This is a genomic window from Fervidicoccus sp. SLHALR4 (genome assembly GCF_058692745.1).
This window is the reverse complement of record NZ_CP182483.1, coordinates 857,509-1,083,296: the sequence shown is the minus strand read 5'-3', so window position 1 is coordinate 1,083,296 and position 225,788 is coordinate 857,509. Positions and strand designations below refer to the sequence as shown.

The following is a 225,788-nucleotide window of genomic DNA, read 5'->3' as shown; positions in this document are numbered from 1 at the left end:
TATTTCGAAATGCTTTCCCTTCGAATCGTACTTAGCGATAATATAATCTTTCGATGACATTCTCCGATCACTTCTGTACCGAATCCTTTTAATCGTATCGTAACCTATTATCTTTGCTTGTGGTTCCGGGGTAGTATTTTTTTCTGTTCCCCTTCTTGCACTTTACTGAGATAAAAATTCTGCTCGAAGGAAATATTATAAACTGTTGAGATTGTAGATTATGCAGGCATCTGAAGAGGATGATTAAGCGATGTCTGCTGCGAAACAAGCTGGGAAACTGATAGATTTGGGAGATGGATTTACTTTCGAAATCACTGAAGAGAGGGACAACTTCCTCTTAGGTAGAAGCGAGATTCAAGGATATGTGCACCACGTAGGTAAAGGAACTCCCCCGATCCCATCGTTGAGGGAAAAAATCTCGAAGAAATTTGGAGTCGACATTAGGCAAGTATATGTGAGATCCCTGAAAACTGAGTACGGCTTGTCCAGGAGCAGAGCGCTGATCCACATTTACAAAAGTTCAAAAGCTGCTGAAGAGTACGAGCCGAAATACATCATTGAAAGGAACAAAACTCTTCAAGAAGAAATAGAAGAGGCTGAAAAGAAAGAAAAAGAGAAGAAGGGATGAAGCATGGCCGAGATTCACAAGCTCTACGAGTTCGATTATAAGACCGGGAAGATAAAGCTGAAGAACAAAAAGTGCCCCCGATGTGGAAGCATTATGGCTTTTCATAAGGAACCTGTATCCCGGTGGTACTGCGGAGCATGTGGCTACACAGAATTCTTGACGGCAGAAAAGTGAGAGTACTGGGAATAGAATCAACCGCTCATACTCTCGGCGTTGGGATAGCTCAAAGCTTCCCTCCTTATATACTGGCAAACGAGAGGAGCAAGTATGAGCCCGTAACAGGGGGGATCCACCCGAGAGAAGCATCGAGAAACCATGCTGAAACCATAGGCGAGGTCTTGGCTAGAGCTCTCAATAAAGCGAATTTAACAATAAATGACATCGATGCAATAGCTGTAGCTCTCGGCCCAGGAATGGGCCCCTGCCTGAGAGTTGGGGCAACAGCAGCAAGGGCTCTCGCTTCTTACTACGGGAAGAAACTGGTTCCTGTGAACCACGGAATAGCTCACATAGAGATTGGGAACCTGTTGTCCGGGTTCGAAGATCCTCTGGTAATTTATGTTTCTGGGGGAAATACGGGGATCATAGCTTTCAAACATGGAAGGTACAGGGTCTTCGGGGAGACGCAGGACATAGCTTTGGGAAACCTGAGGGATGTCTTTTCAAGGGAGGCCGGCCTTGCTCCTCCCTACATAGTCAACGGGTGGCACGTAATAGACATATGCGCTCAGAAATCCGAAAGAAAAGAAGTAATTGACCTCCCCTACATAGTTAAAGGTCAGGATGTTTCTTATGCAGGCCTCCTGACTTCGGCTCTGAAAAAGCTGAAGGAAGGATATAAAGTGGAAGACGTTTGCTATTCCGTCGTTGAAATCAGCTTTTCCATGATCACTGAGGTAGCTGAGAGAGGCCTTGCGCATACCAGAAAGAGGGAGGTGCTCCTCACAGGAGGGGTTTCAGCCAGCCAGATCCTAGATGAAAAAGCGAAGAAGATGGCTGAAAGCCACGGTGCTAAGTACTTCAACGTCCCCCCTTCATATGCTGGGGATAATGGGGCAATGATCGCATGGACAGGTGTTTTAGCATATCTTAGCGGTGTCACGATCGAGCCGAAGGAAGCCCATATAGATCAGAGATGGAGAATAGAGGAGGTTGAAATTCCGTGGAGGAGCTGAGGAGATCGCTGATTCCGCTTTCCTGGGGAGCGGAGTCAAACTTGTACATCGGAAGCTATCTCGGAATAAAAGCTGTGGTAAAGGAGAGGATAAAGAAACCATACATGAACCCCAGGCTCGCTGAGAAGCTGATCAGGAGCAGGACGATCACTGAGGCTAGAATTCTGTGGGAAGCAAACGCGGTTGGTGTGAGGGCTCCGATGCCTCTCAAAATAGATCCGGATAACGGCATCATAATCATGAGCTTCGTTGAGGGGGATCTCCTCAGGGACCTGATATATGAAAGAGGGTTCGACTCCACGATTGAGAGGATCGTCGAAGAGCTGGGAGGCATGGTGGCAAAGCTCCACAACGCACACATAGTTCACGGAGACCTCACCACTTCCAATGTCATTTTTCAAAGAGAGAGCGGAAATGTAGTTCTGATCGATTTTGGATTGAGCTTTCATTCTAAGCGCTCGGAAGATAAAGCCATGGATCTGAGAGTCTTCGAGAGGGCTGTCGAGAGCACGCATCCTGAGCATAAGGAAAACGTTCTGCTCTCGTTCTTCAATGCTTATTTCCGTGAAGTGAGGGAAACCGAGCTCATCAGATCTAGCCTGGAAGAAATAAGGCTGCGAGGAAGGTACATAAAGGAGAGGCAGGGCGGATAATGAGGCTTTTTGTTCTGACGCATAACAGATCTAAGCTTCAGGAGATAAGGGAGATTTTGCATGAGTATGGCGTGGAGGTGCAGCGGCTCGAGGGAGAAAAGGAAGAGATCCAGTCAGATGATGTGGTCGAGATAGCGCTGCACGCAGCTAGGAAGGCATGCGCGCAGGCAAACATTCCTGTAGCGGTGGATGATACAGCTCTTTACATTGAAGCTCTTAATGGATTCCCCGGGACATATGCGGAATACGTTTACAGGACTATAGGATTGAAGGGTATATTGAAGCTTCTGGAGGGAGAGAAAAGCAGGAGAGCTTTGTTCATCACGGCAGTAGCTTACTGCGACGGGATAAGAGAAAAAGTCTTCACGGGGATCCTTGAAGGGAAGATATCTGAATCGCCGAGAGGAGAGCAGGGATTCGGGTTCGATCCGATCTTCATACCGGAGGGGGATAGCAGAACACTTGCTGAGATGGGACCAAAAGAAAAGAACAGGATCAGCCACAGAGCCAAGGCCTTCAGAGAGCTCGCCGAGTGGATTGCAAAAGCTAATTTTTGAAAAGTTTGCAATGAATTATAGAGATGATGAGGGAAACCTCAAGTACTGACCAGAAGGAATGATGTGGGTCTTGAGTGCTGATGTACCCTTGATGAGAAGGGTACTCCATGAGAATCGTTATCTGCTTAAATACTCTTACGGATACGTTATAGAAAGGGGCGCGATGCAGGCTAGTGCTACCGCAGACTACAATGTTGATGCTAGAAAGTATGGAGAGGCTTTGAGGAGGCTTGAGAAGGCCAAGGGGGGAACTGAGCAATCCCGTGCATAGAGAGCTTCTAGAGCTATTCATATACAACGTGATAGCTGAGAATCACTCCCCATACGATGTATACACGAAGATCAGTAGGATCACCAAGTTCCTTAAGTGGCTAGAAATCAGGGGAAGGATATCAGGAGCTCCACAGGCTTCGACATAACCAAGTTCCTAGTAGCCGAGGTCAACCCGAGTAACAGGCATAGGATAGCAGCAGATCTCAAGGGGTTCGTCAGGCTCCTGAAGGAGAATATCGATGAAAAATCTGAAGAGTAATACAAGAGCTTCAAGGTTAAGAAGCCCAAAGAATATCCCTTATCACCTCTGATCCTCCTATACCAGTAGTTAACAGCCTTGAAGACGCTTTGTGGAGTTATATCTTTATCGTCTTGGATCCCGACAAGGTCGAAGTTTCCCCGCCTCACCCTCTCATATATGTTGTTCAGGTTCTGGGCCTTCGTAGTAGGGCCCGTTTGGGGTTGAACACTTCTTCAACTAGACCCGGATACTAGGCTTCAAAACTCCCAGCAATTCTCCATGTACCCGGGTAGTTCGGGTAAGTCCAAACAAAGATTTTCACGAGCCTCAGATTATACTTATCAGTGGCCTCAACAAGGAGCCTTAGGGTCCTTCTTCTATGTTCGTATGTAGAAGTCTATTTTATGTCCCATATCCATACAAGGAGGATCACTTTCCATCCTCATTTAGAAGGGCTATTAGACAGCTAAGGGATGGAGCTATGGAACACTACGATCTTTGGAAAAATACTATGGAAATACTATGAAACTTATAATTGGAGGCTCTAAAATTTATAACGATCTACTTTATGTTCACGGATTTAGTCTAGGTGCCTTATCTTCTATTTAGTGGATCGCGATCTACCTATATCCATCATTCTATTATCTTAAGCGTGCTTTCTGATATAGAAAGGTAATCTATCTTATTAATTCTATTAATTAATGAATTAATGGAATAAGATATGTGATCGAAGCACCAATACTATATGAAAAAAGAATTATCGAACAAAAGTATTTCTTTTTAAAGAGAATGCTAAAAGAATTTGCTATGTCAATATATACTCCAATTCTAGGAGGTACTACTTCTAGTAGCTATATGATTCACAGGTTTTTAATAAGAAGAAACCTGCAATGGATAAAAACGAAACATAAACAGTCATAGATAAATTCCATATAAAGTATATAGTACTGCTAGCATCCCCGCATCTTCTTGTTAGTATTTTCGCCGATGCAGGAAGACTACTACCATTATAAACCTGTAAGATTAAGCACGAAATAACTGGATTCGCCTCAGGTTGCAGAACCGTATGATATATCATTTTAGGATTTACTTATTAGTCAAATTATGCACTAAAAGCTGAGCGAATATTAATACTATGCGAAGGACCAAAAGTCTTGATTAATATTCTCCTTGCTTTTAGTGCTGTTAAATATGTTGATGGAGTGTATCCGTCAACCTATAGGCTTCGAGGCGTTGCAAGTATATTGGTGACCCTTGGCTCCTGAGGCCTATGGTTGCCTGTGGGGAGGGGCTGGGAAACCGTTGTAAACCGCCTACGAGAAGACTGTAGATAGGGAGCCCTTTCAGCCGCTAAGAGTACTTTAAGCACCCTGTTCTCAGATTATGTTTGCAGTTCTCTATGCATAGTTACACAATCTTTATCTTCATAGAATATCCTAGCATTTTTGCAGCATCACTTATGTACTTAAAGTCTTGATCTCTTGTAATCAGTTCTTCATCTCTATTTATGAGTATTGCGGCTATCAGTAGATCTGAGAAAGCCTGTGGTTTACCTATTTTGAGGAGCTCTAATTGAAGCCTGTGTGCTAGGATGAAGTCTTGTCTTATGGGGAATATTGTTCCTCCATAGAAGTGTTTGTAATAGATGATCCCAGGATATTCAACCAATGTAACGACTGTTATATCTTCCTTAATGGGTTCTCTTGATTTGACTTTATCGATGGTTACGCTCGTATCGAGTATTGTCATCTCAGTGGTTGCCCATGCCCGTTAGCTTGGTTATTTCAGCTACTTTAGTTCTATCGGCTTTTCTGGACACGGGCTTCTCCCTTAACCACCTCATCTTTGTCGGTGGTTCATCGGGAGCTACATCGACGGACACCACAGAGTCCGCCTTACGGGGGATTAGGTGTAGCCTTCCGCCCCTGATGGCTACTCCGCCGTCATTGGAGCGAAGAAAGAGGTTAAGACAGGCAACATACTGAGCATTAAAAGTAAAACCACATCTTCTACATTTAAATGTTTCTTTGCTAACTCGGTTCCGCTTACTTGTGTAACCACATACTGGGCAAGTGATAGATGTTTTCTTAGCATCTACTTCAACTGCATTTAATCCTCGCTTATAGAACTTATAGTCGATGTACGATATGAACTTACGATACGGGAATGAGGATAATCTATAGTTTAACTGTTTATTCTTTTTCTTACCGTTTTGTCTTAAGTCTTTGAGATTCTCTCTTACCAAGTCAGCGTTATACTCTTTGGCGATTTCTGCTATTAGCGCAGTCATCTTTTTCAACCTATCTTCAATGCGTTTCCTCTCACGATAGCCATATTTGGCTAGGAGTTTCCTCTGCAGATACGGATTTTCGACTTTATCCTGTATACTCTTCCTTATCCTCCTATAGTTTGTGCGTATCTTTCTACTATCGTGTTTTATAGAGAATAATACGGCTCTATTCCTGTCATAATCCACTAGTAAGCAGTCAACACTATCCTCATTAATATCCATGAATAGTTTATTCTTATGCTCCTCTACCTCAACATTTCTATGTAGTACTAATAGCAAATAGATGCTACTTCCATCAATAAGTAGTTTAGAGTTACCTAGTTTAGCACCATCAAATTCTCTCTTAGCGTATTCATACTCCATAATTAAGAATTCCATGTAGATATTGTTGCCTTTAGATATCTTCAACACTAATAATCCTTGTTTCTTCTCTAGCTTGTAGATATCTACATGAAGTTCAACAATTCTATTCTTCTCTATCTTTGGCAGTGTTGGTGGCAGGATATCTTTTCTCTTTTTAGAAATCTTTTTCCATTTATTCAAAAGCTTTCTATAGCTACGATACATCGCTAAAGCTCTCTTATATGCTTCCTCAACGAACTTGTTGTGTAGATAAGGGTACTTCTCCCTAAGCATTCTATAGCATACTTCATGAGCGTTCTTCTTGCTACGCACATCATTCCTAATTATTATGTCTAGTGCCTCCCTTGTCATATTTGTATAATCGTCTAGGAGCGAGAATAGCTGGTTTCTATCGTTCTTAGTTAGCGGTATGAGTTTAAGCTTAATTGTTTTCTTGATTGTTTTATTCGTCTCTTATCACCTCTCCTACGACCTTTTTTATCTTCTTGAACTTCTGTGAGCGTTTACCGTAGATTCTACCAGCAAAGCTAATCACTATGGCAACGAAGTCCTCGATGAGTTCGTCCATATATCCTTTCTCTGTTTCTTCCACTATCTCTACTTTAACGCCATGTGATTCGAAGTATCTCTCGAGATAGTCGAAACCGAACCTTGTAAGCCTATCCCTAAACTCAACAACTACCACATCGATTTGATGCTTCTCAGCAATGCTAAAGAGCTTCTGTAAGCCACTTCTATCCTCCTTCAACCCACTAGCGACATCCGTTATTATATCAATAACCTTATACCCCTTAGCAGAGCAATAGTTCCTCAATCTCTCTACTTGTCGATCAAGGTTTCCGTCTTGCTTTTGTTTATAAGAGCTTACACGGGCATAGATAGCAGCTCTCGTTTCACTTGGTTTTACGCCTGATAGTATTCTTCTTACTTCGCTCTCCGGTATCATCCAGAACTTACCGATACGAATAGCATGTATCTTACCCTCATTAATCCACTTCTTAATACCGCTAACGCTAAGATTGAGAAGCTCGGCGACCTCTCTAGTACGATAAAGCTTTTCAGGCATTAATAGTGCCCCTAGTAATTATAGTAGCTGAACTAGCTTAAAAATTTTTACTTACGAAACAGTCTCTCCTTTTCCTTGAGCTCCAGCTGTTCCGCATCGTATGTTTCAATATCCTCTGCGAGATCTTCAGGTTTAACACCGAGTTCCCTTCTAAGCTCATCAATGCTAACTCTACCTTCTAGCCTAGCGACAAGCTCTTCAACTATCCTACTGAACTCTTCTTCGGAAAGCCATGGAGGTAGTTTCACAGTAATAACCCTGGACACTGTTCAACCCCTACTATAGAATAATGTTCTTACCAAGCTTAAAGTTTTTCGGGCTTTGTTGCTTTTTACGAAGAGTATTAGGCTTACAAGATGTGGTAGTGTTGGTTTTATTAATGCTGGGAATCCGACAACTGCTGGTGAAAGTAATGCTATTAGTTTTCTACAGCTTGATAGCTCGGCAATATACTGCCAGTTTCTTCTATAGGTATTTTACTGGAGATCCATAATCCGAAGAAGGAGAATGCTAATACCTTGCTGAATCCAGCTGTGGCTCTTCTCAGATCATAATCATCGGCCTTTTCTCGTCCTAAAGGGCGAGGGTTCCCCTTTAGAGGGTCATCGGCTTGGAGGTAAGGATCTATTGAAGGACTCAGTATAGTCATGGACGACCAGCTCTGGGAAACATTTTTATCCCCACCGGGATATAACTACTACTAGGTTGACAGGGTTGTTTCATAGGTATCACGGCATGACGGATTCTTCTCATAACAGAATCCCACAGGTCTTGATTGCTGAGCTGTTATATTGGGGGCATGAGGCCGATCTGTATATAGAGGAGGAAGAAAGCTACCGCGAATGTGAGAGCTGAAATCGGTACCCCTATCTTTATCCACTTCAACATCCTTATCTCTCCGACTTTTTCTCCCCTCTTCCTGGCTTTTTCCATGTAGCCTGCCATAACTATATTTGCTGTTGACCCTATGACTGTCGCGTTGCCCCAGTATGTTCCCGATATCAGCGATATCCACCAGATTGGAAAGGTCTGGATGGCTCCAGCGAGGGAGTTGACTATTGGGATGGCGATGGAAACTGCCAGTACATTGTCCATAACCGAAGTAATTCCTCCAACCACTGCGCTTATCAGAAGCATTACATAGACGAGATTGCCCCTCGTTAGCGCCTCAATCTTCTCAGCTATTAAGCTTGAGATCCCTGTATACTGAAGGGTTCCTACACTGGCAAAGAGTAGCAGGAAATAGACGAGCGTCCACCAGTCAACTCTCCTCTCGACTATATCCACAGCCTTTTCATGTTCAATGAATAGAGCTATGCCTGCTCCAAGCAAAGCAACTCCAAGGAGGAGAGAGTTCGTCGGCAGGTTGAATGCGCTCTCGATGTGGTGGTGGAGGACTAGCCCGATTATTACTCCCAAGAAAAGAGCGAGAGGGGTATTCAGCTCTTTGCTGTACTTCGCGGCCTTCTCTATTTCTCTCAATTCTTTCTCTTCGTGCTTCTTTGAAAAAGCTTTCTCCTTTTCTCTTCTCAAGTAAATTTCACCGATAATTACGATGAGCATCACGCTGACCAGAGCTATCGGGAAAGACCATCTTATGAAATCGAAGAATGTGAAGCCCGCCCTGAATGCTACCAGGACACCAATGGGATTGCCTACCACAGTGGCGCTGCTTCCTATATTGGTTGCGAATACTTCGAAGATGGCGACCGGAAGGGGATCTATGTCATAATAGCGGCAGATCCTCATCGTCAAGGCTAAGGTTATCAGGATGCTCGTCACCTCGTCGACCAAAGCAGCTAAAATGAATGAAGACAGTATTATCGAAGCCATTACGAGCGAAGGCCTGTCTATGAAGATGTATATTAATCTTGCAGTCATCCAGTCGAAGAATTTCCTCTCCTCCAAGAAGCCAATAACGATCATCATTGATATCAGGAAAATTATCACGTCAATGTTCGAGTATAATATGATGTGCTGAATGTCTATTACATCTGTAAACAGCAAGAGGGATACTCCCGCAAAGGCGAAGGCTACTCGGAACTCCCAGAAAGCGAAAGACCCTCCGATGAATATCGAGAGGGCTGTAAGGCTGATGACTTGCTTGGTGTTGAGCCCAGACAATGCGGAAAGCAACGATACCATAACAACGGAAGCAATCAGCCCAGCCGCCCTCGCCCTAGCTGAAAGCATTGAGCTCCTCTCTCGGTTTCTCTCCAATGATTTTTTTAAAGCTATAAAGATCATATAAAAAGTTTTTTGATTTAAAAAAATGAGTGGGCCCGCGGGGATTCGAACCCCGGACCTCCCGGTTATCAGCCGGGCGCTCCAACCAGGCTGAGCTACGGGCCCGACACTGTCCTGATATTGATTGAATTTAAAGTTTTAAAGTTTTTTGAATGTTTGGAAGCATGGCTTGCTGCTGAAAGTCCAGCTAATGACTCAAAATTTCATGAATTTTTTGGTACCGAATTATCTGATTTATCATCTAAGCACTGATGAGAAATGACGGTTGGTTCTGAGCGAAGACGGGAGATTTCTGAATGTTGCAGTTTCTGCGTCAATAAAGAAAGATGAGTCTTCAAGCAGAACTTATTAAATTGAGAAAGAAATTCGTTATTCAGAGCAGCAGGTGAAAACATCCATGATTGCGCTAATCTTTTTTAGTTTCTTTTTGTCTTCATGCAGATGAGGTGAGTTTAAAATGAGCGCGCAAGAAAACGAAGAGAAGATAAAGACAGCAATAATGATGCTGACCAGAATAGTGAACGATGCAAGTGTGCCGAGGAATATCAGGAGGGTTGCTACGGAAGCGATCAATCAGCTGAATGTGAAAAATCTCAGCGCTGGAGTGAGAGCTGCTAATGCCATTCATGTTTTAGATGAAATAAGCCAAGATCCCAACATGCCTGTCCACACGAGGATCGCTATTTGGAACATAGTCAGCTTACTTGAAAATGTGAGAGATTAAAAATGATCCAACCATAGAATTTTAGCTTTTCTGAGACTTCAGCTTCTTGATTTCCTCGATGAGCTTTGGTACTACTTCGTATAGATCTCCAACTATCATGTAGTCGCTGTATTCCCCTATAGGGGCCGAGGGGTCGATGTTTATCGATACAACAATGCCGCTGTCCTTCATTCCCACAACGTGCTGCGGACTGCCAGAAATTCCGATAGCTATGTAGAGCTTTGGCTTCACAATGTTTCCGCTGAATCCAACTTGATGATCTCTGGAGATCCAGTCATCATCCACTAGAGGCCTTGAAGCTCCAACTGTAGCTCCGATCAGAGATGCTAGCTCCTTTATCATTTCCAGGTCTTCCTTTTTCTTTAATCCCCTTCCAGCTGCCACAATTATCTCCGATTCAGAGATGTTCACCTTCTCTCTCTCGAGCTTCCTGAGCACTCTGTAGCCTCCGCTTCCGAAGTCCTCTACATCTACATCTATGATCTCTCCTCTTCTTGTGGGATCTCTCTCCGAGGGTTTGAAAGTCCTGTACCTCACTGTGCTCATGACTGGCCTCGTCTTAGTCAGTATATGAGCGAAGATGTTCCCCGAGAATGCTGGTCTCACCTGAACCAAGTTACCCTTCTCATCGATGAACAGATCGGTGCAATCTGCCGTGAGTCCTGTTCTAAAATAAGCGGATACTCTTGGAGCAATCGTTCTCCCCGTATTAGTTGCTCCGAAAATCACAGCCTCAGGCTTTGCTCTCTGTACTATCTTGATGAGGGCATTCCTATGGGCTATCACATCGAAGTCCTTCAATCTCTCGTGGTCGGCGACATAAACTTCGTCTGATCCCCTGTAGATTAACTCTTCTGCCAATCCCCTGACCCCATGGCCCAACAGAGCAGAAGCTACCTTCGTTCCCTTCTTCTCTGCCAGCTCTCTCGCTTTTCCCAGAAGCTCGAAGGTTACGGGGTGGATGACGCTGTCATGTACCTCGGCGTACACCATTATACCGTTCTTATATTCATCGCTCATTGTCAATCACCTAGATTGCCCCCTCCTTTTTAAGGAGCTCTATTATCTTTTGGATCCCTTCCTCTGGCTTGAGAACCTGCTTGTTCCTAGTTTTTGGCTTAGGAACGATTATCTTCCCAACCCATGTAGGTGAGCCGCTGAAGCCGAATTGCTTCACATCAGCTACATCGGAAAGAAGATCAGCGCTCCAAACTTCTATGTTTGCTTTTCGCGCTCTGAGCTTATCTTTGAGCAGAGGAACTCTGGGCTTTGCCACTTCCTTTGTAACCTGTATTAGAGCTGGAGTGGAAAGCTCAACCTCGTAAGGAGATTCTTGCTCGGTAACAACCCTTATGAAGCCGTCTCCTATTTCCGTTACTTTGCTCACATAGCTTGCATGGGGAATACCGAGAAATTCTGCTACCTCCGGTGGAACCTGCGCCGTGTCGCCATCAACGCTCTTCTCTCCCGCAACTATAAGATCATACTCGCCCAGCTTCTTGATCCCGCTGGCAAGGGCATATGCTGTAGCAAGAGTATCTGCACCGGCGAACTTTCTGTCAGAAAGGAGAATAGCTCTATCGCATCCTCTGGCCAGGGCATCCCTGAGGGCTTCCTGTGCATGAAGGGGGGCCATGCTCATCACAGTTACGTGACCACCCGTCTTCTCTTTTATCTGGACTGCCACTTCAATTGCATGGAGATCGAATGGGTTGATCGTGAGCTCAGATGACTCCCTCACTATTGTTCCTTTTTCTGTATCGAACTTTACCTTCTCCATATCTGGTACCGGCTTCATCAGCACAACTATCTTTAAGGGACGCAAAGCACCCTACCTCATACAGCTTTACTGATGATAAAGATAAATATAGCAACTTAAAAAAACTTTTTGATTTTTCTATTTACTGCTTGATATTATATTTCTAGCTATAACGAGCCTCTGAATTTCAGAGGTTCCTTCTCCAATCGTCATTATCTTCGCGTCTCTGTGAAGCCTTTCAACGGGAAAGTCTCTAGTATAGCCCGCACCACCGAGTATCTGTATAGCTTTGTCAGTTATGTCAAGGGCCGCTTCGCTGGCATATAGCTTAGCTACTGATGCGTGAAGGGTTATTTTTTGGCCTCTGTCGGCAAGCCAAGCAACAAAATATGTCAGTCCCTCTGAAGCTCTTATTTTCACGTACATGTCTGCCAGCATGAACTGAATTGCTTGAAAGTTCGCTATTGGCTGTCCGAACTGATTTCTCTCTTTCGCATACCTCAAAGCTACCTCATAAGCTGCTTTCGAAATTCCTAGGGATTGAGCTGCGACTGCCACCCTTCCTATATCCAAGGCCTCCATAGCTATTTTGAAGCCTTCATTTTCCCTGCCGAGCAGGTTCTCCTTGGGCACTTCTACTCCATCAAGGAACATCTGAGTGGTGGGAGATCCTCTCACCCCCATCTTTGACTCCAGCTTTCCTATCTTCAAACCAGGAGCATCCTTCTCAATTACGAATGCGCTGATCCCCTTTGCTCCTTTGGAAGGGTCTGTCTTTGCGAAGACTATTATCACGTCTGCTATTTTTCCGTTTGTTATGAAGTGCTTTTCTCCTCTCAAAATGTATCTTCCATTCCTGAGCTCTGCTGAAGTTCTCAGCGCTGCTGCGTCTGAGCCGGCATATGGTTCCGAAAGGGCAAAAGCTCCAATGTGTGTCTTAGCTAACTTTGGAAGGTATTTCCCTTTCTGTTCCTCGCTCCCTGCCAGCAATATACTGTCTGCTGCGAGGACATGCGCATCAAATGAAAGTGCTGTAGACGGACATGCCCTTGCGATTTCCTCCAATGCGAGGACGTAGCTTCTCATATCTAATCCTTGTCCTTCGTATTGCGAGGGGATTCTTATCCCCAGAATACCGAGCTCTCCCAGCCTCTTCAGGTTTCTTTCGATGATAGTGTAGTCCTCTTTTTCGTCTGCCTCAGCGGCAGTCTGCGCAAATTCTTCAGAAACCTTTCTAGCAACATCAACAACGTCTCTGTGATATTCTTCAAAGTATGGATAATTCTCCAAAGTACTTCGCCTCAAATGATTTTCTTTTCTCTGAATCTCGCAATTTCTTCATCGCTGTAATCCAGCAACTTCCTGAGTATCGCCTCAGTGTCCTGACCAAGCGCAGGAGACCCCCTCCACACCTTCCCTGGGGTCCTGCTAAATTTAGGGACGACATTTGTGTATTTCAATATTTGATTCGCGTTGAAATCGAATGCATCAACGAAGACCTCTCTCGATTTCCAATGTGGGTCACTCGCAGCATCCTTTGGAGTCATAACCCTTGAGCATGGAACTGAATATTTGTTGAAAAGCTCTTCAAGCTCTTCAACCGTGCGCGTTTCTACATATTTCGTCAGCAATTCATCTAGCTTTCTTCCCTTCGGAGAATTTACAGCTTGAGATGTGGAAGCGCATTCTTCCCATGGGAAGTCAGAAGGATTCAATCCAACAGCCTCGTGCATCGCTTGGAGGAATCTATTGTATACTGCTGGGCCGAAGGCACCTATTGCAATCCATCCGTTCTTGGCTTTGAATATACCGTATGGTTGAAATCCTTGAGCTTTATTGCCTTCTCTCTCCCTCTCTATTCCAGCATTTAAATAAGCTGTGAAGTACGACTCCAATATTCTCGCAACAGCTTCGTATTGAGCCACATCGACTATTTGTCCCTCTCCAGTTTTCATTGCATGAGCGTATGCTGCCAAGGCCCCTATAGTGCCTACAAGCGCCGTAACGTAATCACACGCCCACAGAGAGAGTCTAGTAGGAGGACCCTCTCTGAATCCTATCACGTTCGGCCACCCGCTGTAAGCTTGCCCGATCAGGTCGTACGATGCCCTCTTGCAGATTTTCGGGTCACCGCCTAATTCTGGGTGTCCATAGCCACTAACATGGACTATTACGATTTTTGGGTTAACCTTCATTACTAATTCGTCTGTGATTCCGTACCTTTCTTCGAGCCAGACTAGATTTTCTATCCAGATGTCAGACTGCTTTATGAGGCCGAGAAAAATTTCTCTTGATTCGGGGTTCTTGTTTATCCGGAGGTCCATCGTCATGCTCAATCTATTCCTAGCATCATTCGAAAAAGGAAGGCTTATCCTCTTTCCATCTTTAATTAAAAATGGGCCCAGAGTCCTATAGGTGTCCCCGGATCCAGGGGGTTCTATGTGGATAACCTCAGCACCAAGATCTCCTAACATTGTAGCAATAAAGGGGCCTGCTACTATGCTACCTGTTAGAAGGACTCTAGTTCCCTTCAGTGGACCGAACTCTGGAGCAAGAAGAGGCGCTTTCTTTTTCTCCATTTTGATTACTTTAGAAGGAATTTCTTCGGAACACATTATTATTACCTTTGTTATATTTTTTTCCAAAAATAAATTTATACGCTTTTCTCTATAATTTCTTAAGAAATATTTCTAAAGAAAATATCGTGGGAAAATTAAGTTATCAGTAGAATTAAGTTTTGAGTAAATATTTTTTTATAAATATGCTATAGAAATCTTAATGTAACTGTATGCCTGCAGTGTGCAAAAGATGATATTTAAAATTCTAGTTGATTGAAAAAGCATAATTTTTAATTCTTCAAAATCAAAGCAGATTGTGAGGAGGGATTACTTTGAGCGTTGGGAAGTTCGATGTTGCAATCGTCGGAGGGGGCCCTGCCGGTCTTTCAGCAGCTTATTTCCTCGCAAAGAAGGGATTTTCTGTTATTTTGTTAGAAAAGGGAAAAACTCTCGGAAGCAAAAACGTCTATGGGGGGAAGGTCTACTCAAAAATTTTCCGAGATCTTTTTCCCGGATTTGAAAAGGAAGCTCCAGTTCATAGGTGGGTTAAGAAAGAGATGTTCTCGTTTCTCGCAGGAGAGAATTCACTAACGCTTTCCTATCAGTCACGAGATTCTCCAGCCTTCACCGCCAATTTGACGGAGCTGTGCGGCTGGCTGGGGAAGAAGGCGGAAGAAGCTGGAGCGAACGTCTTCACGGAGACGAAGGTTTCTTCACTGCATGCAGAGGGAGATAAGATAAGCGGTGTATATGTGGGGGAGGAGAGAGTGGACGCGGATGCTGTTGTCATTGCAGAAGGAGCAAACAGGCTTCTGTCCGAGAAAAGCGGGCTAGCTCCAGAACCTCCCCTGTCTTCGGTCGCCTTGGGGTATAAAGAAACCATCAAGATTGGAGAGAAGGAGATCCAAGAGAGATTTGGCTTAGAAGAGAAGGAAGGAGCTTCATGGATGTTTCTCGGTGACTTCACGGGAGGAATTCCAGATGGTGGATTCCTTTACACATTCAAGGACTATGTGAGCTTAGGAGTTGTGATCAGCTTGGAAGAAGCCGTGGGCAATGTCAATGAGCATATAGTGAACTTCCTGGAAAATCTGAGGAATCACCCAATCCTGAGAAGCATCTTGAAGGGAGGGGAAACTATAGAGTATTCAGCCCATCTGACAATAGTAGAGCCGAGTTCATACATGCCAGGAAAATTCTCTGGCAAGGGATACGCTATAATAGGAGATGCCGCTGGCCTGCTCGGCAACATGGGATACACGTTTAGAGGCGTCGACTTCGCAGCATATTCAGGATACCTGTTCGCTGAATCTTTCGAGAAAATGAGAAATGGCGAATGGGAGAGCTATGAGGAGGCACTTAAGGCCTCTTGGGTTTTCAATGAAGTTAAAAGATTCTCCAGGGTTCATGAAATAATGAAGCAGAAGAGGGTTCTAACCGTTTACCCACCTCTTCTGAACGAACTAATGAGGAGCATTTTCCACATTGAAGAGAGAACCCCCAAGATAGGTGATGCGGCTTTGGATGCCATCAAAAAGCAGAAGGTCAGCCCCATAGCGCTTCTAAGCGATCTTATCAAGGTATCGAGGGAGATGTGATATGGCATTGGAAACCAGGAAAGTTAGGACAATTGATGAAATAATGAAAAACAATAAATGGATTGTAGATGAAAAGCCGCATATAGTAGTGGACTACGAAAAGTGCTCCAACTGCGACAAGAAGGTCTGCGTATACTTGTGCCCTGCTGGATGCTATACGTTGTCCAGTGATGGAAAATTCAGCTTCAATTATGAGGGGTGCCTCGAATGCGGGACGTGCCGCCTTGTCTGCCCCCACGATGCGGTCAGCTGGAGCTACCCTGAAGGGGGGAAGGGAATAGAGTACAGATACGGTTAATGGGGAACTTTTTTGGCAAGCTACGCAAAAAAACGCTTCAGGGTTCTGAGGTACCCCTTCCTTATAGATGATGTCCTGGGATACCTAGGAGAAAGGGGATATCTGCCTGCCTCAATTGATCTGGCAGAAGCTGTCTCAATGGTAGGAGCAGGGAGGAGGACAAAAGAGATCGTCGAAGATTCAGTTAAATACGGACACTACAGGCTGGAGGATGATGAAAGTCGGTTGCCAATGGAGGCTGTAGCATTTCACGTTGCCCTCATCATAGCGGGCAGGATAGGCGGAAAATGGCTCGTAAACAGGCTATCTGTTTCTGTCGCCAAATCCGTCAGCAATGAGCTCCCCTCGTTTGACGATGAAGATTTACTGTCTTTTTCTAGGCTCCTTGGAATAAAGGATTCAATGCACCACGGCAACAGCTTTGTTTCTCTTAAGGTCCGGAAAAAAGATAGCACCTTAATTGAGCAGAGATACTCATATTCGATAAGCATGTATGAATATCTTGAGGCAACCAATAGGCTGTCTGGAGACCCTTCTTGGAAGCTCACAAATCAGCTTCTTCTCAATGGAAGGGTTTTCATGGAGAGAAAGCGCTTCGAGAGAATCATTGAAGAAATCGTGGCGAAGAAGGTTTCCTCTCTCTACGAGAATTATTCGGAACTTATGAAAGTTACTTCTCTGCCAAGCCCTCTCAATGAAATTGAAATGAGCTTAAAAGAAACACTGAAAGGCGTTCTGGCCAGAAAGGAAGCCAGCTCCTCTTACGAATACGGCGGCAAGGGTCCGATTTCAGTGGAAGCTTTCCCTCCATGCATCAAGAGAATTTACGAGAGGGCGATGAGTGGAGAAAACCTGAGCCATGCAGAAAGGTTTGCCCTTGCCACCTTTCTTATAGCTATAGGAGCAGAAGAGGAGTATCTGCTGGAAATCTTCAAACGATCACCAGATTACAACGAGAGAATAGCCAAGTACCAAATAGAGCATCTCATGGGAAAGAAGGGCAGCGGTACAAAATACAAAACGTACAGCTGCTCCAAAATGAAATCTTTTTCTCTGTGCATAGCAGATTGCGGAACCAAGACCCCAGTCCAAAAGTACTATTTGGATTTAAAAAGGCAGAGGAGTGAAAAATGAAGATAAAGGCTGTTTTGTTCGATTTCGATGGAACTGTGATTGACACCATGGAAAAATACGCCAATGCAGCAGCCTCTATTTTGAGCAAAGAGGCAAAGATCGATGCTGAGATGGTTAAAAAGCTCTATTTGAGCACCGCAGGAATGGATTTTCCATCACAGCTCCTCAGAATGAACATAGATAGCAACCTTATTGAGAAAATTTATCATAAGTTCATCGAAGAAAAGAAGAAAATATTAGAAGGAGAAAAGATATCACCGTATGCACTCAAGCTCGTGAGAGAGCTCAAAAAGAAAGGAAAAATCGTTGCCGTTTCTACAAACAATGAATGCAGTCTGGTAGAAAAAATTGCTGGAATAGAAGAGTTCGACCAAGTCCTATGTTTCGATGGAAGGGATTTCAGAAAAGGCGAAAAGCATCTCAATGCTCTGCTCAGCAAGTATGGATTGAAAAAAGATGAAGTCATCTTCGTTGGAGACAGCGATTACGACATAATCACATACGGAAAACTTGGAATTAGGTGCTTGAAAACGAAGGGGATTTTCGACGAGGAGGAGGAAGAAAAAATTTTGGAGGAATTGAGCGGTGAAGACTGCTGATGGATGCAGGCTGCAAAGAGCTGTCTCCGAGATTGTAGCGATACTTTTAGTCAGCTTGATCGTTATATCCGTTGGAGGGGTTCTCCTTTTAAAGCTAAGGGATTTCCAAGCAATTTGGAGCGAAGCTATCAGTGGACTCCAGAACAGGGCAAGCCAGTTATCCAGTGAGCCGGCTTTCTCAATTGTTTATTCATATATTGATATCTCGAAGGGATATGTAAACGTGATGATCTTCATAAACATTGCCCCAGGCTCTTTGATTATTTCTTCCATTTACTTGAATTCGGTTAGAATAAACGAGAACTTTGCCAACATCACCGTGGATGGTAAAAATGCGACCCTATCCAGTAATGGAGAGCTCATCCTGAACGGTGGAGACGCCCATGTCGTGGAAGTCATAGTACCCGCCTCCGTCCTACAAGGGCTCTCATCTTCCAATTCCACATATGCAATTGTGAAGATTGTGAGCAAAAGCGGAATCAGCGAAACCGCATCTGCTACAGTATTAACCAAAAATCAACCTTGAAGAGAGAAAGCGTTTGAATTCTAACACGGAAAGAAGCTCCTGCGTACCAAACGAATGACTTAGATCTCATGGTTTTTCCAATTATCCTTTTTTGAAAATCCGAAAGTAGTTTAAGCATGTTTAGATTGAATGATGGGGCCATTTCATGGGATGAGCTCCCTCTTCACTTCAATTCGAGACAGCACTTTTTTAGAGATGCATTAAGTTCTTTCATCAATTCTTCATCCACTCTTCTGAGTAGACTCCTCGTAATCTTAGCGTTCACTTTCTTTCCATGCGGCCTTAGACCTCCTTTTTGGCCCTCCGGTATATGCATTAGCTCATGAATTGCTACCTCAGTGAGATCAGCTTCGCTCAACTTCAAAGATTTCTCGCAAATAAATTCGACCGTGTACAAAGGTGGAATGGCATGACCAACCTGTATCGCTGAGGGAAGGCCGTAGATCCTCGCATAAGCTCTAGCTTTTGCTCCCTTGCTCACTATCACTGCAATTTTAGCTTTCATTTCTATACCAATAGCTTCAGATAATCTGTACATTAAGGGTTCTGCTCCATTGCACTTCAAATAAGCGATCTTCCCCACTCGCCCCTCCCCGATTTTCATAGTCAACATATTCTAATTTCTATGTTTTGCATTTGAAAGTTTCCCATCGGATAAGCAAAAATTATACTAGCAAACCAGTTTCCATAAAATGCAGAGGGCTTTCATAGATGGGGGCTGATTAGATCTATGAACAGCCCTCCCACTTTGATAAGCCCTTTTATTTCTTCCTTCTTGAAGTCTCCCAAGCCAAACTTAACAAGCCAATCTTTGGGGACGCTACGCATAATCATCTCCCGCATCTTCGATGGGACCGCTTTCATTATCTTGAACACCTTCGCTTGGAGTCTGTTGGCATAGTAAAGCTCAGAGGAAATCAGATTTTCCTTGTAACTTTCGTTAGCCTGCAGAGAATCAAAGAGTATTTTTGAGGTGAGCATTGATGGTCTTATTCCCTCTCCAGTTAGAGGGAAAACTGCTCCCAAGGCTTCTCCAGCTATGTAAATGCTGTCAAAGAACTGCGCCTTTTCAGCTTCGAGGCCAGATGCTATTATCTGGGCTCCCCTTATTCTCTTCTCAAAATCCTGGAAGAAAATCTTATCCAAAAGTTTCCTCTCTTTGATGAAGGTAGCGAGCTTTCTTTTGAGTACCGGAAATGATTCCAAACCACCTAATCCAACGTTCGCCACGCCATCCCCCCACGGGAATATCCAATAGTAACCAAGCATATCTGTATCAAAGTGTATTTCAATTATATCATCTTGAACGACACCCTCATCTACCTTCAAGAGGGTTTCTACGGCATTTATACGCTCATTGCTTGAATTGCTCCAATAAACTCCACTGGATATAACAACATTTTCTCCTGGAAGCTTCTGCTTCAGGATTTCCGGCCTGTCCTCTAACCTTTTTCTCACGATTTCAGCTCCTTCCAAAAAATAGGAAATCAATCTTTCTTTATCGATAATCCATCCCCACACGCCCTCACCCCCTTCAAGAAGGATCCTCCCGTTCAGATATGCCCTGTACTTCCTTATGACATTCACCTTGTAGTCTTCTGGGATCTTGACGAATTTTTCAATTTGCTTCGGAACGCCCATCGCACAGGGCTTCATTGCGAATCTTGGAAGGGATTCATAGACGGTCACATTATATCCAGAATCTGTGAGGAGAAAGGCCAGAAAAGAACCTGCAGCGCCCCCACCTACTATCGTGAAGCGATCCCCGTCCAACTCATTCCCCCCTCCTCCAGTATTTTGTTGGCAATGAATATGGGGAGCTTCTCCATTACCTCTGACAGCTTTTTATCGGGAATTGAGAACGCCATTTCTCTCGCTTTATTGTAGAAATGAATGAGCCTTTCCCCGACTTTTTCAGCAACAGTGCTCCAATCAACATCTATTTGGGGAATATCCAACCAGGCGAGCAACTGCCTCCCAAATAGTGGGAGCTCGCTTTTGTTCGCCAGATAGGATTTTACGTCCACGACATCATCGCTCAACTGATAAATGTATCCTAGATACAGACCGTATTCCTCGAAAGTATTCATGAGTTCTCTCCTTCCTGAGGCTAGTGCCGAAAGTTGAAGGGTCAGCTGGAACAGGCTTGAAGTTTTTAGGGAAACGACTTCGAGGTATCCTCTCCTCGATGGAAAGACATCGGAAATTTCCCCTCTCGTGACTTTGAGCCAGGCATTGACAACGAGCTTGACGGCATCGTATCCTAGGTACTCCACGGTCTTTATGGCAATGGGGATAAGAAGATTGCTCACGAGGACTGTTTTGGAAAGTCCTTTTGCAATCCAAGCTGAAGGCCTGCCTCTCCTGTACAGATCACCATCGATAATGTCATCTATCGCTAAACTGCAAGAATGCACCAGCTCCAGGGATGCTGCTGCAGGCAGTCCGAACTCGAAGTCTCCTTTCAAAAGCTTCAAGAAATAGAGCATTAGAAGGCCTCTCAGCCTCTTCCCACCTTCTGAAATGTACTTGGAAACCTCAATTGCTTCAGCATCTACATCCCTTTCCAGCAGATGCGTCAAATAACTGTCGATGACTTTCTTCTCATTAGCAAAGAAATCCTCGATTTCTCTGAAAATATCTTCTTCCATCTTTCTCACTCGTTCATCTCTCAATCAAGGGAAGTCTGCAGCTTCTATTATAAAGGTTTTTAAAGGTCTTGTAGTATTCTTAATGCTCTTCTTGCTTTTAGTTCTATTAAATATGCTGATGGAGTATACCTAATAAACTTATAACTTATAAGCTCTGAAGCATTATAGATATTGTGATGACCCCTGGTTTCCGAGACCCACGGCTGTCCGTGGGGAGGGGGCTAGGGGAAACCGTGATGAACCGCCTACGGAGACCTAAAAGGCCGTAGACGGGAAACGGTTAAGGATAACAAGCTTTTTTATGTTTCCTTCTTATATTGATAATCACGCAACCCAATTCTTCTCTGTGCCGCACTTTTGAGGAAAATTTCAATTACACTCAGTGAGAGAGCTCGCAATCACAGGCATAAGAGCACATGCCTCATACGGTTTGCTTATCATCATCGACCTCCTTATTTCATTTTTAAATTTAAACTAAAAAACATTCAGCCGTTCTGGCTTATATTGGTGTTTCTTGAGGCTTCCTTGTATTGCCTTGCCCCTTGTATCGATGCTCAGAATTCAGTTAGATTCAGAAAATCACAGCCAAAAGCCTCGCCTATTTAGGATAGGGATGAAAAGCTTCTGCAGTTTTTAGCTTTGAACATATTCTCAGTGATGATGATAGAAGCGTGCGGGAGGAAAGCCTCAAGCATTCGAGCATGAGGAGTAACATTGGTTATTATGTGTTGCTTTAGGCCTCCGGAGGCCAATGATTAAGATATAGCCCCAAGACCCTGAAAGGAGATAGGGGTAATGAGCTAATGACCCGGAGATAGGGGAAAGAGACGAGCATCCAAACCATTGTATCATTTTGAAGGAAAGCCTTTACTCTTCAGGGCAGAGAGAAGGTCAGCAATAATCAAATCACAACATTTCAAATAGGTGAAAGGGTAATTGATGATAGAATCAGTAGCAGAGAAAAGATCTGAATGAAAAAGTTAATGGTCTTGCCCAGATTGCCTTTGAACTTCCATGTTACAACTTCATTGATAATTTTTCCCCCATCTGTTATGAAAATTGGCGCAGCATTTATTATCGCTAAGCTGAAATTTATCATATACATGTAGAAGAGAATATTGACCAAAGGATAATATAGAGCATCAGGCAACGGAGATGCCTTCCTTGCCTGCTCCAGAGTGACCCCTATTCGAGAATAGTTTTCTGGCTTGTACACGATCTTCCAGTAGGTAGTATTGGTCTTCGGATCGTAGAGAGTTATATTGAAAGATACAGATGTGTTTGAATACTTTGTGATAATTGGTGAAAGATCGCTTGGAGTAACTATTGGGGTTCCATTCACGCTTACTATAACAGCTCCTGGGGTCAGTCCAGCCTGCTGAGCTGGATATCCCGCATCTACTGAAGCAATCATGGCTCCAGGAATAGCGGCTGAAACATAGCTCAAAATAATGAGAAAAACGAATGCTGCTACGAAATTGGAAGCAGGGCCTGCTGATAATACTTGAATCTTCTTCAATCTGTTGGAAGCATTGAACTTCTCTTCATCGGGCTCTACAAATGCTGCCGGTATGAATAATGAGAGTATGAACCCAACGGATTTTACAGGAATGCCTAGGGCTTTCGAAGCGACGGCGTGAGATAACTCGTGAATTGCTGCCGAAACTCCGAGAGAAAATAATACGTAGATAATCGTTACACCAGTTATCGTGATGCCGGGAATTATTGGGACAAGCCCCTCGCTCGTCTGTCCAGTCACGAACCTGCTTTCCACAACTCCTATTATTGTGTAGTAGAAAAGGAATAGAGATGCAAAAGTTAAAGCGACTCCGGAAAAGAGAAGAGCTTTGACCCACCTTCTTTCATACAGCGAATCCAATCTCTGAAAAGCGGCCTCTCTCCTGTAAATTATCATTAGGGGATTTACCTGGAGCCCCTTAACTCTCTTCTTCAACATATAGGAAAGAAAAAGTACAACTACCCAGTAGACTGCCAATGCAACAGCGGTTTGAAAAGCATCGGCCATAGGGTACCAGCAATAATTATTTTTGCCTAACCGTTTATAACTTCAATTATCTTCCTCAGGAAATCTTCCTCGTATGGAAGCCCTACGAAAGTCATTTCTCCATTGATAGCGATCGCTGGAACACTCATCACATTGTACTTATCCGCTATATCAGGATTTTCGTATGCTTCTACAGTATCCGCTAAGATGCTCTTTGAACCCTGCTTAAACGATTCAAATGCGAACATGTTCGCGAGAAGAGCAGCATAGGGGCAGTACGGGCAGCTTGGAGTTATGATAACCTCGATGTAAACGGGTTTGTTTATCCTGCTGATTTCCTTCTTGGTTTTCTCTTCTAAGCCTGATTCTCCTTCGCTCAGCCGAATTATGGTCTCAACCAAGCTCCTTATCTCCTCGCCGGAGGGGATGCCTGTGTACCTTATCTTTCCCTCAATAAATGCAACCGTTGGAACTCTTTCGATGCCATATTTCTTGAACGCGTCGAGGTCTTTATCCTTATCGAAAACTTCATAGCTGAAGAGCTTTCTCCCATTAGATGAAGGCGATGCTTTGACGAAGTTGTCCATCAGCTTCAGTGTTTCCCTGCAGTAGTAGCAGTTGCCCTTTATGAATACCAAGGCTTTGACTTCTGACTTCATGTCATTTAGCGCTTCCTTCAGAGCCTCCATAGTCTCTTCATCGAGATCTCCCCCAGGTACCATTGGATTCTCAATATCGAGTTCAGTAGTCTCGTTTGAAGCCATTCTGGCAACACCTTTTTTTGCCCTTTCAGAATGTCCTTTGAAGGATTTTAAGCTTTAAGTATATTCACAAACAAGCCTCCAAGTCATCCCTTTTCCATGAAAGCCCAGCTTACATGAGAAAACTACTGAACATATATACAAAAGAAGTTTAATGCAAATTCTAAAATTTTCAGATGAGGCTAGAACTTATGTATACCTGCGATAACAAGAAAATTTCGTTGATACATGCTTCGATCAGGTCGTGTCTTACAGAAATATTGATGGAAAGAGGTTTATCGGCGAAGAAAACAGGCAGGCTACTCGGAATATCCCCTGCCGCTGTAAGTTATTACAGAAAGGGAGAAAGAGGCAATTACCTGAGGAAATACTTGATGGAAAATTCGAGATACAGATCTATGTTGAATGAGATAGCAGACTTGATTATCGATGATGACGGGAGCGGGGCTCTCGCTCCAGTTATAGAGGAGAAAATATGCAGGCTCTGCAGAGAGCTGAGGTCTAACCCAGAGCTGGCCCTTCCTTCTTCGTGAGCAAAAGATAAACAACTGTAGGCAATGAGGATTTTTCTCACCTGAACTGTTCTATATTCGGCTCTGGCGAAAGCGCCTGAGAATATTTCTTCTCAGTAGTAAATGAGAGGGTATAAGCACCAACCTATCCTTTCTGAAGAGCTACTAAAAACCTATCCTTTGGGAGCTCATAGGTTTGGATGCGCATCATTTTCTGCCCAATTCACTGGCCTAGAATCGGCTCATCGTCCTTTTGTTAAGAGAATCTTCGAATGAAAAAATTAGATATTTGTTTCTATTTCGTCGAACTCTGACATAACCTGTTGAATGCTTCCAAAGAGTTCCTCCAATCCGAGCTCATTCAGGCTGGATACAAGAATGAAGCTTATGCCAATATCTGCTAAGAAGTTGGCAAAGCTTTCAACCATTTCCCTCACTGATGCCTTTCTTATTTCCGCCACTCTCTCCACTATTATACTGGGATCTTCCTGAATTGCGTAGAGCTCATCTAGCTGCTCCTTGTCTAGCAGATCGGCCTTCGTTATTATGTTAATTTGCGGAAATCTGTGCCTGATGCTCACACTGTGGGAAAGGAGGAGCATAGATATTAAACTGTCAATTCTTGTAGCAAAAACTGCATCTATTAGAAAAAGTACTGCTGTCCTGTTCTTTGGAGATATTCTCTCTATCAAGAGGTTTCCAGTTGGTCTGTAGGCGAACAGTTCCATCTGGCCTGGGGTGTCAACTATGTTGTATTCGCTCTCTACCTTCTCAATTTCCCCGGCGACCTCGTTGATCTTCGAGAAGAGGAGATCCATGCTTGCAAGGAGGGCACCGTTTGGGCCGAGGCCCCTGCTCAGCGCTATCTCGCGGGCATTGACATAGTCCCTCACATCGAAATCTGGAGTATATGGTAGGCTTTCCACAGCTGGATCTAAATTGATCCTTGTGACTCCTATATTGTTGTATTCCAGCCAATCAGCCAGAGTTTGAGTCAGCGTCGTTTTTCCTGAACCAGCTGGCCCAACAACGATAATATACTTGCTCTTTCCAGACGTCTCACATCACCACATTCAACTTGTATCCACAATATGGACATCTTCCCTCTTTATCCAGCAGATTTCTAACAACAAAGAAGCCTTCCCTTTCAATGACCAATCTCCCGCAGTTTGGACAGTACGTATTCTCCAGCGGATGCCCGGGGACGTTTCCAATGTATACGTGCCTCAGCCCTTCACTTTTTGCGAGCTGAGCAAGCTCCTCGAGAGAGGATACGTTTGTAGGAGGCAGATAGTTCAACTTGTAATGCGGGTAGAACCTCAAGAGATGGAATGGGGTTTCCTCTCCCAAGTTATCGGCTATCCACCGGGACAGCTGCCTGAGATCTTCTGAACTGTCTCCGATTCGAGGAACAATAAGGTTTGTAACTTCCACGAATATCTTCTTCTCCTTTAATATCGAGAGAAATGAATAAATGGGGCTGGGATCGGGGACGCTCATATATTTTTTGTAAAAATTGGGATTTCCGCTTGCTTTGAAGTCTACAGTAGCAGCATCGAGATAGGGGTGAAATTCTCTTATGGCCTCCTCGCTCATGTAGCCATTGGTAACCATTGTCGTGAAAAGCCCCTCCTTCTTAGCAAGCTTAGCAACGTCATACATATACTCATAGAAGATAGTGGGCTCATTATATGTGAAGGAGATGCCGTCAGCTCCGTAAGCTTTCGCAATACTGATTATCTCCTCAGGTTCCTTGTATTCTCCATATAGCCCCTTCTCCAATCTAGACTGACTTATTTCCCAGTTCTGACAGAAAGAGCAGAAAAAGTTGCACCCGACCGTGGAAATTGAAAGAACGCTCGATCCAGGCTTGTAATGCATGAGGGGTTTCTTCTCGATTGGATCTAGAGCAATGGCTGAGAGCAGCCCGTACACGTATGTATAGAGCACCCCGTTGATGTTTTTCCTAACTCCGCAGACCCCGAACTTGCCAGGCGCTATTACGCAGTACCTACTGCATAGAGTGCACTTCACGTATCCATCCTTATCATGAGGTCTCCAGTGGAGGGCTATTCTCACGTTATTTCTATTCATAGTTTATTTGAACCCCTGGAGGAATTATATCAACTCCTTTCAATAGGAGATTGGCATTTATCCATTTATTTGTGGGCTCTCTGTAGAGCACCCTTATACCGCACTTAGGGCATCGAGAAAAAATATGGGCCATGCCCTTCAGAGGAAGCATCCCGTTCCTTATGATTACCAAAGAACTGCAGTTCGGGCATCTCGTTTCACTTATCTCAGCAGACCCGGTTGAGAGATCGTGAACGTAAAGGTTTACTCTGGGCTCTTGACTGAAAGCCCTGCCAGATGATATGGGCTTCTGTATGAATATATGAACTGGGATCCTTGCATCAATCGCTTCGCTGAGCTGTAACGCTTCCACATATTCTGAACTACTGCCTACTCCAATTTGAAGCTCAACGTTGTCCAGCGCTGAAATGACTCTGAAGAGCTCGTCCTTTGAAAGCTCTCCACTGATTATTTGACTCATGTTCATATATGCAGACATATAGTTCACCTTAGGGATGAGATCTGAGGCCTTCATGAGAAGAGAGGCTGGAAGAGATGCTCCAGAGTCTACCTCGATTCCTTTCAGCATCCCAATGAATTCTCTTATCTCCTCAACGCTTCCTCCACATTCTACGAGAATGACCAGAGATGGCCTATATATTTCAATTAATTTTTCCAATTGCTGCCGGGTCAGCTCTGTCTCTCTCCCCTTCCAAAATGAAAGCCATGGAGAGCACTCAGACCTGAGGTACCCCCTTGAGTAGATCGCGAGAACCTTTCGAAGAACCGAATAGTGATATAGGTATATTCTTTCGTTCAGAGTGAGATAGATCCCTCCCGCTATCGTTGCTTCCTCCCTCCTCTGTCCTGTTTTCTCTCAATTAGCACTTTTTCCCCCTTCACTATTCTAACAATTCTGTGGATGGGGATCACCGTCTCATTTCTCAGAATTATCTGATCAAAGCCTGTAATTCCGATTATGTCGCTCCCTTTTATCGCTCTAAACCCTTTTTCATTTATCCTATCGATTATATGCAACTCATATTGATCTTTATCGCTTGATGAGCGTATTTCCTTCACAACATCCAGCAGAGTTCTTTTCTTGGTCATGGAACAACTGCTTCCTGCTCATTTAAAGGAAAATGTTGCCATCTGCCCCCCGTCTCTTGGAGAGCAGGTTCTTCGTGTAGAGGAGGTTGAGCAGGGATTCCGCAAGCTCTGGAGAGAGAATGTTTGATAGATCCTCCGCCTCCACACAACCCTTCAGTTCCAGTAAAGCGCTTACTTTTTCGGAGATTATCTTCGATATGCTCCCTCTGAGCAACGGGAAGAATGTATTCACATATCCCTCTACAACTGATGCGTTGAGATGCCTTGGGCGGCATGTAGAATAAATTCTGTCGTTCTTTATAATGCGAGAAAAATAGCGGATCCTCTGAGGGAGAGAGTCCAGCCTGATAATTACCGCTGTCTTTTTCTGAGGAGAAGGGAGAGAAGCTGTTGCCTCTATTTCTTCTGCAGTTGTCGCGAACAGATCCCTCAACCTGTAGTTCTGGGATGTCTTTGCGAGGCTCCTCAGCTCTTCAGCTTCTCCAATCGCCTTCTGCTCATCTTCTTTCCAATTTCTGAAACCTGCGTATTCCTTCAGTGACGCTGAAAGGATGTAGGCCAGTGACTTCAAGTACTTCAGCATGTAGGCCGAAGACAAGTAATCTATGTTATAAGCTATTGCCTCTTTGTTTCTCTCAAGCTCACCTTCTGCAAATTTAATCCACTCGAAAGCCCCACCAAGATTGTCGCGTTGCGATCTTCTGTGAAGCGTTCTCAATGGGCATATTTTGTTCCTCGAAAATGGACACCTTGAACTGCCTCTGTAGGCGTAGCACTCTACCTTTTCGCCCTTAGTGCGACAGAGGGGGTCAAACTTCGGAACTGCATCAACTGCGTACAGCATCTTCTTATAAGCTTTTATGATGCTGTAAGCGTAAGCAGCTCCAAATGGGACAAATTGAGCGACCGATTTATATGGTATAAAAAGGCCTTTTTGCCCTGCAGATAGCGAGTCCTCTGTATTTGGTATTACAACTACGTCATCCTTTATCTTTATTCCGAGATATGCCCCGGCTCTCCACGATATTAAGTCTATCTGCTTCCCAAGCATTTTCAGGTTGTTACTAAGCAGTTCTCCAAAATCTATCTTTTCTTCGGACAGCAGATAGGTTTTTGATGAAGAAGAAACTCTACCGACAGCTGAACCTCTCAAGCTCGAGGTAAGAAGGAGAAACTTCTCCGGACTGGTCCTCACAATTTTCTCATTTGGATTCCTTGACAGAGGAAAGCCTTTCGAGCACTTTCCAAGCTCTAAGCATTCGGATATTTCACTCAGATACGCTGAAATAGATGTCTCTGGAAAAAGGTGCTCTATGATGTCATCACATATCCTCAAATAGCCGATTTCGAAGCACTTACCGTCCCTTATGCCTTCTGTCAAAACTCTCAGTCCTGCTCTCTCTCAACCCAGTTATTCGAGAGTATTATCATCCCCTGGGATCTTAAAATTTTTCTAACACTTTTTCGACATAACTGTAAGGTGCTCTCCTTGAAACAATTGCTTTCGGAAAAGAAGCTCAGAAAAGGGCTGATGAGGGTGAAAATAGAGCTGGATGAGGAAAACAGAATAAGCAGTATTACCATAACCGGGGACTTCTTCCTTTTGCCAGAAGAAGCCTTGTGGTCCATCGAAGAGGGATTGAAGGGGGCAGAATTCGCTCCACATGAGATCAGGAGGAGAATCAGGGAGCTTTTTGAGAAGTCGGGTGCCATGATAATAGGTTCAAACCCTGATGAGGTAGCGGAAGTGATACTGGAGGCTAGAGAACCGTGAAGCGAGAGCTGAGAGTTGTATTTACTGAGACACCGGAGAATCCACGCTTGAACCTATCCTATGAAGAGGCCTTTTACATAAGCAGGTGCAACGGAGAAAGTGACGATGTTCTTCGAATATGGAGGAATGAAAAAGCTGTCGTGATTGGAGTCTTTCAGAGAGCTGATGAAGAGGTGGATCTGGAATATGCAAAAGAGAATGGGATACATATCGTCAGGAGGTTCACGGGAGGAGGGGCTGTCTATCACGATCTGGGTAACATTAACTTCGCCATTTCGACCAGAATTGAAGACCATGCAATAAGGGGAATCGACTACTTATATGAGCACCTCATAAATGGAGCAATCATTGTTTTGAAGAAGTTAGGCTTTTCTCCAGTAAAGGAAAATGTAAACGACATAATTGTGGACGGAAGAAAGGTGATTGGGGTTGCAGGCAGCCTAAAAAAGGATTGTGCTTTCTTGCATGGCGCCATGCTCTTTTCAACGGATTTGAGCGTTCTCTCGAGAGTTCTGAAAGTTCCACTCAAAAAACTGCAGGACAAAAAGATAGAGTCTGTGAAATACAGAGTGTCAACCCTCTCCCTTCTGAAGCCTGGGATCAGAGTGAGGGATGTGGTATCATCTCTAATAGAGGGATTTTCCGAAGTAATTGATGCGAAGAGCTACTATTTTGATTTCGCAAATGAGAAGGAGATAGAGCTGGCGAGGAAGCTATATGCAGAGAAGTACTCCTCAGACGCTTGGAACATGGAAAGAAGAAGACCTTAATATCCTGGTTTCTAAGAAAATGGATGCGGCGCTGAAAGGTGTTCGAAAATGGCCCACTGGATTTTCGATATCGCTGATATGATCGAGGAGAAGGCCAAAGCAGAGGGAAAAAGCGAGGTTGTTCTCAACGGAGGACTCTCGGTCTCCGGGCTGCAGCATATAGGCAGGCTCCGTGGAGAAGTGCTGATAGGAGAGGCTGTCAGAAAAATCCTCGAAAAGAGAGGCTTCAGAGTGAGGCAGCTCATTGTTCTCTACACTCAGGATGCCTGGAAAGGAAAGGAGAAGCAACTGGAGCAGTTCAAGAACGGCGAAGGCAAAAAATACATAGGCCATCCCCTCATTAAGGTGCCAGACCCATTTGGCTGTCATGCGAACTGGGTAGAGCACTACTGGGAAGATTTTGGTGGGGTCCTCGACAAGTTCACGGATAGTAAGATCGAAGTAGTCACAACTACAGAGCTTTATAGAAAAGAGCTGAAGGAGGTTATGAAGGAATTCATTGGGAAGAAAGAAGAAACGAGGAGAGTAGTGAACAAATACAGGGGAAGAAATCCATACCCAGAGGACTGGATCCCTGTTGAACCAATTTGCGGGAATTGCGGAAGGATAGATACGACGAAAACCTTGAGGGTTGATGGCGAGAATGTTGAGTACTCGTGCAAGCATTGTGGCTATCACGGAACGACCGAACTTGATAATGGGAAGCTTAACTGGAGGCTGGAATGGGCCGGTGTTTGGAAGGCTCTGAAGATCGATTTTGAGCCATTCGGTAAGGATCACGCGACTCCTGGGGGAAGCAGAGACAGCTGCGTCGAGCTCGCAAAGACTATTCTCGAGATACAGCCGCCGATTGGCCTCCCCTACGAGTGGGTTGCTATAAGAATTGGCGGGAAAGAGATGGACATGGGGTCGAGCGACTTTATTGGGATCACTCCAAGGGAATGGCTTGAAATTGCCCACGCTGAAGTGCTGAGGTACATTTACTACTCTGTTCATCCAAAGAAAAGGGTGGTGATAGATCTTGCAGAGATTCCCCAGTACTATGAGCAATTCTTCCGCGGAGAGAGGGCATACTATTCAAAAGTGGAGGGGAAGACCCTCAGCGCTGAAGAGGAGGATGCTGCAACGGTGTATGAGCTTTCTCTCCTGAAGGAGCCGGAGCAGAAGCTACCCTTCCAGCTCCCATACTACACTGCTGCTCTTCTCGTTCAAACACTTCCAGAGGATGATGTCCTCAACGCAGCCCTGAGAAGGCTGAGAGCTTCCAAAATAATTGGAGAGGAGCTCACAGACTTCGAGAAGAAGAGAATAGAAGAGATGCTAGTAAAATCAAGAGCCTGGGTCCGGAAGTATGCTCCAGAGCAGGTTAAGTTCAACCTGGAAAGCAGGCTGAAGGCAGAGGACATAGCGGGCTTGAAGTTCAGGGATAAGCTCATTGAGCTGGGGAATCGCTTGAGCGCTCTTGACGTGTGGTCTGAGGAAGAAATAAAGAGGCTAATGATAGAGCATACGGCGGAGATGACTCCAGAAGAAAGGAAAGAATTTTATAGAGAATTCTACTTAGCGGTTGTAGGGAAAGAAAGCGGCCCGAGAGCTGCTCCTCTCTTAGCCGCTCTGGGAAGAGAGATTGCCATGGCGAAGCTCGTGAAAGCACTCGAGGCGGGAAGAAGCTGAATCCAGATAATGCGGCACCTTTAGCTCAGCAAATAAAGGAAGCTTCCATTTTTAAATTTGGTTTCTGAAGATCATAGGGCGGAGTTTTGCTGTGCTTCGCCGCAGCTCAATCCAGTGCTCATTTCGAGCAGAAGCTTCATTATCTCGGCCTTCTCGACCTTTATCGCAAGAGCAGCTGCCAGGGGAAGCGCTGGAGTGAAAGGATAAGAAGCATACCTGTGCTCGGCTGCTCTTCTGAGCTTCTTTCTCAGCGCTCTAATCATTTGAATCTCAGCGCTTTCGCCCTTTCCAGGAGATCCTCCATAAGCCGATATGATATTAGTATAGAGCGTCTGCACGTTGCCGCTCTGGAGAGCTTCCAATATTTCCCTGCCGCTGAGCCTGCATCCCCTCATCCTTGAAATGAGGGATGATGTGTTCTTGCTCCCCTCAATCCTGTAAGCATTTACGGAGGTTATTAAGAACAGGTAGTCCAAATAGCCGCAGACAACATCTAGTACTTCTCTTTTTCTGCTCTGACTCAGCTCGGATGCTTTTGAGCTTAAAAGCTCTTTCAAGTTCGATAGAAAGCTGAGCTGAAGGACTGCTACTCCGCCCCCCTCTTCCATGGATTTTACGGACTTTTCTGCTATCTCTCTAACTTCACCATCGAAGACCTTAGAGAGGATCGCTTTCAACTGTGGAGGGGAGCTGCCGAGAACGAGCGTTCCCTGAGCAATAGAGCTCTTAAATGATTCGTCCTTCAGCCATGATATGGCTGAGAGAGCTCTGTTTACATCTCCCGTCGACTCGAAAATTTTCACTGCAATAATGATTGAGGACAATTTGTCCCAGGAGTCCAAGATCTCTATGAAAGAACCAGCTTCTTCTGGAGAGAGAGAAGCTATTTTATCTATCCTTTCCTGGGCTGCCCTCTCGACTTGATATGCTAGTTCGATTAAGTCTCTGGGAGCGCCTTCGATTTCGTAGCCATGTTCTTTCAGAATTTGCGCCACCTTTGCAGGAGAACCTGCTTCACACATCTCTCTGAGAACCTGCTGATTGAGGAACTTCGGCCTCTGAGAGTACAGCTTGGGGAGAAGATAGGAATATGTTTTCAAGTGTAGCCACCCATGAAGGCTTCCAGAACCTTTTCAACAGCCTTTTCCATGTTGGCCCTTCCCCTTTCTTCAACTTCTTTCAGCCTGGTTCTCTCTCTTTCTTCATATTCATTTCTCAAGCTTTCCTCAGCTTTCGCCTTCTCGCTTTCCAGCTCAGATCTGGCCTTTTCTATGATGCTCTTTGAAATGCTTTCCAGCTCACTCAGCGCTTCTTCAGAAATGGCTATGAGCTCTTCGCCCTTTTTCTTATATTCTGTCAGAAGCAACTCAACCTTTTCTTCGAACTCCACAAAGGCCTTCACGGTGCCCGATGCCCTCTTCATCTTTGAAACAACCACCACTGTTTATTGAAGAGCTGAATGGATTATTGGCCTCACATATCTATAAAAGTTTCTTCGGAAAGAAACTTCAACGGATCTCAGATTTCTTCAGAAAAACCATTATGTATCCGCTGAATGACTTCTGATAGAACTTCGGCCTCAGGGCCTCTCCCTCCCTCTCATAATCTCTCTCAAGCAATTCATATACCTTGTGAGGATGGTATCTTCTCTTCACTTCCTGATCGCTCAAAGTCTTTATCACCTGGTTAGCGCTTGGAACAAAGGCTACTACCCTGGCAGAAGGTGCGAGGGAGCTGTGAATGGCCTTCATTGCTTCCCACGGTTCGGGAAGATCCAGGAAAAAAGCGTGAAAGCCTTTCTGCTCGATTCCCTCTTTCACATCTTTTATTATTATTCTGTCCCGCACATTGAATCCCAAGAGACTCAAGTTTTTCACAGCGATCTCTGCCATGTCCTCCCTCATTTCATAACCCCAGTAGTTCTTCTCGCTTCCTATTGCGCGCAGAATGTGAGCTGTCAGAAACCCTGATCCAACCCCCGATTCGCCAACAGCTGAGCCGAATCCTATCCCTGACTCCATTATCATCATGGATGCTTCCTTCTCGTAGATGACCTGGCTTTTTCTTGAGAATATAGCATAAACAACTTCCGTGAAAGTGGGTTTCTGAACGAAAATTCTGAAACCTGTGGATGTTTCTACTTCGGAGCCCCAGGCTTTTTTCAAGATGTCCTCATGCTTGACTATACCGTATTTTGTGTGAATAGCTCCTCCTCGCTTCAGTGTAACTACCCTCTCTTCACCGCTGGGAAATATCAACAGCGCTCTATCTCCTTCTTCTGGGAATTCCGTACCCACAGACATCCACCCATTTGCAGGGCAATAGATCAAAGTTTTCTCAGGTGATGTGCACTCCAACAGGAGATGATGAATCCCTCCCAAAATATGCCTTTAGAAGCTCTCTGCTGGCATCTTTCAAATGCATCATGGCGTCGATCTCTCTCTCAGACAGCTGCTTGGAAATCTCCTCCCACTCCCTCCCCTGCAGTGCCTTCAATAGCAGGATCGTTTCTTCTTTCTCTTTCAGCTTGATCAATCTCCCCATATCGCTTTCAAAATAGAAAACCGCTATGTCCCACATAATGTCGCTCACAGCCTCATATGTCATCGGCCCGTATACGTATATCCAGAACCTGTCTATGTCTACTGGACTCAGCCTAGGGATCTCTGCCTCTAAACGCTTTATGCTGCGGAGAATCTCTAGGGAAACATCTGCCTCAAGATCCCTGTAGACGTCTCTCAGCCCTTTGACCAGTTTTCTTCTGAGATATTCTTCCCCTTCGCTCACAATTCTCTTCGCTATCTCAGTGAGACCTTTCATAACGATAATTGTGTATTCTCCGCTGACCGGATTCCTATCGGGGCTCATGTGGATTGGCTTGAAGCCGTTCTTGAGCCAGAATGCTAAGAGCTTGCTGTTAACTCCGAATCCGCTGCCGATCCAGTCGACTTTCGATTTCATCTCTTCCTCCAGCTTCTCGAGGGCAAACGAGCCGATCCCCCTTCCTTGGACCTCAGGATGAGTTGCGATTCTGACTATCCTCACTCCTCTCAATTTTCCCATTTCCCAGACTCTTATGTGCTTCAAAACCCTGTCAGGAATTATGTTCCCGGGTATCTTGTTCCCCCGGAGCAGCGTTTCCGTCAGGCCTTCTTCGAGCCCCCCCTCAACAGCTATCTGGAGCGAGCACACAATTTTCTTATTTGTTTTTGTTCTCACCGCTCTTATCATGTGGTGAGGCGCATCGGCAAGCATGGCCAAGTCGTCTGGCTGGTTCCTGTAGTGAGCCAAAACATAGATTCCAAACAGGCTCCTGAGCACCGGCTCCATCTCTTCAGTGAAGAGCTCTTCTGGTTTTAGCTCTATGTACTCGAGCTCCCCCTTTTCTATATCTTCCAAGTCTCTTTCACTGAGCTCTTCCGGCTCGGCATCGAGCAATAGAGCTCTGTAAAGCCACTTTTCTATTGGGTCGTCCTCCCCATATCTTATAGGGGTCTTCATTTCTTGCGAAATGAGCTCTATGTTTTTGGAGCTCTTTATTTCTCCAAGAAATCTGACCGAGAAGCCTCTTCCACCGCCCTCATATCCGTGGAGCGTTGCAGAGAATGCGATTCTATCGTGGGACCTGAGGATTTTCATGAGCAGGGGAACGTGGATGCCTGAAGCTTCGTCTACCGCTACAATGTCGCCTTTCACTTTTGGGACGGCTGCCGGCGGCCAGTATTCTATAGAGAAAAATGGGCCCTGAAGCTCGATGACGTTTCCTCCCTTGATAACGGCATTCACCTTGTATTCGAGAACTTCGGCAGCCTTTTTGGCTAGAGCGAACAGAGACTGAACATTCTGCGGTTCTGGAGAGGTAACGATTATCCTCACTTTATGTTTGACTGATTTGAGAGATTCCGCAATCCCAACCAATCCAATGCCAAGAGCGCATGACTTTCCCCTTCCTCTGTCCGCGGTTATCAGAACAACCTTCTTCCACCCTTTTTTGGGCCTATCGATCAGGGACTCAAGAGCCTGAGCGGCCTTCACCTGGTCTTCAGTTAAAGCTAAACTATACAGCTTTCTGGGGAACCGCATGCTATCGGGGAGAAGCTTTTCAATTTCCTCCTTTCTGCTTGGCTTCTCGATTTTAACGTTCGCAACTTTGATTAGTTTGTCCTCCTGAACATTGTAGATATATGATCCTTCTGCTTTCATGAGTGTATTCATGAACCACCTTATGAAAACATGCCTCGGTTCAGAGTAGCCGGGAACAAGGAGCCTCTGCTTAAATATCGTCAGCTTGTTAGGCCAGTCCTGGAAATCAGGAGTTATGAGAATGACGAGCCCTCCTCCCCTGACAGTTTCTACAAGTCTGCCAACATCGTTTGGCCGAAGGTCATCGGAAAGATCGAGCACCAGCACATCGTAGGTGGTTCCAAGATACTTCTCGCTCTTCTCAAATACGTCGATCTCCCTCTCTTCGCCCGCCTTACGCATCTTGAGGAACAGCCTGAAAACTTCCTTCCTGATCCTCGAATCGTCTGCTTCATCGTGGTATATGTACAGAACTTTGGGTCTTTTTTCGGTTATTTTTTTGTACTCCAGAGAATATTGATGAGCGATGTACCCAGCATAGAAGCCCTGCTTTCCTGGGTCCCCGCCTGAAAGCACTATCAGTCTCCTGTGCCTGCTCTCTATGTACTTCTTGGTGTTCCTTCTTATCCTTCTGGCAAACTTCTTGAGCACTGGAGAAAGCTTCTCGAGCTCTTCAGAAATCCTCTTCTTTGAAAAAAGCTCTATTTCCTTCCTTCCAAGCAAACTGAGTGAGCCCCCGAGTCACATTGCCAGCCTTTTCAGCTGTTTAGCCAGCCTGGAGTACTTCTCAATATCCTCTTTTGAAAGAGAGGGCTGCACCTGCTCCATAGCTTTCAGGAAGTGCCTCATCTCGACAGGGCGCGCCTCAAGCTTCTCCCTGAGGGCAACCATCACAGCTTCCCTGACCAGTGCTTCAAGGTCAGCTCCAGTATATCCCTCAGTCATCTCAGCCAGCTTGGCAAGATCAACGTCCTGAGCAAGGGGGACCTTCCTTGTATGTATCTTCAATATGCTCAATCTGGACTCCTTGTCCGGTGGAGGAATGTAAATCAGCCTATCGAACCTTCCCGGCCTCAGCAGAGCTGGATCGAGTATGTCCGGCCTGTTGGTGGCAGCGATCACTACTACGTTCGACAGAGGCTCTATTCCATCCATTTCTGTGAGCAGTTGGTTGACTATTCTGTCTGTTACACCGCTTGAATCATATCTGAAGCCCCTTGCTGAAGCGATCGAATCTATCTCATCGAAGAACACTATTGTTGGGGCGACCTGCCTTGCCCTCCTGAATATCTCCCTTATAGCCTTCTCGCTCTCCCCGACCCACTTGCTCAGTATTTCCGGACCCCTCACAGCTATGAAGTTGGCCTCGCTCTCTGTAGCAGCAGCCTTAGCCAGCAGCGTCTTCCCAGTACCCGGAGGACCGAAGAGTAATATACCCCTCGGGGGCCTAACTCCCATCTTCTCATATATATCTGGGTACTTCAGAGGCCACTCCACAGCCTCCCTGAGCTGCTGCTTCGCCTCCTCAAGCCCTCCAATATCGCTCCACCTGACGTTAGGGACCTCTACATAGATCTCCCTTATAAGAGAGGGCGGCACATCCTTCATTGCGTTCATGAAGTCGTTCCAGGTCACTTTGAGCTCTTTCAGCACCTCGGGCTTTATCGGCTTGTCTATATCGATCTTCTTCTCTTCGATGAATCTCCTCACAGCGTTCATAGCTGCTTCCTTCACGAGAGCAGCAATATCCGCACCTGTGAAGCCGTGGGTCATTGCTGCAATTTTATCCAGATCCACATCCTCCGCGAGGGGAACGTTTCTGGTGTGGACCAATAGGATTTCCTTTCTCGCCTTAACATCCGGAGGGGCTATTTCGATCTCTCTGTCGAACCTTCCAGGCCTCCTCAGAGCAGGATCTACAGCATTGGGCCTGTTTGTGGCACCGATGACCACAACCTTTCCTCTCTCCTTCAAGCCGTCCATCAGAGTCAGAAGCTGGGCCACTACTCTTCTCTCGACCTCACCTGTGACTTCCTCCCTCTTCGGAGCAATGCTGTCAATTTCATCGATGAAAATGATGGAGGGCGCATTTTCCTGAGCTTGCTGGAATATCTCCCTCAGCCTCTGCTCGCTCTCCCCGTAGAACTTGCTCATTATCTCGGGGCCATTGATAGAAATGAAGTATGCCCCGATTTCGTTTGCGAGGGCCTTCGCGAGCAGAGTTTTTCCTGTACCAGGGGGCCCGTAGAGCAAAACGCCCTTTGGAGGCTCTATTCCAAGATGTTTGAACAGCTCTGGCTGCCTCATTGGAAGCTCCACGATCTCTCTCAGCTTTCTCTTGGCTTCCTCAAGGTCCCCAATGTCTTCCCAGGTCACCTTCGGAACTTCTCCGGCCTCTATAGCTCCCTTTTCCGGCTCCTCTTTCACCACAATCTGAGTTGATGGAGTTACATAGACATTCGCTGTTGGCTGCGTCGATACCACAACCATCGTTATCTCTTCACCAAGCGGATAAAGAGCAATTTGAAGCTTTTCCCCTCTTCTAAGAGGCTTCCCTTCTAGCTTTTCCTTCAATTGCGAAGCTATGCTTTCTTCTAACTCTTCTTTCAGATGTGGGGCAATACTTTCATATATTTCGGGAATCAGCCTCACGTTTTCGGCTGGAGCGAGAACTATCTTGGTTGCTGGGGAAGCTTCGGCTTTCCTTACCACTACAGATTCCCCAACGCTGACTCCAATTGACTTCCTCATGATTCCGTCTATTCTTATTATGTCCGTATCCTCATCCTCTGGATAAGCTGGCCAGACCTGCGCGAGAACGCTGCCCTTCCTCCCTTCGATCTCTATGAAGTCCCCGGTCTCGAGGCCGAGCTTCTTCATCACATTCGTGCTTATTCTTGCTCTCTTCCTCCCAACATCTCTGGACCTCGCCTCAGCAACTACCAACTTGATCTCTTTCTCCATAACCATCTCCTCTAGTAAGATGAAAAACTGTTTTCAGCTTTTCTCATAACAAAATACATCATAAGCATATAATTAGTTACCTCCATCTCTTTATTTATTTTCTCCTTTTCCGCTCTCCTCTTCCAGAGGTTCCACTATCAGAACGGGGCCTTCCTTTGCAATAACAACAACGCCATCTCCAGGCTTTATTTCTCCTCTCCTGCTCCTCGCTCTCCAATATTCTCCCTGCAGCTTTATGTAACCCTCTTTCTCAGGGGAAATAGGATCTATAGCTGTGCCTCTCAATCCTTCCAGCCTCCACTCGAAGGGCTTCTTGCGCCTCACCTTCAGTATTTTGTAGACAATGAAAGCTGTGAAAGCTCCGAAAGCTACTCCTATTCCGTAGGCTGCATAGAGAAAGCTTGTAGCGTACTCTTGACTGAAGGAATAGCCCGCTCCTGTAGGCATCAGAGCTATCCCGAGGACCAGCATTATTATTCCAGTGGCTCCAACTACGCCGAAGCCGGGCAAAACGGCGTGCTCAACGAACAGGAGTATGACACCGAGCAGTATCAAAAGAACAGAGGTGGCGCTTATGCTGTACCCGCTACCTAAAAATCCCAGGAGCATCATCAGCATGCCTATGGGAGTAACGGCGAGGTGGCCTGATATTATGCTGAAGAGGAGAATCATTATTCCCAGAGACAGGAGGAGGGTTGATATCGTTGGATCCGAAAGGGCGTGCACAATGTAGTGCCTGAGCGACATGCTGAAGTACTCGATGCTGGCCCCATATGTATTGAGAGTATAGTTGATTCCAGCGGAAGGTATGTAGACTGCGGTTCCGTTCATCTGTTGCAGTAGAGAATCGAGAGAGGATGCTACGTAATCTATGACGTGGTTTTCAAGCGCAGCATTAGCACCCAAATTCAGGTTTTCGGTGACGAAGAGGTGGATCGCTGTCATGTTTCTCCCCTTATTTCCAGCATGCTCATCCAGAAAAGTCAATATCGGGTTGATTATTTTGGATTCGTTTGTTGGAGTATACTCTCCCGTTGTTGGATTGTACTCTATAGGCTGCATTGATCCTATAATCGTTCCCGGCTGCATTGCTGCTATGTGACAGGAAACAAGTATCATGGTCCCAGCGCTTTCAGCCCATCGGTTTACTACGTAGCCAACAACAGGGACAGTAGAAGAATCTATCATAGTGACTATATTCATTGCAGAATCCAGGAGCCCTCCAGGAGTGTTCAGCTCAATGACGAGAACAGCATTCTGGGATTCGGAGTAAGATATAGCGCTCGAAACGTAGTCTTCCATAGCAGTATCTATTACCCCGGTTATTTGGATGACTACCACCTTCTGCCCTATTGAATGAGTGCTAAGGGGCTGCGCAACTGCTGGAATGCTGAAAAGCTGGAGAGAGAACGAAAGAAGGGTTGCTGCAAAAAATGCTAAAATCGCGAACCTTTTCACTGCTCTTGGGGAACTGGGCATGAGCTCGTGACCTTCACTCTTCCTTCTTCACTTGAAGGCTTTTAGAGAGACCCACAACTGTCCCCAAGCTTTCCGTCCTCGATTCTGGAGTCACAATGATGAGGTTCTTCTCTCTCGCAATCTCTATGAGAGTCTGTAGCTCCCTCAGTCTTATAGCCATGGGATGGCTCTCATAGAATGTAGCCGCTTCTGACATGATGCTTGCGCTCTGCCTCTCTCCTTCCGCCTCAATTATCCTCGCTCTTCTGAACCTTTCAGCCTCTGCCTGCTTGGCCAGGGCTCTAAGCATGGTTTCTGGAAGCTTTACCTCCTTCAGGGTGACTGCTGTGACCTTTATTCCCCATGGGTCGGTGAGCTCGTCCAGAATTGTCTGTATCCTCTTGTTGAGCTCGTCCCTCTTCGATAGGAGATCGTCCAGCTCTACCTGTCCGATGATGTCTCTGAGGGTGGTCTGCGCCAGCATAAGCACAGCATAGGAATAATTCTCCACGGTTACTATGGCCTTGACCGGATCGATGACTTTATAGTAAACAACGGCATCAACTCCAACTGTGACATTATCCCTCGTCACACTCTTCTGCTCCGGTACATCTACGGCAACTATTCTAAGATCAACCTTCAGCAGTCTGTCTACAAACGGGATTATTAGAAACAGCCCGGGTCCCTTTGCTCCCATCAGCCTTCCCAGCCTGAATATCACCGCCCTCTCATATTCTCTGACAACTTTAACTGACATGGAAAGGAGTATGAGAACGAATATGAGAACTAGCACAATGGCGGAAAGGTTGGAAATGAGAGTGCTATACGCATCCATATGCTTCTACCATTATTGTATATGATTTCTCTCATATATAATGGTTCACCATCTTCTATCCATCGCTTTATAGCTTAGATCCTGTTAAAGAGAGAGGCATGAAAAGATAAATGCCGCAAATGATTATATGAAAATGGAGGTTCTGATTTTGGAAGGAAACGAGAGCGAAAGAATGAAGAACGAAATAATAAACCTGATAGATGAGAACAGCAGCAACTGGATAAAGGCTGCATTTTTCTCCGATGAGATGATAGAAGTTATTATGGAGGCTCTCTACTCCAAATGGGAGCAGAGTGGCGAGGCCGGCAGGCCCATCGATTATGCAACTGCGGACCAGCTGAAAATTATGCTTAAAAAAGCCAGGCAGTATGCTTCGATGAAACCTGAAGAAGCGATGAGATTAGTGCTAAAAAGAATGGAAGAGTAGTTGTTTTAAGGTTGGAAAATGCTTCTTATTTTTTCAGCCACCTTTTCTGGAGATATCACATAGACGAACTTTATGTCGTCGACCAGCTTCTTGGGAATGGACTTCTCCAGATCTGCGTTGTCGGTTATCAGTACTCCCTTCTTTTCACTATCCACAAGCATCAACGCGAAGTTGAGGAATTCTATATTGCTCTCGAACCCCTTCTTTCCAACAATGATCTTCACCAGATAGCTTTCGCCTTTAACCTCCATTATAGCATCAGGCTGGTACTGCATGCCGCTTCTTCCCAAGACTGCTTTGCCAAAAGAAACGAGGAATCCTGCTTTGTTCAGCTCTTCAAGGTACCTGCTCTTCTGCTGCTCTCCCAGTCCTCCAATTGCTACAGAAAAGTTCAAGAGATTGTTCAACGTTTGGAGCGCTGAATATGCCATCATACCTGCTGAAGTTAGTTTGACGAGCTTCTGCTTTCCAATCGTAACTTCCGTTATCAGCCCTCCCCTTTCGAGAATGTTCAAATATTTCTGGAGCATTTTTGAATTCAAGTTTGTTCTATACATGAGGTGCGTTTTCTTTATTCCCTGCTCTCCTCCGGAAACAATTACGCTCATCATTTCATATATGATCTCGGTATCTGTTCTGTACTTCCTTTCATCTTTTGCTATATCTGAAATAGCGCATCAACCCCCTTTTTCCTTATTTTCTTTTTCATATATATCATTAGGTCATTATATATGTTTCTTTTTGCTGAATGTTCTTTGACCATTCCGAGGAAATACCCGTAAAAAGCAGAAGAAAAAGCAATGGGAATTTTCACAGCTCTAAAAATTTGAGCTGTTTCAGAACGTAGCTCCTTATATCTTCAAGGCTTTTCTGCTGAGCGATGATCCTCCCTCCTTCCATCTGCTTCACCAGCATAGGAGAGGGAGAGCTGCCATCTTTGCATGAAGGTGGAGGAGAATTCCAGGGGACCATGTAGCGTTCCACTGGTGAGCAGACATAGAGTTGCTTAGCACCCGGAAGCTTTCCTCTCTTGCTCCTCGGAACCCAGGAGCCGTTCTCCTCAACCTCAACTATATCCATGCTTATATCAATGCTCGGAGGGAAAGCTATAGAGGTTCCAACACCGAATCCGTCGGCCACATCTCTCAGCTTCAAAATATCCTCTTCATCGAGACCTCCGCTGATGATTATCTTCACATGTTTGAATCCCTCCAGGTCGAGGGCCCACCTGACTTCTTCTGCTATTTTTTTCATGTCTCCCCTTCTTGATCCAGGAGTATCTAGCCTCACTCCCTGCAGTTTTTTGCCCAGCGTCCTTGCCGCCAGAACTGCTTCAGCTCTCTCATCCCAAAAAGTATCCACGAGCATTATTCGAGGGACAGAGGGATCCATGTGCTTGTCGAAGCTTATCCACGCCTTCGATTGATCGTTGAAAACTATTATCAGGCTGTGAGGCATTGTTCCAGTTGGCTCCAGATTGTTGTACTTTCGGGACAGAACTCCGCTCACGGCATCGACGCCGCCCATGTAGGCTGCCCTATCTGCCATCGGCGCAAGGGCCGGATGAATGCTCCTCAAGCCGAAGAAGAGCAGGGTTTTATCCCCAGCTGCAACCCTCATCCTAGCTGCCCTCGATGTTATGGAAGAGTAGTGTCTGAGGATTCCCAAAACAATGGATTCCATTTCGGCAAAATTATAGTACCTCCCTTCTATCATCATGAGGGGTTCTCGCTCGAAGAAGACTGTTCCCTCCGGCAACGAGTAGATATCTACATTCCTGCCTTCCATTACGTAGAGGGCTTCCTCCAGGCCGCTGAAAACCGCCCACTTATAGCCGGGAGGAAGGCCGTAAACGTGAAACTCTGCTCTCACTCTCAGATCTTTCATGTTCTCTTTCTCGAGGATGGTTTTAACTCTTGTAAAGTAAACGTCGGTTGCTTCCCCGCTTTTGATTTCGCTTTCCTTTGCAATATAAAGTGGCAAGTTGAACACCTTTTGCTTATCTTGAACAGAGAATTAGCCTCACCAAAATAAAAAACATTCCTTTATACAATTATTTTTGAGAGAACGCAAAAATCAAAGCTTAATGAAAACTGCTAGATTCTTTTTCTTTCAATGCTATTCGTTCATTGCTTCAGTACTTTTTCTTGAGAAAGAACCACGGCCCATGAATTCTCTCAGACTTGCATCTGGGGCATCTGGAAGGCCTCTTTACCTTATCCCTCTCCCGAAATTCATAGCCGCAAGATGAGCACCTTGCAGGGATCATCTCTATGATTTCGGAGCCTCCGCTCCTTCTTTTAACGCTCTTCATCAAAAACTCGAGGTCTATCTCAATTGATTTTACTTCATCTCTTCTCAGTCCCAGCATCGATGCAATATCCTCAGCTGTGACAGGCTCTCTCAGCTGGCTGAGAAGGTCGTATATTTTTTCTCTCCTGGTCATGAAGTCTTTGCTCAAGGATCACAGCTCTTCTGGAGCTATGAATAATATCTTATCGAGCGAGTCTCTCGGTCCGTGAATTCTTCATCCCGCTTTGGGGTCAGCTCGCTGATTTCCGATCATCCTCGCTTTGACCCGTTCTGAAGTTATACCTCCTCACGGGGAGGTTGAGGAAGCTCGCAGCTTTCTTCACAGCCCAAGCATAGTTGCTGTCTCCTTCGCATCTCCTAATTTTCAGTTTATTATACTTTGTTCGGAGGAGGATCCTTCCGCTGCCGTCGAGAACTTCCAGATATCCTTTAACTCTCCCTCTCAGGTTTCTCACCAGGCTCACTTTCACTATCACTTCATCTTCTTTGTTTTTTTTCGGCACTACAACATAAGCTTCACCGCTTCTGTAGAGCGTTTCTGCTCTTCTCTTTTCTTCCCCTTCGATTTCCCTGACTTCGCTCCTGCTGATGTAAAATGCGTTTTCGTAGTAGGCATGCTTTCCGCTTTTGCTTCTTGACCTCTCCTTTCTGAGCATCAGCTCCATGCGGCTCCCCTAACTGATTACCAAAACTCCATCCTTCAGCTTCGCTTCACTAAATTTTTCTACTACAATGGAAACTCTGTAGGAATAAATCGATGTGGTGATGCTGATCTCTCCCTTAATCTTCAGCTGCCTGACTTCCTCTTCCTTGCTTCCGAAGACTTTTCTATTTATCAGCTTCCCTCCGTCCTCTGAATACTCTGAAACTTCCACAGTCAATGAATTTCCGTCACATGAAATATCGAGAATTGCTGTGGACATAGCCGCATATCCCCTTCATATGAGCTTTATCTCTTTTAATACCATCGGCAACAAGTAATAACCCTTTTCGATTATCCCGTAGCTACCTCTCCTGCACTCGATCTCATTGAAAGAACTTATCCTATCGCTGATGACATTGGGATAGTAAACAAGAAACGGGACAGGAGCGTCACTGTGGGCCTTGAGCTGGCAGGGAGTAGCGTGATCCGATGTTATTAACATTGCGATATCATCTGATTCGACTCTTTCCAAAACTCTTCCCAAATAGTATTCGTCAATGTCTTCTATTATGCTCGCTTTGAGCTCCAAGTTTCCATCGTGGCCCGGCTCATCGGGTCCTTTGAGGTGGACATATACTACATCGGAGCGTTCCAGCGCTTCAAGAGTTTTCTCTGCCCTGAACTCATATTCCCTCTTTCTGTCCTTTCCTTCGGGAGGGGGAAGCTCCACTACATCCATGCCGCTGGCCCTGGAGATCCCTATTTCAACAGGCATTTCTACCAAAGATGTAAATCTCAGGTTTCCGAAACGCGAAGAAATCTTCGGCAGATCAGGCCTCTTTCCTCCAGCATCTCTCAGCAGAACCGCATTAGCTGGTGGGAGTCCGCGCTCCTTCCTCTTCAAATTGACCGGATGAGGGTCGAGGATTTCAACTGCTCTCCTCGTGAATTCATTAACTAGCTCACATGTCCTCCTGTCTTCCTCTCTATCTGTCAGGGGGGTGCAGGGAGCAATCTTGCTTTCAAAGCTCTTGAGGGATATGGAGATTTTCCCTTTCCTCAAATATCCTGGATCTGTATTCCCCACTTCGTCTCCTAGCATTTGAGCATCGCTTCCAATGACTACCACGACTCTGTGCCCGACAGTGTGCTTTACCCTGACATAGCCGTTTTTCAGTCTCATACCATCGAGTGTAGCAGCGAGCTCCTTCCCTTCTTCAGCGCTGAGTATTCTTCCAGCCCTCCTGTCTATTATGGCATAGCTGTTTGGATCGACTGTAGCAAAGTTCCCTCTGAACGCGACTTCCTTTCCCTCTGTTATCGACAAACCTACTCCCAAAGCCTCTATGGGTCCTCTTCCCGGATAGTATTTTTCCGGGTCATACCCGAGAAGGGACAAAACTGCGGCATCGCTCTCAGGAGGTATACCTTTCCCAATCGTGTACATCAACCCGCACTTGCTCTTTTTTGCAATCCTGTCTAAATTTGGCTTCTCGGCCACCATGTAAGCTGTTTTCCCGAGAGAGGGATCCCCCGCTGCCCCATCGAGAACCAGGTAGATCAATTTCATCGTTCATTACCTTTGCTTTCAATTGCCAGTATGCTTTGTTATTACCTTTCATCGAAATATAAATATTCGATTTGTTTGCGCAAAATCTTTAGTCGTCATAATTGTGCTAGATAATTTTTGGAAAATATTTTTCATAGACATATTGAGGATTATCTCTCAGAATCTTCACAGCATCGGGAAGATGAGACATCAACTCTTCTGGAGTTATGCCGTCTTCTCCCATTTCACTAGCTGCAATATCTCCAGCCAATCCGTGGACAAGGACACCCATTCTGGTTGAGCTCCCGAGATCTCTGAGACCTATCCCGTACATGGCTGCAATTGTTCCAGTCAGGACATCCCCCATTCCCGCTTTTGCCATTCCCGGATTTCCAGTCAAATTTACGAAGATCTGCCCGTCGGGATAGCATATCAGAGAGTGGGCCCCTTTCAGAACTACATAGCTGTTCAGTTCAGCGCAGGTCTTCCTCAGGATTTCCACCGGATCCTCGGCGATCTCATTGATGCTCTTCTTCACGAGCCTTGAGAACTCTCCCATGTGGGGTGTGAGAACTGTAGCTGCTTTCCTCCTCTTCAATATCTCGAGATCCTGCGAGACCGCGGTTATCCCGTCTCCATCTACTATGACTGGTTTTTTGAGTTCCTCAATTAGTCTTCTGATGAGCTCCTGCGTCTCGCTGTTCAATGACATCCCAGGCCCCACAGCGACGATGTCTATATCCTGCTCTTCCACAAGAGAAAGAATTTTGTCTAAATTCGAGAGCGAAATCGTCCCCTCATCGGTTTCCTCGAGAGGAATGTAGACTATCTCTCTTCCGATGGAAGCTGTTGAGGGGATAATTGACTTTGGGGCCGCTAATCTTGAATATCCTCCTCCCGACTTCAAAAAGGAGAAGGCAGTATAGAAGGGAGCGCCGAAGTAGAATCTGGCTCCGGAAACGGCAAGAAACTTACCGAAATTGCCCTTGTGCCCCCATTTTATTCTCTCTGGCAACGGGAGCGGATAGTTGAGCTCGGTTTTTATCTCATCGGAGGTGAGAAGTGAGGGAGGATATGAAAGCTTGGAAACGAACAGCTTTCCTCCGTAGTAATAGCCTGGGTAAAGGATGTTGCCGTATTTTGGCAGACCGAACGTCACCGTGTAGTCCGATCTCACAGCAACTCCTCTGACCTTTCCATTTTTCCCGCTTACGCCAGAAGGTATGTCAACGCTCACCGTCAGTTTTCCCATCTCATTCACAATCTCGATCGCCCTTCTCCTTATTCCAGTAACTTCTCCGGTGAGACCTGTACCTATCAGTCCAACTATGAAAACGTCGCAGTCAGAGGCTTCTCTCTTCAGCGATTCGATTCTGTCCTCATCATCATACACTTCTACGTGAGCGTCCATCCTTCTCAATAGCTCATAGTTCCGGGAAGCTGGCTCAGAGAATTTGCTGGGTTCACCAACTACATAGATCTTTGTCTCTGCCCCCGCAGCAATCAGCCTCCTGGCGGCAACAAGAGCATCCCCTCCGTTGTTTCCGGTTCCTGCAAAAACGCAGAATTTCTTGCTGTTCAAGCCTATTTCGCTAACGATTAAATGGAAAATGGCTGCACCGGCATTTTCCATCAGTATCTCGGGAGGTATCCCGAAAGACCTCGATGCTCGCTCATCTATTCTTCTCATCTCCTCTGGGCTGCAAACCTTCAATGAAAACGTCTTTTCATTGATCATTTTGTTTCAATCCTCAGATCGAGGCCCATCTTCTGAACAGCCCTCTTTATTCTCTTGAGCCTCTTGGTAAGCAGCCTCGCCTCTTCAGGGGGGATCCTCAGAACAACGACCCCATTGTTTATCTCAACTTCGGCATTGGGGGCAAGCGTTTCAAGCTGCCTGAGAAGTCTTTGATTTTCGGTTTTCTTTCCTCTCTTTATCGGGACAACGACCGTCTGCTCTCCAAATGTGTATATCTCATACTCGAGGTCCCCGGTCAAGAAGTCCCTGACCTCAACGACAGGCCTCGAGAGATCAGCCTCTTTAAGTCCGGTGGGGAGCTTCACCGTGATCGCTACTTCGTAGACCTTCGATATTTCTCCCTTATCAATGAAAATGACTGTGTCAATTATGCTTGGGATGACACCGAGCTCTACCCTGCCAATGAATCTCTGTATCGCGTCGATTGGAGATGTAGCATGCATGACTCCTACCATCCCAATCCCAGCCAGCCTGAGATCCACGTAGAGCTTGAAGTCATCATCTCCCCTCAACTCATCGAAGAATGTGTAGTCCGGCCTGCTGAGGAGCATTATATCGTGGAGCTCGTCCTTTTCGGCGAAGTTCTTGCTGTACTGGACAATTTGGGGAGACAGCCTCATATCGCGGGGGGATTCTATTGTGTTGACTACCTTTCCTTCGGCCAAATAGAATTCTGCCAAAGCCTGCGCAAACGTTGTTTTTCCCATTCCAGGGGCTCCCGCTATGAGGATCCCTTCTGCCTTCTTCCTGAATCTCTCCAGTAGCTTCTCTGGAAGCTTGTAATCTTCCAGCTTGAGCTTAATAATCGGCCTGACGGCAGTTATCATCCACTTGCTGCTGAAAGGAGGCCTCGCTATGACAATCCTGTACGAACCCAGCTGAACGATCGTGCTTCCTTTTCTGTCTATTTCGACGAAGCTGTCCTCTCTCAATTTTGCCGCTTCAATTATTTCGTCAAATATGCTCTGCATCTCGTTTCTTGTCAAGATTTTATTGCCGATCTTTTCATATGTCCAGCTCCCAGGCTTTCCTTTCTTGGCCATTGGATAGTTGTCCTCAATGAGATGGACGCTCATTGTGCTCTCATCGAAAAAGCCTTCAATCTTGAGAGGGGCCGCCCCCTTTTCAGTATAAAACAGCACCTTGATTCCCACGGATTCAGCTAGGTCTGCCGATATTCTATCGCCCGTTACGAGAATCCCTTCTCTCTGAAGGGCTAATTCCCTAGCTAAGCTCGACAGAAGAGATGGGTCGTCTAAGGGGAAAAGTCTTTGTGGCTGGGCGACCTCTATGCTGATCGTCCTCTTCTCAGCAAAATCCTTCAGCTTCTTCAGCTCCACCAGTCCAGCAATCCCGACAGCTTTTCCTTCGTTGGCCTCCTTTTCTATCACCGTCAAGATAGGGGAGGGTATGAGTATAACTGACTCTTTCTCAACATAGCCCATTTGAATCATCTTGCTAACTATACCTTGTACCAGAGCTGGGTAGTCAGCTATGTAATATCGCATTGGAGCTCCTTGAGGAGTGAAAAGATTGAATGACATTTCTTCTCATGCACCTTTCAAAATCAATGGGCGAGATTCTTTCCCTGTTTGACTGTCATTTAAAAATTTTTACATAGAAGCCTTAATAATTTTCTTGCTCCAATGAGCTGTTTCCCCCGAGGCGCTGATCCTAATCATTTCACACGTATTCATGACAGCGTCTATAGAGTCCCGCCTCACCCAGAGGCTCGCCTAGCTCATCCCATAGGTTCATGGGTGTCTGTCGAACACAACAGAAAAGGACTCCCCTCTGGGATACCCTCAGCGGACACTTGAGCAAATACTGCGCATCGGTGCTACATACTGCTAGACTCATCAGAACATCGACACATACAATCTTCACTGCAAACAAAAAACATGCCATGTCCCATTAACGGCAACAAAAATATAACCTAAACTGAAAAGAAAATCTAGCGCAAGAATATCGAGTTTTGAGGTCCTCGGGCTTGAATTGGGAGACCAGTGGGGGCGAAAGTTTCACTTACCTCAGGATCACCCTGGACCCTGGAGACGAGGTCGCAGTGGAGCCTGGAAGCTTTCTCCTTGGAAGGGGAAACTATGAGATTGAGACGAAGAGCGGGGGCATCATCAAGGGGATCTCGAGAGCGATCTTTGGTGGTGAATCCTTCTTCCTTAACCATTTAAGAGCTATAGGGAGAAGCGAGATCTTCATAGCTCCATCGTTGCCAGGAGATATCAGGTACTTACCATTACAAGGCAACGGCAACATCGTCATAAAGGATTCTTCATTCTTAGCTTACCATGGAAACGTGGATCTCGATGTAGTATGGAGAGGTGTAACGGGAGCTGTAGCGGGAAGCGGGTTCATCTGGCTGAAAGCATCAGGCACGGGTGGAGTTTGGGTATCCTCATTTGGCGCCATCGAAGAAATTGCCCTTGATGGGACTGAAAGCGTCCTGATAGACAACGACCACATAGTTGCATTCGACAGCGAGTTGCATTGGAAGATAAGAAAATTTGGAGGGATCAAGTCTTTCCTCTTCGGAGGAGAGGGGTTCCTGATTGAATTCACAGGAAGAGGCAGAGTCCTGATACAGTCCAGAAATCTCAGAGCTCTAGCATCAGCAATGATTCCTTTTATGGGAAAGAGGAGCTAAGAGCATGAAAAAGCTATCTGCCTATCTTGAAATAATCAGAGTCCCAAACTCAATTATGATGGGTGTAGCTGTTCTCGTAGGAATCCTCATAAGCGATCCCGGTTACTTGCTTCATGGAGAGTCACTGCTGAGAGTTGCTTTCGGATTCTTAACTGGATTCTTCCTCACAGCATCGTCTATGGTTCTCAACGACTATGTTGACAGAGAAATAGATGCCATTAATGAACCTGAGAGGCCTATCCCCAGCGGAAAAATCCATCCCAATGAGGCATTTATCTACGGAATAGCATTAGGTATTCTGGGACTCTTCTTCTCTGTGCGGACCGGGATCTACACCTTCATATTGGCCTCGCTGACCTTTCTCATTGCCATACTTTACAACTTCAGATTGAAGAAGTTCGGCTTGCTGGGGAACATGTGCGTTGCTTACACGGTCTCTGTACCTCTGCTCTACGGATCTCTCCTATCGAACAGCTTAAGCGAAAAGATTCTCCTCTATTCGGCTATGATCTTCCTCTCAATAGTAGGCCGAGAGATAACGAAGGGAATAAGCGATATAGAAGGCGATTCAAGAAAAGGCGTGAAAACGCTCGCTGTCAGGTATGGGGAGAAGAACGCTTCTTACGCGGCTCTCTCTTTCTTTGTTGCAGCAGTTCTTCTGTCATTCATCCCTCCGATGACTGGCATGGCAAACTTGTGGTATACAGCTCTTGTTTCAATAACAGATGCTCTGCTGGTTTTGCTATCGCTGCAGTTGGTCAGAGAACCCACTAGACGCAATGCAAAGAAAGTCAAGAACAGGGTTCTAGTTGCTATGGCAATAGGTTTAGCCGCCTTTGCGCTTAGCTCTTTATAACTTTTTTCATCCCTATATACTAATCAATAAAGAACTTTACTGTTCGCTTAAAATTCTCTGCCATTACTATATTAGTGAATACATTAAATGGATGTCTAGAAAGCTGGGGGTTAGACCGGGGGTCATGTATAGAGAGGATGAATACAACAAGAGCGTGAGGAGAATCGCATACCAAATACATACATAATTTATTATGGAAGCTTCGCGAATGCTATGAGAGCGCACTTCGAGCTCAAGCAATACAACCTCATAGAGTACGATGAAGACATATACGTCGTAGAAATAATACGCTACATTGAGGGAGATTTAGGGGTTAGGATATGGGATGAAAATAGGGAAAAAACCAATTACAGAAGAGAACATTAAAGATAAGCCTGTAAAGCATGTAGAAGTGAAATCAGCGTTCCCGTACGGACACGAGGACTCGAAAAACGAGGAAACATGTTTCAATAGGCCGGTAGGGCTCTACTAGATTCAATACTTCATAAGTATTCTCAATGTATTTTCCTTCTCTAATGGTGGAAAAACCTTTGCTGTTACTCTTAGTTTTTATCTTGTTTGACTCATGGTAGCGATGATTCTTAATAGCTCCTTCTCCATGGAGTCTACATCGTTCTCGCTGGTGAATCGCTTAAGTCCCCTCAAGAAGTCGTCGTCATGGCTGGGGTTCCAATTAATAGTGGATTAACTTTTGCATCAATACGTACTTGAGCTGGTCTTCGTTAACCATATCTATAAAGTACTTGTTTATCCTTATAATTCTTTTCTTTAACTATATTGAAGCTTGAAGCTACTTTACGCTTCATAGAGTATAGCACGATTTTGAAGTCGGCGTCAATACCGAGAATCTTCTTGACATCGCTATGAACGTTGTTGACCTCTCTCTCCACGTCTTCCCTTGTTTCCTGTAATCTCCCACACTGGTATTTCTGGATAGTTGTTAGATATACCCCATATGATATTATTCCTCCTGAATACTCGCTCTCCTTGATTACCTTTATCCTCTCATGGAGCTCTTCAATACTCTCAATCTTCTTAAACAGAATTCCAAACTTAGGCTCCTCAATACTTGAAAGCACTCTCTCATGCTACTCCTCTAGGTCGCTTCTATCAACTATGATGAAGACTACAGGACTCTTATCACAGTATTCGTCGAGGAAGTAGTTAGCTATAAAGAACATAGTATATGTATCACCACTACCAAGCCAGTGCAGTATCAAACAGAACTCTACTCGAAGGGCTCTAAGAGCCTCATCAAGATGCTTGTAAATCAAATTCTCACCTGTATGGTTACCAGAACTACGAATTTATATGGGTAGAGTGAGGACTGAAAACTACAATGCTCTCTCTTGGTGTACAGTAATCTAGCGAAGCAATTTTTCACAGCTAACACTACATCGACAGAATAGGAAAAATATTGGTTTGAATTTTATCTTCTTCTCAGTAGAAGTATTACAGCTATAGCCGCTACAATGACTATTGATACAACTATGAGCGCTAGGGATAGTAAGCTTGTTTCATTTTCTGGTATTGTAGTTAACGATATAGTAGTCGTAGTGGTTGCGGTGGTTGTTGTTACTGGAGAAGTAGTGGTGGTAGATGAGGGAGTAGTTGGCGACGTAGTAGTTGTAGTTGGAGGCGCAGTGCTAGTCGTTGTAGTTATTGATGATGTTGTTTGTTTTTCTCCTAGTTGGTAGATGAATAGTGCTAGATTGCCGGTTTGGTTACGGATGTTGTCTATTGTTTGTGTGAAGATGTAGAGATAGTTTTCTCCAACTACTGTTTTTATTGAGGTGATGTTTTGTAATGCATATGTTTGGAGAATTGTTAAGTTATTTGCGTATCTATATACTGCTATTCCCTCGCTTGTTACACACATTATGTGGATCGTGTTGTTGAATATGAACGGCTGGGCATCGATAGCTGTCTCCGGTAAGGTGATTGTTAAGCTATATGTGTCATTGTATATCATTAGCGTCTTGTTAACAAATAGTATGTAGTTTAGGTTGTTCTCTCTCAAAAACCCTACTGATCTAGCTTCACTCAGCTCTCTCATAGATGTAAGCGTGAACTCGAGAATTGTTCCATTAATGGCTGTTACATATACTTCATCGCCATATATGGAGTCGATAGACAGTAGTCCGGGATAAGGTTTACTATACAGTAGTTGACCGTCTAAACTATATTTCCATAGCTCGGTGGTAGTGTAGTTGAAGCTGGGGGAGTATATCATGTAGATATACTTACCATCCGAGATATAGGAGAAAACCACACCATCCACCGTTATATTGACTGGTTTATACCATTTACCGCTGGAATCATCCCATATACACATTTGCAACAGTATCTCTAGATTCTGTAGATCATTCGAAACATGAGCACCTGTGGGAACCATTGCATATAGCATAGCTAATGAACCATTATATAGCTCAAAGAGATAGGGTGATGAAACGCCTAAAGCATTAAGCTCCGGGTTCGGGAGGTCGGTTAGATTCCTATCTACTAGCTTATAACCCTTTATCCAACTTGATCCATTGGGTAGTGTATATGTATAGTATATGTAGAGGGCATTACCGTGGTATGTAGCGGAATAATCCCCACCTATACTAAAGTTTTCAACAATATAGCCGGACCACGAACCATTAACCCAGTCAATCAATTCACCTATATCCTTCAACCTACTTGTTATCTCTAGCAACGACTCTATATCATATCCTGTTAAATTCCCCCATGAATAGATTTGTCCAGGACCCAATAATGTGAGTGTGCCTTGATATTTTCCAGAAACATAGTACATTACTATAAAAGCATCAACTTCACCAACAATCCCCCCACCCCTCATTAATTCATTAGATGGCTGAGGAAACACACCAGCCCCGAGAATACCGGCTACTCCTACATATAATCCAAGACGAGAACCAACTTCAAACTTACCACCGACTTGACCGCTGATAATGATCGGCCCATTTATATCTCCATGTACATCTGCGACTTTTACTGGCAGTAGGTTGAATAAATACTCGGATTCATTATTTGTCGGTGTAAAGATCATTGTTAGATTGCCGGAGATACTGGGTGAAATAGTTACAGTTACCCCCACACTCCCAATTGGCGTTTCGATACCCCATGGAGTTGGGAGGGTTTTTGAACCGGATATTGATAAACCGGTAATGAGCTTTAGGAAATCTAGGTCTATTGAACTATTATCCCAGTCAATAACCCAGGAGCCAGATACACTAGCATAGCCCTTGGCGTTAATCTTAACAGATACTATTTCTGCTTCATACTCTTTGGATAGAGTGCCGGAGATACTCATACTGCCATTAGATGATAATATAAAGCATGCTTCAAGCTCTATGGTTCCGAAATCCCATGATCCACCAATATAATTACTCTGTATATTTATTTCGAAGGGTTTCCACTTAATATTAGCATCTATAACGAATTCGTAGTGTTTATCCCAATAACCCTGGCCACCTAATACATTGAAGTCCTTAGAATACTTGATACTGAGCGCTTCAGTATCAACATTACCTAGATCAATAATGCTTCTAATAAAAGGCGGTGGATCTATCACATAAAACCTATACTCACCAGTAATAATTGAGCCATTAGAGAGTGATGCATTTACTGTTAAGATATGAGTCCCCCGCTCCAGAACCCCTGTATTAAATATGGACTCCCACATACTGAGACTCTCATTATATGAAAAACTTAACACGTAATGCCCATCTATAATCCCAGAAACACTTAACACGCCACTACCATTTATTTCAACGAAGAAATTATTGTTCAGATCAAATCCTCTGTAGAATAAAGAACCGTACTCTGAATAAATACCAATATATATAGTAGAGTTACTTACAATATGAGTTACATTTACTGGGTTCACCAACGGGTAACGATCATACTGATAACTACGGTATCCTTCATCGTATATTGGGTATGGTGTGTCGCATATTCCATCGCTGCCGGTTTTGTTTTGGTATGAGCCACTATATTGATCGTTGCAAGCATGGTCGCTCCAGTAATTGCCACCTGTAGGATAGCCGAGATCCCAGGTATTATTAGATTTATAGGAGTGAACCTGAATATGATTATCAATAAAATTATTACCAACAATAACATTATTATTACTTGAATATTTGAGCTCAATGCCTTCATAACTGTTTGTTATATTATTGTATTTGATAACATTATTCGATGAACTAATGACAGTAATGCCATAAATAATGTTGCTTTTTATATTATTGTATTCAATAACATTATTATTACTTGAACCATAGAGAGAAATGCCTTCATAGTTGCTTTTTATATTATTGTATTCAATAACATTATTATTACTTGAATACTCGAGAAAAACGCCTTCATAACTGTTTGTTATATTATTGTATTTTATTACGCTATTGCTTGTGTTCCATAGCTCTATGCCTACAGTAGTATTTGATAGGTCAAAGTTAGTAACGGTTATATTATAGCAGTTTACAAGTATTACCTGGCCGGCGTTAGAAACGACGAGATCAGACCTATTCTCAAGATATATGAGTGGCCTACCATTAACAGTATTATTTAAGACAATATTATTATAGGAATCAAGAATTCTTAACCCATCACCAATAAAATTATTACTAACAATAACATTATTCGATGAACTAATGACAGTAATGCCTTCATAGTTGCTTTTTATATTATTGTATTCAATAACATTATTGCTTGAACCATAGAGAAAAATACCATAATCGTTGTTTGTTATATTATTGTATTCAATAACATTATTATTACTTGAATACTCGAGAGAAATGCCATAATGGTTGTTTGTTATATTATTGTATTTTATTACGCTATTGCTTGAACCATAGAGAGAAATGCCATAATTAATGTTGTTTGCTATATAGTTGTCTGTTATTTTTCCATTTGTTGCGTTTTCTAAGTGTATTCCATTCAATCTTGCTCCGTATATTTTGCAGTTTCTTATTATGAAGTGTGCTGTTGTATCCTTAATATATATTCCATTTTCGTAACCTGTCGCATTTATCTCCCAGCCCTCGATAATGTATGGATCATCGGCCGTGCCAGAACCGCTGACAACACCGTTTTCCCATGTGAAATCCGTATTGCCGATAATAGTAATTGGATTGTGCGGTATTAAATTGCTGGTCCCACTGAGCGATGTAACAGCTAAATATAAAGTCGTAGATGGTGCTTGCTCCAAAGCTATTGAATATGTGGTGTTCCCTCCTGCTGGTGCTCTACTCGTCTCCGTGTTTATAGTAGCTGCAAGTAGTGTTATAGTGTTCATTAACAATATCATTGTTACCGCTAACAATGACAATTTTATTAGTACTCTATGCATAGAGCACCCATGATAACCTGTTGCCGGGATTCTATATATGTTTTTTCGGCAACTCTATTCCTGATTGTTTCCAGCGTTTCTGCTTTAGTTTTATATTTCTCCTTGCTATATCTTTTTTTCAGAATTGTACTTTGGTTCGCACCTTTCGCATGAGTAGGCTTTTCGCTTTACTTATTGCCTTGCTTACTGCTATCTCTATCGTTGCATATGGTTTCTATTCCTTTAGAGTTTTTGGTAAAAGCAGCATTACTGCTTCAACACATACGGTTGCAACTGAAAGCCTCGCTTTTTAAGACGGAGATGAAAGCTTATGAATTTCTCTGAGTATATCTATATAAAAGCACAGAATTGAGTGAGCATGCCGAGCGATGAGGGATTCCTAACCCTCTCGGTAAGGATGAGGGTTAGCCACCAACCCGAAGCAGTTGAATTGCTAAAGAAGTATAGGAATGCCCTCAATTATGCTATTAGGTGAGTTGTCGAGAGCTCTGTGAAGAGTGAGAAAGGGTATAAAGCAGATAGAAAATCTCTGACCTTATTGGCTACAGCGCAGATGACATATGAAACCCGAATAGATGCGGGGGGAACAGGTGACCTTCTGAAGTGCAAGGGTTCCCTTTAGAGTGGGAAGGAGGTCAGCCTTCGAGCATAACAGCTGAGTTCATTGGAGGTTCGTTTTCCCGGATGAATAAATTCACTGGTAAGTCAAGTTCACTTTCCGATTCATCGAATTCAAGTACTGCCTGAATGATTTCCTCTTTCGCAGGTAGCTTTCCGCATGAGAGGAGGCGACCATTCACATATAGACATGGAAGCGACTCAAACGAGTAGGTTGGTTCAATGTATGTGTTTATTATGTTGACATAGGTGCTCTCGATTTCAACATTGATGAGAAACTTCGTCATTAGCTCTTTTTTTATTTCCAGAACTTCTCTGAGGGCTTCAGAGCTCATTTCGCTCCAGTCCAGAACAGCGAATATCTTCGGGGTGTAGATCTCATCGTCATTTAAGGCATTACCTCTTATGCGAGCTCCCAGAACCTCCAATTTTTACGGTCACCTTTTAATCCAGGCGGACTGTCTGAATGTAACATTAGGAGATGTGAGGTTAAAAGGAAAAGGACTGCTTCATTCTACATTCAAGAGATAATGTTGCTAGCTTTTGATAGAAGTTCTAAAAATCTTCTAGGGAAGAGCGTCTCAGCCTCTCGGCAATATCGATGACTTCTCGAGAAATTCTATTGAATTTTCTGCCTGTGCATGAGAGCAGAGGCAAATATCTTGCAGTACTTCAGGATATTCGTTTACTGACAACTTATGCTTAATTGACAGAATCTTGGCCGATTTGAAGACTTTTGAATTCCTTTAAAACAGACAAGGACCACAATATACCGCCTTGAAGTGAGCACCTTGACCTAGCTAGGGAAAGCTGTGAAGCAGTTGATGCCATGACATACTTAGAGAAGACTATGATAAGCAATGTATCAATATTCGAGTTACTTTACATCTCACTAGACCTGCTAAGGCTAGCTCTATATGCCTAAATTGCCCATACTATAAGCCAAGGAGCCTTGAGTCACTTAAAAACCTAGTTAAGCAGTTCCAGAGATCGAACCCGCATGAGCCTGGTGCTAAGAAAATTTAGCTTGTGGTAGCCTAGCCTGAGCCCAGGCCTAGTTAAACAGATTGATGAGGGCTCAAAAGAGTATTTGCCTACAATATAAGGAAGCATTGATACCAGTGAATAACTTGGTCCTCTCGGCTGATGTCTCCATTTATGGCTAACTCATGCACTTGCATAAGTGAGACTTATAGGCCCTCACATGACATACCTTATCTGGTGGTGCCATGTCCGTCAAGATCACTGTTAGGATTCCCAGGGAGCTTAAGGAAAGGATGAATAGCTTAGCGGTGTCAACTGGAGCTATGTCGTCCGGAGAGCCCTAGAGGAGAAAGTTCATGAAGAGGAGGTTAAATGGGCTCTGAGAGTTATGGATGAAGTCTTCCGTAAAGCAAAGCCCGGGAAGCTCCTAGCGAGGTAATCAGAGACTTCAGGGATCGTAGATGAAGCCCGGTCTCTTCTTTAATGCGAGCGCTGTTGCTAAATGGTTTGTCGAGGAGGATGAGTCCACATGTTGAGGATTCCCTAAAGATGGGTATCCCTGACACTAATCCCTGGAGTTCGAATCTCGGCATCTGCCCAGTCTCATTCCTCGTCTTATCCGCCTTCCTCTGTTTAAAAGCATTCTGATAGCTACAACTATTAGAGGGGCCGTAGAATCCTAAACCTGTGAAATAAAAATGAAAAATAATCTGGGTTTAATGCGTCTGTTATACGGGTAGTATGTAGACTCTGAAGCGGTATATACCTTGTGGATAATAGACCCTTCCTACAATCTCCAACTTACTAATTACATCACCGTATACCCATGACAAGGTATTATCGTAGGCTCCAACTAGTAGGAGAAGCCATGGCGAAAGTTTCACTTTGGCAAATGTATAGCCTGTGAGGATAGCCATAAGCTCTGCGTTCGTCGCTAAGACCTTCTCTTCTGCTACAAGGTTCTGATCATATGGGAACAGCACTATCCCATTTAGCGATTTATAGACATCCCAACTATCAGCTATTTGGGCGGCCTGAAGGAGCGCAACAACTAAGTTGTAAGCATTTTCTACCGTTGGATCATGATACCCTGACTTACCTGTTGATAGAACTGGCAGGCCAATTAAAACAGGTATTCTGCTGCCACTTATTATCTTAACAATCGAGTCCACTGACTTACTTATGTACTCTGCTCCCGATGAAGAGCCTGTATCATACATCATGATATTCACTGCATCAGCATAATTGCTGTACATTTCGAGAGAGGCAATATCATTGGCTATTGAGGGGCTAACAGCATACATTATGAGGAATCTCTTAATAGAGTAATTATTTGCAAGCAGTTCGTTCCTTACTTGATAAATCAAAGCTATATCATTGTAGTCCATCGTGCTCTTTGGGTATGGCTCTATATCGAATAGAACACCATCAAAACCCATATCCATCAGCATTTTTAGCGTACTTTCGATAGCACTTCTATCGATTTTTATATCTCCCCCACTTACATAAAGGTTCAAGTTGAGCCATGCTATCACATAGATAGTTGTACTAGGTTCATTTTCCCTGATGTTGTTTAACCAGTTAAAGAAGCTAGCCACGTTTTCTTTACTTATTGAAGTATCTATATTCCCGTAAACGTCTATGCTACCAATGTTTACTATTAAGAACCAACTTCTTTGACTACTATATGGATCTATTGATGCAAGTGTATTAACAGCACTCAAGAGTATGTTGATATCATTAAATGTTCGCGGGGGCAGGTAGATCCCGTAACACGGATTTAGACTAGGTCCCGCATAGTTTAACCAGGTGCTGTGATAGATGACATTATACATGATGCGTTTATCTAGAACATTACCGTTGAAATAGACCGTTACTCCTACCGAGTAGAGCCCTGGCGAAGCATTACCTGGCATTTGTATTGCAAAGCTGTAGTCATAGATCTGAGTCCCCTGATTAATTGTAATGGAGTAGTTGTTTTTGTACACATAAGTAGTATCATCGAATACTGATACCTCTACTGTTAGGTTAACACTACTAGAAGCATAGACGACCAACGATACATTTACAGAAGAGCTGTTGGTTGAAGCCAGCGCCCCCGTCATGGGGTTTGTTACTGCTAGATCAATGATTGAGGCATTTAGCGCGTAGACGTCGACTATCTTACTCCACACATACTGATCGGTCAGAACATCCTTGTTGTTTATGTAGGTGTAGACCAAGACGTAGATGTAGTAGCTCCCACTGCTGCTCAACGTCACGGGAATACTGAAAGTATACGTTGAACCGCTGGAGATGGACGCATACGAAGTGTTGTAGTCGAAGTCCCATGGAGAGGCTTCATCTCTGTCAATAATGACGCGGAGCTTAACACTATTAGAAGCAGCAGCATTATTCCTAACAGCTATATTCACCGTGAAAGACTGGCCAGGCACCACACTACTCGCAGTAGATGAGAGCGAAGTAATGAATGGATTGACCCTGTAGAAGTCCACAGCCATATTACTATTCAGATTGATGCTCATCGAGCCCCAGAACTCCGAGTAGCCGAAGCCTACGCTAGGTCTATTATACACCTCAGCATTGTACAATCCGCCAGTCAAATTGCTGAAGCTTACAGAGACGTAACCCGACCCGCCAACATAGCTCACACTCCTCTCAGTAACATAGACGTAGTTAGAGTCGTAGAGAGCAACACCAATAGTTCCACCAGATGCAGGCAGAGAATAGCCCTGAGCATTGTGAACATTGACAGTGAGACTATAAGTTGTTAGCGCATAAGTTGAAATTACATTCATTCCAATAACCAATATGATCGCTGAGGCAATTATTAGTGTTATTAAAGCAAATTTCTCAAGGTTGTTAATTATTTTGAGGGTCAATAATCTCACCCCTTCTATAATTATCTTTATTATGGATTATTTTTAAATTTTTATTCTCAAAATCTTTCAGTTTGAAAATCGAGCAACATCTTCTTATTGAAAACTTAAAAATTTGTAGAACTTTTCCTAATATAGTTTTAGTAATGATGATACAATACTATTTATCTATACAAAGGTGTTTTAGAGCGGATTGAGAAACAGAAGATCTTCTCATATTTCTCGAAGAAATCATGAAAATGAACTACCCAGTATATCAGCAGCCGTATTTGAAATAATTGTGCGATGTCAGTTATTTTAGGGATTCTCTGGTACATGGTAAGAAGCGTGATGAGCTGTGGGTAAGGGAGGTGACTGAGGCTACTGGGTGGGATGTGGATGATATAATCGAAGAATTTAGGAGCTTAGATGCTGATCCATCGGAGCGCGTTGAACATTATAGGTCGATCTTCGAGAACTATTATAGGGAGGCCTTAGCACATAGAGAGGAGGGGATACAAGGCAAGCTGAGGAGATGATGTGGGGAGCCGTAACAGCCCTAGTGAAGCTCTACGCAACCGCTAAAGGCGTATTCATCTTCCACTGGGGTTTCGGAAAGCTCTACAACTTTGTTGAGAGCAATGCAGAGACGAGGATCCGGGATGTTCTCGCGGACAAGATTCACATGGTATAGTCTACATAAGGCCTTCCATCTTTGTCTGATATATGAGTTTGGCCTGATCTTTCTTTGCTTTGAAGATGAAAATTTATCAGTTTGTCTTGCTAGAAGATATCAGGCTTTTTAATCTTTTATACTCTTCTAGGAAGATTTTTCCTTTCTCGGTTATGTAGACTTTGCTATTTATAGTGACGTGACCTTCTCTTTCCAGCTGTTTCAGATATTTCACCATGATCTTGTAATCTAGAAGGGCCCTGTTTGCTAGATGAGTCATCTTGATTCCTTCGTCAGGGATGGATGACAGAATGTCAGAGATGATTTCCAGGTAGTTTCTCTTCTGTCTAACGGGAATAAGGGCGCTTTCTTCAAAATTAACTTTTTTCTCATCCATACTAATCACACCACATTCAACCCAAACTGTAAAGCTCTTACTTCGAAAAGCTATTTTGTATCCTAGACATATAAAATCTGCTAAACTTACCGGTTTTTTTCACAATATGTAAAAATTTTATATTTATCTGTTTATAATAGCACCTTTTCGTCTTTATTGTTCTAGAGAGCGCGTGCAGTCCGGGGTGCTTTCCGTCCTTAACGATTAGATGATAAAAAAGCGAAATTTCAGACCAAACATTATTGAAGGATTAAACAGAGCCAAATTCCATGAGAGATGGAAATTTCTCGGCTTCTTCCCTCGTTATCTTTATACCACCGCTGTCAGTTTTCGTAGCCGAAGCAATGGGAACGAACCTCCATCCCTGCTTCCGGTCGAAGTAGACTGCTATATATCCCGCAGCATTCGTGCCAGCCCTCTTCACCCACTCTTCCACTTTTTGTACTTGGTACTGATCAATGTAGACCACGTCTGTGCTCTTCCGCGATTTAACTTCAATAACAAATATCTTGTTGTCCCTCACCGCTATGATGTCTGGCTGATATGTAGCTCTTGCCTTCGCTCCGCTAGCAGGAGCTCTGATAGTCGCGAAACCGAGCTCCCAGAGCTTCCTGACAAGATCCCTCTCTTTCTGGAAGCCCCTAATTCTGTTTTTCTTCTGATAACTGCTCATTTTTTCCCACTTATGCTCTTTTAATATATATCTATTAAACATTAGATTGTTCTTGCTCCCTTTTGAGCATTTCTTCGACAATGTCATAACCATAAATGGCCTTGAGCTGTTCTCTGCCTTCCTTAGTTATCATGCTGGCGGACCAGGGAGTAGACAGATCGAGCTCTACTTTCACGCTCTTGGCTTCGGGAACCCGCTTGGCAATCTCATCTTCAACGGCTGAAGCTATTTCGGTTATAAGAGGGCAGAACGGCGTCGTTAGGCCGAGCCTTACGTAAACTTCACCATCTTCGCTCACTTTCAGCTCATAAACCAACCCCAAATCGTAAACATTTATTGGTATTTCCGGATCATACACCTGACGGAGCGCTTCAATTACTTTTTTCTTCAGTTCCTCCGAATTCATGGCAAAACTCCTTCGCTATATTCAATGGAAAAAGTAATATGCTTTATATCTATATTCGTTATCTTCCAAAAATCAGCTTGAAAGCTCTTGGAGAAGCTGAGAGAGCTTCTCCCTTGCACTCTTGATCTTCTCTTCCAGCTTCCTTATTTTCTCTTCGGACTGCGCCAGCTGCTCCTTCACCTTATTCAGCTCTTCTTGTTGAGCAACGCTGATTGTTACTGGAAGCTCTAGAATGCCTCCTTTTGCTTTTATTGTTTCGTAAGTTTCTCTGACGAGCTTTCCTGCTTCAGTTTTCCCCTGCAGATGGTTCCTGATTGTCGATTCGCTTCTCCCAAGCTCCTCAGCTATTTTTTCCACAGTGTAGTTACCGTTTCCTTCTAGATGTTCATTCCAATCATTATATGTTTTCATGTTCGCATCTAGGGAGTTCCACCTTGCCCACAGGGATTTTACATTCCCCCTGGGTTCATGGGCGGCCGTCGAGCCCAACGGCACTGGGCTCCCATCTAGAGTTAGTCCGCCCAGGCTTAGAGCATTGCTCCCATCGCGTGAGCGGATCCTACATTGAAATAATTAAACATGTCAATACTTATAAATCTTTCTTCCAACCATCAAACACGCTACAGCCCCTCTCTCTTGCTAAAGCCCCAGCTGCTACTATCAGAGAATCCAGCCAAGTCAGCCTATCTTCTGAACTCCTTATCTTCTCTAGAACGTCTTCTCTGAAAAGGGTTATCTGCAGTTTCTATCATAAAGGTTTTTTAAGGTCTTTGTAGGTTATTTTATTCTGGAGATTAATTGATGGAACGCTATTACAGTACTCGTGAGGTTTGTGAGATATTGGGGATCGCTAACCGTACTATTCGCAGGTGGATTAATGAAGGCAGAATTAGAGCTGTTAATGTTAATGGTAGGTGGAGGATACCTGAAAGCGAGGTAAAGCGTGTTCTCGGCCAACCAGTTGAGGAAGCACCTGTCCCTAAGATAAACCGTGTAGTAATCTATGTGCGTGTCAGCGGGGCAAACCAGAGGAAGGAGTTGGAGAACCAGGTAGAGGCACTAAAGAGTTTTGTGGAACGAAATAACTGGAAGCTAATAGGTGTGGTAAGAGATGTCGCTAGCGGTCTCAAAGAGGATAGGAAGGGATTATGGAAGCTCGTGGAAATGGCTAAGAAACATGAATTCGACGTACTGCTAGTAGCATACAAGGACAGGCTGACTAGGTTCGGATTCATTTACCTTGAAGAACTGTTCAAAGCCTATGGAGTCAGAGTTATTGTAGCATTCCAAGAAGAGCCGAGAGACTTCTACCAAGAGCTTGTGGAAGACATGATAGAAATTGTGACTTCCTTCGCATCCAGAATCTACGGCAAGGGAAGCCATAAGTATAGGAATGTGGTGGAAGCGGTTGAGCGAGCAGTTAAAGACCCTTAAAAGAACAGCACTGATTACATCGCCACCTCTCACGAAGAACAAGATTGACAGTCTCAGCTATATTTATCGAGTATATGGAGAAATACTGATTGAAGCAGTAGATTATATGTGGAGAAACAATGTAACTTCGTGGATGAAGGCCAAGAAGAAGCTTTACAATATGTTTAGAACTAAATACCCGGGTATCCCATCTCACTACATTCATGAAGCCATACGAGACGCATCTCAGAGGATTAAGAGCTTCGAGAGGCTTGAGGAAAAGGGATTAGCTAAGACAGAAAAGCCTGTCGTTAAGAAGTGGAGCGTTGGCTGCGACAATCAGTTGTGGAAGCTTACGCTTAGTGATGCGGAGATTGCTACGCATAAAGGATGGATTAATGTTCCACTACAGTTCCATAAGTTGTTCTGGAAATACTATAATAGGGGCTGGAGGATGGCGAGTAATGCTAGGTGGAAGCTTGTTGGAAACAGGCTCCTCCTCTATGTGGCCTTTGAAAAGGGTGCAGAGTTATTGAATAATGCTTCGGGAAGGCTTTACGGCATTGATGTTAACGAGAACAATGTGACGATATATAGCTACCCAGACAATAAGGCAGTAACCATTGTGACAAACTTCTCTAGAGTTGTCCTTGGGTACGCATATAGAAGAGCCGCGGTACAGGAGAGTTGGGGTGAAAAATATGGTGCTACCTATAACAGGAGGCTCAGAGCTTCCCTGAGGAAACTTAGGGAAAGACATGTTAAAACTGACTTAAAGCGGAAACTAGTTAAAACTGTTGTAGAGACCGTTAAAGATGGCGTAGTCGTTCTCGAGGACTTACCTGAGAATTTCCAAGATAAGGTCATCGAGAAGAACGGTGTTAAGGGTTTAGATGCACACAGGTTGAAGCAGTCCAGCATGCGTGGAGTGCAGAAGCTGATAATCGAGAAGCTGTCGGAATGCGGCATTTCATACATCCTTGTCGACCCAGCCTACACTTCCTCGACATGCCCGATATGCGGCTCCAAACTCGCTCCTATGACGGGCAATGCCCAGAGGAACGGTTGGAAGCCGAGAATATTGAAGTGCCCGAACTGCGGATTCACACATGATAGAGATGTCATTGGAGCAATAAACATAGCTGGGAAATACCTCCTAGATGTGAGCCGCATGCCGTTGGGCTCGAAGGGTGCCCATGACCTCCATGTGGAGTGGTCTGTGACCACCGTGAAGCATGGAGAAGAGGCACAACCTGCTCTAGTGAGAACTGCAATGACCTAGAGCGGGAAACGGCTAGTTCCAGCTTTCTTATGTCTTCTTTTCCTAAAGGTTTGAGAGGAACGCTTTCGCTCAAAACCTACCACCTCTTTTTCAGAGCCTTCTAACGTCTTCATTTCCAAAGCAAAAAACCTTAAAATAACGTTCTTGTTATTTTTATTGAAAACATTACTTATAAATTTTCCCATTTTTTAATAGAGAAAATGCTACCAGAAAAAGCTCAGCTCTTCGCTCCATCCCTACGCATAGAGGTCAGCATGATGTAGAGCGATAGAAATGGTGCGAGAATGAGGAAGGAGGCTCCCAATATAAAGAGAACCAGCCCTGCATCCTCTCTAACTCCTATGATGTAGGACAAAAAAATCAATGAAAAGCCTATAGCGAAAAATGGAACTTGATAGACGAAGAACCTCCTATATAGGGCTCTGCTCTGTTTCCTGCTCAACTGCTCCACCAATTCTTCCTATTGTTTCGACTAATTCTTTCCTGATAGCCGAAAGCTTGAAATCTAGGTCCGAAATGTCTCTGGATGATACAAGCACTTGGATGATGATGATGGGCTCTCTCTCGCTTCCCCTTGGATGGGACTTTATGTATGCATAGGGAAACTGCTTAGCAATCCTGTTCAAGTAGGGCGCGAGAGAAGATTCCATTACGCCCTTCACTACTAACGTCTCTTCCTTAGTGAAGATTCCGCTCCATCTTCTAAGAACAGGCTCCACCTCTTTTTCGAAGATAGCTTCCATCTCTTTGGGTACGCCAGGAAGCGAAATTATGTAGGTCCTCCTCGTCCTCAGGATCATTCCTGGAGCAGCACCTACAGGGTTAGGAAGAGGCTCCGCTCCTTCTGGCATTCTAGCCATCTTAATTCTGTCCTCGGTCAGCTCTTTTTCCAGCTTTTCGTAATATTTTCTGACCATCACGAGGGCTTTTTCGTTCAAAACTAATGGGATGGAAAGGGCTTTCGATATCATGGAGAGAGTCGAATCGTCGTAAGTCGGTCCGAGGCCGCCCGTAGTGACTATTATCCCGATCCCCTTATCGATGCCTCTGATGAGCTCTTCAGCGAATTCAGCATACTCATCCGGGACCACAATTATCTTCTTGACAGAGTATCCGATGAAAGTGAGCTTCCTCGCCAGCCAGGCTGAATTCGTGTTCTGCGTGAAGCCCGTAAGCAACTCGGTTCCCAGATTTATAATCCAGACTTCAAGGGATCCAGGCGGCTCCATAGCAGATCTCCACAGGATTTAAGCTCTTAGCAAGAGGAGGTCCTTGAAGCCTTCAGCTTCCTTCAGCGTGTATCCATATTTCCTGACGGTGAAGCTCCTCCGCAGCTCGGCAACATCCTTCGAGACTTTTTCTGGATCCTCTCTTTCTATGACCACTCTCTTCATCAGGTTGGCTATCTCAATCATTTCGCTTTTTCCAATGCCGTATCTCGTCATCTCCTGGACTCCTAGCCTGATGCCGCTCGGATTCTGAACCGCTTCAGGAGGATCGTTCGGCAGCAAATTCTTGTTCGTTATTATGTTCGCCTTTTCCAGCGCTTCAGCGCATTTTGCTCCTCCTCCCTGCTTTGAAACATCGATCACGACTTGATGGCTCTGAGTATAGCCCAGGTGCTCGCCTAAAACTCTGAAGCCTTCTTGAGCGAGGGCTTCAGCTAGGGCTTTAGCGTTGCTGACTACCGAAGAAGCATAGGCTTCTCCGAACTCCATCATTTCGAGTTGGGTGACCAGAGTCGCTGGTATTCTGTGAAGGTGGTGGTTGCTCAGGAAGTACGGGAAAATGGTTTTGGAGACGGCTTTGTACAAAGGCTCATCGCTGAAGGCTATGATCCCCCCCTGAGGACCTGGGTAGGTTTTGTGCGTGCTTGCAGTCATGGCATCAGCTCCTTCCTTGAGCGGGTTCCTCCACTTGCCTCCCACTATCAGTCCAAAGACGTGTGCTGCGTCATAGACTACTTTTATCCCCTTTTCCTTTGATGCTGAGGCTATCTCTTTAACAGGATGGGGGAATAGATACATGCTTCCTCCCAGAACAACAAACTTGAAGTTGTCCTCCCTTATCATCTTGACAGCCTTATCCACGTCAACGTTCATATTTTCTTCATCGTATGGCATGTAGACCTGGGTCATTCCTAAAGCCCCAAGCGTGCCAAACTTTGTGTGGCTCACGTGACTCCCTGCCTGAACTGGGGCAATGAGAGCTCTATCTCCTGGCTCTCCCAAGACTTTGAACGCAGAAGCATTGGCTATTGTTCCGCTTATAGGCCTGGTTTCAATATAGGGGGTCCCAAGAGATTTCCCTAGTAGCTCAGACAGCATGATTTCCAGTTCGTCGATGTACTTCGTTCCCTGATAGTATCTTTTCTTGGGCTTGCCTTCCGCGTATCTGCTCATGAAATCGCTGAGATAAACTGCCTCAGCCAGCTCGCTCATAACGTTTTCGCTAGCGATGAGATTTATCGATTGTTTCCTTCTCCATTGATTCTGGAGAGAGACCAACGAGAGAACTTCTTTCAATATTTCTTTTGGACTGGACAAGTTTCTTCACCAGCTCAACGTTCAATGTTATAGTCTTCCAGGAATAATAATATTGCTACTCTAATACATCATCACTGCAATGATTTAAAAGGTTGAAAATGAGACTAGATAGCTTTAAAATTTGGAAGGTGAAATAAAAAAATAGGTCTTGTAAAACTCTTAATCTCTACTACCAATTCCATGTCGAATCTTCCGATTGGCACGGGTGAAAAATGATGGGAGAGCTTCATTCTAAGAACGAAATTATAGAGATGATACTGTCAGGAGGTCTTCTTGAGGACTTTCTGAACTTCCTGAAAGCGAGAAACATAAATATCGATGAGAAAAAGCTGTACGACCTAGACGAAAGCATTCTCATGGAATACGCCGAGAATAAAAGGCTCCTGAAGGCTGGGGATGATCCACTCCCTGAACAGGGATCCGATTACGAAAGGCTCGAGCCAAGCTCTGCTAGGCCAAGAACTCCTCCTAAGAAAGGCTGAAGCTTTCCGCATAATGAAGTTTTTTAACTTATCAGTTGATCCCTTCTTATAGCATGCTTTCCGTATCTGGAGAAGGGTGTCTATGGATAGGCTTGTCGTTTTAGTGACAGGCATGCCGGGTTCTGGGAAGTCAATTGTAGCTGAATACCTGAAAAAGAAAGGATTCCAAGTTTTCAGCTTAGGAGATGTTGTAAGAGAAATGGTGGAGCAGAGGGGGCTCGAGAAGACCCAGTCAAATCTTTTGAAGATCGCTGAAGAGATCAGGAGGGTGCGCGGGAAGGCTGGTGTAGCGGAACTGCTTTTGGAAAAGATGGATAATGTGGAATTTCCCGTGGTCATAGATGGGATTAGAAGTCTGGAAGAAATAAGAGTCTTTGCGAGATTTTCCAAGTGCATTCATGTCGTGTCAATATACTCGCCCCCATGGCTGAGATTCCAGAGAATAAAGGAGAGGGGGAGGCCTGGGGATCCCAGTGATTTCAAAGAATTCTTGGAGAGAGATCTGAAAGAGTTGGGCTTTGGCCTGGGCGACGTTATAGCTTTATCTGATACGCTGATAATTAACGAAGGGACTAGAGAGGAGCTGGAGCGATTGATTGAGAAAAACCTGGAGAGGATAAAAAGTTGCACGAAAGAGTCCGCCTGGAAATACCTGTGAGGCCAACTGAAAACGAGCAGCTTCTGCTCAGAATGATAGATTTTGTGATGATCCCAGCTGAAGTAAAAATCGAAGGGGAGTGGCTCGGCAAGAAAATAGTGGCCTCTTCACCGTGCTTGTCTTCTCTCCTGAAGCTGAGAGATCTCCTCAGGAGGGAGAGAATCTTAGATTCCGCCCGAAAATTTTTGCTCCGCGGAAAATATGAAGACACGCTCACTTTCATGCTGCACAAGCAGGCGCTTTCTGTTGGAAGGGCTTCGTTTGTCAGTAGAGAAGATGAATCTCCGCTCGGTCCAGTAATCTTCACTGTAAGGCATCCCAGGATAGAGCTGGTTATCGAATGGCTGGCTCCGCAAACGAGAGAAGGTAAGCCGATTAGGGAAATTGGAATCCCAGAGCCAGACTGTGAAGAACGGTAAGCTAGCTGCTTTTGTTTTTTTGGGGAGTATACGGTTAAATTGGGAAATGCGAACTCGAATGGCTGTTGAAATTGGAGCCGGGGGCGGGATTTGAACCCGCGATGGAACGGGTTTCAACTGATAGGCTTTACCAAGTTCATCTGCAGCCCGCCGCCTTAGACCGCTCGGCCACCCCGGCTCTCTCTGAATAGAACTTTGTACTCCGCACCTTATAAAAAGTGATTATCCTTTCTTCATTCCAAGCTTCTTCTTCTTAGGCCTCAGATCTTTGCTTCCACACCTTCTGCACTTGGTTGCACCTATCGGATTTAAAGCACCGCATTTTCTGCAAACTAATTTATCCAGCACCCTTTTGCTCATAATGCTTACTAGCACCGGATCCTTAACTGGCACGGCACATCCTCTCCGTGATTTTCAACTATGGAGTATCGGCCGGATAGGTTTATTTAATTTTCTTCACTAACAGTATCCTTCATAACAAGCATCGAAACAATAGTTAATGTAATATATCGTTTCGATGGAAGAATGTATTGAGGGTTATCGATGATGAGGGTTGGTATTTCTGACCGGGTGATGTATGACACCAATTCTGAGATAGATTCTCCAATTTTAGTCAAACGTTGGTGGCAAATATGAATGAACTTAAAAGCATCATAGGTATAAGGGTCTCCAAGATCTCAGATCTTGCTAAACTGGCAATTTCGAGTGCTACCCCCATGTCTCCTCCGAGAACTCTCTTCCGCTTCAAAGGAAAGAACAAGGCGCTCATTGCATTGGTTCTTTCATTCCCAAATTACTATGAATACAGGGGGCTTCCGCTTACCTTCTACTATGAGTGCAGAGAGGATGATAGCAACTGCAGAAATTCCTCATATATTTCTTACAGGGTGGTGGAGAGCGGAGAGCAAGTTCAGTTTTCAGAGAAAAACCTTCCGGGCTGGATAATGATACCAATAATTGACATTGAGGGAGTAAAGTTCCTGGAAGGGTTGCTGACTGATGAAGGATGAGGAGAGGCTCAAGCCGATCGATTTTATATCCGCTGAAGTCAGATCTCTGAGCAAGCTGCTCAAGCTTATGGGGCTTGGCAAGCGAGAAGTAGACGTCTACCTATATCTGCTGTCTAAGGGGCCATCTACAGCGAAAGATATAGCAAGAGACCTCAACCTCCCCTACTCAAAGTCATATGAAGCTCTTACTAAGCTGACCAGGTTGGGGTGGGTCATAAAGTCGGAGGAAAGGCCCTACAGATTTTATCCAATGAACATCAGAGAAGTATGGAATGAAATGAAGAAAAATATTGAAAGCAAAATGCTGGAAGTTGAGGAAAAGCTTATTCCTATCGTTGAAAAAGTAGCAACAAATTCATCGCCATTATTCAGAATACTACTGATCGATGAGGATGAGGTGCAAAAATTCCTCTCGAGAATGCTGCAAGGCAGGGGGAGAGAGATCTCTCTCGCGATCGCGCATAGAGAGCTCCTGAACGAAGAGATAGTTGAAACTCTGTCCGCCTTTTGGGAAGGCAGGGCCAGAGTCATTTTAACGAAAGAATTGGCAGAAGATGCGCATAAAATTATGTCGAAGAAGAACATCAAGTTCAGAGTGATCAAAGAGATGTTTGGAAGCGGTGCAATTGGACATGGAATTCTTCTGATATACAAAAATGAGGACAGATTGAACGGATTGTGGTCGGATCACGCCTACTTCGTCGATCTCGGAAAAGTATATTTTGAATACCTCTGGAGCCAGGCGAATGAGGTTCAAGCTTAGTTCTGGTCCGCGGAGAGACTCATGCCCCCTGTTCCGCTTCTCCACTGCCAGAAGATCGGGGGAGGTATGTGACAGCAAACCTCTCCTTAATGGCAAAGTCCTCTAGGGCCTTGACTAACACTTGAGACCTGTTCTTGTACTTGCCTGATGCAACCAGTTCATCTATCATCGACAGGATTTCGTCAGATAGCTTCAGAGTCACCGTCCTCTTCAATTTTCTTCCCTCATAACTTTATTTATTTCCTGTCTACTTATTTAAAAGGTGAGACCATATATGGAGAATCAACTCATCGGGTGAAGCGCTTGGGTTCGAAAGAAGCTACAGTCAGCATCATGGACTTGGAATCAATGGCTCTTGGAAATCAACTGGTAAAAGCAAAGCTGGAAGACTGTCCAGGAGGGAAGAAAGCAATCGTTGCTTATGGAAGAAGCGGAGAAGTGTACCGAACAAAGTGCCTCGATGAGAAAAAAGCAAAGAATTCTTACATAACAATAGTCAACTATATTAAGTGGAGCGGAATAGTACTGACAGAAGCTAACCCGACAGGGATCGAGAACTGGTAGTGGAGGAAGCAGATTTTGTCTGAGCGTGAAGCACAGAGAGAAGAGGCTTCTTCAAGTAAGCCTTCTATCGATATTTCCGGCATTTTGCTGAAGAGGCTATATGAGGAGAAGCTGAATGACTACAAACAGAGAATCGAGGAGCTTAAAGATCCAAAAGTGATTTATGTGACCGACCTGGTCTACTGCCCCCTCAAGAGGGAGTTCAGGAAGGAGTTCACAGAGTTGGTCTTTCAATTCGAGCCATATTTGCTGATGGGCGAAATAGTGCACAAGGGAGTGGAAGAGCTGCTTGCGGATATAGGGTATGAAATCGAGAAGGAAATAAGCTTAACGCTCAACATTGACGGTGAAGAGCTCATTATAAAAGGCAGAATCGATGCTTACTCTCCGCAGAACATAGTCGAAATAAAGAGCGCTAGGTCTGCTGCCAACATCCCCCAGGAGCACCACCTTATGCAGCTGAAGCTCTACATGGCTATAACAGGAGTGCACAGCGGAACTCTGATATATGTAACTCCAGACAGGTTCGCCGAATACAACGTGTCTTCCAAAGGTATCGAGATTGCCGAAGTGGTCAAAAGATTTCTGCGGATGGAGAAAATCCCCCAATGGGGCTGGGAATGCAAGCACTGCCCCTTCGCTGGCTTCTGCCCCTATAAGCTCACCTCATCCCTCCTTGAAAGATGACCCTCTTCATAGGTTAATTGCCAGCAATCAGGAAGCACTTTAAAAGCATATCATTTCTGAACCTCTTCTAGCATGGAGATCAGCAATTCTTTGAATCTGTCTATGCTGAAAAACGAAAGGCTCAGAGCGTGGAAGTTTGGGTATGTTTTTTCGGCCTCTGTAAGCGCTCTAATAGAATCGGGGTGAGCAATGACGATGTAGGGTATTTTTAAGGCAGCAAGCAGCCCGGCTTTGAAGAGCGCGGGCAAGGGGTCCTTTCCAACAACATCCACCACAGCTACCTTTTCCCCCATTGCAAACAATGCCAGAAACTCGATCTCGCTCAGCTTAAACTTCTCTCTAAGAATCCTCCTCGCTTCTTCCCCGCTCACTACAGAGATCCTGGCGTCTGAAGTCAGAGCTTCCCTAAGAGCTTCAACCAACAGCTCACCTTCAAATAAAGCATTCTCTCCCTTTTCTGTTATTGCATATCCCATGAGAACTTTCATTTTAGCTTCGATCGCTTCGAAATAGTATCTAGGCTTGTGCAGTGTTGTGTTGTAGTTGAGGCAAATGAACCTGAAGGTCGGAGTTCTGAAAATTCTCCCGCACGACTCACAGAAGAAGCTTCTTCCAAGTACCTTAAGATCCCTCTCGATGACAAATGTCTTGCAATTTGGACAGAAGAGCTTGCTTCCAGCAATGAAGGATTTCTTCGGAGCTGTGTATCCGCAGACCGTATGCTGAACAATTTCCTGCGGCTCTATTTTAGTTGAACCGCAGTAGGGGCACTGGAGCTCAACTCTTACTTTTGGAGACCCGCAGACTGGACAGACGACTATTCTCTCAAATTCCTTCTCCTCTATCAATCCCTCGCGGATGAGAAAGCCGAGGATGCTTTCTTTAGCTCCCTCTACCTCTATTGTAGCACTGCGAAGCGCCTTTATGCTTCGAAAAAGACCATCGCTAGTATTGAAATCACTGCTTGATAGTTCAATGCTCCCAAAATCATAGGATATTCTTTCTATAACCGGCGGCACGAGCAAAGGGGTCTTGTATTTCGAACTGAAAAGGTACAGCAAAAACTCGAATACCGCAGACGCCAAACCTGGTTCTTTCTTTATCGCTTCAACCCAATTAGCGTTGGACAGATGCTTACCCCTCCCCTTCCAATTCTTTATCTGATTTATATATAGATTTTTTGAAGCACATTTTTGAATTGATAATTTCGTCAGCTTTTTTTCGTGTGGGGATCTTGCTGTGCTGAACCTTCAACTACAGGGATTCAATGTACTTCAAACCTGAGCCGGTCAGAGGAATGAGGATCTTGCTTCCAAGCATCCCCTTTTCCTTCAGGTATTCATATGCTGCCCAAACCGAAGCGCTAGAAGGCTCTACTATGAAGCCCATTGAATAGAGAGCTTTTAGCCCAAGCCTTATATCATCATCGTTAATAATTATCCCTCCTCCCTTTGCTTTATTGATAGCTTCAATGATTTCCTCAAGACGTGCGGGGCTCTTCACAACTAAGGCATCAGCTAGGTCAGAAGGACCAGTCGCGTCCCTGACAATATTAACTTTTCCTCTGAGATAGCCTGTCTTGGTGGGCTGCACAGCCCAAAGCCTCGGCATTCCCCCATTTTTCTCGTTGTTTCTGGAGAATCCTTGGTAGATGCCCAAGAGCAGCGTCCCTGAAGCTAGCGGAACTATCACGTCAGTGAACCCTCCTCCTGCTTCACTGAGGACTTCGTCAACGATGAATGACATTCCCAGGTTGAATACGGGGTTGACCATGTGACCAATATAGCATGCATCGGGATTTTCAGCAGCAAGAGAAAGGGCCTTTTCATACGCTTCTTCTCTCGTTTCCGTTATATTGAGAGATGCTCCAAGCATAGAAAGGAGCTTCGCCTTTGACTTAGCAATTGTCTTCGGTGCAAAAATCACCGCCTTCTTGCCCAAACTAGCTGCATAGACCGCTGTTGATACTCCCGTGTTCCCCGAAGAGTCTTCTACGAAATACGTGCATTTTTTCCATTTTTCGAAATACAGAGCCGTGAACCCTGTTCCCCTATCTTTGAAGCTGCCCGAAGGATTCAGGTATTCAAGCTTGAAAAAAAGCTCTCTGTCTCCTTTCTTGATCCTCGCAAGAGGAGTGTTTCCTTCTCCCAAGATAGACCTTCTTCTGAACCTTCCCGAAACCGCAACGCTCAGCGGTGACCTGCAGTTCGGACATCTCCAGTCTTTTGTAGGATTTTCTGAAGAGTATCCGCACTTAGGGCAGACGAAAGTAAACTTCATACTCATTCTGCTCCAAACTGTCTAAGTATAACTGGAGCCAAATGCTCTGGTTTAGTATACCACTTGTCGTACTTATAGCTCTGCCCTTTGTAGCTCATTTCAATGTAGTCTCCTTTATCTGTCAGCACCATGACGATCTCGCTGTCCTTCACCAGTCGCAACATTCCGGTTTTCGGAAGGATCTTTATGCCCTTCTCGCTGAGCTTTTGTGAAATTTTTTCTTTCAAATCTTCCAAATAGTCTCCCATGTTACTGCACCTTAAAATCTCAGTGCTTAAAATTCTGAGATTAAAGGAATATTAAATTATTCTCAGCTCAAGACGATTTAGCCCTGATTTGTTCTAGGTCTTTGGGTGATGGTTCTCCCACTTCCATTGTAGCGTAGGGGTTCGAGATAGTATCAACTTTCATTCAGCTCCTGGCCTCGCCCCCGCCATTAGAGCTCAAAAAATGAAGCTCATTACCTCAATTGATGGTTCCGAAGGCATCAGGGCTTCACCAGGAGGGCAAAGTGCAGATCGCATGCCAAATCTTGCTTCATCCCCTCGAAAAAACTTCAGCTTAACAAAAACAGTTTATGCTCTGCACAAAGTTATTTCTCAGTTTTGAGATCAATGCACCAAGAAAATTGCATGAGGAGAGCCGTTTGAAAAGGATATTCGTTGCTATTGAAGTGAAATCCAATCAAACGATTCAAAAGATGATGGAAATCGAGAGATCCTTGGAGTCTCTCGATGTTCCCATTAAGACTGTTGAGCCTGAAAACTTACACATAACTTTAGCATTCATCGGGGAAGTTGAGGACGATGTGGTTGAAGCTGTAAAAGAAGCTTTGAAGTCTGTCGAGGGAAGCATCATAAATGCGGAGTTCCGAGGAATCGGTGCCTTTCCAAACGCAAACAACCCCCGAGTAGTCTGGGCAGGTGTGAGAGAGGGATCGGATGAGATCGTTCAGCTGCAGAGGAAGGTCGATTCGGCCCTGAGGAGCTACGGTATCCAATATGAAAAAGAGAGGAACTTCGTTCCACATATCACTCTGGGGAGAGTTAAGGGGAAGAGAAATCTGGATCGATTGAGAGTGTTCATCGAAAAAAATGCGGATGTGTTTTTGGGAACCGAGAGATTTGATGAACTCAAACTCAAAGAAAGCACTTTGACTCCAAAAGGGCCAATATATAAAGATCTTTTCATCCAAAAATTGCGTGGATGAAAGCCGCATGACAGTGGAAGAGCCTGAGTCCCGAGTGCTCAAATGGATAAAGCCAAGAGAAGAAGATAGAAATAGAGCACAGGAAGTCTTTTCGGAAATAAAGGAAAGGTTGAAGCGAACTATTGATAAATTGTGCTCTGATTTCGAAATTCTGCTAGAAGGGAGCATGGCAAAAGATACGTGGCTGAGAAACTCTCCGGAAATGGACGTATTCATTGTATTCAGTGAAGAACTCTCTAAAGATGAGTTGAAAAAGGTAGTTGAAGTGATAGCGAAAGAGAACATCGATCTCTCGCCGAGAATATCATATGCTGAGCACCCTTATGTCACGCTCGAAAAAGGCCCCTACAGCATAGATGTGGTTCCTGCTATTAAGATGAGAGGAGATTCCAGACCTAGAACTGCTGTCGACAGAACCCCGCTTCATACGAAATTTGTAGTCGAGCACACAGATGAAGCGCTCAGAGATGAAATAAGGATAGCGAAGGCATTCTTGAAAGGTATAGGGGTATATGGAGCTGAGATCGGGGTTGGCGGATTTTCTGGATATTTGGCAGAGCTCTTGGTAATCAGAATGGGTGGGTTCAGAGAGCTCCTCAGAGCAAGTGAAAAGTGGAGAGCTCCTCTAATGCTTGGCTTCACAGACGATGATGAAGTCTTCAAGGAACTTAAAAAGAGGTACCCTAACTCTGCCATGCTGTTTCCTGACCCGGTCGATCCCGGAAGAAACGTTGCTGCTGCACTGACCAAGAAAAAGATGGCCGAATTCGTGCTCGCTTCAATGATGTATCTCAGCTCTCCGAGCCTGTACTATTTCAGTGAGAGAAACGAGGAGATTGCTTTAGCAGCATTCGACGACCTCCCCTTCGATTTGTACTCTGAGCATGCAGTTGTCATTGACATAACTCTGAAGGAGCAGCTTCACCCCGATGTCCTTTGGGGGGGGCTGAAAAAAGCCGCTTCTTCCATCAAGAAAACACTTGAAAGGAATGATTTTTCGGTGGTGAGCTGCGAAAGCTGGACAAATGAAAGGGACAGAGCTGCAGTAGCCTGCATGACCGAAGAAAAAATCTTGGAGCCCATATACCTCATGAGAGGCCCACCCTTCTTTTTGAGGGAAAACGCTGAGAAGTTCATCAACAAATACATAGGCGCCCTTGCCTCAGGCCCATGGATAGATGAAGATGGGAGGCTCAATTCCATCAATGTGAGGAGAAGGAGATCTCCTATTCAAATAGTGGAGGAAAGCTTGTCCCTTCTCCTCCCAAGGGACCTGCTCAAGGGAAGCATCAAGGTGTACAGAGCAACTAGAGACAGGTTGCTGAGCAGTGATGATATTGGAAAGTGGATGAGAATTTTCTGCATGAACAAGCCTAAGTGGGTGTTGCCAGCTTATCTGAAGAACATCAAAGGAGAGCCGAGCGAAGAAGAGCTGTTCAGCAAAGAGTAGAGCTTTTTGAACGCAGAAAGACCTCGGAGCGCTTGAAGATGGAAAGGGAAATCTGCTATCCATTGAAAAACGAAAACTGTGAGGAGATTTTGTGGGACTGCTCAGCCTTGTTGTACTCTTCGAGAAGGCTGAAATACCTCGGCAAGGGAACGGATTCGATCGTTTTTGAGATTGATGGCTTGGCCTTGAAGGTCTCTAGGACCGATAGAATGCGAATCGCTCACAGAGAGGCGGACATACTTCGATATATCTATTGGAACTCCCGCGAAAAAATTGCCCCAAAAGTGCTCTCCAACACGAAATACTGCATATTCATGGAAAAAATTGATGGGGAGGAAATTGAAGAAGCTGCGGAAATCTTGCCCCCGAATCAACTCAGAATCAGAATTGAAAATCTGCTGATGGCCGCTTTCATGCTGGATTCTCTGGGAGTGAAGCATGGAGAGCTCGCCAGGGCTGGAAAGCATGTGCTTTTCATAAAAGAGAGACCGATTTTTATTGACTTCGGGAGCGCGAGCATAACCAATAGAGCTCACAACCTGCCGCAGCTCTTATCTCAGCTTGTTTTTTCAAGAAACAAAGTGGCAGAAGCAATCAAGAAGAAGCTTGGATTGCGGAGAGAAGATGAATCGAAGCTGCTGGAGCTGGCAAGGATTTACAAAAAAGAAGAGAGCACGATATCTGGAAAGATGAGCATTGTGAGAGAAATGATAAAGTTGATTGTCAATTCATAGATATTATTCGACCTCCTCGGCATTGTTGCTTCCTAACTTCAAACCGTCAATTATGCTCATTGGAACGTAGTACGAACTCCCCACTCTCACTGGAAGCATTGATTTCTTCTTCGCAACTGCTACTGTGGTAATTATTATGTCATCCTGTGACGGCCTGCTCAGTTTTGACTTGCATTTCGGGCAGATGTATCCATGCTTGCTCATAACTTCACTTACTGATGGAATTCCTATGTAGTCTTGACCTACCTTTTGGAGATAATGAAGAACATAACCGCAATTTTTGCATCTATATACGATTGGCAAAATATCACCAGTTTATTTACAGTATGCGATTTTAATAATAGAAATTGCGATTTTGGTATTACCATTTCTGTGGTTTTATTACCATGATTTTTTTCTTTCGCTATAATGTTAGCCTTTTCAAAAAAATGAGCCCTTTAAGGTAATACCAAAAGAATTACCTTGAGGAGATGAGCCATTCTATTTTAATATCTAAACCATTCGAAAAGTAGTTTCCTAGTAGAGCGAGCAGTAGACATTATTAAAACAGCTTGTTTGGGATTTTTCAGTTCGCACTTTCAACCTTATTCTGCATTTAAAAGCTCATTTTTTGGAAAATTAGGGTGCGGATTAAAAATGGAAGCTAATAAACTGCTTGGCCTGAGAGGTCTAGTTCTGATAATGAAGCAGCAACCAATTGCAAGAAAATATATTGAAAAAAAGCTTGTTGAGCATGGTATATGCGCTATCATAGACATGAAGGGAGATGTGATTGAATTAGGCAGAGGATGTAAGGGCTACGACATCATCTGGTTGGAAGAAATGAAGCCTCTCAGAGGAACTGGGTGGAGCATTCTGATCAGCCATTCCGAGCTTTTTGGGAACAGTAACAAAGGATCTCTGCTGCATTTCCCTCACTTCAGCTCCTCCTGGGCCGTTGTGAAAAACGGAGAGGAAGTATACTACCTTCCAGATAGATTCCCGCAGATAGCACCTCGGGAGAAGTGGCAGGAGAGAGCTCTCATTCGTGGCTCAAAGCGAGCTCCCCCCCAGTTTTCCGAGTCAGTTAAAATAAAAGGGGTTGAGAGCTGCTATGAAAATTGGAAGGACGTCGCTGTATACTGGTTCTGTGAAGATGACTCTTTCATCCTCAGAAGACTGGACACGAATGAAGTTTATGTCAGCGGGAGCTTCACTTTCGAAGTGGAAAAGAGGGTCAGAAATCCGAGAGTATATTGGCTTCAGCCATATGCCGTTGTTAGAGATGCTCTGAATGAAAAAGCAAGCAGCAATTTTATAGCAGTAGAAATGCCTTATCGTTCTTTCAGCGCTGTATCTGCAAAGGGAATAGAGGTTTATGACGATTCCGATAAAATAGAGGTGAGTGTGAGAGGCCCTGCATACTTGAGCTATTCAAGAACTCCTAACTTCGCTCTCCTGCATAGGCTCAGGACTCTCCTCGAACTTCCAAAGAATGTCAGTGAAGATATCCCAACCATTGAGATAGACCCTCCTGCTGCAATTGTCAGAAAATTCGAGTTGAAATCTCGTGGCCTTTCATTGGATGCATTATTAGAGCTCTCATATCCTCTGGACATACCTTCAGCCCTGCGCATACGAATAGCACCTCCTTTTTACATAGCGAACTACGCAATAAATGACAATCTAACTGCGGAAGTGAGAGCAAACGATATTGAAATACCGCTATTGGGCATCGATTTTTTGACAGTTAAGCTCGAGATCAGAAGAAAAGGGGGAGCACTCAGATTCTGAAACTTCGACGTCTACTAATTTCTCAATGTATCTGGGTTTGCATATTCCCCCGCATCTGTTCGGAGATGTTTATATAAGCTTTAATCCCCACCGTAAAAAAAGAAGAGCTTTCAGTTGTAATGATAATTAAGTGAACCGTTCTACGCTGTAGTAGGAGACATCGCCATGCTTATCTACGATTGCTAAAATCATCTCTTTTTCCAGCCGCCTCGACACGTCGAGCCATTCTGCTATCTGCTTGACTTGGAACTTAATTGTCTCCTCTATAACATATACAAGGGCATATGCTCTATTATCCGATAGAAGCTCGAGTGTACTGGGAAAAGGACCCTCTCTCACTTTTCTCCCTCTTTCAGTGAGGTCGTAGTAGACTGAGAATAATATCCACAGATTTGGGTTCTGCTTCATTTTCCTGACGATCACGTCGAGCCAGCTTATCTCCTTCCCCTTTTCATCGAAAATTTTCAGTGATCCTTTCTTAGATTTGTAGAGAGCTTCGAGAAGCTCTAGCTTGGCTTCGGAGTCTGAACATACAACCTCATCTTTGACCAGCTTTGCCGAAGTGCACTTCAAATTGCTCTCCTCCCATTCCACAATGAGAACTTCGCCTTTTATGAATTTGAGTTCAATACTCGCTTCTCTTCAATTTTGCTGATGCAATTTGTGCATTTTTACCATGCTGACCTCCTTCCCACTCCAAAGGGAAGCCTTGCCATTCAGAGGTTCACAGGTTCCCTGCATCTGTTCGGGTTGACATCTGCCATCTGCATTGCAGCCAAGAAGGAAGGTCAAAGATTCCCTCCATTTGGGGATCGGTATTCTTTCCGCAGGCCCAGGGCCAACCCACATCCTGATTGCGACGGTAAGAATGTTGAATAGCTTCGTTGTTTTCAGTTGGTTTCACATCCTTTTCTCTTTAGCCTCTCTTTCTTCGATATCTCCCTTTTCCAGCTTCTTCTTTAGGTCTTTGTAAACAATCGAGAATATATTGAAGGAAAATTCCTGCTCGTGAGGATACATCTTCTGAGAGTAATTTTGCAGCTCAAGCACAACGACCTTCTCCTCTTCCCCCTTTTTCTCTTCTCCCTTCTCGCTCTCAAGCGATATTTCTTCGACCAGCCCCTCATACGGATCATAAATGAAGGTAGGGAGCTCTGCTATTGTTTGTTCCTGACTCTTCACCAGCCCACCTACGGAAATGAGTGGAAGGTTGTTCTCGATGCTCCTAGATTCCAGCAGCTTTTTCAGCTTTTTATCGAAAACCGGCTCGATGCGGGGGTAGCTTATGAGGACTGTTGAACCAAGAATGCTCAATCCTCTGGAAATTTCGGGAAAATACAGATCATTTTCTATCAGAATGCCGTATTTCTCCTTCAGATCGAAATACTCAAGGCTTCTCCCTTCAGAGAAGCCGAGATTCTTGTCTAGAGGATTCAAAACTATTTTCCTGTACTTCTTCACAATCGAGCCTGCCGATGATACTGCAAAGGATGTGAGGAATATCTTCGGGCCAGCTCTCTCTATTATTGGTCCTGCGACTATGAAAATTCCGTTTGAAACCGAAAGGGATGAAAGGAATGTTGATGTGGGGCCGGAAGGGATCCTCTCGGCATGGTTTTTGACTATCGTTTTAACCTGAGCCGGGCTGAAAAATGAGAAAACTGGACCAACATTCAGCATTGAAGGCAAAATTATGACTTTTGCCCCCCTCTGCTTCGCTTCCTGTACAACTTTCTTAGTTCTTTCAAAATTCAGCTTCTTCGACATCAGCTTGAGACTCATGTGCGCTATTGCTATTCTCATTTTCCTTTTTCCTCCAATGTCTCTATTGACTCTATTTCTCTGTAGAGCTCCGCTATAACTTCAGCATAATCAATTTTTCCTTCGCTTATATTGTCCATTTTGACCTCCAAAGCCCTGGTTCTCTCTTCGCTTACCATATTTCTAAACTTATGGTTCAAATAGTTAAAAATGTTTATACCCAGCTCTGTAGGAATGAGCCTGCCGTGCTTCCTGCTCTCTACCACATACCTTCTTGCATGCAACTTTGATATTATGGTTGCATAAGTGCTTGGCCTTCCAATCCCTCTCTCCCTCATCAGAGCGACGACGTCTCCCTGCGTGTACAGAGAGATCAGTCTCTTCCTGTAAAGCTTAGCTTCTGTGACTTCGAACTCTCCCGGTATCAGCTGAGGAGATAAATTGAGGAAAGAATAGAATTCCAGAAATCCGTATTCATACACGACGTTAGTCAGTAATTCCTGCTCGCGCTTGAGATTGCCAAACTTCACCACGACGTGCTGACGAAGAACTTCAGCCGGCTTCATCTGAGAAGCTATGAACCTCCTGAATATCAAATCATACAAATTGAAGTGCCTTGAGCTCAACGGCCTTACAAGCTCGATTTCTCCCTCCTCAAGTAGAGTTTTCAGCTCATCTCTGCTTAGCGGCTTAGTTGGTCTTATTGCCTCATGAGCCCCCCCTTCTCCCCAGCTCCTCGGAGTAAAGAGCCTGCTCCAGCCTTCCCCTTTGATCCTCTGCAGGTATTCCTTAGCGATTTCGATTCCAGCACTGGAGACTCTCGTGCTGTCTGTTCTGTGATACGTTATGAGACCGAGCTCGAACAGATCCTGGGCAAGCTTCATGACCTCCTGGGGGGAAAAACCATATGCTCTGTTTGCTTCTGCGATCAGTGAATCAGTTGTAAAGGGAGGAGGAGGATGAATCTTCGCTCTCTCTTCTTCGCTAATCTCAATTGAAACCGTTTTCTCCCTCTTAGGATCGAAGCTGATTTCTTCTTTAAAAACGAACTCGAACTTTCTCTTCAGCTTTCCTACTACAGCCTCAACCTCTACCACATACCCCAAGCTGTCCCGGTAATCTTTGTATCTATCGATTATCCAGCCGAGAACTGGAGTCTGAACCCTTCCAGCAGAGAGGTTTTTGTTCTCGTTGCATGGGTGAATACCTTTCTTCTGGCAGTATTCCTTCCAGAATTCTGTCTGAAGCTTTCTGGACAGAGAGAAGCCTATCCATCTATCTTCTATCCTGCGGACAATCTGTGCGCTTACTAGCTTCTCATCCAGAAGCCTTTCATTTTCTAGAGCTTCCAGAATAGCTCTTCTCGTTACTTCGTGAAACTCGATTCTTTTTATCTCGTTGCTAAGAGGACGCAATAGAGATGCGATGTCCCACCCTATCTTTTCTCCTTCAGCGTCCGGATCCGTAGCTATCAGCACTTTGTCGAACTCCGAAACGAGATCTCTGAGTGCTTTTATCGTCTCATTTTTGTCCGCTATGTTCTTGCTTCCGCACCTGGGGCAGTATTCAAAATTTCCAACGAACTGATAGCCGCAATCCCTGCATTTCTTTATTGTCGAGTAAACTGGCAGGAAGACCTTCTTCTCCTCATCATATACCACTCCGTAGAGCTGCCTCTTCAAACCAGAATACTTAAGCGCATCATCCTCTGCGCTAGGTACGAGGTCCACCACATGCCCTTCTGTAGCAGTTACAGTGAGCATCAGGTTTCCTATGGAAACTTCGTAAGCCCTCCCCCCGTTTGGCAAAATTCTTATGCTTGGCTTTCCGAAGAAGTTCGAGATGGTTCTCGCTTTGTTTGGAGACTCCACTATCATTATTGCGGTCTTAACAAGCTCTTTAAGACGCTCAGCCCCTCTTCCAGCAATTGCATCGGAGAGCTTCCTGCGATCTTCGTCTACCTCTCTCATTATCTTTTCCAGTTCCCTTTCATCGAGAGGCCTGAAAGCGAATTTATCGATATAAAAGGAAAGGATCCTCTCCAATGACTTTATCAGAGGAAGATCTTTCGGAGTAACCAAGGTTACGGCGAGGCCCTTCGTCAACCCGCCGGCGTAGAGCCTGCTGGTCCTGCCCGTAGCTTGAATGTAAGTTTTTGCGTCGGGGATTATGATGAACTTCCCCTTCGCGCTGTCTTCGAGGAAAAACTCTCCGCTTTTTCTCAGCACCTCCAGCACCTTTTCATTTTCTAACGCTTTTCTCAACAACTCTTTAGCTTCGCTCAATCTTTCCTGAACGGTTTCCAAACTACCGGTCAGTGGCGAATTGCCCGCGAGCATCTGAAGTGCGGCAGGAGAGAGCCTCCTGAGGCTTTTTCTCAACGGGATGAGTAATGCCCTCGCCTTTTCGGAAATTCTCGGTATTTTGCTCTCTGCTACAACAGTGAGCAGCTTCAATACGTTGAGCGGGTGAGCGTCTTTTAAATCAAGCGAAAATTTGAACCTAGGTGGCCCTAAGAAGATAGCATAGCGAATTACCGTAGGGAGATCGAGCCCCCTCACCATAACTCCATAGTAGACCGCTACCCCTACCAGGACGTCAATTTCTCCGTTTCTGAATGATTCCAGTGCCTCGTGAGATTTCGAGTGAAATGCCTCAGCTCTGATTCCCTTACTTTTGAGCTCATCTGCTAGCTTTACAGTGTACTCGACTCCGAGGTCTGCGGGAACATATACTAATCCCCCCTTTCCAAGCTTCGAAATTAGTTCGACGAGCCTTTCTTCGATTTCATCTTCTGAAATTTCCTCGTAGAGATCTACAACATTGCGGAAAAGTTCAGTCCTCCCTCCTATTTGGAAGCCCAGTAGCTCTCTGAAGAGCAGAGAGCGTGTTCCCCTAGCTCTCCCCGTCGCACTGCTCACTACTAATACACAGTTGGTTCTTTTCCTTGCTAACTCTATTTCTCTCGACAGCTTTTCTATTTCACGTTCTTCTTCTTTTGAAATGCTGCCTCCAGAGAAGGCAATGCGACGCTTCAACTTTATGAGTTCAGCGGCTTTTTCCAGGATATCCTGGTCGAAGCCTGCTACTTTCAGAGTAGCATCAATGCTTGCGCGGCTTTTCAATACCGAGTCGACATCATCTACAAACAGAAAGTCAAAACCTATTTTTGAAAGCTCTTCGCTTTTGTTCAACATGAATTTGGAAGTTGAAAGCAAAACTTTGAATTCTCCTTTCTCGATTTTCTCCAGAGCCTGTTTCTTCTCTGAAGCCTTCATCCCGGAGTGTATGCAGATTAGCTGCTGTTCTTCCGCAGAGCGGATCTTATCATTGAAATCTCTGAGCTTTTCGCACATTTGGATAACAAGAGGTGTGGTCGGGAAGACAAGATAGCTTTTCTTCCCCTTTTTTGCTAGAAAAAGGGCCATAACAAGTCCAAAAACAGTTTTCCCAACTCCTGTAGGGGCTATCACAGAAAAGCTTTTTTTCTGAAAAACTCTCTTAGCCCACGTTATTTGAGAGCTCCAGGGAGGCCAGCCCACTGCCTCCCTAAAAGCTTCCGAAAATTTTTCGGTTAGTGTTTCAACTTCATATCTTTCCTTCAGCCCTTTCAGGCTACCGTTTTTGTGCAAGAGCTGCAGGAGCTCCTTTGGATTGACCTCTTTGTCTACGTGGGGCAAGCATCTCTCGCACGTAAGCCCCTTGTTTAGCCTGTAATCGGAAATTGACCCGTCGCAGTTAGGGCACTGGTTAATGTAGATGCCATATTTTTTGCTCATTAAACATCTACTCCCAAATCGGATTTCAAAAGCATCATTTCTTCTTCACTCACAAGCTTCCAACTCTATTTATTTATCTTTTATTCTTCCCATCCAGGAAAAGCTTCTGGATTGACGTGAGCCTCTCTCAATCTTTAGCAGTTTTCAGGCAAACAGGTTCTTAGCCCATGTGAGCGATTTCGTTGCTTTTGATACACTCTCTTCATTGAGCCCTTCTCATGTGAGCAAAGGATAAATAAGTGGAAAACAACGAGTTTAATAGACCGCTAGATGATGTTGAATCCGGGAACTGAGAAGCGATGATGTCAAAGAATTCGGTCGCTTCTGATGCGGTTAACTGCAAATTCGCTAATTACTTCTATCGTACTATTACTTTGCTCCCTTCTTCCGTTCAGATAATGCTTTAATAATACGTTTCATGAGATATAGAGCGAAAGAGCTGGTGTCAGTTTTGCCGGAGAATGGAGAGCAAGATAGAGCGAGAACGATTTTCAAGGATCCGGTTCACAACATAATTCCAGTGAATGATTTCGAATATGTCTTGCTTCAACATCCAATTTTGAACAGGTTGCATGGAATAAAGCAACTTGGCTTCACTTTTTATGTTTACCCTCAAGCTAAGCATTCGAGATTTGAACATTCGATAGGAGTGATGCATATAGCTGGAAAAATGGCCGATGCTATTTGGGCAAATTCTCCCGAGAAATTTTCTTCTCTGATCAGAAGAGGCAGGTCTTTCCGCGATTTCAAGCAGGTTGCTAGGCTCGCTGGACTCCTTCATGACGTTGGGCATCTTCCATACAGCCATGTAACTGAGATGCTATTGATTGAGTCCATATCCGCAGGAAAAGCTTCAGGTGAACTAGAAAGGGTTTTTGGTGAAGCAAAAGAAAGGAAGCTGAAGCTGCATGAATACTATTCATGTTTGTTTACTAAGAAGCTTGCCAGCAGCTTCAAAAAAGATAGGAGCTCCAAAAAACTGGCAAAATATCTTACCTCAGCCTCCCATGTGCTATGCAATGAGGACAAGGGAGATCCTTTCCTTTCACCTCTTGGAGTTAACGTTGTGAGAAAGCTTATATCTGGGAGCATCTTGGATGCTGATAGAGTAGACTATCTAGCAAGAGACGCTTACAACACAGGTTCCACCTACGGGATCATAGATATCGAAAGAATTATAAGCGGGCTTGGACTAGCTTCGTTCGAAAATGAGCTTGTTCTATCAATACCATCCAAGCTGTTGAGCTCAATTGAGGAGCTGTACTATGCTAGGTACATGATGTACAAGTGGGTCTACTTTCACCACAAAGCAATCTCGCTTGACCTCACATACAGAGAGGCCCTCTCCGAGATTTCCAATAACTGGGACAAATTGAGGAGAAGGCTCTCGAGGCTGTTCCCGAGCATGCCTACGAACTTCTGGGATCTTTTCCTGCCTTCATGCATATGGAACTCATCTGTAAAATTCGGGTACAAAATCGATGACAGCTTCATCGATCTGATCCTGAAAATAGCAGCGTCGAGCGAAATTTCTCCTTTATCTTCTATCTCCAGAGGGCTGATAAACAGAAAGGTTCTCTTCTACTCCGTTATAAAAAGGGAAGAAGACATTGCAACTTTAGTTAGCTCAGCCACAGGAAAGGCAGAGGAAGAATCTAAGAGCTTTTTGGAATCGCTGAGCTCGGCCTTTCTGATGCTTTCAAAGAACGGAAAAGATTACTGCGCGAGGATTTCCGAAAGGCTCAATATAGAGGTGGAGAGGTGCTGTCAGTCTACTGCTCTTCCCAATGAAATTCTCTCCTGTTTGGCGAAAGAATATATCGAATCAAAAGCCAGGAGGTCTGGCCTCGCGATCCTCTCGCTGACTGCATATGTTTCCTTCCCAATATCCGGCGAAGGCATCGATTCATCCAATCTCATTTTGCTGTCCAACGGACAGGTTTACCCAGCGGTAAAGTCTTCTGCGATGTTACGGGAAATAATAAAGATGAGCTCAAAACCTCTTTTCTATATATATGCAAGTGAAAAACCTGGAGAAAGAGCGAGAGAAGCTATCAAAGCTTCAGTAGCTTCGTTTCTGAAAGAGCTGAAAATGGCGGTCAGCGAGATCGGAGGAGGTGGAAGTAGTGAGGGTTTACTTGGAGACGCTGGGGTGCGCTCTGAACAGAGCAGATACGAACGCAATGAAAGCGATCCTCTCGGAGAGGGGGCACCAGATAGTTGATGATTACCGTGATGCAAACGCCATCATAGTAAATACTTGTGCAGTGAGGGGCGATTCAGAGCAGAAGAGCTTAAAGCTAATATCTAAGCTCAGAACGGAAAATCCTAAGGCAAAGCTCATCGTTGCTGGATGCCTTGCCGAGGCAAACCCCTACTCCATTCTGAAAGAATTCCCGGAAGCAACTCTGATTTCTCCTTATAGAATACTTGAAGTCGCCGATGCTCTTGACGATGGAGACAAGCTCAGGCTTGGTTTCAGCGACAGAAAGAGGGGCTTCATTCCAAAGATGATAGATGGAGCTATAGGAATCGTCCCAATAAACGACGGATGTCTCGGAGACTGCAGCTTCTGCATCACGAAAAGGGCTAGGAGAGCCCTTCTCAGCAGATCCCCCTACGCTGTAATTTCTGCTGTAGGCGAAATGGTCTCCTCCGGTGCGAGAGAGATCCAGCTTGCCAGCCAGGATGCTGGAGCATATGGAGTCGATATTTCAGGCAGAAAGCTCCTCCCAAGGCTGCTGGCTGATCTGAACGAAAAAGTGAACGGGAGGTATCTCATCAGGGTCGCTATGATGAATCCAGATACCATACTTGACATTCTCGATGAGCTTGTGGAATCCTTCAAATTAGAGCACATATATAAGTTCGCCCATATACCTCTCCAAAGCGGTAATGATGAAGTTCTCAGATTGATGAACAGGATGTACACGGTTGATGACTATCTATATATAGTTCAGAAGCTGAAGAATGAAATACCAAATATTTCTGTAGCTACAGATATCATGGTTGGGCATCCGGGAGAAGATGATGATGCTTTCAATGAAACTCTGAAATTAGTTAAGTCAGGGATTTTCGACAGGATACATATAGCTCAGTACACTCCGAGACCCTTCACAGCTTCTGCTAGAATGGATCAAGTCTCTGATGGGGTCAAAAAAGAGAGGAGCAAAATGCTGATCGAAGCGCATTCGTCCGTTAGCCTTGAAAAAATGAGGAGGTACGTAGGAGAGAAGATGAGGGGCTTCATTTTGGAATCTAACAGCAGGAGGAAAAGCGTCACTTTGAGAACAGAAAACTACATCAGCGTTGTAGCGGAAAATGATGGAAACTACAAAATCGGAGATGAAGTAATAGTCAGGATAAAAGCAGCAACTTTCTTTGACCTGAGGGGGGAGATAATTGAGAAAATTGGCTGAAGTCTTTTTCCTCCTTTTAATTTTGAATTGAAGTGCTTTTTGAAAAAAGATAATTAGCAATTGATAAGATAAATGAAAAGCCAGCTTCCACATCCTGCACTACACCACAACCGTGACTGACCTTTTCCCCGCCCTAAAGTGCGAAGGTTCTCGGAGCCATTAGAGCAGGGAGGTTTAGGACTACACTCTTTTCATTCAGCCCTGGGCTGGGTTTCCAGCCCATTACCCCTATCTCCTCTGGGGGACTTGGGGTTATGGATTTTCTCAAAATGTTGAAAGCACCAACAATGTAATTGAAGCTAGCGGTCCGGTATTGGAAGCTGACCTCCTTCCCTGAGAATCAAAGCTCTTCAACCACAAAAAAGCTTGCTCAGAGGAGCTCTCATATATTTGCCCCGAGCTTCCGAGCTATCTCCCTCGCCTTCTTCAAGGTTCCTGCGGTCTTCAAGGGAGCCAAAATGAATCTTTTTTCGGAACCTTCTTTTCCAGCAATGTGAAGAGATGCGATGACCTGCTCAATGCCTTCACGATTTGTCCTTATTATTCCTATCCCAGACTCTTCATCGTAGAAAATTAGTGAAGCATGAGAAAGCATGAGGAAGGGCTCTCCGTAGAGAGCAGCAATTGCCTTCCTTATGTGGTAATTAATCTTTTCCTTGCTAATGGCTTCTCTTGAAATTGTCTTTGTTATTATGTAGCGCTTCTTAGGTTTTTTCAAGCTAATGATTTTTGAAGATTCTCTTTTTGTATGGTGGGAAACACTATAGATTTCCTTCTCCATCTCCTTTATCCTGAGCAGGAGAAACAAGGATATGACCAGACTAGTCGCTCCAACAGCTAGTCCAAGCAAAGACAGCAATGCGGCGTTCATTTTCCCGCGTCTTCCTCCAACTTTAGACCTAGCATCTTTAAAAAGTTTCTCCCATCGATTATGGTCAGTGCTCTATCTCTTGAAGCTCCAGCTTGGATTAGAATGCTGAACACGACTCGTGGGTGAGCTAATTCCTCTAGCCTTGATGCGCCGCTGAACAGAATCAGAGGAAGGTCGTATTTCTCAGCATATCTTATCAAAAAAGAAAGCCACCACATCATCTTGTAATCTTCGATTAGAGATGACAGCGAGAACCCAATGAAGCTCCTGCCTACCCTCAACAGATCTGCCTGATTTCGATCCAGGAGATGGCTCAGCTTATAGGGAATCTCTACTATTTGAGCTCTGCTGTCTCGGCTGAAAACTCTCAAAGAACCGGGATCCCTTGGCCTGGAAATAACAAGAACCCCTTTTCCGAGTCTCCTCAGTGAGGCTCTGGCCTCGTCCTCGCTTCCAGCAGTAATTTTTTTCACAGGAAATGTCTTCACGCCATCGATGCTGCTGCCGCTGAATTTTTCGTCTATACCGACTACTCTGTAGCCGAACTTCTTTTCAACATCGAGCATATAGCGCAGCTCTTCCACCGAAGTGGGATTAATGTAGGGATCTACAAGCAGCAAAACGCTATCTCCCTTTCAGAGCTTCTTCAATAGCTTGAGTGAGAGCCTCTTTTGAAGCAAATCTGATCAGAACTCTGACAGCCTCGTCCGAATCGCTGATTATGAATTTGTTTTCAAGCAGCATGTGCTTGTGAAGCCTCAGATAAAGCTTCTTATCTTCCGTTCTCTGCTCCACCGTTTGAAGAAGAATTCCTTTAGAATAATCGTCGAGTCCGTTCAAAACATACATAGCTATTTTTTCAGAATTGGCTGTTTCAACAATCTTCATGTAAACTATTTCGTTGCCGTAGTGGCCCTTGGCGCTGGACTTGATTATCTTCATTTTCTCCCTCTCTTCCGGAGGGATCAAAGATGACAAGCACTTCTCAATCTTTGCTTCATCTTCAGTTGAGTGCTTTATAGCAGAGATCTCTATGGAGCTGATCCTTACCATCGCTGAGGCCCTTGCATGGAAAAACTGGAATTTTTAGAAAGCTGACTTTCAAGGAAAAATACGCTACTTTATATCGCCGCCGTGGATTTTTTCGAGGACATCGGCAGGAGCAATGAGTCTGGCTCCCCCGCTCGCTTCATGCCTCCTTTTTTCGGCTCTTTCCTTGGCCTTCTTCTTGAACTTATGAGCCACTGTGCCTTTCAGGCCTCTGCTCTTCCTGAGGCCTCTCATTTTCTTTCCAGCGCTCGTTAGAGCTCTGAAGGCTCTCCCTCTGTTCTGAGGTTCAGCTATCCACTTGAGCTGCGGATCGGATTTGATAGCAGGATGATCGGGATCCACGAGGATTACTTCGAACCATTTGCTATTTCCGTCCTCCCCTACGTAGTAGCTGTTCAAGACTTCGAGGTTCGGATATTTTCTCGCCGCCCTTTCCTCAGCTATCAATCTCAGGCTCTTCGCTACAGCATATCCGTAGACTCCGTACCTCTTCGGCCTCCTCCCCTTATTGGGCCTCGGCCTTCTCTGCCCTCCTTTTCTGACTCTTACTCTGACAACTATTATCCCCGGCTTAGCCTTGTATCCAAGGGCCCTCGCCCTATCAAGACGCGTTGGCTTCTCTATCCTCACGACTGTCTGCTGTCTCCGCCATCTTATCATTCTGGATCTGAGCTCATTTCTCAGCTCTCCACTGTGAGGCCTTTTCCAAAGCAACGATATATAGTGATATGCTGACTTGACCATTTAATACGCACCATTGAGATATACAGCTAAACAGTTGTTTGGAAAAAGCGTTTATAAGCTTAACACACTCGCACCGTTCTTCAATGTTATGTGCTTAAGGTGTTTAAGAATCTTTTAGACTTGATTATCTCAAAATTATTCAGAATGTCGATTCGATTCCACGTTTTCAATGAAGAGCGGGGCCGGTTTTTGTGCTTTTTAAAAACTGCTTCTAGGAAATCGGATCTGCGCTCCCTTTGGATTTATGCCTCCGCTTAAAAACAATCATAAGCTTTTTCACGTGAGAGCTGAAGTTATATTCACAAGTTCTGGTCCAGTCGTTGTGCTCCCAACCAATATCCCGCTGTTGTTCATCACTATTCCAATTTTTACGAAGCCGACTCCCTCATTAACTGTTGCGTGAACTGGGGTGACCATCAGCTCATTGCTTATCGTGATTATCTCCGTCTCGGGTATCATCGGATGAATGAATGCTATGCGGTCGTTCGCGACTACCATAGATCCAATTATAGGCAGACCGAGGTAAGATCTTCTATATACAGGTATCTTCAACGCCGATGCTATAGTTTCCTCGACCTCCTTTTCGAAGGATTTTGAAATGTAAGCTGCCTTATTATTCGCTGATATCAAGTTTCCAAGGGCCGTGTGCTTCGTATTCACGGTCACTATCTTAATTGAACCGTCGATTGCTTCTTTCAGGGCATCAATCTCTTCCTGCTTCGTTATGTCTGGGACCAGAATGCAGGAGTCGTTTCCAGCTACAAGCACACCGATTATGTGCATTCCAGCTATGGTGGTCTCGATAGGATCGACTTGCAACGTTTCAGCTATGTTTTTCTTCGCAGCCTTAGATATGTTGGGAGGAATAAGGGCAATTTTGTTGTTGGTAAATATGAATACTCCAATATTTGGGTTCCTGTAGACGTTCAGCTTAGCAACATTCATGAAATCAGACACCGCTCTCAAGCAATTCAAAATTCATTTTGAGCAACAACGAATAAATATAATTAACCTTTTCAGAAAGGGTTTGGATTTTAAGGCTAAGAAGCTGCCTGCTTTGAAGCTTCCTTTTCCTCGGCCGGCAGAGAAACTCTAACTATCTTCGGGATCTTCATGGTCTTTCCATCCTTCGTCTTCACTTCTTCGGATTCCTCGACGGTTATCAAAATCCTGACCTTTCTTGGGGGCTTCTCTATTCCTCTGCTCCAGAGCAATTTGTTTATTTTCTCGTCTATCAGCACTCTCTCCGCCTGGGTTCTCTTCCTTATCAGCTCTCTTATATATCGAGCGGCTCGTGCCGCCCTCTTCGTTCTCCTGGTAGTATATATTTTGGACAGGTTTATCGTGAGCTCAAGCCTGTTCGACTTCAATGGCCACCACCTTCAGACTTTGAGCTTAGATCTTCTCCAGTTCCTTCTCTTCAAGTTGAATCTGACTTTTCTCAGGGTCTTCACTGATACCCACACTGGAACTGGTTGATTGGATTTCGCCGCCTTCGCCAGCCTGAGCTTTTTGCCGAGAGGCTTAAAGTGAGCCATCGAGATCTACCCCTTCAATCCTTCTCCCTAATTTTTATATTATATTCTTTACGAGACCTTGAGTAGATGTCTTGAAGAATTTCTCTGAGTTGCTCATCAGTAAGGGGTTCAACTATTCTTCCGCTTTGGGCCAACATTATCAGCTGCTCTTCTATCAGCTGAGCTATTTCGGGCCTCACCAGCTTTACGTTGTTCAATCTATTCCTGGCCTCAGGCGTCAGTATCTTTCTCAGAATTTCTTGCTTCTGCGCCTCGAACTCTGCCCTCTTCCTCTTCTCTTCTTCCATGCTCATTCTTCTCTGGAGCTCGAGGAGCTTCCGCTGCTGAATCTCAGCAAGCTCTTCGTCGTATTCTTCTCCCACCTTTTACACCCTTTTTCTGATATAATAGTTACTCCGGAATATTAAGGTTCTTTTTTAGAAATTACTCCATGTATTTTTTCAGCTCAGGATTCTTATCAACCAGCTCTTTGAATATATCTCTGCTGATGTTGTCAAGCATTGAAACAGCTGTTGGAGTAAGTTGCCTTCCCGCACCCGGGATCCTTGTCACCAGCCCAGCCGCCTCCAACTGCTTCAAAATGTTCCTAGTGATTGCCCTCGAGGCCCTCCTGAAGTGAGGCGGGCTGCTTCCGAATCTCTTCTTCCCTCCGTAAATGACGCTGAATGTGGAGATGCCGATCGGTTCCCTAGACTTATACATCTTCCTCAGCATAGATGCTGCTCTTATGTACCACCAATCTTCCTGTAGAGGGGGATATTCTTTATGAGTGCCGGTTTTCACAAACACAGCCCATTCTGGAGGCTTTATGATGTTTCCGTATGACTCCTTGATCCTTGCAGCTACCCTTTTAATGAGCTCGCCGGCCGGCACCTGCAGAGCTGTAACCATTTTTCTCACGCTCATTGCGCATTAACTTTTCAGCACCGCTAAACTTTCCCTTCAAGGTTTTTATACTTTACAACCTTCTTTATTCTCCGAATGCCCTGTCGCCAGCATCTCCAAGTCCAGGAACTATATATCCCTTATCGTTCAATTCTGGATCAACCTCAATGGTGTAAACTTGCGACTCTGGATATGCTTCCAGGAACCTCTTTACGGCGAGCTCTGTTGATATGACGTTCGCTAGAATTATCCTCTTCGGCCTCGCTCCTCTCTTTACAAGCTCGTTCATTACCGCTATCGCCGTTGAGCCCGTAGCAAACATTGGGTCAGCTATTATCAGATTATCATCGCTGTTTATCTTTGGGAACTTCACATACTTGATTTCTATATTGAACCACTTATCTTGAGACATCCCCAGCTCTTCAACCCTGCGGGCGCTCACGACTCCCTGCCTTGCCCCCGGAATAATCTTTATCATCCCTTCTACGAGAGGCATCGATGCTCTCAGGACCTGTACTATCACAACTCTGTCTAGATCCGGTATTCTTATTCCTCTGGCCTTTACGCCAAGAGGTGTTTCGACTTCGACATTTTCGGTAGGAAAATCTTCCACGATCCTATATGCTAAGAAAATCCCTAACCTAACTAAGCCTCTCCTGAATTCTATCTGCTTTGTGCTTCTATCCCTCAAGGATGTGAGAATTGCTCTAGCTAACGGATGTGTTACGAACTTTACTCTCTTATCTGATAAAACGCCCATACGAACACCTTTAATGATTTAACTTGGAGGTATTAAAAGAATTATGCACCCGAGCTTCAAGGTGATTTTTCTGCAATGACTTCGAGTCTACCAGTCATGCTCCCATATGGCAACTGTTAAAAAGAATAAACAAAAGCTTTACTCATTACAGGCTTGTTTCAAAGCATGAAATTATGATCCCGAAGTGAGCTCTGCCCTTGATAACAGAAAAATGGGAGCTCATACACTCTGAGATACCATTAGTCTCGCTGCTTCTGGATCGTACTCCCAGTCCTGCGGCAGAACTCCTCTTCTCTTGTAGTATCTGACAAGTCTCCTGATCTTGGACTCAACTTCTTGGAGGCCCTTCTTAACGTTTTCATCCTTTGGATGCTCAGATAGGTGTCTTCTTATGTTGACGGCTTTTCTCATCAAGTTGTAGAGATCCTCAGGTATCGGAGGCAGGAGGTTCCTCTCCTTCAATATCTGCGTCACTTTTTTGTTTGTTACAGACTTCACCAGCGGAATTCCGTATTGATCCCTAAGTATAATTCCTATCATAGATGGAGGATATCCCTTTCTCGCTAGTTCAGCGACCAGCTCCTCAACTTCTTCCGGCTCTAGGCGAAGCCACTTCGGAACTCCTACCCTCACTGGACGAGTGCTGTGCGATTTCCCCTTCTCTCTCGATTTATTCATGCCTTAATCAGCCCTTCTGGAACTTCTCTAAAGAAATTCAAAAATTTGAGATTATAAGGATTAGCTCATTCATTGCCGCTCCCAACCATGAATAATGATGGAAAAGCGTTTCTTCAGCTCAACTCCTCAGGTGAGAAGAAGATTTTGTGCTCCCTCTCAAAGCTTTCCCTTGAGTCTGATGCGTGAACTACATTCTCCTGAATATCTAGGGCATAATCTCCTCTTATCGTCCCCGGAGAGGCCTTCCTCCCGTCGGTGGATCCAATCATCAACCTAACTACGTCAACCGCTGAATCTCCTTCAAGAACCATGACAACAACTGGCCCCCTCGTAGCGAAGTTGACCAAATCTCTGTAGAAGGGCTTTTCTCTGTGCGGAGAATAAAGTTCTTCCGCCTGCTCCTTTCTCATTCTTATCATCTTCATAGCAACGATCCGGAATCCTTTCTTCTCGAACCTGGAAATTATCTCCCCTATGAGCTTCCTCTCAACAGCGTCGGGCTTGATCATAACAAATGTCCTCTCAATAGCCATGTGAAGCTACCTCCTAACGGTTGAAGACTTCAAAGTCCACTTCAATTTCTCAGGCCTTCTGTTGAGAATCATCATATTCTTATAGCACTTTCTGCTGCAGAACCACAGAATGCTTCCGTCTAGCCTGACGAACATGAAACCAGTTCCGGGAAGAATCTCTTTCCCGCAGAAGGCGCATCTTATAAGTTTCGGCATAGCTAACAACCTCCAGCTTTACCTTCCTGAGAGCCTTCTGGCCTCCCTCTCCGTTTCTCTCAATATCAGTATGTCTCCTATCCTTACTGGACCTTTAACGTTTCTTGTGAGGATCCTTCCCTTATCCCTCCCTTCAAGAACTCTGACCCTGACCTGAATGATCTCTCCAGTAACACCTGTCCTTCCAATTATTTGGATGACCTCAGCAGGATAGCCGAACTCTTCGATTACCGCTGATTTTTCTTCTTTCAAACTCATTTGTTCCAACCCCCATTTCCTTCATTATCTTAGAGCTTGTACCCTTCACGGCAAGGGCTTTTCCCTTCAGCCCATTCTGGGGGCTGTTGGGAAAGGTTTCTCATTTATACGACACATGCTTGTGTTAGGACGGAATTTAAACTTTGAGGAGATGCTCGTATTATAGCGTCCAAAAAACCGGTTATAAAAATTTTTATTCATCCTGAAAAAACATCAGACCTTTTTTGAAAGCGGAGCTCCTATTCAGCCTGCTTTTGTTTTGATTTCATTCACTTTGGCTATAAGGTCATTGAGTTCCTGCTTAGCATCTCCTGGTTCAACTATAGCTACAGCAGCAGATTGAACCTCAATTCCTGCAGCTTCTCCCAGCCTTTTCTTGTCTGGTACGTAAACGTAAGGGATCTTTTTCTCCTCGCAGAGGAGCGGAAGATGCGCCACAACTTCTGGCGGATCCACGTTTTCAGCGATCACCACAAGCTTTGCTACTCCCCTTTCGACTGCCTTCGTAGCTTCATTGGTTCCCTTCTTTATCTTTCCACCACTGGTTCTGACTTTCTCAACCAGCTTATATGCCTGTTCAGCAAGCTCAGGTGGCACCTGGAATCTTACGTAGAATGGTTTGGACATGGTCTATTCATCTCTCCCTCTCATTTAATTCACAGTTCGAGGGGTTTGTTTCATCCCCTTCATGGGATTAGGCGAATGGGGTTTATTAGCTTAAGCGTTTTTACTATTCTGAATGCTGTGGATACACATGGAGTTCATTATGAAATATTCAAATGCGAACCTAGCTCAGCCTCTTTTTCTTAAGCATATCCCAACATTATATTTCAGACAATGAGAACATGAAGAATACTGAAGCTCAGCGAAAAAAGAAGCGTTAAAAGAAGAGGAGGCGAATAAATGAAATAAACGTCAGATATTTTTCAGTCGTGAGAGAAGATAAGCAGAGCGTGAGGGCTAGCCGATTTGAGAACAGCAAACCCTACCCTTATCAGCTGCACCGTTCTTCCAACGGATTCCTTCAGCTTCTCTGTGTTTTCAATTGCTCCAATCTTCGTCAGCAAAGACTCTCCCTCGGGAACTGAAAGTATAGCAACCATTGAGCTGTTCTTTGGAACCCACTGAATAATACTCAATCCCCTCTCTCTAGCGTAGCTGAGCTCTCTCGAAATGAGCTCTGCCTTCCCGTCTGAAAGCCGATAGTTGCCCAGCTCCATGAGCCTCACTTCACCGCCGCTCCTCTCTGCAGCACTGTAGTAATCAGCTCTAGAAATGAGAACTCTGTTCCCGCTGCAGACGGTGAACTTTCTTCTTCCGAGCTCAGCCCTCTCCGGATGATAGGGAATCTCAGGCTCGAGGCACTTATCTTCCCCGTTATCGATGCTCACTTCCACTGGATCCTCGACAAACATGAACCTTGGCGAGATTGGATCTATTATCTTCCTGTTCTCTGCTGCTAAATTAGCATAGCTGATGCTGGCATCAGACTGCTTAGCTCCAACAGTAAGAATTACTTCTCTTATCGCCTCCGAGGTTATCCCTCTCTCCCTCAGTCCTCTTATTGTGCCGAACCTGGGATCTTCGGGACCAGAGTACATCCCGCCGCTCTCTTTCAGAATCTTCTTTATCTGCGACTTGCTCATTATGAACTCTTCGAGCCTCAGCCTTCCCAGGTGGATCGCCACCGGTTGCCTCCACCCGAGATGCTCGTAGAGATGCTTCTGCTTGAGGGTGTTTTGAAGGTGCTCTTTTCCCCTTATTATATGCGTGACTCCCATCAGATAATCATCAACAGCGCTGGCGAAGTTGTATGTGGGCCATACTGCATATCTTGAACCGGTAATTGGGTGAGGATATCTATCGGTGTCAATGATCCTGAAGGCCACCCAATCGACCAAGCTTTTGTCAGAATAGCCCAGATCGGTCTTAACTCTGAGAACCGCTTCCCCTTCCCCATAGTGGCCGCTGAGCATCTTCTCGAAGAGCTCGAGGTTCTCCTCAGGAGATTTGCTCCTGTTGGGGTGGACCTCCCCCCTGCTTAGCATCTCCTCATAGTTTTCCTTCGTAGTATCATCGACAAATCCCCCTCCTCTCCTGATGAGCTCCTTAGCTATTTCATAATAGATCGGCATCCTCAGGCTCTGTATGTACTCTTCATCCCACTTTAGCCCGAGCCAACTCAAATCCTCCCTGATCTTCCCGTATGCCTCCAGGAGGGGGGTCTTTATTCTGGGATCTGTGTCCTCAAATCTCAATATGAACTTGCCATTGTACATCCTCGCATACTCATGGCTCAGTATAGCAGGTCTGGCGTTCCCCAAGTGAATTACGAAGTCGGGGTTTGGAGCAAACCTGGTCACAACTGTCCCGAACCTTTCAACTTCCGGCAGAGGTGGCAGCTTCTTTTTCTCTTCTTTTCTTTCCTCATCTATTTTCAGTCCAGGGAACTCCTTTTGAAGCAACTTTTCCTGCTCCTCTCTAGACAAGGAGTTGACTGCATTGACTACCGCCTTAGCTTTCTCAGCTATCTCCCTCGCTCTGGGCTTCAGGTCAGGCCTTTCTCCGAGGACCTTGGGGATAACCGCCCCTACCTGGGCCTTTCCTTCGTGTTTCAGGGCATTAATGAGTGCGTGCTTGAGTATTATCTTCTCCAAATCTTCCTCCTGGCTCATTCTTGAAAAGCACCTTCACTCTGTTGTTAGTATCGACGTAGAGAGTGTACCTGTCCGCCTTCGATGAGAAGTCTTGGTGAACAAGGACTAATAATCCTTCTACCGGCGACCTCACTTTCCGATAGATTCCTTTCTTTGAAACAGCAGCTGCCACCTCCGCCCATTTTTTCACATGATCTCCTTCAGAAACCAGAGCCCAAACACGGCTGTGCTCTATGATGAGAGCTTTCAGATAAACACCTCTCGGAACATAGATGCACCTGTCTTCCTTGAGAACGATGAATCTTTTCTTAATTATCACAGAATTCGAGACCGCATCTCCGCTCGAGAAGCACTCGTTGGGGATCTCCTCGCAGGGGATTTCTCTGAACCCTTCTCCAGGACTTTTTGGGCACTCACCCACATTCAAAAAAGCCAGCTCTTCTTCGTCTTTCTCCGATGGTTCCAGCTCAGCGAAGCATCTGGTTCCCAACTACTTCCTCCTCTTGATTACTAGAAGCGCCATGTCCTTCAAAATGGAGAGAAAAGCTGGATCTGCATTCTTCTCCAGTTCTCTAATGCTCTGGAGAGCATCATTCACGAGACCTTCTGCCTTGCTCCTAGCGTATTCGAGGACGCCGAGCCTCTCCATCAGTTCTGCAACACGAGCATATTTCTCCCTCTCCAGATTTCTCTTGCCTAGGACTTCATCTATGAGCTTCCTCTCGCTGGGCCCGCCTAGCTGGATGGCCTTGATAACCATGAGAGTCTTCTTCCCCTCTCTCAGATCGCTGTAGAGAGGCTTCCCGGTTTCCTCCTCATTTCCGTATATACCGAGAATATCGTCAACTATCTGAAAGGCCAAACCGATGTCCCTTCCATAGCGGGAAAGGAGCTTCAGCTCTTCCTCTCCTGCTTTCCCTAGGATCCCACCTATGTAAACTGATGCCTCGATGAGAGCCGCTGTTTTTTTGTATATCATATCGAAGTACTGCTCCTCTGTGACTTCGGCCATTTTTTCGAACATCATGTCGAGAGCCTGTCCTTCTGCGACTGTAACGGAGGCCCAAGCAAGCTTCCTTGAGGCCTCTACGCACCTGTTGCTCTGCATCTTTTCAGCGCAGTGAGACAGGGGGACGAGCATTGAGAGGGAGAACAGAAGATCTCCCGACAAAATCGCCATGGGGATCCCATATACCCTGTGGACTGTGGGAACTCCCCTCCTGAAGTCGTCGTTGTCCATTATATCATCGTGAACGAGCGTGAAGTTGTGGAAAAGCTCAACTCCAACCGCAAACGGCAGGAGATCTTCTTCCTCCGCTCCGAAAGCCAGGCCGCTGGCGAACAGAAGGGCAGGTCTGAGCCTCTTTCCCCCCGCCTTCAGAATGTGGAACGAAGCTTCATAGAGCTCCTCGGGACTTCCGGTTATTTTCGATACAGCGGAATTTACTTTGGAAGCAACCTCCGATATGAAGCCGTTCAGGTCGACCAATATCGAACCCTCTCTTCATGTTCTACTCACAAACAGGAATTAACTTTTTCCTACGCCGGTCTTCTTCAGCTTTAAGCCCCGCTGAGAGACCCACGATAAGATGGAGGGACCCAGCACTACTGGAGCAAGCTTGAGTTCATTGAGATTTCTTGCCCCCACGAGGAACATGACTTTCCTCAGGAGTTCGATGTATCCCTCGATGAGGCTCCTTAAGCTGCTTTCTGCGATTGAAACGGCCCTGAGCGCAGGGAGGGCAAAACCTGCCATGTCTGCACCGAGCGCTATAGCCTTGGCAACGTCCAGACCACTCCTAACTCCACCGCTTGCTATGATGAAAAGTTCATCGGAAGCGCTCCTTGCTTCCAATATCGAGATAGCTGTCGGGATGCCCCATGACATCATGTCCTCAATTCCTGGAAAGGAAAGGTTCTCCCCCTTCTTGATCCTCCTCAGTATCTCAACCTTGGCCCAGTTCGTCCCTCCAGCTCCAGAAACATCAATGAAGCGTACCCCGCAGCTGCTGAGCTTTTCTGCCGTCTCCCGAGAAATCCCGCTTCCAGTCTCCTTCACAATAACTGGAACGCTGAGCTCTCTGGAGACGCAGCAGATCTTTTCCAGGAGGCCCCTCATATCGGTGTCTCCTTCTCTTTGAAAAACTTCTTGAGCAGGATTGAGGTGAATTGCCAGGGCGTCTGCCTCAATCATCTGCACAGCTTTCTCCGCCGTTTCCAAGGGATTGGCCGAGAGCTGCTGCGCTCCTATATTGGCAACGACCGGAACACTTCTCGCTTCCTCCCTCACGACCCTGTATGTCCAGGAAAGCTCGCTCCTTTCCAGAGCGGCCCGCTGGCTTCCTACTCCTATGGCGATTCCAAACTCCTCAGCGACCCTTGCCATCATCCTGTTTAGCTCCCCAGCGATCTGGTGGCCACCGGTGATCCCCGTGATCATAATGGGAGCTCTGAGCCTCTTTCCCAGAAATTCTGTGGAAGTATCGACCTCGCTGAGGCTCATCTCCGGAAGCGAAGAGTGGATGAGGGAAACCTCACGGAAAAGCGGATCCCCAGCCTCCACTCTCTCCGAAAGAGCAATTATTATGTGATCCATTTTCCTCTCAATTGTACCCATGACCTCACCGTCTTCCTTGTCTTTTGCTGAGCAGTATGTTTAAATGTTCAGCTCATCTTAATCTGATTTTCTCATGAAAACTCTGTAGCTAAGGCAGTATAAGCGTTCCCTCTATTTCCCCTCCTGAAAGGGCTTTCTTGAGGACTTCGCTTCGGGAGCCATCTATGATAGCAACTTCCGGTTTGTTCATAGATGAAGACATGTATTTGTAGATCTTCATGAGCTTTCCCGGAAGGCCGCTCGTCACATCAGCTACGGAGGTCTGGCTCAATCTTATTTTGCTCAAAATCTCCGGTATTTCGTGAAGTTTCAGCTGAGTTATGAGCGATAAAGGATCGCTGAGATCCCTGTATATTCCTACCACATTTGTTGCGAAGACCACCCTCTCCGCCCCAACTTTCTCCGCTAGAATCAACGAGAGATCGTCTCCAGATATTATAGAGGGTAGGCATCCATCCTCCCCAATTAGGATGTCTCCGAAAGTCACCGGCGTGAGGCCCAAGCTGAAAGCGCGGAGCAACGGCTCGAAGTAGCAGGAATAGGTTCCCTTGCGGCAGGAGTTCAGGCAGAAAGAGTGGGGTGGGAAGGAAACAGCCATCACGCCTGCCTCCAGAAGGGATTTCATGACCTTATCGTTGAGCATCATCATAGCTTCTGAGACCGGGGGGACAGAGGATCCCCTCAGCTCACCATAGAGCTCGATCTCACTCTTTGCCGCGACGTGCCCAAATGATCCCCCGCCGTGAACGATCAATATCTGCGAGCCGTTTTCTATCGATTCCCTTGCAACTCTCGATGCCGTTCTGATGACATCCTCTCTGGCAGTGAACGGCTTAGCTTTATCGGTGATTAAGCTTCCGCCCAGCTTAACAACAACTTTCATGCTCTACTCCTCCAGAACAAATGAACAGAAGCCCTCTGGAGATTCAATGGAGTAGACCCCGATGGCCGGAAGAGGAATTCCATAGAGAAAGTGCAAAAGAGCATTGATCCCCCTCTCCGCGAGCTTCTTTCCATGCGGGTCAGCTTTCTTAACAGAAAGGTAGTGCATCGTGACCAGGTGCGAGTTCAGTTTGGCTACCAGATCGGATGTGGCTTCATCCAAAGAGGGAGTTTCCTCGATCTGAGCGAATACACCTCCTTCTTTGACTTTCATCGGATCCACATCGATAACTGCTGTCTCCGAGCCGTAAGAGCCTATTACAGATGCATCGTTCCTCACCGCCTTGGAGATGAGATATCCGAGCCCGTCTGGGAAGCCCAGCTCTCTGTAGAAAATGCCCTCAAGAATTTCATCGATGTCCTCGCCTGCGAAGCTTTCTTCATATATGGAAGAGCCAAGCTCTATAGCTGACAAGACTGAAGAGGCGGTTATAGATGGCGAAAAGCACTCAGCTCCTCCCTCGAGGCTAATAGTGAGCTCGAACGGCTCGGGAAAAACCCTCTCAGCGAAAAGCCTGAGCGCTTTCAGCACTATTCTGTTTTCTTTTCTCATTGCATTTTCAAACAAGATCTTCCTCTCAGGGCCCTTCTTCAGTTTCAGCCTAATGGAAAATTCCCTGTCTGTCCTGTAGATGAGAATGTGAGGCTGGCGATGCGGAATTGGGACAAAAAGGGGGAGGAAGAGTCTCGATTTCTTCTCAATATAATAGCTCATTAAATACCACTTTTAGCGGGGAATCTGGCAGAGAGGTAGCCTACCACTGCCTCCATGTCTCCCGTCACTTCGCCGGAGGTAGCATATTTCAAGAGAACGGGCTCTCCCCCTCCCAGAAGCTTTCGAAGGTACATCAGAACCATAACGCCGCCTGGGCCGCACATGGAGACATCATTTTCAACAATGAATCTGAAGAAGCTCTCTGGATCTCCTCCGGAAATCCTCTTGAAGGCTTCCAAGTCCTTTCTCACTGCAGTGCTGTGGGGCTCGTAGTGAGACATGTCTGTGCTTGCTATCACAATGGCATCTCTTCCGAGCTTCTCGAATGAGCCGAGCAGCTCTCGAGCAAGAGCTTCAGATACCCTTGGGGACTGCTCCTTCATGACTATGGGAACGATCTTCACTCTGTCGCCATATAGAAACTGTATGAAAGGTATTTGAACTTCGACGCTGTGCTCGTAGAGGTGGGCGCTGTACTCTGGTACGGCAACTCTAGAATTCGCTATCAGGTAGTCCCTCACTTCAGTATCTACTTCAATCCTTCCAAGCGGGGTTCTCCAGAACTTCCACGGGGCCAGCGAAACCCCTGGACCGAGCCCAGTATGATTTGGACCGATGATCACGATCGTATCCGGCTTCTTCTCAAGGGAAAGGTTATAGTATGTGTGTGCTGCTACAGGACCGGAGTACATGTAACCTGCATGAGGAGCTATGTAGCCAATGGATCTCCTTTCTTTCCCTTCCTCTGTATGGGGAAGCTTCCCAGGTCCTATCGAATGCAAGAAAGCTTTCCTTATCTGCTCTTCAAGAGAATTTTTGGAAAACTCGTAGAATGTTCCGGCTGCGACTGGCTCTCTCTCCATTTCAATGCTCAAGATTTCCCACCGATCTTCGTCTCGAAAGCATCGGGTGGCTCTGGGAGGTCGGCGTTGGGAGCGAGCTCTCCCCTCTCTCTCAGCACCTGCCTAGTGAGTATCCAGTACAGCAGCGCGAGGCTCCTTCTTCCCTTGTTGTTCGAGGGTATTATCAAATCGATCCCGTCTATTCTGTTGTCTGTATCGCTGAAAGCTACAACTGGTATGCCTATGCGGAATGCCTCAGTGATTATCTGCTGGTCTGCCCTGGGATCTGTGACCACGACCAAGTCCGGCTCGATGTAGTATTCCAGCCTCGGATTGGTGAGGACCCCAGGTATGACTCTTCCCGTTATGCTCTTCGCCCTAGTGTACTGAGAGAACTTCTTGACTGATTGGTGTCCGTACTGCCTGACGCTGACAGCCAAGACCTTTTCAGGCTGATATCTCGCGATCATTTTGGCGGCTATTCTGAGCCTCTCATCTATTTTCCTGACATCCAGCACGTAGAGTCCATCTGGCCTTATTCGGTAGACGAATTCCCTCATAGCTTTGTTGCACACATATGTGCCAATGTGGACTCCAGCAGCGAGGTACTGATCGATTGGAACAAGGAGTTCGAGGGTCTGAGACTCGATTTCACTCTTCATTTTGCTCTCTTCATTCGACAAGCTTTTCACCTCATGGGCTTGAACTTTATTACCTGATCTATCAGGTCTACGTGGGAGATCAGTGTCCTCCTGCAGCAGTACCTGGTTACCCCCAGATCATCCAGAACCTTCTCGGGATCCTCTCCCTTCTCCACTCTCTCTTTGAAGGGTTCCCAGAGATGACCTATGGGTCTGCCGCATGTATAGCATCTGACTGGAATTATCATTTTCCTAGATCACCTGTAGGACTTCTGCCACCTTCTCCTTGCGCTGTACCTCATGTACTTCTCCGGCTCTGTCTGCCTCGGATCCCCGGAGAGGAGGACCCTATCATATTCCAGGAATATTCTCTTAAGCTGCTCGCTTTCGAAGAACTTCACAAGACCCCTCGCTATGGCTGTCCTGGCTGCATCAGCCTGGGACATGATTCCTCCTCCGCTGACCTTCACAACAATATCGACCTTGCTGCGGTATTCGCTTCCCAGAAGGAGAATCGGCTCCATAATCTTGTTCCTGAAAAGCTCGACTGGATGCAGCTCGAGGGGCATTTCATTGACATATACTCTGCCTTTCCCATCCTTGATGAGGACTCTTGCTACTGCTGTCTTCCTCTTAGCTGCTGAAAGTATGAACTTCAAGCGCTTCCACCCCACCCCAACAGCTTAGAAAGCTCTTCAAGTGTCAGGAACTTTGCTTTGAGCTTGGAAGCATCTGCCTCGGGTATTTTCAAAAAGCTCTTCCCCTCGTATTCCTTGGGGGTGCCAATGTAAACCCTCAGGTTCTTGTACGCCATCCTCCCCCTCGGCTTGTTCGGCAACATGCCCTTCACGGTCCTCTTCACTATTCCCGCAGGGGTTTTGGGCCTCCTGATGCCCTGTTTGTCCGGATTTCTGAACGTCCTCACTTTCCAGAGGTTCTTGTATCCTTCAAATACCCTCTCCTTCGATCCGCTGATCACGGCTTTTTCGGCGTTTACTACAATGACTTTCTTCCCTTCCAGCAGCATCTTTGCCACGCGGGAGGCCATTCTCCCCAATATCAGTCCCGATGCATCGATGATTACTTCATTCTCTTGAGCTTCCATAACGAACTGCACCTCACCTGATTATCCTCATTTTTGCTCCCTTCAGGCTTTCAAGAAGCTCGGAGTTGCTGGCCAGCTCTTCTAGGAGGATTACCCTGCAGCCAGAGCTGCTCAGCTTCTCGAGGGCCTTTGCTGTGAGGGAGTCTGCCAGAACTGTTACTTTCTTCTCGACCTTTCCCGCCCCGAGAACTTTTCCGGGCACTACGACTACTTCATTCTCATCAGCATAGCGGTTTATCTTCGAGAGATTTACCTCAACTCTCTTCCTCCTTGGTGAGCTCACCAATTCAGCTACTCTCTCCCAGATTGCCTGACCGTTCTTCGAGGATATTGCCTTCAATCTCCTTACCAGTTTCCTCTTATGAATATTCGTTGGGCCTGTCCTGCTCATTTCACTCACTCTCTATTTTGCTCAGGATTTTTCTGGTGCTCTCCAGCTTCTCTCTGAGTATACTCAGAGAGAGCCTCAAAATCGTCTCGGGGTAAAGGGATCCCGTGGATTCGAACCTCAAAATCTTCTCGTTATCAAGATAATTAATCTTAATGCATTTGGCACACGCCTTTTCTTCGCAGAATCTCAGTATGCTGGTGTTCGAGAACTTCTCCAGCTTTATAGCTCCCTTCTTCACGCTCAAAATTCTCTTGGATAGCTCTTCGCTGTAGCTGGAAATGCACTCGATACAAGTTGAAGAGCTCTCGCACTTGGAAATATCGAATTCTATTTGGGGAACGGAAAGAAGAGTGGATATTGAGACTGGGCTCCACTTTATGTGCTCCTTCCCCCTACCCAGCCGCAGCTCCAGCTCCATAGAAATCTTCTGACCTCTTCCCAAAACTATTATCGGGATCTCGGGAATTACCGGCACGACATCTGGGTCCTCAGGCCTTATGTCACCTGCGTACACGAACCTCCTGTCCGAGTCTTCATTCGATACTTCTAGATAGGCCCTAGCGTAGCAACCCTCGCACTGAGGGCAGTCAGCGCACTTCTCAGGGGAGCCGTACTTTTCCAGCGCTTTCTCGCTGCGGAAGGGTATCATAGCCAACCTGTGGGCCAGAACCTCATCGTGCAACACAGAGTTGTTTTCGAGGACGAGGACGCTGTCAACAGCCATGGTCGGAACTTCCTCTATGATTATTCTTCTCAGAGCTGAAAGCATCTCCAGTGGCACATCTGTGAAGCGGACCTCGGCTGTCTCTCCCTCTATCGAAATGCTGTTGACGCCCATATCAAAGACCTTTATGCCGATTTATACTCTCCTACCTCTCCTTCCTCCAGGCCTTCTGGTCGAGTCATGAGGTATGGGGGTGACATCTTCTATTCTTCCGATAATGAAGCCCGACCTTGCCAGAGCTCTGATCGCTGCTTGAGCACCGGGACCTGGAGTCTTGAGACCGTGACCTCCGGGGGCCCTAACCTTTATGTGAATAGCAGTAATCCCTCTATCCATTGCCATCTGGGCAGCTCTGGAAGCGCTTATCATGGCAGCATAGGGGGAGGGCTTCTCTCTGTCTGCCTTAACGACCATTCCGCCAGAAACTCGAGAAGCTGTCTCTGCCCCAGAGAGGTCTGTGATGTGGACGATCGTGTTGTTCAAGCTGGAATATATGTGGGCAATCCCCCACTTCAGCTCTCTCGAAGAAAGTGCCATTTAGATCACCTTGCCTCCTCAGCCAATTTTTTGAACGGGCTGTTCGGGAGAATGTCTATGAGGTCTTCTTCCTGCCTGGTGACTAGATACCCTGGACTGGTAACCCTCCTCCCCGCTATGCCTATGTGTCCGTGAACAATAAGCTGTCTTGCTTGATAGGGAGACCTCGCCAGCCCTTTCTGATAGACTATTGTCTGTAGCCTTCTGTTCAGAATGTGCTCTGCCGAAACTGAGAGGAGGTCATCCAAGGTAGCTTTTTCCTCCACGATTCCGAGCGAATACAATCTCCGCAATAGAGCTTCTTCCTCTGCCTTTCGCAGAGCCTCGGGAAGAGCCTGCAGCTGCCTCGCTCTGTGCCTTATTTTTCTCGCCATTGTTTGGGCAGACCATATTTCCTTCTTGTTTCTCAGACCATACTTCCCCATGAGCCTGATCTCGGCTTCCAACCTAGTTTTATCCCAAGGATGCCCCGGTCCCGTCCACTTTCTCCTGAGCTTTCTTGGATCACCCATCCGTATCACCCTTGACCTCCTTGGCCTGCTTGAGGCTGCTTCTTCGCCTTCTTCGAAACTCCAACAGTCACTCCCAATCTTCCTGTAGTGTGAGTCCTCTGCCCCCTCACTTTGAGGCCGAGGGAGTGCCTTATCCCCTTCCAGCTCTTTATCTTCTTCTCTCTTTCTATGTCCTGCTTCACTTTGAATATCAGTTCAGAACCTATAAGATGCATGTCTTCGCCAGTTTCAATATCTTTCCTTCTGTTTAGCATCCAAGCAGGAAGGATCTTTTCTCCAGATATCTGGGCCATTGCCCTCTCTATCTTTTCAACCTCTTCCTCTGTGAGGAAGCCAGTCCTCTTCTCTGGGTCTATCCCTATCCTCTTCAATAAGACGTAGGCTGTCGTGTAGCCGATGCCCTTAATTCCCGAGAGACCATAGGCTAGCTTCTTCCTCCCATCGAGGTCTGTTCCGGCCACTCTGACTATGTAGCGAAATCCCTCTTCAGACTGCGACATATCAACACGCACTCCCGCGATGATCATTCGCGAAATCGAGCTTAAACTTGCGCTTAACTAATTAGGAGTAAAGGGTTTTTATATTTGATTTCTCTCCCATTGACGGTGTTTATTTAACCTTAAAATTTCAAATGAAAAGGTGCTGTATTTATTGAAAAGATGAGGTTGTTTTATAATTGAATGCTGACCGCGATGAGATACTGAGAGGGAGCATCTATCGAACGCTGCTGAAGCTCGGGATCCCGCTGGCAGTATCGGAAATGGTTCAGGTTCTGTACGATTTGGCCAATGTCTACTGGCTCGGAAGGGTCGGGAAGGATGCCGTTGCTGCCCCTTCTGCTTCCGGACCCATTATCTCAGTCTTCATAGCCATGATAGGGGGTCTTCTCGCTTCAGGAACAGCGCTCGTCTCCCAATATAGGGGGTCGGGAGACGAAGAAGGTGTGAGAACAAGCGTGGGAGAGGTCTTCTTTCTCGGTATAGTAGCAAGCTCGATAATAGCGCTTTCAGGATTTCTCACTATTGAGAAGATATTCAAGCTGATAGGAATACCAGAGGATGTGCTGCCCTACGCCATCTCCTACTCCAAGATATTCTTCATCAGCACGATTTTTATAGCTCTCTGGGAGGGGTTCAGAGCAGTTGTTTCCGCCGCGGGAAACACTATCCTTCCAATGAAGCTCAATGTTTTGGGGCTCACAATGAATGCTGTTCTCGATCCTTTCTTGATTCTGGGCGTGGGCCCCTTTCCTAGGCTCGAAGTAACTGGGGCTGCAGTTTCAACGCTGATCTCGAGATCCGCGGTTGCGGCTATTTCTCTGAAGCTCATAACGAGGGGACAGGCTGGAGTGAAATTGGAGAAAGACAAGATGAGGCCTAACCCTGAAGTGCTCAAGCTCATGCTGAAAATAGGCGGCCCCCTATCTATCTCGTGGCTGATGGACGGTCTTGGGTTCACAGTTCTAACAGCAATAATAAGCATGGAGGGTAGCACAGCGCTTGCAGCATGGGGAATCGGAGACAGACCCATGAACCTCCTCCACTTCATCGTAATAGGATTTATAGGGGCTACAAGCATTATGGTCGGGCAATCTCTCGGTGCCGGGCTTGCCGAAAGGGCAAGAGAAGTAGTCTTCAAGACTATGATGATAGTTGCAGCAGCGGGAACTTCTGGAGGCCTCCTCTTCGCTACATTTGGACATCAAATCGCCTCGTTTTTCATTGATGATCAGAGCGTAGTAGCTGAAGCATCGCAGTTCTTCCTCTATATGGGAATGACAATAGTGTTCTTTGAGTTCATACAGCTCATGGGTGCTGTGGCGCAGGGAAGCGGGCACACAAGGTTCATGATGGTCGTAAGCCTGGTCAGGATATGGCTGATAAGAAATCTCCTGGCATATCTACTGGGCCCTGGACCCATTGGACTCGGAGTTAAGGGGATTTGGATAGGAATGTCGCTGAGCAATCTCATTTCTGGGGCAATCGCTGTAGCTTGGATGCTCAGAGGAAAGTGGTGGAGGGCGGTTATCAAAAAAACTTGATCTCTACTTCAGAACCTTCTCCCTTATCTCGTCGATCCACTCTGCCGAAAGAGCCTCGTAGAAAGACTTGAGCAGCTCCACCGCGCCGTGGAGGTCTCTCAGATCGAGAAGCTCAACCTGACTGTGTATGTACCTCGTCGGTATGCTGATTGTTCCGGCGGGAACTCCCTCCTTCGTCAGCTGAATTGCGGAAGAATCAGTTGTCCCTCCCGTGAGGACTTCTGCCTGGTAGGGGATCCTCCTCTCTTTAGCAACAGAGACGAGCTTTTCAAATACTTTGGGGTGAGTAAGGAGACCGCTGCCGCTCCTCCCATCGACTATTTTGATTGCTGGACCCAGCCCTAGCTTAGCAACAGCTTCATGCTCCTCGACATCAGCAACATCGTTGGCGGTCGTGGTATCAATGGCAATTGCGATGTGGGGGGATATCTGATAAGCACTCGTCCTGGCCCCCTTCAAGCCCACTTCCTCCTGCACCGTTGCCACGAAGTACAGCGATGCATCTCTGGGTTCGGCTTCAAGAAACGCCTTGAGAGCTACGACGAGGCCTGCCCTGTTGTCGAGAGCTTTGCCCGTTGCCCTGTAGCTTCCAATCGAGATCAGCTCCTGGTCGAACACAATGGGGGATCCCTTATCTATCCCCATTGCAGCTACTTCATCTCTGCTGGAAGCTCCGACATCAATGAAGAGCTTGTTCATCTCGATGACCTTCTTCTCCTCATCTGGTGTCATCAAGTGAGGAGGCTTAACTCCTATCACTCCCTTCATCCACTTTCCTGATGTGCTCCTTACCCTAACCCTCGAACCGGGAAGGATCCTCTCGTTCCACCCGCCGATGGGGGCAAACCTTATGAAGCCCTTATCATCGATGTGCTTCACAATGAGGCCTATTTCATCCATGTGCGCCGCTACCATGAGCTTTCTGTCAGTGGAACCTCTTTTCATAGCTATGACGTTTCCCATCGAATCTATCCACAGCTTATCCGAAGCTTCCTTCAAGTCCTCCACGACTAATTCTCTTACCTCATCTTCAAAACCGCTCGGTCCGCTCGCATCGGAATACTTCTTAAGAAGGGAGATGTATTCTTCTCTGTTGAGATCTTTCATAATTTCCACCACCATGCCAGTTCTCCCCAGCAGAATAAATTTTTATTCTTATTTTCTGAGAAAGCTCTAGATGAAATAAAAAAAGCCGGGGTGCCCGAGCGGACTAAGGGGCTGGCCTTGAGAGCCAGTTCCCCTTGCGGGGAGCGCGGGTTCAAATCCCGCCCCCGGCGCCATGCAGAACTGTTCTCAATTTTGCAAACTCAAAAGCTGGCTACAACCGAAATTCTTTCCTTTCATGGTAGGGATGAGAACTTACATAGGTTGTGGTTTCTAATTTGTTCTCAGTGATGATGACTAATGCATGCGGGAGGCTAACCTCAAGCAACGCATAATAACCAATGCTACTCCTCCTGTACGAATGCTTTCTGAATACAAATGGTTAAGATATCCATAACCCGACGTCTTCTAAGAGGGATAGGAGTAATCGGATGAAATCCCGACCAGGAGGTGAATGGCAAGAGATACACCTCCAAACCAAGGAACCGCTCAAAGAGAACTTTCACTCTTAAGGGTGGAGAGGAAGTCGGCTCCGAACCTCTCCGCATATGAAGAGCTAAGAGGAAGTCAGCTTGTCCAGGAAGACAGGATATCTAGCATATGAATGAAGAATCGCTAACTAGCAAAATATCTAGAAAGATCTGAAAAGCAAGTGTGCTGTTGAAAACATGATTAGAAACATGGTTATTATCTCCGGATCCTCTTGCATTGAAATCTATACACTAAATAGTTTGCTTGGATAATCGCTTCTCTAAGAGATATTAGGTAACATAACAGGTAACAACTTATAACCTGTTAATGTAATGTACATCTAGAAGAGTTGGAGGCGATAACATATGGAGGAGTTGTTGAAGCGTATTGTTGTGGATCCCAAGGTTATGAGCGGAAAACCTGTTATACGTGGGTCGAGAATAACTGTCGACCTAATATTAGAGCTTCTCGCTTCTGGCATGACACCGGAGGAGATTGCCGAAGACTACGAAATAAGCATTGAGGATATAAAAGCGGCATTGCTATATGCCGCCAAAATCCTAGGGCGTGAGGAGATAATGGTTGCTGAGACAAAGGCTTAAGCTACTTCTCGATGAGAATATTGTTAAAAGTTTATGAAGAACTCAAGAAGAGGGGATACGAGGTTCAAACAGTTATTAGAGAGCTACGCAGTGCTTCAGATGAAGAAGTTCTCAGAATAGCCGTAAACCATGGTAAGATAATAGTTACTATGGATAAGGATTTCGGTTACTTAGCACAAGCATATAATCCTCCAGGAATACTACTCCTAAGACTTAGATCTCCTACAATACCTCACAGGCTAGAGGCAATACTACGTGCCTTGCAGTTAAACGAAAAACTCTACGGCTATATAACCGTAGCAACTGAAACTAGTATCAGAAGAAGACCAATTAAGTAAAGCGTTTTCCTGTCATGATACTTCTAGTTATTTCTAGACATTTTAATTCCGTGAGAGGGGTTAGCCCTCGGTGCGGGTTCATAAGCTTCAACCGCACCCCATGGGGCTCCGTTGAGGACAACGCCACGCGCCTCCCATTTGAGTTTAGGTATTTGAGCCAAATTTTTAATGCTCCGATAATATCTCTATCAAGCCCATTTCCAGCTTTCATTTGCTTATTCAAATGCCTCCAACTCATTCTGTGATATATATCATCATGCCGTGATATTAACAGCTCTAATTTTCCCGCTTAATCCACTTAATAGCAGCGCTGCGGCTTACACTTACAATTCCGGCGAACTTGCTAAGCTTGTAGAGCTTCTCGTCGCGTTCATAAAGTATTTACTAGCATTTAGAAGTAATTAAATTTATCGAAAAATTGGGAACAGCCTTGAAAAGAAGTGCTACTATAAAATAATTCTATCATGCTCAACTGCATTTCTTCTACGTGAGAGGGGAAGACCGCGTTTCGAAAAAAAGAAGCTGAAAATCAGGCTGTCGATACTGGAGAGGTAGCTTCAAGCTTCCTGATGCTTTCTCCCAGAGCGACATACATCAGGATCCATGCTATGAATGAAAGGACAGGAACGAACAGCCCGACTATGAAGAGTATTCCCGCGATTAAGAAGAGGGTGTTGTTTTCCGATTCGTGCAGGTCGAATGATAGGATGATGATTCCAATCTTCCCTATGAGGAACAGCAACGCTCCGATCAGAATTATGGGAACAGCTAGCAGAGCGAAAAATGAGAGGAAGGGGATGATGAGAAATATGAGGAGAACGATGCCGAGAATCAAGAGAATGAGGCCCCATACAAAGCCAATGCTGATCAGCTTTGATGCTGTGGAGTACTTCTGCTGCGCATCCCCGAGCTTCTTAGCTCCAGGGACTAGATAAGCATATACTGCGATGAATGACAACAGAAAACCAACAAAAGCAACTAACAACACAGATATTAGTGAGGCAGAAATTGCCGCATTTTTCCAAAACTCGTTGAAATGATTGAAGCGGGGAAGATATGAGAAGCTGCTGATTGGCGTGAATACGCCGATGAGAGAAACAGTTGCCCCTATATCCGCTAAAAGGCTTCCAATTATGAGAAGGAGAGAACCTTTCTGGATCTCCCTGTAAGCATCGGCTAATAGTGAGGACCCTCTGGCGGCTTGAGCCATTATTCCACCCCATTAAATTTAAAAAAAACAAAATATAAACCTGCTTAATCGATTCCAAACAGACTTGTTTAAAAAATCACGAGCTCTAAGCCGTGATTATTTTTGCCTCTGGAAAAGCCGCCATCACGTTCCTGATGACTTCCTCCTCTATAATCGGGATCTTGGCAACGTTCATTATTTCCATAGAAATTTCGAATGCATATTCGTCTTTTCCAGCCTTCATTGATATCTCCGGATTCGATACGAGCTCAGCTCTGACGGCATCGGCGATCTCCTTTAGCTTCTCCATGACTTCAAGCGGGTTTCTGGTTTTGGGAACAATTATGGAAATCGAGTGGATGGAGCCTATCTGCGTCGTCCTGTTTACAATTATTGAGGAGACGAGCTTCGAATATGGTATGAAGACTCTCTCCCTCTTGGGAGTTTCCAGAACGATCCCGGATCCTGTGTCCTCGACCACTCTTCCATAATGATGCTCTACTTCTATCCAGTCCCCGATCTTCGCGAATCCCGAACCCCTCATGAAGTACTGGGATCCCCAGTTTCTGAGGTAGTCTGAGAAGGCTACAATGATAGCGAGTCCCACGAGGAGGAGCAGCGTTGTAAGTATGGAGACCTCGGGAGAGATTATAGCTACTGCTATGAGAGCGGCAATTATGTAAATTATGTACTTTATAACATCTTCAACTTCCCTCCTCACTCTTCTATCGATGGAGCTCATCGCCCTGTCGAGGAGGCGTGATAGGTACTTGGTCAGAAAGTAGACAGCTACAACGAAAGCGCTTGCAACAAGTATTCTCAAGAGGATGAGGAATACGGGATTCTCAATCCATGCCACTCTAATCCACCCCTTTTAAAACGGAACTCAATAGCTCGAGAGCACCGCAGAGATCTGGTGCTCTCCGGGAAGCATATTTCTTCAAATCCTCGGGGACATTTCCCCTGTCAATGAGAATGGAGATGTCTGCTTCCAGAAACATGCATATGTCCGGAAGAGAGTCTCCAATGGCTATCGATGGGTGCCTTTTCCCGCTGCGGGAAACCCTTCTTTTGCACAGCGGGCAGTGAACGCACCAAGGGGTCTCCATTGGATCGCTCTCTTCAAATGAAACTCCAACAACCTTCCCGGAGCTGACCTCTATGAGGGGTGCCCGGATTTTCACTTCCCTCCACCGATCCGTTATCTTTTTAAGCACAGACTCGGCGACCTGCTTGTATGATAGGGTTACGATCTGGACTTCGAACCTTCTGTCTAGGAGGTACTCTATGAGCTCTCTGCTGCATGGGCTCAACTGAGTTTTCGAAGCCATTCTCACAATTTCTTCGACCTCCCTTCCCATGAGCAGGGAAATTATCATCTTGGACTTTTCAATCTCTGGAACATTAAGTCTGAGTACTTCCTCAATCCTTCCGCTTAGGCCGAGCCCCCTGTCAACAACGGCGATCGTCCTCTCCTCAGTGAGGGTCATATCGAGGTCTATGAATGCGCTCACTGTTCCTTCCTCCGCGAGGCTTTCCTTATCGCTTCCTGAACTGCACCTAAGACCCTTTCAGAAGAGCTCTTCCTCACAGCTATGACGAGGAAGTCCCCCTTTGCTATCTCCTCCACTTTCTTTATCGCTCCTTCGCGTGGAGATGTGACTATGATGTCCTTGACATCTCCTGCTTCCGCTGCTGAGCTCAATATAGAGTCCAGGAACTTCAGGTAGTTGACTGGCCTCAGAACGATGAAGTCCATCCCCGTGCTGCTGGGTGGAGAGTAAACAGTTGGCCGGTCTAAGGAGAGGAGCATTCTCACCTCAGCGGTTGCGCAGTCAACTGGACTCAGCACATAGTCTGCCCCGCTTTTTCGCAGAATTTCAACGTTCTTCGGATTGTTGGCAAGAGCAACAACGAGAGGGACAGAGTATGTTTTCTTGGCGCTTTCTGCAAGGTTGGCGTTCAGAGCATCGGAATCAGTGAGAGCAAATAGAGTGTCAGCTATCTTTATCCCTGCATTCTCGAGAGTCGCAACTTCAGTCAAAAGGCCGTGGACAGGCTTCCCGGAAACCTGCCTGGCCATTATTTCTGCGACCTCCGGCGACCTCTCTACCGTGTATATTATTCCCTCCGGATCCGCTTCCCTAATAGCTTTCAATATGAACATGGAGTAGTGGGTTGAGCCAACCACGACATGCCTCACTCGCCGCTCCCCTCCTCGATCCCCCTCATGAGCTCGCCCAAGAGCTTCTCCTCCTCCGCCCTGGTGAGCTTTCCATCCCTCTCAGCCCTCCTCAGAATGGTTTCAGCCACTTCATATGCCATCTCTGTAAGCATTGGAAGAGGCTTCATATCGTGGTCCTTATAGCCGAGGTGCCTCTCGACTATTTTGAGGCCCGCCTTATATATGTCTATGACGATCCCAATGTCCACTCCCCATCCGACTTCCCAGTCAACGACCGAGAACGCTCTTCTCGTCCCGGCGATTTCACCGCTTAGAGGCTGGGAGAGCTTCGAGAGCTCAGGATAGAACATCCTGAGGAGAGGTTTTGCTACCAGCTCGGTTACCCTACCTGAGGCCCTCTCGAAGGTGCCCTTTACAAAATCAGCCTCTCCCGCTCTTATTGGCTCTATGAGCCTCTCAATGAATTTTACGGAAAGGTTCTTTATATCAGCATCGAGAAAAACTATGATATCGCCTCTGGCGAAGTAGAATCCATCCCTCATGGCAGCGCCTTTTCCAGGATATCTGAGGAGGCTTTGGTATACAACTCTCGCGCCCATCTTTGCTGCAATTTCCGGCGTTCCGTCAGTGCTCATTCCATCAACTACTATGATCTCCTTTACACCTGGAACTTTCTTTGCTACCTTTATCGAGTGGGCAATAAACTTCGCCTCATCTTTAGCAGGAAATACTATAGAAACGTCCATCCCTCATCGTGTAAAAATAATCGAATAATCATAAAAATAATTTTGGAATAAACTATTTCGAGAAAAAAAATGTTAAAAAATATTAAATTTTGTTCAGTAGTTTTTACTGCTTCGCTGGAGCTGGAGCTGGAGCAAGGGACTTCTTGAAGGTGCTGTAGACCATGTAGGTTATTGCGATAGCAACTAGCACCAATACGAGAGTTATAACGCTTACCCACAGAGCACTGGCAGCCTTGCTTGAAGCATCAGCAGCTGCAGATGATGCGTTGGAAGCTGCAGATGAAGCGCTCTGAGCGGCACTGACAGCGCTGTCGACTTTGGTGCTCAATGCATTTACTGCTGAAGCTGCGGCGCTCGCTGAGTTAGCAGCATTCTGAGCATTTGTAGCGGCACTCTGGGCAGCGCTCGCTGCAGCGTCAACTTTGCTTCCTAGGCTGTTAACGGCAGTAGACACACTGTTGAGCTGAGTGCTCAGGGAATCGACTTTCGAAGATAGAGTGCTCAGCTGGTTACCGAGGGCTACCACTGAGGTAGCTACTGAGCTGACGGTGTTCTGCAGGGATGATACAGCGTTTCCAACGTTGTTTATAGCACTGTTTAGGTTCGATACTGCAGAGTTGAGGTTGTTCTGGAGGGTCGTGAGCTGGGATGATACAGAGCTCAGCTGGCCGCTCAGTCCTGAAGCGGCGGTGTTGACAGCGTTCGTAATGTTCGCAGTGGCATTCTCAACATCCATAATTGTAGCAAGCTTCGTCAGGTTGTTTATCACATAGACATAGCCTGGGTCGGTCGAGCTCACCTGAGTTCCAACGGCATAGGCAAAGGATATAGCATATGCTCCTGGCTCAAGCACTGGTATGTATAGGCCCAGCGTGCTTGTGAACGGACTCACGAGCACACCGTTGGCATCTGCTGTCCATCTCTGGACGTTTGTGGTAAGGGCCATCACGGCATCAGTTCCATTGAATAGGACCGAGAGTATTGAGACTCCCGGCGTGAACCCTGTTCCTATCACTCTGACTATTCCAGGCCCAACGAGTACTGGAGCAATGTTGCTATTCAGATCGAGCAGCAGCAGCTTAGGCACTACGTTTACTGGAGTGTTTGGAAGGAATGCTGTAGTGTTGTAGAACGACAGCGTTATAGTCCCGAAGTATGGCCCAGTAGCTGTTATGAGGTAGCTTCCCTGTGGAACAGTCGGAACCACGAAAGTCGCAGAAGCTGCACCGTTGCTGTCAGCCGTTGTTGTATTTACTAGTATGTTCCCGAAGTATATGTTCACAGTCTCTCCTGGGTTCAGGCCGTTTATCGCAACAGATATCTGGTCACCTAGGTAGTCGCATCCTCCGTTGTAGACCGCGCACTGGTCGCAGAACTTGAGGCCAGTGTACTGACCGCATGGGCAGACAGTGAGGGTAGCGTTGTTGTAGCCAGCATAGGCATTGTTAACGGTCTTTGGCAGTCCTGTAACTGGGTTGACTATTTCGTAGTATCCCTTCGAGCCTATTATTATAGCAGCTGAGTACTCATATCCCCAGGCATCTCTTCCCCATATGTAGTGGGCACCGAACGGAATGTTGGTGCTTGGCAGTGTTACCTTGAAAGTCAGGTTTCCGTCCTTTCCTAGAGTCACCGTTGCGAGGATAATGGTCCTGTCGAGCGAGACAGTAAGAGTGTTCTTCCCTGGGTATCCCCAGTCAGCACCCGGACCGTAGCCGTAGGCAGTTATCGTTAGAGTGCTTCCTGGGAGGGCTGCTGTGGGAGTCACTATCAGTATCGGCCTTACAAGGTAGTAAGTGTTGGGGAAGCTGAGAGTCGTCAGCCCTGTTGGAGTCATTTTTACGGTCAGAGTATCATCATAAGTGCTGCCTCCTATCGGCAGAGTGGCTGATACTTTGATCGACCAGTCTATTCCAGCATCTGTGAATGTTGGCAGGGTTGCGCTGGCGCTTCCTGCTGTGAATGCTAGGGTTCCGGTGAACGTCTTGACGGTTCCGGTGTCAGTGTTGTTGTATACTACGCTGTAGGTGCTGTTCGTTGGAACGAATGTATATACGTCGAGCTCCATGGAGATCAAGTTGGTGTAGTTGTAGAATACCACCTGGTACAGGTATGTTGAAGCTGGAGTGTTTATGCTGTTTGTGCCGTCAGTGTTGAACTTGACGGTAGCAACATAGGCATTTAAGCTTGAATCGAACGTCGGGGTTACTGTTCCAGAGAACAGCTGCACGTATGGGGTTGCGGTTGTGTTGTAGAGAGCGAATGAAACATCGCTTCCCGAAAGCATTCCCGTTATCTCGTAAGTCTTACCGTTTTCAGTGAAGTCGATTCTCAATGTTTCCGTCTTGGTGTAGGACTGGGAAGCTGTCTGCTTTACGTACTGCCATGAACCAGTTATGTTGAATTTTGCTGTTACCTTTGCATGAGTTCCAACATCGTTGTAGATCGTTGATGAAGATATTGTTAGTGTGTCCGGCCCGAAGGCTACATTGGTGTGTCCATCTGTTTCAGTTACTGTCATTGGCTGCTCTACGACGCTTAGCGTATACAGCCCTGCTGTCATGTTCGTTAAGAAGACGTTAGCAAGGTTGGTAAACGTCCAGAATCCATAGTTGTCGGTTGTCACTGGGGTACTCAAAGCAGTGAAGTCGAAGTAGTAGAACACGTTTGTGAAGTTCGTGTTGGTGAAGTTCACCCCATTGATCACTATATTTGGATCGAAGCTGTATCCCGTCAGTGTTATAGCGCTGAGATCTGAATCGATGCCGTTGCCGTTGTCAGGAGATATCAGCAGAACAGGCAGTATCTTTATTGTTCCAGCTTTTTCATTATCAGCATAAGTCACTCCAGAAGTTGTGCCGAAAGTTACTGAATAAGTTCCTCTTGGCAACCCTTCTGTGCTGCTGAAGCCCGTTGAAGAGCCAGATAGCGTGAGGGTTGCAGTTCCTGTACCATCGTTTGCTATTGTGATCGGCGTTGAGAGAGTGTATGTATCAGTTATTGGACCGGTGAATGTTAGAGAGCTCACAGTAGCTCCGGGATCGGCTCCATAGATGTTGACAGTCGCTTTCTTCGGGTTCCCGTTCTGGTCAACAACTCCCGTCTGCAGTGGAGATATGACTATCTTTGGATAGATGTTGAGATGTGCGGAATCAGAAGTGAATGGTCCGCTCAGCAGTATGTAGACTATTGGTGGCGATGCAAGGTTGTTTAAGGCGAGGGGTAGCGTGAGGGTCACAGTGTAAGTTCCTGGTGATGGAGCATTGAATATCTGGGATGCCCATACGGTTGAACCAGCAGCATCGGCAGCAAGTTGGAGTGTGTAGCTTCCAGCAAGACCTACATTGACTGTAATAGTTATCGGCTCTCCTGGGTAAGCGCTTCCGTCAGGTGCAGTACCTGTTGCAGAGACTATTGTTGCTCCTCCGCCTTGTGCTGTTGGTATTATTGCTGCAGCTCCTAGCAGAATAGGTAGGAGTGCGATTAGTATCAATTCAATCTTTGTGGTGTTTTTCATAGCACGGATTTACCTCCGTCGTTTTCAAATAATAGATGATCTGGGTATTTAAGAAGTATGTGTTTTTTTGTATACAAAAAAATGTTGAGGGATTATTTATTAGTCAACCCAGTACCAGTACCAGGGCCACCAGTACCATTGGCTCCCGCTAATTATCCAGTCCTCAAATGTGTAGTATGCTGTTCCAAAATACATCTGGCCGAACCACTTGTAGTAGACGGGAAGACCATTGGAAGTCGGCATGAAGATGTGTACCACTAGAGATATGTCAGACCTGTAGGGATATATGTAGTTGTTGAACTTAACAGTGAACGTTAGAGTAGTTCCTGCTGGAATGGCGGCTCCAGTGTAGCTGCTGGGCGTCACATTGCCACTCCATCCCCAAGTATAGGCGAAGACAGGGAAGTATGGGTAATCCAAATAAGCATAGTACTCTGTTGCCTCGTAAGGAAGCTTTATAGCATAGCTAGCTGTTCCGTATGCACCCATAGCGCTGTTGGGCAGCCCGCTTATCGTCAGAGGGGTCACAGTAACCGTGAACCTCTCGGCATTCGTTGAGCCGTCGAACAGAGCTGTCCTCACTATGAGCGTGTAGACTCCTGTATTCGGCTTCTGGGTCGGATATTCCGCATATCTGTATCTGGTGCTGGGGAAAGTCACGGCTGATAAGTTCTTTCCAGCTCCTCCAGTAGCCACCCAGAGGAAGGTTCCTCCTCCGAGGTTCTCGTGGTAGGAGACTGACTCGCCGAAGAATCCTCCAGCGAACTGGCCGTCTGGTCCAAGGGCATATGTTATCAAGCTGGTGTTGCTGTAGGTCCATGAGGCTCTGAATTCGAAGGCTGTGAGCGAAGGAGACAGAACGTTTACATAGAAGTACCTCCAGTCGCCTGCTTCATACCTCCACTCCCAATCGTTGTCTCCCCTTATGTTCGATGGGCTGAGCATCAGGCTTGTATCCGTTGTCGGGTTGAGCAACAGAGAACCACTGGTCGGCATGTTCGTGAACACCGTATAGCTCATCGGGACTATGTAGGTTCTGGAAGTTCCGTCGGAGAATGTTGCCCTTACCTTTATGAATGATTGGTATACTGTTGGAGGAAGCCCGTATCCGAAGACAGTCCCCGAGAGAGTTACAGATTTTCCTGGGAGAAGGTTCATTGTAGTTGTCGGTAGCGAGACTGCTGAGTCTTTCACCAGCATGAACTGCGAGACGGTGAGGGTCACAGGGAAGTTCACTAGCGAGGAAGAACTGCTATCTCTGTATATGAAGACTCTGAGCGCGAGTTTCGCATTCGGTCCGAACTGAGAAAGCAGTGCCCTCGGATTGCTGATCTCGATCGAGTTGTAGTTCGAAGTAGCATACCCAACATTTATGAATGCCAGCTCATTCCTGTCGGGAATCCCGTTGTTGTTTGTATCGTTTATCCAAACATAGGCATATATGTCGACATCGAAGTCTGGGTTGTAATCGTTGTTGTTGTCGAGGAGGTTGAACTTAGCGTTTACTTCTGCGAGGAGTATGTTTGTTCCAGTGCTTATATTTGTCGGGGAGAGTATAATCCACTGGTTTGATATGATTGCTGAGCTAGACATGTTGAAGCTGAGCTGGTAGGTGGTAGGCGAGAGAATTCTCTTCATGGTGTAAGCGCCGTCAATGGTGAATGTAGCAAGTGATGTCGTCGGGTTCTGAATGGTGAAAGTGAATGTCTTGCTGCCGTAGTTCGGGACGTCTGGAACGTATATCCCGTAGTAGTTCTGAGACGAGAAGCTCGTCGGCAGAGATGGGTTTGGAACAGATAAGCCAACCGAGTACCACCACAAGAAGAGCATAGGGATGAAGTCGCTGTAGTACCAGTTCCACATGCTGCTCAGCTTGGCAGCGCTCGAGGAGTATTCGCTCTGGGATGATATCAACAGCTCCTTCGACTGGCCTAAGACGAGCTGAACAGCTCTCGTTACGTTTACCCTTCCTGCTCCCTGATCGAAGGGCATGTAGCCCAGGCTGTCGGCCGTGTTCATGAGAACTTCCTTGAGATATGAGGGAGGAAGCGTATCTGCGCTTGGGCCTAGCTTGCTCCTCAGAGCTTCGAGCAGGAGCGCTGCAGCTCCAGCAGTAAGGGGAGTTGCGTAGCTCGTTCCGCCGAATATCTCATAGTACTCTGGTATTGGAGCTGCCGCTAATCCCCACGCCCCAACGTTCACGATATCTGGCTTTACGTATCCAGCTGGCACAGGACCTCTCGCAGACCACATTATGATGTTGTCTTGGGTGTAGCCACCGTAGCCGTAGAGGTCCTTGTAGACCTTCCAGAGAGTCGATGCGCTGACTGTAAGGGCTCCAACAGCAGAGCCTGGAGATGTTACCGTCCCAAAGCCGGGGCCGCCGTTGCCTGCAGCCTGCACCACGAGGATCCCGGGAAAGCTGGGATCGAGGAAGCCAGGAGTGGTCAGTCCGTTTATCAGCATGGACTCAATATCGTAGCCGAACCCAGATATCCCGTCGTATATGAAGTCGCTTATCCCCCAGCTGTCGCTGATTATGTCCGCCCTCTTCTGCCCTGTGTAGTAGAGCATCGGGGCTGAGCTGCTGACGTCGAACCCTGCAGCCCAGAGCAGGCCTATTTCTGTATCGCCTAACCACAGGGCCTTCACTCCAACGATGCTTGCATCTTTGGCTATTCCGTTCACATAACCATTACCAGCAGCAGCAGATGCGCACGATGTCCCGTGGCCGTAGTAGTCGTAGAAGATGCTTATGTAGTTTCCATTGAGATCCCATCCTGGGTAGAACGCCCCATAATATCCGTAATAATATCCGAACCAAAAGTATACATCGTAGAAGAAGCCTCCTGCTACTCCCAGGCTGAGGTCCAGCTCTGGAGAGTAGAGTATCCTGTTCCCGTCATACGTAGCGATGATGTCTCCTGAGCTTCCAAAGCTCCCATCATTGTCTGCATCTATTACAAGCAGGGTGTAGTTTCCAGGTGCAGCAGGATCAGCCATCAGGACTCCAACGCTCACGACCCCTGCAACCGTGTATTCGAGGGTCATCCCAAACTTGTAGACACCGCTGGCTGATGGGATGTTGCCAACGTAATACGACGTGTATGTCGCCGGCACAGCTTCATAGTAGGGATCAAGCACACCAAAGTAGCCATAGCCGACGTTTATATACCTTGAGCTGTCCGCTGTAAAGCTCTGAGTAAGAATGACCTGCGATTCATCAGCGTCCAAAACAAGAGGCTCCCTTATCGATGCGCTCGTTCCGTATACTGTCCTGTAAGTTCCAACGTAGTACACTAATTTGCTTTGGAGGTCTGGATGAGCATAGTCGACGCCAGTATCGACGATGGCGATCTTGACGCCGCTGCCCGTGATTCCATAAGAGGACTCTACGTAGCTGGCACCTATGAGATCCCTAGCTCCATTATCCGTTGGCTGAGCTTTGACAGCTGAGCCTTCTGTAGATCCGTCAAAAGGTTCGAAAGATTTCGGCTCCACTGCTGGAAGGGGTTTGACAGATAGAGATGTAGCGTACTTTACAGCAGAGCCAGAGATCTTCTCAGCGATAAGATCAGCAGGTCCGTAGAGTCTGAGGACATAGCTTCCATCCTTTTGCTTAATAGGCTTGCCGAAAAGTATAGACTGCATTGAACCGTGGAAAGAGAACTTCGCTGAGGCCAGCTGATTCTGTATTTGCTGGAGCTGAGACTGAGCAGTGTTCGGTGAGAGAGTAAGAGTAGCCATGACAGTGCTGTTCCCGGCATTTTTCAGCGCCAACAGACCGCTTGAGAGCCATGAAGATGATGGAGGGGTCGTTGCGGTGGTATTACCAGATGCCAGAGCACCAGCAGGCAGAGTCATTATCACAACTAGAAGGATCGATAGGACTTTTATAGCTCTATTTTCACCCATAAAATTTTTCACCTACTTTTATTTTAGCAATGGTTTTACTTTTAAGTTTAACTATAAAAAAACTCTCTCGTTGTCGGAGGCCCAAACTGTTATCGGCGGAATGCTTCAATTGGTAAACCTTTTTTATTCGAGTGGCGAAAATCACTTTAGTTGATTTGGGATGGCCGAGAGAGCTGGCAAGAGGAGGTTCCTCGCCATTTCTGAAGACATAATAGCTGAGGCCATGAGCGTTGGAGAAAGAGTTGGGGTGCCGTTCACAACCCTCATAGAGAACATTCTGAGCGAGGTTCTCAGGATAATGAAGTACAAGCCGGAGATATCTAGCGCGATTTCCTACGCTGACTCTCTCGACGACATACTAAGGCTTGGAGGCATAGTCATGCCTTGGGGGATAGCGAAGAGGGTAATCGAAGAGATGGGGGAGGACAGGAAGAGGGAGATCCTTGATGAGCTTTTCAGGATGGCCTCATGGTACGGAGAGCTCGCCAAAGTGAAGAGGGGATCCTCCCTCGCGGAGCTGAAGAGCTCGGTTTCACTGTGGATCCCCATGGCTTCCGTTGACGTCATTGAGGAGAACAACGGCATATACAAGATAATCGTCTCATTTCAGGACTCTCAGTCCTCATCCTTGGACCTTGCAGAGAAAATAGTGGAGGGCTTGGCAAAGGGATATGGTCTGAAGATGCTGAGCAAGGACAGGAAGAGCTCGCTCATAGTCTTCAGGATGGCTGGTTTCTATGAGTAAAAACAGGAGAACAGTTGCCATAGATGCTGAGATTGCAGAGGAGCTTTCCCGATATGCTAAGGAAAGGGGAATGAGCCTGGCGGGATACATCAGATCGATATTTACTTCGGCAATTCAAGCGGAGAGGACCGGAATGTACCCTTCAAACCTCATGAAGGAGGCTGTGAACAGCGAGGTCCTGAAGAAGCTCGGCTTCCTCCTTGTGCCATCTTCCTTTATACTGGAAGATGTGGATGAAAGGAGGGCTGAGGAAATGGGAGTGAGCATTGGAAAGGCCCTCTCCGAAATATCCCCCGATCCCATTGAGGTTTTCGAGAGGTATACCCTCAGCACGAAGGTCGCTTTCCCCAAGGACAGCTATCTTTTCCTCCCTCCCGTGAAGGGGAACGGAGGAAAGATAAGGAGGCTGATCATTGGAATGGCGAAGGGGCTCGGCCTCGAAGTGCATGAAGAAGACGAGATTGCAAAAATAGTCCTCAAGAGGCGAGGGCCCTGAGCAGGTTCAAGGCATCAGCCGAAGTAACCACTTCTGCCCCGTAGAGCTCCTCCATAATCTTGAGGCCTCTGCTCTTCTCCTCTTCGCTTGCAGACTCCACGAGATCCCTGGGAACAATTACCCTGTATCCTCTGTAGAAGGCGTCGGCAGCTGTATGCAATACGCATATCTCGGCGCTCACCCCGGTTAGGATGAGGGTATCTACTCCAAGCTCCCTGAGCAGCATGTCAAGGTCTGTCATGAAGAAGGCTGAATACCTCCTCTTGGGAACGATGAAGTCCCCCTCCTTGGGAGATAGCTCCTTCACAATCTCCGATGCCTCAGAGCCTCTGATGGAGTGCTCCCCCCATCTCCTGAACTCGAAGTCTATGCCTGGAATGTGGGAGTCCTTGGCATATATCACGACTGCCCCGGCCTTCCTGGCCTCATCGAGAAATCTTGAGAGGGGGGCGACGATGCTTCTTGCCCTCTCGCTTCCTAACCTCCCAGCAACGAACTCGTTGAGTATGTCTATGACAAGGACAGCGGCCCTCCTCTTCTCCTTCGATTCGTAGATGGAGAGCTTCGCTATGTTGGCCTTCTCCCCCTCCTCGGGGGCTTCCACGGAGATCCAGGCCTTCAGGATTTCCTTGGCCATAATTTCGCTCACAAGCCTTCCGCTCATGGCCAGCACGTTGGCGTCGTTCCACAGCCTGGCCCCCCTCGCCGTTTCAGGATCGTTGCAGAGCGCCGCCCTCACCCCCCTAACCTTGTTGGCAGCGATGGACACTCCTGTCCCAGTATAGCACACTGCAACTCCCCAGTCGGCCTTGCCAGAGGAGACAAGATCCCCGACCTCCTTCCCAACATCCGGCCAGGGCTCAGGCTTCCCACTCTTCAGAGAGCCCACTGGGATGACTTCGAAGCCGCTCGACTTCAGGAACTCCTCCGCTGCTTTCGCTGCAGAATAAAGGTCATCGGAGCCGACTGCAACTCTCTTCCCCAGGAGCACAGGAGCACCACCTTCAGTCAGCCGGGATGCTCAGACCTCCATCCATGATTATGTTCTCTCCCGTTATCCTTGGAGCCGAATCGCTCAGCAGGAATGCCGCGATCTCCCCAACATCCCAAGATGGCATGGGCTGGGAGGTCCCGAGGCTTATCTTCAGCTGCTCCGGAGACGAGGGATCGTGAGATGTTGGACCAGGGGAAATGCTGTTCACCCTTATTCCATAGCTCATGAGCTCCTTGGCGAGCCTCTTCACGAACCAGAGCTGAGCTCCCTTCGTAGCTGCATAAGCTACGTTTCCAGCAACAGCCGTTGCTGGAGACGCCACAACGACAAGCACGGAGCCGCGGGTTTCCTTGAGCTCCTGGAGGAGGGCTTTGACGGATGTGAACAATCCCCTGAGGTGGAGTCGATATGCGCTGTCGAGCAGCTCTTCATCTACGCTCTCTATATTGTCTAGGGTGAAGAAGCCGCCTGCGTTGTATATCAGGGCATCAACCCTTCCGAGAAGCTTCTTCGCCTCTTCCAATGCTGCCCTGAGGGATCCTTCCTCCATTGCATCTGCCCTTACAGCAAAGCACCTTCCTCCCATCTTCTCCGATTCGCTGCATATTGCCTTGAGCTTCTCGAGGTCACGAGAAAGGAGGGCTACAGACCATCCCTTCGCTGAGAGAGAAAGAGCAATTGACCTTCCCATTCCGGTTCCAACGCCTACGATAACTGCCCCTTTAGAAGACATGTAGAACCACCGATCTCATTTTGCACAGCCGCTCTTTATATGGATATTGCCTCTTCCAAGATTTTGAGGGGAAAAAAAGGTTTCTCAGCTTCTTCGCTAGACTTCAACTTCTTCCAAGAGCCTCCTCAGGAACTCATCCACAAACAGCGCTCTCTCCTCCGCAAGCTTCTTGCCCTCCTCCGTGTACATCATTTCGGGGAGCTTCAGGATCTTTTCCCTGAAGTGATCTATGCTATCCTTCAGGGTTCTCCCGTTCTCTCCCGAATACTCGAAGACTCTCGCGATCCCGATAGCTCCCAAAGCATCTACTTTATCCGCATCGCTCAGCACCATCCCCTCGCAGCTCTCGGGCTTCCTCTTCGCGGAGTAGCTGTGGGAAGAGATGGCGTCTCTGACCTTCCTCACCACATTTTCATTGACGCCCATCAGTCTAAGGATCCCCTCAGCAACAGCTGCGCTCTCGAGAGCGTGGTCCGTCCCCTTCCCGGACCTAGCTATATCATGGAGGAGGCAGGAGAGCATGAGGGGGAACTCCTCTACAGTGCAGCTCTCCCTTTCAGCGATCTTCATCGAGAGAGAGCAGACCCTCTGGATGTGCTCCCATCCGTGAGTTCCGTGGGGAGGGTAGATGCGCTCAGCTATTTCCTCTATCCTGCTCAGCAGGCTCTTTTCCTCCTCGCTCATGTGGATTATCATTTCTTCATCCCTATTGCCACTGCTATTACTTCTCTCTTCTCCCTCGGACCGTCGAGCTCGAGGAACATTATGTTCTGCCATGTACCCCTCCTGAGCTTCCCGTTAGAGATCGGTATTATCCTGGAGCTTCCAAGGAAAGATGATGCTAGGTGAGCACTCGCATTGTTGTCTACGAGGTCGTGCCTATAGCTCTTTCCGCGTGGAAAGAGCTCATCTACATGAGCCTTTATGTCTTCGATCAGACCCCTTTCGTTCTCGTTTATGATGATCGATGCTGTAGCATGAGGCACACTGAGGATGCAGACTCCCTCTCGGATCCCAGAGCTTTCTACAAAGTTTTTGACTTCCCCCGTTATGTCTATGAGCTCCACCCTATCATGCGTTTTTAAGAAGAAAGAGCGAGAGTTGACCTCGAACTCCATTTTTTTCTCATCTCCTTCAACGATTATTAACTGCGATTTGAGCAAAAATAAACGATGGTGTTCTGCTTGGAAGCGGGAGTCAGCAGGTTTTTTCTCGGCGGTCTCGAAGTCGCGAGAATCACGCACGGGGCGCTAAAAACCAACAGCTACATAATCGCGATCCCAGAAAGGAGAACCGCAGCTATCATAGATCCAGGTGAAGAGAGCGGGGCTGTGGAGAAGCTAATAGAAAGGGAAAGGCTTGATGTGGAGCTCATAGCTCTGACGCACGGTCACTTCGACCATGCATGTTCCGCTGGACACCTTTCGAGAAAATATGGGGCTGAAATTGCCCTCAGCTCGAAAGATCTTTTCCTTCTGGACCTCGGAAAGGAGGCAATGGGGATTTTTGGGATCCGCGAGAGGCCCTGCGAATTCTGGTCCGATATAGATCTCTCAGCGCTCGATGAAGTGAAGTTTGGGGGATTGAAGTTGATCGTATTTAAGTCTCCCGGCCACTCTCCCGGGAGCGTCGTCTTAGCATTTGAGGACAAGAGGGCAGCCTTCACGGGAGACACTCTCTTCAGGGGATTCGTTGGGAGGACTGACTTCCTTGGAGGCAGCGAGGAGGAGCTCAAAAATAGCTTGAGGAATTTGATGAAATTCCTGGAAGGCAGCTCCCTCGTATTTCCAGGGCACGGCCCTGAGACGACATTGAGAGAGGAAAGGGAGTGGTTGGAGCGCTGGATAGCAGAGTGAGGTGGTTGAATTGGAGGAATCGAAAGTTATCATTCTGGAAGGCTCTCCAAGAAAGAACGGGAACTCATCTAAGCTCGCATTCGTCGCTGAAAAGGGGGCAAAGGATAGGGGGTGCAACACCGAGATAGTTTGGATAAGCGATCTCAACATCAAACCCTGCATTGGTTGCGTCTCCGATGATATTATGGCATGCAGGTTTCCATGTGTCATAGAGGACGACTTCAATTCCCTCGCAAAGAAGCTGATATCCTCCGACGGGATAATACTCTCCACTCCGATATACTGGTACATGGTGCCGGGCCACGTAAAGATATTGCTCGACAGGCTCACGAGCCTGGAGAACATGCTCCTCCACAGCGGGAGGAGCCTCCTCGACGGGAAGGTTGCTGCGTTCATAGCAACTGGAAACGATGCGGGAACTTCTCTGGCTATATCATACCTCATGGACGTGTTCAACAGCTATGGATGCCACATTCCAGCGTGGGCTCTCGCCTACCACCACTCCTATGATGATGTTATGAACAACTCAGCCGCTGTAATAGATGCCTACAACATAGGGGTGAACGTCTGCAGGCTCTCAAAGCTTCTGAAGAACGATGAAAAGGATCCATGGTACAGCTTCGACTTGGACCTTGAAAGCATAAAGAAGCATGTAGAAGAGCTTTCCTCCAAGATAAGATCGCCTTCGCTTGAAGAGAGGGTGGCGAGAGCTAATGGAAGAGAATAAAAAGAGGCCCCTGATCGGAGTGGGGGCAGTGGTGTTCGACTCGAAGGGGAGGATCCTTCTCGTCAGAAGAGGAGGGCCTCCTCAGATGGGAAAGTGGGCAATACCTGGAGGCCACCTGGAGCTTGGAGAGACGCTCTACGAGGGGGCGAAGAGGGAGCTTTTCGAGGAGACAGGGCTCGAAGGGGTTCCGAGGTGCATTGTCAACATCGATGAACTCATTGTCAGAAGCACTGATGGCTCTGTGTCCAGGCATTTCATACTCATCGACATCCTCTTCGACAACATATGGGGGGAGCTGAAGGCTGGGAGCGATGCTGTTGAGGCTGAGTATTTCGATACTGAAGAAGCTGCGAAGAGAGATGACGTTTCCTACTCAACAAAGACGTTCCTCAGAAAGCTTCTGAACAATGAGCTGTACTGCATTGAGACGTTCGTCAACCAGTACGTTGAGTGAACTCTTCCCTCAACATTTCCCTCTCGGACTTGTGGAATGAGATAACTATTATCCCTCCCTCCTTCCTCTGAATAGACCACGAACCGTCATTTCCATATGCAGCAGAAGCGAAGCCTTTGAGCATGTTGAAGAATGTCTCGCCCCCCTCCTCGCTGCCAACGGCCGCATTTACTATGATCTTCTTTTCATCTTCATCTCCCCACTCAGCGAATATGTTCGAGTCCCCGACGAAGAGAGATGCAAGCCTCTCGAGCAGTTTCTCCGGCTCGCTGGATCTGACCCTCGCAGTCACGAGCTCCCATAAAACCCTCCCTAGCTTCTCAGCTTCTTCAGGAGAAAGCCTCGGCGGAGAAAGGCGGAATCCGAGACCTTTCAGAGTGTCCATTATGATAACATCTAAGACTGCATCGTCGGGCTCCCTGACCCTGGCCCTGTGAAGCTGAAGGTACATCTCTATGGCGCGGTTCGTCAAGTTATAGAGGCTGACATTTTTCTTCCTCGCCAGCTCAAGAAGCTCCTCCGCCAGCTCCTGGTCGGCCGCTATGATTTTTCTCGAAAAAGGCAATTTTTTAGCTCACCTTTATAGTTTTATTAGTTACGAAGATATAAAAATTTTACAATTTTACAACGGAAAGCCTCGCCCTTTAGGGCGGGCAGGAGGTCAGTTGTAAAATTGATAACTTGCTTTTAAGTGAGAAGAAGCTCAGAACAATTATGTTTCTTTGAAAAAAGTCAGATATCTTCCAAAATTATTTATAGTCGCCTCAATTGAAAAGTGCTTTTGGTGTCGTAATGATAGTGACTATGCAAGCACTGGTGCATGACATTGCTGTAGCCATGGTACTGCTGGTCTACAGCGCCTTCATTCTTTTCTTCGTAACGAAGAAGCTCTATTCCTTTTTCCTCAAAAGAGGATTGAATGAGAGGAGGGCTGCATACTTCAACAGGAAGGTGGTCCACATATCGATAGGAGGAGTCGTTTCCGCAATAATTCCGTTTATATTCTATTCCCCAATAGTTCCAGCAGCCGCTGCCTGGATCCTCGGCTTCTTCCTCCTCTATAGAAGGAAGTCTGGTTCTCTCATGTACTGGTTTCAGGTCAGGGAGAACGCTTATGAAGTTAACTTTGCCTTCGCCTGGGGTGCCGCAATACTCTTCCTCTGGCCAGCCCTTGGAAACCCTTTTGCAGCTATGCTCCCCCCAATGCTCGTAAGCTTTGGAGATGGGGTGACTGGAATAGTCAGGAACCTCCTCGTCGGCAAGAGGACTAAGCACTGGGCTGGAAACCTCGCCATGGCACTCCTCATGGTTCCGGTCGGCTATGTATATGCAGGTTCAGTCGGAGTGATTGCTTCGCTGGTGGCATCTTTCATTGAGAGGTTCGAGTTCGGAATCATCGATGACAATGTGCTGATAGTCCTTTCCTCCAGCCTGATAATTTTCGCTGCAAAATTTCTATGATCCAAGAGAGTGTTTCTCCTCTACCCTCTCAAACTATTTATTCGAAAAGAGGTTCGAGGATGGGCCTTAGCCTCAGATAGAGGAGCGAGGCCCTCTCTCTTCCAAACAGGGCTCTCCCGATCTCTCTGATGTCCTCCAGCGTTATTATCTTCGCCTTTATGTAGATGATGTAGGAAGCCCCCAAAATTAGCATGGCAGCAGCCCAGTTCAAATGCGACAGAAAGCAGAGCGTTCCCAGGCTATAGGGGATAGCGAGAGTGAGTAGTGTAACCCTTCTGCTAACGAATATTCCCTCTCTCCTAGCTCTGAAGTACAGGTAGGCTGTGCCGATGGCAGTTCCGATTACAACCGATGCTGCTACTCCTCCCCCACCATACCTGGAGGTCAGCAAGAAGTAGAGGATCACCCTCGGGACGTTGGCAAAGATCCCGCTCAAGAATATGACCCTATACATCCCGTAAGCATAGAAGAGGCTCGTTACGAAGCTGGAGTAAGCTACCAAGGGGGAGGAAGACAAAAGAATCACAAGGGGGAGCCACCCCGAGGATAGGCTCTCTCCGAAGAAGCTCAGGAAGAGATTGGGGTAGAACATAACATAGACTCCAATGGGCATCATCAGAGCTAAGCTCAGCCTGAAGACCCTGGCTCCAACTCTCTTTCTCCCGTCTTCAAGGCCGCTCAGCACTGGGAGGAGGAGGCCGTTCATTGTATTGGAAATCATCAGAACGACGTTCGCAAGCTGGGATGCTATATAGTAGCTTCCAGTTTCAAGGCTACCTGTAGAGCCGTATAGAATGAGCACCCCCAGCCACTGTCCCAGAGTCGAGATGAGCCCTGGAGCCCAGCTCGGCACTCCCGCTCTCAGGAGATCGCGGAGCTTTTCAACACTGAATGAAGGATTGAATCCAATAACCTTGACCGACTGAAATGCGTTGAGCGCTCCTTGGAGGAGAGAGTTCATCATATAGCCAACAGCAACTCCCTTCCATCCATATCCAAGCTTGAAAAGGGCTATTCCTAACACGAACTTTACAGTAATGGAGATAACGACGGAGTTGAAAAACATCCTCGTTCTCAGCGCGCTTTGAAGGAAGGAGCTGAAGCTGCCCAAGAACCCGATGAAGTTGAAAATTGCGGCGAAGAGCATCATGCTCCTGGAGTAGCCATAGATCCCGGGAAATAGGTATCCAACCGCGAGGATTGAAGCGCTCCCAATGCCGTAGACAATCATTGAGAAGAGAGATGCTGTCCAGAGGTATTCAGAAGCGCATTTCTTGCCATCATCTCTCCTGCCTAGGCAGTACCCAGTGAACCTGCTCAAACCAACATTCACACCGAGGTTTATGATCCCCCCAACGAGCGAGGAGAGGCCCACTATAACCGAGAGTATGCCTACGATCTCCCCCCCTCCAAGCCTTGAAATCACCATCCAGAAGAAAAAGCCTTGCAAGTTGCTTATTATCGAAGAGAGGTAAAGCCAGAATGCTCCTGAGACGACTCTCCCGAGCTGGCCTCCCTCGCTCAAAGGTCATCACTTCTTTCCCTGCAGAAAAGCTTGCTTAATTATCCTCTTCTCATCCCTCAGTATATACCTATAAGCCTTCTCAAGGTGAGGAGAGGAGGCCTCTACTGCCAAGCTACTGCTCAAACCCAAGAATATTCCGACGAGCACATCGCTGAACCAGTGAACAGCAAGAACTATCCGTGTGAAGGCAATAATGATGACGTAAAGCCATGAAAGAAACGCTATCAATCTATTCTGCTTAGATAAAAAATAGGCAACGACAGAGGCCCTCGATGTGTGCCCGGAAGGAAAGGAGTATATGTCAGACAGGAGCGCTAGAAGGGAAGACGTTGCGACTTGTGCTTCTCCAGGCCTAGGGACTGCTGTGAAGTACTTTATGAGAAGGGTCAAGAGAGAGACGAGCACCAGCGATGAAATGAAGTTGAGGAGATTAAGGGAGAAGCCCCTCAGTTTGAGGAGCTGATATATCCCTATCAGGGCTGAAGCCACCAGAACGAAGTATATGCTTGCTGTCTCCGTTATAATCTTCACAGCGAGGTTGTTTGTCCCCGTAAAATGTGCATAAACCTCCTGGTCGATCGACTGAAATCCCCCAGCTATTCTGATGAAAATGAGCAAAGCAGTTATCAATGTGAAAAAGAAAAGCTCTAAAAGTAGCTTTCTATTGCGGCTCTCCAAATCAATACCACCTGGACTCGGCACATTTATTTTTTTCGAGGATTATTATACTCTGACCTGAAATGATCGAGATCGGCATTAGAGCAGGAAAAGAGATCGTTGAGGAAATTGCTAGACGGGATCCTTCGGAAGAGTGCAGAGCGCATGTCTTTGATTTTCCGTCCCAGCTGTTCGGTCACAGTATGCAGGGGACGATTCTGAGCGAAAGCCCCCTCGCACACATGATCGTTTCAACCGGTTCAAAGTGCGTCGTAGCTCTTTCTCCAACTCTGTGGGTTTCGGAGCTGTCGAACATATCAGTGTTTCTCGAGAGGAGGTTCGGAATATTCCGCGCATACTTGACACATGATAAGGGGGTGCTTTTCAAAGCTCCTCGCCTGGAGGGTAAAGGATGTTTAGCCTTTTTGAGCGACCCCAATTTTCCAACCGGAAAGGCTCTCTCTTCCTCAGAAATGGAGCTTATAGCGGAATCTTTCGATGCTGTTATAGTTGATGCCACATACTCTTTTCTGAGCAGAGGAAGCGAAGGGAAGTTCGTGAGGAAAGAGCAAATGGAAAGCCTCATAGCTCCGGGAGGCAGAAAGGCTTTCATATTCCTGAGGCTGCATGAGATCTTCGCTGCTCCAAGATACCCGGCTTTTCTTGTTATAGCTGGATCTTCCAGGCTTATGGAAACCTTCCTGATGATGGCGGGATGGAAGAGAAATGGGATAGCATGCGCCTATAGCGAAGTTATTAAAAAAGAAAAGGCTGAAGTGTTGCTGAAGCAACATGCGGATGAGATGCTCAATATCGCCGAAAATCTCAAAAAACAGGTAAGAGACGAAGGCTTTGAAGCATATGGTTCTGATACTCCCTATTTCCTCGCAAAAGGGATCCCATCAAACAAGAGAAATTTCGACTTTGGAGCAATGAGCCTTGAAAGCTTTGAAGGAATGGATCCCGGTTTGAGGCTATTGTACCCCAGAAAGAGCAAAGTCTTGAGATAGAGCGGAAAGCCAATTATGTGTTCTCCAAAGTGAAAGAATTTCCATAGTGCTTTCTAACTCCCTTAAGTTCACAGATTGCCAAAAAACTGAATAAGTGTTCACCATTCTTGCTTTGCATTCTGAAAAGAGGCTTTTTCATCCAAATTTACTAACCTAACCCCACTCATAGAATTAAAGGTATCGAAAACCAACTAAAAGTACCGTGAGAGGGGAAACGCTTAGGCAAAAACTCTTTAAAAAGAACTATTTGCTTTTTTTCTGAACCTTCACTGTTCTGTGTTTTCTCCTGATTGGCTTTTTCAGCTGAGTCCTCGCTCTTTTCTTCTCTTGAGTCTTATGCTCGTGCTCATCTTTGCTGTTGCGTGGCTCTTCTGCTTTGGAATCTTCCATTTTTTCTATGGGGTATTCCACACTCTGTGGGGCGTTCTCAAAAACAGCATTGGAAACATCAATGCTTCTTCCTCCGCTTCCCTCTGAAGGCTCTGCAAAATGCTCTTCATGAACCCCCGTTTCTGGTATGCTAGCTGCTCTCTCCAGCTTTTCAGACTCTTCCTCGATAGCGATAGCTTCGCTACCCCTGTCTCCCTCACCCTCAACCGCGATTTCCCCTTCAACTTCCTCCTTTCTTGTCCAGCTCCCCAAAGACCAGTTTACCGCCGCTAAAGCTATGAGGGAGAAAAACAGGATCCCTCCTACCATCCCGGCAGAAATGTTGAGCTCCAGAACTACTATGAATGAAGCCGCCGCCAAAACCATTGAGATGATGACCAAAAGCTCTCTGCTCTTCTGAAGCTTTTCCATAACGCTCAACTCTTGAGATTAATATCGCTAGATTTTTAATATACTCGATTGATTTTTAGGATGGAACTGAGTATATAAGGGGTCGTCCGTCCTTTGAGCGGAGATGCATTCTATTCAAAGCTGAACGAGTGGAGAGCTCTCGCTCTCAGAGGCATAGAGTCTGCCGAAAAAACCAATTGCGAAGCAAGCAACCATATAAAGAGAGTCATCGTAGTTGGCATGGGAGGCTCGGGAATAGCTGGAGACTTCCTCGCAGATCTCAGCTATTACTACAGCTTTCCCTTCGAGGTTTTGACGATCAAGGAGGACCACGTTCCGTTTGAACCGAACGACAGCGACCTCTTTTTCCTGATCAGCTACTCTGGCAAAACTCTTGAGGCCCTCTCAGCTTACAGAGAAGTCAGAGGGCGCAGCAAAATTGTGGCTGTCAGCAGCGATCAAGGCTTCCTTAAGGAGGTCTCCTCAAGTGGGGGGTGCTCTCTGAAGCTGACTGAAGGCCTATTCCCCAGGTTCGACCTTCCCGAGATCATCTTCGGCATCTCTGCGCTACTTGGCTCAATGACTGGCTTGCGGGTGCTCTCGAAAGAATCGCTCGCGGACTCCATTTCAGTCTTGAGCGAAGACTATTCAGAGGAGGCAGACCATATAGCCAGAAAAATGCTGGGATGCGTGCCTGTTCTCATAGCATCAAGGCCCTATATCTCAGTAGCTCTGAGGATGAAAAACGATCTCGCGGAAAACTCGAAGCACTACTCATCGGTGGAAGCCTTGCCTGAAGCTTCCCACAACACAATTGAATCGTTTCATCAGCTCAGCGAAGGGCTCTGCCCGTTCCTGATCTCAGGAAGGCTGTCCGAGAGCAACATATTCGTTTCATCGTTTCTGAAAGCAGTTCCGAGAAGCGTTGAAAAGATCCGGCTTAAGGGGTCCGGGCTCCTGAGTGAGCTTCTCTACGGATATGCCCTCTCTATGATGGTGAGCCTCAAGCTGTCCAGCTTGAAGGGAGTCGATCCCTACAGAACGCAGCTGATAGATAAATATAAATCGGCACTGAAGGAAGAGCTCTAGGGGATGCTGCATGCGTGCTTCCTACCAGTTCTTCGGATAGAGATTTCTGTCCACAACGACCGCCTTCATCTTGGCAACTGGCTTCTTTTCCTTCTCAGCCTTCTGGAAATCCTTTCTGAGGACCAAAGCTGTTCCGATGAGCTCACCCCTGGCGCTAAGTACTGCAGCAGTTTTTCCCTGCTCCAAGTCATCTGTATAAGCAATGATCCCTTTTCCGCCCAGCATAGCTCCATGAGCTAGGGCAGAAACAGCTGTATCTTTCACAACAATGAGAGGAAGACCGCAGGAAAGGACTTCCTTGGGATATATCATTCTTTCGAGCATCTCTGCACTCCCCTCATTCTTCCACATATAGACTGCTTCGCTCACGTCCTGCATTCTCACGCTCATCTCCTCCGTGAATGGGCCCGACCTGGTTCTCCTTAGCTCTCTCATGTGCGCGCCAACTCCGATGACAAGACCCATATCGTGGCACAGCTTTCTCATGTAGGTGCCTGCATCGCAAAGAACCCTCATCAAGACGTGCCGTCCCCTCACCTCAAGGATTTCGAGCTCATGGATCCTCCTCTTCCTGACCCTCCTCCTTACATTGGAGCGAACAGGTGGCCTCTGATAGATTTCCCCAAGAAACTCCTTTGAAGCCCTCCTCACCTCCTCCTCACTCGCATCTCCATGGAGCTCCATAACGCACATGTATTCTTTCACGGTGTGCACTACTTCTGGCATAATCTTGGTAGCGCTTCCAAGGGCCACCGGCAGAACCCCGGTCACCTGCGGGTTTCTCCGGGACAGCTATCCCTCTAGAGTCCCGCCGTGACCGGCCCTCTTCAAGCCGAGCATCTTCTTCAGATAGGCGACCACTTCATGGCTGGTAGGTCCAGGCGGTTTATCGATGACTATGACCCCGCTCTCTAGCTTTTCCTCAAGAGTCTCCTTGCTGCTTGCTTCCAGAGGCTTCAGCACCAGAAACTTCTCCTCTTTTATTTCCCATTTCCTCTTCTTACGGCATAGAGGGAAGAGCTTCTGTTCTATCAGCTCGACAGCCCTTCCTGTGGTTTCCTCCATAGAATTGACCTCGCGCATCTTTTCTATTTCTTCGGTTAAAAAATGTCTCATTAATCTCAACAGTGTTTTCCGAGAATTTTAAGCATAAAAATTCTGTGGCTTTTCGGGATAGTTCTCTCAAATAAGTGAGGTCGAGATTTTCAGTCTCTCCCTCATGAAGGACGCCAGTCCAGCTGACTCGAGCGCCTTCTCAACATCTTCGTCGCTGGCCCCCCTCTCTATATTAATTTTCGCGTCTAGAGGCTCAATATGGTTGATGTTGGTCCTTCTCCTCCTCACGCCGGTCAGCTTCTTTGGACCGGTGACCACGACGAAGTTTTCGTCGATTATGTCAACGATCACGCATTTCCTTCCAGCTTCTCTCCCATGAGTCTTGACGCATATCCTGCCGATTTCTATTGCAGGCATCTTCTCAAACACCTTCGCTTCAATTTTTAGTAGCTCAGTAATCTGTTTCAAAGGGTTTGGATTATTAAATTTACTTTCTGAATGAAGATGTGCCAATCATGTTCTGCGGAAAGAAAGCAGGAAAAGAGATTTTCGGGCAGTGGATTAAGCGGGAAAAATCGATCAATCAACGAGAATAACTGGAAAGAAGAGCTTATTTTAATGAAGAAGCGCTACCGCTGGAGGTCCTTATTTTTATGCTGTGAATTAAATTATCTAAGTCGGCCATAGGACAGGTTAGAAGGATGCTTCCCTAATCTAGCAAGATCTAAGGATGTTGGTTATTGGTACTATTAAATCAGGGGAGCTCATTATGCTGGCTGAGATAACCTCTTTCTATAAAGTTCAACTGCCCTATCTATAATGGAATTCACGTCTTCAATCGTTAAAGCATCAGTATTGATGACGAGGTCATAGATGGAAAGGTCAGTTATGTCTATGCCGTAAAGTCTCCTGAACCTCAGTGCATGACTGTATTCCCTCTGAGCGGTTTCCATGAATACTTCCCTCTCATCCCTCCCCTCCCTAGCCGCTATTCTCTTCACTCTAGTTTTCAGGCTCGCGTAGAAGTAAATCTTTAGAGCTGCTACGTGGTTGAGGATCCAGGGAACAAGGTGCCCCTCGATAACCACATCTCCCTTAAGCGCTTCTTCCAAACTTCTCTTGTCAACATAGTAGTCAATCCACTTTTCCTTCTCAGCTAGCTTGTTTAGCTCCACCAGACTGACTCCTAGCTCAGAGCTCATTTCTCTGAATATTATGCCTGCGCTTTTGTACTGAAGGCCGAGGGCTTCAGCTATTCTTTTGGCATATGTCGTTTTGCCGCTGCCTGGAGGACCGCCTATCGCCACTACTCCCTTTTTCCCTCTCAAGCGCAAACTACCTCTTGAATGAAAAGAGCTCTAAAGAATTAGAAGTTAGAAAGGAAATTAAAAATGTGTGTGATCCTCTATCTTGACTTCTTCCAAAGCCTTAAGTCTCGAAGAAAAAGATCCATAACCATTAGCATATTTTATTAAAAACTCGTTCTACGGTGAATAACAATACTTATAGCTAACATGATATTATTGCCTTGTACAGAAAAACTGAATGCATTATCTGCTTCAAAGAGTGCGAGTTTCCGCTGCGAGGCTGATCCTTCTCGCTTCCATCTTGATCAGGTTGGATAGGCAGGTGTGGCAAATAGTTCCTCCAAATGTTCTGTTAGGTCTCTTTGAAGATCGGGAACCCTTTCTGAGCTCGACGCTGGAACCTCTCCACACTCCTCTCAGCGGTTTCCCGCAGATGCTGCAGACGGGAAGGCCTTTCTTCCTTTTTCTCAGGTGGACAGCAACTCTTCCCCCTGGGGTTCTAATTTTGATTCTGGCGTGAGTTGTGCTCCTCAGTGAAGGCCTCACCAAGGGGCAGCTCACCCCGTTTGTGTTGAAAGCTTCGTCTAAATGATATCAATAATCCTTAATATCGTCTCCGCCGCCTCTCTGGCTTTCCCCCTTTCATTTGCCACTTCAAGAACGCTGGCTCCTGACACGACCGCGCTCGAAATTGCAGCGATTTTAGCATAGAGCATGAGCTCTTTGACTTCTTCTATTCCTCTCTCCTGAATATCTCTTCTGTCCCTCGTTTTGTCCTCCCCTTGCCTCCTCACTATCTCTTCCGGTGGAGCCACTACAACAACTATCACATCGGGATTAAGCTCCTTCACTACGTGCTCAGGAAGACCTGGCCAAACTCCTGTGGATGTTTTAACAACTGCGTGAGTATCTACTATCAGAACGCCTCCATCTGTGAGCTTTTCCCTCGCTTCACTGGCTATATCTCTCGCTGCTGCCTGCTGCAGTGAGACCTGTGTTCTGTGAGAGAGCTTTCTTATCTGATCTCTCGAAGTTACCAAGCCCTTCGAGAGGGCCTGCTTCAGCATGAAGTCGCCAAAATTGGCAACATAGAACTTATAACCATCTCTCTCAAGCAGCCCGGTCAGCTCCTTGATCACAGTTGTCTTTCCGACCCCAGGAACTCCCGTAACTATGATTGTTTTTATTGCCCTGTCTTCCATATGGGTCACCCCATAAGCGCTAACAAAAACTCACTCTCCAATTATCCTGCTCAGCAATGGATATGCTTCCAATGCCCTCTCTCTGGCGATCATCGCATAGTACTGGTTGATTATACCAACTGCCAGCAGTATTCCCGTCCCAGATCCGTAAGCGCCGAATATATCGGCCAAAATCGCTATCAACGCAACTATGATGCTGCTGAGAACTGTGAGGGGGTAAATGTACTTTGCCAGCATTCTTTCAAATACCTTGGGATTCCTTCTCACTCCTGGGATATCAAGCTCTCCCTTTATCAACCTGTCCGCCTGCTCTGCTGGACCGAGACCTGCTATCTCAACCCACATGTATCCGAAGAGTATCGAAAGGGCAAGCCATGAAGCAACGAAGGAGATGAGCCTTCCTAGATCTGCTGCCGCTGAGCTGAAGCCCCTCGGAGGGCTGATATAGTAAGTCAGGGTTGTCAGTATTTGATAGCCCAAGTTCTGCGTCCCAGATATTGAGGCCAAAGCATTGGAAAACAGCTGAAAATCTGATACGATTATTCCTATCAGCAGTATAGGTATGTTGGTAACATAGAGGAACTGCAGAGGGATCTTGCTCCTTATGCCTCCATATTTCTGGGCCGTTACAGGGACTTCGACCCTCATGCCTTGCAGATAAACCAAGACGATAATAGTAATGATTGTTGCGATGAATCCTATGAGGTCTGGGAATCCGTTCCTCGAAACAATGCTCGTCAGGTTACCCTGTGAGCTCGCCTGAATTATGTACGGAATAAAGCCTACTTGCATGCTGTAAGAGGGGGTGTACCCGAAGAGGTCCCAGAACATGGTCTTTGCTACACCGGCCAAAATGAAGAGACTTATAGCGCTTCCTATCCCCCACCCTTTCTGAAGCATCTCATCGAAAACCATAACTAGATAAGTTGCAAACGTCAGCTGGAGGAGGACTCCTATTCTTATTGCCCATGACGCCTGGGAGCCAGTTATGGGGTTTCCTACATAAGGCCAGTACCTGCTTGCTAGGACATAGGCAAGAGCTTCAAAAACTCCAAAGAGAAGAGATAATGTCTTCTGAGCCTGAGTGAACAGCTTTCTGTCATCTGGATCGCTCAGATCCAGGTCTATCAGCTTAGCTCCAACCAGTATCTGGAGTATCAGACCACCAGTGACTATGGGGCCTATCCCCAGCTCCATGAGAGTTCCTACGTTAGCAGCAAAGAGGATTTGAAAAAGAGAGATCTGGGACTGCTGCGATACATTCACACCGTAGAGAGGAGTGTCGGCCATTATCAGATACAAAACTAACACAATTCCTGTTATAACAAGCCTCCTGTAGAGGCTCTGCTTCCTTGCCGGCTTGTGAACAGTTGGAAGGTAGTTAGCAATTGAGGCAAGCGCCTGCAGAATCCCCATTCAGGAACACGCTCGTTCACTGCCCTTTTTCTTCTTCTATCAACCGAATTTCTCCGCCGCTCTTTCCTATTTTTTCCGCTGCCTTTTTGCTTGAGCTGAGAACTGTCACCTTAACCGGGATGCTTATCTTCCCCGTCCCGAGCAGCTTATCAATTCCCATCTTCGTCAAGTCCACAATATAGGTTTCTCCTTCCTTGGTGTATTCTATCTTCCCCTCGAGAATCATTTCTTCAAGCTGCGAAAGGTTTATGCTCGTTCTCTCCTCCATCTTCTGATGCGGACTTGTGAAACCGTGCTTTCCTATCCATCCGGGAGCGTACTTCCTCATCCAGCTCTCCTTGTGCTTCAGCATTCCCGCTGCCCCCCTTCCTCCCTTCGAGCCCTTCTTTCTGTGCTGCCCTATCCTGCCCCAGCCCATTGTCCTCGTCCTTCCTCTCAGCTTCCTGCTCTTCTTCCTGAACCTGACAACCATTCTCAACCCACCTCAAATCATTCTCTGAATGAGCTCATTGATCGCCCTTCCCCTGTACCCCAGCTCTCCTCCAATTTCAAAATATCTCCTTGTGCTCCTCTTGAAACCACTCTTCGGAGGGTGGAGCCTGAACACGGGTTTTATCTTCTCCTGCTCATGGAGGTTCAGTTCCCCAGCAAAGATCTTCTTTGCCAGCTCTGCAACTGAATCAACGTTGAAGAGCTGCTTAACAGCTTCATCGTTCAGCCTCTTGTTGCCTGGAAGTCTTCCTCTCTTTCTGAGCACTTTCTCAAGAGTTTCCTCGTCTATCTCTCCCCACGTGATTAGATGCTTGACTTTGCTGAGCATCCCTTCCAATCCTGGAAGGTCTCTCGGATAAATTGACATAGTGTACTTCCTCGTGAGCCTGAGCAACCTCAGAGTCCTCTCTTCTTCTTCCTTGACATTCACTCTTCCCTTCAGCCTTATTATAGCGATGAGCCTGCCTTCTCCCCTCTCAATCGCCGTGGTTCCAGCCTCCATTTTTCTCTCCACCTTATTTCTTCCAATCCTCAACCGTGACGAACTTATATGTGTTCTTGAGTGCATTGTAGGTAGCTTTAGCGAAATTGTAGGTTGTTCTAGTCTCTCCGAAAGTCCTCGACCAGACATCTTTTATCCCTGCCATCCTGAGAACAGTCTTGGCTATGTCGCCCGCGACGAGCCCGGTTCCCTTCGGAGCAGGGTAGAGTACAACTTCGACGCTGCCGCTTTTACCTACAGTTTTGAACGGAACGCTGTGTGAAGTGCCGCAGAGGCACTCCCAACTGCCGCATCCTCTCCTGACCGGGACTATGTTGAGCTTCGCATTTATGATGGCCTTCTCAATTGAAAATCTGAGCTGCTTTGCTTTCCCTGTTCCGATGCCCACGAATCCATCGCCGTTCCCAACAACCACTACTGTCTTGAATCTCGAGAGCTCTCCAGCATCTGTCTGCTTTTGAACTATACCAACATCTATGACTTCATGCTGAAGGTTGGGAAGAAGAAAATCGACTATTTCTGGCTCCAAGATGGGAAGGTTCTGCTCGAAGAGCTCCCTCAAGCTCGTTATCCTTCCTTCTTTGACCATTCTGCCTACTTTAGTTCTCGGCACCCATTCTTCCAGAGACACTCTCTCACCTTCAAGCGACATCTCATTCACCACCCTCCTTTCCGCTCTTGATTCTCTGAAGGACCTCTTCGAAGTGAGCGGGATAGTTTTCTGGTTCGAGCCCACTTTTTATGAGGAGAGAGAACTGCTTCTGATATGCTTCGGGAAATGACTCTCTGAGCATTTTCGCATATGCGGCCACATGCTCTCCCCTTATCCTCTCTGCACTAGGGAAGACTTCTTCAGAAGCGGGTATATTCAAGCCAGCATCGATTGCTCCCTTTATAGCGGCAAAGACCCTGCTTCCCTTTATAGCACTTCTCAGTCCTATATCCGGGACCGCCTCTTGGATTCCCTTTTCCAGAGCCCTCTTCCCAAGGAGGTATCCAGTCAAATAAGCGGCCATTGTAGAAGAACCGGATCCCAACCAGCCGTATTTTTTCTTAAGTTCAATGCTGTGTGCTGAAACTTTGATGATGTCGCCCTTTGGATTGAATTCCACTATCATTGCCTCTATGTACTTGTTGCTCCTCCTGACAACCATTCTCAGCTTTCTTGATAGGACCTGGACATATCTCTTCCTGTAGTTTGTCTTCCCTTCTCTCCTCCTCTTTCTCGCTATCTTGTACTTCGCGCCTCCTGGCATGTCGATTACCTCCTCCTTGAAGATGACATCTCTTTCTCCACATGAGCCCTTAAGGCGGAAAGAGATGAAAAGGCTCCTCCCTTTGCGAGCATGTAGTATTTTCTGTACGTTTTAGCGTCGATCTGCTTCTTGTCTCTGAGATATTTCAAGTATCTCCTCATCTTCCTGATCCTGTTCACCCACTGCCTCTTTGGATCGGTCCTCGCTGTCTTCGTTCCCTTTCTTGAACCGTGCCCCCTCCTCTGGCTCTTGGACTTTTCCTTCAGCCTCCTCCATCTACCCCTGCTGTTGGATTTAGCCGGAACAGCAGCTATAAGGCCCCGCTTAATCAGCTTCCTGATATCTTCTGCTGTTATAGCAGATTCTATCTCTTCGAACTCTTCTTCTTTCGTAGCTAGAATTCTGACTCTCGATATGCCAACATTCAATATTTCTGCCGCCATCCTCTTCTGGAGAGTCAAATCACTCACTCTGAACCACCTCGACCTCATTGGCGATTCTGAATCCTCTTTCCTTCAAGATTTTCGCCAGCTCAAGCTTCTTCTTCTTCCCAAGCCGTTGGGAGAGATATACGATGTGTTTTTTGGGGTCGAGCTTTTCGATCTGCGAGGAATTTTCTACGACAACCGGATGGAGTCCTGAAGGATGCAGTCCCCTCACTGCATCGGGATTCTTATAGCCGATTTCAACAGTTGGGGGAAAGCCCTTCAGCTTAAGCCTCATCGGATTGTCGATTCCCTTAGGCTTTCTCCAGCTGTCCTTGTTCTTGAATTTCGCAAATTCGTGATACAGCCTCCTGTGGAACTCTGGCTTCTTTTTCTTGAACCTGAGAATCATCTTCTTGAGCTCATTCATTGAGAACCACCCTTTTCGTAGATGTATATGCCATCCATGAACACTCTCCTGTCGAATTCGCTGATTTTAGTAGCCCTCTCAATGTTGGCAGCAGTCTGTCCCACGGCCTCTATATCAATTCCCTCAACTATGACGTCTTCCTTCGTCGCTTTAACTGTCACTCCAGGGAGTATTTTGGCTATCCTGGGAGCCTTCTCACCGAGGAAGTTCTTAATAAGCACTTTATCTCCCTTAACTTCAACTGATATTGGGAAGTGTGAGAAAATTATCTTGAGCTTATAAGTGTAACCCTTTCTCACACCTTCGATCATATTCTCTATGTGCGATGCTATAGTCCCCACTAAGGCCTTCTTCCTCCTATTGGCAAAGTAGGATTCAACTATCACCTTCTTTCCATCCGTCGATAGGTTTACTCCCACAGCATGAGAGAAATCTCTCTCCACCGTTCCCTTTGGACCTTTCACTGAGACTCTCATTCCTTCAATTGATACCGATACGTCTTCTGGTATCTCTACAACCCTTGCAACCTTGACTGCCTTCACCATCTCCGCCCCTCCTCCTTTCAGTAGACGTAACCCAGTATGACTCCTCCTGTCCCCTTCTCCAAGGCTTCTTTAGAAGACATTATTCCAAATGGAGTTGAGATAATGAGCATCCCGATCTCTCTAGATGGAAGCTTCTTTTTAATCCACTGCGGGAGATCAGCGAGCTCATTTCTTTTTATACTGTATCTAGGCTTGATGGCTCCCGCTTTGTTTATCCTGCCAAGCAGCTGGACCTTTACTTTTCCCTGCCTCCCGTCATCTATGTACTCAATTTCCCCCAGATACCCTTCTCTCTGCAGAAGCCTAAGGACCTCGATAACCAGTCTCGAGGCCGGAACTATCACTGCTTCCTTCTTCGCTCTCCTTTCACAGTTCGTTATTGTATTAAGAGCGTTTGAAAGAGGATCCACTACTACCATGACCTTCGATCACCTGACCTCAGCTATACTTTTTGAAGCCCATTTCATATGCTACTTCACGGAAGCACTGCCTGCACAGGTAAATGTTGTAGCGCCTTATAACTCCTCTTCTCGAGCCGCATCTTTGGCATCTTATCACTGCCTTTCCGTATTTTCTTTCCCTTGGAGCTACATATTTGGTCAATTGACTGCACCTCTCAAATTATCTTAACATTATAGAGGGAAACTAGGAGAGCAGCCGCCTCTTCCCTTCTGACTCTGTGTCTTCTCGGAATTCTCCTGGCCCTTTTTATTCTTCTCCTCATAACTCTGTAGCCGGGCCTCTCTATCGTTATGCACACGTCCATACCGAACACTCCGATCTCTGGGTCATATTTGACTCCTGGAATGCTGATATGCTCTTTTATACCAAACGAAACGTTTCCGAAATCATCAAAGCTCGAATACTTGATTTTGTTTCCGACAGCTTCCAGTGCCTTCCTAAGGAATTCGTCTGCCTTCTTCCCTTTTAGAGTAACAGCTACTGCTATGTTCTCTCCTCTTCTTATTCCAAAGTCTCTGATGGTTTTCTTGGCCTTCCTATAGCTTGGCTCCTGACCTGTTATCTCTGCCAGCACCTGCGCGATTTTTGCCAGCCTCTCTCCTCCCTGCCCAAGGCTGACGTTCACTGTGACCTTAGCTATTTTGGGTCTGATCATTGGGTTTGTTTCCCATTTTTTCATGATCTCGGAAATCTTGTTGCTGAGCTCCGAAACCTCCGCACTCATCTCAATTCACCTATGCAATTCTAATTGCGGGCTTTTCTCTACCTATCACGTACACTTTTTCCAGGCTCGTCTGAACGAGAGAGGAATCTTCCTTCCTAATCGTGACGAGGCTCATTTTCTTCTTCTGGGCCTTCTTTATTTCGACAATGGTCCCTCTCGCACCGATATTTTTCCCTCCAATAACAATGGCATATGAGCCTTCAGCCAGCGGGAAGTATTCCAGTATCTTTCTCTCAGGCAGAGACAGCAACACTGTAGAGTAAGTTGTTACATCGGTAATCGATGAGGGCTCCTCTCCTTTGGATATTAAGATGTTGCTTCCATCGAACAGATTTAGCTGTATTGCCCCGCCTCTCTGGGAGGTCTTGTTTTCTATTCTGAGGGGTTTGATTTTTGAATCGGCCTCGTCTATCTCTATTGGCTTCATGTACAGGGTTTCATCTGGAACGAGCCTGTAAAACTTCCTGGCGGTGACTATTTCGACCACATCCATGAACCCGACCGGGAATCTGTAGTCTCTCCTCACTTTCCCATCGACTTTGATGAGCCCTTTTGAAAGCGCTTTTCTCGCTTCTCTGCTGGTAAGAGCTAATTTCAGCACATCTCTTATCAGAGAGCCGAGAGGAATGGATCTGTAAATAGGATGGGGTCCTGGGCTGGGCTTGATTGCCCAGTGGCGCTCTTTCACGCTTATCGGCCAGAACGTCGGAGCCTCATAGCTCCTAAGATGCTTACTTCCACCCATTCTTGTCATTTCCCTTCACCCTCCTTTTTTTCCTCCTTTGCCTCTTCTGCCTCCACGCTCTTCCCCGTTCTCCTTTCAATTACTGCCTTTCTCTCCTTATCCTTCAAATCTAGCTTAGTGATAACCACTTTGCTGGCGTGGATAGGAATGAAGGCTGGGGTTCCACTGGCCTTTTCTCTTGTGAGCCCCTCTATAAACACCCACCCGCGAGCTGTATTGACCTTCACAACTTTCCCCTCCTTTCCAGCATTATCTCCCCTGACAACCTTCACCGTGTCTCCTTTCTTCACAGGGAGGTTTCTCACACCGTATTTCTCTCTCAGCTCATCAGAAAGCGGAGCAACTATAAGCTTCTTCCTTAGGTGGAGGGGCATCTCGTACAGCTGTTTTCTCTGTTTCTTTGGATGGATGCTCTTGGTTATTGCCATGTAATCACCACCTCAAACAATTATTGAAGCCATATTGGCTATTCTTGGCCATCTTTCCACTGCTTCTCTCGCTACTGGACCTCTTATTTCGCTCCCCTTCAAAGTACCTTCAGGAGTTATTATGACTACGGCGTTGTCCTCGAAGCTGACCCACGTTCCGTCAACCCTTCTGTACGGCCTTCTCTGTCTAACGATCACAGCAGGAAATATCTGCTTTCTCATTTCAGGGATCCCTTTCTTGACTGAAACTATTACTTTGTCTCCCACGCCAGCCTGCGGGACTCTCCTCAGCCTTCCTCTGTATCCAGGCACTCCTATTATCATGGCCACTCTTGCTCCGCTGTTGTCAGTAACGTTTACATAGGATCCTACTTGAAGGCCTGGTGACACTCTCAAGCCCGATAGAGCGACAGCGCCTCTCTTAACCATGCAGGTGCACCTCTCACTTGGCTTTTCCCAATACTACAAATGAAACAGTTTTGCTGATAGGCCTGGTCTCTCCTACCACTACCACATCGCCTGTTTTAATATCGATGCATGGAGGAAGGTGGGCATGTATCTTGCTCCTCCTTCTCTCATATCTCCTGTATTTCTTATCGTAGCTGAGATAATCGTGCTCAACAACAACCGTCCCATCCATTTTGTCTGATATCACTCTACCCTGGAAGATCATGCCTCTCACTTTTATGGTACCATGGAATGGGCAGTTAGGATCGCTGCACTTTCTCGAGGGAATATCTACTCCTTCTATACCAGGATTTCTGACCTCCTTTTTTTCGGGCATCCAACTCACCTCTTCGATCCCCTCAGAATTTCCTTGGTTCTCTCCTCAGGCCTTCCAGACAAACGAGTGCCTGGAATAACCACTTCTCCCGAACTCGTTCGTAACCTGAGGGTGACGTTCCATTTGAGCAGATTTACCTCTCTCCTCCCGTTGGCAAGTGTGACCGTGTTCTTCCCTTCTCTAACTATTATACCTTTCATACCTAGCAGCGACGGGTCTGCTGCTTCCTCAATGACAGCCTCCGCCCCGATTATAGCAGAGTATGCTAGTTGCTTCACTTCGCCTCACCTTTCTTTCTCTTCTCTTCTTCCGTTTGGATGGTCAGAATCCTAGCTATTGACTTCTTCAGTGCCCTGATCTTACCCGGATTATCTATCGTCCCAACCTTAGCCTGCATTGTAAGCTTCATTAGCTCCAACCTGAGCTCATTGAGCCTGTTGACCCTCTCCTCAGGTGTCATCTTTCTAATTTCGTCAGGCTTGAGGCTCACTGTCCTTCACCTCTTCACTCTCTTTATCAGTTTCGTTCGGAATGGCTTCGGCAGGCGATGGGCTCTTTACATATTCCTCCAGCTTGATGCCAGCTTCTTCCGGCGTTCTTATGATAAGCGTGTCTTTGGTTCTCTGCGGCTTTACGATTATAACTTTGACCCCATAAATTCCTGGCTTCAGCAGTGCATGGGCAACGGCTTTATCGACTATGTAAGTAGCTTGCTCTCCGGTTTTGTATATCTTTCCAGCCCTGAACTTTTCATACCTAGCTCTTTCGCTCGTTATCTTTCCGCTGATCACTATCTCTGCTCCTATTGCTCCCGCCGCCATTATCCTCTTCAGAGCAGCGAAAGCGAGCCTCCTGAAGTGAAAGCCCCTTTCCAGAGAGACGGCCAGCCTGAACGCTACAGCTCTAGCATCGAGGTCAGGATTATCGACAGGCATCACAGTTATCTGCGGGTTTTCGAGGCCGAAGTAATTCTCGAAAATAGTCGACAAGTTCTTTATTGTCTGCCCTCGCCTTCCAATTATCAAAGCTGGCCTCTCCACTTTTATGACTACCCTGGTCCCCAGGGGAGTCCTGTAGATGTCAACTCCAGAATAACCCGCCCTGTAGAACTGCCTCGCAAGATATTCATCGACTTTAACCTGAGACATTGATTTCTCTATGAAGTATCTCTTGACGTTTACCATTAAGCTCACCTCTCCTCTCTGACGATTATCTCTATGTTGGAGTGCCTCCTGTACTTGGGAGTGGATCTGCCGAAAGCCCTAGGCATGTAACGCTTCAGCACATACCCTTTTTTGACGGAAACATGAATTATTCTGAGCTTCTCTACATCCAGCTCTTTATCTTCAGCATTTGCTTCAACGCTCTTCAAGAGCTTCAGAAATATCTTTGTTGCCTTCACAGGATATTTTCCCATAGGTATGCCCCATTTATCACCCAGTCCTCTTCTGTGAGGTATCTTCTTAGAATGAGTCCAGTTTGGTATCGCTTCTTCCTTCCTTATCACTTTCTCCAACAATTTCTTAGCTTCTTCCGTTCTCATTCCCTTAATTGCTCTCGCTATGTTTATTGCTTTCTTAGGACTGATGGGAGCATCCCTGACTGCCGCTTTTGCAATATTCCTCTCATCTTCAAGCCTCAAGCTGTATTTCCAGGCACCCATCCTCTTTTCCCTCACTTAAGAGCTGTGAACATGGAGCTCCTGGTAGCCTTCAGTCCGGGCTCTCCGTGCTTCACAGACTTCGTTGTTGGAGAGAATTCTCCGAGCCTTTTCCCTATCATCTCAGGCGTTATCTTTACAGGAATGAATTCTTTCCCGTTATAGACAGCGATGGTGAGACCAAGCATTTCAGGCAAGATGATCATGTTCCTCAGGTGCGTTCTTATAACCTTCTTAGATATCTTCCTCGATCTCCTGATTTTCTGAAGGAATTTGACCTGTTCAGGCGTGAAGCCTCTCAGGATGCTCCTTCTTTCCCTTGCAGGAAAAAGCTTCACGAGATCATCCATTGGAATGTCGAGTAGTTTGTCTATAGTGTAACCTCTGTACTTTATTCCCTTCCACTCGCTATCTATCTCTATGTTGCTCATATCCCGTATCCCTGCGGAACTTTTAATCGATCAACCCTTAGAGGGGTAATCTCAATTTAAACATGCGTTAAAAGGTTTTTGATTCCCGGTTTATAAGTCTGACCTCGAAGCTTGCCAATGTCCTTAATGATGAAGACAGTTGAAAGTCTGGATTTTCAAGCTTTAATAAAAACGCTCTCTGTCCCGTGGGCTCAGCAATTAAGATAATTAAGAACAGAAGTTCTCCGTGTCGCTGCAGCAGAAGCTTCAATAATCAGAGTTTCGCTGGGCTCTTTCTGATTGAAAGAGAATTCAAAGGGAAGATCCTGACCTCTGGATCTAGGAGCATTCTGAGCTGGGGGATGTGCTTCTCAAGAGTGAACAGCGTTATCCTGACGTTTTTATTTCGGAGCTTATTTATGGCAGTGACATATGATTCATCAGCGACGGTTTGCTCCATATCGCTGATGATCACCAAGTGCTCACCGGGCTTTAAAGCTGTCTCTATCTTCCTGATCGCTTTCGTTATGTTTGTGTACCCAGAGACGCCTGTCTTTATGATTTCTTCGATTAGATACCTCTTCGAATGCCACTTCTTCAAGGAAAGCTGCCTGACATCTTCATCGAACAAATAAAGCTTCCTTATCATTTGATACATTTGAGCAATGAGGTATACCGCCTCACTGTAATGCTTTCTCATGCTGTCGCTCTTGTCAACAAGAACAACGAATCCCTTTTCTCTCTCGCGAGAGAGGTAGACGACCGTTGGGTAAGACAGCCTCATTGACAGAAAAGCAGTTCTCCTAAGATCGATCCTCGATGACTTTTCCTTCCCCTTCCTTTTCCTACCCCTCTTCTGCCTCGAAGCAGTGGAAGCAATGAGCCTCGAAGATAGCCGCTCGGCAAGAGCCCTCTTTCCGCTCAGAATGAGAAACCTTACAACATCTATCGTGAACTTTTCGCCGAATTCTCTGGTCAAAATCGTCAGAGCCCAAGGATCTTCAGGATTGACTATCAGCTTCTTTACAGCGTCCTCAATGAACCGATATTTCCTTCCAAAAGAGGATCCCTCTCTGCTGTGGTATGAGCCCTTCCTCTTCTGAGAATTTCTAATCAATTGATCCTCGAGCATTTCCAGATAGCCTCTGTTTCCTGTCCTGTAGTAATTCCAGAGATGCTCCACAAGCCTGAAGGTGTTCAGCTTCTCTATATTCTCGGCTGTATCCAACTTCATTCTCTTCAGCTTGTTCATGCTCATCCTTTCCAGATCGCTCCAGGAAAGCTCTTTTTCTCCACCATATCTGCGCAATTTTTGCTGCTCTTTTCCCCGCAACTTTTCCTCATAACCGGAAAAATGAATAGCTCCGTTGTATTTTCTTTCATCTACATAGCGGATTGCCTTCTCAAGTCTTTCCAAATCCTCTTTGCGTTTGACAAAAATGCTCTCAAGCACCTTAAAGAGGGGAAAATAGCCGTACTGGCTCAGAATCTTCGCTGTTTCATATAATCTGATAGCCTTCTCTATCTGGTCTGTGCTTATTTTTGCCCCCATTTCTCTCATTATGTTCGCTATCTTCAAGATTTTCTCGCTGTCACATTCGGCGTCAGATTTCTGCCTTGAATTTTCACTGAAGCACACTGCCTTTTCCCTCAACCAGGTATGTAGCTCTCCAGAATCTCCAATATCTGAGCTTCCTCTTCCGGGTGCTTCACCAGGACAGCCTTAGCGGCTTCTACGAGATCCTCCTTGGTAACTTTTCTGTGGTTCCTGAGCCTGGCTATTCTGGCGCTGATTCCCACCCATCTTACGCTGTCAGCTACTCCTGGCTTATACAGAAGATCGCTCTTCCTGATCTCCCCTATCCCCCTTAGGAGTTGCTCCAGAACCTCATCGTCGTACATTTCAACCGTGTCTCCGAGCCTCAGCCTAAGTATCTCGAGCTCCTTTGTAATGCTTGGATAGCTGAAGGTGATCCTGACAACTCTCCTCATGAATGCGTCGCTGAGTTCGTTTTGGGCCAGATCTTCAGGATTGCTCGTGAAAATTATTTGAAATCCTTCCCCCCTTGCCCTGTAGACTTTCTTAAGCTCAGGAATTATTATCCTTCTCTTATCCACGATGTCCAGCAGCAAGTTCTGAAACTCCTCACTGCTCCGTCTGATTTCATCTATCAGGATCCCGCTGTCAAGTATAAGCGCAGCAAGAAGCGGCCTAGGAATAAACGAATCTTCATTGAAGCCGAGCTTATATGCCCTCAGCGGATGAAAATCTCCAATAACTCTGTACTCATCATAGTTCTCACTGCATGGGAGGATGAAAGCTCTTCTTCCGGCCCACAAGCTAAGTATTGCCTCTCCGATCTCCGTTTTCCCTGTTCCAGGAGGCCCTTCGAAAAGCACCGGAAAGCCTTCTAAGAAAGCTGAGAATACGAGGATTATTGTATCTTCATCGACCAAGAGCTTGTATTTTTCCTCGAGAACTTTCTTAGCTTCCTTTGGGTTCCTCACAGCTGGAATCCGTTCATAAGCTTTGTCATATATTTCGTAGACCTTTTCCGCGATCTTATCCTGAACCTCTACTTCTCTGTCTTTATTTCCTGAAGTCATCTTTTTCACTTTGAAATTGCTTTTACAGAAGGAAGCAAATTGCTCTGCATATCATTTTTTCACTAAACGTTTATATAGTCTACCTTTATTCCTGCCTCTTTCCCCAAAATCGACTTAAGTACTTCCCTGATCTTTTCATCCATCCCAGGCTGCAGCAAATCACCTGTAAATTCCAAATACCTGAATTCGCTTATGAAAGATCTGTGCTCAACTGGCTCGATCCCTAGCAACTCTTTCAACGCGGTTTTTATGCGTTCATGCTCGTCCTCATAGAATGTTGTATAGAAGACTCTATATGCTCTGGTCATAACTATCACCCGCGGTCTCCCTTTGCACCCTTCATCATCTTAAGACTCAGAAATTAAAAAACGATCATTCCGCGCGATTTTATAGCGTTTTTGCGCTATTTAAGCGTGTGTGTTTCAGCAGAAAAAGGCCAGTTGCTTTGAACTCTCTCTTCACAGGGTTCTCTGTACTTTGCCTTTCCTTCTGCCCGTTCTCCTGGCAGCTATGTGGCCAACCTTCCTTCCCGGCGGAGCCCTCCTCGAAACTGTAGTCGGCTTGCTTTCAGACTGATGGCTTCCACCACCGAACGGATGAGAGACAGCATTCATCGCAACTCCTCTGACCTTGGGCCACGGCCTCGACTTAGCCTTCCATTTGTAGTAAGCATTCCCAGTTTTCAGGAGAGGCTTTTCTATTCTGCCTCCTCCAGCTGCAACGCCGATGGTCGCCCTCGATCTCGCATCTATCTCCTTCATCTTGCCGCTTGGAAGCACAACAGTAACGGTTGTCGGCGTTTTCCCAGTCAGCTGAGCATACCCACCTCCAACTCTGACGAGCTTCCCTCCATCTCCTGGCCTCAGCTCTATGTTGAAGATCTGCGTTCCTTCGGGTATGGCTGAGAGAGGAAGTATGTTGCCGTTGGATATCTTAGCTTCAGGGCCTATTTCAATTACCTGCTTAATGTACGTCCCCTCAGAGGCAGGAGTATAGAACACCGTGCCGTTTTCCAGCTTTATTTCAGCGAGGGGCGTCCATCTTCCGGGATCATGGTGAATGCCTACCACAATGCCCTTGAATGTCTTGTCTGGCGGAACGTCAGGATATTTTGCGGGAGCTACTCTTAAATGCGTGGGTGCTCTGAACGTCGGAGATCCTCTACCTTCTCTCTGCGAAAGAATTCTCTTGCCCATTCAAATCACCTCAAAGCAGGCCGAGTCTGGTTGCTATTTCTTCAGCGCTGAACTCGGGTGCCAATTTTATGAATGCCCTTTTTTCTCCTCTCGGGGTTATCAAGGTCCTCACCTTTTCAACTCTAACACCGAATCTCTGCTCAAACTCTTCCTTTATCTGCTGCTTGTTGGCAGTTCTCCTAACTGTGAAGACTATTGTGTTGAATCTCTCAACATAATATATTGCTTTTTCCGTGTGAACGGGATGGAGAAGCACCTGTTCAAGGCTACTCATTTCTGATCACCATCAGCTCTTTGAACCTGTTGTTTAGCGCATCAAGAGCTCCCCTGCTTATGACGGCAAGCCTGCCTGGCTCCCCACCAGGGGCGAGTTGAAGCACGGATACATTGTTCGCCGTAGCTACGTCGACGCCAGGGAAATTCCTCACAGCTCTCGCAAGTGGGCTCTCGCTGGAGAGGAGGATAAACAGCACGCTTTTCGGCTCGACATACCTCCTTCCGCGCATCTTACCTTTTCCAGCCCTTATACGTATTCTCTCATATGCCCTCTCAATGTCCTTCCATACTCCGATTTTCCTAAGGAAGTCTCTCGCTTGAACTGATCTAATGATTTCCTTCTCAGCGTCATCCTCTATCACGATTGGGAGTGCTGAAGCTTCGAAGAGGTGGCCCCTCTTAGATACGAACTCAGCATAAGAGAGAGCTGCCAGAGCTGAAGCTGTTGCCAGCTTCTTCTCCTTTTTGTTGATCTCCTCGTGAAGCTTTTCTTCGGTTCTTGGAGGATGGGCAACCCTGCCACCTACCGTCATATTGGCAAGTGCTCCGATGGATGTCCCAGGTATTCTTGGAACCCTGGCGAGACCCCTGCCTACCCCCAGGCTTTCAGCAGGAGTTCTCTTTCCAGCCATCGGATCCCTCCCTTTTGGCTGAAGCGATGCCGTGAACTCCGAGAGAAATGCCCTCCTTATTAGATCCTTTCTAACCGGTACGCTGAATACGGGAGGAAGAGCTAGTGTTCCCTTTGCTTCGCCAGCAGATGAATAGATGCTGACCTCCTTGGGATGATATCTGACTATCAAGACCACTCAAGCTCACCTCATATCTCTCCTATCCCATGAATGTAGGATATCTTCGGGGCACCTTCTACTATGTATGGAGGTGTCCTCACTGGGTACCTGAGAATCAACGGCCTCTTTCTGGTACCAGGAACGCTTCCAGCAAGTATCACGTAATCGCTTTTCACAACCCCATATTTATGCCATCCGCTCGGAGGGTTAATCATTTTGAGAAGCTCTTCTCCGCGCTTGGAAACCTCGCCTATAAAGAGAATTCTCTTGTTGTAGTCCACCCTTTGATGGAACCCCATCTGTCCAGCTTGAGGTGCCGTTGAAACTGATCCGAATCCTGGTCCCCTAGCCCCTATTTTTCTCGCAGCTTTCCTGTGCTTGTGCCACCTTGGCAGAACCTTCACGCCGAACCTCTTTATAGGTCCCTGAAAGCCCTTCCCCTTTGTTATTCCAATTACGTCTATAAAGCTACCCGCCGTGAAAACGTCTCCAATGCTTATGCTTTTTCCGAGCATTGAAATAGCATATTCAAGCTGCTTCTTGACATCTGTGCCAGACAAAGCGACCTCTATCAATTCAGGTTTCTTCTTAGATATGCCCCCTGCCAAAGTAGGCTGCGAGAGCAGAAGAGCCCTCAGCTCTTTTACGGCACCGAGAGAGCCCTCTATCAGTTCGAGGTTCTTCGTTCCATTCTTGCTACCAGAAAAGCTCTTTATGAGCCTAGCTATGTTGGTCGAGGAAAGCGCAGATTGGTCGGCCCAAACCTCTGTCATTGGCTGCTTGCCTTCATTGATATCGAATTCGTAGGCCCTCAATCCCGCAAATATCATGGGCGGTGTTTCCAATACTGTGACAGGCGTGAAGATCAGCTTACCAAAGGTCAGCGAGTTCTTTCTATCATCGACGGCCATCGCGTGGGTCATTCCTACTTTGTATCCCAGAAACCCGAGGGGAAAGACCTTATCTGTAGCTACAATCGGCCAGCTTCTAACCCTGCCGAGGATCCCCTCTGCCCTCTTCCTCGGCCTTACTCCAAGACTACCTCTCCTTGGAGCGCTTTTCTTCCTATGCCCCATTGCCCACCAACTTCCGAGAGTAGCCCGGATAACTTGACCTATTTTTCCGGGACTCTCCTCAAGCAGTTTATCCATAAGAGTTTATAAAAACTTCGACCTCTCTTTTTGCTTGAAATATTGAAGCTTTGTAAATTCATATAAATGTAAATGCTATAAAACATTTTCCGAAAAACTCTCAAGCAATCCTTCAAATCACAAGGGTTTCAAAGAAAAAAATTCCTATCAAGAACTTAAAGCTAAATTCTTTAAGGTGGGATAATTCAGTATTAAGAGAAGGTGAAATAAAAATGGTGAAGATCGTATTCACTGATAAGGCTCCTGCGCCCGTTGGTCCGTATTCGCAAGGCATACTCATTGATGACCTCGGCTGTTTGTCGGGTGGAAGCTGCTCCCTCCTTTTTATTTCGGGGATGGTTCCCATAGACCCTTCGAGCGGAAGGGTTGTTGAGGGGACGTTCGAAGAACAGGTCCAGAGAACTCTGATGAACCTGAGGGCTGTAGTTGAAGCTGCTGGCGGAACTTTGAACGATATTGTTAAAGTGACCGTATTCTTGAAGGATATATCGAATTTCGACAGATTCAACAAAATCTACAGCGAATTCTTCAGAGAGTACAGACCTGCTAGAACGGTTATAGAAGCAAGACCTCCAAGGAACTTCGAAGTTGAAGTTGAAGCGGTAGCCTTTATCCGATCACCGCATAAAGCGTGAAAGTCGAGGCGCTGCATTGCGGAAAAACATCAGCTCAGCGTACGGTGGCTCCCTCATCGATCAACGACAGCAAAAGCAGTTCAGACAAAACTATTGGTATAGCTTCCTCCGTCCTTATGGTTTTTGTACCCTGGTCTTTAACAAAATTGTATATTCCATCGAAGTATTCATTTAAATTCAAGGACAGCTCCTGCGCGATTTCATATAGCCCTCTGTAGGGCTCCCCAAAAACGACTGTCATGTTCCATCCAGCTTTCTCTCCCATCTCTTTCACATCTCTCAGATTTTCCCAGAACGGTTCTCCTCTCCTCGATGTCCCAATAACCATCCTTTTTCCCTTTATTTTCTTCAGATATGACTGAATGAACCCGACATCCTCTACAGCATAGCCCATCCAGCTTCCCGGGCTCTCTATCATCTCAAGCTTCAATGGTGATACAGATAGTACTTTGAAGAACTGAAGTTCTTTTTCCTTAACATCGCGCCCCTTCAATTCAACCCAAACCGGCTTACTCAGCCCAGCATATACTAGGGCTTTCCCCTCTCCAACTCTGAGTATCAGTCCTTCTCTTATTTCTCCTTCTTTAGGCTTGGCCTTCACTACGTGAGAGGGGATCTGGAGGGGATAGCCTAGACCAGCATACTTCAGCTCTTTTCTCCTGCCAAATATCTTCTTCCTCAAATAGGGAGGACTCCTGAAAAAGGATAGGAAGAGGACGAGCCTCTTTCGAAGGTCTGAGCACTCGTTCGTCCTTCTTCCATTGTACAGCAGTATCTTGGAAACTCTGAATATCGAAGAATATCTGGCTATGATACTAGCTTTAATCGTCTCTCTGAGAAGATCTGGCTCATTTTCTAGCGTGCAGTAGGGCAACATAATCTCTATGTCTATGAAAAGTTCACCACCATTCTGCAGACTGCTCACTGGGCTTTCGAGCTAGATTTCTTGCTTCCTTTCTTTCCCTTTTCTTCTCCCTTTGGTTCTGTTTTCTGAACCCTTTCAGTTGTGCTTGAAACTCCCATAAATAAAGTGGTTCGCTGTCTTCCTCCCATTTCCACTTCACCGTCACGTTTTTAATTTGTAGGTGATTTTATATTTTTGGGGGCAATGAGCTGTTTGCCGAGTGCTGGATTCGATGAAGATTAAAATTTATGCGATGCCCCCACCGTCTTCTCGGTCGGATGTTTTCCCAAACAATATCCATATTAACACAACTTATCTCATTCTGATGTGGTGCTGTCAATGTTGAAAAACGGGAAATACGTATCGCCTAGGGCGGTCCTTGGAGAAAGGGTAACCGTGAGAGAGGGTTCTATGATACTTGGAAACAGCAGAATTGGAAGCAGGACGTTCATAGATTCAGATGTCATCATTGGGTATCCTGTTAGGAAGAGGATCAAAGACTATCAGTCTGGTCTTACAGAAGAGATAGACTCAGATGGGAGCATAATCGGAGAATCATGTTTGATAAGAAGCCTCTCGGTCATCTATGAAAGGGTGAAGATAGGCAACATGGTTGAAACCGGCCACAGAATTCTCGTCAGAGAAGATACAGAGATAGGCGATGGGAGCATAATTGGAACAGACACCGTGATCGATGGAAGGGTGAAAATAGGAGAGAGGGCAAGGATAGAAACCGGCGTCTACATTCCCCCACTCACAGTGATCGGGAAAAACGTCTTCCTTGGACCAAGAGTAGTATTCACCAATGATAAATATCCTGTGAGCTCCAGATGGGTAGGAGTTACCGTGGAAGATGATGTTGCCATAGGAGCGAATGCTACTATCATAGCTGGAGTAAGGATTGGGAAAGGATCCATCGTAGCCTCTGGGGCCGTCATCACTAAAGACGTTCCACCGGGCGTCGTAGTCGCTGGAGTGCCGGCAAGAGTGATATCCAGCAGAGAGGAATATGAGAAGAAGAAAGAGAAATACGAAAAGGCCGGATGAAAAGGTGAAGGCTGCGATATTCAGCGGTTGCCCGTGCCCATTACCAAGGTTTCTCTAGTTACTTCAGGCACTCCGGGTTATCTGGGTACGGGTTCATCCCACCTTGCTCTTCTCCACAGCCCACCTGCGGGAGCACCTACGCTCTTATTCGGCACTCCCATCGGCGAACTGCAGATGCGTGGCCTCGTCCCTCGCCAAAAGCTCATCAGCTCATCGGCTCCTCGAGGTTGTATTTCGATATTCAAGATATAAATATTACGGAAAATACCCAAAGCAAATGAAAAAGCTCAAATTTTATTAATGTAATGTTCAGTCCCAGTACTTCCGGTTCTTCATAAAGTTTCTTTCTTCCTCGTAGAGAGCCCTCAAGAATTCTTCCCAACCAAGCTTTAGCTTGGAAAGAGCTCTCGCGGCTCCTCTCGGGCCAACACCATACGGAGTGAGGGCAAAAACTGCATGCTTTCCATGAGAAACAACGAGGTTCGCTCTCCGGACAGCATCTTCAAAATACTCCTTATCTTTTCCAACAAGCTTCTTCCCTAGAACCCCAGCTCTCACCGCATTAAGAAAAACCTGGTTCCCAGGTGGTAGGGGCGCAACAGCTCTCGAGCCGCATCTTTCGCACTTGACAGTTTCGGGAACATCCTTCACCTTGGTCTTTTTCTCGAAGCCGCAGCTCAAGCATTTGAGAATCACTTCTTTTTCCAAAACTCTCCTCTCGAGGATTTTGATCCCGATTTCTTTGGGAATCCCTTCATATGTATATGATATTGGTAGCTCCCCCCTCATGCTGTGCAGCGTGATCGGGCTCAAACCATTCTTCGTTTGCCTGTAGATCTTCGCAGATCCATCTCTAATTCTGGATAAGAGAGACTCCACGGCTTCAATATCCGTTTTTTCGAATATTAATTCCCTAAGCGCTTCCTCTCCAGCTGGAGTGTCCTTGTAGTACCGCAGTATCTTTTTGGAGTCCTTTAGGCTGAAGTCTTCGCTGAGTGCTCCCATCTTTCTAGCCACTTGCAAAATCTTGTAGCTGAAGATCGACGAATTTTTGAGAGAATCTTTGAGCATATCTTCGAGCTCATACCTGCTCAACAGTGAAAGCCCCATCAAAGCTTCTTCTACGTGTTTCTCATTAATCTCAGATGAAGACTCGATGAATATTTTGTAAGGATCGCTGACGATTCTAATCCTCATTCCCATTCTCGACGCAATGTACTTATTCATGAGCATTGATAAGGTGAAGTTCCCCTTGGTCCCGAGCGGAATGTGGATTACAATCATTGAATTGCCCTTTTCAATGAGCAGGTGATCTTGATGAGGGATGGTGAACTCCTTGGTGTGCTCTTCGCAGACCTTCTTGACGTTCTCATACACGCTCTTCGTAATAGAGGTATATTCTTTCCTGATCCTCTCAAAGCTCTCCCCAAGGCATATCCTCCTGAGCAGAGCAACGGTCTCTCTAGCTACTGATCTCGAGACAGGTATCAGATCCCCCATCCAAGAAGGTGGGAGACCTCTGTGCTCTTCAACTTCCTCAACGATTATTCTGTCATCCTCGATGCTGACGACTCTCCATTCCCTACCGCTCAAAATGAACGTGCTTTCCTCTTCAAGCTTAGAAAAAACGAAATCGGCATCGAGAGAGCCCACTTTTTCTCCTGATACCATGTACACATCGATCTTTTTCGTATCGGGGATCATTGTGGTGGAATAGTAATATCCTCTTGCCCTCCTCCCCGGTACTATTTCCCCACTCTCTGTAACTTTCAGCAGACCTATATTCGAGGCAAACTGAACTAGAGCTTCAACCGCCTCATCGCTAGTATCTCTGAACGGATATGATTTTCTAACAATGCGAGCAATTTCTCCCGTTCGCTTAGCCTCTCCGCTGAGGACCATGCCCAAAATTTGATGGAGCAGTACATCGAGAGGCTCCGCAGGCATGCTCAGATCTTCAAATTCTCCTGCCATCGTCCTTCTCGCAATGACAACAGACTCCAGCATATCGATGATGTCATGCGGGGAAAAGATTATTCCTCTGGATTCTCTGCCCATTCCGTGGCCGCTTCTTCCAACCCTTTGTATCATTCTCAGAGACTGCCTAGGGGAGTTGTACTGAATTACTAAATCGACGGAACCAATATCTATTCCCAGCTCAAGACTAGATGTAGCAATAACTGCTTTCAGGGAGCCCTGCTTAAGCCTCTCTTCGACTCTCTTTCGAGTATCGACGGAAAGGCTTCCATGGTGCACCTCAATATCGCTGTATCCGGCCTCCCGAAACTTGTATGCCAAGAATTCCGCTGTGTCTCTAGTATTGGTGAAGATTAAGGAATTTTTCGAGCCATCGACAAGACTTCTCATATGTGCGATGATCTCCCTCATCCTATCGGCATCAGATGAACAGCTTTCGCATGCGCTCAGAGAATGGGTTTCTATCCTTATGCTCTTCTTTCCATCATCCTTGACCAAGTAGCAGTCATGGCACGAAAAGAGCTTCTTTACGAGATCTGCCCTCGGAATCGTTGCCGATATCGCTATAAACTGAAATCCCCCCGTCCTCCTCCTCAATCTCTCAAGCGATAGAGAAAGCATCGATCCTCTCTCGCTTTCGATCAGCTCATGCACTTCATCCACGACTACCCATCGGATGTCGGAGAGAGCTTCTCTGCTTGCTGGATGCGTAAGGAGCATGGAGAAGCTCTCGGGAGTTGTTATGAACCAGTGGAATTCGCCTTCGTTGAACTCCCTCCGCTCTTTCCTTGAAGAATCTCCGTGCCTCACTAAGCTTCTGAGGCTGATTTCATTTGAAATCTCGCGCATTCTGATAAATATATCTCTGTTTAAAGCTCTAGTCGGTGTAACGTAGACAAGAAGCGGCCTTCCCTTCCAGTTGGCATTTTCAAGCATCTTCGAAAAAACAGGGAAAAGGGCTGCTTCTGTTTTTCCGCTGCCAGTAGGAGCTGAAATTATGGTGTTCTTTCCTCCCAGAATCAGAGCAATTGCCTTGCGCTGGATCGGAGTAGGAGAAACATAACCATACTTTCGGATGACTTCTCTCAGCCTCGGATGCAGCGATTTAAAAGCTTCCTCCTTTTCAAGCAAGTTATAAATGACCTCTTGTTCTGTTTTTCCTCTATGCCACAAACTATTGGGCACTCTTTTTAAAGCTCTAGGCATTTTCCTCTTAACAGCCGGAATTGTCTCCCGTTTTGCTTCACAGTGTAATTATATTTCAAAATAGGGATTAATTTGTTTGAGGCAGCTCGAAATCCGAGATCATTTAAGAGAGTGGTTGAATGGAAGGAGGCCAGGATTCTCAGAGGGGATGTGGATGCTCGACGTCTCCAAGCTAAAAAATTCAATCAAGATTGAATTTGACAGTCAAGATAGAGAGAGGAGGTTCGTAGATGTATCCCTTGAAATGATGAAGAATCTTTAAGCGAACGAGGAAGTTTTTGTTAAAAAAATTTAAAAAATCTATATTTTTATTTCTGTGAGGGTGCTCCAGAAGTTTGGGGAGCTGGGGGAGTTGGAGCCGTTTTCTTCTTCGGCTTCTTGAGAATCCACGGGCTTACAAGCACAGCAGCTATCAGCGCCCCTATTCCAAGTCCCATTATCGAATATGTATAGCTGCCAAACGTCACCAGCAACCAAGCCGTTATGTAGCCGGATATCAGGCCTCCCCATGACTTAGCAGTGTACGTTATTCCGTAGTTAGTCGTCGAATATCTTGGTCCGTAGAAGTCTCCTATCACAGCAGGATTGAAGGCGAAGACGTATCCAGCAAACAGCATTGAGAGAATTACGAATGCCGCGAACCATGTTGGGCTCTTGCCAGTCAGGCCGAGAGCTATCATGAAGAGCCCAGCCAAACCGTAGAAGATCATCCCCGTCATCTGTCTGTTCTTTATCACATCAGAGATCCATCCTCCAAGAATCCTGCTGAATCCGTTCGCCAGCGGGTAGCCTACGAGTACAATGTCCAGCACTGCAGCTGGTATCTTGTTCTCCTTCGCCATCGGCTTCACATTAGCACCGAAGAGCAGGGCAATTGCTGCTACAATGGTGAACGAGATGTATATGACCCACCACTGAGGAGTCCTGAGCATTTCATACCATTTCCAGTTAACAGTATCTTCTTTCTTCTCCTCTTTCTTCTCTTCCTTCTTCTCTCCAGCTTTCTGCTGCTGTGCCACGAACTCTGGATACTTATAGAAGAACGTGAAGGGCACTATGAATATCAGCATGAGAATCCCTACATAGAGGAATTGCCGTCTTCACTCCATAGGTGGAAATCCACGACTGGAATGGAAGGTTGAAGATAGCTGTTCCTGCTCCGAAGCCGAAGGTAACCAGTCCAGTCGCCAAGCCTCTCCTGTCTGGGAACCACTTCACCGCTGTTGCTGCTGAAATTCCATAGAGAATTCCTACTCCGATAGAGCCTATGGTGTAGTAGATGTAGAGCTGAGTGGGTGAAGTAATTGTTGAGGTCAGAATGAACTCAGCAGCTACAAGAAAGCCGGCAAGTATAGCGATATTTCTCGGTCCAAACTTATCTGCGAAGTAGCCGGAGAAGGGCTGAACGAATGTCGCTGCATATGTATACAGCGTGTAAGCCAGCTGAATTGTCGTCATGGCCCACTTCATCTCTGAGTTGAGTCCGCTGGCAAACAGGCTCCACGAGTACTGGTAGATGCTTATAAACATCATCACTATTGTGGCTCCTATAAGAATTACCCATCTTTGCCTCGTTTTCGTTACATCCAAACGGACCACTATATTATAATTTTATTACTAGATTCCTTTTTCAGACTCATATAAAAAATTTTTTATTATAAATATGGAAAAAAGATTAATATGGGACAATCAATCTACCCAGCTTCGCTGATTCCTCCCAGAATGCCCACTCTTCTTCTACCATTTTGTCCAGCTTTTCCATGTCCTCTTCTTTCAGATGGCTGAATCTTCCCTGGGGAGTTAGATACTCTCTCACGTGCTTCCTCGGCTTTGGCCTGTAGTTCAGCTTGAAGTGGCCCTCAATCTGCTCCCACAGCACCCACATTCCAGTTTCAACGGCAAGCCTTGAGAGATCCACCGTATCAGCAGGGGAACTGAACCAACCTTTCGGACATGGCAGCAGAACATGTATCAGCGATGGACCTCCGGAATTCAAGGCCCTGTGGACCTTGTTCATCAGGTCCAGCGGAGGCCACAGTGTAGCAGTTGCGACATACTTGACCTTTGGATGAGCAGCGGCTACCAGAGCAACGTTCTTCTTGAGCCTTGTATTACCTATTGGCTTCACTTTTCCAGCGGGTGTGAATGTTGTTGTTGCCCCCCATGGAGTAGTGCTTGATGCCTGCACTCCAGTGTTCATGTACCCTTCGTTGTCATAGATTATGTAGAGTAGCCTCTGATAGTCATAGGAAAGCCCCATAGAGAGCCCCGAGAAGCCGATATCGGCCATTGCTCCGTCTCCGCCCATGACTATGACGTTTACGTCTTCCAGCTTCCTTTTTCCTTTTAGCATCAAAGTTCTCAGCGCTGAAGCAACACCTATGGCAGCGGCTCCTCCTCCTCCTAGCTGTGTGTGGTGCCATGGCACTGAATAAGGCGAAGTGAGGAATTGGTGGGCGTTGGCAACGTACATGCAGCCTGTTGGTCCAATGAAGACCGTGTTCGGACCTGCAGCCTTAGATATCAGTCTGTATCCTATTGCAGGTCCGCACCCTGCGCATGTCCTCCTACCAGCTGTATAGTAATCTATGGGAGGAATCTCCTTTACGCTCTTAAATGCTACCTGGCTACTCATAAGTCTTCACCTCTCAAGGTCAACCAATACGCTTTCTTCTGAGGTTTCCTGTGAGCCGATTCCATAACGATCTCGGCCGCTTTCATGAAGTGCTCGACTTTAGGCTCTCTCCCTCCAAGGAATAGGAAGTTCAGCAGCTCAGGCTTTGTTCCGCCTTCATATAGAGAGGTTGCTACTTCATGATACAGAGATCCTGTCCCGAAAGGAGATCCAAAAGAAAAGCCGAACTCTATCACGCCAGCAGCCTTAACGCCATCCATCACCTTCAGAAGTTCTTCGGCAGGGAAAGGCCTCACATATCTCAACCTGACTGTTCCAATTTTGTGTCCCTTCTTCCTCAACCTATCTGCAACGAGCTCGATGTCCTTCGTATAAGCTCCCATGCTTATCAGCGCATAATCCGCATCTTCCATCCCTGTTGCTTCAATAAATGGCGGGTACTCTCTTCCTGTGTACTTCGCGAAGTCCTTCCAAGCCTCAACTATTACTTCTTTAGCCCTCTTCTGCGCCACATCGATTACCTTTCTCTGCTCAGGACCGATCAGGGAGGGGGCTATGTGCTGTGCCTTGGTTATTGGTCCATCAGCCGGGTCAATCTTGTAGGGAGGCCTGTAAGGCGGCAGGAATTCTGTTGCCTGCTCCTTCGTAGTAGGTATGACCGGGGTCGCAACATGAGTTAAGGCTGCACCGTCCAGAGCTATGAAGTGTGGAAGGAGCACTCTCCTGTCCTCCGCAACTCTGTACGCTACCAGCGTCATGTCGTGAGCCTCCTGGACCGTCTTAGCCCAGGATATCAGCCAGCCAGAGTCTCTGAACATCATAGCATCTGACCACTCCATGCCGAAGTTGCCTGGATCGTCGAGAGCTCTCGTTCCAATTGCTCCCACGACCGGGAGCTGGCTCAGAGATGTCACGATTATAGCTTCGGCAGCAAACGCCAGCCCAACACCGCTACTTCCAACGAATGTTCTTGCTCCCACGGCAGATGCATGCTTGACGATCTCGAACTGACTGTGCTCAGAGTCTGCTACAATGATGTCTGCGGTGAACTCGCCATTTGCGAGCATGGACGCTATAGCGTTCATTATACCTGTATACGGCCTGATGGGATATGCCGCTATCACATCAACATCTGCTATCTTTACAGCTTCAGCTATAGCCCTCGCTCCGTTCCATACTTTTGCCTTTGGTTTTTCAAGTGTAATTGGGGGCATGGGTTTTGTTGCGGACATTCATATCACCTCAGAATCCATATTCTCTCTGCTCGAACCTCCTGAGGACCTCTTCGTCTCTGAGGCCCTCGAGGTATTCGAGCTCGGAGACCATCTTTATTGCCCCTACGGGGCAAACAGCTGCGCATATACCGCACCCTTTGCAGTATTCATAATCTATTTGAATTGGCGAGAAATCAATAGTTCCTTCAGGACAGTAGATGTGACATAATTTGCAGTCAGTACACTTGTTCATGTCGATTATCGGCCTCTGCCATCTCCATGGAGTTGTAAAGCCAATATTCCTCTTGCCCGGCTGAGGTCCGAACTCTATCAGGCCTGGGGCGAGGACTTCCCATCTAGGCATAGCAGCATATCTAGATGGATATGTCTGAGCTTCTGCGGCAGCCTTCTGATATGCATAGAATACCTCTGGGGTCCAGAATTCTCCTGTGAACTCCGGCAGCTCAATTTCTTTCTTAATCTTCTTGAACATTTCAGTCTCTTCCGCCAGGACGTGAACCTCTTTGACTGTAGCTGCTTCGTACCCTTTCCTTATCGAGTCCTTTTTCTTCTCCTTGCCCAGCAAATCAGCAGCTGCCTGTAGCGAATCCAAGTCTATTCTGTCCCAAGCCCTCGCCAAAGCACCTAACATAGGCCAAGCTATTGCAGAATCTATTTTGGCTGCGCTTATGGTAACGACCTTTCCGAACCAGTCCTGCGCGAGGCTGTATTTCTTCACGAGCCTCACGACATCATCCGGCGTTATAGAAGTGTTCACGAGTAGTACCGCATCCTTCTTTGCTCCGTCGAAGAGCAAAGCTCTTTGGGAAGTCTTCTGGATCAATAGACTTGAACTGAAAACAGCTATGACGTTGAACAGTTCACCTACAGGCTCAGGCTCTTCGTGAAGAAGCACCGGAACTTTTGGCTTGCCGAAAACAGTGTAGAACATCATTGGTATGTAGTTCCTCTCAGGGCTATCGTCGTATCTCATGTAGTAATACGCTTCTATCCCCTTCAGCGAGCCAGCTTGCGCCAGCGTTTGGTGAAAAGTCGTCATATCGGCTGTGTGATCCACTCCTATGCCGTGGCCTACTACCCAATCCAGCTCTTCGTATTCTGGGTACCTTTCGACTTTTGGTGTCACCTTCACAAGTTTTACCGGCAATGTTCCACCTCAGAGTTATCTATAGGTATTGTGATATTAGTTAACAATAAGTTTTAAGATATTGTAGTATTTCTATTATAAAAAATTATAATTGTATTTTATATTATTTATTTCAAACAAAAATATAAAAACTTCTCTCTGTTTATAAGTTCAGAATCATATTCAATACAAGAGCAAAAGAGAACAAATTTTTAACCAGATAATAACATATCTAAAAATTCAAAAAATTCAGCGAGTGATGAAGTTGAGCGAAGAAGAAGTTGAAGAATCCGAGCAAGAAATAGCCGAAGAGTCTCAACAAGAAGAGGAAGAAAGCGAAGAAGTGCTCGGAGTTACACCGGAAGACATGAAGCTTATGACTGAAATCATCGAAAAGCTGGAAGAAGCATATGAAGGCAAGATCCCTCCGGAAGAGCTCCAGAGCCTCTATAAGAAGTCACGCAAAAAGGAAAAAGAGAAGAAGGCTGAAGCAAAAGAAACAAAGAAAAAAACAGCTAAGAAAAAATCTAAATGAGGTAGTCGAAAACTTTCTTTCCCTTGTAGTTATATATAATCGTTTTTATAGCCATAACTTCTTCGATGCTGTAAGCTATGCTCTCTCTCCCTATACCGCTTTCCTTCCTCCCGCCATATGGATAGTATCCTATACCGTGCCTTGGTATGTCGTTTATGTAGATTGCTCCATATTCAAGATATCTTATGATTTTCCTGATTCTGTTTATATCCTTCGCAAAAATAGAAGCATCAAGCCCAAATCTTCTGCCGTTTGCCAGCTTTATTGCTTCATCCTCATTGCTGAAGTCAAATATAATGGCAACTGGAGCGAATATCTCTTCTCTATAGAGTAGAATTTCATTGAGCTTGCTTTTGTCTTCAATTTCGATCAATGTCGGCTCAACATAGTTTCCGCCCAGGCTTCTACCTCCGAACAGTATCTTTCCCCCCTTGTCCAGAGCATCCCTTATTCCATTCATCATATCTTCTACAGCTTCTCTAGATATCAATGGCCCCATCATTGTGCTTGGATCTCGGGGGTCTCCAACTTTCACCTTCTCCAATTTTTCCACAATCTTGCGCTTCAGTTCATCCTCAACGGATGAGTGAGCAATGATCATTTTAATGGCATCGCATCTCTGACCAGCATAGCTGTAGATCCCCTGAGCTATTAGCTTAGATGCTTCTTCGATGTCTGCGTCATCGAGGACAATGGCTGGATCTCCTCCTCCAAGCTCCATGATATACTGTTTGATCCCTCCTGCTTTCAGAACTCTTTTCCCAGTTTCACTGCTGCCTGTCAGGCTGATCACTCCTATTCTCGGGTCCGAAACAACGCTGTCCATTTCGCTTCCTGGGACTGTAACAACCATAAGGGACTCCCTCGGAAAACCTGATTCTTCAGCGATTCGCGCGAACATTATAGATGGGATGGGAACCTGGCTGGGGGGTTTTATGATCACAGCATTCCCAGCAACAGCGCTGTAGGTGAATTTAGCAACCGTATCGAAAAAGGGATAGTTGAACGGAGAGATGGCCAGCACTATACCGTACGGCTCCTTTCTCACGAGGCTCTCCGTTTCGAGGGTTGTCTGATCCCAATCTCCAGGAATGTAGTCTCCATAGATCTTTCGAAGGTCAAGCTCAGCCTTTTTCAGCCTGTTTACGCTCGCCTTTACCTCTCCAGCAGCCTGCTCCCTTGTCTTGCCAGCACCGATGATTAAGGCTTCTATGAAATCTTCTTGGTATTCTTCGATTAGCTCAGCCATTTTCTCGAGATACTCTATTCTTTTATAGCCCGGAGTGTTCCTTATCTTCCATTTCCCTTTCTCATAAAGTTCTCCTATGTAGGGCTCTATGTCTTTATATGTGAGCCTGGGAATTGTTCCGATGATGGTGTTGTCTATTGGAGAAAGCACTTTCTGCTCGGAAGGGCCGAGAATCCACTTTCCCAGAGCATATGCTTTGTATCTTCTTCCCTCTCCAGCTTCCTCATAGATATCTTTGAACAGATCTCTTCTCATGTTTTCTCACTTTGAGGCATTTTTAATTATTTAGCACAATAAAACTTTTTTCCCAGTTTTCTGTGCTGATACGTTAATTGCAACAAATGCTGATACGTTAATTGCAACAAATCAAGCCAGCAGGTATTAAGGCTTCTTTGCCCGATCCTGACCTGAAGGCATGAAAAAATTTTATCAATCACGCGTATGAGTTAAACTCCCGATCGAGATCTCTCCTTTGGAAAAAGCTTCGTTGGCTTCTTCAAGGTCTTTATAGCTGTCTATGCTTTTCCAGTAAACATTGCTGTACTTGAACCCCTTCAGCTTTCTTTCTTCAGCTAATCTGGGCAGAACTTCTGTTTCATAGTTTCCCCTTTCAGGGAAATATCTCAAGGCATCTCTATTAAAGAGGAGAATACCGGCATTGATCCAGTAGTCTTCAATGATGGGCTTCTCCCTGAACCTTAATATAAAATTGCTGCTGTCCAGATCTACAATCCCATAGGGGCTTTTGAGAGGGACTAAGGCTAATACTCCGTCGACCTCTTCCTTCAGCTCTCCTCGCAACAGCACTGGGTTAAGATTCGTCAGAACGTCGCCATTCAGCAAAAAGAACTCGTCCTCGTCAATCAACCTTTCTGCTTTCTTCACGGCTCCCGCTGTTCCCAGCGGTTCTTCCTCTTTAGAGTATTCTATTTTTACCCCCCAATTGCTTCCATCACCAAAGTAATCCTCTATTGCCTCACTCAAATATCCTGTCAGAAATATGAACCTTGTGATCCCGTATCTCTTCAACCATTCGATCTGCCATTCTATTATGGGTTTTCCTCCGACTTTGATCATCGGCTTTGGAATTTTATCTGTATAGGGTTTCAGTCTTTTTCCAAATCCCCCAGCTAGTATGAGAGCGAACATCCTGAAAAACCACCGCAAAAATTATTTTGAAATGCAGAGAGCTCTTGCTCATCAAGAAATATTTAAATGTGAGCTCCTGTTCCCCACTTTTCCAGCGCTCTTTTGAGCTCCTTATTACCTTCAGCATATTCTTCGATGGGAATGCCCTTCATAGCTGCGTCTATCGCTTGCCTCACCGCCCTAGCTCCTGCTGCCGGGCCGTCTGGGTGCCCTACTGTTCCGCCTCCTATCTGAAGTATGACATCGCTGCCAAGCCTCTTCACTACTTCTGGCAGCACCCCTGGGTGCAGTCCTCCTGAGGAGACCGGAAACACTGTCTTCATGCTGCCGAAGCTCTGTTCCATGTGATTTCCCTCATCGCTGTCTGGAATGTACTTGCTGCTCCTCAAGAGCCTGGCCATCCTTATCACATCTAGCGCTTTCGCATCCATCTTGCCCACTCCCGGCGTACCTATGTGAAGCTGATCTACGCCGATGATCCTGTACAGCTTTGCAAGGGTGTACATGGATATGCCGTGGTCCTGGTTTCTTGTAATAGTAGCATGCATTGCCCTGTGAGCGTGGATTGCTAAGCCGTACTCTTCAGCCAGATCCCTTATATATGTCAGCGATGACCAGCCTGCTATCACAACATCAACCATGATGTGGGGGTTTCCAATGTCTGCGATGAGCTTCAGCCTTTTTTCCATCTCCCTCACATCTGATGTTATATTCGCCAGCCACGTCTTTCTCTCTCCGGTTTCCCTTTCTGCCCTATCGATAGCCCTCATTATTTCTTCGGCCCTTTTCTGGAAAGTGCAGAAGTTCGGGCTGGCCAAGTTCTCATCGTCTTTAACGAAATCCAATCCTCCAGTGAGAAGCTCATATGCGAGCTTGCCGACCTCCTCCGGGGAATACCCAACCTTTGGCTTGGGAACAGTGCCAACAATAGGCCTATCTTTTACCCCGAGAACTTCCCTCACACCTTCAATGCCTTTGCTGGGCCCCTTGAACCACGAAATAAACTTTTCAGGCAAGTAAATGTCTTCGATTCTCAGCGCCTTTACTCTGGCCATTCCAAAGATGTTTCCAGCCACAGATGCCAGAAATGCGGGCATATTGCCTTCTTCAAACAACTCAATTGGATAGGCTACCTTAACCATGTAGGAGTTGTTCCCAATATCTTTAATTTGGAAAGCTCTCCCCTTCAGCTTGTTAATTCTCCCTTCATCATACCAGGTATACAGGGTTGTCCAGGTCCCGACGCTGCTTTCCGCAGCAATGCCTCCGGCAACTTCCTCTATAGTGAAGCCTTCCGAAGGTTTTACTTTGAATATAACGATCACGTTCGAATCGGTATCGGGAGTAAAGTTCAAGTCTACGAATGGAAGATAAGGCTCTTCTTTTTCCTCGCCCAAAATTCTTCACCGTATTATCTATTTTTGATAATGCAGATTTTAACCTCTTAATTCACTAATAATCTTTACGCAGTAATAAGGTGCATCCAAATTGGTCAAAATAATAGATACCACCCTGAGGGATGCCCACCAGTCACTGATGGCCACAAGACTCAGAAAAGACGATGCGATCAGGCTAGCAGAAAAATTGGATAAAGCTGGTTTTTACAGTCTGGAAGTTTGGGGGGGAGCCACTTTCGATGCTGACCTCCGATTTATGAAAGAAGACCCCTGGCTCAGGCTGAAGGGAATAAGCGAAGTTGTCAGCAGGGCCAAGAAGCAAATGCTGGTGAGAGGGGTTTCCTTAGTCGGCTATGAACCTTATCCAGAAGATGTCATCAAAGAATTCATTCACCACGCACACAAAAACGGCATCGATATATTCAGGGTCTTTGATGCTCTCAATGACATAGATAATCTCAAATTGCCTATAAAGGAAGCGAAGAAGGCAGGGGGAATCGTCCAAGGAGCTATGACTTACTCAATAAGCCCAATTCACACGATCGATTATTACTTGAAGCTAGCTGAAGAAATTGCATCATTGGAAGTTGATGTGCTCACTATAAAGGACATGGCTGGCCTGCTGGATCCATTGACTACTGAAGAGCTTGTCAGCAGAATCAGGAAGGAAATAAGAATTCCGATTGGAGTGCATACTCACGATTCAATTGGGCTGTCAACGGTGAATTACTATGTATCAGTGAAGGCGGGGGCAGACTTCATCGATACAAGCGTTTACCCACTGGCCTATGGTTCAGCACAGCCGGCCATTCAGAGCGTGTACTATGCTTTACCGAGAGAAGAGAGGGCTGAAATCAACCTCTCCGTAATCAATGAAGTTTCAACAATGATTTCCGACATGCTGACGAATAAGTACTCCAGAGAATTCAACCCTCGCCTCCAAGTGCCTGACCCGAGAGCAATCATACATCAGATACCAGGAGGGATGATCTCCAACCTCATATACCAATTGAAAGAGATGGGGGAGCTCGATAGGCTCGATGAAGTGCTTGAAGAAGTACCAAAGATAAGGAAAGAACTCGGCTGGCCGCCGCTTGTAACACCAATGTCCCAGATGGTGGGGGCTCAGGCAGTGCTTAACGTAATCTCTGGCGAAAGATACAGCATGTTAGTTAGAGAGTTGGTTGCTTACATAAAAGGGAAATACGGCAAGCCTCCGGGAGAGATAGACCCGGCCTTGATAAAAAGGGTCGAAGCTGAAGAAGAGGAGGCTGAGCTCAAGAAGAAGAGCATGAAAGAGTGCGAGGAGAGAGTAAAATCTTTATTGAACAGCTATACAAAGGAGGACGTCATAACGTATTGCCTGTTTCCAGAAGAAGCTGAAAGCTTCTTCAAGAGCAGGATTAAAATACCTCATTCCACCGAGTGAAGAACGAAATCAAAGAATTTTTTATGGGGAGACAACAAAAAGAAGCAGGAAATCTGCCGGGGTGCCCGAGCGGACTAAGGGGCTGGCCTGGAGAGCCAGTTCCCCTTGCGGGGAGCGCGGGTTCAAATCCCGCCCCCGGCGCCTTGCGTAGCTGTTTTTCAACTTAGCAAAAAATCTCAAATGCTATTGCTTTGAAGAGCAGAGAAGAAATCAGGTTTATCATCCAGATGAAAAGCGAAGGGCTATATTCCTGTTCGCAGTTAGGAAAAAGCTGGAGGAAGAATTATGGGTTATGATGACTCTCAGAAATGAGCTCGCATTAGAGCAAACGCAACTATACAATAGAAGCGAAGAATCCAAAAACATTTATTATTCAGGATTTCTTTAAGATTTTTTGAGCCGCCGTAGCTCAGCTGGGAGAGCGCCCGAGGATACCGGTTGAATACCGGTGTCCGGCGAAGCTGAAGACCGGGCTGTCGGGGGTTCAAGTCCCCCCGGCGGCACCACTTCTGAAAAATCATTTTTCGAACTTAAGGGTTCTTCCAGCCAAGCTTTTGTTCAGCAGCACCGTATGCTCAAATGACAATGAGCTGTGCAGTAGAGGGATCAGCTCGATGGAACCGTTCGCAAATGACAGTTTGTTCAGTATCATGATACCGTTATCTAAATCTGCCGTGTAGACGTATGATTCGTTTTCTTCTAGATATCTTTTGACTTCGCCGTCTTCAATGGAATGCGCGACTCCTCCCGCTAAATACGCTCTCACGTGGAATATGACCTTTCCTTTTACCTTCTTGCTGGCTAACTGCTTCAGCAAATTCTTCATAGATAACTTTAGTTCCTCTGCCGACATTCCTCCACCGTACATCAAAGCTATGATGTCTGGTCCGAACTGCTTTATCCTTTCAGCAATTTCCGATTCATTTTTGCCCGCTTCAACTATATAGTTGTACGCAAGCTTGCCGTCTCTTGTGAAATAAGCTGCGACGGCAGACGATAGGGCATTGCATATTACATTGTTCGAGGTGACCAAAGCTAGTTTATTTCCTCCCGTTCTCTCCAGAAGTTTTCCAACTTCTCTCCCTGTTAAAATCCTCAGTTGGACTTCTTCTTCATATGTAGTTATCACTTTGAATCGCCAACTCTAAATTCGAATCTAAAAATATAATTATTACATATATATTTTTGTTATAAGGAATTTCGATCGTTAGGTAGCTTTATAATTTAAATTGTGCTTTTTCTGAACATTAAAAAAGAGGATGAAGGTTTTGGAGAGAGAAATAACCATTATTGTGGGAAGAACTTCCGATATGGGAATCTCCAGATTTTTCTCCATAGTTGAAAGAATAAAAAATTTAGGCGTAAAGCCGATCCCTTTGATTTTCCCCTTCCACTACAATCTCATGCATATGAACTGGAGCAATGGAAATTACGATATGAATGAAGTCATGCGAAGCTTTAGGAAAGAAATTGGGATGGATGATCTGCCTCTCCTTGTAGTCGGAGAAATTGGTTTGTACACGAGCATTCCCTACTTGTGCTGCGAAAATTCCAAAACGTGCTTCCTCAGCGATGAATCGAAGCTCGAAGAGGTTTTAGCTATTCTGTCGAAGTACTGAAAAATCGATGCTTTTCCAGCTCTCAAAAACATAATAAGCTATCCTTATATAAGCTCAATCTCTATATAAACATCTTCGGGAACTCTAACTCGCATTATCTGCCTCATTATTCTTTCGTCGCTCGCAATATCTATTAGCCTCTTGTGTATTCTCATCTCCCAATGCTCATAGTGCTTTGATCCCTCACCGTGAGGCAGTCTGAGCACTGGAATTACGAGCCTCTTCGTAGGAAGAGGAACTGGTCCCCTTAGCTTAACTCCACCTTTCTCAGCTATCGATTTGATCTGCTCGGTCACTTTCTCCAGGCTTTCCACATTGTTGCTCCACAACCTTATTCTAGCTATAGTCGGCATCGAATTCTCCCCGTTGACGCTGGTTGTTAAAAAATTTAGAAATGCTTTATCCCTTTATCTGAACCTGCTCGGGAACTACGTCGATCACTATACCTATACCTATTGTCTTGCCCATATCTCTCATAGCAAATCTGCCAAGTGGCGGGAAGTCGCTGAACTTTTCAACCACCATCTGCTTAATCGGGGCAAACTTTACTATTGCAGCATCTCCGGTCTTGATCATCTGCGGGTTCTTTTCCGCCTCTTTTCCTGTTCTCGGATCAAGCTTGCTCACGATCTCTACTATCTTGGCTGAAATGCTGGCAGTATGCGCGTGAATGACTGGCGTATATCCCTTTGTTATAGCACTCGGATGCTGATATATGAATACTCTCGCAGTGAACTCTTTTGCTACTGTCGGCGGATTGGTCAGGTGCCCTGCCACATCTCCTCTCTTTATGTCTGTCTTGCTGACTCCTCTGACGTTGAAACCGATGTTGTCTCCCGGCTCAGCCTTTTCAATTTGCGTGTGGTGCATCTCTATGCTCCTGACTTCACCAACGACAGCTGGAGGCATGAATACTACTCTATCTCCCTTCTTGAGCACACCAGTCTCCACTCTTCCGACAGGAACTGTTCCAATCCCGCTGATAGCATAGACTGCTTGTATCGGAATTCTCAGAGGCTTGTCAACAGGTTTTGGCGGAATTTGGAGCAGATCCAGAGCTTCCACGAGAGTCGGTCCGTTGTACCATGGCATGTTGGGGCTTCTCTCTATCAGGTTGTCTCCCAACCATCCAGATATTGGGATGAAGGGTATCTTGGATGTGTCGTAGCCTAGACCTTTCATGAATTTGGTCAAAACGTCCACTACTTGCTTATATCTTTCCTGGCTGTATGGTGGTTCAGTTGCGTCCATCTTGTTGATAGCTACGATGATCTGATCGATTCCCATTGTCTTTGCTAATAGAAGGTGCTCTCTCGTTTGTCCTTCTGGGCTCATTCCGGCTTCGAATTCTCCCTTCCTGGCCGATACGACGAGGATAGCAGCATCGGCCTGGCTGGCTCCGGTTATCATGTTCTTGACGAAGTCTCTGTGTCCTGGGGCATCGATTATTGTGAAGTAGTACTTCTTCGTTTCGAACTTCATGAATGACAGGTCAATTGTCACTCCTCTTTCTCTCTCTTCCTTCAGGTTGTCGAGCAACCAGGCGAATTTGAAGGACTCTTTGCCTCTCTTCGCCGCTTCGGCTTCCAATTCAGCCATCTTCTTGGGATCGATAAATCCCAGTCGGTAGAGTATGTGTCCTACAGTTGTGCTCTTTCCGTGATCGACGTGCCCTATTACCACCAAGTTAAGATGCGGTTTTTCGCTCATTCGACATCATCCTCTGATTCTTAAATTCAACCTAATTAGTCAATGTTTTAGGAGAATTATAAGCTTTTTTAAGATTTATATCTGTTTGCTTCGGTACTAACCTTATCTCCCCATGCCGTTCGGAAAAAGCTTTCCTTTATGTCTCATTTGCTTCAAATGCAAGGGCACTTTTCGAAAGCTCACAAATGTTTAAAATCCTCAATGCAGTCATTATCCTGAAGCAGTTGGAAAATACCGAATGAACCTGGTGAAGCTGTCTTGGAGGAGCAGCGAATATACTCGAAAGAGATAAAGCTGTTTGGAAAGTGGTCGTTCGAAAACATTGAGGTCAGAGATCCAAGCCTGAAGAAATACATTTCTCTCAGGCCAGTTTTTCTGCCCCACACTGGTGGGAGGCACGAACACGACAGGTTTGGAAAGTCCAGAGTTCCCATTGTTGAGAGGCTGATGAACAATCTTATGAAGCACGGAAGGAACATGGGCAAAAAGCACCTGGCATACAATATCGTGAAAAATGCTTTTGAGATAATCTACCTCAGAACTAAGCAAAATCCTATTTCAGTGCTTGTCAGAGCTATAGAAAACGCTGCCCCAAGGGAGGAAACGACGAGAATAATGTACGGAGGAATTATATATCACGTCGCAGTCGATGTCGCCCCCCAAAGGAGAGTAGATTTGGCTCTCAGGCACATAACTGATGGGGCTAGGAACTGCGCTTTCAACAATCCGAAGCCCATAGAGGAGTGTCTGGCAGATGAAATAATTGCTGTCGCCAACAATGATCCAAAGAGCTACGCTATCTCAAAGAAGGAGGAGATCGAAAGGATAGCGCTCAGCTCAAGGTGATCACTCTTCGGAAAAATTTTTCATGAATATTATTTAACCCTAATTCAATTAGAACTAATCTTGGACTTTTTCGTCAGGAAAGAGGGCTAGGTAATGGGGGAGCTCAAAGAGAAGAAAGGAAAGGTATTGTACAGGACAAAATACATTGAAAGCTATATAGCATCAGAAGACCCCCTCATTCCAACGATAGTCTTATTCCTGGAAAACGGCGATGAGCTCGAGCTGTACAATGTGCCTCTTGAGATAGCCCAATATGTAGCAGAAGGAGAACCCGTAAGAGCTCTGGGAAGCAGGGAAAGAGCTACTATTTTCGATCTGATATGGACCCATGAAGATATCATAAACCTCCTCAAAGAGGACATCGATTCAGTGGTGATAGATGAGTTCGACGAAAAGACTATGCTGTACAGCGCGAAGGTTGTCTTCAGGAATGGAAATATAACCTTTGAGAGAAGGTTCGTTCCGAGCCACGCTATATTTCTCGCTCTCGTGACAGGCAAGGACATATATGTTACCGATGAGGTCATAAGGAAGAAAGGGGAATAGATTAACTGTTGACTCAAGGTAGAAAATTTTATTTTCACAACTCTTGTTCTTCATTTATCCACTTAAAATTACTTTGAACGGCTTTCTAAGAATATCAAAGGTCATACTTAGAAGAAATTTTAATGCTCCGGAGATCATCTGACCGGCTTCTGCTTTTTACCCTTCATCAGAGCATCTAAGGAGACGCCATTCACCATAACTACCTTGTACCTGACTCCGGGGATGTCTCCCATTGATTTGCCCTTGGGGCCTCCGATGCCCTCGATTATAACTTCGTCGTGCTCATCTATGAAGTTGAGTCCACCGTCTCCAGGAACGAAGGCAGTTACAACTTTTCCGTTCTTAACCAACTGAACTCTGACACACTTTCGCACGGCCGAGTTGGGCTGTCTCGACTCGACACCCACCTTTTCGAGAACTATTCCCCTTGCTCTGGGGGCGCCTTCCAAGGGATCTGTTTTTCTCTTGAGGTCAAGCATTCTCCTCTTGAACTCGCTCTGGCTCCACTTGAACCTTAGCCTCTTTCTTCTCAATGTACGAGCAGCATAGAGACCGAGCGGAGATTTCTTTCCTGGCAAACCAAGCACCTCATCGTGTTCCTTTTCTAACTGTGATTCATTGGTTTTTAACCATTTCTGAATTCAAAATCTTTCAGACAATGACGACGTTTGTAACATCGAAATACCGCTTCAAAACGAGCTTCGCTCTAGCTACATTTTTCCCATTCTTCCCTATTGCTATCCCCTTGTCGCTGGGTTCAACCGAGATATATGCGACTTTCTTGCCTGGACCCTCAATAACTTTAACGCTTCTGACCCTGGCGGGGGCGACGGCATTTTTTGCCAATTCTTCTATGGTGGAGCCGTCTTCGATTATTTCAATATCTTTCCCGAATATCTTCCTCAGCTTCTTTATGTTACTTCCGCCTTTACCTATGGCAGCGCCGACATCTCCTTTCCTCACTATGAAAACAATCATGTTATTCTCATTATCTATGATGCAGTCCTTGACCACTGCTCCAGTCACATCTTGGAAAAGCGCGATGTATCGAAGCTCCTCAGGTGTCAGTCGGATTTCCGGCATAAAGCTGTTCACCGCTATCCTTCAACAAGTTCCAAGATCTTCGAGTCTCCAGGATCAATGACAGCAATAACCTGAATCGGGAACGGCTTTCCAAGCACAGCCCCCAAATCTACCGAGGTCCCATCAAAGTTGTATATTGGTGTACTAGAAAGCTTGGCGTAGTGCTCCACATCTTTCTTGACAACTGGATCGGCATTCGCGGCAACAATCACCATCCTAGCTTTTCCGTGCATCAGACTCCAGAGAGACTCCTTCGAGCCCAATGTTATCTTTCCTGTTCTGAGGGCATTCTTTATTTCTGTCTCGAACCCTGCCATCATCCATCCACCTTCTCATTTTTAGTGGGATTCTTTCCAAGGGCAGTAATATACAGCTCAACCATTCCGGTGCCAACAGGAATTATCTGTCCAACTATTACATTTTCTGTGACGCCTTTAAGCTCATCGGTCTTCCCCTGTGTAGACGCCTCAAATAAATGTTTCGTCGTCATCTCGAAGGCTGCCTTGGAGAGGAAGCTTATCTTCTCTCCCGAGACGCCATGCCTTCCTATCTGTCTGACCTTTCCAGTCTGCGTCATTATGTCCGCTACCAAAAGAACGTGCCTTATATCTACATCGAGACCCTGCTCCCTCAGAACGTTGATAATCTCGTTTATGATCACCTTCCTGGCTGCTTCTATCCCCAGAACTTCCTCAGTCTCATACACACTGTTGCTTCTGGTTCTAGTAGGGTCAACTCCCGGAACCTTAAGAACCTGAGCAAGGTTCGACCCGTCGGTTATTATGACGAACTCTTCTCTTCCATCAGGACCCTTCCTAGACTGTATGATCGCTCTTTTGATGCCCGTTATGCCCTTCAGCTTCGCATTGAGCACTCTTTCTCTCTTCTTCGATATGTAAGAAAGATCTCCAGTCTCTTTCAGGCTTATCTCGATCCTATAGTCACCCGAAATTTCAACGCTTCCAATGTTGAGCTTTTTGAGAGCATTGTAGACATCATCAACGCTCAAACCCTTGTCGGCAAGCATTTCTGGATCGAGCTCAACGATTATGCTGTTTGAAAAAAGATCGGCTTCAACGAGACTCGCCACATTCTCCACCTTTGTAAATTCGATTCTTCTGGCAACTTCCTTTGCTTTCTCCCTATCGTATCTGTGCTCTTCATCCAAATAGACCTCCATCATTGGTGTTGAGGGCACCTTCCTGGCATCGACAATTTCAATGAGCCTCGGAAGGCCCAGCGTTACGTTCAGCTCCCTGACTCCAGCATAGTGGAAAGTTCTGAGCGTCATCTGAGTTCCAGGTTCGCCTATGCTCTGCGCTGTAACTGTCCCAATGGGCTCGCCAGGCTCAACTAGACTATTCAGATAGGTTTCTATCGTAAGATCTACAATCTTCTTTGCTTCTTCCTCTGTAACGTTCTTTCCTTTAAGCTTCTCAATAAGCTCGTTGATTATTCTTTCTGGGAGGATGCCATTTGCCTTCTCGCTGATAACCTTGAGAATTTCTTCGCTCATTTTCAATCCCTCCATCCAATGACTCTCTCGATGATCCTGTCGACATTGACCGCTTTTCCGTGGTCGCTTTTTGCCGGATCCACCCTGTCGTTTCCATATGCGAACTGAACGACTGTGCCGTCTGGCAGCCTCGCTGAGCCATCATATTCGATCCTGACATCAAGGAGAGCATTTATGAGCCTCCTCTGCATGTATCCGCTCTGGCTGGTTCTAACAGCAGTATCGACCAGACCCTCCCTCCCACCTGCAGCGTGGTAGAAGAGCTCTATGGGGGTCAGGCCTGACCTGAAGCTGTTGTAGACGAAGCCCCTCGCATATGGCGAAAGATCCCCCTTCTTGAAATGGGGCAGAGGCCTCTCTCTATATCCTCTGTTTATCCTCTCTCCTCTGATCGACTGCTGGCCCAGAGCAGCGCTCATCTGTGTCAAGTTGAGGATGTTGCCTCTGGCTCCTGTCCTAGCCATTATGAATGCGTTGTTGAATATATCCAGGTAGTTTGCAGCTACTTCTCCCGCATCATCCCTCGCCTTGCTCAGCCTCTCCATTATCTTGGTCTCCAGCGTCTCCTCAATCGTTCTCCCAGGGAGAGGTTCCAACTCGCCCCTCTCTGCCTGCTCTATCAGCTTCTGAACGTCTTCTTCGGCCTTCTTCAGGATCTCCCTGATCTCCTTCTGCGCTTCTGGAGGAATGTCGACATCATCCAGGCTCATCGTGAAGCCATATTTCTCTATGTATCTTATGAACATCTTGAACATTTTATCGGCGAGCTCCCTGGCAAAATCAGCTCCGTATTCCTTGACTATCCAGTGGTACAGGCTCTCTGGCTGCTGTGAACCTATACTCTTCTTATCAATGACTCCAGTGAGGAACTTCCCCTTCTTTATGACTATGAATGAGTCGTTCAAGCAATCGTCATCTTCGCACTTCAGTCTGCCGGCATTGACCGAAGACTTCATCCTGAGAGTGAAGTCCTTGGGGAGGAAGAGAGAGACAAGCTGCTTCCCTGTCCACAGAGGCTTCGGGCTGTAGAAAGCGGGCTCAGGAAGCTCTCCAGCATATCCGGTAACCCCCAGAAGGTCAATGACATCTTCCTTTGTGAGCACGGTTGCTTTGCTTGTGAGGAGATATCCTCCGCTTATGTAGTCCTGCAGCCCTCCTATTATGGGCCCGCCATACCTGGGTGAAAGTATGTGCTTCTGGACAAGCATAAGCTCCCTCGCTTCAGCTCTTGCCTCCTCCGTTTGCGGAATGTGCAGATTCATCTCGTCTCCATCGAAGTCTGCGTTGTATGGGGGACAGACGAGCAGGTTTAGCCTGAACGTCCTTCCAGGAAGCACTTTGACAACGTGCGCCATAATGCTCATCCTGTGGAGGCTTGGCTGCCTGTTGAAGAGCGCTATATCCCCATCGATCAGGTGCCTCTCCACAATATAACCGGGAGCCAGCGAGCTGGCCAGTGCCTTTCTGTCTTTGAAGTACCTAAGGTCTATCCTCTTCCCGTCTGGCCTTATGATGTAGTTGGCACCGGGCCACTTGTATGGACCATTTATTACATAGTTCCTGAGCTCATCGATGTTCCACTGAGTTACCCTCACAGGAATTGTGAGGATTTTCGCGGCCTCTTCCGGAACTCCAACCTCATTTATGCTTATGTTCGGGTCTGGCGAAATAACAGTTCTGGAAGAGAAGTCCACTCTTTTTCCTGAGAGATACCCCCTGAATCTGCCCTCCTTACCCTTCAGCCTCTGCGCGAAGGTCTTGAGAGATCTCCCTGTTCTGTGCTTTGCAGGAGGTATACCGGGAACCTCATTGTCGAAATATGTGGTAACGTGGTACTGAAGGAGCTCCCAGAGATCATCGATGACAATGGGAGGAGCAGCTGCGTCCATGCTCTCCTTCAGGCGCTGATTCGCCCTGATTATGTCGACCAGCTTATGCGTCAGATCGTCCTCGGCTCTTATTCCTGTTTCCAGCATAATGCTCGGTCTCACCTGAACTGGGGGAACAGGGAGGACGGTTAAAACGAACCACTCCGGTCTGGAGACTTCTGGATCGATGCCCAGCAACCTGACATCGTCATCAGGTATGCTGGAGAGCCTGTTCCTTATTTCGTCTGGAGCAAGCTTCCTGAAGCTTCCCTTTTCCTCCTCGTAGAACGTTGTGGGCCTCTCTAGCTTTATCTTACGCTGGGGAGCACCGCAGTGAGGACATATCGCCGCTTTTGAAGCTTTGCTCTTCACATGCTCATAGAAAGCCGGCAGCAAGAAGGGAAGGTGCTTTTCGAGCCTTCTCTTGAGATCGAGATATTCGCTCGCTTCCTGATCCTGCAGCAGGATCCTGCCGCATTTCCAGCACGTCGACTTGAGAAGGTCGTATATGTACTTGACGTATCCTACATGGATTACTGGCTTTGCCAGCTCTATGTGTCCAAAGTGTCCCGGGCAGCTCTGCATCGTATTTCCGCACACCGGACATTTCTGTCCGGGCTCTATGACGCCCAACCGCGGATCCATGACACCTCCTTGTATTGGCAAGCCATCATCGTCGTATGTCTCCGGGGTGATTATCTGCACCTTGCTCATCTTCCTAATTTCATCGGGAGAAAGAACGCTGAGCTTTATAGCGGAAATCCTCTTTATCGGCTCAGACATGTCACTCACCCACGAAGTCGCTTATTTTCAAGCGGGGCATTATCCCCATGCTCATCATCTCCTGAAGGAGCAACTTGAATCCGTAGGCCAGCTCCACGGGATGAAGATCTCCTTTATCCCCGTGGATTGGGCATACATAAACCCTCCTGTTCCTGTCATACCATCCTATATGCCCGCACTTGCTGCATACATATACTATCGTTTTATCGCTGCTTTCGAGCAACCTCTCTCTGAGAAGCATAGCAGTTCCGTGTCCTATTAGGACATCTCTCTCCATTTCTCCGAACCTCAAGCCGCCCTCTCTCGCTCTTCCTTCCGTGGGCTGGCGCGTCAGGAGCTGGACTGGACCTCTCGCTCTCGCATGGAATTTATCCGCGACGAGGTGGTGCAGCCTCTGATAGTACACAATGCCTATCATCACCGGTTTCCCTATGACTTCGCCCGTCCTGCCATCATACATGACTTCCCTTCCATCGGGAGAGTACCCCTTCTTCAAAAGCCTGAGCTTTATTTCTTCAACGGGCTCTTTGCTGAAGGGGGTAGCATCCACAAACTTCCCGGTGAGAGCGGCAGTCTTCCCAGCCAGCGTTTCCAGGAGCTGGCCGAGGGTCATTCTCGAGGGAAATGCGTGGGGGTTTATTATTATATCGGGAACAATGCCCTCCTCAGTATAGGGCATATCGTACTGGGGGATGAGCATTCCAATGACTCCCTTTTGTCCATGCCTTGAAGCGAACTTATCACCGATCTCTGGTATCCTGTAGTCCCTCACTCTAACTTTCACTAGCCTGTCTCCTTCCTGCGTCTCGGTCAAGAAGACGCTGTCCACTGTTCCCTTCTCTCCGTATCTGATTGTCACGCTCGTATCCTTCCTCACATTTGCCCCGAATCCCAGCTCCTTGAACTCTTCGAGGAATCTCGGAGGGCTTGTCTTTCCTATAAGGGCCTCCCCGTCCCTCACCTCCACTTCAGGGGAGATTATTCCGTCAGAATCCAGCTTTCTGTAGACTTCCAGCCCTCTGTATCCCTTTACTCCTGATTCGGGGATCTCTATTTTGTCTTCCTGGCCACCGGGATACTTCTTCTCTTCTGTGACGTACAGCCTGAAGAAAGTTGACCTCATGAATCCCCTTTCCACGCTTGATTTGTTGAAGATCAGCGCGTCCTCTATATTGTAGCCTGTGAACGACATTATTGCCACTACAGCGTTCTGCCCTGCGGGTCTCTCATTGTAGCCAATGACCTCGAGAGGCTTCGTCTGGACGAGAGGCCTCTCCGGATAGTGGAGAAGGTGAGCTCTCGAATCTGTTCTCACTGTGAAGTTCGCTGCATAGAGGCCCAGGGCCTGCTTCACCATCGCTGACTGATAAACGTTTCTCGGTGACTGGTTGTGGTCAGCGTAGGGTATGCTGGATGCGGAGGTTCCGAAGATGCCTGGAACCCAAAGTTCCAGGTGGGTGTATTCTTCAGCGTTGCTATTCAGCAGGTCCTGCGAATTGAGAGCTATGTATGCGTTTTCTTCCTCATCAGCATCGAGGTACTCTACTTTTCCCTCCTTTACGAGGTCGCTGAACTTCTTCTCCCCCTTCTTGAGTTGCTCAATATCCCTCTTCGTTATGAGCGGCCTTCCGTTTTTGACTATTATAAGGGGTCTCCTTATCCTCCCGGGATCTGTATTCACGTAGACTTCCTTCACGTTTTCATGGGAAATGTACGCCACGTTGACTTCGTGAGGGAGCTCTCCCCTCCTCCTCAGCTGTCTAATCGATCTTGTAAGCTTCTCTCCATCTTGGACGAACCCTATGAGCTTCCCATTCAATAGAACCTTGGACCACTCCAAATATTTGCTTTCCCCCTTCTCGGAAGCTTCCTCCACGGCTTCCTCTAGCGGGACTATACCCATCTTCATCAAAGCCTGCCTGACCTTCCTCTCATCAACACCGACCGTTATGTACGTCAGGAGGGAGAGGCTTTTCACAAGGCCGCAGTTTGGACCCTCCGGAGTCTCGAATGGGCACATCCTCCCCCACTGAGTCCCGTGAAGATCTCTCGCTTTGAAGAGTGGCTGACTTCTGCTCAGTGGAGATACCACCCTTCGGAGGTGACTCAGCATGCTCATCCAATTCGTTCGGTCGAGGAGCTGGCTGACTCCGGTTTTGCCCCCAACCCAGGTTCCAGTAGCAAGAGCATGCCTTATTTTTTCTGTAAGGACATCAGGCCTGACTATTCCAGTTATCTTGAATCTCCTGTTCCTCACAAGCGATTTCTCTGCTTGATATTTCAAATCTTTCACAAAGCTCTTGAGGGCAGATCTGAAGAGGGTTGCGAGTAGATCGCCCGCCAGCTTCAGCCTCTTGTTTCCGTAGTGATCCCTATCGTCTGGCTGCCTCCAACCCAAGTGAAGCTCAAGAACAGCTGCTGCCATCTGTGCCAAGAAGAATCCTTTGTCTTTTCTGCTGGAAGGAGAAGATCCTAAATGCGGCATGAAGTACTTATCCAAGATCTGCTTAGCCCTTTCAATTCTCACCTCTCTGGACTGTCCTATGGCTACCCTTCCGCCGAGGTAGTCCAGCGCGTCTTCCGTGGTTATAAGCTCCTTCGCAGTCTCTAAGCTTGGGAGAAGAAGCGTTTGAACTTCAGGGTGAAGGCTTACTGCATACACGATGTCCTTGTCAGACTCGAAGCCAAGAGCTCTCATCAGAACTGCAAACGGGATCTTTCCCGGTATGCCTCCAAAGCTGACGCTCATTGTTCCGTCCTTGTGGTAGTCTAGAACGATAGATATTCTGTAGGAACCAGTGCTAGAGATGACTTTTGCACTGTAGAGTATGTTGCTGTTGGGCTTTCCTTCATCCACCAGAATCCTGTTTGTGACCATGTCTTCTTGGGCAACGAGCACTTTTTCACTTCCATTTATTATGAAATATCCACCCGGATCATAGGGATCTTCGTTTATCTTGATGAGCTCTTCCGGAGGGAGAGATGAGATGGGATCCAGCTTGGACTTCACCATAACCGGAAGATCTCCAATGTATACTTTCTCTTTCACGCTCTCTATTCCATTCTCATAGAGTGATATCTCGAGGTACATAGGGGCAGCGTAGGTTATGTTTCTCACTCTAGCTTCAAATGGGGTTACTTCTATCTCTGAACCATCGGCCTCTCTGGAAATCGGCCTCAAAACCTCCAGCTTTCCTAACTTGAACTTCACGTCTTTGATGGAAAGTTCTAATTCGTTCTGCTCATCGATTATCTCCTGAAGCATCTCATCAATGAAGCGGTTGTAGGAATCCAGGTGCTGCCTGGAAAGCCCCTGTTCCTCTATGAACTTTTTTGCGAGAACCCACCTGTTTTCTTCATTGAGAAAAGAAATATCAGCGACCTTTTTAGAAGGCTCTGATGAAGCAGAATAGCTGTCTTCGGAATCCGACGACATCAGCCGATCACCACCAATCTGTAAACAACCGTTTTTCCCGTCAGCTCATCTTCTCTTTCAATTCTGATTAGCTCTCCCGGCTGAGCTCCCAACTCCCTTGCAACTGGATCGCTGGTTCTTATAAGCGGTAGCTGATTTACCGACACTCTCAGTTCTCTCAGTACTTTTGGAACTTCGGATACGGGTATCCTCTCGTGCTTCGGAACGAGAACATGGTCTAGTACACTGAATTTCTTAGGAGACATAACCAACTAACCCCCAATTTCTCCACAAATGCGGATGCTCTTCCATCTAAAGCTCACTAAAACTTTGAGCTATTCATATGCTTCTAAACTAGGTTTTTAAAGATTACCGTCTCCGCGCTACTAGTGTTGAGAAAAGGTTTCAATGAAGAGCGCCGGGGGCGGGATTTGAACCCGCGTGCCCCTCACGGGACAGTAGGTCTCCCTCCGTTTTCTAAGCCGGAAACCTCGAAATCCCTGGTCTCGAGCCTACCGCCTTAGACCGCTCGGCCACCCCGGCCTTTTGTTATTTTTGCAGCACTGGAATTTTAACCTTATTGAAATTGTGGGATGTCATCAACCTATTTGCATAGTTAATGCTTCACCGTACAAATCGACTTATCGATAAGCGACCTTTGCGATTCCGCAGCATTCCTAAACCTTCCTAGCAAGAACAGAAACACTCGTGATTTGGATCAAGGATCAGCAATCCGCGGAAAAATTATGCTTTAGCCGACTGATTCAGCGGCCTGAATACTGTAGTTCCATCCGAATTATCAAGTTCGACCAGCAGTCCAGTCCTCAGCAGCTCAGGCTCTCCCTCATATCTTCCCAGAATTTTCATTCCGTTGTACTCAGCGATACCAATGTAGATTGGAGGAGTGAATCCCTTTGGCGGCACCAGTATAACGGTATATGTTGCAATTCTACCAACAGCTTTCTCTTCAATTTTCTCTCTGAATTTCAGAGATCCGCAGTAGCACCTGAACTTTGGGGGAAAGAACTTTCTTCCGCATTTTTCACATTCATAATATTTGAACAATCTACCACCCCTTTTCGTACACAACAGAATAGGCGTTGTTTCCAAAGCCGCCCATGCTCATGGAGAGAGCGCAATTGACCTCTTTCTTCACCTGCCTAGCGCCCGCCTCTCCGTGCATCTGCAGAGAGATTTCATATGCTTGCGCGACTCCAGTTGCTCCAATGGGATGCCCTTTGGCCTTGAGCCCTCCGCTTGTATTGACGGGCAGGATCCCATCGTACCTGTTCTGAAACTCCATGGCTGCCTTCCAGGACTCCCCTCTCGGATAGAATCCCATGCTTTCCAGCTCGACAAGCTCCAAGATGGTAGCCATATCGTGAAGCTCGATTAAATCGATCTGCTCTCTCGATATGCCCGCCTGCTTCAGAGCTTTATCTGTTGAGTTCTTCACAGCGTTCAACATCAGAAGGTCTTCCCTCTCGTGAACCACATGCGTATCAGTGGCTCCAGCTACAGCTTTCAGGATGATCGGTTTGCTGGTGTAGCTGTAAGCAAGCTCCCTGTTCATCAGCAGGATAGCGGCAGCTCCGTCGCTTATGGGGGTGTAGTCCATCACCCTGAGAGGATCATTCACTATCTTTGAGTTCATGTACTCCTCCAGTGTTATTGGCTTCTGGAAGTGAGCTTTAGGGTTCATGCTGCCATGGAGGTGGTTTTTGATGGCAACGTAGCCGAGCGCCTCTCTCGGCATGGAGTACCTCTCAATGTAGCGTCTTGCCAGCATAGCGGCATAGCTGGGGAGAGTTACCCCATGCTTCCTCTCATATTCGTGTACCAGGCCTGCTATGATGGCTGCATTTTCCTCTGTTGATACGTGAGTCATCTTCTCGCCCCCCACAACTAGCACGCTGTCCGCCTGGCCCGAAGAAACCATGAGCCAGCCAACATAAATCGCCGCCCCACCGCTTCCGCTGGTGTTCTCCACCCTCATGACAGTAGCATTTTCGAGGCCGAGGAGGCCTGCCAGGATGTTTGCCGGGCCCATTATGTTCTCATATCTTCCTGGGCTCATTGCTGAAGCAACAAGAGCATCAATTTTTTCGGGGTTTGCTCTTTCGAAAACTTCCCCTACTGCCTCGAGGTAGAGATCTATGAGTCCTTTACCTTCCCTCTTACCGAATCTGCTCATTCCATATGAAACAATAGCGACCTCTCTCTTGTCTCCAGACATTTGGTAGGCACCTTGAATAAAAGAATAGACGATCCTTTATTATTTTTTCGTCTTTTGATTACTGATTTTTCGATTTATGACTAAATCCTCTCCGCCTGCCCCGCGTATCTTAATTCAGTGAAAGTTTCTCCTTACCGCACTGCTGTTCTTCTCGGCCTGAAGGTTAATGCACCGAACTTTTTCGAAGAATGCTGCTTCCAAGATTCTAAAAAGGATGTTTGGTGCCGCGGCCGGGATTTGAACCCGGGTCACGGGCTCGAGAGGCCCGCATACTTGGCCGGGCTATACTACCGCGGCGCAAAAATCACTTCTAAAAGGAAATTCAGGCTTTATATTCGTTACCGTTCCTAGCTTAATGGGAAAAATGGACCGGCCGGGACTTGAACCCGGGACCTCTCGGGTGCAAACCGAGTGCTCTTCCAGCTGAGCTACCGGCCCTCATCTAAAAATAAAAAACAAATGAGTTTTTATCCTTTATACTCTGGGATAGCTATTTCTCTCCATATGAACCCAGGAGCTTCAGCAGTTTGATTGCCTTAGTGAGGCCCTTCTGCACTTCGGGATCCCCAAGAGCTTTTAGAAGGCCGCTTATCCCGGTCTTTTCTTTTTCTTCTGTTATGAGCACTTCTCCAGCCCTGTCGAGAAAATCAGCATATAGGTCCAGTCTGTCAGCTATTCTCAAAACGCTTGGATTCATCAAATACTTTAACAGGCTGTGGAAAACTTCACTGTCTCCTACAACCCTCAGCAGATCCAGCAGGCCGCTCTTGTTCAGTTCTGTGAGGAGCTCCATCAGACTGGCAACAGCTTCTTCAGTTTCTCTGCTTTCCAGGAGAGAGACCAGTTTCTCCGTCGACTGAGAGCTGTTATCCTCTACCATCCCCTTTCACCCAGGACAGAGGGTTCGGTTGCTTCGAAATAAGCATCGAATATTGGTTCGAATCTCTTCGGGTACCTCAGCGATGGGAAGTACATAGCTACAAATATGTCCTCCATAAGCCTCTTCAGCCTGGAGAATCTCTGCTTGACCGGCTTGTGCTGGTAGTCACTGATAACAAATATAGCTTCATCCTCTGTAATCATGGGGCAGTTTGTTCTTCCGCTGTAGTTCGCGTTCTGCCCAAATACCCTCTTCCACACAGTGAACGCCCCGAGGTGGGCTCCAACGCCGGTTTTCGATGTGGGAGCATTTGTGCAGTCTCCAACAGCAAAGGCGTCATCGTAGTCTAGAATGTTCAGCTTATTTTTGTCCACCTTTATGAACCCGTCTTCATCTTTAGCCTCAGAAGGATCGAACTCTATACTTGGACCTCTGTGGAACGGTATCGCGACGAGGACATCGTATTTGACCTCTTCACCGCTCATGCTGATTACAGCTTTCTTCTCGTTGTCAATGCTATCAATTATGAAGGAGGTTCTGAAGCTTATGTTTCCATACTCCTTCATTTTCTCTTCAACTGTTTTGGCAAGCTCAGCTTCAGTGTATATATGGGGGGAAGGGTAGAGTAGCTCTACCTGAACTTCTCTCCTCTCCTTCAAGAAGTACGATGCTGAGAGGAATGTACCCTTGTGCGGTGCGGGTGGGCATTTTATTATCAGGTCGGGGACGGCTATGACAAATCTTCCGCTCTTCAGATCCCTTACGTTTTTCCACACCTTAGCAGCAGCCTGCGGTGTTGAGTAGTAGTCCCCGAATTTTTCGTAGTTCTCTCTGAGGCCTGGGATCGAATCATAATCCAGCCTTGCTCCAGCTGCCACAACCAAGTAATCATAGCTCAGCTTCCTGTCTTTATCCGTGAGGACAGCCCTGTCCCTGAGATCGACCTTCACCGCCCTTTCGATGTAAAGCTTAACTCTAGGATCCACCAAATCCTTAAGGCTCCTTCTGTACTTCTCAGGCTCATCTCCTCTGAAGGCTATAAATAGGTTAGCCGGCTGGAAGAAGTGATGTGGGGTGTCGGAAATCAGGGTGACCTCCATTTCTGAATCGGCAAGCAGGTTAGCTGCTATAATTCCTCCTGAGCCCCCTCCAATAACCACTGCTCTTTTTTCATCCAAGCTGACCACTCTCTCAAAAAAAGGATATCGTGTTTTTACTTCTTTGCAGTGACCTCGACAACTGCTCTTATGACCCCATTTCCATCCTGCTTGAGCTCGACGAGCTTGTTCCCTGTGCTCTCCACCCACGACTTTATGTCTGGGATAAATCCCTGGTCTGTAGCCAGGATTTCAATGATGTCTCCATTCTTCGCTTCTCTATATGCTCTAGTTAGTTTAGCTATTGGCCCCGGACAGGCCATCCCTCTCGCATCCACTACTTTCTTATCCGCCATGCCAATCCTCCCTCCACGTGCGACATATCAAATGTAAATGACGGTATCGCCTGCTGATTTGGTCAAGAAGAAGGTAGCTCCAACGACATCATCGACTATAGGATCCCAGTCCTCCTTCTTAACTCCGAGGGCCTCAGCCGTCATTGAGCATCCATATACCTTCACATCTCCGATCTCCTTAGCACTTTTAATCATATCATACCAGCTCGGCGCATTGAGCTTTTGCATGCCTTCAAACATCTTCTTAGCAAAATCAGCGAATTCGGAGGAAGGCCTCAGTTCTGGTTTTTTCTTCGTGAAGTACGGAACAGCTAATCCAGTTACAAAAATCTTCACGGGTATTCCCAAGCTTGCTGCTGTTTGAGTTAACACCCCCAGAGAAATGAAATTTTCTGCTTGCCCTCTGGCTATTATAATTGAGAGGCCTGGCATTTTTTCCACCATTTTTGAAAACTTTTGTAATAATAATAAAAACACTGTATATATTTATAATTAAAAATTTTAAAAATATCACATGTTTGGTTATTCAAAAAGAATTTCTAATATGTTGCCTTCCGAAGAAAACACTTTCTTACTAACCAGCTGTACTCCATATTTCTTGGAAATATAGGCCCTCAACTCTTTGAAAATTAATTCTGGAACACATCCGGCAACACCCTCATTGAGCATTGGATGGATGAAGATTTTCACTCGAATGCCAAAGGGCTCCCCGTTCAGCATAAGTGTATCAATAGACATTATTCTCATGATCCCGCTTCTCTCGAGATCATCTATAAGGTCGCTCAGAGAGAGATGCTCCCAGTCCCTTTCCTTTTGGGAACTCGGTTTCTCCTCATCGCACGAATCTCCGATTTTTTCTGCAATCTTCAAAGACAGAGGTTCATTTGTCAGAGAATGGAACAAAATCAAGTGAAAAACATCCTTCTCTGACTTCAAGATCACAGCCTTCTGAACAGAGCACTCCTCCTCTATAGAAGCCAAGAGGGTTTCCATGCTGTATCCTGGCTTTGTCTTCAGGGAGATAACCGCTAGAAGCGAGTTCCCTTCCTGCGGGAAAACCCATAGCAACTGCTCGTCCTTAGGAAAATTGGTTATTTTCTCCAACATGCACGGAATGCTGCTCAGATTAACCTTAGCGAGGAGCCACTTCCTTCTTTCAGACAGCAACCTCACTTTGCTAGAACGGCTCTCAGGCGAAAAGAATGGCGCTAAGATGAAATCTTCGCTTCTACTTCCTTCGTAATGCAATATGGGGATTTTTCCTAAGTTTTCTCTCTCTACAATCCCTTCTTCCTCCAACCTGTTCACCCTACACGTGAAGAGGCAAATTAGGACGCTTCAAAATTTTTAGTCTTGTGTCAATAGTCACATTTAGGTACAAATAAGCTCTACTGGAAAATATCTGTGCTTAAGTTCCTCAGCAACATGACGACAATATATGCATACTTTCTCGAACAAGCAAGGTCCCCGAAACTATGTAGCTAAGGCTTCCAAGAAGGCAAGCAGAGAAATTTAAGCTTTTTAATAAAGTATTTAAAAACACTCCACTAATTGAAAATCAGTGTTGCATGATGGCTGGCTTGATTCCTGCTCTCGACGAAATAACCCCGGAAGCTTTTTTGAAATCCTTAAACAATATATTCGAGTTGAAGAGGAAGTCAGGGCTTGTTCCCTATCTTGACAACCCCGAAGACCTTTTGGATAGGGCTAAGTTATACGCAACCCACTTCAAAAACGGATCCTTTGGGTGGGCTTCGAACATCTGGTCTCGCTCCGCCGCCAACACCGTCGTCATCAATGATGACTCTGAGCTGAAGAGAGAACACAAGCTTCTCCTTCTGAGAGTGCTTGAGCACGTTTTAGCTCAGGGACCTATGATAAAGGTCGATGGCACCTACGGTTCTCCGGGAAGCAGGGTTAGAATGAATGTGAGGGTTTTCGTAGATCCACAGTTCCCAGACCTCGCCTACAGATGGAGGCAGCTCGTGTTTCCCCCTGATGAGGGCAAAGAACCAGATGCCACCCTCATAGTGGTTCCTCATTATCTAGGAAATCCGCTCATACCCGGGACGGATAAGCTCATGGCAGTGATAAGATTTCCTCATCACAACTTCACGGTGATAACACTATCTTCCTACCAGGGCGAGATAAAGAAGGGTGCTCTGTGCCACTGGATATTTCATGCGTACAAAGTGGGATGCACCGGGGAGCATGCTGCATTGAGAGAGTTCTCAGTTAAAACAGTAGACGGAAATTGGAGGAGGGTTGTTCTGGCTATATGGGGGCTGACTGGAAGCGGTAAGTCCACACATGGATTCTATGTCTGGACCGAGAGGAATGCTATCATCTACAAGAAGATGTTTGGAATAGATCCGCTCGAATATGTAAAGGACCAGGAGATAAAGAACGATGACATAGTTGCAATATGCTACGACAGAGTTTACGGCTCTGAGCTGGGGGCCTGGACCAAAACAGAGGACCTGACGCCTGACCTTGAAGCAATGTGGAGAGGGGCCATGAGCCCGAGGGCTCTCCACGAAAACACCGAGTTCGATGAGAGCGGCAACCCTAGCTTTGAGGGAAAGCTGTTTCAGTACTTCGGCTCTCCCAACAGGAACGCGAGATCGGTTCTGTATTTGGAGGATACAGGCTACTTCAGGGGAAGCGTTGACAGCAGCGGAAGGCTCAACGCAGCAGTCTTCCTCTCCCCAGGATACTTCACTGATTATGCCTGGGTGAAGATAACTGACCCTGCCTTTGCTGCAAAGGTTCTAGCAGACGGAAGGACTGTGGGGCACGCTGCCCAAGCAAAGGAGCTTGTGGGAAAAGTAAGATTTGTACCCAGATTTACGGAGTTCACCATTGGAGTCAAAGACGATGTCCATGTCGTGAGGTTCTACGAGTTCCTCAAGAAGTGGAAGGAAGAAGGGCATGAGGTCAATATATATCAGTGGAACACAACAGGCAGGATCGTAGCGAAGTACAGGTGGGTCGAGAAGAAGCTCGGAGATAAGACGATAATGGCTCCCGAGCCAATTCTTCAGGAAGTCAACGGGATACTGAAGCCCGTCGGAGGAGAGAGGCCGCTCATCGAAGAGACTGAATTCTTCTTGCTTCAGGCAGAAAGAGGGGCTGTGGAGTGGGCCCCCCACCCTGTTTGGGGAGAGAAGGTCCTGATTCCGAAGAGAATACCCGGAATAAGCGAAGAGAGGCTTAAGCAGCTCAGCCCCACCAGCTATCTTACAATGGATGAATTCAAAGAGCTCCTCAAAGCCCAGCTCGAGGAAAGCAAGTACAACCTCCACAAACTTGGATTGAAGCTGCCAGATGAAATAATGAACGCTATGGATTTCGAGTGAGCTTCTCAGATGAAGCACCGGTTGTCGAGGGGGGCGAAGTGAAGAATCTTGCCGGGATCCCCCTTTCTTCCAGAAACCCGGCCAGCAACTTCCCTATTTTCTCTCCATTCTTCCTTGAATCGGTTACGGCGAAAACGGAAGGGCCCGCTCCGGAGATGTTGAAGCCTAAGGCTCCATTGTTCAGAGCTTCTCTCTTCATCTCCTCATAGAACGGAATCATCTTTTTTCTGTAGGGCTCTGCTATAAAATCTGTGCTTACTGCCTCTCCGAACATTTCAATGTCTTTCAAAAATAGAGAAGCGATGAGCTTGCCAAGGGCTGAGCTCTGCTTCACGCTGTCCTCCAATTCAATTCTCTTCGGTATCAAGCTTCTTGCTTCCTTTGTTTTTCCTTCCTTCCCCTTCATCGATGCTGGCATTACCACAGTAAAGAAAACGTTGGCAGGAGAAGGCAGCTTTATGAAGCTCAGCCTGCTGTAGTCCGTCAGCACAAACCCTCCCAAATAGCTCGATGAAACGTTATCGTAATGAAGTGCGCCGGCTGCATACAGTTCTCCGCAGGCAGAAACGAGGATAGATTCTCTCTGAGGAATGCTGATCCCAAGAGCTGACTTCAGCGATTCAAGCAGTGCGACCGAAGATGAGGCTGAACTTCCCAGTCCCATGGATACAGGCACCCCCTTCTTCAGGAGGATCCTTACATCCAAATTGCTGAGCAGCCCGCAGCTCCGAAGTATTTCTTCGGCCATCGGGTAGACCAGGTTCTTCCTTCCTATCGGAGCTTCCTCCCCCTCTACATTGAGCTCAATTTCTCCCCTTCCCTTTCTCAGCTCAAGAGTGAGAGAGTCCCGAGGAAGCTCGAGGGCCACACCTATCACGTCAAATCCTGCACCAAGGTTCGCTATCGATGCTGGACTTTCAGCTTTGACTGCAACTTCCTCGATCAACTTGATTCCCCTGCATTGCTCAATAAGCGCATCATAATGGGGGCATCTTGTCTGAAAAATACCAGTGGATGAGCTTTCTACCACTCGATCTCCCCCCTCCTGCTGAGCTCAACGAATAGCTCTCCAATGAGCACTCCCGTCCCTGCTGCCCCCCTCACTATGTTGTCCCCGAGGACGACATACCTCAAAGCATTTCCCTCCGAGCTTAGCCTGATCCTACCAACGGAAACGGACATACCTCCGCCTGCTTCTCTATCAAGCCTCGGCTGAGGGCGGTCCTGCTCCTTTCTTACAACTATCGGTTCCTTCGGTGCTGTTGGGAGGGAGAAAGAAGCTATCTTGTTCCATGAGTTGCTCTTCATAGCGGTAGCTATCTCTTCCTCCGATTCTGCCTTTTCGGAGAGTTCAACGTAAACAGATTCTGTGTGGCCGAAGAGAACTGGAACCCTTGTAGTGGTGGCATTCACCTCGAAATCAGCCAACTTGATTCCGGAAGCATCGATTCTTCCAAGAATCTTTCTGGGCTCGCTCTCCACCTTATCCTCTTCACCCTGGATGAACGGTATGAGGTTGTCAACTATGAACATTGAGGAGACTCCTGTGATGCCTGCTCCGCTGAGAGCCTGCATGGTGGTGACAACAACTTTCCTTATTCCAAAGCTGACCGCTATAGGCATTAGCGAGAGGGTCAGAATTGCTGAGGTGCAGTTCGGCACCTTCACGATTTTCCCCTTCTTCTTGTCCTGCCTGTTCAGAATGAGCATGTGGTCGGCATTTACTTCGGGATTCAGAAGCGGTATTGAGGGATCCATCCTCCAGTTGCTCGAATTGGAAACTACAACCTTCCCCATTTCCAGCAGCTTAGCTTCAACGCTCTCTGCCTCTTCTGAAGGAAGGGCTGTAAAGGCAAAATCGAAGTCTTGATGCTTCAGCAGCTCATCGTTGGTTATCAGCCTCTCATCCGCAACTTCTTGAGGGATACTCTCTCTCAGAAGCCAAGCAGTTGCATCCGCATATTTCTTTCCAGCGCTCCTTTCTGAAGATGTCAGATAAGCTATTTCAAACATGCTGTGGCGGGAAAGGAGGGAGACGAACTTCTGTCCAACCAAGCCGGTAGAACCCAAGATAGCAACTCTGTATCTATCCATTCAGGGCACCCCAGATGATTTTATCATGAATGCGGTTGATAGCATCAAAAAATACTGGAGATTTTCTCAGCCTGATGGAAAGGAGATGGTGGGTGAACATCTCCACGGAGTGCGGGAGTTGCAGAGAGCGAAGCTCTTCTGAAATCAGCTCCACAGCAAGAGGAGCTCCATTCCTGCCTATCGCGATAATTTCAGCGTCTGCTGAACCGTTTTTGAGTGCCAAGATCTTTATGCCGTCACCGGAGCATCCTTCTCTTCTGCAGATTTCGGTCCCCCTGCCCTCCGGAGAAGTGATGAACAATTTCCGCGGATAGGGGGAAACTTCAAGGGGCTCCAGGGTTTTGGGATGCAGCCTCTTCACTCCATAGATAGATGCCAGCTTGGCCTCACTGATATCCAGCGCTTTCACAATTCTTGGATTTTTGAAAAGCTTCGGATCGCCGCTCATTATGCCTTCGGTTTCGGTGATCAGGTGAGCCTCTTGAGCTGAAAGAAGAGCTGCGACTGCCGTTGCGGTGTAATCGGATCCTCCTCTCCCAAGAGTTACAATCCTACCATCGGAAAGCGATGCTATGAAGCCCTCCATTATAAAAACAGCAGCGCTTCCTCCGATGCTGCTAAAGGCCTCTGCTAGCCTTCTCTGCGAAGCTTCGTAGTCTATTACCAAATCGCCATCCCTGTAGGAAGCGATTAATGCTCTCAGGGCATCTATACGCCTGCTCTCTATTCCAACTGCCCTGAATGCACCTTCGAGCAGAACTGCGCTGAGCCTCTCTCCAAATGACAGGATCTCGTGGTAGCATCTATCAGAACTGCTGCAGTCGCGCAGAGCAGATCTGAGCTGATGGAGCAGCATGGCGATTTTTTCCTGTGTTGCTCTATCTCCAATTTCTTCTGCGGCTTTCAGATGTTTGCTCTCAATTTCGCCGATCGCATCGCCAACTCCATTGACAATCGATATGAGCTCATCGGTCACACCCCTTGCAGCGCTGACTACTAGGAAAACTCTTTCACTGCTGTTCCGCAGAAACCTCTCTTCTATTATTGAAGCGATGTTGATGTAGTCTCTCCCAGATGAGAGGAGAGATCCTCCAATTTTAACAACCCTGCTCATGCGGATTGCTTCTCACCTCCTCCGACCATCTGCTGCTCAGGGCTGCTCTCGACCTCTTCCCTTATGAGCGGGAACCTGATTGGGAGGACTTCTGCCTCCTTCAGGGCGCTCCCCGTACCGATCAGCACCGCAGTTTCTCCCCTTTCGACAATTTTATTTTCCACTGCCTTGATCAAACCAGCTAGAGCCGCTGCGGAGGCGCTCTCGACTCCGACCCCCTCCTTTCTCGCAAGCAACACCTGTGAATTCAGTATCTCTGCATCGCTGACCTTAACCGATGAGCCTCCTGACTCTCTCACTGCCGAGATGGCCCTTTCCCAGTGCACCGGCCTCCCTATGGAAATCGCTGAGGCAAGAGTTCTAGGCTCTTCAACTTCTCTGAACTCTCCGCTTTCAATGGCATCTGCGATTGGAGACGCCCCTTCAGCCTGGATCGCTAAGAGCCTGGGCAATCTGTCGATCATGCCAAGCATTTTCAGCTCCTTCATTCCCTTCCAAATGGAATAGATGTTTCCGCCGTTCCCCACTGGGACAGCGATCCAGTCTGGAACTCCGTATTCTTCAAATATTTCGAAAGCAACTGTCTTCTGGCCTTCTATCCGCCATGGATTCACGGAATTCAGCAAATACGAGCTTCCATCTTTCTCTATAATGCTCAACACCTTCTCAATCGCATCATCGAAGCTACCCTTGACTTCGAGGACCCTGGCGCCGTAGAGGGCCAACTGAGAGACTTTGCCTCCTGCCACTCTCCCCTTCGGGATGACGACGAAAGGTTCCATCCCGCTTCTTCGAGCATAAGCAGACATGCTAGCTGCTGTGTTCCCAGTTGAAGCGCAGACTGCCTTTTTAACACCGATCAGCTTTCCAAAGGAAATCGCGACGGTCATTCCCCTGTCTTTAAAGCTTCCGGTCGGATTCGAGCCCTCCAATTTCAAGAAAAGACTCCGGAGGCCCGCTTCCTTCCCGAGGACCTTCAGCCTTACAAGTGGGGTGGATCCCTCTCCCATTGTGATGATGGGGGCTTTTGGAGGCAGGGGGATGAGCTTTCTATACCTCCAAACTCCTCTTCTTCTGGTGAGAAATATGCCCGAGGTATCGGTTCTCTTGAGCTCGAGATGAAGAAGCCCTCCGCACTCGCATCTGTATCTTCTTTCAAAAACAGAGTATCTCTTGCCACATTTATCGCACACTAGAGCGTTTGGCTCACACCGCCTCACCGAGTCTAATAATGCTGTCAGAAAGGGAATTTAAGCGGTTCTGCTTAACAATCCACCGAACTATGAAAAAAGCAATAATTTATAATAAACAATTGTTCACCTGCTTTTGAACCAAAGGTCGCTGTGATTAAGCGCCAGAGATGAGAGAAGGGCTGAACCCACGTACAGAACATCTTCATCGACGTCGAACATGGGGCTGTGGTGGGGATAGTTTGTCCCCTTCGCTGGATTGCCAGTTCCCAATAGGATGAAAGCCCCAGGCACCTTTTCTAAATAGTAAGAGAAATCCTCTCCGCCCATGCTGGGTTTGGGAACCGCAATGCTGTCTTCACCGAATAATGATGCTGCTACCTTCTTGGCTATCTCCACTGCCTTAGGGTGGTTCACCGTTGGAGGGGTTACATCTCTCAGCACAACTTCCGCTTCGGCACCGAATGCTCTTGCTACATTCTTCGCTATTTCTTCGATCCTCCTCTTGACGAGCTCTCTTGTTTCTTTTTTCAGAGTCCTGTAAGTGCCCTTCAATGCCACTGCCTCTGGTATTACATTGAATGCGCTTCCTCCTTGTATGGAACCGATGGTGACGACAGCAGCATCGAAGGGATCTATGTTTCTGCTCACAATGCTCTGCAGGGAGAGAACAACAGCCGATGACGCCACTACTGGATCTACAGTCTGTTCTGGATGTGCTCCGTGGCCACCCTTCCCCTTCACCTTGATCTCGATCTCTCCCGTTGCTGCCAGGATTGGCCCGTCTCTGAGGCCTATCTTTCCCGAAGGGAGGTCGCTCCAGACATGAATTCCGTAGATAACATCGATGTCTGGATCCTCCAAAGCACCTTCTTCAATCATCTTCAGGGCGCCGTTTCCTCCCTCCTCGGCCGGCTGAAATATGAGCCTGACAGTCGATGCGAGATCATCCTTGAGGAAGGATATTATCTTCGCCGCTCCCAGAAGCATGGCCGTGTGCGCATCGTGTCCGCAGGCATGCATCTTCCCGGGCACTCTGGATCTGTACTCCCTTCCCTCAACTTCCTCTATGGGTAGCGCATCCATATCAGCTCTGAGCGCAACAGCCCCGGATCCCTTTCCCCTCATCGTAGCTATGACGCCGGTTCCTTCGCTTCCCAGCTTGACTTCGTAGCCCCACTCTTCGAGCAGTCCCTTGACTATTGCCGAAGTCCTCCTCTCTTCGTAAGCGAGCTCCGGGTGCATGTGAAAGTCCCTTCTCCAAGATATTATCTCTCCGCTCAGCTCCTTGGCAAGCTGAAGCACTCTCGAATTCATTTGCATCTCCTCCTCCATTGTTTCTTCCCCTTCAACTATTAAAATCGATTCAGCGAGATAAATTCGATTTTCATGAAAGCTCTATTTGGGAATGAGGAAACTCCGTATTGAAAATTACTGGGAAGGGAGAAACCTTTTAATCCTGAAAGCTTCAAAAATCCGCGAAGAAAATGCTTCAGAGACCTGAAAGGCAGTCCAAGGTGATGCTCGTGGGCATGTACTCGCAGATAAAACCGATGGTTGAAAGGCTCTCAAGTGAGGGGAAGAGCGAAGTTGAGGCTGTTCACCTCGCATTGAAGGAGTACAACCCTATATACTCCGTTCTGAAGCTGAAGACTGTTGAGCTGGGGAACGGTAGGGCTGTAGTTGAATTTCCGTTCCTCAAGGAGTTCGTTAATCCCAACGGAACACTTCATGGAGGCATTATAGCTGCCGTTATAGATCAGGTGGGAGCTATTGCTTCATGGACGTCGCACAGGGGAGAGAACCAAGTAACCCTGGAGCTCAAAATAAACTACCTCAGGCCTGTGACCGAGGATGAAGCTCCATTTAGGGCTGTGGGGGAAGTCATCAAATCGGGAAGGAGCACCGTTGTGACGGAAATTAAGATATATGGGAGTTCAGGGAGCATTCTCGCAGTTGGCTTGGGGACATGGTTCAAGTGATTTCTAAGAAAGCACTGTTTTTTCCATAATGAGGGCATCGCTTCCGTCCGGGTAGTACTTCCTTATCCTTCCGATTTCTCTGTACCCAAGGCTTGAATAGAGAGAGATCGCCCTTTGATTGCTTACCGATACTTCAAGCCGGATCCTCCTCACTCCCTTCTCTATCATCTTTCTCTCAACTTCCCTGAGCAAGCTCTTCCCTATTCCCATTCCCCTGAACTCTAGGGCAACTGCTATGGAAACTATGTGTCCAACGTCATCCTCAGAGCAGCCGAGAACGTATCCTATTATTCTCTCACCTTTTTCAGCGATGAGGAAGAGATCGGGGCATTTTCTGTAGTAGTAATAGAATATTTCGGTTGGATAGGGGTAGTCGGGGAAGCTCTCCCTCTCCAGCTTTGCTATCGACTTTATCTTGTCAATGCTTACAGGCTTAATTACATAGAGCGGCTTCTCCAAAGCATCCACCTCTCCAACCAACTGTCTTTTGAGTTTTGTTTATAATGATTTATCCTTACCCTTACCTCCAAACTGGTGAACCGCTCAAAGGGAACCCTCGTCCTTCAGGGCGGTAAGGAGGTCAGTATAAGACCAGGGGCCTTCCTAACTAGAAAATAGCGGAGAGAATGGCTGCGAATATTCCGGAGAGGAAGATCCCATCGAATGTCCCCGCACCTCCAATGCTGAGAAAGACGCTGCCGAACTCGCTCCTGAACTTCTCAAAGTCTTTCGCCAGCCTTAGTATGTCCGCGCCTATCAGGCTTCCCATGACACCCCCTATATATGCAATTGGAAAGGAATAGCTTCCAGCCTGGAGGAGTAGAGCAGCTGCTGTGGAAGTGAGAGGTGGAATCAGGGAATGAGTTACGATCCCGACTCCCGGCATGGCCCTAGAGGTTAAAAATGTGACGATTGAGGTTATAAGGATGTCCGCTAATGCCTTCAGAAGGAGCGCCTGGGAGCTCCTGCCGAGAGAGACAAGGAGTAGCAAGCTGAAAGACAGTGGCAGGACCGCCCCGCCCATGTTGACAGCTATTACTATCTCTCTCTTCTGCAGCACAGGAACAAATACGGGGATCGGTATCCCGAAATAATTCACATATTTGGAAGTGAGCGAAAAATAAGCTTCACCAGTTTCTATCCTCTTAATAACGATGTTTACTAAGCTGAGAGGAAAGCTGAGCGTTGGAAAAACGAGCCCGAGAGCTATAGCGAGGTTCTGCGGAATCCCGAGATAAGAAGAAAGCGAGGCGAACACTACGGGAGAATACAGGAAAAGAGGAAAGAGGAGGAACCCGTACACTGCGAACATGATGGGATGCATTGGCAGACTTATGACGATTCTGTTCCCCAACTTCAAATCTCCTTGCTCTTCACTTTGATTTTGAATGCTCCTCGCATCAATTTATTTCTTTTCTATGAATTCTGCTTTTCGCAGAGATCCGGCAGCGTATATATGCTGTAGATTGATTGAGCAAGATCTCGATGAGAGAAAGGGTGGCTTCTCCTGACTCTGAAATCCTGAGGCTTTCGATCAGGGTAAAGCTTTCTTAGGACGCCGAAACCGTAAGGGTTTGGTGCGGCGGCCGGGATTTGAACCCGGGATTGCCGGCGTGGCAGGCCGGCGTCCTAATCCAGGCTAGACGACCGCCGCAATTGTTCAATGGTTAAATTTCAATTCTCCTTTATAACCTTTCTCGGAAATTTTCTTTATGCTTAGTGAAAAGCAGATGGTTATGTGGTGATAAGATTCTTTTCTTTCAGACTTCAAGATTAAAATGTAATCGGGATAAGTCTTTAAACTTGCTTTCCTCTGAATAGGAAGATCAAGCTCTAATACTACGGTTGCACATCTTAAGAAGAATGAGGTGCTGGTAATGAGTTCAGGTGGTTTCAATTATTGGTGGAACTGGTATGTCGAATGGATTTCAGATGGGGACGCATCGGCCCGAGCATCCTCGAAGGTATATGCAGTGGAAAAAACTCCCTACCAGAGCGTAATGGTCGTAGAACTTGTATCGCTTGGCAAGACACTGATAATAGATGGAAAAGTTCAGTCGTCCCTCTACGACGAATACATCTATCATGAAAGCCTGGTCCACCCTCCCCTGATAACACACGGTTCCCCGAAGAGAGTCCTGATCCTGGGAGGGGGAGAAGGTGCTACTCTGAGGGAGGTTCTCCGCTACAGAACTGTGGAGGAAGTGTTCATGGTTGACATAGACGAGAAGGTCATTGAGTTTGCCAAAAACTTCCTGGCCGAATGGCACAGGGGGTCATTTGAAGACCCAAGAGCAAAAATCGTAATAGGTGATGGAAGGAAGTTTGTAGAGGACTGCTCCAAAAATGGAGAAAAGTTCGATGCTGTTGTGATAGATCTCGTCGATCCGCTGGCAGGAGGTCCGGCGGTCTACCTCTACACGAAGGAGTTCTATGAGAAGGTCAGATCGATCCTTGCTGATGGAGGAGTGATGGTCACTCAAGCCACCAGTCCTGTTCTTTATCAGAGGATGTTCGCCATAATTCTGAACACTCTGTCTTCCGTCTTCAAAATAGCCAGACCCTACACAGCGTATGTGAGGAGCTACAACGGTATATGGGGATTTGTTTACGCTTCAGATGAAATGGATCCCCTCAAGCTAGGAAAAGACGAAGTTGACGCAAGATTGCAGAAGCTCCTGAAATCTCCGCAGGAGCTGAGATTCTACGACGGGATGACACACGAAATGATCTTCAGGATTCCGAAGAACATAAGGGAAGCGCTGAAGGCCTTCAAAGAAGTTTCCACGGACAGCTCTCCAAAATACCTTGACGTCTGAGCTGAATTGAGAGCGGAGAAATTCGAAATTTAATATAGAGATTTCAGGGGAATGCCGTCGAAACCGATATAAATCCTTTAGTTCATAATATTAAATCGAAGTCTCCGGGAGCTCAGAGGCTCGCCGTGGCCTAGCCCGGCGGCGCACGTGCAATGCGGAGCTGAAAGCTCCGAAGATGAGCACGTTGCCTCCGGCTGCGGGAAAATTCTGCCTCTGGGCGAATACCGGGGAAACAGCAAAAAAATATTTTAAGCCTTTAGAATAATTCGATAAACTCGATCAAAATGACGGCTCGAGGAGACTCCGCGTCACCGCGGAGAGAACTCGAGTCCGAGACAGGCTACGTGGTCTTCCCCGAAAAAGCCGGGGAGGCGCGGAATCTCACTAGAGGAAGCGCCCTCCGACCTTGCGGCCGAACTCCGGTTGATCCTGCCGGACCCGACTGCTATCGGGGTGGCACTAAGCCATGGGAGTCGCACATCCCACCGCTGTGGGGTGTGGCGAACGGCTGAGTAACACGTGGCTAACCTACCCTCGGGACGGGGACAACTCCGGGAAACTGGAGCTGATCCCCGATAGGCGGGGAGTCCTGGAACGGTTCTCCGCCTAAAGGGATAGGAGGGGGTTAACGCCTTCTATCCGCCCGAGGATGGGGCTGCGTCCCATCAGGTTGTTGGCGGGGTAACGGCCCGCCAAGCCTATAACGGGTAGGGGCCGTGAGAGCGGGAGCCCCCAGATGGGCACTGAGACAAGGGCCCAGGCCCTACGGGGCGCACCAGGCGGGAAACCTCCGCAATGCGGTAACCCGTGACGGGGTCACCCCGAGTGCTCCCCTTATGGGGAGCTTTTCCCCGCTGCAGGAAGGCGGGGGTAATAAGTGGGGGGCAAGACTGGTGTCAGCCGCCGCGGTAATACCAGCCCCACGAGTGGTCGGGACGGTTATTGGGCCTAAAGCGCCCGTAGCCGGCCCAGCAAGTTCCTGCCTAAATCACCGGGCTCAACCCGGTGACCGGTGGGAATACTGCTGGGCTAGGAGGCGGGAGAGGCCGGGGGTACTCCTAGGGTAGGGGCGAAATCCTATAATCCTAGGAGGACCACCAGTGGCGAAGGCGCCCGGCTGGAACGCGCTCGACGGTGAGGGGCGAAAGCTGGGGGAGCAAACCGGATTAGATACCCGGGTAGTCCCAGCTGTAAACGATGCGGACTAGGTGTTGGACGGACCTAGGGTCCGTCCAGTGCCGCAGGGAAGCCGTTAAGTCCGCCGCCTGGGGAGTACGGCCGCAAGGCTGAAACTTAAAGGAATTGGCGGGGGAGCACCACAAGGGGTGGAGCCTGCGGCTTAATTGGAGTCAACGCCGGGAACTTTACCGGGGGCGACAGCAGGATGACGGCCAGGCTAATGACCTTGCCCGACGCGCTGAGAGGAGGTGCACGGCCGTCGCCAGACATGCCTATGGCGTCCGAATTATTATTAGAAGAGAATACATCTTTGGGGGTATGATACAGTGAAGGCGTATATTGCTGGTGTAGTAGCAGCTGATGGCTATATAAGAGATCGAGAAGTTAGAATCGCAACAAGCTGTGCTGAATATTCTAAAATCCTCTGTGGCTTGATCGAGCGCATGGGATTAAAATGCAGAGTTGCTTCATGGAAGCGCTCATTAGTCATCAGGATATACTCAAAACAATTCTCTGAAGACATAAGGAACATGCTAAATCTACAGCCTGGAAGAAAAGCTCGATATATAACCTTACCAAATCTATCGGGATCTGAAATCCTCGAGTTTATAGCAGGATTTTTCGACGGAGATGGTTCGTTTAAACCTATTGTCTCTGGACTTAAAAACAACAGATGGGGACCATATATAACTCCAAGAATCGTTATTTCATCGAAATCCGAGAACTTTATAATACAACTTGCCGAGAAACTCGTTAACTACGGATTTGTAAACCCCCACATAACCTATGATTCGCACGTTTGTAGGTTAAAATTCTATGGATACTCAAACGCGTGCACATTCATTAAAGTTATGCTTCCGTACATGAAGCATCCTCTAAAAATTAAGGACGCCATGGCATGGGCGAACTCGTGCCGTGAGGTGTCTGGTTAAGTCCAGCAACGAGCGAGACCCCCGCCCCTAATTGCTACCCGCTCCTCCGGGAGCGGGGCACATTAGGGGGACTGCCGGCGTCTAAGCCGGAGGAAGGTGGGGGCCACGGCAGGTCAGCATGCCCCGAAACCCCCGGGCTGCACGCGGGCTACAATGGCTGGGACAGCGGGAACCGACCTCGAAAGAGGGAGGTAATCCCTCAAACCCAGCCGCAGTTGGGATCGAGGACTGAAACCCGTCCTCGTGAACGAGGAATCCCTAGTAACCGCGCGTCATCATCGCGCGGTGAATACGTCCCTGCTCCTTGCACACACCGCCCGTCGCTCCACCCGAGTGGGGAGAGGGTGAGGCCCTGCTCTGGAAGGGCAGGGTCGAACCCTCTCCCCGCGAGGGGGGAGAAGTCGTAACAAGGTAGCCGTAGGGGAACCTGCGGCTGGATCACCTCCTGGTGGCTCAGGAGGTTGGAGGGCTCTTCCTCTAGTGAGGACGCAGAGCCAAAGAGACCACGTAGCCTGTCTGAATTGGATGCAGCTCGAGAGCAATTCTCGGGCGAAGGGCCAAGAGGGAAAGCGATTCCCCTCGATGTGGCCACGTATAGGAGCTTCCAGACGCCTAGATGGGGTGGGCTCCGTCCCAGGAGCGGCACTTAAGCCGCCTGGTGGATGGCTCGGCTCGGGCGCCGAAGAAGGGCGCGGCAAGCGGCGAAATGCCTGGGGGAGGCGCATGCAGCCGTAGAACCCAGGATTCCCGAATGGGACCTCCTGGCGCGGGCGAACAGTCCGCGCCGCTCCGTAAGGAGCGGGAACCCCCCGAACGGAAACATCTTAGTAGGGGGAGGAGGAGAAACCAAATGGGATTCCCTGAGTAGGGGCGACCGAAAGGGGAAGAGGCCAAACCAAACCCCCATGCGACGAGTATGGGGGGATGTGGTGTTGCGGGCTCATGGCTGGGCTTCGAGCCCAGGGGGCCGACTCAAGAAAGCCGAAGTGGGCTGGAAAGCCCCACCGTAGAGGGTGATAGTCCCGTAGGTTAATTCTTGAGGGCCTCCGCCATGAGCCAGAGTACCCCGGTCTGGTTTGACCGAGGGAAGCCGGGAGGCACTAGCTTCCAAGCCTAAATACGTCCCGAGACCGATAGTGGACAAGTACCGTGAGGGAAAGCTGAAAAGAACCCCGGGAGGGGGGTGAAAAGAGCCTGAAACCAGGCGGTTACATGGGATGCAGCCCGAAAGAGATGATCTCCTCCAAAGGAAAGCGGAGCGATCCGCAAGTACGAGGAGGGGGGATCGGGGTTGCATCTTCCGTCTTGAAACACGGGCCGGGGAGTTCACGGTTGTGGCGAGCTTAAGGGGTTAACCCCCGAAGGCTCAGGGAAACCGACAAGTCCGCAGCCGGCTCTGCCGGCGAGGGACGGGGTCCCAAAGGGCCTGGAGTCACAGCCGTGAGACCCGAAACCGGGTGATCTAGGCGGGGGCAGAGCGAAGCCGAGGGAAACCTCGGTGGAGGCTCGAAAGGGTTCTGACGTGCAATTCGTTCCCCTGACCCCCGTCTAGGGGCAAAAGACCAATCTAACCCGGTGATAGCTGGTTCCCGCCGAAGTGGGTCTCAGCCCAGCCTCACTGGAGGTCTGGCCGTGGGGTAGAGTTACTGATTAGGGGTGCAGTAGCCGAAAGGCTACGGCTCCTAGTCAAACTCCGAACCTGCGGCCGCCGAAGAAGGTGGGAGTGGGGTTTCCCAGGGGTAAGCCTGGGAGCCGAGAGGGGAACAACTCAGACCGAGGTTAAGGCCCCTAAGTGCCGGCTAAGTGCCATCAAAAGGGCGTCCCCAGCCTAAGACAGTGGGGAGGTGGGCCCAGCAGCAGCCATCCTCTAAGGAGTGCGTAACAGCTCACCCACCGAGGCTGGGGGCCCCGAAGATTGGTCGGGGCTAAGCCGGCCGCCGATACCTCGGGGCGCTTCCGCATTGCGAGAGCGATCCGGTAGGCGGGCGTCGGGGTGGGGCAGAAGTCGGGCCGTGAGGTCCGATGGACCCGCTCCGAGTGCGGATCCCGGTGGTAGTAACAGCGAAGAGGGGTGAGAATCCCCTCCGCCAGAAAGGGCCAGGGTTCCTCGGCAACGGTCGTCGGCCGAGGGTCAGCCGGTCCTAAACAGGCCCGTAACACGGTGCCTGTGAAAGGGAAACAGGTTAACATTCCTGTGCCGTGGAGGTAGGCATCGCGGCAACGCGAAGCCCGATCTCCGACGCTTCGGGGTAGGCTGACAGGGGTTGCCGCCCCTGCTAACCTGCCGTGGACCGGGGAGTACCGTCATGGTGAGAACCGGTCTAAGGGGGGAATGGCCCGCCCAGTGCGGGTTCAGCCGATCCCTGGAGCCCATGAAAAGGGGATCGGGAACGATCCTCCACGCCCGTACCGAGAACCGACACAGGTGCCCCAGGGTGAGAAGCCCAAGGCGTCTGGGGGGCAGCGCAGGCCAGGGAACTCGGCAAATTGGCCCCGTACCTTCGGAAGAAGGGGTGCCTGTGGATCTGGGCTGAAACCTGGATCCACAGGTCGCAGTGACCAGGGGGACCTGACTGTTTAATAAAAACATAGCTCACCGCTAGCCCGTAAGGGTTTGTACGGTGGGTGAATCCTGGCCACTGGCGGTCCGTGAAACCCGGGTACAACCGGGCGAAGCGCCGCTGAAGGCCGGGAGTAACTCTGACTCTCTTAACGGGGGTATCTCGTCACTTGATGCTATAAAACGGGAGCCCCCGGGAGAAAGGTAGCCAAATGCCTTGCCGGGTAAGTTCCGGCGCGCATGAACGGATCAACGAGGTCCCCACTGTCCCGGTCTGCGCCCCCGTGAATCTACCTGCTGGTTCACAGTCCAGCAACCTCCCGTAGGGAGAGAAGACCCCGTGGAGCTTTACTGCAGCCAGACGTTGTCCTATGGGTGCGGGAGCGTAGCGTAGGTGGGAGGCGTCGAACCCGTCCTTTCGGGGACGGGGGAGCCGACCCTGAAACACCACCCTTCTGCGCCCGTAGGACTAACCCCGGCGCTTGCCGGGGGACAGCGCCTGGTGGGCAGTTCGGCTGGGGCGGCACGCGCGCGAAAAGATAACACGCGCGCCCAAAGGTCGGCTCAAGCGGGTCAGAAACCCGCTGTAGAGTGCAAGGGCAAAAGCCGGCCTGACCGGACCCTGGATAACAAGGGGTCCGGACGGGAAACCGAGGCCTAGCGAACGCTCGTGCCCCCACTGGTGGGGGCCGGGCATGACAGAAAAGTTACCCCGGGGATAACGGAGTCGTCGCGGGCGAGAGCTCCCATCGACCCCGCGGTTTGCTGCTTCGATGTCGGCTCTTCCCATCCTAGAGGTGCAGCAGCCTCTAAGGGTGGGGCTGCCCGCCCATTAAAGGGGATCGTGAGCTGGGTTTAAACCGTCGTGAGACAGGTTGGACTCTACCCACGGGAGGCGTTGGCCGTCTGAGGGGAAGATGCCCTCAGTACGAGAGGAACAGGGCATCGCGGCCTCTGGTCTACCGGTTGTCCGGCAGGGCAACGCCGGGCAGCTACGCCGCTAGGGATAACCGCTGAAAGCATCTAAGCGGGAAGCCCGCCCCGAGACGAGACGGCCGTTCCCGCGCAGGGCAACCTGCACGGGAGGAGGGCCCCCATAGAAGATGGGCTTGATAGGACGGGGGTGTAAGCCCCGAGGGACTCGCTCCCGAGGGGTCAGCCTGCCGTTACTAAAAGCCCAACGCCGCTTAGCTTACCCTGGGAGCATGTGGGACCGTTAATAGAGAGAAGCGGTCCTGCGGAGCCCACCCCAAGGCATAGTCTGGAAGCTCCTATACGTGGCCAAATCTTCTTGACCCTTTCCAATATGTACGAAGCAATATAACTTCTGAACAAGCTGCCTGATCTGGGATGGAGAGATGATTCCAGAAACGACGGATCTGATCCCTGCAGTTCATCCCACACCCATCGTTTTCCTGAAGAGGGCTTCCCTCGATGGCTCTCCACTGTACGCAAAGCTCGAGTTCTTCAATCCTTACTCAAACAGCATAAAGGACAGGCCTGCCAAGAGAATGATTGAAGCTGCGCTTGAAAAGGGATCCAAGGTCATCTATGAAGCGAGCTCTGGAAACTTCGCGATCGCTCTAACTCTCCTCTCCAACGCGTATGGAATACGTGTGAGGATCTACCTTCCCAGGCCGACTCCTCCTTCTACAATATCTCTGCTGAAGTTGCTTGGAGCTGAGGTTGTTGTCACGGATTTCGAAAGCATAAACAAGGAAATGGTCGAGTTCGTGAAGAGAGAAGCTGAGAGAGATGGAGCCCTCAATCTCGACCAGTTCGAGAACGAGCTGAATCCTATAACCCACTATGAAGGGACTGCGAGAGAGATGATAGAGCAGCTGGAAGCTGCAGGCATCGCCCCCGACTACCTTGTGGTAGGGATAGGGACTAGCGGCACTCTCTGGGGAGTTGCGAAGAGGTTTCTCGAGAATAGCTCTTTCAGGAGAGTTAAGATAGTGGGCGTTCAACCGGCGAAGGGCTCGAAAATCCCTGGGATAAAGAGGAGGGAAACTGGACCGAAGTGGCTCGAGAATGTGGAACTTTACGAGCTGATCGATGTCAGCGAGAGAGAAGCCGCACTTGGGGCTGTGGAGATAGCAAAAAAGGAGGGGATCCTGGTTGGAATGTCGGCTGGGGCTGCATACTGTGCTTACAGGAAGATTGCTGAAAGGGAGAAGGGGGTCTACGTGACCGTATTTCCCGATTCCATTTTCAAATACATAGAGAGAATAGAGAGCTTGATTTCTCTGTAAGGGTGATCCCCTTGAGGTTCTCAAACATTACTGCTCTTGCTCGCATATGCGATCTCCTTCCCCACGAGCAGGTTGATGAGGGGATCGTGGAGCTCATGATGAAGATAATTGAGAGAGAGGGGATGTTCAGAGTTCCAATCCTGATAGAAGGGAAGTATGGAGTGATCTTGGATGGTCATCACAGAGTAGAGGCTCTGAGAAGGATGGGGATAGAGCTCGTTCCAGTATATGTGGTTGACTACAGTTCTGATGACATCTTGGTCTTCCCGAGGAGGAAGGAGATACCAGTATCCAAGAGCGAGGTTCTCAGGAGGGCCCTCTCCGGGAGATTATTTCCCCATAAGACGACGAAGCACGTGCTGAGGAGAAGAACAGTTCCCTGCACTATGATCTTTCTGGAGGAGCTCCGAGAAGGAAAGCTTCCCCTTCCCGTCATCGCTTTTGATAAGAGAGATTCCTCAACGGCAGTATGAAGCTGCGGAAGACGCCATCTCCCGGGTCGAGTCTGGCGTAGCCCATTGGAGGCGACCACTCTGGATACAGCCTCCTTATTTCCTTGAGCGAAATGAACACCTTGTAGAGCCTGGGATCGAGTATCTCGATGGCGACAGCTGTCCTGGAGCCTTTAATGAACATCCAAGACTCGGGGGTAATCCCCGAGGGGTTCTTCCTCCTAACGTACCTCCATATCTCCTCTGGAGTCCCCACTCTTATTCTCCCTATTGTAAATTCTCCCCTGATCTCCTTCACCCTCCCGCTCACATACACCACAGCTATACCTCCTTCCTCCAGGCCGCCCCCCCTGCCTCTCCTCAGCTCAAACCTCTTCTTCCCCTCAAAGATCGCCTGAGCGTACTCCGGCCTTATCGAAAACAGATAGAATGTGGCCAATTCTCACTCCTCACTCCTGTAGGCTCCCCTCTTTACTTCATCAAACTGCAATATTTAAGTTCTAGAAAAGAGCTTTTTAAATAAACGAAATGCTGGAGGAGGTGGCATTGAGCAGGAGGATAGTAATAACAAACGACGACGGCGTTTACAGCCCAGGGCTCAAGATACTGAAGGACTCTGTCTCTGGCCTCGGGGAGATCAACGTCATAGCTCCCGAGACGCCGAAGAGCAGCACTGGATTGGGCCTCACTCTTCACAAGCCCCTCAGGGTCATGAGGATAAAGCTCTGGAATGATGAGTCCATCATTGCTGTCAGCGGCACGCCCAGCGACATAATTCACATTTCAGTTCACATATTGAACGGCAAGCCGGATCTGGTTCTCTCGGGAATAAACATTGGAGAGAACACGAGCCTGCAGGTGATCCTCTCATCGGGAACCGTTGGGGCAGCCATGCAGGCATCGCTTCTGGGCATACCTAGTGCTGCCTTCAGTGCGGATGTCAAGTCTCCGGATGAGTTCATGAGGAGGAAATACAGGAAGGCCCTGATGTCGGTTTCCAGAGCTGTGGCCGAATACCTGATCGAGAATGGGATGCCGAAAGGCTTCGACCTGATCTCAGTCAACTTCCCCTCGGTTATCGGAAAGAGGACGAAGGTGAAGCTGGCGAGGCCTGCGAGGATAAGGTTCGCCCAGTACACCGAGAGGAGGATCGATCCTCAGGGAAGGCCGTACTTCTGGATTTACGGAGAGTCTACGTCTCCAGAAGAAGGAACTGACTCATACGTGGTTCTCGTAGAGAAGAACATTGCCATTACCCCCCTTTCATTGAATTTGAGCAGCTGTGCGGACTCTGAGGAAGCAGCTGAGCCGCTGAGGGAAGCAGCTGAGGAAACCTTGAGAGGAGTGCTTTAGCTGTGCGGAGAGCTCTCTCTTGAGGAGCTACCCTTCAAAGGATAAAGATTTATAAGTTGTTCGCATTCTAATGCAACAAACAGTGGCAACAGCATCCAAAAGCAGTGTGGTCTCCCCCACAGCATGCGGCCGTTTCGGTACAGGCTGGATGGAGAGGGGTTCAACCTCGATGCTCCAGCCAAATGAGGACCGAGCGGTTGCTGGGATAGCAAAACCGCTTTCGGGGGAAAAGTCAACTAAGGCGGAAAAATAACTTGAACAAAAGTAGGGAGAGGTATCCTGAATGAGCATAGTCTACACATCGCTTGGAGATGTTAAGGTAGGTTCATACATAGTAATAGATGGCGAGCCGTGCAGGGTAGTGGAAATTACGAAGGCAAAAACTGGGAAGCATGGAAGCGCTAAGGCTCATGTCGTGGCAATTGGGCTGTTCAGCGGGAGCAAGAAGACAATAACAGCCCCCGTTGATCAGAGGGTTGAGCAGCCTATAATCGAGAAGAAGGTGGCGCAGGTCATCTCAGACCTTGGAAAATCCTACCAGCTGATGGACCTTGAAACCTACGACACTTTCGAGGTCCCGAAGCCGGAAGATCCCGAGCTCACCAGCAAGATAGCTCCCGGCAAGGACGTTGAGTATTGGGAAGTGATGGGGAAGAGAATAATAGTCAGAACCAGAGGGTAGGAAGAGGAAGGACCCCGGTTGAGCTCTATATTCTCCGGACTCAAAGAAGCCGTGAAGAAGTATTTTTCAAGCACTTCTCCCTATGAACAGAGCGTGGAGGATTTCATAAAGGAGCTTCAGAGAGCTCTGATAAAGTCGGATGTGAATGTTAAACTCGTTTTCGAGCTCTCCTCCAGAATAAAGAAGAGGGCTCTGGATGAGAAGCCACCCCAGGGAGTTTCGAGGAGAGACTGGTTCCTCAAAATAGTGTATGAAGAGCTGGTCTCCGTCCTTGGGGGTGAAGAGGAGCCCGAAGTACTGCCGAGGAAGAAGCCGTATGTTATAATGCTGATAGGCGTGCAGGGGAGCGGGAAGACAACCACAGCTGCAAAGCTTGCCTGGTACTACAGGAAGAGGAAGATGAAGGCTGGACTCGTTGCCGCAGACACTTTCAGAGCAGGAGCGTTAGCACAGCTGAAGCAGCTGAGCGAAAAAGTTGGAGCTCTCTTCTATGGAGATGAGGCGGAGAAGGATCCCGTGGCAATAGCTTCGAGGGGCGTTGAGCACCTCAAAGAACAGGGTGCCGATATCATAATCATTGACACTGCAGGCAGGCACGGCTACGGAGGAGAAGCGGAGCTGCTCGAGGAAATGAAGAGGATTGAGCAGGCCATAAAGCCCGACGAGGTCATGATGGTTCTCGATGCATCGGTTGGGCAGAAGGCCTTCGATATAGCCAAAAGGTTCCATGAAGCAACTCCTATAGGAAGCATCGTGATAACCAAGATGGATGGAACAGCTAAAGGCGGCGGCGCTCTCTCCGCTGTCGCTGCCACGGGCGCCAGGATAAAGTTCATAGGAACAGGGGAAGGGATCGATGAAATAGAGCCGTTCAGGCCGAAGAGCTTCGTTTCCAGGATTCTTGGGCTCGGAGACATCGAAGGCCTGCTGGAGAGGATGAAGACTCTCGAGATCGAGCAGGAGGACCTCGAGAAGCAGGCCGAGGAAATGCTCTCTAGGGGCCTGAACATGAGGCTTCTCTACAGGCAGATAAGGCAGATAAGAAAGATGGGACCGCTGAGCAAGATACTCAAGATGCTTCCCGGCCTGAGCATGGCGCTGCCTGAAGACAGCGAGCTGGAAAAAGTTGGAGAGGAGAAGTTCGACAGATGGATATCGATAATAAACAGCATGACGTACGAAGAGCTTGAAAAGCCGGAGATCATCGAGAGGGAAAAGAGCAGGCTGAGGAGGATAGCTGTGGGCTCAGGCACAAGCGTTGAGGATGTGAGAGAGCTCCTAGCATACTACGAGGGAACAAAGAGGATGCTCAAGCAGCTGAAGAGGAGGAAGTCCGTCCTGAAGAAGCTGGAAAAGGGCGGAGATATCTTCTGAGTAAAGAGGTATCGGAGTTGGAATCAGTTCTGGAAGCATCCATAGCTATAATGAAGAAGTTCCCCCTCTGCGATTCCTGCCTCGGAAGGATGTTCTCAACGCTCATGAGGGGATTTTCCAATGAGGAGAGGGGGAGAGCGCTGAAGAGAGCTGCCGTGATGGAGCTTGTGAACAGAATGAAGAGAGGGGATGAGAAGGCTAGGAGCGATCTGAGCGAAATATCCTGTTCGCTTGGACCGGAGTTTTCCGAGACTCTCAAGGAAGCTGGGCTGGAACATAGAGGATCAACATGTTACATATGCGGCGGAAAAATAGGCGAGTGGAAATCCCTGTATCTTCATGCCCTGGAAAGGCTGAGGGAGGCTTCTGCTGAGTCCTTCATCGTTGGAGTGAAGCTCCCGAGGGAAGTCGAAGAGAGGGAGGCGGAGGTGATCAGGGCCTTCTCTCTATACACAGCTGAATCTGTTAAGTCTGAGCTGAAGAGGGAGATAGGGAAAAGGATCTCCGCCTCTCTTGGAATACCTGCTGAATTCAAGAACCCCGGTGCATCTGTGATCATAGATGCGGAGGGGGGGAAGGCAGAAGTCGTGATCAACCCCCTCTTCCTGAAGGGTAGATATCTGAAGACGGGGAGAAACATAAGCCAGATAAGGTGGTTCGATGAGCCGGAGGGAGGGGACTCTTTGTCTGTGGAGAAAATGATCGCGGAGTCTCTTTACAAAGTCTACGACGGGTCGAAGATCGTGATGCATGCTTCCGGAAGGGAGGATGTAGACGTCAGGATGCTGGGTGGAGGGAGGCCGCTGATTATCGAGATAAAGAATCCCAGTAGCAGGAGGGTCAACCTGAAGCTCATCTCGGACCTGCTGAACAGGTATTCCCCCTATGGAAAGTTCCTAATTCAGGGAAAGGGCTCTAGGGAAGACGTCAGGATGCTCAAGCTGGCTGATTCCTCGAAGCTGAAGGCTTACAGAGTGGTGGCAGTTTCAGAAGAGCCTCTGAGCGAGGGAGATAGAGAGTCTATAGAGAGGTCGCTGAAGGGAGCGGTTGTGAAGCAGAGGACCCCTCTGAGGGTTCTGAGGAGGAGGGCTGATATTGTCAGGAGCAAGAGGATCCACGACATCCGTTTGAGCTTGATCGGGAGCAGAGCATTGCTGGGGATATTGATTGCAGATGGAGGCCTATACGTAAAGGAGCTGGTTTCTGGGGATGAAGGGAGAACGAGCCCGAGCTTCTCCAGCATTACTGGAAAGAAAATGCTGTGCGCCGAGCTTGATGTCATTAAGGTTTTTGTGTAGCGTGACAGCTATCCAGCCTCCTCACAGCTCTCCTCAGGACATGCATAACTATCTTCGCCTCTCTGCTCGAGGGGGAGCTCTTGAATACAACGTGCCTGAAGGCCCTCTCGGCAGCTTTGATCTTCCGCTCATCGCTCATTACCTGCTTGGAAATTCGCGAGAAGGCGCTTATCGCTTCCTCCAATTCCTCTCTGCTCGCTTTCTTCAGCATCTGCTCCCTGTTCCTCAATTTTGTAAAGAGCTCGTAAAGAAAGATCGCTACAGAGTTGGCAAGGTTCAGTGCCGGGTAGCTCTCCGAGGCCGGAATGGTTGAAGAAATGTCGCACGCCGCCAGCTCCTCTCTGGTTAGTCCTGTGCTTTCCCTGCCGAAAACCAGACACACTCTCCTGTAGCTTGAAACGACGCGGGGGAGATCTTCAGATGAAACTGTGTTCCTCAAGACGTCCTCTTCTCTGGCCTTTGCTGTTGTGCAAACTCTGATATCGCACCCGTTCAACGCTTCCTCCAAGGTTTTCACCCTTACAACTGAGCTGTATAAGTTGCTGGCCCTGACAGCATACTTGAATACCTCCTCTTCATTGTAAGTCCTCTCAGATGCGAGGTATATCTCGTCAACCGCAAAGTTGGCGGCCAGTCTGAGGATCATGCCGAGATTTATTGAACCCTCGGTATCAACCAGAACGAGCCTCAGCAGCTCCATTTTTCTTCCCCTCTATTAGGAATATTTTTTCGAAGAAAAAGCTTCTCTCTTTTGCAACGGAGAAGCTCATCCCCATGCTTCTCATCTTCATGAAGACTGATTCTGCATCAGATAAAGATGAGAATACCAGAAGCAGCGTATATCTCCCGCTCAATCTCTCCACAATGCTGTCCAGAATGCTGAGAGCAGCTTCGGAGCCAGTAGGTCCTCCGTAGAGGGAAAGATCCAGTTCTCTATCTCCGGTGCTCTCTCCGGATGGGAGATATGGGGGGTTGATGATGATGAGGTCGAAGGAAGTCCCCACTCTCAGCGCTCCACCACCGTCTGCCCTTATAACGGCGATCCTCGAAGAAAGGTCTCCGAGGAGCCTTTCCGAGTTGAATGCAGTGAATTCGCAGGCTGTTCTGGATATGTCCACAGCCACCACGAGCTCAGCCCCAAGAGAAGCTGCATGTATTGCGATTATCCCGGAACCCGATCCTACTTCGAGAACCCTCGAGCCTCTGACCATGCTTTCATGCTCATTCAAATATTCTAGCACCATGTAGCTGTCATCGCTTGGATCGTAGACTGAGTCCGGAAGACAAAGCGAGTACCCCCACCTCATCTGTTCTCTGCTGCCTGCAGGACAGCCCGCGCCATCTCTTCGATCTGCCAACCCGAGATCTCCCTCACTCTCAATCTTCCAGCTTCCCTGAATGCCTCGCTCTCGACAACTTTTGAAGCTTGGGGAAAGAGCTTTTGAAGGCAAGACTCTATCACTTTCTTAGCTATTTTATTTCTCTGGGAGAACAGGCAAGCACTGAGCTTCTCGACAGTCCCGTGGAGGGCTCGATCATATGCCTTTCTCCTCGCAATCTTCACAATTGAGACGCTCACCTTCGGCTTCGGAAAGAAGCAGGACGGCCTGAACGTCCGGATGATCGTTGTTTCAAAAATTATGGACGAGATCACAGAAATTCTCCCGTAATTCCTGCTGCCTGGAAGAGCTGCTATCCTTTCAGCTACTTCCCTCTGAACCCCGAGAACTGCTGCATTGATGCTGTTGTTTCTAGCTATCGATAGAATGATTGGGACGGAGAGATAGAAAGGGGTGCTCGATACAACCATGGGGATCCTGGACCTCTCCAGAAGGAAAAGGCCGTCCCCCAGGATAAGGGCTGCGTTCTCTGACCTGATATATCTGGAGGCGAGCTCGAACAGCCTGGGATCCTTTTCCACGGAGATTACCAGACCCTTCGAACCCCTCGAGAGAAAGGCTGTCAGTATTCCAGTTCCAGTCCCTATTTCGAGCAGATCCCCGCCCTCTGAAGTTGCTGCCCTGCTCATTTCATCAGCATATTCCCTGCATACTGTGAAGTTCTGCCCGAGCTTATCTGAAGGCCTTATCCCAGCTTCCTTTAAAAGCTCCACAGTGATCTTTCTGAGCTGAAACGAAGAAGCTTCCAGAATGCTCTTTTCGAGCTGGGATAGGAGAAGAGTTGGCATGGCTGTCTTGACCTGCTTGCAAGGCAAAGAAATCAATCGGAATATATCAAATCTAGGATCCTCAAGTATACTGCCTCGCTCTCTGAAGCTTTCGGCTTTACGAAGAGATAGTACCTCTCCCCGCCCTCCATCTCCTTAACTATCCTGCTGGCAATTATGTTCTCGATGCCGTGCAGCTTCACACCTCTGAGGGCTATCCTTTCCTCCAGGTCTCTCAGCGATTTGAAGGGGGACTTCTTTCTTTCCTCAAGGATGATGTTCAAAGTTTTCTTGCCGATTCCTGGGAGGAGCTCAAGAGAGTGCATCCTCAGAGTAATGGGTCCGGCTATGTTGAAGAGCTTGGCGAAAGCTTCTTCATTTTCCCTGATGATATTGGCAAGGACCGCTGGGAGGTTTGACTTTGAAACTGTGGTGAGGTCTGAATACTCGATTGGGCCCACAATAGACTTTATGGGCCCCCTCCCTATGTAGTCAGGTCCGATGTATATCTTTTCGCCTATCTCGAACTGCTCTCCTTCTGGAACTACCAGCTCCACAAGAGTGAAGTATCTCGTTCCCACAGCCTGAGCCACTGGGGCTCTCCTGTGCTCAACATGCTTGTCGAACGGATTTCCCTGAGGAAGGTAGTCCAAGATCGCTGCTGTGTCATCGGGTATTTCCCTCTTCCTGCTCGAAAATCTAGAAGGCTTTCCCTCGCCTGGTCCTCTGTACATCACTCATTTCACCATCCATGCGAATTCAGTTGATGTGACCCTTCATTTTTCGAACGAGCGCCGAAAATTCAAAAAGCATACCAATCCGCTCGCTAAAGCTCATGCAAGATCACGACATATGATTACGATTTTCCTCATATTTTAGCTTATCACCAGCTCTGTCTCAGGTTTCGAAAGAGCTTTCCGAGCCACAGGAGCGACTGCTTCTTTTGGAAAAGGAATGCAATCATGAATGGGCACATTTGTTCGCCTTCAGACTGTTCATCGAAATTTCTACAGATGCTCCACCGTTCTTCAAAAAGCGTTCAGGCAATGCAGAATTCTCGTCCTGTCAAATTATTCGATGTATATCTATTTTTCAAGGCATTTCGAAAGGATCTCAGCGATCTTCTTAGTGGCTTCTATCGGCATGGTTTGCTTTTCTGGAGGAAGCAGCGCCCTTATTTCTGCTTCTTCGGTTGGAAGCGTGTTGATGAGCATTATGGCTGTCTCCCTCTCTATTCCGTTGTCCAGAAGCTCTTGAAGCACTTCCCTCGACTTTTCATAGCTGCATTGAGAAGTCACGATCGATAGAAACTCTTCCGTTCTCGAGAGCATCGGATTCTGCTGCTCACTCCCGCTCATGAGCTTCTCCTTGAGGATCTTCGCAGCCTCGTAATTGTCTACCGGTCTGATCTCGAGAATTTTCCTCGCCAATTTGACCATCTCGCTATATGTTCAGAAGATCAAGCTACCTCGCTCTGAAGAGGCTTGAGGTGCTCCGGCCGGACGAAGAATGTTTTCTTAACACTACCTTCATACAGAACTGCTATGTAAGCCCTTCCCCTCTTCCCGACTATTTCTACAGTTCTTCCCTGATATCTCCTGTGAGGCATGCCGCTGTGAACTGAGGGGTTGATGTTTATTACTGCTTTATCACCGGGCTTGTACTCTATCATTAGGAGGCTCAAAGGAGGTACACCGCCCTTTTCCCTCACGCTCTTTCTCAATAGCTTTCTAGTCCTGTGCCTCAGCCCTCTTGGAGCTCTTACCATTTGAGATCACATCCTCATCGTTGACAGCTGCTACACTTAAACTGCACTTGGAAGAATGGCTGAAAACCGTTTAATAACATTTGTGCTTTTTCGCCAAACTGCCCAGCAGCAATTCCCTCGCTTCCCCTGTCTTCATAACTATATAAATCCCGTACGGTGCTCTTCAAAGCATGATGGTCGGCTTTCCATCATCTCCAAGGATAGCTGGAATGCTATAGGAATTAGAAATGCTTTTAAAAGCAACCACTGAATAACTGAAGGATGCCCAGCTGGGAAAAATCTTAATTAACTTAATTGAGCAAAGACAGGGAAAGCTGTGAGAGTTGATCCGTAATGCCAATGAGACCAGCGCGATGCTACACGCACTTCAGCTCGCCTCCATATACTAGGAAAGAATACATCCCTGGGGTCCCTCAGCCAAAAATATCGAAGTTTGAGATGGGTAATCCGAGGCTCGATGCGGATTACATTGTAAAGCTCATTGTAACGGAAGACGGCCAGATAAGGCACAATGCGCTCGAAGCAACGAGGGTTGCTGCTCACAAGCTTTTGAGCTCTGAAGCGGGCGAGGAGAACTTCTATCTTCGAGTCGTGAGATACCCTCACCACGTGCTGAGAGAGAACAAAATGATGGCCTTCGCTGGAGCAGACAGACTTCAAGATGGAATGAGGCTGTCATTCGGAAAGCCCATAGGCACGGCTGCGAGAGTCTACAAAGGCTATGAAATTTTGGAGATAAAGGTGAAGAAGGAGCATTTGGAGCTCGCCAAGAGGGCAGCCAAAGTAGCCTCTTCGAAGATACCGCTTCCTTCGAAGATTTCGATCGAGCAAATACCCAAAAATAGCAACTCCTAGCCCTTCCTCTTTTTGATTAAAAAACTCGGGGGAAGCTTTTCCCGCCTTTATTGAGGAACCGAATTTTTTGGAAAATCAGAGCAGGTAGATGAACAGAAGATACACTACCAGGTTCACGGCAGTCACAACCGATCCGATCTTGAGAAATGTGCCAAATTTTATTGTTGTGTTGTACCTGCTCTCTACTACTTCAAGTATTATTATGTTGGAAGCAGCACCGAATAGGGTGAGGTTTCCAGCGATCGTCGAAGACATTGCCAGAGAGATCCAGGCCTTCACGTCTCCTCCGCTGTATCCAAGAAGCTTCATATATTCTGTGAACAGCTTCACAAAGGGGACATTGCTCAGCAGCTGACTGAGCGAAATAGAAGCGAGAGAAATTGCGATGGGCTCCATGTTTGGGGAAGGCCTTGCGGGCATTATTCGCGAGATGAAGTCCTCATATACGCCGCTGTTCCAGACTCCCTGCATAGCAATGAACATGACGATGAAAAACATAATGGTTCCCCAATCTATCTCCTTCACCAGCTTCCTCGGTTCATCAATGAAGAAGTACATCGCGGAGGCAACCAAGAATGGAATGAAGCCTATTTCTTCTATGTGAGGCTCCCCCTTCAGCCGAAGAATGTCGTTCACCAGCATCAAAATCACAACTGAGAGAAGGGAGACAGCGGAAATTGCAGCATCCTTTTTGCTCTTCAGGCTCTCTTCTGGAATCAGCCCAAGCTCCAGCTTCCTCCATTTGATTCTGTAGAACCTGGAAATGATCAGGGATGTGATGAGCAGATTCAAAAGCGAAGGGATGAACAAATAGTAGATGAAGGAAATGAAGGGAGATTTCATCCCAGAGCTTATGGAGATGAGCACGTTCTGCGGATTGCCCATAGGAGTGGCGACAGAACCTATGGTGATCGAGAAGGCGAGGAGCAGAAGGAGAGGTTCAAGAGGCAACCCCGTGGCCCTTGAAATTGTGTAAACAATGGGGGGGCCCATGATCGCTATTGTGTCGTTTACTGCGAAGGCGGCCATGAGCCCGAACATGAGCGATGACAGAATCATCAAGGTAAGGGTGGACTTGACCCTGCTGACCACCCAGTAGGAGATCATGCTGAGCAGCCCGGAGCTCTCGGCGAGGGCAACAATGCTGAACATCCCTATTAGGAAGAAAATCACATTGAAGTCGATGACCGAGGGTATTTCATCTATTTTGACGAGCTTCCCTACAACGCTCAGAAATGCGAGGAATGACATGAAGGCCCAAACAGGCATCTTTGGATTTCTCGACCTCAGTATCAAGAATGAAACAAGCATGACAAGAAGGACAATGCCAAGCAGATATTGCTGGTTCAATCCGACCTCTCCTCCACTCTGAAGGATCATTGCTCTCTTCAGGTAGCTCACAGGGTTCCGCGTATATTAGGATTTTCATCAAAAAATGCTTGTCTTTAGAGAAGGTCGGCTGAAAAATCGAGCTTTTCTAAAGAAGGATTTTAAAAAGAGTTTTGTTCAAGAGGAAATGACCCAGAAAGACCTCGTGTCCAAGAATCTGCTATCGCCTAGGCTTACTACCCTCGCTTTATAGCCCGGGTACCAGGAACCTGCTTTTATGGTCAGAGTGCCTTGAGGGGAGGGGGGCAAGGTGACTCCCAACGAAACGTTTGCTTTGGGAAGTGCTACATAAACACTGAAGACGTATGTGCTGCCTCCCGTAACAGGAATCGTACTTTCACGATTTTGCAGTGTGTCGGTATATACTACTCCGCTCAGAGGCTGGCCCTCCCAGCTGTACTGGACTTCACTCCAGCGTTGTGGTATCTGTCGAGGTGTGTACTGCATTTACTACCTCTATAACTCCGGGGCCGCTCCCAACGAGGTATGAGTGCTGGTACTTGAATTCGAACTGCAGTTCTGTAATCTGCGGGCTGCTGATGTAGTTAGGTATCCCGCATCTTTGAACGAGGATTATTTTTATGTAGTCAGCATCATACGACCTGGTTCCAGGGTGTCTGTGGAAGCGCCCGCTTACTCTGTATCCCTAAATCATAACGGATAGCTGTACTGGACAGATGTGCTGTAGCTGATGAAGAACTTCAGCATTGTGGTATAACAAATATAGTTGTAACTACCATAACCTCAAAGAAACTTTTCAAGACAGAATTACTGAAGAGCAGCGTTCTCAGCATACAAGCGGATCCATGGATAAGATCATAGTTAACAACTGAGACCACTACAGGAGGAACCATGACAAGATGTTTAGTCACAAATTCGTATAGGTCCAGGCTTACCCCAACCCCTTAAGTCATCGCAAACCGATGCCAACCGATGGTCCCGTTAGAAGGGGCAAGATGAGGGAATACTCTTGGATTTCTTCGGGTCACTCTGCGAGGATTTTGCGGTAGCTTAGTTATACCGGTATGTTGTGAAGAAGGCTTCGAAGCAAGACTTGCGCAGTAGGACGCCCTTCCAGTTCTGATTTTTGTGTAAAAATAGCCCAGAGGAATTTGAAAATTGTGAAAAATAATGCTATAATTGTTTGCTTTCAGTAGCTTAGACTCCTGAGAATTTCTCTGATACTCTCAGCAGAGAGGTAAAGCGGTAACAATAGTGCACCAAGGATCATATGAGGTGCTATACCCCATGGGTCGCTTGCTAAACTCCAACCCGTAGCCTCGCCACCTAGGAGCAGAGGGTAGTAGGCACCAAGGATGTCTGCAAGCAACATTAATACGTTGAGAATCATCAGCAACACTCCGAAAGCCCAACCGGCAAAGAGGAAGCTTGCTGCTTTCACATAGTTCTCCCTGCTATATAGGTAGACTGCTCTCACGAGTATTAATCCCACCAGCATGAGCACCAAACCGGAGAAAGGATCGGGGAAAGTGTTAGGCACGCAAATATCCAGGACTCTGATGCACAGCTCAACATGATCCCCCAGCCATGGGAGCCACCACGCCGCCAACCCATTGTAAAGTTGCAACAACCCGTAGAGGAGGTACAGCGTTGCCATAGCTAGGGCATATGCTCGGCTCCACTTGCTTAATTTCATCGCCCTCTGTGTAAGAGCCCCGGCCATAGCGCTACACCCCTAAAAGACGACCTGCATTCAGTACAAGCCAGGCCATGCCGTAGGCCAGCAAGATCTCGTAGGTGACCGTAAATAACGCCCACTTCGCACCGGCCTCCTGTTTTATCGCCGCGATCGTTGCTATGCATGGAACGTAGATGAGTATGAATACCATATAGGCATAAACCGTCAGCGGATCGTGTGTCGAGGCTATCACGGTAGCAATCTTGTCCTCACTGGCGCCGTAGAGTAGGGCAAGTGCACCGAGCACAATCTCCTTGGCCACAAAGCCGAAAACTGCAGCCACAACGAACCTCCAGTCCCAGCCGAGCGGGGTGAAAATAAACTGCACGCTTCTTCCTATGGAGGCAATAATGCTATCCTCAACATTCTCTGTGAACGTTAGGTTGGACGTGAAGACTGCAAGCAAACCGAGAACCAGTATACCGGGGAATATTACCTTTCCCGCCTTCGTGAAAAAGAGCTTAGCCCTACTCCACGCCTTGGACAGGGCTACACGCGGCATAGGCATCAGATACTGTGGTAGCTCTATGATGAAGGCTGTTGACTCTCCCCTTAGCACAGTCTTCCTGATCACGATGGCTACGAGGAGGGATAAGAGGATGCCAAGCACATAAAGGGATAGGAGGACATCACCCGCAGTTCTCCCCCAAAGGGCTGAGGCAATGGCCGCGAAGAAAACAAACCTAGCTCCGCACAGCATCAAGGGGTTTGTAACAATTGCAGCGATTCTATCCTTTTCGTCCGGTATTGTCCTCGTGGAGTACACCGCCGGTACGTTGCACCCGAACCCCAGTATCATAGATATTATAGCTCTGCCAGGGAGGCCGAATTTCCCCAGTATCTTATCAGTTAGGAACGCCGCCCTGGCCATGTACCCGGAGTCTTCAAGCATCGAGAGAGCAAAGAATAGAGTGAATATGAGCGGGACGAAGCTGAGCACGGTCCCCATCCCGTTTAAGACTCCATAGTCGCCGAAGAGCAGGTAGTCAAGCCATGTGACTCCTGTAGCACCAGAGAGCATTTGGGCTATCCACGCGAAAGCGTCGCCGAGGAAATCGTTGAAAGGAGCTGAAATGTTGAAGGCAAACTGGAACATAACCCACATTATGGCAAAGAATATGGGGATGCCGAAGGCAGTATCCAGGAACGCCTGATCCAGCACATCGGAGACTGTTACCGCCCTAGCCTTTACGACTGCTCCCTCAAGGATGTTCTCAATAACCCTGTATCGCTCTTCCGCAAAAACGGTCTCGGGATCCCCCAGCTCCCTTGCAAAATCACTTCTTATTGCTTCAATTCTCCTCATAACTTCATCCCCCACTAGAGCTTTCAC

246 protein-coding genes, 9 tRNA genes, 2 rRNA genes and 2 pseudogenes (2 of these 259 only partly in view) are annotated in these 225,788 nt (G+C 47.0%); 73 read left to right on the top strand and 186 right to left on the bottom strand.

Translation table 11 applies throughout. The features are described from left to right. On the bottom strand, positions 1-60 hold the 5' end (the start) of the coding sequence (locus ACLGLO_RS05870; protein ID WP_492127985.1) for a ribosome assembly factor SBDS. It extends 639 nt beyond the left edge of the window; 60 of the gene's 699 nt are visible here — the first part of the coding sequence; the start codon lies at positions 58-60; the stop codon falls past the left edge of the window. 190 nt (positions 61-250) lie between these two features. On the opposite strand from ACLGLO_RS05870, the gene ACLGLO_RS05865 reads away from it, so the two are divergent. The 7 genes from ACLGLO_RS05865 (at position 251) to ACLGLO_RS05835 (ending at position 3,545) form a co-directional block, all read left to right on the top strand. Next, positions 251-628 carry a 30S ribosomal protein S24e gene (locus ACLGLO_RS05865; protein ID WP_492127984.1) on the top strand — a complete coding sequence of 126 codons (378 nt, stop codon included), beginning with the start codon at positions 251-253 and terminating at the stop codon, positions 626-628. Between the two features lie 3 nt (positions 629-631). Then, positions 632-802: a 30S ribosomal protein S27ae gene (locus tag ACLGLO_RS05860; RefSeq protein WP_492127983.1), complete on the top strand. Its 171-nt coding sequence runs from the start codon at positions 632-634 to the stop codon at positions 800-802. Continuing rightward, the gene (kae1, locus tag ACLGLO_RS05855) at positions 799-1,803 is read left to right on the top strand and encodes a KEOPS complex N(6)-L-threonylcarbamoyladenine synthase Kae1 (protein ID WP_492127982.1); all 1,005 of its coding nucleotides are present in this window, start codon (positions 799-801) and stop codon (positions 1,801-1,803) included. Before ACLGLO_RS05860 ends, kae1 begins: the two co-directional genes overlap by 4 nt. Continuing rightward, complete coding sequence (locus tag ACLGLO_RS05850) at positions 1,791-2,456, top strand: Kae1-associated kinase Bud32 (protein ID WP_492127981.1); 666 nt, start codon at positions 1,791-1,793, stop codon at positions 2,454-2,456. Before kae1 ends, ACLGLO_RS05850 begins: the two co-directional genes overlap by 13 nt. Continuing rightward, the gene (locus tag ACLGLO_RS05845) at positions 2,456-3,013 is read left to right on the top strand and encodes an XTP/dITP diphosphatase (protein WP_492127980.1); all 558 of its coding nucleotides are present in this window, start codon (positions 2,456-2,458) and stop codon (positions 3,011-3,013) included. Before ACLGLO_RS05850 ends, ACLGLO_RS05845 begins: the two co-directional genes overlap by 1 nt. 70 nt (positions 3,014-3,083) lie before the next feature. Beyond that, the gene (locus tag ACLGLO_RS05840) at positions 3,084-3,284 is read left to right on the top strand and encodes a hypothetical protein (RefSeq protein WP_492127979.1); all 201 of its coding nucleotides are present in this window, start codon (positions 3,084-3,086) and stop codon (positions 3,282-3,284) included. A 96-nt stretch (positions 3,285-3,380) separates the two neighbouring features. Further along, complete coding sequence (locus ACLGLO_RS05835) at positions 3,381-3,545, top strand: hypothetical protein (RefSeq protein ID WP_492127978.1); 165 nt, start codon at positions 3,381-3,383, stop codon at positions 3,543-3,545. A 1,389-nt stretch (positions 3,546-4,934) separates the two neighbouring features. On the opposite strand, the gene ACLGLO_RS05830 is transcribed toward ACLGLO_RS05835, so the two are convergent. From ACLGLO_RS05830 to ACLGLO_RS05805, 6 genes are all read right to left on the bottom strand, one after another. Continuing rightward, the gene (locus ACLGLO_RS05830) at positions 4,935-5,276 is read right to left on the bottom strand and encodes a PIN domain-containing protein (RefSeq protein ID WP_492127977.1); all 342 of its coding nucleotides are present in this window, start codon (positions 5,274-5,276) and stop codon (positions 4,935-4,937) included. 1 nt (position 5,277) lies between these two features. Continuing rightward, entirely contained in the window at positions 5,278-6,531 is a 1,254-nt protein-coding gene (locus tag ACLGLO_RS05825) for a zinc ribbon domain-containing protein (protein WP_492127976.1), read from the bottom strand. A 91-nt stretch (positions 6,532-6,622) separates the two neighbouring features. Then, on the bottom strand, positions 6,623-7,246 hold the full coding sequence (locus ACLGLO_RS05820; RefSeq protein WP_492127975.1) for an IS607 family transposase: 624 nt from the start codon (positions 7,244-7,246) through the stop codon (positions 6,623-6,625). A 47-nt stretch (positions 7,247-7,293) separates the two neighbouring features. After that, on the bottom strand, positions 7,294-7,512 hold the full coding sequence (locus tag ACLGLO_RS05815; protein ID WP_492127974.1) for a hypothetical protein: 219 nt from the start codon (positions 7,510-7,512) through the stop codon (positions 7,294-7,296). Positions 7,513-8,032: 520 nt separating this feature from the next. Beyond that, complete coding sequence (locus ACLGLO_RS05810) at positions 8,033-9,466, bottom strand: ArsB/NhaD family transporter (RefSeq protein ID WP_492127973.1); 1,434 nt, start codon at positions 9,464-9,466, stop codon at positions 8,033-8,035. Between the two features lie 57 nt (positions 9,467-9,523). Continuing rightward, positions 9,524-9,598 (bottom strand) — tRNA-Ile (locus ACLGLO_RS05805). Positions 9,599-9,950: 352 nt separating this feature from the next. Here ACLGLO_RS05805 and ACLGLO_RS05800 point away from each other — a divergent pair. Then, the gene (locus tag ACLGLO_RS05800; RefSeq protein ID WP_492127972.1) at positions 9,951-10,217 is read left to right on the top strand and encodes a stationary phase-response protein; all 267 of its coding nucleotides are present in this window, start codon (positions 9,951-9,953) and stop codon (positions 10,215-10,217) included. A gap of 21 nt (positions 10,218-10,238) precedes the next feature. On the opposite strand, the gene ACLGLO_RS05795 is transcribed toward ACLGLO_RS05800, so the two are convergent. The 4 genes from ACLGLO_RS05795 to ACLGLO_RS05780 all read right to left on the bottom strand — a co-directional run bounded on the left by ACLGLO_RS05795 (position 10,239) and on the right by ACLGLO_RS05780 (position 14,621). Continuing rightward, positions 10,239-11,237 (bottom strand): electron transfer flavoprotein subunit alpha/FixB family protein, encoded by a 999-nt coding sequence (locus ACLGLO_RS05795; RefSeq protein WP_492127971.1) that lies wholly within the window; start codon positions 11,235-11,237, stop codon positions 10,239-10,241. A gap of 10 nt (positions 11,238-11,247) precedes the next feature. After that, entirely contained in the window at positions 11,248-12,042 is a 795-nt protein-coding gene (locus ACLGLO_RS05790) for an electron transfer flavoprotein subunit beta/FixA family protein (RefSeq protein ID WP_492127970.1), read from the bottom strand. A gap of 72 nt (positions 12,043-12,114) precedes the next feature. Then, entirely contained in the window at positions 12,115-13,266 is a 1,152-nt protein-coding gene (locus tag ACLGLO_RS05785) for an acyl-CoA dehydrogenase family protein (RefSeq protein ID WP_492127969.1), read from the bottom strand. Between the two features lie 11 nt (positions 13,267-13,277). Next, a complete protein-coding gene (locus tag ACLGLO_RS05780; RefSeq protein ID WP_492127968.1) occupies positions 13,278-14,621 on the bottom strand; it encodes a CaiB/BaiF CoA transferase family protein in 1,344 nt (447 codons plus the stop codon). A gap of 245 nt (positions 14,622-14,866) precedes the next feature. Between ACLGLO_RS05780 and ACLGLO_RS05775 the strand changes: the two genes are divergently transcribed. The 5 genes from ACLGLO_RS05775 to ACLGLO_RS05755 are packed head-to-tail and all read left to right on the top strand — an operon-like array spanning position 14,867 to position 18,689. Next, entirely contained in the window at positions 14,867-16,132 is a 1,266-nt protein-coding gene (locus ACLGLO_RS05775) for an FAD-dependent oxidoreductase (RefSeq protein ID WP_492127967.1), read from the top strand. 1 nt (position 16,133) lies between these two features. Then, positions 16,134-16,430, top strand: a complete 297-nt coding sequence (locus ACLGLO_RS05770; protein ID WP_492127966.1) for a ferredoxin family protein — start codon at positions 16,134-16,136, stop codon at positions 16,428-16,430. Positions 16,431-16,442: 12 nt separating this feature from the next. Then, the gene (locus tag ACLGLO_RS05765) at positions 16,443-17,564 is read left to right on the top strand and encodes a hypothetical protein (protein ID WP_492127965.1); all 1,122 of its coding nucleotides are present in this window, start codon (positions 16,443-16,445) and stop codon (positions 17,562-17,564) included. Continuing rightward, on the top strand, positions 17,561-18,163 hold the full coding sequence (locus ACLGLO_RS05760; protein ID WP_492127964.1) for an HAD family hydrolase: 603 nt from the start codon (positions 17,561-17,563) through the stop codon (positions 18,161-18,163). The genes ACLGLO_RS05765 and ACLGLO_RS05760 overlap by 4 nt, the downstream gene beginning before the upstream one ends. After that, positions 18,150-18,689, top strand: a complete 540-nt coding sequence (locus ACLGLO_RS05755) for a hypothetical protein (RefSeq protein WP_492127963.1) — start codon at positions 18,150-18,152, stop codon at positions 18,687-18,689. Before ACLGLO_RS05760 ends, ACLGLO_RS05755 begins: the two co-directional genes overlap by 14 nt. A 163-nt stretch (positions 18,690-18,852) precedes the next feature. Here ACLGLO_RS05755 and ACLGLO_RS05750 read toward each other — a convergent pair whose 3' ends face one another. From ACLGLO_RS05750 to pdo, 5 genes are all read right to left on the bottom strand, one after another. Next, positions 18,853-19,272, bottom strand: coding sequence for a putative metallopeptidase (locus ACLGLO_RS05750; RefSeq protein ID WP_492127962.1), 420 nt, complete (start codon positions 19,270-19,272; stop codon positions 18,853-18,855). 122 nt (positions 19,273-19,394) lie between these two features. Next, positions 19,395-20,462: an NAD(P)-binding protein gene (locus ACLGLO_RS05745; RefSeq protein ID WP_492127961.1), complete on the bottom strand. Its 1,068-nt coding sequence runs from the start codon at positions 20,460-20,462 to the stop codon at positions 19,395-19,397. Then, entirely contained in the window at positions 20,438-21,340 is a 903-nt protein-coding gene (locus ACLGLO_RS05740; protein WP_492127960.1) for a polyprenyl synthetase family protein, read from the bottom strand. Before ACLGLO_RS05740 ends, ACLGLO_RS05745 begins: the two co-directional genes overlap by 25 nt. Positions 21,341-22,256: 916 nt before the next feature. Further along, positions 22,257-23,336, bottom strand: coding sequence for a site-2 protease family protein (locus ACLGLO_RS05735; RefSeq protein ID WP_492127959.1), 1,080 nt, complete (start codon positions 23,334-23,336; stop codon positions 22,257-22,259). Positions 23,337-23,392: 56 nt separating this feature from the next. Beyond that, on the bottom strand, positions 23,393-24,109 hold the full coding sequence (gene pdo / locus ACLGLO_RS05730) for a protein disulfide oxidoreductase (RefSeq protein WP_492127958.1): 717 nt from the start codon (positions 24,107-24,109) through the stop codon (positions 23,393-23,395). Positions 24,110-24,480: 371 nt separating this feature from the next. Here pdo and ACLGLO_RS05725 point away from each other — a divergent pair, with 371 nt between their 5' ends. Beyond that, a complete protein-coding gene (locus tag ACLGLO_RS05725; RefSeq protein WP_492127957.1) occupies positions 24,481-24,639 on the top strand; it encodes a hypothetical protein in 159 nt (52 codons plus the stop codon). Between the two features lie 260 nt (positions 24,640-24,899). Here the strand turns inward: ACLGLO_RS05725 and ACLGLO_RS05720 are convergent, their stop codons facing one another. The 5 genes from ACLGLO_RS05720 to ACLGLO_RS05700 all read right to left on the bottom strand — a co-directional run bounded on the left by ACLGLO_RS05720 (position 24,900) and on the right by ACLGLO_RS05700 (position 29,182). Next, complete coding sequence (locus tag ACLGLO_RS05720) at positions 24,900-25,652, bottom strand: ATP/GTP-binding protein (protein ID WP_492129149.1); 753 nt, start codon at positions 25,650-25,652, stop codon at positions 24,900-24,902. Positions 25,653-25,677: 25 nt separating this feature from the next. Continuing rightward, complete coding sequence (gene amrS, locus ACLGLO_RS05715) at positions 25,678-26,712, bottom strand: AmmeMemoRadiSam system radical SAM enzyme (protein ID WP_492127956.1); 1,035 nt, start codon at positions 26,710-26,712, stop codon at positions 25,678-25,680. Continuing rightward, complete coding sequence (locus ACLGLO_RS05710; protein WP_492127955.1) at positions 26,705-27,370, bottom strand: zinc ribbon domain-containing protein; 666 nt, start codon at positions 27,368-27,370, stop codon at positions 26,705-26,707. The genes amrS and ACLGLO_RS05710 overlap by 8 nt, the downstream gene beginning before the upstream one ends. Positions 27,371-27,531: 161 nt before the next feature. Then, on the bottom strand, positions 27,532-27,801 hold the full coding sequence (locus tag ACLGLO_RS05705; RefSeq protein ID WP_492127954.1) for an RNA repair domain-containing protein: 270 nt from the start codon (positions 27,799-27,801) through the stop codon (positions 27,532-27,534). Between the two features lie 22 nt (positions 27,802-27,823). Continuing rightward, a complete protein-coding gene (locus tag ACLGLO_RS05700; RefSeq protein ID WP_492127953.1) occupies positions 27,824-29,182 on the bottom strand; it encodes a hypothetical protein in 1,359 nt (452 codons plus the stop codon). Positions 29,183-29,290: 108 nt separating this feature from the next. Here ACLGLO_RS05700 and ACLGLO_RS05695 point away from each other — a divergent pair, with 108 nt between their 5' ends. From ACLGLO_RS05695 to lysS, 3 genes are read left to right on the top strand one after another with little or no spacing between them, the layout of a single operon-like run. Further along, on the top strand, positions 29,291-29,575 hold the full coding sequence (locus ACLGLO_RS05695; protein WP_492127952.1) for a lipoate protein ligase C-terminal domain-containing protein: 285 nt from the start codon (positions 29,291-29,293) through the stop codon (positions 29,573-29,575). After that, positions 29,572-30,345: a lipoate--protein ligase family protein gene (locus ACLGLO_RS05690; protein ID WP_492127951.1), complete on the top strand. Its 774-nt coding sequence runs from the start codon at positions 29,572-29,574 to the stop codon at positions 30,343-30,345. Before ACLGLO_RS05695 ends, ACLGLO_RS05690 begins: the two co-directional genes overlap by 4 nt. Before the next feature lie 48 nt (positions 30,346-30,393). Further along, positions 30,394-32,019 (top strand): lysine--tRNA ligase, encoded by a 1,626-nt coding sequence (gene lysS / locus ACLGLO_RS05685; protein ID WP_492127950.1) that lies wholly within the window; start codon positions 30,394-30,396, stop codon positions 32,017-32,019. Between the two features lie 71 nt (positions 32,020-32,090). On the opposite strand, the gene ACLGLO_RS05680 is transcribed toward lysS, so the two are convergent. The 7 genes from ACLGLO_RS05680 to ACLGLO_RS05650 all read right to left on the bottom strand — a co-directional run bounded on the left by ACLGLO_RS05680 (position 32,091) and on the right by ACLGLO_RS05650 (position 41,359). Continuing rightward, the gene (locus tag ACLGLO_RS05680) at positions 32,091-33,119 is read right to left on the bottom strand and encodes a V-type ATPase subunit (RefSeq protein WP_492127949.1); all 1,029 of its coding nucleotides are present in this window, start codon (positions 33,117-33,119) and stop codon (positions 32,091-32,093) included. Further along, a complete protein-coding gene (locus ACLGLO_RS05675; RefSeq protein WP_492127948.1) occupies positions 33,116-33,442 on the bottom strand; it encodes a hypothetical protein in 327 nt (108 codons plus the stop codon). Before ACLGLO_RS05675 ends, ACLGLO_RS05680 begins: the two co-directional genes overlap by 4 nt. Before the next feature lie 85 nt (positions 33,443-33,527). Continuing rightward, entirely contained in the window at positions 33,528-34,316 is a 789-nt protein-coding gene (locus tag ACLGLO_RS05670) for a tRNA (adenine-N1)-methyltransferase (RefSeq protein WP_492127947.1), read from the bottom strand. A gap of 40 nt (positions 34,317-34,356) precedes the next feature. Next, entirely contained in the window at positions 34,357-36,825 is a 2,469-nt protein-coding gene (locus tag ACLGLO_RS05665; protein ID WP_492127946.1) for a tRNA(Met) cytidine acetyltransferase TmcA, read from the bottom strand. Positions 36,826-36,843: 18 nt separating this feature from the next. Beyond that, positions 36,844-39,066, bottom strand: coding sequence for a CDC48 family AAA ATPase (locus tag ACLGLO_RS05660; protein WP_492127945.1), 2,223 nt, complete (start codon positions 39,064-39,066; stop codon positions 36,844-36,846). Between the two features lie 90 nt (positions 39,067-39,156). Further along, the gene (locus ACLGLO_RS05655) at positions 39,157-40,545 is read right to left on the bottom strand and encodes an NfeD family protein (RefSeq protein ID WP_492127944.1); all 1,389 of its coding nucleotides are present in this window, start codon (positions 40,543-40,545) and stop codon (positions 39,157-39,159) included. Between the two features lie 13 nt (positions 40,546-40,558). After that, complete coding sequence (locus tag ACLGLO_RS05650) at positions 40,559-41,359, bottom strand: slipin family protein (protein ID WP_492127943.1); 801 nt, start codon at positions 41,357-41,359, stop codon at positions 40,559-40,561. A 148-nt stretch (positions 41,360-41,507) separates the two neighbouring features. On the opposite strand from ACLGLO_RS05650, the gene ACLGLO_RS05645 reads away from it, so the two are divergent. Beyond that, positions 41,508-41,786, top strand: a complete 279-nt coding sequence (locus tag ACLGLO_RS05645) for a hypothetical protein (RefSeq protein WP_492127942.1) — start codon at positions 41,508-41,510, stop codon at positions 41,784-41,786. A 5-nt stretch (positions 41,787-41,791) separates the two neighbouring features. On the opposite strand, the gene ACLGLO_RS05640 is transcribed toward ACLGLO_RS05645, so the two are convergent. The 8 genes from ACLGLO_RS05640 to ACLGLO_RS05605 all read right to left on the bottom strand — a co-directional run bounded on the left by ACLGLO_RS05640 (position 41,792) and on the right by ACLGLO_RS05605 (position 49,594). Further along, positions 41,792-42,448, bottom strand: a complete 657-nt coding sequence (locus tag ACLGLO_RS05640; protein WP_492129148.1) for a winged helix-turn-helix domain-containing protein — start codon at positions 42,446-42,448, stop codon at positions 41,792-41,794. A gap of 148 nt (positions 42,449-42,596) precedes the next feature. Then, complete coding sequence (locus ACLGLO_RS05635; RefSeq protein ID WP_492127941.1) at positions 42,597-43,769, bottom strand: nicotinate phosphoribosyltransferase; 1,173 nt, start codon at positions 43,767-43,769, stop codon at positions 42,597-42,599. Between the two features lie 151 nt (positions 43,770-43,920). After that, on the bottom strand, positions 43,921-44,247 hold the full coding sequence (locus ACLGLO_RS05630; protein ID WP_492127940.1) for a transcriptional regulator: 327 nt from the start codon (positions 44,245-44,247) through the stop codon (positions 43,921-43,923). A gap of 82 nt (positions 44,248-44,329) precedes the next feature. Continuing rightward, the gene (locus tag ACLGLO_RS05625) at positions 44,330-44,764 is read right to left on the bottom strand and encodes a hypothetical protein (RefSeq protein WP_492127939.1); all 435 of its coding nucleotides are present in this window, start codon (positions 44,762-44,764) and stop codon (positions 44,330-44,332) included. A gap of 9 nt (positions 44,765-44,773) precedes the next feature. Continuing rightward, complete coding sequence (locus ACLGLO_RS05620) at positions 44,774-45,022, bottom strand: hypothetical protein (protein ID WP_492127938.1); 249 nt, start codon at positions 45,020-45,022, stop codon at positions 44,774-44,776. Positions 45,023-45,037: 15 nt separating this feature from the next. After that, a complete protein-coding gene (locus ACLGLO_RS05615; RefSeq protein WP_492127937.1) occupies positions 45,038-46,312 on the bottom strand; it encodes a BPG-independent phosphoglycerate mutase family protein in 1,275 nt (424 codons plus the stop codon). Positions 46,313-46,418: 106 nt separating this feature from the next. Further along, positions 46,419-48,005: an NAD(P)H-hydrate dehydratase gene (locus tag ACLGLO_RS05610; protein ID WP_492127936.1), complete on the bottom strand. Its 1,587-nt coding sequence runs from the start codon at positions 48,003-48,005 to the stop codon at positions 46,419-46,421. A 20-nt stretch (positions 48,006-48,025) separates the two neighbouring features. Beyond that, positions 48,026-49,594: an ATPase gene (locus ACLGLO_RS05605; protein WP_492127935.1), complete on the bottom strand. Its 1,569-nt coding sequence runs from the start codon at positions 49,592-49,594 to the stop codon at positions 48,026-48,028. Between the two features lie 446 nt (positions 49,595-50,040). Between ACLGLO_RS05605 and ACLGLO_RS05600 the strand changes: the two genes are divergently transcribed. From ACLGLO_RS05600 to ACLGLO_RS05590, 3 genes are all read left to right on the top strand, one after another. Further along, on the top strand, positions 50,041-50,712 hold the full coding sequence (locus ACLGLO_RS05600) for a TIGR00266 family protein (protein WP_492127934.1): 672 nt from the start codon (positions 50,041-50,043) through the stop codon (positions 50,710-50,712). 4 nt (positions 50,713-50,716) lie between these two features. Beyond that, complete coding sequence (locus ACLGLO_RS05595; RefSeq protein WP_492127933.1) at positions 50,717-51,568, top strand: UbiA family prenyltransferase; 852 nt, start codon at positions 50,717-50,719, stop codon at positions 51,566-51,568. A gap of 213 nt (positions 51,569-51,781) precedes the next feature. After that, a complete protein-coding gene (locus ACLGLO_RS05590) occupies positions 51,782-51,934 on the top strand; it encodes a hypothetical protein (protein ID WP_492127932.1) in 153 nt (50 codons plus the stop codon). A 356-nt stretch (positions 51,935-52,290) separates the two neighbouring features. Here ACLGLO_RS05590 and ACLGLO_RS05585 read toward each other — a convergent pair whose 3' ends face one another. The 4 genes from ACLGLO_RS05585 to ACLGLO_RS05570 form a co-directional block, all read right to left on the bottom strand. Beyond that, complete coding sequence (locus tag ACLGLO_RS05585) at positions 52,291-52,647, bottom strand: hypothetical protein (RefSeq protein WP_492127931.1); 357 nt, start codon at positions 52,645-52,647, stop codon at positions 52,291-52,293. Between the two features lie 9 nt (positions 52,648-52,656). Beyond that, the gene (locus tag ACLGLO_RS05580; protein WP_492127930.1) at positions 52,657-52,788 is read right to left on the bottom strand and encodes a hypothetical protein; all 132 of its coding nucleotides are present in this window, start codon (positions 52,786-52,788) and stop codon (positions 52,657-52,659) included. Between the two features lie 209 nt (positions 52,789-52,997). Beyond that, a complete protein-coding gene (locus ACLGLO_RS05575) occupies positions 52,998-56,900 on the bottom strand; it encodes a right-handed parallel beta-helix repeat-containing protein (RefSeq protein ID WP_492127929.1) in 3,903 nt (1,300 codons plus the stop codon). A 656-nt stretch (positions 56,901-57,556) separates the two neighbouring features. Continuing rightward, complete coding sequence (locus ACLGLO_RS05570; protein WP_492127928.1) at positions 57,557-57,967, bottom strand: hypothetical protein; 411 nt, start codon at positions 57,965-57,967, stop codon at positions 57,557-57,559. Between the two features lie 872 nt (positions 57,968-58,839). Here ACLGLO_RS05570 and ACLGLO_RS05565 point away from each other — a divergent pair. After that, positions 58,840-58,962: pseudogene (locus tag ACLGLO_RS05565) on the top strand (hypothetical protein); the annotation flags it as partial. 289 nt (positions 58,963-59,251) lie between these two features. Here the strand turns inward: ACLGLO_RS05565 and ACLGLO_RS05560 are convergent. Further along, entirely contained in the window at positions 59,252-61,405 is a 2,154-nt protein-coding gene (locus tag ACLGLO_RS05560) for a glycosyl hydrolase family 18 protein (protein ID WP_492127927.1), read from the bottom strand. A gap of 275 nt (positions 61,406-61,680) precedes the next feature. On the opposite strand from ACLGLO_RS05560, the gene ACLGLO_RS05555 reads away from it, so the two are divergent. Together ACLGLO_RS05555 and ACLGLO_RS05550 are read left to right on the top strand one after the other, a co-directional pair. Beyond that, a complete protein-coding gene (locus ACLGLO_RS05555; RefSeq protein WP_492127926.1) occupies positions 61,681-61,920 on the top strand; it encodes a hypothetical protein in 240 nt (79 codons plus the stop codon). Then, positions 61,917-62,075 (top strand): hypothetical protein, encoded by a 159-nt coding sequence (locus ACLGLO_RS05550; RefSeq protein ID WP_492127925.1) that lies wholly within the window; start codon positions 61,917-61,919, stop codon positions 62,073-62,075. The genes ACLGLO_RS05555 and ACLGLO_RS05550 overlap by 4 nt, the downstream gene beginning before the upstream one ends. Before the next feature lie 76 nt (positions 62,076-62,151). Here the strand turns inward: ACLGLO_RS05550 and ACLGLO_RS05545 are convergent, their stop codons facing one another. The 4 genes from ACLGLO_RS05545 to ACLGLO_RS05530 form a co-directional block, all read right to left on the bottom strand. Beyond that, complete coding sequence (locus tag ACLGLO_RS05545) at positions 62,152-62,451, bottom strand: winged helix-turn-helix domain-containing protein (RefSeq protein WP_492127924.1); 300 nt, start codon at positions 62,449-62,451, stop codon at positions 62,152-62,154. Positions 62,452-62,701: 250 nt separating this feature from the next. Continuing rightward, a complete protein-coding gene (hjc, locus tag ACLGLO_RS05540) occupies positions 62,702-63,124 on the bottom strand; it encodes a Holliday junction resolvase Hjc (RefSeq protein WP_492127923.1) in 423 nt (140 codons plus the stop codon). Positions 63,125-63,158: 34 nt separating this feature from the next. Further along, positions 63,159-63,530 (bottom strand): metal-sulfur cluster assembly factor, encoded by a 372-nt coding sequence (locus tag ACLGLO_RS05535; protein ID WP_492127922.1) that lies wholly within the window; start codon positions 63,528-63,530, stop codon positions 63,159-63,161. A gap of 72 nt (positions 63,531-63,602) precedes the next feature. Beyond that, on the bottom strand, positions 63,603-64,025 hold the full coding sequence (locus ACLGLO_RS05530; RefSeq protein WP_492127921.1) for a hypothetical protein: 423 nt from the start codon (positions 64,023-64,025) through the stop codon (positions 63,603-63,605). 306 nt (positions 64,026-64,331) lie between these two features. Between ACLGLO_RS05530 and ACLGLO_RS05525 the strand changes: the two genes are divergently transcribed. Both ACLGLO_RS05525 and ACLGLO_RS05520 read left to right on the top strand, forming a co-directional pair. Next, the gene (locus tag ACLGLO_RS05525; protein ID WP_492127920.1) at positions 64,332-64,964 is read left to right on the top strand and encodes an IS607 family transposase; all 633 of its coding nucleotides are present in this window, start codon (positions 64,332-64,334) and stop codon (positions 64,962-64,964) included. Next, entirely contained in the window at positions 64,939-66,225 is a 1,287-nt protein-coding gene (locus tag ACLGLO_RS05520; RefSeq protein WP_492127919.1) for an RNA-guided endonuclease InsQ/TnpB family protein, read from the top strand. The genes ACLGLO_RS05525 and ACLGLO_RS05520 overlap by 26 nt, the downstream gene beginning before the upstream one ends. Before the next feature lie 217 nt (positions 66,226-66,442). On the opposite strand, the gene ACLGLO_RS05515 is transcribed toward ACLGLO_RS05520, so the two are convergent. From ACLGLO_RS05515 to glyA, 3 genes are read right to left on the bottom strand one after another with little or no spacing between them, the layout of a single operon-like run. Then, positions 66,443-66,667 (bottom strand): hypothetical protein, encoded by a 225-nt coding sequence (locus tag ACLGLO_RS05515; protein WP_492127918.1) that lies wholly within the window; start codon positions 66,665-66,667, stop codon positions 66,443-66,445. Continuing rightward, complete coding sequence (locus tag ACLGLO_RS05510) at positions 66,636-67,454, bottom strand: nicotinamide mononucleotide deamidase-related protein (protein WP_492127917.1); 819 nt, start codon at positions 67,452-67,454, stop codon at positions 66,636-66,638. Before ACLGLO_RS05510 ends, ACLGLO_RS05515 begins: the two co-directional genes overlap by 32 nt. A gap of 18 nt (positions 67,455-67,472) precedes the next feature. Continuing rightward, positions 67,473-68,771 (bottom strand): serine hydroxymethyltransferase, encoded by a 1,299-nt coding sequence (glyA, locus tag ACLGLO_RS05505; protein WP_492127916.1) that lies wholly within the window; start codon positions 68,769-68,771, stop codon positions 67,473-67,475. Positions 68,772-68,986: 215 nt separating this feature from the next. Here glyA and ACLGLO_RS05500 point away from each other — a divergent pair, with 215 nt between their 5' ends. The 3 genes from ACLGLO_RS05500 to ACLGLO_RS05490 all read left to right on the top strand — a co-directional run bounded on the left by ACLGLO_RS05500 (position 68,987) and on the right by ACLGLO_RS05490 (position 70,330). After that, positions 68,987-69,253, top strand: coding sequence for a hypothetical protein (locus ACLGLO_RS05500; RefSeq protein WP_492127915.1), 267 nt, complete (start codon positions 68,987-68,989; stop codon positions 69,251-69,253). Between the two features lie 82 nt (positions 69,254-69,335). Continuing rightward, complete coding sequence (locus ACLGLO_RS05495) at positions 69,336-69,911, top strand: AAA family ATPase (RefSeq protein WP_492127914.1); 576 nt, start codon at positions 69,336-69,338, stop codon at positions 69,909-69,911. Then, positions 69,878-70,330, top strand: a complete 453-nt coding sequence (locus ACLGLO_RS05490; RefSeq protein ID WP_492127913.1) for an RNA-binding domain-containing protein — start codon at positions 69,878-69,880, stop codon at positions 70,328-70,330. Before ACLGLO_RS05495 ends, ACLGLO_RS05490 begins: the two co-directional genes overlap by 34 nt. A 72-nt stretch (positions 70,331-70,402) precedes the next feature. Here the strand turns inward: ACLGLO_RS05490 and ACLGLO_RS05485 are convergent. Together ACLGLO_RS05485 and ACLGLO_RS05480 are read right to left on the bottom strand one after the other, a co-directional pair. Next, a tRNA-Cys gene (locus tag ACLGLO_RS05485) sits at positions 70,403-70,508 on the bottom strand. Between the two features lie 44 nt (positions 70,509-70,552). Continuing rightward, positions 70,553-70,723, bottom strand: coding sequence for a 50S ribosomal protein L40e (locus tag ACLGLO_RS05480; protein WP_492127912.1), 171 nt, complete (start codon positions 70,721-70,723; stop codon positions 70,553-70,555). Between the two features lie 239 nt (positions 70,724-70,962). Between ACLGLO_RS05480 and ACLGLO_RS05475 the strand changes: the two genes are divergently transcribed. Next, positions 70,963-71,340 carry a hypothetical protein gene (locus tag ACLGLO_RS05475; RefSeq protein ID WP_492127911.1) on the top strand — a complete coding sequence of 126 codons (378 nt, stop codon included), beginning with the start codon at positions 70,963-70,965 and terminating at the stop codon, positions 71,338-71,340. Continuing rightward, positions 71,330-72,103 carry a TrmB family transcriptional regulator gene (locus ACLGLO_RS05470; RefSeq protein ID WP_492127910.1) on the top strand — a complete coding sequence of 258 codons (774 nt, stop codon included), beginning with the start codon at positions 71,330-71,332 and terminating at the stop codon, positions 72,101-72,103. The genes ACLGLO_RS05475 and ACLGLO_RS05470 overlap by 11 nt, the downstream gene beginning before the upstream one ends. 19 nt (positions 72,104-72,122) lie before the next feature. Here ACLGLO_RS05470 and ACLGLO_RS05465 read toward each other — a convergent pair whose 3' ends face one another. Next, positions 72,123-72,317 (bottom strand): ribbon-helix-helix domain-containing protein, encoded by a 195-nt coding sequence (locus tag ACLGLO_RS05465; RefSeq protein WP_492127909.1) that lies wholly within the window; start codon positions 72,315-72,317, stop codon positions 72,123-72,125. An 89-nt stretch (positions 72,318-72,406) separates the two neighbouring features. On the opposite strand from ACLGLO_RS05465, the gene ACLGLO_RS05460 reads away from it, so the two are divergent. Both ACLGLO_RS05460 and ACLGLO_RS05455 read left to right on the top strand, forming a co-directional pair. Further along, on the top strand, positions 72,407-72,667 hold the full coding sequence (locus ACLGLO_RS05460; RefSeq protein ID WP_492127908.1) for a hypothetical protein: 261 nt from the start codon (positions 72,407-72,409) through the stop codon (positions 72,665-72,667). A gap of 15 nt (positions 72,668-72,682) precedes the next feature. Continuing rightward, positions 72,683-73,354: a CRISPR-associated protein Cas4 gene (locus ACLGLO_RS05455; RefSeq protein ID WP_492127907.1), complete on the top strand. Its 672-nt coding sequence runs from the start codon at positions 72,683-72,685 to the stop codon at positions 73,352-73,354. A gap of 50 nt (positions 73,355-73,404) precedes the next feature. On the opposite strand, the gene ACLGLO_RS05450 is transcribed toward ACLGLO_RS05455, so the two are convergent. From ACLGLO_RS05450 to ACLGLO_RS05440, 3 genes are all read right to left on the bottom strand, one after another. After that, positions 73,405-74,415 (bottom strand): TackOD1 domain-containing metal-binding protein, encoded by a 1,011-nt coding sequence (locus ACLGLO_RS05450; RefSeq protein WP_492127906.1) that lies wholly within the window; start codon positions 74,413-74,415, stop codon positions 73,405-73,407. Between the two features lie 193 nt (positions 74,416-74,608). Continuing rightward, positions 74,609-75,634, bottom strand: coding sequence for a pyridoxal-phosphate dependent enzyme (locus ACLGLO_RS05445; protein WP_492127905.1), 1,026 nt, complete (start codon positions 75,632-75,634; stop codon positions 74,609-74,611). A 2-nt stretch (positions 75,635-75,636) separates the two neighbouring features. Continuing rightward, positions 75,637-75,882 (bottom strand): hypothetical protein, encoded by a 246-nt coding sequence (locus tag ACLGLO_RS05440; protein ID WP_492127904.1) that lies wholly within the window; start codon positions 75,880-75,882, stop codon positions 75,637-75,639. Positions 75,883-76,280: 398 nt separating this feature from the next. Between ACLGLO_RS05440 and thpR the strand changes: the two genes are divergently transcribed. From thpR to ACLGLO_RS05425, 3 genes are read left to right on the top strand one after another with little or no spacing between them, the layout of a single operon-like run. Continuing rightward, a complete protein-coding gene (thpR, locus tag ACLGLO_RS05435; protein WP_492127903.1) occupies positions 76,281-76,844 on the top strand; it encodes an RNA 2',3'-cyclic phosphodiesterase in 564 nt (187 codons plus the stop codon). 7 nt (positions 76,845-76,851) lie between these two features. After that, entirely contained in the window at positions 76,852-78,294 is a 1,443-nt protein-coding gene (cca, locus tag ACLGLO_RS05430; protein WP_492127902.1) for a CCA tRNA nucleotidyltransferase, read from the top strand. 38 nt (positions 78,295-78,332) lie between these two features. After that, positions 78,333-79,028 carry a hypothetical protein gene (locus ACLGLO_RS05425; protein ID WP_492127901.1) on the top strand — a complete coding sequence of 232 codons (696 nt, stop codon included), beginning with the start codon at positions 78,333-78,335 and terminating at the stop codon, positions 79,026-79,028. A gap of 3 nt (positions 79,029-79,031) precedes the next feature. Here ACLGLO_RS05425 and ACLGLO_RS05420 read toward each other — a convergent pair whose 3' ends face one another. Then, complete coding sequence (locus tag ACLGLO_RS05420; protein ID WP_492127900.1) at positions 79,032-79,232, bottom strand: hypothetical protein; 201 nt, start codon at positions 79,230-79,232, stop codon at positions 79,032-79,034. A gap of 432 nt (positions 79,233-79,664) precedes the next feature. Here ACLGLO_RS05420 and ACLGLO_RS05415 point away from each other — a divergent pair, with 432 nt between their 5' ends. Continuing rightward, on the top strand, positions 79,665-80,801 hold the full coding sequence (locus ACLGLO_RS05415; protein ID WP_492127899.1) for a hypothetical protein: 1,137 nt from the start codon (positions 79,665-79,667) through the stop codon (positions 80,799-80,801). Positions 80,802-80,927: 126 nt separating this feature from the next. On the opposite strand, the gene ACLGLO_RS05410 is transcribed toward ACLGLO_RS05415, so the two are convergent. From ACLGLO_RS05410 to rgy, 3 genes are all read right to left on the bottom strand, one after another. After that, the gene (locus ACLGLO_RS05410) at positions 80,928-81,374 is read right to left on the bottom strand and encodes a hypothetical protein (RefSeq protein ID WP_492127898.1); all 447 of its coding nucleotides are present in this window, start codon (positions 81,372-81,374) and stop codon (positions 80,928-80,930) included. 327 nt (positions 81,375-81,701) lie between these two features. After that, complete coding sequence (locus ACLGLO_RS05405; RefSeq protein ID WP_492127897.1) at positions 81,702-82,604, bottom strand: carbon-nitrogen hydrolase family protein; 903 nt, start codon at positions 82,602-82,604, stop codon at positions 81,702-81,704. Further along, on the bottom strand, positions 82,601-86,341 hold the full coding sequence (gene rgy / locus ACLGLO_RS05400) for a reverse gyrase (RefSeq protein ID WP_492127896.1): 3,741 nt from the start codon (positions 86,339-86,341) through the stop codon (positions 82,601-82,603). The genes ACLGLO_RS05405 and rgy overlap by 4 nt, the downstream gene beginning before the upstream one ends. Before the next feature lie 451 nt (positions 86,342-86,792). Here rgy and ACLGLO_RS05395 point away from each other — a divergent pair, with 451 nt between their 5' ends. Together ACLGLO_RS05395 and ACLGLO_RS05390 are read left to right on the top strand one after the other, a co-directional pair. Beyond that, positions 86,793-88,565 (top strand): HD domain-containing protein, encoded by a 1,773-nt coding sequence (locus ACLGLO_RS05395; RefSeq protein WP_492127895.1) that lies wholly within the window; start codon positions 86,793-86,795, stop codon positions 88,563-88,565. Further along, positions 88,468-89,760, top strand: coding sequence for a tRNA (N(6)-L-threonylcarbamoyladenosine(37)-C(2))-methylthiotransferase (locus ACLGLO_RS05390; protein WP_492127894.1), 1,293 nt, complete (start codon positions 88,468-88,470; stop codon positions 89,758-89,760). The genes ACLGLO_RS05395 and ACLGLO_RS05390 overlap by 98 nt, the downstream gene beginning before the upstream one ends. Before the next feature lie 382 nt (positions 89,761-90,142). On the opposite strand, the gene ACLGLO_RS05385 is transcribed toward ACLGLO_RS05390, so the two are convergent. From ACLGLO_RS05385 to ACLGLO_RS05235, 31 genes are all read right to left on the bottom strand, one after another. Beyond that, positions 90,143-90,631: an Rpp14/Pop5 family protein gene (locus ACLGLO_RS05385; protein WP_492127893.1), complete on the bottom strand. Its 489-nt coding sequence runs from the start codon at positions 90,629-90,631 to the stop codon at positions 90,143-90,145. Then, positions 90,628-91,251 (bottom strand): hypothetical protein, encoded by a 624-nt coding sequence (locus ACLGLO_RS05380; protein WP_492127892.1) that lies wholly within the window; start codon positions 91,249-91,251, stop codon positions 90,628-90,630. Before ACLGLO_RS05380 ends, ACLGLO_RS05385 begins: the two co-directional genes overlap by 4 nt. A gap of 4 nt (positions 91,252-91,255) precedes the next feature. After that, positions 91,256-91,684 carry an RNA-binding domain-containing protein gene (locus ACLGLO_RS05375; protein WP_492127891.1) on the bottom strand — a complete coding sequence of 143 codons (429 nt, stop codon included), beginning with the start codon at positions 91,682-91,684 and terminating at the stop codon, positions 91,256-91,258. Between the two features lie 63 nt (positions 91,685-91,747). Beyond that, positions 91,748-92,425, bottom strand: a complete 678-nt coding sequence (locus tag ACLGLO_RS05370; protein ID WP_492127890.1) for a 50S ribosomal protein L15e — start codon at positions 92,423-92,425, stop codon at positions 91,748-91,750. A 276-nt stretch (positions 92,426-92,701) separates the two neighbouring features. Continuing rightward, positions 92,702-93,370: a translation initiation factor IF-6 gene (locus tag ACLGLO_RS05365; protein ID WP_492127889.1), complete on the bottom strand. Its 669-nt coding sequence runs from the start codon at positions 93,368-93,370 to the stop codon at positions 92,702-92,704. A 95-nt stretch (positions 93,371-93,465) separates the two neighbouring features. Continuing rightward, on the bottom strand, positions 93,466-93,795 hold the full coding sequence (locus tag ACLGLO_RS05360) for a 50S ribosomal protein L31e (RefSeq protein ID WP_492127888.1): 330 nt from the start codon (positions 93,793-93,795) through the stop codon (positions 93,466-93,468). A 12-nt stretch (positions 93,796-93,807) separates the two neighbouring features. After that, entirely contained in the window at positions 93,808-93,963 is a 156-nt protein-coding gene (locus tag ACLGLO_RS05355) for a 50S ribosomal protein L39e (protein ID WP_492127887.1), read from the bottom strand. A gap of 14 nt (positions 93,964-93,977) precedes the next feature. Then, a complete protein-coding gene (locus ACLGLO_RS05350) occupies positions 93,978-94,325 on the bottom strand; it encodes a DNA-binding protein (protein WP_492127886.1) in 348 nt (115 codons plus the stop codon). Between the two features lie 61 nt (positions 94,326-94,386). Next, positions 94,387-94,854, bottom strand: coding sequence for a 30S ribosomal protein S19e (locus ACLGLO_RS05345; RefSeq protein WP_492129147.1), 468 nt, complete (start codon positions 94,852-94,854; stop codon positions 94,387-94,389). 79 nt (positions 94,855-94,933) lie between these two features. Next, a complete protein-coding gene (gene upp / locus ACLGLO_RS05340) occupies positions 94,934-95,608 on the bottom strand; it encodes a uracil phosphoribosyltransferase (RefSeq protein WP_492127885.1) in 675 nt (224 codons plus the stop codon). Between the two features lie 219 nt (positions 95,609-95,827). Then, positions 95,828-96,286 carry a 30S ribosomal protein S15 gene (locus tag ACLGLO_RS05335; RefSeq protein ID WP_492127884.1) on the bottom strand — a complete coding sequence of 153 codons (459 nt, stop codon included), beginning with the start codon at positions 96,284-96,286 and terminating at the stop codon, positions 95,828-95,830. A gap of 113 nt (positions 96,287-96,399) precedes the next feature. After that, on the bottom strand, positions 96,400-96,819 hold the full coding sequence (ndk, locus tag ACLGLO_RS05330; RefSeq protein ID WP_492127883.1) for a nucleoside-diphosphate kinase: 420 nt from the start codon (positions 96,817-96,819) through the stop codon (positions 96,400-96,402). A gap of 6 nt (positions 96,820-96,825) precedes the next feature. Next, entirely contained in the window at positions 96,826-97,014 is a 189-nt protein-coding gene (locus ACLGLO_RS05325) for a 50S ribosomal protein L24e (protein ID WP_492127882.1), read from the bottom strand. A gap of 18 nt (positions 97,015-97,032) precedes the next feature. After that, on the bottom strand, positions 97,033-97,272 hold the full coding sequence (locus ACLGLO_RS05320; protein WP_492127881.1) for a 30S ribosomal protein S28e: 240 nt from the start codon (positions 97,270-97,272) through the stop codon (positions 97,033-97,035). Positions 97,273-97,515: 243 nt separating this feature from the next. After that, positions 97,516-97,899, bottom strand: coding sequence for a 50S ribosomal protein L7Ae (gene rpl7ae, locus ACLGLO_RS05315; protein WP_492127880.1), 384 nt, complete (start codon positions 97,897-97,899; stop codon positions 97,516-97,518). A gap of 299 nt (positions 97,900-98,198) precedes the next feature. Further along, positions 98,199-99,947: a glutamate--tRNA ligase gene (locus tag ACLGLO_RS05310; protein WP_492127879.1), complete on the bottom strand. Its 1,749-nt coding sequence runs from the start codon at positions 99,945-99,947 to the stop codon at positions 98,199-98,201. After that, complete coding sequence (locus ACLGLO_RS05305) at positions 99,895-100,419, bottom strand: DUF2118 domain-containing protein (RefSeq protein WP_492127878.1); 525 nt, start codon at positions 100,417-100,419, stop codon at positions 99,895-99,897. Before ACLGLO_RS05305 ends, ACLGLO_RS05310 begins: the two co-directional genes overlap by 53 nt. Beyond that, positions 100,420-101,418: a polyprenyl synthetase family protein gene (locus ACLGLO_RS05300; protein WP_492127877.1), complete on the bottom strand. Its 999-nt coding sequence runs from the start codon at positions 101,416-101,418 to the stop codon at positions 100,420-100,422. Positions 101,419-101,457: 39 nt separating this feature from the next. Then, on the bottom strand, positions 101,458-102,546 hold the full coding sequence (gene fni / locus ACLGLO_RS05295; protein WP_492127876.1) for a type 2 isopentenyl-diphosphate Delta-isomerase: 1,089 nt from the start codon (positions 102,544-102,546) through the stop codon (positions 101,458-101,460). An 88-nt stretch (positions 102,547-102,634) separates the two neighbouring features. After that, positions 102,635-103,429 (bottom strand): isopentenyl phosphate kinase, encoded by a 795-nt coding sequence (locus ACLGLO_RS05290; RefSeq protein WP_492127875.1) that lies wholly within the window; start codon positions 103,427-103,429, stop codon positions 102,635-102,637. A gap of 3 nt (positions 103,430-103,432) precedes the next feature. After that, positions 103,433-104,203: a hypothetical protein gene (locus ACLGLO_RS05285; RefSeq protein WP_492127874.1), complete on the bottom strand. Its 771-nt coding sequence runs from the start codon at positions 104,201-104,203 to the stop codon at positions 103,433-103,435. Next, a complete protein-coding gene (gene amrB, locus ACLGLO_RS05280) occupies positions 104,203-105,078 on the bottom strand; it encodes an AmmeMemoRadiSam system protein B (RefSeq protein ID WP_492127873.1) in 876 nt (291 codons plus the stop codon). The genes ACLGLO_RS05285 and amrB overlap by 1 nt, the downstream gene beginning before the upstream one ends. After that, complete coding sequence (rpsB, locus tag ACLGLO_RS05275; RefSeq protein ID WP_492129146.1) at positions 105,075-105,707, bottom strand: 30S ribosomal protein S2; 633 nt, start codon at positions 105,705-105,707, stop codon at positions 105,075-105,077. Before rpsB ends, amrB begins: the two co-directional genes overlap by 4 nt. Positions 105,708-105,733: 26 nt before the next feature. Further along, positions 105,734-105,934: a DNA-directed RNA polymerase subunit N gene (locus tag ACLGLO_RS05270; RefSeq protein WP_492127872.1), complete on the bottom strand. Its 201-nt coding sequence runs from the start codon at positions 105,932-105,934 to the stop codon at positions 105,734-105,736. A 9-nt stretch (positions 105,935-105,943) separates the two neighbouring features. After that, positions 105,944-106,360: a 30S ribosomal protein S9 gene (locus ACLGLO_RS05265; protein WP_492127871.1), complete on the bottom strand. Its 417-nt coding sequence runs from the start codon at positions 106,358-106,360 to the stop codon at positions 105,944-105,946. After that, complete coding sequence (locus ACLGLO_RS05260) at positions 106,342-106,791, bottom strand: 50S ribosomal protein L13 (protein WP_492127870.1); 450 nt, start codon at positions 106,789-106,791, stop codon at positions 106,342-106,344. Before ACLGLO_RS05260 ends, ACLGLO_RS05265 begins: the two co-directional genes overlap by 19 nt. A gap of 13 nt (positions 106,792-106,804) precedes the next feature. Beyond that, complete coding sequence (locus ACLGLO_RS05255) at positions 106,805-107,182, bottom strand: 50S ribosomal protein L18e (RefSeq protein ID WP_492127869.1); 378 nt, start codon at positions 107,180-107,182, stop codon at positions 106,805-106,807. 1 nt (position 107,183) lies between these two features. Further along, positions 107,184-108,020, bottom strand: a complete 837-nt coding sequence (locus ACLGLO_RS05250; RefSeq protein ID WP_492127868.1) for a DNA-directed RNA polymerase subunit D — start codon at positions 108,018-108,020, stop codon at positions 107,184-107,186. Between the two features lie 21 nt (positions 108,021-108,041). Further along, the gene (locus tag ACLGLO_RS05245; RefSeq protein ID WP_492127867.1) at positions 108,042-108,443 is read right to left on the bottom strand and encodes a 30S ribosomal protein S11; all 402 of its coding nucleotides are present in this window, start codon (positions 108,441-108,443) and stop codon (positions 108,042-108,044) included. A gap of 5 nt (positions 108,444-108,448) precedes the next feature. After that, positions 108,449-108,955: a 30S ribosomal protein S4 gene (locus ACLGLO_RS05240; protein WP_492127866.1), complete on the bottom strand. Its 507-nt coding sequence runs from the start codon at positions 108,953-108,955 to the stop codon at positions 108,449-108,451. Positions 108,956-108,960: 5 nt separating this feature from the next. After that, on the bottom strand, positions 108,961-109,455 hold the full coding sequence (locus ACLGLO_RS05235; RefSeq protein ID WP_492127865.1) for a 30S ribosomal protein S13: 495 nt from the start codon (positions 109,453-109,455) through the stop codon (positions 108,961-108,963). Between the two features lie 176 nt (positions 109,456-109,631). On the opposite strand from ACLGLO_RS05235, the gene ACLGLO_RS05230 reads away from it, so the two are divergent. After that, positions 109,632-110,996: an MATE family efflux transporter gene (locus ACLGLO_RS05230; protein WP_492127864.1), complete on the top strand. Its 1,365-nt coding sequence runs from the start codon at positions 109,632-109,634 to the stop codon at positions 110,994-110,996. Positions 110,997-110,999: 3 nt separating this feature from the next. Here the strand turns inward: ACLGLO_RS05230 and ACLGLO_RS05225 are convergent, their stop codons facing one another. Beyond that, positions 111,000-112,118 (bottom strand): M42 family metallopeptidase, encoded by a 1,119-nt coding sequence (locus ACLGLO_RS05225; RefSeq protein WP_492127863.1) that lies wholly within the window; start codon positions 112,116-112,118, stop codon positions 111,000-111,002. 69 nt (positions 112,119-112,187) lie between these two features. Here ACLGLO_RS05225 and ACLGLO_RS05220 point away from each other — a divergent pair. The 3 genes from ACLGLO_RS05220 (at position 112,188) to ACLGLO_RS05210 (ending at position 113,511) form a co-directional block, all read left to right on the top strand. Beyond that, positions 112,188-112,276 (top strand) — tRNA-Ser (locus ACLGLO_RS05220). 660 nt (positions 112,277-112,936) lie between these two features. Further along, entirely contained in the window at positions 112,937-113,173 is a 237-nt protein-coding gene (locus ACLGLO_RS05215; protein WP_492127862.1) for a DUF433 domain-containing protein, read from the top strand. Between the two features lie 11 nt (positions 113,174-113,184). Continuing rightward, the gene (locus ACLGLO_RS05210; RefSeq protein ID WP_492127861.1) at positions 113,185-113,511 is read left to right on the top strand and encodes a DUF5615 family PIN-like protein; all 327 of its coding nucleotides are present in this window, start codon (positions 113,185-113,187) and stop codon (positions 113,509-113,511) included. A 529-nt stretch (positions 113,512-114,040) separates the two neighbouring features. On the opposite strand, the gene ACLGLO_RS05205 is transcribed toward ACLGLO_RS05210, so the two are convergent. The 7 genes from ACLGLO_RS05205 to ACLGLO_RS05175 form a co-directional block, all read right to left on the bottom strand. Continuing rightward, positions 114,041-114,721, bottom strand: a complete 681-nt coding sequence (locus tag ACLGLO_RS05205; protein WP_492127860.1) for a DUF973 family protein — start codon at positions 114,719-114,721, stop codon at positions 114,041-114,043. An 85-nt stretch (positions 114,722-114,806) separates the two neighbouring features. Continuing rightward, on the bottom strand, positions 114,807-115,559 hold the full coding sequence (locus ACLGLO_RS05200; protein WP_492127859.1) for a mechanosensitive ion channel domain-containing protein: 753 nt from the start codon (positions 115,557-115,559) through the stop codon (positions 114,807-114,809). 1 nt (position 115,560) lies between these two features. Beyond that, entirely contained in the window at positions 115,561-116,214 is a 654-nt protein-coding gene (locus ACLGLO_RS05195; protein WP_492127858.1) for an HAD family hydrolase, read from the bottom strand. Beyond that, complete coding sequence (locus tag ACLGLO_RS05190) at positions 116,211-116,903, bottom strand: NAD(P)-binding protein (protein WP_492127857.1); 693 nt, start codon at positions 116,901-116,903, stop codon at positions 116,211-116,213. The genes ACLGLO_RS05195 and ACLGLO_RS05190 overlap by 4 nt, the downstream gene beginning before the upstream one ends. Beyond that, the gene (locus ACLGLO_RS05185; RefSeq protein ID WP_492127856.1) at positions 116,900-117,631 is read right to left on the bottom strand and encodes a glycosyltransferase; all 732 of its coding nucleotides are present in this window, start codon (positions 117,629-117,631) and stop codon (positions 116,900-116,902) included. The genes ACLGLO_RS05190 and ACLGLO_RS05185 overlap by 4 nt, the downstream gene beginning before the upstream one ends. Positions 117,632-117,734: 103 nt before the next feature. Then, positions 117,735-121,148, bottom strand: coding sequence for a hypothetical protein (locus tag ACLGLO_RS05180; protein ID WP_492127855.1), 3,414 nt, complete (start codon positions 121,146-121,148; stop codon positions 117,735-117,737). A gap of 99 nt (positions 121,149-121,247) precedes the next feature. Beyond that, positions 121,248-125,063, bottom strand: a complete 3,816-nt coding sequence (locus tag ACLGLO_RS05175; protein WP_492127854.1) for a S8 family serine peptidase — start codon at positions 125,061-125,063, stop codon at positions 121,248-121,250. A gap of 160 nt (positions 125,064-125,223) precedes the next feature. Here ACLGLO_RS05175 and ACLGLO_RS05170 point away from each other — a divergent pair, with 160 nt between their 5' ends. Beyond that, on the top strand, positions 125,224-125,808 hold the full coding sequence (locus ACLGLO_RS05170; protein ID WP_492127853.1) for a hypothetical protein: 585 nt from the start codon (positions 125,224-125,226) through the stop codon (positions 125,806-125,808). Beyond that, positions 125,801-126,304 carry a hypothetical protein gene (locus ACLGLO_RS05165; RefSeq protein ID WP_492127852.1) on the top strand — a complete coding sequence of 168 codons (504 nt, stop codon included), beginning with the start codon at positions 125,801-125,803 and terminating at the stop codon, positions 126,302-126,304. The genes ACLGLO_RS05170 and ACLGLO_RS05165 overlap by 8 nt, the downstream gene beginning before the upstream one ends. Here ACLGLO_RS05165 and ACLGLO_RS05160 read toward each other — a convergent pair. The 4 genes from ACLGLO_RS05160 to ACLGLO_RS05145 form a co-directional block, all read right to left on the bottom strand. Then, positions 126,285-127,295, bottom strand: a complete 1,011-nt coding sequence (locus ACLGLO_RS05160) for an isochorismatase family protein (RefSeq protein ID WP_492127851.1) — start codon at positions 127,293-127,295, stop codon at positions 126,285-126,287. The two genes, ACLGLO_RS05165 and ACLGLO_RS05160, sit on opposite strands and share 20 nt — an antisense overlap. A 13-nt stretch (positions 127,296-127,308) precedes the next feature. Beyond that, positions 127,309-128,031, bottom strand: coding sequence for an SDR family NAD(P)-dependent oxidoreductase (locus ACLGLO_RS05155; RefSeq protein ID WP_492127850.1), 723 nt, complete (start codon positions 128,029-128,031; stop codon positions 127,309-127,311). 96 nt (positions 128,032-128,127) lie between these two features. Continuing rightward, entirely contained in the window at positions 128,128-128,715 is a 588-nt protein-coding gene (locus tag ACLGLO_RS05150; RefSeq protein WP_492127849.1) for an HD domain-containing protein, read from the bottom strand. 8 nt (positions 128,716-128,723) lie between these two features. Continuing rightward, positions 128,724-129,194, bottom strand: a complete 471-nt coding sequence (locus tag ACLGLO_RS05145) for a secondary thiamine-phosphate synthase enzyme YjbQ (protein ID WP_492127848.1) — start codon at positions 129,192-129,194, stop codon at positions 128,724-128,726. A 21-nt stretch (positions 129,195-129,215) separates the two neighbouring features. On the opposite strand from ACLGLO_RS05145, the gene ACLGLO_RS05140 reads away from it, so the two are divergent. Genes ACLGLO_RS05140 through ACLGLO_RS05130 form a run of 3 tightly spaced genes read left to right on the top strand, consistent with a single transcriptional unit; the run spans position 129,216 to position 131,068 of the window. Further along, a complete protein-coding gene (locus ACLGLO_RS05140) occupies positions 129,216-129,887 on the top strand; it encodes an MBL fold metallo-hydrolase (RefSeq protein WP_492127847.1) in 672 nt (223 codons plus the stop codon). Between the two features lie 10 nt (positions 129,888-129,897). Then, positions 129,898-130,614 (top strand): flavodoxin family protein, encoded by a 717-nt coding sequence (locus ACLGLO_RS05135; RefSeq protein WP_492127846.1) that lies wholly within the window; start codon positions 129,898-129,900, stop codon positions 130,612-130,614. After that, positions 130,601-131,068, top strand: coding sequence for an NUDIX hydrolase (locus ACLGLO_RS05130; RefSeq protein WP_492127845.1), 468 nt, complete (start codon positions 130,601-130,603; stop codon positions 131,066-131,068). Before ACLGLO_RS05135 ends, ACLGLO_RS05130 begins: the two co-directional genes overlap by 14 nt. On the opposite strand, the gene ACLGLO_RS05125 is transcribed toward ACLGLO_RS05130, so the two are convergent. Then, positions 131,049-131,633, bottom strand: a complete 585-nt coding sequence (locus ACLGLO_RS05125) for a hypothetical protein (RefSeq protein ID WP_492127844.1) — start codon at positions 131,631-131,633, stop codon at positions 131,049-131,051. The two genes, ACLGLO_RS05130 and ACLGLO_RS05125, sit on opposite strands and share 20 nt — an antisense overlap. Positions 131,634-131,860: 227 nt before the next feature. Between ACLGLO_RS05125 and ACLGLO_RS05120 the strand changes: the two genes are divergently transcribed. Beyond that, positions 131,861-132,529, top strand: a complete 669-nt coding sequence (locus ACLGLO_RS05120; protein WP_492127843.1) for a dolichol kinase — start codon at positions 131,861-131,863, stop codon at positions 132,527-132,529. Positions 132,530-132,566: 37 nt separating this feature from the next. Here the strand turns inward: ACLGLO_RS05120 and ACLGLO_RS05115 are convergent, their stop codons facing one another. Together ACLGLO_RS05115 and ACLGLO_RS05110 are read right to left on the bottom strand one after the other, a co-directional pair. After that, positions 132,567-134,054, bottom strand: a complete 1,488-nt coding sequence (locus ACLGLO_RS05115) for an oligosaccharide flippase family protein (RefSeq protein ID WP_492127842.1) — start codon at positions 134,052-134,054, stop codon at positions 132,567-132,569. Between the two features lie 6 nt (positions 134,055-134,060). Further along, positions 134,061-134,732, bottom strand: coding sequence for a phosphatase PAP2 family protein (locus ACLGLO_RS05110; protein ID WP_492127841.1), 672 nt, complete (start codon positions 134,730-134,732; stop codon positions 134,061-134,063). A 62-nt stretch (positions 134,733-134,794) separates the two neighbouring features. On the opposite strand from ACLGLO_RS05110, the gene ACLGLO_RS05105 reads away from it, so the two are divergent. Then, entirely contained in the window at positions 134,795-135,721 is a 927-nt protein-coding gene (locus ACLGLO_RS05105; RefSeq protein WP_492127840.1) for a hypothetical protein, read from the top strand. Between the two features lie 243 nt (positions 135,722-135,964). On the opposite strand, the gene ACLGLO_RS05100 is transcribed toward ACLGLO_RS05105, so the two are convergent. After that, the gene (locus tag ACLGLO_RS05100; protein ID WP_492127839.1) at positions 135,965-136,522 is read right to left on the bottom strand and encodes a hypothetical protein; all 558 of its coding nucleotides are present in this window, start codon (positions 136,520-136,522) and stop codon (positions 135,965-135,967) included. 93 nt (positions 136,523-136,615) lie between these two features. Here ACLGLO_RS05100 and ACLGLO_RS05095 point away from each other — a divergent pair, with 93 nt between their 5' ends. Next, complete coding sequence (locus ACLGLO_RS05095) at positions 136,616-137,590, top strand: SIS domain-containing protein (RefSeq protein ID WP_492127838.1); 975 nt, start codon at positions 136,616-136,618, stop codon at positions 137,588-137,590. A gap of 21 nt (positions 137,591-137,611) precedes the next feature. On the opposite strand, the gene ACLGLO_RS05090 is transcribed toward ACLGLO_RS05095, so the two are convergent. The 33 genes from ACLGLO_RS05090 to ACLGLO_RS04930 form a co-directional block, all read right to left on the bottom strand. After that, positions 137,612-138,361 (bottom strand): RNA-guided pseudouridylation complex pseudouridine synthase subunit Cbf5, encoded by a 750-nt coding sequence (locus ACLGLO_RS05090; protein WP_492127837.1) that lies wholly within the window; start codon positions 138,359-138,361, stop codon positions 137,612-137,614. A gap of 21 nt (positions 138,362-138,382) precedes the next feature. Then, positions 138,383-138,655: a tRNA pseudouridine synthase A gene (locus ACLGLO_RS05085; RefSeq protein ID WP_492127836.1), complete on the bottom strand. Its 273-nt coding sequence runs from the start codon at positions 138,653-138,655 to the stop codon at positions 138,383-138,385. 117 nt (positions 138,656-138,772) lie between these two features. Further along, positions 138,773-139,063 carry a 50S ribosomal protein L14e gene (locus ACLGLO_RS05080; protein ID WP_492127835.1) on the bottom strand — a complete coding sequence of 97 codons (291 nt, stop codon included), beginning with the start codon at positions 139,061-139,063 and terminating at the stop codon, positions 138,773-138,775. A gap of 350 nt (positions 139,064-139,413) precedes the next feature. Further along, positions 139,414-139,974, bottom strand: coding sequence for a (d)CMP kinase (cmk, locus tag ACLGLO_RS05075; RefSeq protein WP_492127834.1), 561 nt, complete (start codon positions 139,972-139,974; stop codon positions 139,414-139,416). Positions 139,975-140,205: 231 nt separating this feature from the next. Continuing rightward, positions 140,206-140,499, bottom strand: coding sequence for a 50S ribosomal protein L34e (locus ACLGLO_RS05070; RefSeq protein WP_492129145.1), 294 nt, complete (start codon positions 140,497-140,499; stop codon positions 140,206-140,208). Positions 140,500-140,537: 38 nt separating this feature from the next. Then, positions 140,538-141,155: an adenylate kinase gene (locus tag ACLGLO_RS05065; protein ID WP_492127833.1), complete on the bottom strand. Its 618-nt coding sequence runs from the start codon at positions 141,153-141,155 to the stop codon at positions 140,538-140,540. A gap of 30 nt (positions 141,156-141,185) precedes the next feature. Then, positions 141,186-142,571 (bottom strand): preprotein translocase subunit SecY, encoded by a 1,386-nt coding sequence (secY, locus tag ACLGLO_RS05060; RefSeq protein ID WP_492127832.1) that lies wholly within the window; start codon positions 142,569-142,571, stop codon positions 141,186-141,188. A gap of 16 nt (positions 142,572-142,587) precedes the next feature. Then, complete coding sequence (locus ACLGLO_RS05055; RefSeq protein WP_492127831.1) at positions 142,588-143,043, bottom strand: uL15 family ribosomal protein; 456 nt, start codon at positions 143,041-143,043, stop codon at positions 142,588-142,590. A 12-nt stretch (positions 143,044-143,055) separates the two neighbouring features. Beyond that, positions 143,056-143,565 carry a 50S ribosomal protein L30 gene (locus ACLGLO_RS05050; RefSeq protein ID WP_492127830.1) on the bottom strand — a complete coding sequence of 170 codons (510 nt, stop codon included), beginning with the start codon at positions 143,563-143,565 and terminating at the stop codon, positions 143,056-143,058. Between the two features lie 13 nt (positions 143,566-143,578). Next, entirely contained in the window at positions 143,579-144,217 is a 639-nt protein-coding gene (locus ACLGLO_RS05045; protein WP_492127829.1) for a 30S ribosomal protein S5, read from the bottom strand. A gap of 1 nt (position 144,218) precedes the next feature. After that, on the bottom strand, positions 144,219-144,821 hold the full coding sequence (locus tag ACLGLO_RS05040; RefSeq protein WP_492127828.1) for a 50S ribosomal protein L18: 603 nt from the start codon (positions 144,819-144,821) through the stop codon (positions 144,219-144,221). Between the two features lie 5 nt (positions 144,822-144,826). Then, positions 144,827-145,291: a 50S ribosomal protein L19e gene (locus ACLGLO_RS05035; protein ID WP_492127827.1), complete on the bottom strand. Its 465-nt coding sequence runs from the start codon at positions 145,289-145,291 to the stop codon at positions 144,827-144,829. After that, positions 145,284-145,676 (bottom strand): 50S ribosomal protein L32e, encoded by a 393-nt coding sequence (locus ACLGLO_RS05030; protein ID WP_492127826.1) that lies wholly within the window; start codon positions 145,674-145,676, stop codon positions 145,284-145,286. Before ACLGLO_RS05030 ends, ACLGLO_RS05035 begins: the two co-directional genes overlap by 8 nt. Further along, positions 145,673-146,221, bottom strand: coding sequence for a 50S ribosomal protein L6 (locus ACLGLO_RS05025; protein WP_492127825.1), 549 nt, complete (start codon positions 146,219-146,221; stop codon positions 145,673-145,675). The genes ACLGLO_RS05030 and ACLGLO_RS05025 overlap by 4 nt, the downstream gene beginning before the upstream one ends. Before the next feature lie 17 nt (positions 146,222-146,238). Further along, the gene (locus ACLGLO_RS05020; RefSeq protein ID WP_492127824.1) at positions 146,239-146,640 is read right to left on the bottom strand and encodes a 30S ribosomal protein S8; all 402 of its coding nucleotides are present in this window, start codon (positions 146,638-146,640) and stop codon (positions 146,239-146,241) included. A gap of 19 nt (positions 146,641-146,659) precedes the next feature. Further along, positions 146,660-146,824, bottom strand: a complete 165-nt coding sequence (locus ACLGLO_RS05015) for a 30S ribosomal protein S14 (RefSeq protein WP_492127823.1) — start codon at positions 146,822-146,824, stop codon at positions 146,660-146,662. A gap of 13 nt (positions 146,825-146,837) precedes the next feature. Further along, the gene (locus ACLGLO_RS05010) at positions 146,838-147,407 is read right to left on the bottom strand and encodes a 50S ribosomal protein L5 (RefSeq protein WP_492127822.1); all 570 of its coding nucleotides are present in this window, start codon (positions 147,405-147,407) and stop codon (positions 146,838-146,840) included. Between the two features lie 10 nt (positions 147,408-147,417). Beyond that, positions 147,418-148,161: a 30S ribosomal protein S4e gene (locus tag ACLGLO_RS05005; protein WP_492127821.1), complete on the bottom strand. Its 744-nt coding sequence runs from the start codon at positions 148,159-148,161 to the stop codon at positions 147,418-147,420. Continuing rightward, positions 148,158-148,580, bottom strand: a complete 423-nt coding sequence (gene rplX, locus ACLGLO_RS05000) for a 50S ribosomal protein L24 (protein WP_492127820.1) — start codon at positions 148,578-148,580, stop codon at positions 148,158-148,160. Before rplX ends, ACLGLO_RS05005 begins: the two co-directional genes overlap by 4 nt. Before the next feature lie 12 nt (positions 148,581-148,592). Further along, positions 148,593-149,009, bottom strand: coding sequence for a 50S ribosomal protein L14 (locus ACLGLO_RS04995; protein WP_492127819.1), 417 nt, complete (start codon positions 149,007-149,009; stop codon positions 148,593-148,595). A gap of 13 nt (positions 149,010-149,022) precedes the next feature. Continuing rightward, a complete protein-coding gene (locus tag ACLGLO_RS04990) occupies positions 149,023-149,364 on the bottom strand; it encodes a 30S ribosomal protein S17 (protein ID WP_492127818.1) in 342 nt (113 codons plus the stop codon). Positions 149,365-149,369: 5 nt separating this feature from the next. Continuing rightward, positions 149,370-149,642, bottom strand: coding sequence for a ribonuclease P protein subunit (locus ACLGLO_RS04985; RefSeq protein ID WP_492127817.1), 273 nt, complete (start codon positions 149,640-149,642; stop codon positions 149,370-149,372). Then, positions 149,639-149,854: a 50S ribosomal protein L29 gene (gene rpmC, locus ACLGLO_RS04980; RefSeq protein ID WP_492127816.1), complete on the bottom strand. Its 216-nt coding sequence runs from the start codon at positions 149,852-149,854 to the stop codon at positions 149,639-149,641. Before rpmC ends, ACLGLO_RS04985 begins: the two co-directional genes overlap by 4 nt. Next, complete coding sequence (locus tag ACLGLO_RS04975; protein ID WP_492127815.1) at positions 149,838-150,548, bottom strand: 30S ribosomal protein S3; 711 nt, start codon at positions 150,546-150,548, stop codon at positions 149,838-149,840. The genes rpmC and ACLGLO_RS04975 overlap by 17 nt, the downstream gene beginning before the upstream one ends. Before the next feature lie 5 nt (positions 150,549-150,553). After that, complete coding sequence (locus ACLGLO_RS04970; RefSeq protein ID WP_492127814.1) at positions 150,554-151,027, bottom strand: 50S ribosomal protein L22; 474 nt, start codon at positions 151,025-151,027, stop codon at positions 150,554-150,556. A gap of 11 nt (positions 151,028-151,038) precedes the next feature. Next, positions 151,039-151,455, bottom strand: coding sequence for a 30S ribosomal protein S19 (locus ACLGLO_RS04965; protein ID WP_492127813.1), 417 nt, complete (start codon positions 151,453-151,455; stop codon positions 151,039-151,041). 253 nt (positions 151,456-151,708) lie between these two features. After that, positions 151,709-153,073, bottom strand: a complete 1,365-nt coding sequence (locus tag ACLGLO_RS04960) for a vWA domain-containing protein (RefSeq protein WP_492127812.1) — start codon at positions 153,071-153,073, stop codon at positions 151,709-151,711. A gap of 11 nt (positions 153,074-153,084) precedes the next feature. Next, a complete protein-coding gene (locus ACLGLO_RS04955; RefSeq protein WP_492127811.1) occupies positions 153,085-154,041 on the bottom strand; it encodes an AAA family ATPase in 957 nt (318 codons plus the stop codon). 62 nt (positions 154,042-154,103) lie between these two features. Further along, positions 154,104-154,349 carry a hypothetical protein gene (locus ACLGLO_RS04950; RefSeq protein ID WP_492127810.1) on the bottom strand — a complete coding sequence of 82 codons (246 nt, stop codon included), beginning with the start codon at positions 154,347-154,349 and terminating at the stop codon, positions 154,104-154,106. 150 nt (positions 154,350-154,499) lie between these two features. Continuing rightward, on the bottom strand, positions 154,500-155,237 hold the full coding sequence (locus ACLGLO_RS04945; protein ID WP_492127809.1) for a 50S ribosomal protein L2: 738 nt from the start codon (positions 155,235-155,237) through the stop codon (positions 154,500-154,502). A gap of 10 nt (positions 155,238-155,247) precedes the next feature. Further along, entirely contained in the window at positions 155,248-155,511 is a 264-nt protein-coding gene (locus ACLGLO_RS04940) for a 50S ribosomal protein L23 (RefSeq protein WP_492127808.1), read from the bottom strand. Further along, positions 155,504-156,322: a 50S ribosomal protein L4 gene (gene rpl4p / locus ACLGLO_RS04935; protein ID WP_492127807.1), complete on the bottom strand. Its 819-nt coding sequence runs from the start codon at positions 156,320-156,322 to the stop codon at positions 155,504-155,506. Before rpl4p ends, ACLGLO_RS04940 begins: the two co-directional genes overlap by 8 nt. Positions 156,323-156,333: 11 nt before the next feature. Then, complete coding sequence (locus ACLGLO_RS04930; RefSeq protein WP_492129144.1) at positions 156,334-157,380, bottom strand: 50S ribosomal protein L3; 1,047 nt, start codon at positions 157,378-157,380, stop codon at positions 156,334-156,336. 287 nt (positions 157,381-157,667) lie between these two features. On the opposite strand from ACLGLO_RS04930, the gene ACLGLO_RS04925 reads away from it, so the two are divergent. Next, complete coding sequence (locus ACLGLO_RS04925) at positions 157,668-158,090, top strand: Rid family detoxifying hydrolase (protein WP_492127806.1); 423 nt, start codon at positions 157,668-157,670, stop codon at positions 158,088-158,090. Between the two features lie 34 nt (positions 158,091-158,124). Here the strand turns inward: ACLGLO_RS04925 and ACLGLO_RS04920 are convergent, their stop codons facing one another. Then, positions 158,125-159,015 carry a putative RNA uridine N3 methyltransferase gene (locus ACLGLO_RS04920; protein WP_492127805.1) on the bottom strand — a complete coding sequence of 297 codons (891 nt, stop codon included), beginning with the start codon at positions 159,013-159,015 and terminating at the stop codon, positions 158,125-158,127. Positions 159,016-159,333: 318 nt separating this feature from the next. Between ACLGLO_RS04920 and ACLGLO_RS04915 the strand changes: the two genes are divergently transcribed. Then, positions 159,334-160,041: an N-acetyltransferase gene (locus tag ACLGLO_RS04915; RefSeq protein ID WP_492127804.1), complete on the top strand. Its 708-nt coding sequence runs from the start codon at positions 159,334-159,336 to the stop codon at positions 160,039-160,041. 309 nt (positions 160,042-160,350) lie between these two features. On the opposite strand, the gene ACLGLO_RS04910 is transcribed toward ACLGLO_RS04915, so the two are convergent. After that, a complete protein-coding gene (locus ACLGLO_RS04910; RefSeq protein ID WP_492127803.1) occupies positions 160,351-163,149 on the bottom strand; it encodes a DEAD/DEAH box helicase in 2,799 nt (932 codons plus the stop codon). Between the two features lie 190 nt (positions 163,150-163,339). On the opposite strand from ACLGLO_RS04910, the gene ACLGLO_RS04905 reads away from it, so the two are divergent. Beyond that, positions 163,340-163,486 carry a hypothetical protein gene (locus ACLGLO_RS04905; RefSeq protein WP_492127802.1) on the top strand — a complete coding sequence of 49 codons (147 nt, stop codon included), beginning with the start codon at positions 163,340-163,342 and terminating at the stop codon, positions 163,484-163,486. 46 nt (positions 163,487-163,532) lie between these two features. Here ACLGLO_RS04905 and ACLGLO_RS04900 read toward each other — a convergent pair whose 3' ends face one another. The 5 genes and pseudogenes from ACLGLO_RS04900 to ACLGLO_RS04880 all read right to left on the bottom strand — a co-directional run. Then, entirely contained in the window at positions 163,533-164,294 is a 762-nt protein-coding gene (locus ACLGLO_RS04900; RefSeq protein WP_492127801.1) for an MFS transporter, read from the bottom strand. Then, positions 164,257-164,814 (bottom strand): MFS transporter, encoded by a 558-nt coding sequence (locus ACLGLO_RS04895; RefSeq protein ID WP_492127800.1) that lies wholly within the window; start codon positions 164,812-164,814, stop codon positions 164,257-164,259. Before ACLGLO_RS04895 ends, ACLGLO_RS04900 begins: the two co-directional genes overlap by 38 nt. A gap of 85 nt (positions 164,815-164,899) precedes the next feature. Next, positions 164,900-165,859 carry a thiamine pyrophosphate-dependent enzyme gene (locus ACLGLO_RS04890; RefSeq protein ID WP_492127799.1) on the bottom strand — a complete coding sequence of 320 codons (960 nt, stop codon included), beginning with the start codon at positions 165,857-165,859 and terminating at the stop codon, positions 164,900-164,902. Continuing rightward, a complete protein-coding gene (locus ACLGLO_RS04885; RefSeq protein ID WP_492127798.1) occupies positions 165,856-167,091 on the bottom strand; it encodes a pyruvate ferredoxin oxidoreductase in 1,236 nt (411 codons plus the stop codon). Before ACLGLO_RS04885 ends, ACLGLO_RS04890 begins: the two co-directional genes overlap by 4 nt. 76 nt (positions 167,092-167,167) lie before the next feature. Further along, positions 167,168-167,437, bottom strand: a pseudogene (locus ACLGLO_RS04880) (4Fe-4S binding protein); the annotation flags it as partial. A gap of 1,048 nt (positions 167,438-168,485) precedes the next feature. On the opposite strand from ACLGLO_RS04880, the gene ACLGLO_RS04875 reads away from it, so the two are divergent. Then, entirely contained in the window at positions 168,486-168,755 is a 270-nt protein-coding gene (locus ACLGLO_RS04875) for a hypothetical protein (RefSeq protein ID WP_492127797.1), read from the top strand. On the opposite strand, the gene gapN is transcribed toward ACLGLO_RS04875, so the two are convergent. The 3 genes from gapN to rbcL form a co-directional block, all read right to left on the bottom strand. Next, positions 168,748-170,259, bottom strand: a complete 1,512-nt coding sequence (gene gapN / locus ACLGLO_RS04870) for an NADP-dependent glyceraldehyde-3-phosphate dehydrogenase (protein ID WP_492127796.1) — start codon at positions 170,257-170,259, stop codon at positions 168,748-168,750. The two genes, ACLGLO_RS04875 and gapN, sit on opposite strands and share 8 nt — an antisense overlap. Before the next feature lie 174 nt (positions 170,260-170,433). Further along, on the bottom strand, positions 170,434-171,153 hold the full coding sequence (locus tag ACLGLO_RS04865) for a nucleotidyltransferase family protein (RefSeq protein WP_492127795.1): 720 nt from the start codon (positions 171,151-171,153) through the stop codon (positions 170,434-170,436). 62 nt (positions 171,154-171,215) lie between these two features. Beyond that, positions 171,216-172,550 (bottom strand): type III ribulose-bisphosphate carboxylase, encoded by a 1,335-nt coding sequence (gene rbcL, locus ACLGLO_RS04860; RefSeq protein WP_492127794.1) that lies wholly within the window; start codon positions 172,548-172,550, stop codon positions 171,216-171,218. Between the two features lie 91 nt (positions 172,551-172,641). Here rbcL and ACLGLO_RS04855 point away from each other — a divergent pair, with 91 nt between their 5' ends. From ACLGLO_RS04855 to ACLGLO_RS04845, 3 genes are all read left to right on the top strand, one after another. Further along, the gene (locus ACLGLO_RS04855; protein ID WP_492127793.1) at positions 172,642-173,979 is read left to right on the top strand and encodes a pyruvate carboxylase subunit B; all 1,338 of its coding nucleotides are present in this window, start codon (positions 172,642-172,644) and stop codon (positions 173,977-173,979) included. 55 nt (positions 173,980-174,034) lie between these two features. After that, a tRNA-Ser gene (locus tag ACLGLO_RS04850) sits at positions 174,035-174,120 on the top strand. A gap of 257 nt (positions 174,121-174,377) precedes the next feature. Beyond that, a tRNA-Phe gene (locus ACLGLO_RS04845) sits at positions 174,378-174,485 on the top strand. Between the two features lie 11 nt (positions 174,486-174,496). On the opposite strand, the gene ACLGLO_RS04840 is transcribed toward ACLGLO_RS04845, so the two are convergent. Then, positions 174,497-175,108, bottom strand: a complete 612-nt coding sequence (locus ACLGLO_RS04840; RefSeq protein ID WP_492127792.1) for a type 1 periplasmic-binding domain-containing protein — start codon at positions 175,106-175,108, stop codon at positions 174,497-174,499. A 139-nt stretch (positions 175,109-175,247) separates the two neighbouring features. Here ACLGLO_RS04840 and ACLGLO_RS04835 point away from each other — a divergent pair, with 139 nt between their 5' ends. Further along, positions 175,248-175,598 (top strand): hypothetical protein, encoded by a 351-nt coding sequence (locus ACLGLO_RS04835; protein ID WP_492127791.1) that lies wholly within the window; start codon positions 175,248-175,250, stop codon positions 175,596-175,598. Between the two features lie 44 nt (positions 175,599-175,642). On the opposite strand, the gene rpsJ is transcribed toward ACLGLO_RS04835, so the two are convergent. Together rpsJ and tuf are read right to left on the bottom strand one after the other, a co-directional pair. Beyond that, entirely contained in the window at positions 175,643-175,951 is a 309-nt protein-coding gene (rpsJ, locus tag ACLGLO_RS04830; RefSeq protein WP_492127790.1) for a 30S ribosomal protein S10, read from the bottom strand. A 46-nt stretch (positions 175,952-175,997) separates the two neighbouring features. Beyond that, positions 175,998-177,308: a translation elongation factor EF-1 subunit alpha gene (tuf, locus tag ACLGLO_RS04825; RefSeq protein WP_492127789.1), complete on the bottom strand. Its 1,311-nt coding sequence runs from the start codon at positions 177,306-177,308 to the stop codon at positions 175,998-176,000. A 273-nt stretch (positions 177,309-177,581) separates the two neighbouring features. Here tuf and ACLGLO_RS04820 point away from each other — a divergent pair, with 273 nt between their 5' ends. Both ACLGLO_RS04820 and ACLGLO_RS04815 read left to right on the top strand, forming a co-directional pair. Further along, a complete protein-coding gene (locus tag ACLGLO_RS04820; RefSeq protein WP_492129143.1) occupies positions 177,582-178,154 on the top strand; it encodes a 30S ribosomal protein S7 in 573 nt (190 codons plus the stop codon). Positions 178,155-178,247: 93 nt separating this feature from the next. Then, on the top strand, positions 178,248-178,700 hold the full coding sequence (locus ACLGLO_RS04815; protein ID WP_492127788.1) for a bifunctional nuclease family protein: 453 nt from the start codon (positions 178,248-178,250) through the stop codon (positions 178,698-178,700). A 134-nt stretch (positions 178,701-178,834) separates the two neighbouring features. Here the strand turns inward: ACLGLO_RS04815 and ACLGLO_RS04810 are convergent, their stop codons facing one another. The 17 genes from ACLGLO_RS04810 to ACLGLO_RS04730 all read right to left on the bottom strand — a co-directional run bounded on the left by ACLGLO_RS04810 (position 178,835) and on the right by ACLGLO_RS04730 (position 193,233). Further along, the gene (locus ACLGLO_RS04810) at positions 178,835-179,278 is read right to left on the bottom strand and encodes a 30S ribosomal protein S12 (protein WP_492127787.1); all 444 of its coding nucleotides are present in this window, start codon (positions 179,276-179,278) and stop codon (positions 178,835-178,837) included. Positions 179,279-179,351: 73 nt separating this feature from the next. Then, positions 179,352-179,783 (bottom strand): NusA-like transcription termination signal-binding factor, encoded by a 432-nt coding sequence (locus ACLGLO_RS04805; RefSeq protein ID WP_492127786.1) that lies wholly within the window; start codon positions 179,781-179,783, stop codon positions 179,352-179,354. Positions 179,784-179,797: 14 nt separating this feature from the next. Continuing rightward, on the bottom strand, positions 179,798-180,100 hold the full coding sequence (locus ACLGLO_RS04800; RefSeq protein ID WP_492127785.1) for a 50S ribosomal protein L30e: 303 nt from the start codon (positions 180,098-180,100) through the stop codon (positions 179,798-179,800). Then, positions 180,100-181,299 (bottom strand): DNA-directed RNA polymerase subunit A'', encoded by a 1,200-nt coding sequence (gene rpoA2, locus ACLGLO_RS04795; protein WP_492127784.1) that lies wholly within the window; start codon positions 181,297-181,299, stop codon positions 180,100-180,102. The genes ACLGLO_RS04800 and rpoA2 overlap by 1 nt, the downstream gene beginning before the upstream one ends. A gap of 2 nt (positions 181,300-181,301) precedes the next feature. Then, positions 181,302-183,950, bottom strand: a complete 2,649-nt coding sequence (gene rpoA1 / locus ACLGLO_RS04790) for a DNA-directed RNA polymerase subunit A' (RefSeq protein WP_492127783.1) — start codon at positions 183,948-183,950, stop codon at positions 181,302-181,304. 1 nt (position 183,951) lies between these two features. Further along, positions 183,952-187,386 (bottom strand): DNA-directed RNA polymerase subunit B, encoded by a 3,435-nt coding sequence (locus ACLGLO_RS04785; protein ID WP_492127782.1) that lies wholly within the window; start codon positions 187,384-187,386, stop codon positions 183,952-183,954. Continuing rightward, on the bottom strand, positions 187,386-187,631 hold the full coding sequence (locus ACLGLO_RS04780) for a DNA-directed RNA polymerase subunit H (protein WP_492127781.1): 246 nt from the start codon (positions 187,629-187,631) through the stop codon (positions 187,386-187,388). Before ACLGLO_RS04780 ends, ACLGLO_RS04785 begins: the two co-directional genes overlap by 1 nt. Before the next feature lie 150 nt (positions 187,632-187,781). After that, positions 187,782-187,908, bottom strand: a tRNA-Ser gene (locus ACLGLO_RS04775). Between the two features lie 201 nt (positions 187,909-188,109). Beyond that, the gene (locus tag ACLGLO_RS04770; RefSeq protein ID WP_492127780.1) at positions 188,110-188,430 is read right to left on the bottom strand and encodes a Zn-ribbon domain-containing OB-fold protein; all 321 of its coding nucleotides are present in this window, start codon (positions 188,428-188,430) and stop codon (positions 188,110-188,112) included. A gap of 1 nt (position 188,431) precedes the next feature. Then, a complete protein-coding gene (locus tag ACLGLO_RS04765; RefSeq protein ID WP_492127779.1) occupies positions 188,432-189,601 on the bottom strand; it encodes a thiolase C-terminal domain-containing protein in 1,170 nt (389 codons plus the stop codon). A 219-nt stretch (positions 189,602-189,820) separates the two neighbouring features. Beyond that, a tRNA-Glu gene (locus ACLGLO_RS04760) sits at positions 189,821-189,898 on the bottom strand. Positions 189,899-189,966: 68 nt separating this feature from the next. After that, a tRNA-Ala gene (locus ACLGLO_RS04755) sits at positions 189,967-190,039 on the bottom strand. Positions 190,040-190,091: 52 nt separating this feature from the next. Continuing rightward, a complete protein-coding gene (locus tag ACLGLO_RS04750) occupies positions 190,092-190,481 on the bottom strand; it encodes a helical membrane plugin domain-containing protein (protein WP_492127778.1) in 390 nt (129 codons plus the stop codon). Next, the gene (locus ACLGLO_RS04745) at positions 190,475-191,659 is read right to left on the bottom strand and encodes an NAD(P)/FAD-dependent oxidoreductase (RefSeq protein WP_492127777.1); all 1,185 of its coding nucleotides are present in this window, start codon (positions 191,657-191,659) and stop codon (positions 190,475-190,477) included. The genes ACLGLO_RS04750 and ACLGLO_RS04745 overlap by 7 nt, the downstream gene beginning before the upstream one ends. Before the next feature lie 35 nt (positions 191,660-191,694). Further along, positions 191,695-191,934, bottom strand: coding sequence for a sulfurtransferase TusA family protein (locus tag ACLGLO_RS04740; RefSeq protein WP_492127776.1), 240 nt, complete (start codon positions 191,932-191,934; stop codon positions 191,695-191,697). Positions 191,935-191,961: 27 nt separating this feature from the next. Next, positions 191,962-192,366, bottom strand: coding sequence for a DsrE/DsrF/DrsH-like family protein (locus ACLGLO_RS04735; RefSeq protein ID WP_492127775.1), 405 nt, complete (start codon positions 192,364-192,366; stop codon positions 191,962-191,964). A gap of 90 nt (positions 192,367-192,456) precedes the next feature. After that, positions 192,457-193,233 carry a hypothetical protein gene (locus tag ACLGLO_RS04730; protein ID WP_492127774.1) on the bottom strand — a complete coding sequence of 259 codons (777 nt, stop codon included), beginning with the start codon at positions 193,231-193,233 and terminating at the stop codon, positions 192,457-192,459. Positions 193,234-193,505: 272 nt separating this feature from the next. Between ACLGLO_RS04730 and ACLGLO_RS04725 the strand changes: the two genes are divergently transcribed. After that, on the top strand, positions 193,506-195,293 hold the full coding sequence (locus ACLGLO_RS04725) for a phosphoenolpyruvate carboxykinase (ATP) (protein ID WP_492127773.1): 1,788 nt from the start codon (positions 193,506-193,508) through the stop codon (positions 195,291-195,293). On the opposite strand, the gene ACLGLO_RS04720 is transcribed toward ACLGLO_RS04725, so the two are convergent. The 5 genes from ACLGLO_RS04720 to ACLGLO_RS04700 form a co-directional block, all read right to left on the bottom strand. Beyond that, the gene (locus tag ACLGLO_RS04720; protein ID WP_492127772.1) at positions 195,277-196,239 is read right to left on the bottom strand and encodes a homoserine kinase; all 963 of its coding nucleotides are present in this window, start codon (positions 196,237-196,239) and stop codon (positions 195,277-195,279) included. The genes ACLGLO_RS04725 and ACLGLO_RS04720 overlap by 17 nt on opposite strands. 77 nt (positions 196,240-196,316) lie before the next feature. After that, complete coding sequence (asd, locus tag ACLGLO_RS04715) at positions 196,317-197,387, bottom strand: aspartate-semialdehyde dehydrogenase (protein WP_492127771.1); 1,071 nt, start codon at positions 197,385-197,387, stop codon at positions 196,317-196,319. Beyond that, on the bottom strand, positions 197,380-198,501 hold the full coding sequence (locus tag ACLGLO_RS04710; protein WP_492127770.1) for an amino acid kinase family protein: 1,122 nt from the start codon (positions 198,499-198,501) through the stop codon (positions 197,380-197,382). Before ACLGLO_RS04710 ends, asd begins: the two co-directional genes overlap by 8 nt. Beyond that, a complete protein-coding gene (thrC, locus tag ACLGLO_RS04705; protein WP_492127769.1) occupies positions 198,498-199,721 on the bottom strand; it encodes a threonine synthase in 1,224 nt (407 codons plus the stop codon). Before thrC ends, ACLGLO_RS04710 begins: the two co-directional genes overlap by 4 nt. Before the next feature lie 96 nt (positions 199,722-199,817). After that, positions 199,818-201,008 (bottom strand): M20 metallopeptidase family protein, encoded by a 1,191-nt coding sequence (locus tag ACLGLO_RS04700; protein ID WP_492127768.1) that lies wholly within the window; start codon positions 201,006-201,008, stop codon positions 199,818-199,820. A gap of 170 nt (positions 201,009-201,178) precedes the next feature. On the opposite strand from ACLGLO_RS04700, the gene ACLGLO_RS04695 reads away from it, so the two are divergent. Next, positions 201,179-201,673, top strand: a complete 495-nt coding sequence (locus ACLGLO_RS04695) for a PaaI family thioesterase (protein ID WP_492127767.1) — start codon at positions 201,179-201,181, stop codon at positions 201,671-201,673. Positions 201,674-201,676: 3 nt separating this feature from the next. Here the strand turns inward: ACLGLO_RS04695 and rimI are convergent, their stop codons facing one another. From rimI to ACLGLO_RS04680, 3 genes are all read right to left on the bottom strand, one after another. Continuing rightward, on the bottom strand, positions 201,677-202,132 hold the full coding sequence (gene rimI, locus ACLGLO_RS04690) for a ribosomal protein S18-alanine N-acetyltransferase (RefSeq protein ID WP_492127766.1): 456 nt from the start codon (positions 202,130-202,132) through the stop codon (positions 201,677-201,679). A gap of 148 nt (positions 202,133-202,280) precedes the next feature. Continuing rightward, positions 202,281-203,027 carry a DUF1614 domain-containing protein gene (locus tag ACLGLO_RS04685; protein ID WP_492127765.1) on the bottom strand — a complete coding sequence of 249 codons (747 nt, stop codon included), beginning with the start codon at positions 203,025-203,027 and terminating at the stop codon, positions 202,281-202,283. Between the two features lie 221 nt (positions 203,028-203,248). After that, positions 203,249-203,327 (bottom strand) — tRNA-Gly (locus ACLGLO_RS04680). A 223-nt stretch (positions 203,328-203,550) separates the two neighbouring features. Between ACLGLO_RS04680 and speE the strand changes: the two genes are divergently transcribed. The 5 genes from speE (at position 203,551) to ACLGLO_RS04655 (ending at position 211,891) form a co-directional block, all read left to right on the top strand. Then, a complete protein-coding gene (gene speE / locus ACLGLO_RS04675; protein ID WP_492127764.1) occupies positions 203,551-204,492 on the top strand; it encodes a polyamine aminopropyltransferase in 942 nt (313 codons plus the stop codon). A gap of 416 nt (positions 204,493-204,908) precedes the next feature. Continuing rightward, positions 204,909-207,050: ribosomal RNA gene (locus ACLGLO_RS04670) — 16S ribosomal RNA — on the top strand. A 186-nt stretch (positions 207,051-207,236) separates the two neighbouring features. Then, positions 207,237-210,356: ribosomal RNA gene (locus ACLGLO_RS04665) — 23S ribosomal RNA — on the top strand. The 16S and 23S rRNA genes sit together here, the layout of an rRNA operon. Before the next feature lie 165 nt (positions 210,357-210,521). Beyond that, positions 210,522-211,418: a cysteine synthase family protein gene (locus tag ACLGLO_RS04660; protein WP_492127763.1), complete on the top strand. Its 897-nt coding sequence runs from the start codon at positions 210,522-210,524 to the stop codon at positions 211,416-211,418. A gap of 11 nt (positions 211,419-211,429) precedes the next feature. Then, entirely contained in the window at positions 211,430-211,891 is a 462-nt protein-coding gene (locus ACLGLO_RS04655) for a hypothetical protein (protein ID WP_492127762.1), read from the top strand. Here the strand turns inward: ACLGLO_RS04655 and ACLGLO_RS04650 are convergent. Beyond that, on the bottom strand, positions 211,851-212,309 hold the full coding sequence (locus ACLGLO_RS04650) for an ASCH domain-containing protein (protein WP_492127761.1): 459 nt from the start codon (positions 212,307-212,309) through the stop codon (positions 211,851-211,853). The genes ACLGLO_RS04655 and ACLGLO_RS04650 overlap by 41 nt on opposite strands. A gap of 101 nt (positions 212,310-212,410) precedes the next feature. Between ACLGLO_RS04650 and surE the strand changes: the two genes are divergently transcribed. From surE to ACLGLO_RS04630, 4 genes are all read left to right on the top strand, one after another. After that, positions 212,411-213,223 carry a 5'/3'-nucleotidase SurE gene (gene surE / locus ACLGLO_RS04645; RefSeq protein ID WP_492127760.1) on the top strand — a complete coding sequence of 271 codons (813 nt, stop codon included), beginning with the start codon at positions 212,411-212,413 and terminating at the stop codon, positions 213,221-213,223. Between the two features lie 283 nt (positions 213,224-213,506). Next, on the top strand, positions 213,507-213,905 hold the full coding sequence (locus tag ACLGLO_RS04640) for a translation initiation factor IF-5A (RefSeq protein WP_492127759.1): 399 nt from the start codon (positions 213,507-213,509) through the stop codon (positions 213,903-213,905). Between the two features lie 27 nt (positions 213,906-213,932). Further along, complete coding sequence (locus ACLGLO_RS04635) at positions 213,933-215,279, top strand: signal recognition particle protein Srp54 (RefSeq protein ID WP_492129142.1); 1,347 nt, start codon at positions 213,933-213,935, stop codon at positions 215,277-215,279. A gap of 17 nt (positions 215,280-215,296) precedes the next feature. After that, positions 215,297-216,577, top strand: coding sequence for a tRNA pseudouridine(54/55) synthase Pus10 (locus tag ACLGLO_RS04630; protein WP_492127758.1), 1,281 nt, complete (start codon positions 215,297-215,299; stop codon positions 216,575-216,577). Here ACLGLO_RS04630 and ACLGLO_RS04625 read toward each other — a convergent pair. The 6 genes from ACLGLO_RS04625 to ACLGLO_RS04600 form a co-directional block, all read right to left on the bottom strand. Next, positions 216,561-217,277 carry an RNA methyltransferase gene (locus tag ACLGLO_RS04625; protein ID WP_492127757.1) on the bottom strand — a complete coding sequence of 239 codons (717 nt, stop codon included), beginning with the start codon at positions 217,275-217,277 and terminating at the stop codon, positions 216,561-216,563. The two genes, ACLGLO_RS04630 and ACLGLO_RS04625, sit on opposite strands and share 17 nt — an antisense overlap. Next, positions 217,249-217,935, bottom strand: coding sequence for a HemK2/MTQ2 family protein methyltransferase (locus ACLGLO_RS04620; RefSeq protein ID WP_492127756.1), 687 nt, complete (start codon positions 217,933-217,935; stop codon positions 217,249-217,251). The genes ACLGLO_RS04625 and ACLGLO_RS04620 overlap by 29 nt, the downstream gene beginning before the upstream one ends. After that, the gene (gene rsmA, locus ACLGLO_RS04615) at positions 217,881-218,792 is read right to left on the bottom strand and encodes a 16S rRNA (adenine(1518)-N(6)/adenine(1519)-N(6))-dimethyltransferase RsmA (RefSeq protein ID WP_492127755.1); all 912 of its coding nucleotides are present in this window, start codon (positions 218,790-218,792) and stop codon (positions 217,881-217,883) included. The genes ACLGLO_RS04620 and rsmA overlap by 55 nt, the downstream gene beginning before the upstream one ends. Before the next feature lie 5 nt (positions 218,793-218,797). Then, the gene (locus tag ACLGLO_RS04610) at positions 218,798-219,478 is read right to left on the bottom strand and encodes a DUF655 domain-containing protein (RefSeq protein WP_492129141.1); all 681 of its coding nucleotides are present in this window, start codon (positions 219,476-219,478) and stop codon (positions 218,798-218,800) included. 351 nt (positions 219,479-219,829) lie between these two features. Next, positions 219,830-220,174 (bottom strand): hypothetical protein, encoded by a 345-nt coding sequence (locus ACLGLO_RS04605; RefSeq protein WP_492127754.1) that lies wholly within the window; start codon positions 220,172-220,174, stop codon positions 219,830-219,832. Between the two features lie 29 nt (positions 220,175-220,203). Next, a complete protein-coding gene (locus ACLGLO_RS04600; RefSeq protein ID WP_492127753.1) occupies positions 220,204-220,512 on the bottom strand; it encodes a 50S ribosomal protein L21e in 309 nt (102 codons plus the stop codon). A 333-nt stretch (positions 220,513-220,845) separates the two neighbouring features. On the opposite strand from ACLGLO_RS04600, the gene ACLGLO_RS04595 reads away from it, so the two are divergent. Next, a complete protein-coding gene (locus ACLGLO_RS04595; protein ID WP_492127752.1) occupies positions 220,846-221,367 on the top strand; it encodes a 50S ribosomal protein L16 in 522 nt (173 codons plus the stop codon). 75 nt (positions 221,368-221,442) lie between these two features. Here ACLGLO_RS04595 and ACLGLO_RS04590 read toward each other — a convergent pair whose 3' ends face one another. From ACLGLO_RS04590 to feoB, 3 genes are all read right to left on the bottom strand, one after another. After that, the gene (locus ACLGLO_RS04590; protein ID WP_492127751.1) at positions 221,443-222,768 is read right to left on the bottom strand and encodes an ArsB/NhaD family transporter; all 1,326 of its coding nucleotides are present in this window, start codon (positions 222,766-222,768) and stop codon (positions 221,443-221,445) included. Positions 222,769-223,906: 1,138 nt separating this feature from the next. Next, positions 223,907-224,440, bottom strand: coding sequence for a hypothetical protein (locus ACLGLO_RS04585; RefSeq protein WP_492127750.1), 534 nt, complete (start codon positions 224,438-224,440; stop codon positions 223,907-223,909). 4 nt (positions 224,441-224,444) lie between these two features. After that, a protein-coding gene (gene feoB / locus ACLGLO_RS04580) for a ferrous iron transport protein B (RefSeq protein ID WP_492127749.1) crosses the window boundary here: on the bottom strand, positions 224,445-225,788 show its 3' portion. It continues 639 nt past the right edge of the window; only the last 1,344 of its 1,983 coding nucleotides appear in the window; its start codon lies off the right edge, out of view — the gene reads right to left on this strand; its stop codon occupies positions 224,445-224,447.

Bases quoted from the DNA above. Each gene is read 5' to 3' on its own strand.
- ACLGLO_RS05290 (WP_492127875.1), bottom strand. From the start codon at position 103,429: ATGAAAGTTGTTGTTAAGCTGGGCGGAAGCTTAATCACCGATAAAGCT.
- rplX (WP_492127820.1), bottom strand. From the start codon at position 148,580: ATGGCAATAACCAAGAGCATCCATCCAAAGAAACAGAGAAAACAGCTG.
- ACLGLO_RS04890 (WP_492127799.1), bottom strand. From the start codon at position 165,859: ATGAGTAGCCAGGTAGCATTTAAGAGCGTAAAGGAGATTCCTCCCATA.
- ACLGLO_RS05825 (WP_492127976.1), bottom strand. From the start codon at position 6,531: ATGACAAGGGAGGCACTAGACATAATAATTAGGAATGATGTGCGTAGC.
- ACLGLO_RS05420 (WP_492127900.1), bottom strand. From the start codon at position 79,232: ATGAGCAAGCATGGATACATCTGCCCGAAATGCAAGTCAAAACTGAGC.
- ACLGLO_RS04815 (WP_492127788.1), top strand. From the start codon at position 178,248: ATGGGGGAGCTCAAAGAGAAGAAAGGAAAGGTATTGTACAGGACAAAA.
- ACLGLO_RS04955 (WP_492127811.1), bottom strand. From the start codon at position 154,041: ATGACTTCAGGAAATAAAGACAGAGAAGTAGAGGTTCAGGATAAGATC.
- ACLGLO_RS05225 (WP_492127863.1), bottom strand. From the start codon at position 112,118: ATGGTGGTGGAAATTATGAAAGATCTCAACAGAGAAGAATACATCTCC.
- ACLGLO_RS05245 (WP_492127867.1), bottom strand. From the start codon at position 108,443: ATGGCACTTTCTTCGAGAGAGCTGAAGTGGGGGATTGCCCACATATAT.
- ACLGLO_RS05440 (WP_492127904.1), bottom strand. From the start codon at position 75,882: ATGGGAGACTATTTGGAAGATTTGAAAGAAAAAATTTCACAAAAGCTC.
- rpl7ae (WP_492127880.1), bottom strand. From the start codon at position 97,899: ATGTCCAAACCATTCTACGTAAGATTCCAGGTGCCACCTGAGCTTGCT.
- ACLGLO_RS05175 (WP_492127854.1), bottom strand. From the start codon at position 125,063: ATGGGTGAAAATAGAGCTATAAAAGTCCTATCGATCCTTCTAGTTGTG.
- ACLGLO_RS05370 (WP_492127890.1), bottom strand. From the start codon at position 92,425: ATGGTCAAGTCAGCATATCACTATATATCGTTGCTTTGGAAAAGGCCT.
- ACLGLO_RS04885 (WP_492127798.1), bottom strand. From the start codon at position 167,091: ATGTCCGCAACAAAACCCATGCCCCCAATTACACTTGAAAAACCAAAG.
- ACLGLO_RS05365 (WP_492127889.1), bottom strand. From the start codon at position 93,370: ATGAATGTTGCTAAGCTGAACGTCTACAGGAACCCAAATATTGGAGTA.
- ACLGLO_RS05335 (WP_492127884.1), bottom strand. From the start codon at position 96,286: ATGAATAAATCGAGAGAGAAGGGGAAATCGCACAGCACTCGTCCAGTG.
- ACLGLO_RS05025 (WP_492127825.1), bottom strand. From the start codon at position 146,221: ATGGTGAAGGCAGTCAAGGTTGCAAGGGTTGTAGAGATACCAGAAGAC.
- ACLGLO_RS05415 (WP_492127899.1), top strand. From the start codon at position 79,665: ATGGAAGCTAATAAACTGCTTGGCCTGAGAGGTCTAGTTCTGATAATG.
- cca (WP_492127902.1), top strand. From the start codon at position 76,852: ATGACAGTGGAAGAGCCTGAGTCCCGAGTGCTCAAATGGATAAAGCCA.
- ACLGLO_RS04950 (WP_492127810.1), bottom strand. From the start codon at position 154,349: ATGACCAGAGCATATAGAGTCTTCTATACAACATTCTATGAGGACGAG.
- ACLGLO_RS05345 (WP_492129147.1), bottom strand. From the start codon at position 94,854: ATGGTTACAGCTCTGCAGGTGCCGGCCGGCGAGCTCATTAAAAGGGTA.
- rpoA2 (WP_492127784.1), bottom strand. From the start codon at position 181,299: ATGAGCGAAGAAATTCTCAAGGTTATCAGCGAGAAGGCAAATGGCATC.
- tuf (WP_492127789.1), bottom strand. From the start codon at position 177,308: ATGAGCGAAAAACCGCATCTTAACTTGGTGGTAATAGGGCACGTCGAT.
- ACLGLO_RS05235 (WP_492127865.1), bottom strand. From the start codon at position 109,455: ATGTCGCAGTCTGAAGAGGGATTTCGCTACATAGTCAGAGTGGCCGGA.
- ACLGLO_RS05845 (WP_492127980.1), top strand. From the start codon at position 2,456: ATGAGGCTTTTTGTTCTGACGCATAACAGATCTAAGCTTCAGGAGATA.
- ACLGLO_RS05040 (WP_492127828.1), bottom strand. From the start codon at position 144,821: ATGCCAGGAGGCGCGAAGTACAAGATAGCGAGAAAGAGGAGGAGAGAA.
- ACLGLO_RS05355 (WP_492127887.1), bottom strand. From the start codon at position 93,963: ATGGCTCACTTTAAGCCTCTCGGCAAAAAGCTCAGGCTGGCGAAGGCG.
- ACLGLO_RS05675 (WP_492127948.1), bottom strand. From the start codon at position 33,442: ATGAAGAGGGCATCGGGCACCGTGAAGGCCTTTGTGGAGTTCGAAGAA.
- ACLGLO_RS05445 (WP_492127905.1), bottom strand. From the start codon at position 75,634: ATGAAGTTTACTTTCGTCTGCCCTAAGTGCGGATACTCTTCAGAAAAT.
- ACLGLO_RS05030 (WP_492127826.1), bottom strand. From the start codon at position 145,676: ATGAATGAGCTCAAGAAGATGATTCTCAGGTTCAAGAAAAAGAAGCCA.
- ndk (WP_492127883.1), bottom strand. From the start codon at position 96,819: ATGGCTATTGAGAGGACATTTGTTATGATCAAGCCCGACGCTGTTGAG.
- ACLGLO_RS05005 (WP_492127821.1), bottom strand. From the start codon at position 148,161: ATGACAAGAATGGGTGGAAGTAAGCATCTTAGGAGCTATGAGGCTCCG.
- rpsB (WP_492129146.1), bottom strand. From the start codon at position 105,707: ATGAAGAGTGAAATCGAGTCTCAGACCCTCGAACTCCTTGTTCCAATC.
- ACLGLO_RS05325 (WP_492127882.1), bottom strand. From the start codon at position 97,014: ATGCCGAAACTTATAAGATGCGCCTTCTGCGGGAAAGAGATTCTTCCC.
- ACLGLO_RS04945 (WP_492127809.1), bottom strand. From the start codon at position 155,237: ATGGGCAAGAGAATTCTTTCGCAGAGAGAAGGTAGAGGATCTCCGACG.
- ACLGLO_RS05500 (WP_492127915.1), top strand. From the start codon at position 68,987: ATGGGAGAGCTTCATTCTAAGAACGAAATTATAGAGATGATACTGTCA.
- ACLGLO_RS05150 (WP_492127849.1), bottom strand. From the start codon at position 128,715: ATGAGCGAGGAGGAAAAGAGCCTGCTGAGCAGGATAGAGGAAATAGCT.
- ACLGLO_RS05155 (WP_492127850.1), bottom strand. From the start codon at position 128,031: ATGTCTTCTAAAGGGGCAGTTATCGTAGGCGTTGGAACCGGAATGGGA.
- ACLGLO_RS04625 (WP_492127757.1), bottom strand. From the start codon at position 217,277: ATGGAGCTGCTGAGGCTCGTTCTGGTTGATACCGAGGGTTCAATAAAT.
- ACLGLO_RS05405 (WP_492127897.1), bottom strand. From the start codon at position 82,604: ATGAGAATAGCAATAGCGCACATGAGTCTCAAGCTGATGTCGAAGAAG.
- ACLGLO_RS05100 (WP_492127839.1), bottom strand. From the start codon at position 136,522: ATGGAAAAGCTTCAGAAGAGCAGAGAGCTTTTGGTCATCATCTCAATG.
- ACLGLO_RS05550 (WP_492127925.1), top strand. From the start codon at position 61,917: ATGATGTGGGGAGCCGTAACAGCCCTAGTGAAGCTCTACGCAACCGCT.
- ACLGLO_RS05590 (WP_492127932.1), top strand. From the start codon at position 51,782: ATGAGAGCGCACTTCGAGCTCAAGCAATACAACCTCATAGAGTACGAT.
- ACLGLO_RS05310 (WP_492127879.1), bottom strand. From the start codon at position 99,947: ATGAGCCAGGAGGAAGATTTGGAGAAGATAATACTCAAGCACGCACTC.
- fni (WP_492127876.1), bottom strand. From the start codon at position 102,546: ATGGGTACAATTGAGAGGAAAATGGATCACATAATAATTGCTCTTTCG.
- asd (WP_492127771.1), bottom strand. From the start codon at position 197,387: ATGGATAGATACAGAGTTGCTATCTTGGGTTCTACCGGCTTGGTTGGA.
- ACLGLO_RS04970 (WP_492127814.1), bottom strand. From the start codon at position 151,027: ATGGGTGCCTGGAAATACAGCTTGAGGCTTGAAGATGAGAGGAATATT.
- ACLGLO_RS04735 (WP_492127775.1), bottom strand. From the start codon at position 192,366: ATGCCAGGCCTCTCAATTATAATAGCCAGAGGGCAAGCAGAAAATTTC.
- ACLGLO_RS05860 (WP_492127983.1), top strand. From the start codon at position 632: ATGGCCGAGATTCACAAGCTCTACGAGTTCGATTATAAGACCGGGAAG.
- ACLGLO_RS05595 (WP_492127933.1), top strand. From the start codon at position 50,717: ATGAAAAAGCTATCTGCCTATCTTGAAATAATCAGAGTCCCAAACTCA.
- ACLGLO_RS04740 (WP_492127776.1), bottom strand. From the start codon at position 191,934: ATGGCGGATAAGAAAGTAGTGGATGCGAGAGGGATGGCCTGTCCGGGG.
- ACLGLO_RS05105 (WP_492127840.1), top strand. From the start codon at position 134,795: ATGATCGAGATCGGCATTAGAGCAGGAAAAGAGATCGTTGAGGAAATT.
- ACLGLO_RS05770 (WP_492127966.1), top strand. From the start codon at position 16,134: ATGGCATTGGAAACCAGGAAAGTTAGGACAATTGATGAAATAATGAAA.
- ACLGLO_RS04765 (WP_492127779.1), bottom strand. From the start codon at position 189,601: ATGTCTGGAGACAAGAGAGAGGTCGCTATTGTTTCATATGGAATGAGC.
- secY (WP_492127832.1), bottom strand. From the start codon at position 142,571: ATGGGGATTCTGCAGGCGCTTGCCTCAATTGCTAACTACCTTCCAACT.
- ACLGLO_RS05470 (WP_492127910.1), top strand. From the start codon at position 71,330: ATGAAGGATGAGGAGAGGCTCAAGCCGATCGATTTTATATCCGCTGAA.
- ACLGLO_RS05255 (WP_492127869.1), bottom strand. From the start codon at position 107,182: ATGAGCAGGACAGGCCCAACGAATATTCATAAGAGGAAACTGGTAAGG.
- ACLGLO_RS05240 (WP_492127866.1), bottom strand. From the start codon at position 108,955: ATGGGTGATCCAAGAAAGCTCAGGAGAAAGTGGACGGGACCGGGGCAT.
- speE (WP_492127764.1), top strand. From the start codon at position 203,551: ATGAGTTCAGGTGGTTTCAATTATTGGTGGAACTGGTATGTCGAATGG.
- ACLGLO_RS04660 (WP_492127763.1), top strand. From the start codon at position 210,522: ATGATTCCAGAAACGACGGATCTGATCCCTGCAGTTCATCCCACACCC.
- ACLGLO_RS05375 (WP_492127891.1), bottom strand. From the start codon at position 91,684: ATGGTAAGGATCAGCTCCATAGAGATCTCTGCTATAAAGCACTCAACT.
- ACLGLO_RS05130 (WP_492127845.1), top strand. From the start codon at position 130,601: ATGGAAGAGAATAAAAAGAGGCCCCTGATCGGAGTGGGGGCAGTGGTG.
- ACLGLO_RS05260 (WP_492127870.1), bottom strand. From the start codon at position 106,791: ATGGAAGCTCAAGAGAATGAAGTAATCATCGATGCATCGGGACTGATA.
- ACLGLO_RS05270 (WP_492127872.1), bottom strand. From the start codon at position 105,934: ATGATAATTCCAGTCAGATGCTATACATGCGGCAGACCCATAGGTCAT.
- ACLGLO_RS05085 (WP_492127836.1), bottom strand. From the start codon at position 138,655: ATGGAGGAAACCACAGGAAGGGCTGTCGAGCTGATAGAACAGAAGCTC.
- ACLGLO_RS04610 (WP_492129141.1), bottom strand. From the start codon at position 219,478: ATGTACAGAGGACCAGGCGAGGGAAAGCCTTCTAGATTTTCGAGCAGG.
- ACLGLO_RS04995 (WP_492127819.1), bottom strand. From the start codon at position 149,009: ATGGTTAAGAGAGGCGCTGTCGCTCTATCGGGCTTGAGAGTGTCACCA.
- ACLGLO_RS04595 (WP_492127752.1), top strand. From the start codon at position 220,846: ATGCCAATGAGACCAGCGCGATGCTACACGCACTTCAGCTCGCCTCCA.
- ACLGLO_RS05865 (WP_492127984.1), top strand. From the start codon at position 251: ATGTCTGCTGCGAAACAAGCTGGGAAACTGATAGATTTGGGAGATGGA.
- ACLGLO_RS04785 (WP_492127782.1), bottom strand. From the start codon at position 187,386: ATGTCGTCGGATTCCGAAGACAGCTATTCTGCTTCATCAGAGCCTTCT.
- lysS (WP_492127950.1), top strand. From the start codon at position 30,394: ATGGCCCACTGGATTTTCGATATCGCTGATATGATCGAGGAGAAGGCC.
- ACLGLO_RS04805 (WP_492127786.1), bottom strand. From the start codon at position 179,783: ATGCCGGAAATCCGACTGACACCTGAGGAGCTTCGATACATCGCGCTT.
- ACLGLO_RS05650 (WP_492127943.1), bottom strand. From the start codon at position 41,359: ATGGATGCGTATAGCACTCTCATTTCCAACCTTTCCGCCATTGTGCTA.
- ACLGLO_RS04780 (WP_492127781.1), bottom strand. From the start codon at position 187,631: ATGTCTCCTAAGAAATTCAGTGTACTAGACCATGTTCTCGTTCCGAAG.
- ACLGLO_RS04900 (WP_492127801.1), bottom strand. From the start codon at position 164,294: ATGCTGATATTCATAGTGCCCTTCACGTTCTTCTATAAGTATCCAGAG.
- ACLGLO_RS04800 (WP_492127785.1), bottom strand. From the start codon at position 180,100: ATGGCAGGGTTCGAGACAGAAATAAAGAATGCCCTCAGAACAGGAAAG.
- ACLGLO_RS05320 (WP_492127881.1), bottom strand. From the start codon at position 97,272: ATGAGTTTGAAAGAAGAAAAATCAGCGGTAATCGAAGAGTTCGGCTAT.
- ACLGLO_RS05080 (WP_492127835.1), bottom strand. From the start codon at position 139,063: ATGCCTGCAATAGAAATCGGCAGGATATGCGTCAAGACTCATGGGAGA.
- ACLGLO_RS05215 (WP_492127862.1), top strand. From the start codon at position 112,937: ATGGAGGAGTTGTTGAAGCGTATTGTTGTGGATCCCAAGGTTATGAGC.
- ACLGLO_RS05205 (WP_492127860.1), bottom strand. From the start codon at position 114,721: ATGGCTCAAGCCGCCAGAGGGTCCTCACTATTAGCCGATGCTTACAGG.
- ACLGLO_RS04725 (WP_492127773.1), top strand. From the start codon at position 193,506: ATGGCTGGCTTGATTCCTGCTCTCGACGAAATAACCCCGGAAGCTTTT.
- ACLGLO_RS05725 (WP_492127957.1), top strand. From the start codon at position 24,481: ATGGAAAATTCGAGATACAGATCTATGTTGAATGAGATAGCAGACTTG.
- ACLGLO_RS05050 (WP_492127830.1), bottom strand. From the start codon at position 143,565: ATGGAGGCTGGAACCACGGCGATTGAGAGGGGAGAAGGCAGGCTCATC.
- ACLGLO_RS04975 (WP_492127815.1), bottom strand. From the start codon at position 150,548: ATGGTAAACGTCAAGAGATACTTCATAGAGAAATCAATGTCTCAGGTT.
- ACLGLO_RS05045 (WP_492127829.1), bottom strand. From the start codon at position 144,217: ATGTCGCTTGAAGGTGAGAGAGTGTCTCTGGAAGAATGGGTGCCGAGA.
- ACLGLO_RS04710 (WP_492127770.1), bottom strand. From the start codon at position 198,501: ATGAGCAGGGTTGTTAAAATTGGAGGATCTCTCCTCTCATCTGGGAGA.
- ACLGLO_RS04915 (WP_492127804.1), top strand. From the start codon at position 159,334: ATGTTGAAAAACGGGAAATACGTATCGCCTAGGGCGGTCCTTGGAGAA.
- ACLGLO_RS05795 (WP_492127971.1), bottom strand. From the start codon at position 11,237: ATGAGCGATGAATATAAGAACGGTATAATGGTGTACGCCGAGGTACAT.
- ACLGLO_RS04865 (WP_492127795.1), bottom strand. From the start codon at position 171,153: ATGTTCGCTCTCATACTAGCTGGGGGATTTGGAAAAAGACTGAAACCC.
- ACLGLO_RS05605 (WP_492127935.1), bottom strand. From the start codon at position 49,594: ATGTCATTCAATCTTTTCACTCCTCAAGGAGCTCCAATGCGATATTAC.
- ACLGLO_RS04930 (WP_492129144.1), bottom strand. From the start codon at position 157,380: ATGGGGCATAGGAAGAAAAGCGCTCCAAGGAGAGGTAGTCTTGGAGTA.
- ACLGLO_RS05170 (WP_492127853.1), top strand. From the start codon at position 125,224: ATGGCCGAGAGAGCTGGCAAGAGGAGGTTCCTCGCCATTTCTGAAGAC.
- ACLGLO_RS05510 (WP_492127917.1), bottom strand. From the start codon at position 67,454: ATGGAGCCGCCTGGATCCCTTGAAGTCTGGATTATAAATCTGGGAACC.
- ACLGLO_RS05285 (WP_492127874.1), bottom strand. From the start codon at position 104,203: ATGAGCTATTATATTGAGAAGAAATCGAGACTCTTCCTCCCCCTTTTT.
- ACLGLO_RS04750 (WP_492127778.1), bottom strand. From the start codon at position 190,481: ATGGTAGAGGATAACAGCTCTCAGTCGACGGAGAAACTGGTCTCTCTC.
- ACLGLO_RS05655 (WP_492127944.1), bottom strand. From the start codon at position 40,545: ATGCCCAGTTCCCCAAGAGCAGTGAAAAGGTTCGCGATTTTAGCATTT.
- ACLGLO_RS05620 (WP_492127938.1), bottom strand. From the start codon at position 45,022: ATGTCCACAGCAATTCTCGATATTTCATGTGACGGAAATTCATTGACT.
- ACLGLO_RS05475 (WP_492127911.1), top strand. From the start codon at position 70,963: ATGAATGAACTTAAAAGCATCATAGGTATAAGGGTCTCCAAGATCTCA.
- hjc (WP_492127923.1), bottom strand. From the start codon at position 63,124: ATGAGCAGTTATCAGAAGAAAAACAGAATTAGGGGCTTCCAGAAAGAG.
- ACLGLO_RS05385 (WP_492127893.1), bottom strand. From the start codon at position 90,631: ATGAACGCCGCATTGCTGTCTTTGCTTGGACTAGCTGTTGGAGCGACT.
- ACLGLO_RS04640 (WP_492127759.1), top strand. From the start codon at position 213,507: ATGAGCATAGTCTACACATCGCTTGGAGATGTTAAGGTAGGTTCATAC.
- ACLGLO_RS05760 (WP_492127964.1), top strand. From the start codon at position 17,561: ATGAAGATAAAGGCTGTTTTGTTCGATTTCGATGGAACTGTGATTGAC.
- ACLGLO_RS05120 (WP_492127843.1), top strand. From the start codon at position 131,861: ATGATAGTGACTATGCAAGCACTGGTGCATGACATTGCTGTAGCCATG.
- ACLGLO_RS05660 (WP_492127945.1), bottom strand. From the start codon at position 39,066: ATGGAGAAAGAGATCAAGTTGGTAGTTGCTGAGGCGAGGTCCAGAGAT.
- ACLGLO_RS04990 (WP_492127818.1), bottom strand. From the start codon at position 149,364: ATGCCCGAAAAAAAGGAGGTCAGAAATCCTGGTATAGAAGGAGTAGAT.
- ACLGLO_RS05800 (WP_492127972.1), top strand. From the start codon at position 9,951: ATGAGCGCGCAAGAAAACGAAGAGAAGATAAAGACAGCAATAATGATG.
- ACLGLO_RS05615 (WP_492127937.1), bottom strand. From the start codon at position 46,312: ATGAAATTGATCTACCTGGTTCTCGATGGGGCAGCGGGGGATCCCTCT.
- rpsJ (WP_492127790.1), bottom strand. From the start codon at position 175,951: ATGCCGACTATAGCTAGAATAAGGTTGTGGAGCAACAATGTGGAAAGC.
- upp (WP_492127885.1), bottom strand. From the start codon at position 95,608: ATGGGCGTTTTATCAGATAAGAGAGTAAAGTTCGTAACACATCCGTTA.
- ACLGLO_RS05020 (WP_492127824.1), bottom strand. From the start codon at position 146,640: ATGGTAGTAGTGGATCCTCTTTCAAACGCTCTTAATACAATAACGAAC.
- ACLGLO_RS04925 (WP_492127806.1), top strand. From the start codon at position 157,668: ATGGTGAAGATCGTATTCACTGATAAGGCTCCTGCGCCCGTTGGTCCG.
- rpoA1 (WP_492127783.1), bottom strand. From the start codon at position 183,950: ATGTCTGAGCCGATAAAGAGGATTTCCGCTATAAAGCTCAGCGTTCTT.
- pdo (WP_492127958.1), bottom strand. From the start codon at position 24,109: ATGGCTTCAAACGAGACTACTGAACTCGATATTGAGAATCCAATGGTA.
- ACLGLO_RS05425 (WP_492127901.1), top strand. From the start codon at position 78,333: ATGGAAAGGGAAATCTGCTATCCATTGAAAAACGAAAACTGTGAGGAG.
- ACLGLO_RS04965 (WP_492127813.1), bottom strand. From the start codon at position 151,455: ATGAGCAACATAGAGATAGATAGCGAGTGGAAGGGAATAAAGTACAGA.
- ACLGLO_RS05180 (WP_492127855.1), bottom strand. From the start codon at position 121,148: ATGAAAAACACCACAAAGATTGAATTGATACTAATCGCACTCCTACCT.
- amrS (WP_492127956.1), bottom strand. From the start codon at position 26,712: ATGAATAGAAATAACGTGAGAATAGCCCTCCACTGGAGACCTCATGAT.
- ACLGLO_RS05210 (WP_492127861.1), top strand. From the start codon at position 113,185: ATGAGAATATTGTTAAAAGTTTATGAAGAACTCAAGAAGAGGGGATAC.
- ACLGLO_RS05740 (WP_492127960.1), bottom strand. From the start codon at position 21,340: ATGGAAGAAGATATTTTCAGAGAAATCGAGGATTTCTTTGCTAATGAG.
- ACLGLO_RS05830 (WP_492127977.1), bottom strand. From the start codon at position 5,276: ATGACAATACTCGATACGAGCGTAACCATCGATAAAGTCAAATCAAGA.
- gapN (WP_492127796.1), bottom strand. From the start codon at position 170,259: ATGAGAAGAGATCTGTTCAAAGATATCTATGAGGAAGCTGGAGAGGGA.
- ACLGLO_RS04600 (WP_492127753.1), bottom strand. From the start codon at position 220,512: ATGGTAAGAGCTCCAAGAGGGCTGAGGCACAGGACTAGAAAGCTATTG.
- ACLGLO_RS05010 (WP_492127822.1), bottom strand. From the start codon at position 147,407: ATGAGTGCGGAGGTTTCGGAGCTCAGCAACAAGATTTCCGAGATCATG.
- ACLGLO_RS05065 (WP_492127833.1), bottom strand. From the start codon at position 141,155: ATGGAAGACAGGGCAATAAAAACAATCATAGTTACGGGAGTTCCTGGG.
- ACLGLO_RS05250 (WP_492127868.1), bottom strand. From the start codon at position 108,020: ATGGGCGTCAACAGCATTTCGATAGAGGGAGAGACAGCCGAGGTCCGC.
- ACLGLO_RS05545 (WP_492127924.1), bottom strand. From the start codon at position 62,451: ATGGATGAGAAAAAAGTTAATTTTGAAGAAAGCGCCCTTATTCCCGTT.
- ACLGLO_RS05705 (WP_492127954.1), bottom strand. From the start codon at position 27,801: ATGACCAAGAAAAGAACTCTGCTGGATGTTGTGAAGGAAATACGCTCA.
- rgy (WP_492127896.1), bottom strand. From the start codon at position 86,341: ATGAGCAAAAAATATGGCATCTACATTAACCAGTGCCCTAACTGCGAC.
- ACLGLO_RS05165 (WP_492127852.1), top strand. From the start codon at position 125,801: ATGAGTAAAAACAGGAGAACAGTTGCCATAGATGCTGAGATTGCAGAG.
- ACLGLO_RS04700 (WP_492127768.1), bottom strand. From the start codon at position 201,008: ATGAATTCGAGAGTGCTTCAGCTTGCCAAGGAGCTGAGCGGAGAGATA.
- ACLGLO_RS04585 (WP_492127750.1), bottom strand. From the start codon at position 224,440: ATGGCCGGGGCTCTTACACAGAGGGCGATGAAATTAAGCAAGTGGAGC.
- ACLGLO_RS05495 (WP_492127914.1), top strand. From the start codon at position 69,336: ATGGATAGGCTTGTCGTTTTAGTGACAGGCATGCCGGGTTCTGGGAAG.
- ACLGLO_RS05525 (WP_492127920.1), top strand. From the start codon at position 64,332: ATGGAACGCTATTACAGTACTCGTGAGGTTTGTGAGATATTGGGGATC.
- ACLGLO_RS05535 (WP_492127922.1), bottom strand. From the start codon at position 63,530: ATGAATTCGGAGGAACTGAAGAAAAAAGTAATTGAAGCGCTCCGTCAG.
- ACLGLO_RS04940 (WP_492127808.1), bottom strand. From the start codon at position 155,511: ATGAGTAGCCTTGAACAGGTGCTTCTCCATCCCGTTCACACGGAAAAA.
- ACLGLO_RS05820 (WP_492127975.1), bottom strand. From the start codon at position 7,246: ATGCCTGAAAAGCTTTATCGTACTAGAGAGGTCGCCGAGCTTCTCAAT.
- ACLGLO_RS05625 (WP_492127939.1), bottom strand. From the start codon at position 44,764: ATGGAGCTGATGCTCAGAAAGGAGAGGTCAAGAAGCAAAAGCGGAAAG.
- ACLGLO_RS05055 (WP_492127831.1), bottom strand. From the start codon at position 143,043: ATGGTTGTCAGGTTCAGGAAGAAGAGCAGGAAGCTGAGAGGAAGGACG.
- ACLGLO_RS04695 (WP_492127767.1), top strand. From the start codon at position 201,179: ATGCTTCAGAGACCTGAAAGGCAGTCCAAGGTGATGCTCGTGGGCATG.
- ACLGLO_RS05185 (WP_492127856.1), bottom strand. From the start codon at position 117,631: ATGGACGTTTCTATAGTATTTCCTGCTAAAGATGAGGCGAAGTTTATT.